This window comes from Bacteroides sp. ET489 (assembly GCF_030518095.1).
Classification (GTDB): domain Bacteria; phylum Bacteroidota; class Bacteroidia; order Bacteroidales; family Bacteroidaceae; genus Bacteroides; species Bacteroides ndongoniae.
Genome location: NZ_JAULLJ010000001.1, coordinates 57672 through 288357, shown reverse-complemented (window position 1 = coordinate 288357; position 230686 = coordinate 57672). Strand labels below are relative to the sequence as shown.

The window sequence follows — 230686 nt, the reverse complement described above, 5'->3', positions numbered from 1 at the left end:
CAGCAGTCCGCTGTCCTTTCCGCCCGAGAAGGATACGCACACGTTGTCAAAGTCCCTGAAGATCATTGCAAGCCGTTCCTGAGCCAGTTCGTAGACGTTTTTCTTGTTTTCCATGGAGTCTTTCTTTAACCTTTCCTCATCCGGACGTAGCGTGTCCATTTTTTCTCGACGACGAATGCTTGTCCCTCGAACACATCGGCATCGTCCAGCAACGCTACCGCATACAGGGGCAGGCTGCCGGCCGTGTCTTCCGCAATCTGCTTTAGCAGGGCTTCCAGCACGGGTGCCGCCTTGCCTTCGATGTAGTAGTTGTTGATGACGTAGCCGTTTTTTTTCTGCTCCAGTGGCACGAAGCCCACCACATGTTTCTCCTCCCGGGCTATGTACCATGTGTAGCTTTCCGATGTACGGAAGGGGTAGTTGTTGTTCTGCTTCAGCACTTTGGGATTCATCACCAAGGGGCCTACCAGTGGATAGAGCCTTTCGTCCGTTCCGTCCAGTTTTGTAATTTCCATCATATTCTGTTTGCGCTTATTGGGTTTTAAAAGTAAGGCTTTTCGGGGTTGTGTCGCTATTCCCTTAGTGAAAATTAACAATGAGCTGCTTTCTGATGTGCTCCAGACCACCAGCAGCGAGATGCTTGATGCGGTATCGTTTTTGAATGTCGGCAACCTCGTCAGGAAAAGCATGTGGAGGGAACGGGCAAAACTCCCCGGGTTTTGTCGGAAAACTCCCCGGGTTTGCAAACGAAACTCCTCGGATTTTGTCGGAAAACTCCTCGGGTTTTGTGAGAAAAGTCCTCGGGTTTTCCATCGTTTTAAAGCTGCATAGGCGATGCCGTCAGCCGTTTCGTCTCATCTGCAGGGGCGACATCCCCGTCTGCTTCCTGAAGAAGGTGCCGAAGTAGGAAGGGTTGGGGAAGTTCAGTTCTTCGGAGATTTCGAGGACGGACTTCTGTGTGTTCTTCAGCAGGGAGATGGCTTCGCGGACGATGGCCTTGAACACGAGTTCCTGCACGGTGTAGCCGCTGACGGCTTTGGACAGGTTGGACAGGTACTTGGGCGAGAGGCAGAGCTTGTCGGCATAGAACTCGACGCCGCGTTCGCTACGGAAGTGCTGTTCGATGAGGGCAACGAGGCGGATGAAGGTCTCGTCCTTGTGGCTCACGGTGTCGCGGCGGTTGACGAGCTTGCGGCTGTAGATGCCGCACAGGCGGTAAGTCAGTCCGATGAGCAGCAGTTTCTGTTCGAACGAGTTGAACAGCTCCTGCCCGTGCTTCAGCGTATTGTCTAATAGGGCGATGTAGCGCAGCAGTTCTTCTTCCTCGCCGGTGTGCCACACGTAGCACGTCTCGGCCGACAGCTCGGTGTAGGGGTACATGGACAGGGCCAGGTTGCCCATGATGTCGCGTATGGGCTCGATGCGGTAGGCAAAGATGTGCACGGCCAGGTCGGCTGCCTGGGTGGTGACCTGGATGGTGGCATTCTCGGGCACGAAGAGCGTCTGGCCTTCGTGGGCGGTGAAGTCGCGGCCGTTCAGGCGGAAGCCGAAGCTGCCCTTGCGGCACAGCATCAGGCACAGGCCGCATACGCGGTAAGGGTGGCGCAGGGTGGCAGGGAAGGCGGAAAGGGTGCCTTCGGAACTACAGATGAGGTGGTTGGTGCTGAGCGCCTGTTCGAGCCTTTGGAGGCGGTCTTCTTCGTTCATGGGGCGGTTCATAATGGTTATACGGGGCTAAGTTAGTGAAAAATGTTGGTTGTTTCGCCACGGAGGACGTTGTAGAGGCGCAAAATTTTGCGCCTCTACGAGATATGGCTGTCTGTGGTGATTCGTCTTTTGCGATAGGGCAACACCAGTACCAGCACGGCGCAGCCCATGCAGGCATAGAGCGTCCAGCCGGACATCTCCTTGACCGAGGCCAGCGTGGCCTGCACCTGCACCTTGCCTTTGGCCGACAAGGCAGCCATCTGTTCAGCCTCCTGGCGACTCTTGCCTTGGTGCATCATGCCTTGGATGGTACCTGTATAGCTGGCGGCTGTTTCGGGTGAGAGCAGGTCCGTGTCGTGAGCCAGGCGGGTGATGTAGTGCTGCTGGCGATGCTGCATCACGTTGGTGTAGAGGGCGGTGCCGACGGCAGGCCCCAGCATCATGCGTGCGGTCAGCATGATGCAGATCCACGTGGACAGATACTTGTAGGGCATGCGCTGGTTGGCCAGTACGGCGGTCAGCGAGTAGAGCAGCATCATGCCCGTGGCACGGATGATGACGGGGTACTTCATGCGCTCGTACAGGCCGGCCGTCTGCACCTCGAAGTACATGAAGAGGGCGGAGAGGCCGATGAAGACAAAGCCCAGCGCGAACAGATACTTCAGGTGTACGCCCCGCTTGCCCAGCGCGATGGCCACGACGGCACCGATGAAGTAGCCCAGGATGGCCCAGTTGTTCAGGGCGGCATTCTGCCAGTTGTCTATCTTCATGCCCACACCGGTGAACACATTGACGAACAGGGCGCTGGAGTTCAGCACCATCAGCAGCAGGAAAAGGAGGATGCCTATGCGGATGGTACGCAGGCGGAAAACGTCCATCAGGAAGTAGGGCGAGCGGTGCGTGGCCTCCATGTAGGCGAACAGGTCGGTAAACACGATGGCAGCCACCGTAGCCCAGCGGATGGTAGGGTCGTCGTACCAGTCGAGCACCTTGCCATAGACCAGCACATAGACCACCGACGTGCACATGGCACAGAAGATGACCACGCTGCCGAACTTGCGGAAGTTGATGGGAAAGCGTCGGCCCGGGTAGCGGTGGTAGGGCATGGTGACGAAGATGACGAGGATAGCGACGAGGGTCGTGGCCATCATGTAGTAGTAGACGTACTGCCACTCGTACTCGTAAGCCAGCCAGGCTGTGAGCGAAGTACCTATCTGCCCCAGTATCATGAAGAACAGGTAGATGGTGGGCATGCTGACGCTCTTCTCGCTGTCTAAGCGGTCCCATCCTTCGGCGTCGTGGGGTTCGTTGCCGGGCGTGATGTTGCGCGTGGCTTCCATGCCGAAGGCGTACTTGATGAGGGTAAAGAGGTTAACCATCATCAGCACCATGCGCAGGAAACCCATGATGAGGCTGCACAGGGCCAGGAGGAAGATGCTGTCGGTCTTGGCGCACACGTAGCTCAGCGCGTACATCACGGCAAAGCCCGTGAGGCACATCATCTTCTCGCGGCGGATGCACACTAATTCGTAGAAGAAGGGCGAGAAGGCCGCCATGCCGATGGAGGTGAGGAAGCCGACAAACTGGATATGTTCGGACTGAATGCCCAGTCCGCTCATCATCTCGCCGCTGTTGGCGGTATACACGCCGCCCACGGTGAGGATGGGGATGAAGAGCAGCACCAGTATCAGGATGCCCAGAGGTTTGGGCACCCAGTTGTAGAACGGATAGTTTCGGGGATAGGAAGACATAGGGAAAAATGGTTAATGGTTAGTGGTTAGTGGTTAGTGGCCATGCGGTGGGGGATTTTTCAGACGCGGATGACGCGGATGACGCGGATTTTTTAATGTGCTAATGTGGCAATGTGCCCGTCCGCATGGAAATTATAAATCTGTGTCATCCGCGTCATCTGCGGCTGAAAAATTCGAATGCACAAACTTATGCCGTTCCGCATGGAAATTCTTCATTTAATCGTCTTTACTACCGCCATCATCCCCGCAGCCAGGCGTTCGTTGTCCTCGCGGCTCAGGTGGTCGAAGTCGATGCGGACGGGGATGCGCTGCTGTATCTTGACGAAGTTGCCGGCCGAGTTGTCGGTGGGTACAAGCGAGTACTTGGAACCGGTGGCGCCGGAGATGGCGGTGATGCGCCCCTCGAACTCCTTGCCGCTGATGGCATCTACCCGGATGCGTACCTGCTGACCGATGGCAAGGTTCTCAACTTGTGTTTCTTTGTAGTTGGCTATAATCCATTTCTGTTTGTCGGGCATGATGTAGGTGATGGTTTGTCCGGCACCGATGAACTGTCCTTCTTCCAGTGCGCGTCGGCCTAACTTGCCGTCGCAGGGGGCGGTCACCACGCAGTACGACAGGTTGAGACGGGCCATGTCGAGGGCGGCCTGTGCACGCTGTATGGAGGCCTCGATGTTCTGTCGGCGTTGCGACACTTCGTTCACGCCCGAGCGGGCGGCCTTCTGCTGGCGCTTTACGGCTTCGAGCTTCTTGCGGGTGGCTTCGTATTCGGTCTCAATCTGTTCTAATTGGATGGGTGTGGCAGCATTGCGCTTCAGCAGGTTGGTGTAGCGTTGGCGGTCTTTCTCCAGCTTGGCCAGGCGGATTTCGATTTCGGCGATGGAGGCCTCGAATACCGAAGCGTTGTTTTGGGTGGTCTGCAAGGTGGCATTCATGACGGTGGCACCGGCCAGAGCGTCCTTCAGGGCGGCTTCGGCTTCCATCACGCGGATGCGGTATTCGCGGTCATCGAGTATCAGCAGGGTGTCGCCCTTGCGTACGTCCTGGTGTTCGGTGAAGCAGATTTTCTGGATGTAGCCCGATGCGCGCAGGTTGACGGGCGAAATGTACTGTTCCACCTGAGCGTCGTTGCTGGTCTCGGTGTTCTTGTAGTCTAAGAAGAGGATGGCTGCCTGCACCACTCCCCAGGCGAGGACGGCGATGCCCAGCAGGCTGGCTATACGTTGACGACGGCGCATCTTGCGCAGTTTTTGAGCTTTTTCTTGTAAAGTGTTATTGGTTTTCATGACGTTTATATGATTTTGAATGTTGTTTTTAAGTTAGTTGACAAGTTGACGAGGCTTCAGGCAACGAGGGGGTTGGGTTAGTTGACGAGTTGACGAGGCTTCAGGCAACAAGGACATTCCTTATTCCCTTGTTAACTTGTTAACTCGTCAACTCGTCCCCTTGTTAACTCGTCAACTCGTTCCCTCGTCTCCTCCTATTCCAGTAGGCTTTCCGTTTGTCCAGTCAGCTTCAGCAGGGTCAGGTTGGTGACGCGGTAGTTGTAGTGGGCGCTGATGTAGTTGTTCTGCGCCTCGCTCATGCGCATCTCGTCCTGTAGGACTTCGGTCATCGAGGCAATGCCTTCGCGGTAGCGGTCGGTGGTCACTTCGTAGACCTCCTCGGCCAGGCGGTAGTTGTCCTTTTGTTTCACGAAGTTGCGGTGGTTGTTCATCAGGTCGTTCGTGGCGTTCAGGTACTGCGTTTCGAGGTTCTTCTGCATGTTCTCCTGATTCAGGCGGATGTTTTCGATGTCAATCTTCGCTTTCCGCAGTTTCGAGCGTTTGTCCAATCCGTCGAAGATGGGGATTCTCAGCGTCAGGCCGATGCCGTTGGAGTCGTACCAGTGGTTGGACGGGCCGGAATGGAACCAATTCTTGGCCTTATCCGTGTAGGCCGAGTACATCCAGTTGGCGGTCAGGCTGAGCGAAGGTAAGTACCCTTGGCTAATCATCCGTTTCTGCCGTTCGGCCAGTTCGCCTTGCGAGCGGAGCAGTTGCAGTTCGTACTGATTGGTGTCCAGTCCGGTCAGTTCGGCAGTCCGGATGTTTTCGGTGTCCACAGGCTCCAGGGCGATGTCGGCGTTGGCGGGATAGTCCATGACGTACTTCAGCAGGTTGAGCTGTTGGGTCAGCATGGCTTGGGCGTTGTCATATTGCACCTGCATGTTCTCCAAGTTGATGTTGACGCGCTTCAGGTCCACTTCCATCGCCATGCCGTTGTCGTAGAAGGCTTGGGTGATGTCGCGCAGTTCGCGCAGGCGGCCGATGTTCTCCCGGACGATGCCTATCTGTTCGGCAGTGCTTTGTCCCAGGTAGTACATCCTGGCTATCTGTAGGATGAGGTCTTCGCGTGCCTTTTCGTAGGTCAGCCGGTTGATGTTGTCCAGCGTGCGGGCAATGTCCACTGCCGTGTAGGCGGTCTGGTTGTAGAGCGGCATCTGCAGTTGCAGGCCTGCGCTGGCGTTGTACTGCAGGGTCTTCGTCACGTTGTACGGGTTGCCGTAGGCCGAGCCGTCGGTCACCGATACGGGCGGGTTGAAGTTGTCGTTGAAGGAGGCTACAGCATTGATTTGCGGTAACAGTTTGGCGCGGTTCTCGCTGATGGCGTGACGGCCTTTGCGCACCTCGTTCTGCTTGGTCTGCAGTCCGAGGTTGTTCTCGATGCCTATCCGGATGCATTGCCCTAAAGATAGTATTTCCTGGGCTTCTGCACTCCCTATGAGCAGACAGGCAAATGTAAATGTGAACAATTTCTTTATCATAGCTTTCTTTTGTTATTTGTTGCAAAGATAGATGGTTATGCTGGTAGTATGACGTCTATATTTCTTCTACGAATGTTCATATTTTCGCTTTTGTTCATATTTTCCCCGGTACTGCACTCGTTTCGTCCCTTTACAGCTATGGATTCAGGTTCCGGTATTCACTTTGGAAGGCTTTAGGATGGTGCAAGTGTTCGGAATAGATTATCCAAAAGTGTACACAGTGTTCGGAATCGGACACTTTGTATTTTCTTGGTTTTGTTGTAAATCAGTAAGTTGCGTTTTTGGCACGTATTTCGTAGGAAAAGGGTGTAAGTCTTTTCAGATTGTCCGTTTCCGTCAGCCGGAAAGGAAAATCAGACAGAAAAGTAAAAGCAAGGAAAATAAGAACAATATAATATATAAGGTATGGATAGAGAAATTCCGAAAGAAGTGCGCCGCAAGGAGCGCAACAAAAGGTGGATGCGCTACGGCATCGCAGGAGCGTCGGGCGTGGTAGTCATCAGTGTACTCATCTCGCTGATGCGGACGGGAGTGAAGGAGAAGGACCTCGTCTTTTCGCAAGTGGACCGGGGAACCATCGAGGTCAGCGTCAGTGCCTCGGGCAAGGTGGTGCCGGCGTTCGAGGAAATCATCAACTCGCCCATCAATACCCGCATCCTCGAAGTATACAGGAAGGGTGGCGACAGTGTGGACGTGGGCACGCCCATCCTGAAGCTGGACCTGCAGAGTGCCGAGACCGAATACAAGAAACAGCTGGACGAGGAGCAGATGCGCACCTACAAGCTGCAGCAGTTGCAGGTGAACAACGAGACCAAACTGAAAGATCTGGCCATGCAGATCAAGGTGTCCGAGATGAAGCTGAACCGCATGAAGGTGGAGTTGCGCAACGAGCAGTATCTCGACAGTCTCGGTTCGGGTACCACCGACAAGGTACGTCAGGCCGAACTGAGTGTCAACGTGGCCCAGCTGGAACTGGAACAGCTGCGCCAGCAGTACGAAAACGAACAGGAGGTGCTGGCAGCCGAATACAAGGTGCAGGAACTGGACCTGAGCATCTTCCGCAAGAGCCTGGCCGAAACCAAGCGTACGCTGGACGACGCACAGGTACGTTCGCCCCGCAAGGCCATCCTTACCTATATCAATAACCAGATTGGTGCGCAGGTGGGAGAGGGCACACAGATAGCCGTCATCAGCGACCTGAGCCACTTCAAGGTAGAGGGCGAGATAGCCGATACCTACGGCGACCGTGTGGCAGCCGGCGGACGGGCCATCGTGAAGATAGGCAGCGAGAAGCTGGAAGGGCAGGTGAGCAGTGTCACTCCGCTTTCGAAGAACGGTGTCATCTCCTTCACCGTGCAGCTGGAGGACGACAGCAACCGCCGCCTGCGTTCGGGCCTGAAGACAGACGTCTACGTGATGAACGCCGTGAAGGAAGACGTGATGCGCGTGGCCAATGCTTCGTACTATGTGGGTCGTGGCGAGTACGAACTCTTTGTGCGTGACGGCGAAGGTCAGCTTGTGAAGCGCAAGGTGCAACTGGGCGACTCCAATTTCGAGTATGTCGAAGTGGTCTCGGGCCTGCAGCCGGGCGACCAGGTGGTGGTGAGCGACATGAGCCAGTATAAGAATAAGAACAAACTGAAATTGAAGAAATGAGAGTTGACAAGTAAACAAGTTGACGAGTAGACAAGTTGACAAGGCAAGTCCTTGTGGTCTGAAGCCTCGTCCCCTTGTCAACTAACCATAACTCTCCTTGTCAACTAAAACAGATAAACATTATGCTGAAAAACTACTTCAAACAAGCCTGGACCCTGATGCGGCAGAACCGCCTCTTCACGGGTATCTACGTGGTGGGCACGGGTCTGTCCATTGCGCTGGTGATGACACTGTTCATCATCTTCTACGTCAAGTTCGGTCCCGTCTATCCCGAGTATAACCGCGACCGCACGCTGGTGTTGAAGCCGATAAAGCGCTACCCGAAGGGGAAGCCCGAGAGCTGGAACATCTACGGCGGCGTGGCCTACTATGTGGTGGACCAGATGCTGCCGGGGTTGCCTCATGTGGAGCAGGTGGCGGGCAGTGTGATTGATTTTTGGGGAGATTATCAGGTGTCTGCCACAGACGTAAAGCCCTTCAAAGCTACTCCCCGTTTTGCCAACGGCGCTTTCTGGAAAGTCTTTTCCTTCCGTTTTGTTGACGGCCAACCATTCACGCAGGAAGATGTGGAGGCCAAGGCGCAAGTGGCCGTCATCGGTGAGTCGCTGGCCAAGCGGTTGTTTGCCGCCGTCGAGGGAGTGACGGGGCGTCATTTCAGTTTCAACGGGCGCGACTACCGCGTGTGCGGCGTGGTGCGGGATGTTTCCAATGCCACGCCCGAGACGGCAGGCGACCTGTGGCTGCCCTTGCTCAATGCGCAGTATATCTCCAAGGAGCTGGACAGACAGGGATTGCTCGGCAATGTGTTTGTATCGCTGCTGGTGGACGATGCGGAGAACTTCGAAACCGTGCGCAACGAGGTGCAGGATGTGTTCCGGCGCTTTAGCTTGCAGGACAAGGACTATGAATACGACGTGATGGGGCAGCCCGATCCTTACTGGCTCAGTACATTCCGCCAGGATGTGGAGAAGGCACCCGACACGATGGAACTGGCCAAGGATTTCCTCTACATCCTGCTGGCCCTGCTCTTCATCCCTGCCTTGAACCTGAGCGGCATGATTTCCTCGCGCATGGACAGCCGCATTGCCGAGCTGGGCATCCGCAAGGCCTATGGGGCTACGCGTCGCCGCCTGCTGGAGCAGGTGCTCTGCGAGAACCTGTTGCTCACGTTGCTGGGCGGTCTGGCAGGCCTGTTGTTCTCCTACCTGATTGTGTTGACGGCCAGCGACTGGATTCTGACGCTGTTCGACAAGAACATCTACGACACTTCGCTCTCCACGTCGCTCACGCCCGAGATGCTGTTCAATCCCGCCGTGTTCGGCAGCGCGCTGGCCGTGTGCGTGGTGCTCAATGTGGTGTCGGCCCTCGTGCCTGCGCTGGGGGCGATGCGCCACCCGATTATGGAATCGTTGAATACGAAAAGATAAATGTATTTAGAATACAGAAGTTAAGAAGTTAAGGAGTTAAGCCGATAGCAGGTTGTACAGGCAGAAGTAAAGATGATATATAAATATGCTATTTGGTATAAGTATTGGCTTAACTCCTTAAGTTCTTAACTCCTTAACTCCTAAAAATAGAATTCATGCTTCAAACCATCTTACACCAACTATGGAACCAGCGTCGTCAGAACGGCTGGATATTCCTGGAACTGCTGGTCGTCAGTTTCTTCCTTTGGACCGTTATCGACCCTATCTATGTATTGACCACCAACCGTTCCATCGACCGAGGGTATACCCCCGAAAGGCTTTACGTGGTGAACATCGGCATGTACGACGAGACGAACGGCAACTTCGACCCCGACATGGCTTCCGACTCGATGAATCTGGTGGCCTACACACGCCTTGCCCGCATCGTACGCGAGCAGCCCGAGGTGGAGTGTTGGACCATCTCCGGTAATCAAAGTTTCCCTTGTAGCAGCTCGTGGAGCGGTACGCAAATCTATGCCGATACCGCCTCTTTGCACAAAAGGGAAGGTTTCGTACATGCCCAGTCTTATTGCTTTGTGGCAACCGATGGCAGCAATATGCTTCATACCTATGGCATGAAGGATGCCCGTACAGGCGGTGACATCCAGGTGCCTGAACAGGTGGAAGACAAGGCATTCATCTCCGAACGGCTGGCTCAGCGCCTGTTTGGTACGACCGATGCCGTAGGAAAGAAAGTCTACCAGGGCGAGGATGCTTTGGAGGTAGCGGGCGTATTCCGCGACTTCAAGCATCGCGACTACGAGCAGCCTTATCCGCTCATTGTCACCATGTACAGCGAAATGTATGGAAGCCAGTATATGCCGTGGTGGTACAATTTTGTCATCCGTCTGAAGCCGGGTGTGGACGTGTCAGCCTTCAAGCAGCGTTTCCAGCAGGAAGTGGCGCCGCAGCTCTCCGTCGGCAACTTCTACTTCGACAGTCTGAAGGAATTTTCGGAGCTGAGCGAGGCCTATGCCATGAAGAGCGGTGTCACCAACAAGCTCCGCCTGCAATACGCCCTGGCGGGTTTCGCCCTGCTCTGCATCTTCCTGGGCATGGTGGGCACCTTTTGGATACGCAGCAACGCCCGTCGCGGCGAGATTGGAGTGATGCGCAGTATGGGCGCTTCGCAAGGGTGCATCGTGCGGCAGTTCCTCCTCGAGGCCTGGCTGTTGCTGACGATAGCCTTCGTGCTGGTCATCCCCTTCCTGTTCTATCATGCACACGCCAACGGCCTGTACACGGTAGAGATGAATGACAAGTTCGTGCCCAATCCCGCCTACGGGCAAAACCGTTTCGGTTTCCACTTCACCGTGGTGCTGGCACTCAGTTACATTATTCTGATGCTGATAGCGCTGGTCGGGACGTATATCCCTGTACGCCGTGCGGCACGTGCGTTGCCGGTGGAGGCATTGAGGGAGGAATGAGTTTAGTAAACAAGTAGACGAGTTGACAAGGCAGGTTCTCGTGGCCTGAGGCCTCGTCCCCTTGTCAACTAAAATAATAAAAGACGTATGCTAAAGACCTATTTCAAACAAGCCCTTGCGTTGTTCAGGCAGAACCGCCTGTTCAGTACGCTTTACATTGCCGGCACGGGGCTGGCTATCGCCATGACGGTTGTGATGGCGGTGGTTTACTATGTGAAGCTGGCACCTGTGTATCCGGAGGTGAACCGCGGAGATACGTATTACCTGTCGGGGACATCTTTCGAGCGGAACAAGGATGGCCGTTTCCAGTCGTGGAGTTATGCTTATTCGTATAGGGCGTTGCAGGAATGGTTTTATCCGTTGAAGAACGCCCGTGAGGTGAGTGCTTCCACGTTCGGAGCGGTGAAATATATCCAGCCTTCCGACCGTAGTGGTGATTTCGCCGTACAGATTGTAGAAACCGATCCGGCTTATTTCCGTATCTATGCTTTCCGCTTTTTTGAGGGACAGCCTTTTACGCAGGCCGATCTGGAGAGTGGCATCCGCAAGGCGGTGATTACCGACAAGCTGGCCCGTCGTCTGTTCGGCGAGGAGAAGGGAGCCATAGGTCGTCAGTTTTTGCTGGATTACGAGACTTATCAGGTTTGCGGAGTGGTCCGTGGGGCCAGTTATCTGACCAACCGTTCGTATGCAGATCTGTACGTGCCTTACAGCACGATGGAAGGGTATCGCGATGCCGCCTATCCGGAAGTTCCTTATTGTGGTCCTTTTCAGGTGACGGTATGGGTGGAAGACGGTAAGCAAGGTAAAGCCCTGTGTGATGAAATCCATGAAATTGTACGGAAACAGAATCTGTTGCACGAGGCCGACGGTCTGAAGATGAGCATCGATGATGATCCGGTTTCCCATCTGCACGCGTCTCTGATGATGTCGGTCGGTGGAGGAGGGAGCGACTGGTGGAGGGCTGTCCGTTACCTGTTGTTCATATTGCTGGCTTTGTTGCTGGTGCCTGCCTTGAACTTGAGCGGACTGATAGCCAGCCGCATGGAGAGCCGCTTGCCAGAGATGGGCATCCGCAAGGCTTTTGGAGGCGGACGGAGCAAGTTACTTTCGCAAGTATTGTGGGAAAATCTTCTGCTGACCTTGGCTGGTGGGGCATTGGGGCTGGTAGCAGCCTGGATTGCTTTATACGGCTGTCGGGAATGGGTGTTTCGTGTGTTCGACCGTTATGCGTGGTTGGTGCCCGAAGGAACCGATGTCTATGTTTCGGGCGAAATGCTGTTTGCGCCTTCCGTTTTTCTGATAACCCTGGCGTTTTGTCTGGTGCTGAATACGCTTTCGGCTCTTGTGCCGGCGTGGCTGTCTTTGCGTAATCCGATTGTATATTCACTATATGAGAAAAGATGACTATTAATATGTTGACAAGGTTGGCCCTCGTGGTCTGTAGTCTTGTTCCCTTGTCAACTGTATAAAACAAAACAACATGCTAAGACTCATTTTTAAAACCTTATGGTCTCGTCGGCGCCGCAATGCCTGGTTGTTGGCCGAACTGATTGTTGTGTGCATTGTGTCGTGGGCGATATTCGACCCGGTGGTGGTCGTGACGCACGACCGGATGATTCCGTTGGGCTATGATGCCGACCGTCTCTGTCTGGTATCGCTGAATATGTACCGTCCCAATGCGCCCGATTACGATGAACAGGCCACCGACTCGGCTTCGCTGATGCAGGCCTACGACAACCTTGTACAGCGGGTGCGCAACTATCCCGAAGTGGAACATGCCACTCCTCTGTTAGGCTGGCTGTATCCTAACTCGCAAGGGCAGGGAGCCATGACCCGGATACCTGTAGGCGACAGCATTGCCTGCCGCATGCGCTACATTGAGTTTCTGCCCCATACGCAGTTTTTCGAAACGTACGGATTTCGTCCGGCCAAGGGACTGACGCCTGCAGAGCTTTCTGATTATCCTTATAAGAACGGCGACCTGATTCTTTCGGAGAATACGTTAGAGGCATTCTTTCATACGGACAACCCTCAGGGATGCCGTTTCTGGCAACCCCATGGACAGGACACGCTTTATACGGATATTGTAGGTGCTACAGCCACTTTCCGCATGTACAGCGACTGGCAACCCATACCTGTGGCTTTTGTTCCGATGCAGACTGTCGATCTGAATTATTTCCCCAACGATGTCAAGATATTGGTTCGGCTGGAAAAGGGTGTCAGCATGGAGCAGTTTCTGCATCGGTTCCATCCGTGGATGGTACGCGAACTGCGTGCGGGCAATCTGTATGCGCAGAAGGTGGAGCCCTACCGGCAACTGATAGCCCGACGCGAGTATGCGGGAACGACGACGTTGTATCAGCGCAACGTGGCGATGGCGGTGTTCTTCCTTGTCAATCTCTGTCTGGGGGTAGCCGGGACTTTCTGGGTGCAGACACGCACCCGCCGAGAGGAAGTGGGTGTCATGCTGTCCTATGGTGCCACGCCGGGAGGCATTGTCCGTTTCCTGTTGGGCGAAGGGGTGGTGCTTACCACTGTTTCTACTCTGATAGGATGTATCCTTTATTTGCAATATGCAATCAGTGAAGGATTAGCCAAGGGACAGACGGGCATGGAGACCACCGGCTCGTACTGGGTGCAGAACTTCGGTCTGCATTTCTGTATCGTGTCGTTCATTGTCTATTTTGTACTGCTGATCGTGGTGCTGATGGGCATTTATATCCCGGCTCGCCGTATAAGTACCATTCCGCCAACGGAGGCGTTGAGGGAGGAATGAGTTTAGTTAACAAGTAAACGATTAGACAAGGCAGGTTCTCGTGGTCTGAGGCCTCGTCCCCTTGTCAACTAAAATAATAAAAGACGTATGCTAAAGACCTATCTCAAACAAGCCCTTGCGTTGTTCAGGCAGAACCGCCTGTTCAGTACGCTCTACATTGCCGGCACGGGGCTGGCTATTGCCATGACGGTTGTGATGGCGGTGGTTTACTATGTGAAGCTGGCACCTGTGTATCCCGAGGTAAACCGGGAAAATACGTTGTATCTGACTCATGCCAGTTTTCGTTCGGAGGGATATACCGTTCAGGCTGGACTGTCGTTTCAGGCTGTGCAGGAGTGGATGTATCCGTTAAAGAACGTAGAGGCAGTTTCTGCCATTGTGGACTATGGCATGGATGAATCCTTTTACATACAGCCTACCGATTTGAGCGGTGACTTTAAAGTGGCTTTAAAGCTTACAGATCCAGCCTTTTTCCGCATCTACTCATTCCGCTTTTTGGAAGGAAATCCTTTCACCGATTCCGATTTGGCAAGTGGCATCCATACGGCTGTGATCTCCGATGACCTGGCGCGTCGTCTGTTCGGTACGACCCAAAATGTTGTCGGACGTTCGTTTTCGTTGGATTATGTCAACTATCGTGTGTGCGGTGTGGTACGCGGTGCCAGCTATCTCACCTCGAAGTCGTATGCTCAGGTCTATTTGCCTTATTCGGTTTTCGGAAATTATACGAAACCGTATTCAGACAAGTTCCCGTATAGTGGCATTTTCTCCGTCACTTTTCTTGTGAAGGACAAGGCACAGGCTGATGCTTTGCGGGCAGAAATCAGAGACCTGACGAGGCGGGTGAACCTGCAGTACAAGGATCAGTGGCAGTTGGAGTTGTGGAAGCAGCCAACTTCGCACTGGCTCAGTGTTTTCCAAAGTCATCCATCGGATGCCGACTTCAATCCTTGGAAGACGGCGGGTTATCTGGTCGTCGTGGTACTGGTGTTGCTATTGGTGCCTGCCCTCAACCTGAGTGGCCTTATTGCCAGTCGTATGGAGAGCCGCTTGCCCGAGATGGGAGTACGTAAGTCGTTTGGTGCAGGACGCAACATACTGCTTTCGCAAGTGATGTGGGAAAACTTCTTCCTGACACTGGCAGGTGGTCTGCTTGGGTTGGTACTGGCGTGGATCGTTGTCTATGTAGGACGTGAATGGGTTTTCACGTTGCTCGACCAGTGGCCCGAAGCTGTGCCGCAAGGTGTCGATGCCTATGTATCGGGCGAGATGCTTTTTGCACCTGCCGTCTTTGGCATCGCTTTCCTGCTCTGCCTGGCACTGAATCTGCTGTCGGCCTTCCTGCCGGCATGGATGTCGCTCCGCAAACCGATTGTTTATTCGCTGTATGAAAAAAGATAAATTTTTAATGAAGAATGAAGAATTAAGAATGAAGAATTGCCATGCGGATGCCGACATTACCGTTCCTCATTCTTATAAATTCTTCATTCCTCATTTCTATAAATTCCTCATTCGTATAAATTCTTCATTTTTCATTCTTCATTCTTCATTCTTCATTCTTCATTTTTATGTTTACCCTTATCTTAAAAACCCTATGGACCCGTCGCCGCCGCAATGGCTGGCTGCTGGCCGAACTTATACTGGTCGCTGTTCTTTCGTGGATTATCTTCGATCCTGTCATTGTGGTGACTTACGACCGTCACCTTCCGCTTGGCTACGATGCCGACCGCCTCTGCATGGTGTCCGTCGGTATGTTGCAACCGCAGGCGCCGGGCTATGATGCTCAGGCTACCGACTCTGCTTCGCTGATGCAGGCGTATCTGAATATCGTGGAACGTGCCCGCCAGCATCCCGATGTAGAGCAGGCCACTCCCGTACTTTCTTTCGCATATCCCGGTTCGCAAGGAAGTAGTACTTCCACTCTGATGGCAGAAGGTGATACGGTGGGGCTTGACCTTATGTATGTTGAGTTTCTGCCCCATACACATTTCTTTGAAACATTCGGCTTCCGACCCGTGCAGGGTAGCATGACGCCCGAAGAATTGTCGGATCATACGTATGGCGGGATGAATGTTGTACTGAGTGAGTATGCACAGGAAGCCTTGTTTCACACCCGTGTTTACAACAAGAATCTGCGTTGCTGGATGACGAACGAGACGGATACGGTCTATTTGCCCGTTGTGGTAGGTGCGGTAGGAACTTTCAAGTACACCAATGACTGGCGTCCTGTTCCTGTCGCCTTCGAGCCGATATTGCATCCCGATATTCTTTCCAGTGTTAACGATATGCACGTAGTCATCCGTTTGAAGGAGGGTGTCAGCATGGACCGCTTCCTGCATGAGTTCCGTCCTTGGATGGTTCGCCAGATGCGGGTTGGTAACCTTTATGCACGCGACTTGCAGTCGTACGACAGCATCAACCGGATCAGTGAGTTTGGTACTGCGACGTCACTCTATCGCCGCAACCTGAGTATAGCCCTGTTCTTCCTTGTCAACCTCTGTTTAGGTGTTGTCGGTACCTTCTGGCTACAGACCCGTACGCGGCGCGAGGAGGTGGGCATTATGCTGTCCTACGGTGCTACGCCACGCCGCATCCGGCTTCAGTTGATGGGCGAAGGTGTGGTACTCACGACGGTAGCTACCCTGATTGGCTGCTCCCTCTATCTGCAATACGGGCTCAGCGAGGGGTTGAATAAGGGAAATGCCTGGATGCAGGCCACTACGCCCTGTTGGGTGGACCACTTCGGGCTGCATTTCGCTATCGTGTCGTTCATCATCTACTTCATCCTGCTGGTCGTGGTACTGGTAGGTATCTATATTCCTGCGCGACGTATCAGCACCATTCCGCCGACGGAAGCGCTTAGGGATGAATAAAGTTGTCCTTATCTGTACGGATGTTCGCTGAAATCGAACAGAGTGTTCATTATCGGACACAGAACGAATTTTGTAAAGTGCAGATAATCAGATAAAAGCCTTTTTGGCATGACTTTTGAATTAAGTTCACTACAGAGGACACAGAGTTTCACAGAGGAGAAAAATGTAACTTTGTTCTCTCTATGGTGAATGAGACACCACAGATTACACAGATTTACACGGATTTAATTTGCCATCTGTGTTAATCTGAGTAATCTGTGGTAAAACAGAGATCTCAGTGTACTCTGAGGTGCAAAACAAAGAATATAATAACTATAAACAACATACAATTATGGACATGATTAAATTGACCGGTATCAACAAGATCTACCGTACAGACGAGATTGAAACTCAAGCATTGGAGAACGTGAACCTCGAAGTAGAGCAAGGCGAATTCCTGAGTATTATGGGACCTTCCGGATGTGGAAAGTCTACTTTGCTTAACATTATGGGCTTGCTTGACACTCCTACCAGCGGTACCATCGAAATAGCCGGTACACGTGTTGAGGGAATGAAGGACAAGGAACTGGCTGCTTTCCGCAACAAGAATCTGGGCTTTGTGTTCCAGTCGTTCCATCTGATCAATTCGCTGAATGTGATAGACAATGTAGAATTGCCGTTGCTATATCGCAAGGTCTCTGCCAAGGAACGTCGTCGCCTGGCCGAAGAAGTTTTGGAAAAGGTAGGACTTAGCCACCGTATGCGCCACATGCCTACACAGCTTTCCGGCGGTCAGTGCCAGCGTGTAGCCATAGCGCGTGCCATTATCGGAAATCCGGAGATTATCCTTGCCGACGAGCCTACCGGTAATTTGGACTCCAAGATGGGTGCCGAGGTTATGGATTTGTTGCACCAGCTGAACAAGGAAGACGGACGTACCATCGTAATGGTAACACACAACGAAAGCCAGGCGAAACTGACCTCCCGCACCATTCGCTTCTTCGACGGACGTCAGATAGGATAAATTTAAATTATCAATCGGAACAGTGAAATGAAAACAAATATTATAGGTGTAATGATTGCATTGCTCTTGGCTTTTGCCGGAGCAATAGGTGCGTTGGCACAAGATGAACGGGTGAACGAAGTGCGCAAGGTGGACGATTTTTCTTCCATCAGGATAAAGGCGGTAGCCAATGTCGAGTTTACGCAGGGCGATAAATACTCCCTCCGCCTGGAAGGCAAGGAGAAATGGGTGAAGCTCACCACGACCGAGGTGAAGGACGGTTGCCTGATCATTGATTTCAAAAGAGGTGAAAAGAGGTCCGTCAAGAACATAAACGGATTGAAGCTGTATGTCACAGCTCCTACGCTGGAAGAGGTGGAGCTGACCGGCGTGGGTAGCCTGGAGTGTAAGGAACCCTTGAAACTGGACGACTTCACGTTGCGTATCAGCGGTGTAGGGTCTGCCGAAGTGGATGATCTGACTTGCCGTCGTTTCAACGTCAGTCTGAGCGGGGTGGGCGATGCCGAGGTGAACGTCGATTGCGACTACCTGAAAGCCCGCATGAGTGGCATCGGCAGTCTGGAGTTGAGAGGTAATGCCGATGAGGCCGACATATCGCGCAGCGGTATAGGCAGTGTGAATACGAAACGATTAAAAATTAAGAATTAAGAATTAAGAATGAAGAATTTATGGTGAATGAGAACGTATTGTTTACTCCAATTCATCATTCTTCATTCATCATTCTTCATTAATAACAGATTCTTCATTAAAAAGATGATCAAACAATATTTTCAACAAGCTTGGGCACAGCTCCGCCAGCAGCCGCTCATCAGCGGGGTGACGGTAGCGGGTACTGCCCTTTCCATCTTCCTCATCATGCTGGTGGTGATGATGCAGCAGGTGCAGGTCGAGCCTTTTGCGCCCGAAAGCAACCGCAACCGCTTCCTGCACGTGAAGTGGGGCAGCATCACCAACGAAGCGTGGGGCGACAGCAACAGCAATGGCCCGTGGAGCGCAACTACGCTGAAAGAAATCTACGGCAAGCTGACGACGCCCGAGGCTGTCACCATTTATGTGGCCTATTCTTTGCCACAGCCGGTCAACTTGCCTGGCCAGCCCTCTACGGCGGTGGATGTGCGCGAGACGGACAACCAGTTCTGGACGGTGTTCGACTTCGCCTTCACCGACGGAAAGCCCTTCGACCAGGCCACGTTCGATGCCGGCCGGCCGGTGGCTGTCATTACCGAAAGTGTGGCGCGCCTGCTGTTCGGCACGACGAAGGCCGTGGGAAAAGAATTCCTGCTGGCCCATGCGCCCTATCGGGTGTGCGGCGTGGTGAAGGACGTATCAACGCTGGCCGAAACGGCCTACGCGCAGGTGTGGATTCCCTATACCTCGACCGACCAGGTGAACAACACGTGGGAGCACGACCTGATGGGCCTGATGAGTTGCACCATCCTGGCGCGCGACCGCAGCGACTTCCCTGCCATCCGCGAGGAGGCTGCCCGTCGGTTGGACGAATTCAATAAGGTGATAGGCGAGAACGGTTATAAAATTATCAACCGCAACCGTCCTTACGATCAGGAGAAGAATGCCCTGGTAGCCGGCGCCAATGTGGAGCCGGATGTGACGGCTGCCCGCCGGACCCGTTTCATCATCTTCCTCATCCTGCTCATCGTGCCTGCCATCAACTTGAGCAGCATGACGCAGAGCCGCCTGCGCCGTCGTGTGGCGGAGATCGGGGTGCGTCGTGCCTTTGGCTGCACACGCATGGAACTGCTGGGACAGATACTGGGAGAGAACTTCATCGTCACCCTGCTGGCAGGTGTGTTGGGGCTGATAATCAGCCTGCTCTTTGCCTTCTTGTTGGGCGATATCCTTTTTGTACAGAGCTGGAACACTACGCTCAATCCGCCCGTGGTCGATGCCTCTATCCTGATACATGCCTCCACCTTCGGCTGGGCGTTGCTCTTCTGCTTCGTGCTCAACCTGCTCAGCACCGGTATTCCCGCCTGGCGGGCGTCGCGGATGAATATCGTGGAGGCGATTAACGGCAAGGCACAGTGATGTGAATGTATAAAATAGGATTACATTATGAACAAGAAACTATTTACCCAAATACGAAACGAATGGCGCAGCAACCTGTGGTTGGCGCTGGAGTTACTGGTGGTGAGCGTAGTGATGTGGTACATCATCGACTTGCTCTACTGCCGCCTGGCTACCTATCTGGAGCCGCGCGGTTTTGATACGGAGCATTGCTACCTGATAGATATGGGCGTGCTCACCGACAAGAGTCCCGATTATACACCCTATAGTGATACCCACAAGCAGAGTGATGAGGTACGCGAATTGGTGGAGCGTTTGCGTCGCCGCCCCGAGGTGGAAGCTGTCAGCTTGTCGCAAAATTCCTATCCTTATAATGGTAGTAACGGCTCAGCAGAAGTGGACTACGACACGCTTCATGCGCCCCGCTGGACCATCCGTCGCATTGTGACGCCCGACTTCGTACGCGTGTTCCGTTACCAGGGAACGCGCGGTGAGACGTCCGAACAGCTGGCTGAAATATTGGAGCGCGGCGACTTCCTGGCTTCGGACAACCTGTATCGCAAGTACAGCATCCCGATGACGCCGCTGGTTGGCAAGAAGGATTTCTATCTGTTCGGAGATACAGCCCAGATGTACCGTTTGGGCGCCGCCTTGCAGAATGTGCGCTACGACGACTTCAGTCAGGCACGTTCCAGCTATTCCATGGCGTTCAACATGAATTTGCTGTCGGATGATTGGATTCATGCTGACAATGAACTCTGCGTCCGCGTCCGTGCCGACCGTGACCAGAACTTCATGGAGAACCTGAAAGCCGACAGCGAGAAGCAGTTCCGCATAGGCAATCTCTACATCAGCGACATCAAAAGCTTCAAGGACATCCGTCGCAGCTTCCAGCAAGGCGAGACCAGCGAGATGCGCAACTTGGTTGTGGGCATGGGCTTCCTGCTGCTGAATATCTTCTTGGGACTGCTCGGTACGTTCTGGTTCCGTACGCAGCAGCGCCGGGGCGAGATTGCCCTGCACAAGGCGATGGGTGCCACGGACGGTGCGGTGTTCGGCCGCCTGATGAGTGAAGGTATTTTCCTGTTGCTGATCGTTACCGTGCTTGCCGTCATTATTGACATCGTACTGGCTCACTTCGAACTGAACAGCTGGCGCAACGGCACTACACTGGAGTGGCCACGCCTGGCTTTCTGTGTTGCCTCTACCTTTATTCTTATTGCCGCTATGATCGGTGTCGGCATTGGCATTCCGGCACGACGCGCCATGAAGGTGCAGCCGGCGGAAGCGTTGCACGATGAATAAGGGCCTCACCCCCGGCCCCTCTCCCAGGGGGAGGGGAGGAAAGGAGGGGATTGGGCTTCCGAGACTTGAGCAGTTTGCTCTGGTTTAATACGGATAAACTTGCAGTTTAGTACGGATAAACTCACAGTTTAATGGGAATAAACTGGCAGTTTAATGCGGTTAAACTCACAGTTTAATATGGATAAATAAAAATAAACTGGTATGTTTCTATCTGTCAGCAGGTTAGAAATAAACGTGACTGCCAATTCATGCCCGTAAGACTTGAACTGTTCGTTTGCGAACCCTAAATGAAATTGTTATTATAAAGAAATGACTGAAATGAAAAAAACTTCCCATACCTTCCACTTTCCCCTCTCCTTGGGAGAGGGGGCGGGGGTAAGGCTCTATTTCCAGCAGGCTCTTTACCACCTGCGCGAGAACCCTGTCATCAGCTGGATATCCGTGCTGGGTACGGCGTTGTCCATCTGTATGATTATGGTCATCGTCATTACCTTGCGGGTACGTATAGCCGACTGCGAGCCGGAGGTGAACCGTAGCCGTTCGCTCTACGTGCCCAACATGTCCTACCGAGCCAAGGGCGATACAAGCGGCAGTTCGGCCAATTCGAGCATGTCGGTGCAGACGGGGCGAGAATGCTTCAAAGCGCTGACCACGGCCGAGGCTGTCACACTGACATCGAATCCCGGCAAGGTACGTGTCTCGCTGCCTGCCGGTGCCAAGATGACGGCCGACATGGTGCAGACCGATGAGGCCTTCTGGCAAGTGTTTCGCTTCCGCTTTCTCGACGGCAAGCCATTCACGGCAGCCGACCTGCGTAGCGGTCTGCCCCGTGCCGTCATTACTGCTTCGGTGGCCCGTCGCCTGTTCGGGCGGACGGACGTCAGCGGGCAGCACATAGAGCTGAACCACGTGGATTTCCAGGTGTGCGGCGTGGTGGCCGACGTCTCCATGTTGGCTACGGATGCCTACGCTCAGGTATGGATACCCTATACGGCGGGCGACGCGGAGGCCAACTCGTGGGGTTACAATCTGATGGGGCCGATGCGTGCCGTCATCCTGGCCCGCAGTCGGGCAGACTTCCCCGCCATCCGCGAGGAGTGCGAACGCCTGCGGCAGAAGTACAACGATGCGCAGGAGGGAGTGGAGGTGTTCTACCGCGGACAACCCGACACACAGTTTGCACACCTTTACCGCTCGTGGAGCCAGGAGCCCGATGTACAGGGCGTGGTGTTGCGCTACGTTGCCGTGATGCTCATCCTGCTCATCGTGCCTGCCATCAACCTGAGCAGTATGACCCTGTCGCGGATGCGGAAACGAATGGCAGAAATCGGGGTACGCAAAGCCTTCGGTGCTACGGCCAACGAACTGATGCGCCAGGTCTTTCTGGAGAACCTGCTGCTGACCTGTCTGGCAGGTTTGTTGGGACTATTCTTGAGTTATGCCGCCACCTTCGTGCTGAACGGTTTTCTCTTCGGTAACTCTACCAACGCCTATCTGTCGGGCGAGACCAGCCTGACGGCGAGCGAATTGCTCAGTCCGTGGATATTCCTGGCTGCCTTTGGTTTCTGCCTGCTGATGAACCTGCTCAGCGCGGGCATTCCTGCCTGGCGGGCGTCGAGGATGAATATTGTGGAGGCGATAAATGGGAAGGCGCATTAATCAGTTGACAAGGGAACGAGGCTTCAGACCATAAGGACTTGCCTTGTCAACTCGTTAACTTGTTCACTTGTTAACTCGTCAACTTGTCCACTCGTCAACTAAAAAACAAAAGATATGATGAAGAAACTATTTACTCAAATACGAAACGAATGGCGCAGCAACTTCTTCCTTGCGCTGGAGCTGCTGGTGGTCTTCGTGGTGCTGTGGTACATCGTGGACTGGTGCTGTACGACGGCGCGCGTTTACTTTGCGCCGATGGGCTTCGATACGGAGCATTGCTATAACCTGACGGTGAACCGCCTGACTCCCAACTCCGCCCTCTATGAAGAAGGCCATACGGCGGAGGACGATATGGATGCCTTGCTGGAGATAGCCGAACGCCTGCGCCACCGTCCCGGCGTGGAGGCGGTAGCCATTTCGCAGAACAGCGTTCCTTATAATAACGGAAGTAACGGCATTGAAACGTTTGTAGACACGGTGTCTGTTTATGCCATGCTCCGTCTGGTGCAGCCCGACTTTATGCGCCTGTTCCGCATTCGTGGGGTAGCTGTGCAGGATGCCGGAGGAAAGACGGTGCAGACTGCAAGTCCTGACTCGCTGGCCGCCGTGCTGGGCCCGGGAACGATGATCCTGTCGCGCAACGTGACAGCGAAGTATGAGGAACTGAACATGTCCGATGCCACACCGTTGTTGGGTCGTCAACTGCCTTTGTGGGAGCAGGACAGTGACTCCCGTCTGCGCGTAGTCGGCATTGCCGAGCCCATGCGCTGGAATCACTTCACGACAGCCGACCAGTGGGGAGGCCCTTTCCTGGCGACGGACTTCCCGCGCGAGGCGATGGTGCAATACGAGAATCCCGCCTACCTGCAACTGAGCTTGCGCGTCACCCCCGAGGCCGACCATGGCTTTGTGGACGAGCTGATGGCCGATGCCGATCGTCTCTATCGTGTAGGGAATGTTTATATTCTGGATGTTCAGCCCTTCACGCAGTTGCGCTATATCAGCGAACTGGAGGATGTGAACGAAGTGCGCACGCAGCTCTGCATCCTGGGCTTCCTGTTGCTTAATATCTTCCTGGGCGTTATCGGTACCTTCTGGTTCCGTACGCAGCACCGTCGTCAGGAGGTAGCCCTCCGCATGGCGATGGGCAGCACACGCCGGGGCATCTTCTTTCGCCTGATTACCGAAGGTCTGTTACTGCTGACGCTGGCTGCTGTGCCTGCCACGGTTATTGCCTTGAACATTGGCGTGGCCGAATTGGTGGACGTCAGCCGATTGCCTTTCGACACTCTGCGCTTCGTGCTCGCCCTTGTGCTCTCGTGGCTGCTGATGGCACTGATGATTGTGGTGGGCGTGTGGTATCCGGCCCGTCGGGCGATGAAGGTGCAGCCGGCGGAGGCGTTGCACGATGAGTAAGGGGCCTCACCCCCGGCCCCTCTCCCGGGGAGAGGGGAGATGAAAACGATTGTATGTGCAATGATAGACAGTTTGGCGGGTAACCGTTTTTCAATTAACCATTAACCATTTATCATTAACCATTTTATAATGAAACATGCTTTGTTACACAATTTACGCTCTCTTCTCAACCAGCTGAAGCAGCACCGTTTTTATACGGCGGTGTGTGTGGTGGGAACGGCGGTTACCATTGCCTTTGTGATGGTGGTGGTGATGGTCTACGATTTTCGTACGGCCGATGTCGCGCCGGAGACCCGACGCAGCCGTGTGCTCTACAACTACGGTACCCAGTGCATGCGCCCCGACGGCACAAATGTGTGGGGCTACCGGGCCTTGGGGCCTACGGCTTTCCATGCCTTCTTCGACAGCCTGCCGGGCGTGGACGAACTGACCTGGCACAGTGGACTGAATAAGGCGGTATGTTCCTTACCCGCTTCGTCCGACCGCCATTCCGTATTGCTTCGTGCCGTGGCTGCCAACTGGTTCGACTTTTTCCGTTACGACTTTGTAGCCGGACGTCCTTTTACCAAGGCCGAATATGATGCCGGACGCGCAGCCTTCGAGAAAGCCGATGACGAGTGGCGGCTTGTCCGCAACCGTGAAGACGACGTAGTGCGCCGTTTCGTCGTCATCAGCGAGCGGCTGGCAGGACAGCTGTTTGGCGGAGCTGCCGGGGCAGTGGGCAAGCAACTGTTGCTGGACTTTCAGGAGGCGCGCGTGGTGGGCGTGGTGCGCGATGTCAGCTCCATCTTCCAGACCGCCTATGCCGACGTGTGGGAACCTTTCACCCTGATGAATGAGGAGCACCTCGACCCGAACCTCGCTACTGCCGGTCTGCTGGGCTTCCGCTATGCCGTCCTTCATCTGTCGCCCGACACATCGCCTGACGAAGTACGCACCGAAGTGAACCGGCGGATGGAGCAGCTCAACAAGCAAGGGCTGGAGTATATCCTGAAGGATCCGCGGCTCTATACACATACGGACTACACCTTCTTCCGCGACAGCAGCATCAGTGCCAGTCTGGTCTATGTGCTGTTGCTGCTGATTCTGTTAGTGGTGCCTGCCGTGGGCATATCGGGGCTGGTGCATGCTCAGATGCAGAGTCGCCTGGGCGAGATAGCCATCCGCAAGGCTTATGGAGCCTCTAATGCCAACATCATCGGTCACTTGTTTGCCGAGAGCCTGTGTACTACCTTGATAGGCGGTGTGCTGGGCTATGCCTTGTCGTGCGTGCTGGTGGTGGCGGGCGGTACGTGGCTGTTCGGTACGGGCGGTGTAGAGTTGGAAGGCATCTTGTTGGGCAGCGACCTGCTGCTGCGGCCTTCGTTGTTCGTGGCAGTGCTGGCGGCGTGCCTGGTGTTCAACGCACTATCTACGCTGCTGCCGGCCTGGATGGCGGTACACCGCAACATTTCATACACATTAACAGGAGGAGAATAAGATTATGTGGAGACAAATATACAGACAGATGTGGAACCAGCGGCGTGCCAACGCATGGCTGTGGGTGGAGTTGTGTATCGTAACCGTACTGCTGTGGTATGGCATCGATTTAGTGTACAATTACGAAGGAGCCGCCTGGCAGCCCAAGGGTTACGACACGTCGTGTGTGTTCGACCTGACCGTGGAGGCCAAACCATTGGAAGTCATCAGCGATGCCGATAACCAGCGGGCGGGGAAAGATTTCGCTTACCTGTACAACCTGATTAAAGACTATCCCGGCGTGGAGGAAGTCTGTGCCTATCACGGCAGCATTCCCTATACGGGCGATGCAATGTTCGAGGGATATGCCTCTCATACCGATTCGGCACATGTGGTGTCGTGTTTCATCCGTTATGTCACACCTTCTTATTTCAAGGTGTTCCGCCTGAAACCCATTGCCGGACAATTAGACGAAGCTCACTGGTCACCGGCTGAATATCCCATGCCGGCCTTGATGAGTGTGGACTTGGCAGATTCCTTGTTCCATCAGCCCAACGTGGCCGACGCTGTAGGCAAGACCTGTTTCAATCCCTACTGGTTGAAGCGGGATAATCCGGTGACCAATTATCGGGTGGCTGCTGTCCTGCCCCGGCACAAGCTGGACGATTACGAGCGCTACGAACCGTTCATCTATCTGCCTGCCCAGCAGGCTTTCTGGTGGCAGCATGTGGCGATACGCGTTGCTCCCGATCATGTAGCCGGTTTTGCCGAGCGTTTCCGCAAGGATATGCAGCCGGTGTTCGACCGAGGCATCTTCTACCTGAACACCATCCGTTCGTACGATGACATGAAAGAAGCCTACGACATACAGCAGGGCACAGTGAACTACCTGAATACGGTCTATGCAGTGGTGGCCTTTTTCCTGTTCAATATCTTCCTGTGTGTGTTTGCTACTTTCTGGTATCGCACTCGCAAGCGTCGTTGCGAAGTGGCTTTGCGTATGGCCATGGGTAGCAGTCGTCGCACGGTGATGGGGTATTTCCTGCTGGAAGGTCTTGCACTTCTGTTGCTGGCAGCCGTTCCGGCCTTGCTTATTGCTCTCAACATCCAGCTGGCCGACCTGACGGTACATACGTTGATCGATGCTTCAACTGCGCGTTTTGTGGGATGTTTCTGTGTGGCGTTGCTGCTGATGGCTCTGATGATAGTGGCCGGTATCTGGTATCCCGCCCGTCAGGCGATGAAAGTGCAACCCGCCGAAGCATTGCACGACGAGTAGTCCACGCAGATAAAGAAGACATTATTTTTTCCCAGTTAGGAAAAAAATATTCCTCAGTTAGCAAAATATTTTTTCCTAACTGGGGAATTTTTCTTTCTTATTTTTTTAAGGGGAAATCTTATTCCGTCCGTTTGCAGGCATTCACTTGGAAGAATTCGTTGAATATGGTTTCGTAGTTGCCATGCAGCAGGATGTGATGATTTCCCAATGGATTCTTCAGGAAATAATCGGCAGGCGAGTTCAGTCGGACACGTACCTGTGTGCGGCACATGTTGATGTAGTTGGTATTCTCGGTCAGCGTGCCGGTGGTCAGGTAGTATTCGTCCAGACATTCGCCTCCGCACTTGACGATGGTCACGTCGCCCGTAGGCAACAATCCCTGGATGCCGATGCTCTGTTCCGTTTCAAAATGGCTGCGAAGGATGAATTTCTCGGTCTGTTTCAGTCCTACAGTGCAGTGGGCCAATACGATTTCGTTGGTACGTGCGTTGATCATGGAAGGGTTGGCCATGAATGACCCTTTTCCCGTAAGGGTTTTTACCACCAGCATGGTAAAAACCGACTGCAAGTCGCCTTCGCATCCGGCAATGATGCCCTCGTCGTTCAGCAGCGAGAGGGCCAGACAGCCTGTAGCTCCCGTCAGCTCTATCAGCTTGAAACAGCTCAATGTCAGGGCCGAGAGCTTTTCTTCTTCTACGATGCGCTTGACGGCCTGGTATATCTTCATGGCTTTCAGCATGTCGTCGGGCGATGCTTCACGGCAGGCCAGTGCCTGTCCGGCCAGCTGGGCAGCGGCTTCGCCCACTTCGTCGTCGGTAAGTGCATTGAAATATTCAACGGCCCGTTCCAGCGGGATGTCTACGTATTCGATGCCCCAGCGGCGTTTGGCCAGCAGATAATCCACATTGCTGGAGATGAGCCAGCTTGAAGGCGTACCGATAACACCGATGCGCGATCCGGAGATTTGATGTTGCGCCTTGAAGTTATTGTACATGACAAATATGCGTCTGACGATTTCCGTCAGTTCGCCATGCAGAATCTCGCTTTTCATGCCTCGCGTACGGAGCCAGGATGATATCTCAAGAGCTGCAGCCAGCGAGTTCTGCATTCCGTCGGCTAAAAATACGGCCGGGCGGGGCAATGATTCAAAATGCTGGATAACCATCCGTTCTACTCCGCCGGTAGCGATAAACAACAGGCAGAAATCGTCGGGAGATATTTTGTCTATATCTTGACAATCGATGAATTTGAGGGTGAAATATTTTTCCAACTCGGTCAGTACCGTTTTGTGAGAACTGCGGATGGAAGCTTGCTTGTGCAGTGGAGATGCAAATGTAATCAGATTGAGGACCATGATATTATTTTTGTTTTTAGCTATTAACGGTTTAGTAACTCAAAGGTAAGGCTTTCTTTTTATTTGGCATAACGTTTTTAATATAGATAAGGTTTTTAAAGTTTTTATGTCTGCTGTTTCCGTTGATTCCAAATAAATCGCTACTTTTGTGGCTTTAAACAAAAAGAATGCAAATTATTGAATAATAGAAGAAGATTTTAAAGTTCGAATCATGCCTAAAATATCTATTCGTGGAACAGAGATGCCCGCTTCGCCTATCCGCAAGCTGGCTCCTCTGGCAGATGCAGCCAAACAAAGAGGAATACACGTCTTTCATCTGAACATCGGACAGCCCGACCTGCCCACGCCGCAGGTGGCGATCGATGCGATACGCAATATTGACCGGACTGTCTTGGAGTATAGCCCGAGCCAGGGATACCGCAGTTACCGCGAAAAGCTGGTGGGCTATTACGAAAAGTACAATATACACCTGACTGCCGACGACATTATCATTACGTCCGGCGGTTCCGAGGCGGTGCTTTTCTCGTTCATGGCCTGCCTGAACCCGGGAGACGAAATCATCGTTCCCGAACCGGCGTATGCCAACTACATGGCGTTTGCCATTTCGGCGGGTGCCAAGATACGCACCATTGCAACGACTATTGAAGAAGGATTCTCGTTGCCGAAGGTGGAGAAATTCGAAGAACTGATCAACGAGCGTACCCGTGCCATCCTGATCTGCAACCCGAACAATCCGACCGGCTACTTGTATACCCGTCGCGAGATGAACCAGATACGCGACCTGGTGAAGAAGTACGACTTGTTCCTCTTCTCCGATGAGGTGTATCGTGAGTTTATCTATACCGGTTCGCCTTACATCTCGGCTTGCCATCTGGAAGGTATCGAGCAGAATGTGGTGTTGATTGATTCTGTTTCCAAGCGTTATTCGGAGTGCGGTATCCGTATCGGTGCTCTGATTACGAAGAACAAGGAGATACGCGATGCTGTGATGAAGTTCTGTCAGGCACGTCTCAGTCCTCCGTTGATTGGGCAGATTGCTGCCGAGGCTTCGCTCGATGCCGGCGAGGATTACTTGCGCGATACGTACGATGAATATGTAGAACGCCGTAAATGCCTGATCGATGGTCTGAACCGTATTCCCGGTGTTTATTCGCCCATTCCGATGGGTGCCTTCTATACGGTGGCCAAACTTCCGGTCGACGATTCCGACAAGTTCTGTGCCTGGTGTTTGTCCGAGTTCGAATACGAAGGGCAGACAGTGTTCATGGCTCCGGCTTCGGGGTTCTATACCACTCCGGGAGCCGGGCGCAATGAAGTGCGTATTGCCTATGTATTGAAGAAAGAAGACCTGACCCGTGCCCTTTTTGTACTGCAGAAAGCGCTTGAGGCCTATCCGGGGAGAGTAGACTGATGAGTCTTTCCTTGTTTCTAGCCAGACGTATTTATCGGGGAGACGATGCCGGCCGGCGGGTCTCCCGTCCGGCGGTGCTGATTGCCATGACAGGCATTGCCATCGGGCTGGCGGTGATGATTATTACCGTGTCGGTGATAGTGGGCTTCAAAAGTGAGGTACGCGAAAAGATAATCGGTTTCGGTTCGCACATACAAGTCACCAATCTGGAACAGGCCCGTTCTTACGAGACTTTTCCGGTAGTGGCCGACGACAGTCTGCTGGCCATACTTTCCGACTATCCCGAGGTGAGCCATGTGCAGCGCTATTCCATCAAGATGGGCATGGTGAAGACAGCTGAGGCTTTTCAGGGTATGCTGCTGAAAGGCATCGGACCGGAGTATGACCTGTCCTTCTTCCGGCATCATCTGTTGGAAGGAGAGTTTCCGCAGTTCAGCGATTCGGCTTCGTCCAACAGGGTTGTTATTTCGAAATCGCTGGCCGACAAACTGAAGTTGAAGCTGGGCGACAAGATTGATACGTATTACATACAAGACGATATCCGTGCCCGTCGGTTGAAAATTGTGGGTATTTACCAGACCAATCTGGCCGAGTATGACAATCTGTTTATGCTGACCGACTTGTGCCTTGTGAACCGTTTGAACAAATGGGAGTCTGACCAGGCGAGCGGCATTGAACTATCTTTGCGCGATTACAATCGTCTGGAAGAGATGACCTACGAGATTGGGGACGACCTGAATGGAGTAATCGACCGTTTCGGACAGGAATACTGTGTGCGCAACATCGAACAGCTCAATCCTTCCATCTTTGCCTGGCTCGGCATTCTGGACGTCAACATCTGGGTGATTCTGGTGCTGATGATCGGTGTGGCCGGCTTTACCATGATTTCGGGCCTTCTGATTATCATTATCGAGCGCACTTCGATGATCGGTGTGCTGAAGTCTTTAGGAGCCAACAATGATACCATACGCCGACTGTTCCTGTGGTTTGCCGTCTTTCTTATTGGGAAAGGCATGCTGTGGGGCAATGCTATCGGGCTGGCTTTCTACTTCGTACAGCGTCATTTCGGATTGTTCAAACTCGATCCTGAAACCTATTATATGGACACCGTCCCTGTATCCTTCAACATCTGGCTGTTTCTGCTGCTGAATGTGGGCACGTTGCTGGCTTCGGTGCTGATGCTGCTGGGACCCTCGTACCTTATTACGCGTATCCATCCGGCCAATTCCATGCGTTACGAATAGGAAGTTCTATTGTACCCGCTTGCATTTTCCGCTGAACCGACGGATTTCCAGTTTGATGATTTCAGTACGATGAAAAGATTTCTCTGCATATTTCAGCCCAACGGTCGTATCGTTGGGCGAATATTTTTGCAGCAACAGCTGTAAGGCATGTTTCCGCTCTTCAGCCTCCAGTCCGATACGAGCCTGACAATCCAGCACAATACTTTCATAACCGGTAGTGAATTTGTTGGAAACAACATGCGTAGCTCCAACTATGCAGAATGAAACCTCCGGATGAGCAGCGATGCAGCGTAGCTTTCGGCCTTGCGGAGCACAGTGCAGGTAGATGGCATCTTTGCCGTCCCATACATAATTGATGGGGATTCCGTATGCGGCTTTCCCCGCTTCATCGGTCATGGACAGCACTCCGTATTCTCCTTCTTTCAGCAAGGCGTATGCACGTTCGTTGTCCAAAAGGCGATCTTGTCTTCTTACTGCTTCGTTTGTATATTCCATATTGTATTTTCAGTTTGCAGGATTATGTTCAGGGGGCATTTATTTCTTTTCGTACATGTCCTCCAGCAGTCTGATGCCAGTCGGAGTCCGGAAGATGCATTGTTTTATTATTCTGATGTTTTCAGCCGGCAGTTCGTCTTCATAGATGTTTACCAGAAAGTCCGCTTCCACCAGAATCTGGTAGTCTATTCCTTCGATATCCTTATAAGTATGGTGATGACCTACCAACCAGCAGACGCGTTCGATCTGTTCTTCCGTATAGTTGCCTGTTGTAGCCAGCAGTTTTCTGGCTTCGGCAGGTCCTTCCAGTTCCTGATGTTTTCCGTCGCACATGTGGTATTTCTGTTCGCAAATACGGATTCCTATATCGTGAACGATGGCAGCGGTTTCCAGCACGAAGAGGGTTTCTTCGTCCACCTGTTCCAATGTACCGATCACGGAGGCCAGTTGGAATACTTTGATAAAATGCTGGATGCGTTTGGGATCACCGGCATTGTATGCTGTCATGAGGGCAGTCAGTTGGGCATGTTTCCGATTCATATTGTTGTATGAGTTCTATTTGTTTGCAGATTGTTTCTTTTTATTTTCGCAAGAATTCCCGCTTGCCGCGGAAAAGGTAAAACAGCTTCCAGCACAAGGATTGGAGTGGCTGGAGGATGTCAAACAGCGGGAGTGTCAGCCGATAGCGATATCGCTCGTTCAGCGACTTGGCTGTAGAGTTTATTACCAGTGCCTGGACGATGAAGCGAAGCAGGAAAAGCAGCACACCGATTCCGGCAACCAGCCAGTGGAAATGAAGAATGCCCCACACAGTCATAGCGATCCATGCCGCATAGAACAACAGACGACTGAGGGTTTCGAACCCTGCCAGCCAGCGTTGCAGGCCTTTATATTGGCGGGCTGTCGAGGCATACCCTATTTTTTCCTCACGCCAGTCTTTGCTTCTGTAGACGGGTTGCATCCGTACCGCAGCCTCTGGGGCCGTTTCTACCCGTGTATTGTCACCGTTGGCTACCTGATTGACGAAGAGGTCGTCGTCGCCGCGTCGCAGATTCAGATGGGCAGAAAATCCTTTTTGGTCGTAGAAGAGCTGTTTTCTGTAAGCCAGATTTCGCCCGATGCCCATATACGGATGTCCGCCCAGGGCAAACCCCAGATAGCGCATGGCGGTGAACAGGCTGTCGAAAGCTGTGCAGCGGTGAAGCCAGCTTTTTCCGCGTTCGTATCCGCTGTAGCCCAGTACGACTCCGGTATGCGGTGTAAAGTTGCGTGCCATCAGGCGTAACCATTGATTGCTTTGAGGCTGGCAGTTGGCTTCGGTCAGCACCAGCCAGTCGTAGCGCGAGGCACGGATGCCAAGAGTGACGGCCAGCTTCTTACGGCTGATGTAGCGCGACGAGTCGGGCACAAAGCTGTGGTATAGGTTACGGTACTGCTCTTCGAGTTGCAGCAGATAGTCTTCGCTTTCGTTCTTCTCGCCGTCGTTGATGACGATCACCTCAAAATCCGGATAGTCCTGTGACAGTATGGCGGGCAGGTTGCGGCGCAGATTCTCCACTTCGTCGTGTGCACAGATGATGACCGACAGAGGAGGAAGCCCCTGAGTAAAGTGAAGTTCGTTACGTTGCTCCTTGCGGTTGCGCCGCCCGATACGGCTGTAGAGGACAAGGTAGTAGATGATCTGAACGGCTAACAGAATGCCGGCTGCCATGAGCAGATATTGTTCGGTAGAATTGATGGCAAATGTTTCCATTGAGTTTGCGATAGTTGAATAATGTAACGTGCAAAAGTACAAATTTTCGTCCACACCTTGTACTGCCTGTCCTCTCTTTTTCTTACTTCGCCGTCAGTACGGGCACCGTCAGGAAACGGCAAGCAGGGAAGTGACGGGTCAGGTAGCGTTGCAGGTACTGCTGGGTATCTTCCTGAATGGTGGTGTCCTCGATGGTCGGGTACAGGTTGTAGAGTACGGTATGGAGTTCGATGCCCCGTCGGGCTACGGCTTCCAGACTCAGCAGGGTGTGGTTGATGCTGCCCAGCTTGCCCGAGGTGACAAATACCAGCGGATAACCTTTCTCGGCAATGTAGTCGATGGTCAGATACTCGTCTTTCAACGGAACCATCAGGCCACCGGCTCCTTCCACCAGGACGGTCTCGTAGCGACGGGCCAGTTCCAGCGTGGCTTGTTCTATCTTGGCAAAGTCAATAGGACGCCGGTCGATGCGCGAGGCCAGGTCGGGCGATGCCGGATAGGAGAAGATTTCGGGCATGGTCAGTCCTTCCTTGTCTTCGGGCAGGTAGCCGGTACCCATCAGACGGCGGTGCAGGTCGATGTCCTCGCTGTGACCTACGTTGCCTGTCTGGATAAATTTCTGGGTAATGACCCGTTTACCTTCCTTGATAAGCTGCTCCGCATACCAGGCGGTGCAGTATGATTTTCCGGCATCCGTATCGATGCCGCTGACGAAATAGATGTTGTTCGTATTCATAATTGAATGTTTTTAAGTACTAAGTTACTCAAGTTTCGCAAGTTTATTAATAGGTTGTAGTTAAGGAGTTAAGAAGTTAAGTAGTGAAGCCAATACCTTTGTGAAAAGGATACCGGCCATACACTCAATCTATCGGCTTTAACTCCTAGCCCACCTTGGTGGGCGATAACTCCTTTTAACTCCTTTAACTCCTGTTCTTTATTGCTTGTATCGGCAAATCACATAAATCGGCTGGTACGTCAGGCTGACTCCTTCGGCCGATCCGAAGCGGTTGCAGTATTCGTCGCAGAACGTTTGCAGGCGTCCGCGGCTCCAGGTGTGCTTCTCGGTTCCCGTGACGCCGGTCATGCGCAGATGGTGCAGCACGTCGATGGGCGTGGGGAAGTGGAGCACAGCTTCCTCTTCTTCGAGGTACAGCACTTCGTAACCTGCGGCTTCCAGTTCCTTTTTCAGCTGTTCGGGGGGCGTGTATTCCAGTCCGTTGCCGGTCAGTGTGCGTATCTCGTGCAGGTTGCGCAGCCCGAATGTGCTGAATGCCAATACGCCGCCGGGACGAAGCAGGGCGGTACTGCGGCCGAAGAAATCGGCTGGCGCGACGAACCATTGCAGGGTGGAGCACGAGGTCAGCAGGTCCAAGCGGTCGGGCAGGGAACAGGTTTCGGCATCGCCTGCTTCAAAGCAGACACCGCTGTTGCCGGTCAGTTCCGTCAGGCAGAAGCGCATCTCCGGGCACAGGTCGTTCAGATGCAGCAACGACGGATGCCAGGTGTCGAATAGCAGTTGCGAGTAAAGTCCCGTACCGCAGCCGAACTCGGCAATGCGGTCGAAGCAGGCATCGGGCACGGTGCGTTGTAGCAGGCGAATCATCTTCTCGGCTACCTGTTGCTGTACGCGTGCTTCGCGGCTGTAAGTGGCACGGGCACGGGCAAATCGTTCGGCGATCAGTTGTTTGTCCATCGGTCTTGCAAGTAATGTTTAAAGAGTGATTCCTGATAATGTGCATCCTCGGTTTGCATTGCCGCAGTGCCCAGTTCGTGCCAGGCATTCAGCTGATTGGCAGGCGGGATGATACGGTCGTTGCTTCCTACGATGGCTTCGGTCCACTTCAGCGTGGGCTGTGGCTGTCCGGCATATTGCCGTGCGATGCAGTCCAGTTCGTCGCGTACCTCTTCCAAAGGACGGCGGGGAGTACGGCTCAGGAAGTCGCGGAAAGCAGCACTGTCGGCACACATGCGTCGCAAAAACTTGTGGAGCGAAGCCCCCGTCAGGCTTTCCAGTGTTCCCTGGAAGATGACAGGCGGAATGCCCCGCCGTTCGTCGATGGGGAAAGGCGTGCCGTTGATGGCTGTACTGCTGCCAATGTTCAGGCCGAGGGTGGGGACAACGTGCGATGCTGCCCATACGCCCATCGACCAGCCTACGACGTGTATCTCGGCGTAGCCTTGGAGCAACGATGCGTCGAAGTTCAGTGTCCGGTAGTCGTAGCACAGCATGAAGTCCATGCCCTGCGGACGGTAGTGGCTGAACGGTGTCTCGTCTGCCGCCCATCCGGCAAAGAACAGCAGCAGCTTCGGATGGTTTTCGTGGATGATATATACTTGTTTCATTTCTTGGTTGAACTTGTAGGTTGATGATCTGAATCAGGTTGCAGTGACAGTTACTGCCCGGTTTATTGGAGGCTATCCGCCGTAAACTGACAATTTATCGGCTTTAAACTCACAGTTTACCGGCTTTAAACTGACAGTTTATTGCCTTTAAACTGATAATTTATCGCCGTTAAACTGGAATAATCTCCGTAGCTTCAGAGAGGAATCCGGTCGATTTCCTCTTCCGTCAGTGCAGCCGTCAGCGAGAAGCGGATGCGCGAAGTTCCTTCGGGCACCGTAGGCGGGCGGACAGGTAGTGCGTAGAAGCCGTGGCGTTGCAGGTTCTCGGCTCGTATCACGGTGTCGGCACTAGGTCCTACAATCATGGGGACAATCTGGCTGACGCTGGGCGTGGTGTATCCCTGTTCTGCCAACCGGCTGCGCAACCGTTCGCCCAGGTGCTGTACATGTTTCCGCCGTTCGCTCATGCCTGCCAGTCGCCGGACGATAAACAGTGTCCAGGCTATGCAGACCGGAGGCAGGGCAGTTGTGAAGATGAAAGGACGCATGCGGTTCACCAGGTATTCGCGTACCGTACGACTGCACACTACGTATGCCCCGGCCGATGCGGCTGCCTTGCCAAAGGTGCCTACCAGGAAGTCGATGTCGCCGATGCAGCCTTCTTCTTCGGCGCATCCCAGGCCGGTAGGTCCGAAGACACCGAAGCCGTGCGCTTCGTCCACGTACAGCAATACGTTGTCGCGACTCTGCTTCAATCGCACCAGTTCGCGCAGGTCGGTGCGGTCGCCGTCCATGCTGAATACGCTTTCGGTGACGATGATGATGCGCCGGTATTCATCGCCATGCTGGTTTATGAGTCGCTCCAATTGGTTCAGGTCGTTGTGGCGGTAGCGGATGCAGCGGGCGGGTGCCGCCAGGCGGATGCCGTCTATCAGGCTGGCATGTACCAGCTTGTCGGCCAGAATCAGGGTCTGACCGTCGGCCACGGCAGGCAGGATGCCCGTATTGGCATGGTAGCCGCAGTTGAAAACCAGTGCGGCCTCGGTGCCGAACAGTCGGGCCAGTTCGTCCTCCAGTTCGTTGTATATGTGGAAATTTCCCGTCAGCAGGCGCGACGATGACGATGTCGGCAGAAACGTTTCCGGCGTCAGTGTCTCCAGAAACTCTTTCCGCAACTCGATGTCGGCCGCCAGTCCCAGGTAGTCGTTCGACGACAGGTTCAGCATCCGCTGCCCGTTGGTGCAGATGTAGCGTCCGTCATGTTCCAGGGCAGGCAGTCGCCGCAGGTTTCCTTTGGCTTGCAAGGCATCGAGCTCTTGTTTCAGTTCTTGGGTAAAGTTCATATGTTTCTTTTGTTTTTCCTTATTTCATTTCCGATACGATCTTCAGCAATCCTCCTGTCAGTCGGCTCAGCTGTTCCGGTTCGATGACGAAGGGCGGCATCAGGTAAACCAAACGTCCGAAGGGGCGCACCCAGATGCCTTCTTCCACAAAGCGGCGCTGCATCCAGGCCATGTCCACGGGTTCCCGGGTTTCTATCACTCCGATAGCACCCAGCACCCGAACGTCGGCCACCTGTGGCAGTGCACGGGCAGGCTCCAGTTCCCGGCGCAGCTGTGCTTCAATGCGTCGTACCCGTCCCTGCCAGTCGTACTCGGGCGAGGTAAGCAGACGCACCGAGGCGCAAGCGCATGCACAGGCCAGCGGGTTGCCCATGAAGGTAGGCCCGTGCATGAAACAGCCAGGTTCGTGGTTCGAGATAGTGTCTGCCACTTCGTTCGATGCCAGCACCGCCGACAGCGTCATGTATCCTCCCGTCAGTGCCTTGCCGATGCACATGATGTCCGGTTCCACTCCGGCATGTTCCCAGGCAAAGAGCTTGCCCGTCCGTCCGAATCCGGTTGCTATTTCGTCGAAGATGAGCAACAGACCGTACTCGCGGCACAGGCGTTCTGCCTCGCGCAGGTATTGCGGATGATAGAACCACATGCCGCCGGCTCCCTGCACCACGGGCTCCAGAATCAGGGCCGCCAGTTCGTTGTGATGCTGTTCGATGACCTCTTTCAGCGGTACGATGTCTTCCGGATTCCATTCGCCGTCGAAGCGCGAACGGGGTTGCGGCACAAAGTATCTCACAGGCAGTGCACTGCCGAAGAGCGAATGCATGCCGGTCACAGGGTCGCATACCGACATGGCGTTCCACGTATCGCCGTGATAGCCCGAACGGATGGTGACGAAGTTGTTCTTTTGCTCCTTCCCTTTACCGAACCAGTACTGTACAGCCATCTTTAGTGCAACCTCTACAGCTACCGAACCTGAGTCTGCGTAGAATATCTTCTGCATCGATGGCGGTACCAATGGCAACAGCAAACGAGCCAGTTCGATGGCCGGTTCGTGTGTCAGTCCGCCGAACATCACGTGCGACATTTTCTTCAGCTGTTCCTCTACGGCACGGTTCAGTACCGGATTGTTGTAGCCATGTACCTGGCACCACCACGACGACATACCCTCTACCAGCGTCTCGCCCGTTTCCAGTGTGATGGTAGCGCCCTGCGCACTCTTCACCTTATAGACCGGCAGCGGATGGCTGGTCGATGTGTAAGGATGCCACAGGTGTTCGCGGTCGAACTGCGAGTCGCACAGCCGATACCCCGCTTCCCGGATCAGTTCCTTATCTTCGGCCACCTTCGATCCAAGAGTAGTGAGCAGGTCGCCCACGATGGCCGAGTTTATTCCTATATACAGTGCTTTCTTCACTGCCTCACGGCTCAGTTGGGAGCGTCCGCCGGCAAAGCGCAAGTAGGCTGTCGGATTGATGAAACGGAACAGGGCAATGGTAGTCAGTATCTCTTCTTCGGACAGGGGTGCCTGGTGTTCCAGCGGTGTCCCGGGGATGGGACTGAGCAGATTGATGGGGATCGACTGTACACCGAGCCGTTGCAGGGTGAACGCCAGTTCGATGCGTTGCTCCATCGTCTCGCCCATGCCGATGATGCCTCCGCTGCACACGTCCATGCCAATGCGGCGTGCAGCCTGTAGCGTTTTGATTTTCTCTTCCTGCGTATGGGTCGAGCAGAGGGTGGGGAAGTAGCTGGGAGCCGTCTCCAGGTTACAGTGATAGCGCGTCACGCCCGCTTCGTACAGGGCCCGCAGTTCGTCTTCATCAGCCAGTCCCAGTGAGGCACAAAGCTGGATGGACGAGTGGCGGCGCAGGTAGCGCACCGTGTCGCAAAGCTGTTCAATCTGTTTTTTCGAGGGTTTTCGTCCGCTGGTCACCAGCGAGAAGCGGTTGACGTCCTGCTCTTCGTTGGCACGGGCGTGCCGCAGGCATTCTTCAGCGGGCAGCAGGTCGTAGATGTCGGCCTGAGTGTGGTAGTGGGAAGATTGTGCACACCATTTGCAGTTTTCCGGGCATCGGCCCGACTTGGCATTTACGATGGAGCACATGTCAAATTCGCGTGGAGCGCATGCCACGGTGATTTCGTGGGCAGCGCGATACAGCGTCTCACGGTCGGCCAGTCCGGCCAGCCACGACGCTTCTTCGGGCGACAGGGCCATGCCTGCCAGTACCCGTTGTTTCAGTAAGTCAAGGGTCATAATAGATAATGATATAGATGTGTGAAGAAGATTGCCTGCCGCCTTCACCTGTTTGCGCAGCGAGCTGTCGGCCGCCTCTTTTCGCAGGCAACCTATGGTGACAGTCCGCCCTATACTGGCAAAAGCCGCATAACTTTTGCGGCTCCAGCGCCTGAAGCGTATGGCGTTCTGATGTATTCTTTTCTTCTTCACGATGGTTTTCTTTATCTGTTCAGGTGGAGCAAAGATAGTGCAAAGTTGTCGAAATGCAAAGCAAATGCCAGATTCTTCCTGTGCTTTACTCCCAACCTGTTTTGATGCGATAAATCGAGGTGTATTTTTTCGCTCACTATCTTTCATTGAAAAAACTATCAGCATCTAACTTCCTTTAACTTTTTATTGCCTCGTTATTCTATCATTTATCGTTCTTTTGTGACATTTGGTCACATTCTTATCGGTTGGCAAATCTTTGAAAAACAAAAAAAGGAAAATAGATGTTGCTTCCTGCTATGGAATCTAGGCTCTTTTATGTGGCTATGAGATTTATATTGAAGTTATAAAAGTCAAGGATAATTATACGCATATTCATCTATAAAATCATAGTTATATGGCAACAGTTAAAGTTAAGTTTCGTGCATCTTCCGTCAAGACGAGGGAAGGCACATTGTATTTTCAGGTGATCCACAACAGGGTGGCACGGCAGGTAACTACCGACCATAAACTTTTTCCGTCTGAATGGGACAGATTTCATTCCAGGATTTTACTTTCGGAATGTATGGATGACCAACGTCGTGAGTACCTGCTTTCTTTGAACGGACAGGTTAGTCGTGAACTAGCCTTTCTCAAGTCTATCATATTCCGGATGGAGGGTAGTGGGACTCCGTTTACTTCCGATGAGATTGTCAAAGCCTATCAGCAGGCGTTCGACGGAAACGGATTCTTCTCTTTCATCCGTCAGCAGATGGAGCATCTGGAGAAAATCGGGCGTCGTTCAGCTCTCGAAAAGCTTAGATCCGCCTTCAACAGTTTCCTTTTGTTCTATGGCAAAGATGATATGCCTTTCACTGATGTTGATACGGTCCTCATGGAGGAGTATGAAAGCTTTTTGCACGAAAAGGGTCTATGCATGAATACGATTTCCTTCTATATGCGTATTCTCCGTTCTGTGTATAATACAGCCGTGGCTCGCGGTCTTACGATACAGCAATATCCGTTTAAGTCCGTATATACAGGCATTGACCAGACTGTAAAAAGAGCCATATCACTGAAAACAGTCCGGCGGATACGTGGTCTGAATCTGACTTCATCCCCTGTCATGGAATGGGCGCGCGATCTGTTCATGTTCTCCTTTTACACCCGTGGCATGTCCTTCGTCGATATGGCTTATTTAAAGAAAACAGATCTGCAAAATGGTGTCCTGGTATACCGTCGGCAAAAGACCAATCAGCAGCTTACCATTAAGTGGGAGAAACCTATGCAGGATATTGTCAATAAATACGCTAGTCCCGAAAGTCCCTATTTGTTACCTATTATAAGAGATACGCATACCGACGCCCGGCTTCAGTACAAGAATGCTATTCATCTGGTCAACAACAAGCTGAAACTGATTGGTAAGGAGATAGGGTTAGGCATTTCATTAACTACTTATGTGGCCCGTCATGGTTGGGCGAGTATAGCTAAACATAAAAATATACCTATTGGAATTATCAGTGAAGCTCTCGGTCACGATTCCGAGAAAACAACCCGTATCTATCTTGATTCGTTGGATACTTCAGCTGTTGATAAAGCCAATAGCCAGATTTTAAATTCACTTTAATATCTCCTGATACGGATTTCTCTATAAAGGAAACACAATAAAATGCGAAATATTGACAAATACTATAAAATAACAGTAGTATATGTGAATGCTGATGTATGAATATGCATATTTGAAGATGTAAAAATTGTATTATGATATTCTGACACTAAAACAGTAAAATAAGTAGTGTCTAATGCGCTTTGGAGTGGTTTATCTCTCTGTAAGAGATGTATTAAGACGGTGCAAATATAGCGAAAAAAAGATTTATGGCAAAAAAATGGTAAATAAAAAGATATTGATTTGCTATTTTCTTTTGGAGGAAGAATGTTGATTAAAAGGATTAACTCAACATTTGTTGAGTTAATCGGAAGTTGGTTGAACTTATTTATGCTCGTGTTTCAAGAAGTTATAAATATAGTAAACGGTTAACATATCTCTTACAGAGAGATGAAGCAATAGTAAAACAAGTAGACTTATTTTGTTGAGGATTATAAGAGGGTACTATTGATAAGAGATGAATAAAAGGGATTTTATCCCGGAACTTTTTTATAGACACATTGTAACTGCTTGAAATATAATGATATATATATACCAGCAGGATTAGAAGTATTACCTTTTATCAAATTGTGTATTCAGAAAAAATATCTTTTAAAACAGCTTTTCACCAAGCTGATGACGGGCTGTTGCAGGAGCCGGATGCTCCTAAACATTGGTATGTAATGCGCGATCTGAAACGATTCAATGCCAAACTGCCAGCTTATAAACAATTGCAGACCGAGGATGTAGAAGTTTTTACGCCTATGCGTTGGAAACTGACTGTAAAACTGGGCAAACGGATGCGTGAAAAAGTCCCTTTCATTCAGGATTTGCTGTTCGTGCACGATACTCGAAAACATCTTGATGCTTTCGTTGAAAAAATACCGACTTTGCAATACCGCTATCAGAAAGGTGGGGGATATTGTGAGCCGATGATAGTTCCCGATTCCGATATGGATCGTTTTATCTATGCTGTAAATGGCATGGATCTTCCCCGTTATTACCTTCCGGAAGAATTGACTCCTTCTATGTTCGGTCGTAAGATCCGCATTATCGGAGGCTACCTGGACGGTTACGAGGGGTATCTGCTCACCACCCGCGGGTCGCGTGTCAAGCGTCTGCTGGTCGATTTACCCAATTGGATTACGGCTGCTGTCGAGGTTAATCCGGAGTTTATACAGTTATTGTAATATTTACTTAAGTTTAACTTCGTTGATTTTCAATTCGCAACTGCTCAACTTATTAGTTGACAAGGCTTCAGTTAACAAGTCTACCAGGCTGGAATGCCCTGCAACTGCAACTTGAGCTTGCGAATTGAAAATCGACGAAGTCAAAGTTGAGATATTTTATATGAGCGAAATATTGTCCGATAAAGCTTACCCTTCTTCACAGTTGGCCGAGAAAGAGCGGGAGTTGTTTGAGCAAATTCATCAGACGATTGTCGAACAACAGTTATTTTTAGATCCCGGTTTTTCTCGAACCAAATTCATAAAGATAGGGTTAGTCAATAAGAATAAGGTAGCTCGTATGCTCCAGCAGTATGCCGGTACCAATCTGAACGGATATATCAACGGCATGAGGCTGGAATATGCAGCCCGGCTGTTGCGCGAACATCCAGCCGATCCTATCAAGGCCATTGCAGCCAACAGTGGGTTCAACAGTGTACGTACTTTCTATCGTCTTTTTTCTGAAAAGTACGGGATGAGTCCTGTCGAATACAAAGAGAAGTTATGAAATTACAGATTGCCGACTGGCTCATGCAAGTCGATTGTGACGATGCCGTAACCGGACAACTGCCCAACTTGTGTCCGTTCCTAGTATCGGACCCTCTTTCTTCCGATGCCGATATCCTGTTCCGTTTACAGTTGGGTGTTTCTCTGTCTCCCGAAAAGACAGTACCCGTACTGGTCAACGAGTTGGAAGGCCGTACCCTGCGTCTGTGGCTGATGCCCGATCATTGCAGTATCTCTCTGACATTGGCTGATTCCCGGCAGACCTACTGGTTGCGTGCCAGCCGTGACTGGAAGCAGATCGTTTCCGATTGGAAGCCCGATTATCCCGGTTCTTATTCCGTCCTGAATGATTTCCTGATGATTGCTTTCATCTACAGTTCTGCATTCCGCGATACGGTTCTTCTCCATGCTTCGTGTGTTGCGGTCGGATCGGAAGGCTGTGCTTTCATAGGGCCTTCCGGAGTGGGCAAAAGTACGCATTCCCGTCTGTGGTTGGAACATATCCCCGATAGTCGCCTGCTCAACGACGATCAGCCCGTACTGCGTCGGATGCCCGATGGCAGCATGCGTATATACGGTTCTCCCTGGAGTGGCAAAACGTTTTGCTACCGCAACGAGGGAGTCCGTCTCAGCGCGTTGTTTTTCATGGAGCAGGCAGCAGAAAATCGTGCCATTCGTCTGGACGGTATTCATACGTTCTGTCGTTTGCTCGAAGCCGCATCGGCCATCGGACGCGACTCCAGAACCTTTTCGCCGGTCAGTGAAACGCTGGCTTGGGTAGCCGGAACGATACCAGCTTACCTCCTGAAAAATCTTCCAGAAAAGTCGGCAGCACTTCTCAGTGCGAAGGTGGTTTTTGAATTAAAAAATTAAAAGTTTAGGGTTTATGGTTTAGGGTTGAGGGATTAGGGATTAGGGTTTATGGTTTATGGTTTAGGGTTTATGGTTTAGGGTTGAGGGATTAGGGATTAGGGATTAGGGTTTATGGTTTATGGTTAATGATTAATGATTAATAAATTCTTCATTCTTCATTCCTCATTCTTCATTTATTTTGTTCTTCATTTATTTTGTTCTTCATTTATTTGTCTCTATGATTATCGCAGTCGATTTCGACGGAACCATCGTCGCACACCGCTATCCCGCCATCGGTCCGGAAATACCGTTTGCTGTCGACACCTTGAAACTTCTGGCCCGCGAGCGTCATAAACTGATTTTATGGACCGTTCGCGAAGGCGATTTGCTCAACGAGGCTGTCGAATTCTGTCGCAGTCGTGGTTTGGAGTTTTATGCAGTCAATAGCAATTATCCGGAAGAAAAGCCATCGCATAGCGGTTATTCCCGCAAACTGAAGGCCGACCTTTTCATCGACGACCGCAATTTGGGAGGTTTGCCCGATTGGGGACTTATTTACCGTATGATTCAGGAAGGGTTATCTTTCGAAGACATATATAGCCATCAGTTTTCACAGCCTCCGATGCCGGCAAAGCAGCAAGGTTTTTGGGAAAGGCTGAGGAAAATTAAAAGTTAAAGATTAAAAGTTTATGGTTTAGGGTTTAGTGTTTAGCGTAGTTTATCTATTGGCTTAACTCCTTAACTTCTATAACTTCTTATCTTCCAAAGAAATCTTCAATTTTAAACTTAAATATCTTATAAAACATTTTTCATTCTTACCATGTTTTCATTCAGACGTTATCTGTTAGTACTGTTGCTTCCGTTGCTTTTGGCCGGATGCGCTTCTTATAAAAAATCGGTGTATCTTCGTCACGACCAGGTGCTCGCTGATATTGAGCAGCAAGGCAAGCTTTACGAATATCGCATCATGCCCAAGGACGAACTGATTATCGTCGTCAGTACGTCCGATCCCGCCTCCTCCGTGCCCTTTCTTCGTAAGTTGGGGCAGAATAAGGAGATGAGTTCAAGTACTCAGGGAGCGAACAATGCTAAACTGCTGAACTATCTGGTCGATAACCAGGGGTGCATTGACTATCCCGTTTTGGGCAAGCTTCCCGTTTCCGGTCTTTCCTGCCGTCAATGCGAAGACCTTATCCGTCAGAAGTTGGAGGCCTACCTTAACGAAGTCCCCAATGTCACAGTCCGCATCGACAATTTCAAAGTCAGTGTATTGGGCGAAGTCAACCATCCGGGCACGTTTACTGTCACCGACGAACGCATCAACATCTTTCAGGCCCTGGCCCAAGCAGGCGATATGACCCTCTTTGCCGATCGCGACGATGTTCAGCTCCTGCGCGAAGACTCCATCGGTCGTCGTCAGGTCATTCATCTCGACCTTACCGAGGCCGGCATCGCCCTTGCTCCGGAGTACTATTTGCAACAGAACGACATTGTCTACGTCAAGCCCACCAAGGCCAAGGTGCATTCCAATACATTCAGCAACAACGCCTCCATCTGGGTCAGCCTGCTGAGCCTGGCCTCTACTCTTGCTTCACTGGTCATTATTGCACTGCAATAAACTAAGGAGTTAAGAAGTTATTAGGGAGTTAAAGAGTTAAGAAGTTAGAAAGTTAAGGAGTTAGAGAAGTTAAGGAGTTAAGAAGTTAAGCCGATAGATAGATTACTCTAAACGCTCAACTCTAAACGCTCAACGCCCTCAACTATTAATTTTTAATTTCCCACGCCCCATTAACCATTAATCATTAACCATTATCTATGAGCGATTCCACCTACAACGATATTTTCAACGACGGCGGCAAGCCCGTCGATTACAAAGCACTTATTTTCGAATACCTGCTCCATTGGCCCATTATTCTGGCCTGTCTGGTACTGGCTTTGGGCGGTGCATACGTCTATTTGCGCTATCAGCCGCCTGTCTACAGCATCAGTTCCACCATCCTCATTAAGCAGGGCGATAAAACCAAGTCCTCTTCTATCGGTCAGCTGGCTGCCATGCAGGATCTGGGAACCGTTTCCATGGCCAACAATTTCGACAACGAAGTCGAGATTCTGCAGTCCTATTCCCTCATCCGGAAGGTTGTCGACCGCCTCGGCCTGTACGTCGAATATGCAGCCGAACGGAAAGGCGGTTACGACATTTCCCTTTATAAGAACGTGCCCGTTCATGTCTGGATGTCGGCCGACGATGCCGACCGTCTTCCTTCCGCCTTGCAGGTACAGATTAACGGCACCGCCGGTGCTTCCCACGAAGCCGTCGTCAACTATCAGCTCGATGGCGACAAGCATACACTCAGCAAGACTTTCAAGCAGCTTCCGGCTGTCTTCATTACTCCTGTCGGTACACTCAGCCTGACAGCCGATAGTGCAGCCGTTGCCGGTTCTTCCTATTCGCTTCGGGCCACAGTTACGGCTCCCTCTGTGGTAGCAGCCCAATATAAATCCCGCCTCAGTGCCACCCCTACCAGCGAATATACGTCCATTGTACGTCTTACCGTCAACGATACCAATATTCCCCGGGGCGAAGATTTCCTGAATACGCTTGTCACCATTTACAACGACGAAGCCAACGACGACAAGAATCAGGTAGCCATGCATACCGCCCAGTTCATCGACGAACGTATTGCCGTCATCAACGACGAACTGGGAGTCACCGAGACCGAGCTGGCCGACTACAAGCAGCGGGCCGGCATCACCGATCTCAGTACCGATGCCCGGCAGGCTTTGCAGGGCAGTTCCGAGTACGAGCAGAAACGCGCCGACAACACCAATCAGCTTCGCCTTGTCGGCGACTTGCGCCGCTATCTGGAAGATCCTGCCAATCGCGACGAAGTCATCCCCGCCAATGTCGGTCTTACCGACGACGGTCTTTCCAATATTGTCAACCAGTACAATGAGATGATGATCGAACGCAAGCGTCTGCTGCGTACTTCCAAGCCCACCAGCCCGGCAGTCATCAGTCTCGACGAAGCCATTGCCGCTACCCGTACTACCGTTCTTACCACGGTAGCCAATGTCGAACGTACTCTTCAGATCACCCGCAACAACCTCGATCTGGAGGCAGGCAAATACCGTACCCGTATCAGCAATGCCCCCCGTCAGGAGCAGGAGTTGCGCAACATCAGCCGTCAGCAGGAAATCAAGGCCGACCTCTACCTCATGCTCCTTCAGAAGCGCGAGGAGAATGCCATTACCCTGGCCGCCAAGGCCAACAACGGCCGTATGGTCGAGACCCCCCGTGTATCAGGTCTGGTCGCTCCCAATGGCCGCAACCTCTATATGATTGTTTTTGTGCTCGGGCTGGGTATCCCTGTCGGAGGCATCTGGCTGTCACGTCAGTTACGCTTCCGCATCGAAGGGCGTACCGATGTCGAACGCATCACCGATGTAACTGTGGTAGGCGACATTCCCCAAGTGAAGGAAGCGGATAAAAAAGGACCGATTGTCATCAGCGAAAACCGCAACGAAATCATGGAAGAAGTCTTCCGCAGCCTGCGTACCAATCTCCAGTACATGCTGCAGGAAGGTCAGAAAGTCATTCTTTTCACCTCTACCAGTTCCGGCGAAGGCAAATCATTTACCGCTACCAATCTGGCAGCCAGCTTTGCCTTTATGGACAAGAAAACCGTCATCGTAAGTCTCGATATCCGCAAACCTACTTTAGATCATATCTTTTCGTTGGACAAACACTTGCCCGGCATCACCCAATATCTCGCTGCTCCCTCCGAGCACGATTTGTTGTCACTTTGCCGTCCCAGCACAGTGTCTCCCAATTTGTATGTCTTGCCCAGTGGTGCTTTGCCACCCAATCCTACCGAACTGGTGGCCCGTCCGTCTCTAGAGACAGCTATCAGCATCCTTCGCCAACATTTCGATTACGTCATACTCGACACTGCCCCCATCGGCATGGTCACCGATACCCAGCTCGTAGCCCGTATCGCTGACCTGTGTGTATACGTCTGTCGGGCAGATTATACGCGCAAGAGCGAGTTTGCTCTCATCAACGATATCCGTCACGATAAGAATATTTCCAATCTTTGTATACTTATCAATGGTATTAATATGGATAAGCGGAAGAACGGATATTATTATGGGTATGGAAAGTATGGGAAATACGGAAAGTATGGGTATGGACGGAAATATAAATATGGCTACGGTAAGTAAAAATAATTTTATATTAAATAGAACCTAAATGAAAGATCATAGAAGTTTGTATGAGATAAATGTGCAAGATCGTAGTAAGTTTCGTTATTTCATGGGGCTAATTGTCCGTTGGAAGCAGAATTTGAAGTATGAACGTGCCAGAAAAATAGCTCGTAAACGTGGGGCAGATATTGGAGAAGGTGTAATTATGTCTATTGAGTTTGCTAAGCTCGCCAATCGAAATCTTACTATTGGAAATCATACATCCATTCAAACAAATAAAATTGATTTACGTAGTCCTGTTACTATTGGTAGCCATGTCATTATCGGTTCTGGTGTTGAAATCATCACTACTTCACATCAAATAGATTCACCTGATTGGGAACATAAACATTATGGTATTCAGATTGATGATTACGTATGGATAGCTACTAACGCTTTAGTTCTTCCATCTTGTAGAAGTGTGGCTTATGGTGCAGTTATTGGTGCAGGGAGTGTAGTTGTAAAAAACGTGGAAGCTATGGCAGTGATGTCAGGGAATCCTGCACAAATTATTAAATATCGAAAACAAGTACATGCTGATTTGATAGTGGAGTCTTTATTAGGTGGAGATTATATGATGTATAAAAAAGTAAGAAAAAAAAGTAATTAATAGAAAAAGCAATTTTTAGAAAATGAAAATATTAGTTGAAAATTCTGGTTGGGGTAATGTTGGTGAAGCTTGGTATAGAATATCTTTATATGAACTACTGAAAAAATTATATCCCAATGATGATGTTTACTGTGGAGAAGGACCTATTTACCGATCTTTTCGAGTAAAAAATAATTGGGAAAAAAATAATGGTCTTAATTTGTTTGATTATCAAAGTGCTGATGTATATATATATTCGGGTCCCATATTACCACAACAATTGTTGTCTATTTATGCTAATAGGATTAAACAAATTATTTTACAACAGAAATCCTATGCCCTTATTAGTGTGTCTGGAACAGCACTTAGTCAACGGGAAATTTCAGAAATAGGCGATTTTTTACAGAAATATCCACCATTGTTTTTTTCATCAAGAGATGAAGAAACTTATAATGCATTCAAACCTTATGTGAAGAATGCTTATAATGGAGTTTGTACAGCGTTTTTGGTGGATAAAACTATAGATATACATCCTTTTAAATTAGATAAAGAGTTTTTTATAAGTAGTTTTTATACAGAGTTAGAACCGATATATAGTATTCCTACTGGAAAATCTTTTAATATAGAGAATCTTTTATTGGAACGTCATAAAACCATGTTTGGATTACCTTATGATTTTGCTAGGCACCTCAATTTCTTGAGAAAGCAACAAAAGGAAATTGATGGTCATTTAATAGTACGAACTGTTCAAAATCTTAATACAAAATATAATCATGTGAATTTTGCAATGCCTAATAGTTTTATTAGTTTTAATCCTATATCTTATTTAAATGTGACGAAATCTGCGGAGTTTGTAGTGTCAGATAGGGTACATGCATGTGCAATAGCATTAGCCTGTGGAAGACCAGCTCGTTTTCTTTTCAATACTCCAAGAGCTGGTATATTTGATAGAATGGGGTTCAATTATAAAAAGAATAATGGTATTATGTATCCTAATATGAATCGGATTGATGAAGAAAAATATCTTTTGGAGCAAGAAATCAAAAAATATATTTAATAACATTTATATAAATTATTCGGCAAAATAATCTTTTATTTTTCTTTGTGATTGATTGTTTTAGAGTAAAAAATGGTAATATGGGTGATCATAGTATTACCAAGGGGATTATCAGCAATGGCCTTGCAAACATTATTCAGAAGTCTGTTCGGATTTTGGATCAATTGTTGTTAGTTCCCTTTTTTTTGACATCTTGGGGAGCTGCATATTATGGAGAATGGTTGACACTCAGTATTATACCCAGTGTCTTGGCTTTTGCTGATTTAGGTTTTGGTTCGGCTGTTAGCAATAGTTTCGTGTTGGCATACGCAGCTGGTGATAAACAGCGGGCAGCAAATCTTAACAAGAGTGGTTATCTTGCCATTTCTCTATCTGTTGCTTTAGGTATTTTATTGACCGTAGCTATTTTATTGTTTGGTGACAGTTTGCAATTGTTTCATAAGTCATTGATTCCGGCTCATGAAGCTATACTGGCTGTTAGTCTGATGATGACTGCCCGTTTATTGGGATTTTATAATCAGCTGGTAGAAGGTTATTACCGGAGTGCCCGTAAGGCTGCTTGGGGTAGTTTATTAGATTCCGGATTACATGTCGTCAATATTCTTGTAGGATTGGGCGTATTGTTAGCTGGAGGTGGTATTGTCGGATATACCTGTTCACAACTGATTGTATCTGTCGTATTTACCAGTCTGTATATTTGTATGGGCAGGCGGTTAATTGATTTATCCTCTTTTCGAGGTAGAATTTTGAAAGAAGATTTGAAACAGATTACAGTTAAAGGTTTGGGATATCTAATGACTCCTATTTGGCAAAGTATCTATTTCCAAGGAGGTACTTTTGTCGTCCGGTTGACGTTGGGTGCAGAAAGCGTTGCTGTTTTCAATACCGTGCGGACGGTATGTCGTTCGGTTAATCAAACATACTCCATTATCAATGCAAGTATCTATCCTGATTTGCAATACGAATATGGAAGAGGAAATATGCAGACGGTTCATCGTCTATTTCGGATAGCTGTACTTTTTAGTATGTTGATTGGTATTATAGGAACAATGGTTTTAGTGTTTTGGGGCTTTGAGCTTTATGAATGGTGGACTCAAAGTGTGTTGTTCACTCCAACAAATGTTTGGTGGGTCTTTATGTTTGGTATTCTGTTCAATGCCGTTTGGTGGACGTCGGTTGTTGCTTATCGCATGACCAACCAGCCTTATCATTTTGCCATTATGAGCACAGTTGCAGCCTGTATCTCGGTGGGATGCAGTTATTTTTTGTCTCTGCTTTGGGGCTTGTTGGGAGCTGCTGTCGGGGCGGTTATCTATGATGCAATCATGATGTTCTATGTCCTTCCAGATAGTTGCCATTTATTAGGAATGAAAGTAAAGGATTTATTTGGTCATATTAATGAGGATAGAAGTTATCTTTTAAAATGCATTTTTAAGTATGGAAAAAAATAAATTTGAAGACATAAGATTATTAGATGGGAAAAATAACGGAATGAAACAAAAGCATATAAAAGTTATATTGTCTACATTAGGACCTTTGCATTTGATCAAAAGCGCAGAAACACTTTCAAATTTGGTAGATATAAAGGTCATTCAAGGATGGATACCCGAATGGTGGAATCGTTGGATTTTGTTGATTCTGAATAGAATGGTGGGGTATAAACTCACTCAAACGGTAAAAAAAAGGACACCGGAGTGTTTGAAAGGACGGAATATTGGAATAGGAATACCGGAGTTTTATTCCCACTTTCGTAGAAGAGTGTTGAAAGACGAATTAGCCAATGTAAAAGCGGCGGTTTTATATGGCATATTAAGTCAAAAATATTTAAAAGATGCGGATATCTTTCATGTAAGAAGTGGCTCAGGTATGGGAGGAGCCATAGAGAAGGCTAAAGCTTGTGGCATGAAAGTAATAGTGGATCACAGTATTGCACATCCTGCATTTATGGATCAGCAATTGAAAAATGAATTCGAGAAAAATGGGGAATTATATGCAATGGGGATGAACAATCCTTTTTGGCAGGGGGTTCTTTCCGATTGCGATAAAGCAGATCTACTGTTGGTAAATTCTCAGTTTGTAAAAGATACCTTTGTAGAAGCCGGATATGATGAAGAGAAGATTCGGGTAGTCTATTTAGGAGTTCGTACTGATTTCAGTCGCTTGAAAACTGATTATACCATTGGTCAACCCATTAAACTGCTCTTTACTGGTAGCTTTGGTTTCCGTAAGGGAGGTGAATATCTGTTGAAAGCTATGAATCTATTGAATGAGCGCAATGTACCATGTGAGCTGACTATTGTTGGAGGAACTAATGGTGCTACCGAAATGTTGAACCGTTATGCTTTACCCAATGTAAAGTTGGTAGGAATGGTGCCACAGAATAATCTGAAGGGATATTTTCAAAGTGCCGATATGTATGTGTTCCCCACTTTGTGCGAAGGTTGTGCTCAAAGCGGAATGGAAGCTTTGGCTTCTGGCTTACCTGTTATTACAACTCGCGAAAGCGGCTTGCCAGTAGTACATGGGCAGACGGGCATCATCATACCGTCCAAAAATGAACAGGCTATAGCCGATGCTGTAATGAAGATTGCTGTTGACAATGAGTTACGTACTAAGATCGGTCAAAACGCAGTTGAGAGGATGGCATGTTATACTTGGGGTAATTATGCTAAGGAAGTTTGTAAACTGTATGAATTGCTTGTGAAAGCTGTTTGTTAAAAAAGATAGTTTTTGATTATTTGTTGTTATGAAAATTGCTTATATAACAGGAGGGGATCCTTATAATAAGAATTCGTGGAGTGGAACCGATTTTTATGTGAGGAAGGCCTTAGAAGATCAAGGCTGTAATGTTTACTGTATCTATGGATATAAGTGTTATAACTTTAGTATGGTTCTCCATAAAATATGGGCTAAAGCGTTGAAGAAGAATTATCAGGCCATGCGATCTATTTCATGTTCAAAGAAATGGGCAAAGTACATTTTATCTAAAATAGAGCCTGATACAGATGTTATTTTTTCTTTAAGCACTATTCCTGTGGCTTGTTTGAATATAAAGACACCAATATACATCTATATTGATGGTATTTATGAATATATGCTTACTCAAGGATTTAAAAAGATTCTTAATGATATAAAAGAAGCTCACCAAATTGAAGAGATGGCTTTAAAGCGTTGTACAAAAGTTATTACTTCTTCCCGTGCTTCAGCAGAAATGATTTTAAAGTATTATCCGATACTCCCGCAAAAGGTTGCAGTTGTACCTTTGGGAGCAAATTTCGATGTCTATCCAAGTCGGGAAGATGTGAGGGATAATATTTATCATAAGACTTTTGACAAATGTCGGATTTTGTTTGTGGGGGTGTCTTGGGAGCGGAAGGGAGCACAGATTGTGGTTGATACGGTAAAATTGCTTCATGAACAGGGATTTCCGGTGGAATTACATTTGGTTGGTTTGCATGAAATACCAATTGATTTACCTTCATATGTAGTTAATCATGGTTTTATCAGTAAGATGGAATCGAATGGTTTAGAGAAATTGGCAAGTCTTTATCGGGATAGTCACTTTTTATTTGTCCCTTCTTATGCCGAGGCTTATGGACTTGTTTTTTGTGAGGCAAGTGCTTATGGATTACCGTCTATTTCGCATGCTGTAGGAGGAATAAAGACAATTGTGGAAAATGGTGTGAATGGTCAGTTGTTCGAAGTGGGCACACAGCCCGTTGTTTTTGCAAATTATATAATGGATACATTCAACAATGAAAATTCGTATAAAAATTTAGCCTTGAATAGTTATGATAGATTTGCAGAAAATTTAAATTGGACTATATCAGGAAAAAAACTTGTAGCTCTTATGTAAATATCGACAAGTTTGGAGTATGTATAATTTGTAAGTTGGTAGACCGTGTCAATTAAAACCTGTATTCTTTTATTTTTGTTTGAATTAGGCTTTGGTGTAAATTTCAACATTGTAGGACGAATCTCGATAAGTGAATTATTCCTGTTGGCTTATACCCCCTTTATCATTGCTAGAATTCGTTGGCTGAAAGCTAAGGAGTTGCGGACCATTACGATAGCATATATCGTTTTGTTAGCTGTACAGATTTTCTCGGAAGCATTGGTCAGTAACGGATTAGCAAACAGTCTGAAAGGATTGGCCATTACAATAGTTTCTTATTTACATTTCATTTTTCTTTTTTACAATCTCACGAAAAATAAGCGTTTCATCTTGGTGATTATCCTTTCCCAAATAGCTATGAAATTGTTTTTTGGCACCAGTTTCGAGGAGCAAAGTGCTGAAGACATTTTGGCAGGTGAGGCGGCTACTTACCTTAAATTTTACATTGCTCCGCTTACCATATTAATATTTTTAGCTATTTCTGTTATTTATAAAAATCGGAGTTTTCCTATACTTTTTTCTTTGTTAGGGATCGTATTTATTCTTTTGGGGGCTAGAAGTAGTGGAGGAATGGCCTTGTTTGCTGGTATGGTGGCCTATCTGATGGAACACAAACAGTTGATTCCCAATAAAAAAGCGCTGATTGCTGCTTCTGTGTTATTGTTGTTGGCTGGCTACGGTTTTTATGTCTACTATGTAAACAGAGTTATAGCAGGAGAAATAACCAGTGGCAACAGCCAACAACTTTTGGTCTGTAAGAATCCTTATAATCCATTAGAACTGTTGATGGCAGGAAGAAGTGAAGTATGGGTAGGATGGCAGGCCTTTATGGATCGATTCTGGTTTGGGCATGGTGCTTGGGCTTACGACACAACGGGGCATTATCAGCGATTGATGTATACATTGTCTGATAATATTTTAGCATTAACAAAAGATAAAGTTAGTTATCACTTTCTTATACCTTCTCATTCGGTTGTCGTAGGATGTGGAATGATGAACGGCATTTTTGCTTTTTTATCAATGATCTATATAATCTTTTATTTTCTCAAAAGGGGTTTTATTACTTTGGGATTCTGTGAACGAAAGTATTTGTTAGTATTGGCGTATTATGAGTATAATTTGTTTTGGAATGCATTGTTTTCTCCTCAATCTCATTTTAGACAAACATTGCCAATCGCGTTTGCTATAATATTGATACTATATTTGAGTGATAGGAATCAGAAGAAGCAAATATCATCTAATTAATTTATTATTTTGCTTATGCATATTTGTTTTATAACAACAGGAGATATTAAGTCCATAGCTACGGCAAAAAGGGCTTTAGGATTAGCTAATCATCTTTCCGATTTAGGTTGGAATGTATCTATTATTATGGATGATACAGAGGAGAATCGTCACAGAGTAGAGCTTGAATGTGATGAAAGAACAAAAGTTTATTTTCTGTATTATCATTCTGCATTTGATGAATTAAAAAAGAAAAATACACTTATTAAACAGATCAAGCCGGATGTACTTTATATCTGCGCTTTTGTTTTTAGGAATATTGTTGCACTTCGCTATAGATGTATTAAACTGGTTGAGCATTCGGAATTGCAATCTGGGATGCGGAATGTAAAAGGGTTGTTTCGATTACGTGCTGTAATGCAGGAAATGATGTCGGTATTTTATTCAACTGGCTTATTGAATGCTAGTAAGTTTCTACAGAACCATTTTCTAAAATTGGCAAAGAAATTAGGCCGAGAGGGATTGCCAATGTTATATTTTCCTTATGCCTATAATAAATCGGTCTGCCAGTTTGTTAGAAAAGAAAATCTGATTAAAAAGGAAGATGGGGATAAGTTTTTCGTTTATTTAGGTAGTTTGGCCGAAAATTATGGAGCATTTACGATGATAAAGGCATTTGAGTTGATTCATGAACGACATCCGTCTTTTCATTTATTGTTATTAGGTAAAGGACCTGATTATAAAAAAGTTGTTCAGTACATAAAAGTAAATGAACTCCAAACTTTTATTCATACTCCAGGATTTGTGGAAGAGGAAGATATTTCTGCATATTTTACATTAGCAGATGCATTCATTTCTCCTATGAATGATACAATTCAGGATTGGGCCAGGTGTCCCAGTAAGTTGTATATGTATTTACCTTATAGGAAGCCAATTATTACTTGTAAGATTGGAGAACCTTATGAGGTATTAAAAGAAAATGGTGTTTATTTCAAGCCAACTTCAAAAGAGTCTTTAGCACAAACTATTGAGAATATGGCAGATGATGATTCATGGAACTTAAAAATTGATCCACTTATGCATGAATGGAATATACGGGCTAAGGAATTGGATTCTTGGATAAAAAAATGTTGCAAATGAATCTATTGTTTTTTCAAAATTGCATAAGCCCACATCAAATCCCTTATATCCGTGAATGCGCTAAAGATGAACGTGTAGAAAGAGTACATCTTATTGTGCCGCGTGCAGATTACGTATTGCGAAAAGATATGGGCTGGGATAGTACGCATTTGTTGGATAATACTTCGGTCCAATTGTGGCTAAAGCCTACAGATGAACAGGTCATTCAGCTTCTAAAGGAAACGAAAGACTCGATTTGTTTGTATACGGGTGTTCGTGCAGATGCTGATGTCTTTCGGTGGCTTAAATTAAGTTTGAATTATCCTGTGAAACGGGGAATTATTACTGAACCACCTAATGTATATCCTACCAAACCATTGTGGTTGCATTACATTCGATTCTTGCTTCAGGATTATGTATATGTGAAGTACATTCATTATGTGTTTGCCTTTGGAAATCTGGCTGTCAAGTATTATCGGTTCTGGAGTAAGAAATGGTCTGTGATTCCATTTGCTTATTGCACAGATAATGCTCGTGCAATAAATTGTAGCTGTCCGTTAGTAACGGATAAGTTAAGATTGATATTTGTGGGTAGCTTAACGCGCAACAAGAATGTAGTATCTGTTTTAAAAGCATTATCTGCCATACAAGATGATACTCTATTTTTTGATATTGTTGGGGATGGAGAGGAGCGTAAACATTTGGAAGATTTTGTGGTGAAAAATCAGGTGCGAAATGTGACTTTTTATGGTTATTTGCCGATGAATGGGGTCTCTTCTGTAATGAATCAGGCGGACATTCTAGTTTTGCCTTCACATTACGATGGTTGGGGAGCCGTGGTAAATGAGGCTTTACAATTAGGCCTATATGTTATCTGTAGCAAACATTGTGGAAGCAAATCTCTTCTAGTGAATGACCGCATAGGATTTATATACCATTCTTATCAAGAACTCCGTGATAAAATACAAAATGTAATTCTAAATAGAGAACAAATAAAAAAAGAGCGTTTGTATAGAAAAAAATGGGCTGATGCAATATCTGGTGAATCAATTTCGAAATATCTGATAGACAATTTATGTAATTCCATTGGAAATGAAATAGTTGAACCTTGGAAACGGATGTAAAATGTTTGATTTTAGTAAATTTATGCGCATCCTCCACTTCATCCCCAGCATCGACCGCTCCTCCGGCGGTGTAGGTGCCTACATGCAACTACTTGCCAAAGAGTTGGGTAAGCTGTGCGACCTGACCATTGCTACGGTAGCATCGGAACATCCGTTGTCGATAGAGAACGCACGGGTGGTTACGTTGCCAGCGGGCTTGTCGCAATATGGTGCTTTGAAGAAGGCATGGCGGAAACTGCTGGATGAGACCCGCCCAAACGTGGTACACGTGAACTGCTGCTGGATGCCGCAAAGTGCTTGGACACAAAAGTGGGCGCAACAGGCCGGATATAAGGTGGTACTTAGTCCGCACGGCATGTTGGAGCCGTGGATCTTGGCACGGCATTACTGGACGAGAAAAGTACCGGCGCTCTGGCTCTATCAGAAACAGGCAGTGGTGAAAGCTGACCGCTTGCATGCTACTGCGGAGAGTGAAAAACAGAATCTGCTGAAGCTGGGTTATAACAATCGGATCACCGTAATTGCCAATGGCATTGATGTAGAGCAGATTGATATAAAAGCTGGTTGGGAGCGGAAAAAACAGATTCTGTTCCTTTCCAGAATCCATGTGAAAAAGGGAATTGAGTTCTTGCTGGAGGCTGTAGCGGCTTTGAAGGAGCGGTTGGAGGGGTATACCGTCCGCATTGCGGGTGAAGGGGAAGTGGAATACATCGAACAGCTTCGACAAAAAGCTCTTCAGCTGGACATCCAAGATAAAGTGGATTTTTGCGGAGGGGTATACGGTGACCGGAAGTGGGAATTGTTCCGGGAGGCGGATTTGTTTGTATTGCCTACTTATTCCGAGAATTTCGGTATCGTGGTGGCGGAAGCCTTGGCTTGCGGAACTCCTGTGATAACAACAACCGGCACTCCTTGGGAGGAACTGAATACCTGGCATTGTGGCTGGTGGACAGAGATAGGAACCGAACCGACCATTCATGCATTGAACGAATTTCTGGATTTATCGGAAAAGGAACTGGAACAGATGGGACGTAACGGCCGCCGTTTAGTGGAAACACAGTATTCTTCTAAAAAGGTGGCAGAGGAAATGGTGAGGATGTATGAGGTGTTGAAGGTTTAGGGTTGAAGGTTTAGGGTTGAAGGTTTAGGGTAGTCTGTCTAATGGCTTCTCCTATAAAAAGAAAAACGACTGTGTAATTCTGTGTCCTTCGTGGTGAATGAAGTTTAAATTGAAAACTTTGGTTTTCATTTGCTTCTGCGTTTACCTTTTACTATCTTTGCTCAAACAAAAAATATTCAGCTATGGCACTGGAAGGACTTCAAGAACGATATGTAAATTTTTATACGGATTTCGCTTTTAAGAAACTGTTCGGAAGCGAGGTGAACAAGGATTTGCTCATCAGTTTTTTGAATGCGTTGTTGTCGGGTGAGGAGGAAATCAAGGATCTGACCTATTTGAACACCGAACATTTGGGTGAACACGAAGAAGAACGAAAAGCTGTTTTTGATGTATATTGTGTGAACGAAAAGGGAGAGCGCTTTCTGGTAGAGATGCAGAAAGCTGAACAGCGTTTTTTTAAGGATCGTAGTGTCTATTATTCTACTTTCCCTATTCGGGAGCAAGGTCCCAAGGGGAACTGGAACTATGAATTGAAAGCTGTGTACACCATTGGCATTCTGAATTTTAGTTTTGATGACAGCGATCCGAACTACTATCACCATGAAGTCAAGTTGGTAGATATGAAAACAATGAAAGTATTCTACGACAAGCTGACTTACATTTATTTGGAAATGCCTAAATTTCGCAAGACGGAAAATGAACTGGAGAATCTTTTTGAGAAATGGCTTTATGCCATCAGTCATTTGCCTGCCTTGATGGAACGTCCTAAAGCCTTGCGTGAAGCGGTTTTCGAGAAGTTTTTCCGTGTGGCTGAAATCGCCTGCTTTACCCAGCAGGAACGTGTAGCCTATGAAGGAAGTCTGAAAAATTATCGTGACTGGTACAGCATAGCCGAAACAGCGGAATACCGGGGCTGGGAACGCGGCCATAGCAGAGGCTTAGCGGAAGGACGTGCGGAAGGACGTGCGGAAGGACGTGCGGAAGGACGTGTGGAAGGACGTGCGGAAGGTCGCAATGAAGAAAAGCGGTTGATAGCCGAGAATATGATAAAGATGGGAATGACAGTGGACGATGTTTGCCGCATTACGGGATTGTCTATGGAGGAAGTGGAAAATATTCGCCCATGAAAAACACAGATTATCGCAGAATAAATAATCTGCGATAATTTGCGTCTATCTGCGTTTCATTATCACACAATATCTGTGCGCCTCTGTGTCCTCCGTGGTGAATCATTCATTCTCCAAGTATCCGAACACCGCCCTCGTATCCAGGCAGGGACAGGCTTTGGGAGTGACGCCGGGCAGGTCTCTGTGGCCCACCAGACGGGCGTGGGGAAAGAGCTTCCGTAGTTTCAGGAAAAGGAGAATCAGCTGTTCGGTCTGTTCGGGGGTACGCGTGTCGGCGGGGTGGCCGTCTGCATCCAGACCGCCTTCGTAACAGATACCGATGGAGCAGCGGTTGAAAGGACGGCAATGGGCTCCGACTTCCAACAGGCGGCGATGCTGGCTGATGCTGCCGTCCCGACGGATGTAGAAATGATAACCGATGGTGCGAAAGCCACGGGCTTTGTGATCGCGCAAAAGCTGTTCTACCGGATAGTCGCGGTTGCAACGGGTGGCGGAACAGTGCAGAATGATGTAGCGTACGGAGTCGATGGAGTCCATCAGCAGACCGCTCTCTACCTGGGTCAGGAGGCTGCGTTCATCAGGGACTTCTGTACCGGCGACGGTGAGGGGGAAGGTTTCTTGGATCATAGGTTTTGAGGTTTTAAGTTTTTAAGGTTTTAAGTTTTTAAGGTTTTAAGTTTTTGAGTTTTTGGGTTTTAAGGTTTGAGGTTTTATGTTCTTTCAACTTGAAACTAACACTCCATAAACTCAAAAACTTAAAAACTCAAAAACTCAAGTTACATAGAGGCTTCTTAAAGCAGGGCTGCACAACTGGAGACACCGAGGGCTGTGAGGGCGGCAACGATGGCTTGGACAATGGCGTGGAGGATGGTTACCCAGGTGGATTTTTTCTTGGTTTCGGACATGGTGTGAATTAAAAGTTAAAAGTTAAAAATTAATAGTTGGGGGATTAGGGTTTAGGGTTGAGGGTTTAGGGTTGAGGGTTTAAGGTTTAGGGGGAGTCTATGTATTGGCTTAACTTCTCTAACTTCTTAACTACTTGAATAGTTTATGGTTAGGGGTTCTTATTAAACTCTTCCTACTTTCATCTCCCCTCCTTGCTCCCCTCTCTTTGGGAGAGGGGTTGGGGGTGAGGCTTTGTTTAACCTAACGGATCTTCGCCTCCGTCGCTACCGTCGGTGCCGGTACCGGTGTCATCGGGATCTTCGTCCACCGTGCCGCTGTCGGCCGAGTTGACTTGCTTGATGACGTTACCGTCCTTGTCGTAGCAGGTGATGTTGATGGAGGTATCCTTCAGTTCCTGCTTGATGTCGGTACTGGGGGTGAAGATGACACGGCGGGAGGTGATGAGCGAAGTGCTGACGTCCTCGACGTTTTCCACGGAGTTGGCACGGACGCCGAAACGCATGGTGCCCAGACCAGGGATGGGAACGGAATGGCCTTCGGTGGCCCAACTCTTGATGACGTCGCCAATGGCTTCCCACGTGGCATTGATGGTGCCTTTGGAAATGCCGGACCGCAGGGCGGCCTCACTGATGACTTTGTCTTCTTTCAGCGTACTGTAAATGTCCGCTAACATGATAAACCGATACTGTCCTGCAGAAGGACCTACTGCCAGTTTCATCTGGCGTGCTTTGACTTTGATACCCATGAGGAGAATTAAAAATTAAAAGTTAAAAATTAATAGTTTAGGGTTTAGGGTTTAGGGTTTAGGGTTTAGGGTTGAGGGTTGAGCGTTGAGCGTTGAGGGTTTAGAGTAGTCTATGTATTGGCTTAACTTCTCTAACTTCTTAACTCCTTAACTTATCAACTCATCACCTTGTCACCTTGTTAACTCGTCAACTTGTCAACTCGTTAACTTGTCGCAAAGATACGGCAGGGGAAAAGGGGAGTTATGGGTTTCTGAAGGTTTCTGAAGGTTACGGCTCTCCCAGGTGATGAATAATCAGTGATACCTGGCGGGCGGTGAGCAACTTCTGCGAGCGGTGATAGTCGGTTTGTGACAGATCTTTCATGAGGGGAGGACAATTGTGAATCCAGCGCATCAGCCGGTTGGTTCCGATGCTGGTGGGAGACTCAGGAAAATAAAGACGGGCCAGTTCGCCTTTTTTCATGGTGACGGGGCGGAAGAAAGAGGACATGTGGTAAGTTAAAAATTAAAAGTTAAAAATTAATAGTGAGAAATTAAAAGTTGAGGGTTTAGGGTTGAGCGTTGAGGGCTTAGGGTTGAGGGTTTAGTGTAGTCTATGTATTGGCTTAACTTCTTAACTCATCAACTCATCAACTCCTTAACTCCCTGCCTTGGGTTGGCTGCTGATTTTTTCCCAGTTAGGAAAAAATTATTCCCTAACTAGGCCGTATTTTTTTCCTAACTAGGAAAAAAACGGGGGCTTGGGAGGGGTGGAATCAGCTGTTCGAGGGGGCAGAAACTTGCAAACTTGCAAAACTTGCAGCCGCCTCACCCACACACGTGCGCATGCGCGTAGCAAACTCGTATTCGCCACGCTGAGTTTTCTGCAAAATGCCTTTTTCGGTCATCCGTTTCAGCTTCGAGTCGATGGTATTGCGGGCTATTCCATACCGTTGCCCTTCTTCAAGAACACTCTGGCGACTGAACCGATGGGGCAGACGATCGAAAAAGGCATCCACGGACAAAGTGCTTTGGCGCACAGTCTCGGTGGCAGGCAGCAGCGAGAGGACATAGCAGGCGTGTTGGTACAAAGGTTCGGCAAGGGAAAGAACTGCTTGAAAATCCGCTTCGGTGACACTCAGGCAAAACAGAGGAATCACTCCGTCGCGTATGTTTTCGGACGGTATGCGCGGGTCGGGCGACAGGCCGGGACAAGCGATGAGCTGGCGGGTAAGGTCGTCGTAGGCCGTTTCCTTTCCGCCATCGCCGGAGGGAAGCAGCGCAGCAAGCGACCGGAGCAGGGCTATGACACTCAGCATACGGCAAAGGTTGATGGCGATACGGGTGACGGTGCTCTTCATGGGATCACCATGAATGGCTCCGGCACGGACGAAAAGACGGGCCAGATGCTGGTTGAACGTCTGTTTCTGCTCGGGAGACAACTCCAGACGGATGTTGCTTACGTTGGCAGCCAGACTGTCGAGCAACTGTTTCCAGTCTTCTCCCCACTGTGTGAAGATCCGGTCGTAATCGGCATCGGAAAGGTTGAACTGGTCGGCCCATTCATCGATGGGCGGCATGCAATAAAACACCTGGCGGGAGAACAGACCGTTCTCGGCCGAAGGGATAAGCGGACGCACCTGTGCCGGGGTACCGCTAAGCAAAACACTGAGGTAAGACTGTTTGCACTCACGGTACTCGTGGTTGGTACGGCGGTTATAGGCCAGACGCTCGTGGTCGAAACTTTTGCGAAGCGTGTCGCTCCAATGTCCGTATTCGCTGCCAATGGCGGTACTGACGGTGTCGGCTTCGGCCTCGCAGATCAGTCCTGCCCCGTCGGCATCCATCAGGTTTTCGAGCATACCGGTACCGGAGTTGTCACCGGTGATAAGAAACATTTTCATGCGAGGCTGTTCAGGTTCGGGCTGGTTTGTTTTCTCTTTGCCCATTGCATCCCGGCGCATTTTTTCCTGCCGGTAGTCTTGCAACTTCCGGTTGTAGGCATCGAGCAGGGAATCGTGAATAGGTTCAGCCAGCCGGCGTACCCAGGTCAAGGCTCCTTTTCCCGAAGCCGGGGGAGCCACCACAAAAGTCTGGAGGCAGGGATATTTTTTCTTACGTCCATACGTAAAACAGATCAGCTTGTTGAGGGTGGCTCCGATGACAGTGACGGCTCCCAACAGCAAAATATCGCGCTGAGCGGGTGAATCGCCACAATCTATGATTTGTTGCAGGAAAGGAGGCCAGTTGTAATCGGAAAAACAGGGAAGGGGTGGCACCTGCGTTTCGTCGTCTGTCGCTTGCGTTTCGTCACTTGCGTTTTGGGGCTCGCAGCCTGTTGATTTTCGCTCTTCGCGCGTGCGCGTGTGTGGGTGAGGGGGCTGCAAGTTTTGCAAGTTTGCAAGTTTTCGGTCCAGTCGGATGCCTGTCCGTTCGGCCAGGTGGAACACGGTGCCGAGTGAATTTGCGCCGGTGCCTTGCTGCAAGGCGTGGTCGTAAAGTTTGTCTGCTTCTTCCGACTTGTATTTCTCGGAGATGCGGCATAGGCGGTGAAAAGAGGAACGTCCTTCTTCGCCACAACTGTTGGCAATGGCAAATGCCATCGGCATGTATTCCTGGTAGGTAGGTGCTACGTTGGCACCGGATTTTTCAACAGCGTCTACCAAACGCTGTAATGATTCGATGTTGTCCATATTGTTTTAAGTTTTTGAGTTTTTGGTTTTTTGAGTTTTTGGGTTTTTGAGATTTTGAGTTTTTGGGTTTTTGGTTTTTTGAGTTTCTGAATTAAGCTTCATTCTCAATTATCCATTCTCCATTCTCCATTATCAATTCTCCATTCTCCATTATCCATTCTCCATTCTCACTTTCGCCCCCGCGTCGTGCGCCAGGAAACAGGCTCTTGACATGTCGGAGTTGGCGGTGTCTACTTTCAGACCGTGTTTCCATTCGAGGTAGTCCCAGGCGGTATGCAAGGCTTTGTCGAACGATTCTTTGATGCTTTCGTTCGGACATAACCGATAAGGGACGAACAGTTTGACTCCTTTGGCACCGGGACTGATAAAGGCAAGGTCGGGATGAAGCACGTCATCGGCAAACAACCGGTTGCGCCATTCCTCCGCCTCGGCGGCGGTGTCCAGATGGTCGATGTCGATGACGAACAGTCCGGAAGGAAGTGTCAGACAAAGTTCTTTGCAGTAAGGAAAGATGCCGGCAGGTGTGACATAAGGCAGTAATTGCTGCTTCTTTTTCCGGAAGAGTTGTCCGTCGGCCAGTGTGGCGCGTACCTCGTGTGTCAGTTGCTCCAGTTGTTTGTCGGACGTGAGGTAAGTGTGAAGTCCGGTCAGGTTGCATACGCCCGCCGGCACCTTGTTGGTGACGGGGGCATGGAAAAAACTCATAATGCTTTCTTTCATAATGTATGTGTGTTTTTTAGTAAGATATGATGCGAATATATGTCAATTTAGTGGAGTGAGAATGTTCATTGAGAAGCATTGAGATTTTATTGAGTGTTTGTTGAGACTTATTAAGTAGTAGGAGCATCCAAATAGGAATATTTCTTGCTCAGTTCAACATACCAGAATGAAAGTGTTACTTTATTTGACACATCCACAGCGCAATTTTGCATGAAAAAATTAAAATAAACTTTTTACATCACGAAAATGGATGATAAAACAAGAATCGTAATTAATATCAACGGTGGAACGAATACGATAATGCCTTCGGCTACTTCTGTTGTTCAGTATTTTTATGGAGAACAATTTGCTGATTCTATTGGTCAGAGAAAAGAGGTTGTCAATACAAACGAAACGATGACACGGCAGGAACAGGAGTTGTACAGGTATGTGCATGATGTGGAAAAGTTACGTTTCTATGTGAAACAGATTGGCAATTGCAATTCGGCGTATGAATTGGCCGATGTGGTAAAGCTGATGCTTGAAGACGGACATGTGCGTAAGGAAATTGTGGTAAAAGCTGCCTTTATTCAGAAACTTCTGCCTTTTGCTGCCAACCTTATATCGGGCGGCACCGTGGACAATGTGCGGTTGCAGATTAATAATATGCTGGCGACGAGGGGGAAGAAGGAGAAGATGGAGATGATGGTGAAGAAAGGGGGGCAATGAAGATGGAAAATGAAGTTAATTTTATATCGCCATATTCAACGGGGAATCGGATAAAACGGATGGTATGGACAATTTGTTGGAATGTGTTTGCACGTCCTTTTCCAAAAAGTTCGGCAAATGCATGGAAAGTATTTCTTTTAAAATGTTTTGGAGCTAAAATAGCAAAAAATGCGTATGTTTATTCTTCTGCTAGAATATTTATGCCGTGGAATTTAATTATGGAAGAGCAAACTTGTATAGGCTCAGAAGTGAAATGTTATAATGCTGCTCCTGTTATATTAAAAAAATATGCTACGGTATCAGAACGCGCTTATTTGTGCACGGCTTCACATAATATTTCTTCTCCGTGCCATGAGCAGATAGCAAATGCAATCATTATTGGGCAAAGAGCTTGGATTGCAGCAGAGGCTTTTATTGGTCCCGGTGTTGCTATAGGTGAAGGAGCGGTTGTAGGTGCAAGAGGCTGTGTTTTTAAAGATATAGAACCGTGGACTGTTGTTGGTGGAAACCCAGCAAAGTTCTTAAAAAAAAGGATTATAAATAATGGTAACTTTTAATCCGATACAGACTAATACCATGCCTTTATCAATGAAGATAAAGAACATGCTATGGGGGATTGTTAATAGTACATTTTTTCGTTTTTCGCCTCCAATGTTTAGAATTTTTAAACTCTATCGTGTGGCTCTGATAAAACTTTTTGGGGCAAAAGTAGATTGGACCTGTAATTTACATCCATCTTGTAAAATTGAGTATCCATGGAATTTAACTATGGGTAGACTGTCTTCATTAGGTGAGAAGTCTTGGATTTATGCTTTAGATCGGATTACAATTGGAGAAAAATGTTGCATAGGTAAAGATGTATATTTACTGACAGGATCACATGATATTAATAAATCTACTTTCGATTTGATAATCAAACCGATTTACATTGATGACGGCTCATGGATTGCTACAAGAAGTTGTATACTTTCAGGTGTGATTATTGGGAAATATTGTGTAGTAGCTGCTAATTCAGTCGTCTCAAAAAATATAGATAGTGAAACTGTAGTAGGGGGTAATCCGGCGAAATATATTAAAGACAGAATTATTAAAGGATGAAACAATGTTAGATATTTCTGTAATCATACTGACTTATAATGAGCAAGTTCATATTGAACGTTGTATTCATAATGCCCAAAAGTTTGCTAAACATATTTATCTGGTAGATTGCTATTCAACAGATAGTACAGTAGAAATCGCTCGATCATTAGGGGCAGAAGTTTATCAGCATCCTTGGGAAAATTATTCCAAACAATTTAATTGGGCATTGCAAAATTTGCCTATTAAAACTGAGTGGGTCTGGCGTATGGATGCAGATGAGTATCTTTCGGATGAATTGATTGAAGAATTGCACCAAACCCTTCCTTCTCTTCCTAAAGACATCAATGGATTTACAGCTCCTTGTTTGCGTATTTTTATGGGGAAATATATCAGACATGGAATTATACCGCTCATTTTATTGCGATTATTCAAAATTAGATATGCAGTATGTGAGAATCGTTTTATGGATGAACATATTCAGCTATCTGAAGGTATAATAGGAGAATTAAAGCATCCGTTTTACGATGACAACCTGAATGGTTTAACCTGGTGGACAACTAAGCATAACGGTTATGCTACACGGGAAGCCATTGATTTACTTATGACAGAATATGGGCTGTATGAGAATGATGTTGTGAATTCCGGTGCCCATTCTGCGGCTATTCGGAAGAAAAAACTAAAATACATCAAATTACCTTTGTTCTGGCGGGCATTTGCCTTTTTCTTTCTTCGCTATTTTATCCGATTAGGTTTTCTGGACGGTAAAGAGGGGTTCTTGTGGCATTTTTTGCAGGGGTGGTGGTATCGGACATTGGCCGATGCAAAAGTGTATGAAATCAAGAAACGCTTCGGCTACGACGCTGAAAAAATCAAAGCGTATTTGAAGGAGAATTATTTGAATTTATGAAAGTTTCTATTATCACTTCCTGCTTCAATCGGGAAGCGACTATCGCACATGCCATTGAAAGTGTACTGGCACAGGATTATCCGGACATTGAATACATTGTGGTGGATGGAGCCAGCAGGGACCGTTCGTTACAGGTAATTGAACGGTACAGCGATCGCATTGCCCGGATTATCTCGGAGCCGGACAGCGGGATGTACGAGGGTATCAACAAAGGAATACGGGTGGCGACGGGCGATATCGTGGGGCTGCTGCATTCGGATGATTTTCTTTATGCTACGGACATCATCAGCCGGATTGTAAAACGGTTTGAGGAAACCGATGCGGACTTTGTGTATGGAAACGGGCTGTTTGTTGATGCAGACGACACGAACCGGGTGGTGCGCAACTGGATAGGGGGAAGCTACAGCAAATGGAAAGTAAGGCACGGGTGGTTGCCGCTGCATCCTACCTGCTACATTCGCAAGGCTTGTATGGACCGGTTGGGGCTGTATGACGAAAGTTACCGGATTGCAGCGGATTCGGATCTGCTGTTCCGCTATCTGTATGAAGCGGATCTGAAAGTGGAATACCTGAACGAATATATTGTAAGGATGCGGATGGGAGGACTAAGCACGGACAGCAAGCGGAGGAAACAGATGTGGGAGGAGGATGTGCGGATGTACCGGAGTCATGGAATGCCTGCTGTATGGACCAAACTGCAAAAGATGGCATGGAAGGTGCCGCAGTTTGTGAATCTGGGGTCTCTGTGATGAGAAAACACAGATTAACACAGATTTACGCAGAATAAATAAGTCTACTCAAGTTTCGCAAGTGCGAAACTTACAGGAGTTAAAGAAGTTAAAAGAAGTTATCGCCCACCAAGGTGGGCTTAGAAGTTAAAAGCCAATAGACAAGAAAATGAAGAACAAGATAAATGAAGAACAAGATAAATGAAGAATGATGAATGAAGAATGATGAATGAAGAATGATGAATGAAGAATGATGAATGAAGAATGATGAATGAAGAATGATGAATGATGACTATTCCTTAGTGTAAATATTAAAAGAGGTTTTGAGCGAAGCTAATGAAGAATTTATTAACCATTCACCATTCACCATTTACCATTCACCATTTACCATTCACCATTAACCATTAACCATTTACCATTCATAAAAGGTATCGGCTTAACTCCTTAACTTCTTAACTCCTTAATTACCAGAAAAATATTAAATCCGAAACTTAAATATGGAAACTCTTTTCTTTTATTTCCTGCGTAGAGGATTGTGGGAAACGGAAGAAGAATATAAGGGTAGTAAGGCTATCGGGCCGGAGGATTGGGAAAGGCTGTTTGCGATGGCACACGAGCAGGCAGTGACCGGATGGCTGATAGACGGCGTGGGCCGGACAGCCATGCGCCCGGATAGAAGTGTGTGGGAACAGTGGCTGTTTCATCTGCTTTATCTGGAACAGATGAACAGGCTTGCAGAGCGTTGTGGACAGCAGTGGCTGGAAAAACTGGAGAAAGCCGGCATGTCTGCTTTTGTGTTCAAGGGGACATCGGTGGCTTTGTGGTATCAACAGCCGTTGCATCGCAGTCCGGGGGATGTAGATGTGGTACTGAAGGATGGCTGGAGTCGGCTGAAACCTATGTTGACGGAAGCCGGTATTGCATTTCGGGATGAAAACGGAGATATCGTGGTGCAGGAGAATGAACGGGTACCGGTAGAACTGCATGCCCGGTGGGAGTATGTATACAACCCGGTGGTGAATGTCCGCCTGCAACGTTTGTGCAAAGAAGCAGACGAAACGGACCGGGAGCTGTATCTGGTCTGCCTGATGCTGCACATACGCAGGCATTTTCTGACGTACGGCATCGGGCTGAAACAGGTATGCGATGTGGCGGTGATGTTGCGGCATGCCGAACTGGACGGGAAGAAAGTAGCGATTTTGCTGAAACGGCTGCATGTGGAAAGATTCGGCCGGATTCTGTTTGGATTTATCGAGAACTATATAGGAGGAACAGAGGCTTATCCCTTGAAACCGGTCAAACGGGGAAAAGGAGCTGAGCTGTTTAGGAACGTCGTGCTGAGAGATGGCTATCGCCTGAAAATGGAACGGGAGGAGAAAGCCCGGAATATGCGTTTCAGGATAGGCCGCATTGTGGGAAATGCCTGGTTCTGGGTACGGCGCGGGTGGACGCTGCTGGGTATTATGCCCGGTGAAGTGATGAGCTTTCTGGCGTACAAGGCGGGAAAGCGGATTTTTAGGCACGGATGACACGGATTTTCACAGATTGGATTTTTAAGTTTCGTAAGTGCGAATTGAAACCTAACAACCTTCCAGAAGGAGGGGAGTCTGATACTACTTCAGGAATGAAGAACAAAAAAATGAAGAATGAAGACTATACTTCTATGTGAAAAATCAAAAGATTTTTTGAGCGAGGCTAATGAAGAATTTCTACGACTCATTCTCCATTCTCCATTCTCCATTCTCAATTATCTATTAAATCAATTAATATGTATGTAGAACGTATGGGAAAAACGGTAGACTACTTTTCTTGTGGATCACCATTGGACTGTCTCGGAAACCGGTTGCTGAAACGGGCGTTCGATTTTGTCTGTTCGCTGGTGTTCCTTTGTACTTTGTTTCCGGTGTTGGTCATAATTGTTGCCATTATGACGGAGTCGACGATGCCCGGAAGACTCTTCTTTGTACAGAAACGGACGGGATGGAGAGGAAGGACATTCCGATGTATAAAGTTTCGTACGATGAGGGCCAGTGCCGATGCAGACACCCGGCAGGCTACCCGAACGGATGCGCGGATTACGAAATGGGGACACATTATGCGGAAAACCAATCTGGACGAGATGCCGCAATTCCTGAATGTGCTGATGGGAGACATGAGCATTGTAGGACCGCGGCCACACATGGTGAAGCATACGGAGGAATATTCGAGGCAGATAGATGAATACATGGTGCGGCACTGCATAAAACCGGGCATTACGGGCTGGAGCCAGGTAAACGGTTTCCGGGGAGAAACACCCAGGCTGGCCGATATGAAAAACCGGGTGAAGTATGACATCTGGTATATCAAGAACTGGAGATTTACGCTGGATTTGTACATCATTTGGAAAACAGTAGAGAGTTGCTTCTTTACGGATGCGAAGGCGTATTGATTTGATTAGTTGGTTAGTTGGTGAGTTGATAAGTTGATGAGATGGAGAGTTAGTGAGTTGAAAGGGGAGATGTTTTACCACAGATTTCTCAGATTATTTCGGATTGAATCATTAACTAATCTGTAGATGAGGATGTGCTGAAACTTAGTTATGTTATCTGGCTCCCCTCCTTCTGGAAGGAGGGGAGTCTCAGATACTTACCCTCCCCACACTGCATCTTGAATTTAATCTGTGTTGTAATCCGTGGTGAACATTGAAATATAACTTCTGTGAGGCTCTGTGTCCTCTGTGGTGAAAACACTTTTAATTGAAACTATTTTTTTGAACATTAATTATAAACAGAAATGAGAAAATTTGTATGGAGTATGCTGATGTTGCTGTCCGTAGGATGGGGCAGTGCATCGGCGCAAGAGATCGTCAGCAGTGACACAACGGTATGTGAAGTCAATCAGACTCCGCAACCGACGGATGATCACTATCGAGTTGTAACAAACCGATTTTGGGACAACTGGTTTATTATGGGAGCCGTGGGTGGACACATGTTTGCCGGAGATGGATGTCAAGGGGTGAGCAAAATGGGTGAGCACTATTCGCCTGACTTCTATATGGGCTTGGGTAAGTGGTTTACGCCTGGTATCGGTGCCAGGGTGCAATTTGGAGTAGGACGTTCACAGGGGCACAGTGACTTTGAAAGTGTATTTGCCTATGGCGAACCCTTTATTGAAAATGGTAAAGAATATTGGCGCGCCAAGACTGATTGGTGGGACATCAGTGCACAGGCGATGTTCAACTTGTCAAGACTGATTTATGGATATGAAGGAAAGAATTCTGAACGGTTGAAGAACCAATTCATTTTTACGGTAGGTATCGGAGGTGTGCATCATTTTAATACACCTGCACGACGCAATGAATGGTCCGGACACTTTGAGTTGCAATACAGCCGTTTCTTCAGTAAGAAAAAAGACTGGTCACTGGACTTCAAACTGCACAGCATTCTTTATCAGACTAACTTTGACGGAAAAATCGGAGGGCAGTATACTCCGTGGGATGCGAATCACGGAGTGGCAGTGGGCTTTACTTATTACTTCAAAAAACGCCATTGGGACAGATGTCTGCCGTGTGAGAACCCTGTATACATCAACAACGTGATAGCTGCACCGGCTACCATCGTCAACGAGTGTCCGGAATACGGAGTACTGGAATTCTATGTGTTCTTCCCGAACAACTATTCTGGACGTAACGATGCGCCGACCATGGTGGATGCGCCGGTGAACGCCATCGATTACCTGGCTTCGGGTATCTTTACCCAGACCAAGTTTGACAATACGGATGCAGTGGCTCAGCGTCTGGCATCGGGAGCCAGTCTGTCGGGGCTGAAGACTTCGGACATACCGACCCAGAAAGCAGGGGAAGCACCGGAGATTGCAGGGGTGACACGCGGATATGAAATGTCGCTGTCGCCGATCTCATTGAGTATGGACGCTGAAAGCATGAACCGTTTCAAGGAACAGACCGGTTACTACTATGCACCGATGTACTGTCAGGGAAATATATGGCACTATCGTGTTGATACGGAAACTGCCATGCAGAAACTGATCAGTGAAGATAACTATAAAGAGGGACAGTCGTTCGGACTGAACGCACACAGCGGACTGGGCATTGTAGAACAGAACATGCGCCCCGGAGCCGACTCGAAGCTGGTCAGCTTTGCGGATATATATGCGGCTGTAGAGAATAACAAAGGAAATGTGGCACTGGCCAGTGACTCGGCTACGGTGGGCAGACTGAACGAGATTTTTGAAAAGGGACGTCTGCTGTATGTGGTGGCTGAAGGTCTGGCAACCAGCCAGGACAACTACATTGGCGAAAATGCTGAGGAGATTGGTCTGGAACGTAATAAGAAACTGGCTTACAACCGTGCCTTTACGGTAGTGAACTGGTTGAAGACAAATCCGAAATTCAAGAATATGCCTGGAAATGCCTTCCTGGTAAATGCGCTGGTGAACCCGGTTGTGGAACTGAACGATGAAAGTGTACAGGGATTGAACGCCAAGGTAAAGCGTAGTGTAAAGGTAAGGATATTCTATGCAATTGACTAATGTTTTTGATATTCTTTAGGAAGTTAAGAAGTTAAAGAAGTTAGAGAAGTTAAGCCAATAGATAGAGTACTCTCAACACTAAACTCTCAACCTCTGATCATTTGCCATTGCAAAACTATCGACTTTAACTTCTCTAACTTCTTAACTTCTTTAACTTCTTAACTAAAAAAAGTCACCGTGAGGTGATTCGGGAGCCTGCTTTGAGCTTAGCGAAGCCGGGGCAGGCGTTACTTATCTATCGAGATAAGTGATTGTTTGTTTTGTTTGTCAAGCCATGTCGCTTTTTAGCGGCATGGCTTGTTTTCGTTTTGCAAAAAGAGGATGAAAAAGTTTTTTGATAATGAAATTTTGATGGCAGAGATTGCCGGATGGTTGCGGGAAGGAAAAACGGTGACCATACCGGTGAAAGGGAACAGTATGAAACCGTTTTTGGCGGACGGACGGGACAGGGTTACGCTGTGTGGCTGCCGGGCTGAAGAACTGTCGCCGGGAGACGTGGTGCTGGCTGGCGTGAACGACGGCGGAAGTACCGTGCTTCACCGGGTTGTAGAACGGCGGGGAACCCGTTTGCTGTTGCAGGGAGATGCCAATGAGACAACGGAAGAGACCGGACTGCAGGAGGTGTTGGGAAAGGCGGTTGCCATGGAACGCAAAGGGCAGACGTATGAAGTGGACGGAAAGGTTTGGCGCTGCTATTCGGCCGTCTGGATGAAGGTGTTGGCTGGCAGGCGTTACCGGCAGAAGGTTCGCGGTATGTTGGCTTATTTGAGGCAGGCATTGGGCGGGCATGGCAGGAGTGTAGGGCTGAGTTGCCTGACAGGGGTGCTGTCGGTGGGGCTTTCGCTATTGTTCATCTATTTTTCCAAACAGGCTATTGACGCGGCTACAGAGGGGAGGGCAGAGGAACTTCCGCTTTGGGCTGGTGTGTTGGTCGTGAACATGCTGCTGCAACTGGCGTGCAATGCATGGGACAACTGGGTGGCTGTGCGGGCACAGGTCGGGACGGGAAACGGATTGAGATACAGGATTTTCGGTCACCTGTTGCGGAGCCGCTGGAAGGAACTGGAACGTTTCCATACCGGAGACGTGATGAACAGGGTAGCAGGAGATACAGCAACTCTGACCAGTCTGCTGACGATGACTCTGCCGGCTTTTGTGATCCTGGGCATACAGCTGCTGGCGGCTTTTGCTTTCTTTTACTGGCTGGATGCGCGACTGGTCTGGCTGGTGGTAGGGATTCTGCCCTTTTTCCTGCTGGGAAGCCGGCTGTACATGAAGCGTATGTATGGCTATGCAAGCCGGATCAGGAGGACGGACAGTCGGATACAGGCGGTGATTCAGGAAAGTCTGCAGCAGCGGAATGTGGTACGGGCTCTGGAAATAGGCAGGAAACGGCTTCATAGGCTGGAGGGGGAACAGGAGAGTTTGCGGATGCGCCTGCTGAAGCGTACCCGTTTCTCGATATGGACTCGTGCCTGTGTGTCGGGGGCTTTCTCGGGCGGCTATCTGGTGGCATTCTGTTGGGGAGTATGGGGCCTGAGTGACGGCAGCATCACATTCGGTACGATGGCGGCTTTTCTGCAACTGGTGGGGAAGATACAGCAGCCTGTATGGGACATGGCTCGGCTGATTCCTTCGCTGGTGGAGGGGATGGCATCGGTTCGCCGGTTGAGGGAGCTGGAGAGTTTGCCGGAAGAGGAAGCGGGAAGTTCTTTGCGGCTGGCAGAGACGCCGGATGTGGACGTGGAAGGGATAGACTTTGCGTATGCTCCGGGGGACCGACCGGTGTTCCACAACTTTTCGTGCCGTTTCCCGGCCGGGAGCCGTACGGCGGTGATGGGCGAGACCGGAACAGGCAAGACAACATTGGTGCGACTGTTGCTGGCGTTCGACAAACCGCAGGCGGGAGCTATCCGGCTGAGGACGGGAAAGGAGACGGTGGAGGTGTCGGCGCGTACGCGGTGTAACTTTACGTATGTGCCTCAAGGGAACACGTTGTTCAGCGGGACGATCCGTGAGAACTTGCGGATGGGAAATCCGGAAGCGACGGGGGAAGAGATGTGCAGGGCTTTGCGGACGGCTGTAGCGGATTTTGTGTATGCGTTGCCCAACGGGCTGGATTCGTTTATCGGGGAACAGGGCAGCGGACTGAGTGAAGGACAGGCGCAGCGAATTGCCATTGCCCGCGCCTTGTTGCGCAACAGTCCGATATTGTTGCTGGACGAAGCGACATCGGCGCTGGATGAGGAGACGGAACGGATATTGATGGAGAACCTGGAACGGGATTATACGGACCGGACCTTTATTTTTGTAACGCATCATGCGGCAGTGGCGGAGCGGTGCGGACAGGTGGTGAAAATGAAGAATGAGGAATGAAGAATGAAGAATGAAGAATGAGGAATGAAGAATGAGGAATGAAGAATGAGGAATGAAGAATGAGGAATGAAGAATGAGGAATGAAGAATGAAGAATGAAGAATGAAGAATGAAGAATGAGGAGTATACTTCTATGTAAAAAATCAAAAGAGGTTTTGATCGAGGCTAATGGGGAAATTTCACCACAGAGGACACGGAGTTGCACAGAGGATTGTGTGAGGGGGAAACGCAGATGGACGCAGATTATCACAGATTATTTAGTCTGTGTTAATCGGTACTTAAATACTCACGCAGTTTTATCCGTGAATTTCCGTGTAATCCGTCCTAAAGGAAATTAGTAAACGATTTATTCTGTGTTAATCTGTGTTTTTTCATGAACGTATCCTTTTCACTTCTTCCATAGACAATCCCGTAATGCGGCAAACATCGTTCACTTTCATTCCCATCTTTATCATATTCTCGGCTATCAACCGCTTCGCTTCATTGCGTCCTTCCGCACGGCCTTTTGCACGTGCTTCTGCACGTGCTTCCAATAACCCCATATTGTAGCCACGTTCCCAGCCCCGGTATTCCGCTGTTTCGGCTATGCTGTACCAGTCGCGATAATTTTTCAAGCTTCTTTCATAGGCAACACGTTCCTGTTGGGTAAAGCAGGCAATTTCGGCCACACGGAAGAATTTCTCGAAAACCGTTTCACGTAAGGCTTGGGGACGTTCTATCAAGTCAGGCAAATGAATGATGGCATAAAGCCATTTCTCAAAAAGATTCTCCAGTTCGCTTTCTGTCTTGCGGAATTTAGGCATTTCCAGATAAATGTAGGTCAGCTTGTTATAGAATACTTGCGTGGTTTTTATATTCACCAATTTGACTTCATGGTGGTAGTAGTTCGGATCGCTGTCATCGAAGCTGAAATTCAGAATACCAATGGCGTACACTGATTTCAGTTCATAGTTCCAGTTTCCTTTGGAGCCTTGCTCCCGAATGGGGAAAGTAGAATAGTAGGCACTACGACCTTTAAAAAAACGCTGTTCGGCTTTCTGTATCTCTACCAGAAAGTGCTCGCCCTTCTCGTTCATACAATATACACTGAAGATCCCTTTCCGTTCTTTTTCGTGTTCGCAATAAGTCAGCTCCTTGATTTCTTCCTCACCTGATAACAACGCATTTAGAAAGCTGATGAGCAAATCCTTGTTCACCTCCGTTCCGAATAGTTTCTTAAAAGCAAAATCTGTATAGAAATTTACATATCGTTCTTGAAGTCCTTCTAATGCCATAGCTGAATACCTTTTTAAAAATTGAGCAAAGATAGCGAAAGGTTCGGCATAGTCAAATCCTGTTATCAAAAAGATAGTATAAGATTACCTAAAACCTTCAAGCCAGAACCTTCCTTTCACCACGGAGGACACGGGGGGCACAGAGGATTGTGTGAAGTGAAACGCAGATGGACGCAGATTATCACAGATTATTTAGTCTGTGTTAATCGGTACTTAAATACTCACGCAGTTTTATCCGTGAATTTCCGTGTAATCCGTGCCTGGAAATAACAAAAGGTCAGCCACTTTGGGTTTTGACACACTTTCACATGAAACTTTCGGTGTGTTGCGAGCTACAGCATGGCGGCATACTTCCGCACTTGCTTCAGTCGCTCCATAAAAGAGGAGTCTGCGGCTGCCTGCTGCATATTGCAGTCGAGCTGCATCCGCATCAGTAGCGAAGCACTGATACCCAATGCCGCCTCGAAGAGCATCGCTGTCTGTGTAGTAATCGGCCTACGGCAGTTGAGAATGTCGTTCAGCACCTTGTAGGAGATGCCCATCTGCTCGGCCAACCTACGTTGCGAGAGCTTACGTTCTTCGGTCTCTTCTTTCAGCAGTTCGCCCGGATGTATAGGGCGTTGACAGATGTATTTTCCCATAATTACTCTATTACCAGCCTTGTCACCTTTCAATACTTCGTAATGGAGTGAACAGATGGCGTAAATATCAAAGTTTATCTCCATTGCTTTCTGTATTGTTATTCACGTAGCAAAGATAAGGGATCTCTCCCATATATCCACTAAAAAAGTGGAATATTTTATATAACAGCCATAAGTTTCCCGTTTCTCAATCTGTCCGTTGCTTTCCTCCATGTCGACAGGCGTTTCCAGCGTGCCGGTCACGTGGTAGGCGGTCTTCAGGTAATCCGGCAGGGGAATGACAGATGCACCGTCCGTACGGTTCATGCCTCCAGGGGCATTGACCCACGCTGTGCCTAAAGGAAATTAGTAAACGATTTAGTCTGTGTTAATCGGTGGAATTTGTGGCAATATCGTACATGTAAATAGCGAAAAGTTATTTTTCTGTGCTCATTTGTGGTGTATTTTAAACAGATAACCATTAAAACCTTTGTTTTATTGAATGGAAATTCTTTTCTTTATTTAAAGAAATGGCGGAGTTTTCATTTATAATAGTTTAGTAATAGGTTTATTGGGATAAAAACGGAATAATGGTTCATATAAATAAGATACATATCAGAAACTACAAGTCGCTGGAAGATACTCTACTTGAGGATTGTAGGACGTATAATTTGTTGTTGGGAAGACCTAATGTCGGAAAAAGTAATATTCTGGAAGCTCTTTCTTTGTTCTCATTGCCTTATTTGTTGTTGGAAAAGCGGGAAATCGGTGACTTGCTGAGGTATCAGCACAATATAAGCGAATTGTTTTTTGATGGTGATGTTTCCCGGACTATAATGGTGCAAGCTGGAGATGATGAAGTGGCATTGGAACGGGTAGAGGGTACTAAGTTCAATTGGACAGCTGATTTCGAAGGTTCACATGAGCAATTGACAGTTACCGGAGGCAGGCTGGTTGCCAGAAAGAATAATCCCGTTTCTTATCCGGTTTTCAAACGTTATGACTTTTCTAAGCTGAATAGATTTTCCAGTGTGGAACTTCCTTTTTTGTTGCCGATAGGAGGTGAAAATATCATGCAGATTATTCGGGACAATCCGTCGTTGACTACTGAGATAAGCAATTTGGTTGCGGAGTATGGATTGCAATTACTATTCGTACCCGCCATATATTTCCAAAGTGACAAACTGCATTCTGGATGATGAGAGTAACCAGTATTTCATTACGACTCATAGTCCGTATGTAGTGAATGATTTTTTGGAAAAAAAAGATAAGGATGTGGCGATATACCTTGTTGATTTACAAGATGGGAAAACCATTGTCCGCAAATTGTCAGACAATGAATTGGAAGAGGTTTACGATGACGGGATTGACTTGTTCTTTAACGGAGATATGTTCTTGAAATAACAGTTTAAACAATATGAATGACAATTGCATTATCCCTGAATGTTATATTGATACCAATCTGATTGAAACATTGGTTCCTCCCTCTCGTGGGTATAACCATCTTTTATAATTTACCACAGAGGAGACGGGGTTGCACAGAGATTATTTATTTTGTTTGCTTATTTGGAAACAAATAGCTACCTTTGCATTTGAAGTTAAATATGATGGAAGTAAAAAATATAAAAGTCATATTGAGTGAAGAAGCTGAAAATTTTGTGAGGCTTCAACCTGTTAAAGCGCAGCAGAAGATTACTTATAACATTCGTAAACTGGAAAGTGGAGTAATGGATAATAATCTATTTAAGAAACTGGATAATTCCGAAATCTGGGAGTTGCGCACATTGTTTAGTGGTATATGCTACAGGTTGTTCGCTTTTTGGGATACAGAAACAGAAACACTTGTTGTTGCCACACACGGAATCATAAAGAAAACGCAGAAAACCCCGCAAAAAGAAATACAACGGGCAGAAGAAATAAGAAAAGAATATTTTAACGATAAAAATAATGTATTATGACAAAAATGAAGTTTGCCCCTGCAGACAATCTGGTGGATGAAGTATGGGGGAAAGTAGGGACTCCCGAAAGAGATGTGATGGAAACGCAGCTCAAAGACGAGGTAGATGCTTACTTCGTAGGGGAAGCTATTAAGAACGCACGCCTGAAACAAAACCTCACACAAGAGGAACTTGGTGAACGTATAGGTGTGAAGCGTTCCCAGATAAGCAAACTGGAAAGTGGAAAATGCTCAATCACTCTTTCCACTATGGGAAAGGTATTCCGTGCTTTGGGAATAGCTACCGCCACATTGGACTTAGGCGTGGAAGGGAAAGTTGCTTTGTGGTAGAAATGAAAAATATAATTGCACTTATTCGCTGATCACCACTACTCCTTGCTCCGCTAATTGTCGGATGAGTGTTTCGGTGTCGGTCAGTGCTTCGGGATAGGTGACGTTGTACTCCTCGGTGAGGAATTGGGCGAGGGCTTCGGTGGTGGCGATGCCTTCTTGTAATTTCCGGATGAGGAAGACGGCTGTTTCGTTGACCATCAGCATGTGGGAAAGATTGATCTGTTCGCCGCATCCGATGAGGATGTGTTCGCCGGCGATGGTACGGATGAGGTAGTCGGGGTGGATGGTTGCTTTCATATATAGTTAGTTGAGATATACAAGTTAAGAGGGGTGTGTCATGGTAATGTAAGTATGACACACCCCTCTTTTAGGTTTATAAAGAATTAGTATACTTCTTGGATAATGATGGCGTCCTCTGGCAAAGTAAAGGAACGAACTGGATCACCGGAGGGGCTACGGGTGATGGTGGAGTGGGTCGCAAAGGATGACGTATTGCTTGATTCGCTACCAGTAGAAGGAGTTAGAGGGCCATAATTGTCTTCCCAAGCCTTTTTAAATACAGCCAAATCGATTGCAAGCCCCGTAATATATGCATCTGCATTCCGTGGGTTATGTAAAGTTCCCTGAGTGACTATTTCTGTTTGTAAAGCTCCAACGTCACTCTTGAGCCATGCTTCATCTGGTTCTCCAGGACCAGTCCAGTGTTTGACGAGAAGATAAACATGTGGTCTATTCATACCCGTTACAGGGGAAAACAATGTATTTGTATGTTCACTTACATAACCGAAACCTTGGTACGCAGATTTAGCATTAGTGAACTCTTTTTGGACGAATGGCAAATATTCTTTTCCAACAATATCACCTTCGCCGAATTTAGTGGCATCACCACTGGAGTAATAGCCATTGGGGAGGTCGGTAGACAATTCGCCCGTTTCAATATTGTGATCTGTTGCAAAGCATTCACCTCCAATATAGATTTTTATATACCAATTGCTGGGAGCATCTCCCATAATTTCTGTAAATTTCGCTTCTGGTGTGGGATAGTTTGTAACTTCACCCATCTGAAAAGGATTATTTTTATCGTATATCAAAACTGCAGCTGCGAAAGATGCACAAGCTCTGGTTAAGCTTAAATCTCCATTGGTCGTTAAATCTACAATATTATGATTCTGATAACCATTACCCGCACCGCTACGATAGATTTCCTTATTCACTTCCTTGTCTCGATAATAAAGGTAATAGGACTCATTCTGCCCCGCCCATCTCTCTTCTGAGAATTGTCCATCATGCATTGCCCATTCATCTTTCGGCCAAGAAGAAAAGTAACATTGTTCACCATTTTCTAATGTGATAGAGCTGCTTCCTTCAATAGCGTTTCCTTCTTTATCTAATGGAGTGATAGTCGCGTTTCCTGATTCGTCTACTTCAACTCGATAACGGAAGCCTTTATTACATATAGTTCCCGTGTTGCTAGGGCAATTCTCATAAACAGGAATTTTAATACGTTCTTCTGAACCTATTTTATGAAGATAAATATAATCATAATCATAGTTCGTATCAAATTCATAATCACCGGAATTAATGCCTCTTGTTTGGCTGGACACCACTGCATTCAAATCTTTTCCGATGTAATAGATGCCCGGTTCTGCTCTTCGGATGTCGTCATTGTCAGTACATGATACGGTTGGCAATAACAAAAAGAGGCATAGAGTATAGAAAATAGAAAAATGTTTCATTATTGAAATGTTTTTGTTTTTTTCAATGACGTGTAACATAAAATTTTGTGAAATCTGTTATTATCTTGAACCTACACGGTTCCAATCTCCAACAGCATTTATATCATTCCTGTTTTCAAATACAGAAGTTCCAGTACCTTTGGTGATTTTGAGGCACTTTGTATAACTTGTTGTCGTTACCGTCTGGCAAACAGCCTCACTGAACTCCCATTCCACCAACTTTATACTCGGTTTAGTGTATTCTTTCTTTTTCATATCCATTTTATTCTCTTTTTAAAGTCAAATATTCGATGCAAAAATAAGGATTCATAATGAAAATCAGAAAGTTGGAGGGAAGGAATGAGTGTCAAATGGTCATGTTGATGTGTCAGAAAGTCAAAGGAGGGGCACCACGGAGGAAACGGAGTAGCACAGTTGAAAGAAAGAGGCATTTGTGACACTTGTGTGATACACACAAAGAGGTAGGGGTGAAAGCTTATTTCGACCTTTTTGACTAAAAGATTTATTTCTGAATCATTTATCTTTCCAAAGACTCTCGTTTTTCCAATCGTCTGGAAAACCCATGGCCCGGACATCAATGGTCGGATAACGGCTCAAGAGAGCGTTGAATCTCGAAATAATTGAATGGTTGGGATTGATTGTATTCAGCAAGTATATAATCATGCTCAATATAAAATAGACCTGCGGTGTTCCGCTGGCCGGCAATTTGATGAAAGTATTGCGCGGAGAGCGTGGCATTAATGGACGGATGCTTAAAGTCTTGTTCCACAAGCGGCTGTGGTGTGCACAAATATTCCGCACATACACAACACTATGCAACCATGATGCGAAAACCTTATCAGCCAGTCCGAAATATGCAGCTATGGAACGCTTGATTTTTCCAGGCAAGAGATTTTCGTATAATATGGAAAGCGTTCCGAATGAGGTTATTTCCATTGTTATCCAGCTTGGCGGGAAATGGTTGGAATATTTCGACTTGAATGATTTGATGAATTCTTCATCGCTGCGGCTGTATTCGTTGTCAATTTTTGACAGTAACTTTGCATGGCGGACTGGGTTTGAGAAAAGTGAGGAATCTTCAAACCAGTACGAACCATACTGTAAAGAAAGGATATATGCTGTTTGTGTACGGACTGCAACCTCTATTTTTTCAATCTCTGCAATAATCAGTTTGCGGAGTTCACTGTCAAACTTATAGATGTTATAGGCCGTTTCAAATGTGCTACCCGGTTTGAAAATATGCTGTTGTTTGTCTGTCAGTAGAGGATACCAATAACCGCTCAAACGATAATAACTGATATTCTGTAACAGGTGCAGGGCTTTCGGTTCATCCTCGAAAACCATTCCTCTTTGTTTGAGCAGGTTTATCTGGTCTGTAAAGGATATGAGATGCTTGGGATAAGGTACCTTATTCGTTGTCATGGGTATATAAAAATAAAAAGCTCACCCTGAGCGCGCTGTTCTTACGGGAAGCGGGGTAAGCATGTTGTCGCAAAGATAACACATTTTTTCTGTCCGACAAAACTTTCATCTGCTTTTCTTTTTATATAATATATCCCTGTTACGTAAAGCCTACCACTTCGCCCGTTGGGCAGAGGGTGTCAAAACTAAAAGTAACTGCCATCTTGTTATTTTTAGGCACGGATTACAGATGGTTGGACTTGGTATTCTGGAGGTAAGAGGCCTCTATGGCACTCTGTGTAATCTGTGGTGCAATAAAAAGGTAGGGAAGCTTATTTCGACCTTTTTGACTAAAAGATTTTGGTAGATTAGGATAGATGATGTACCTTTGTATACAAAGGTTATTCTAAAGTAGTATTCCAATAAATTATATCACAGGAAATATGACTATGCTATATCCGGTTGGTATTCAGAGCTTCAAAGAAATTCGCGAAGGCGGATATTTATATGTGGACAAGACTGCATTGATGTATAATCTTGTGTCCACAGGAAAATACTATTTTCTTAGCCGTCCTCGCAGGTTTGGCAAAAGTCTGTTGACTTCCACGCTGGAGGCATATTTTAAAGGTGAAAAAGAGCTTTTTAGAGGACTTGCCATTGAATCTTTTGAAAAGGACTGGACGGAATATCCTGTACTGCATATCGACTTCAGCGGAGTTGCCTACAAGGCTGAATCTGATCTTCAGAAGATGTTGAATCAGGTTCTGACCGAATGGGAAGACAAATACGGAATAACTGCTCAGTCCGATCTTCCGGGACTCAGATTCAGACAGATTATTGATGCAGCATACGAAGTAACCGGACGTAAGGTAGTAGTGCTTATTGACGAGTATGGCAAACCGGTAGAAGACAATCTGACAAATGAAGAGTTAGGTGAAACCTATAGAACTGTACTTCAGGGGTTTTACAGCACCCTGAAAGTCAAGGATGAAAAAATTAAGTTTGCCTTTCTGACAGGCGTATCTAAAATAGGAAAAGTCAGTGTGTTCAGCGGAATGAACAATTTGAGAGACATATCCATGGTGCTTCAGTATGCAGAACTTTGTGGCATTTCTGAAACGGAACTACAGGAATACTTTGATGAAAGTATTGCGATAATGGCGAATGAGCATAAAATTTCAAAGGAAACCTGTTACAGGAAACTTAAAGAACAGTATGATGGGTACCGTTTCCATCCGGATAGTGAGGGGGTCTATAATCCATTTAGTCTTTTGAATGCTCTGCAGGACAGAGAATACGGAAACTATTGGTTTGAGACCGGTACACCTTCCATGCTTGTCAATGTGTTAAGAAAGACAACGTTTGACATTACGACTCTTGATAACCAGGAAGTGATTGCATCGACTCTGAATGGGGCTGATTCTATCGTTGATAATCCGGTTCCACTTTTGTTTCAGACGGGTTACCTGACAATTAAAAGTTACGATCCGGACAGTAGACTATACACGCTTGGATATCCAAACGGAGAGGTAAAAGAAGGATTTCTAAATTCGCTGATTACTTATTATCTGCGTTCATCGAATCCCGAAGAAAGTAAAGCCAAAGTTCCTAAGATGCGCACAGCGCTTATAAAAGGAAGACCGGAAGACTTTATGAATTATCTGACAGCATTTTTCGCCAATATAAGTTATCAGATACAAGGCAATGCAGAGAAAAACTTCCAATATGCGATGTATATCATACTCGATTTAATAGGTATGGATGTGCAGGTTGAACGTGCAACAAGTAGTGGACGTATAGATTTAACTGTTCAGACGAAGGATTATATTTATATTATTGAATTGAAAATCAATTCTTCTGCTGAAAAAGCTTTGCAACAAATTGAGGAAAAAGGGTATGCCAGTCCGTTCGCGACCAATCCGCGCAAACTGTATAAAATAGGAATTAACTTCTCTACCGCTACCCGTTGCATTGAAGACTGGAAAATCGTGGGATAAAAGGGACATGTCGCATGGTGCTGAGGGTGTGTCAAAACTAAAAGTGACTGACATTTTGTTATTTTTAGGCACGGATTACGCGGAAAAACGCAGAGAAAGAAGAATAATCATCCGCGAAATTCCGTGTAATCCGTGCCTAAAGGAAAGCGGTTTCTTAATTTGACACACCTTCTGCCCAACGGACGGGGTGGTAGGATTTACATCGCTCTGTATATCAATACTTTATGGTTTCGCCTACCACCTCCCCCTTCGGGTACTCACCCCCTCTTAACTCCCCCGTTATCAGGGGAGGACAACCTTCCAGAAGGAGGAGAATTTCAGATACCTTTGTTTTTACACACTTTTGTTGGGGTGAGGCTCCCTATCTCTTCTTCCCATACAGCTTATCGATCAGATCCGTACGGCCGATGCGTCGAAGCTCGTTGAGGATGTTTTTGCGTTCTTCGGGTTTGTACCAGAAGAAGAACAGGCGCTGGGCGAGTTTCTCGCGTTGGGTACGGGCACTGAAGACGGGTTCGAGGGTGTAAGGATGGTAGCCCGTATACCATGTTTCGGTGGAGACCGTCATGGGGGTGGGCGTGAAGTCCTGCACCTGCTCCAGTTGAAAGTTCAGACGACGGGTGATGACAGCAAGCTCGGCCATATCTTCTTCTTTGCAACCGGGGTGGCTGGAGATGAAGTAGGGAATGAGCTGCTGGCGCAATCCTTCCTGGCGGTTGATGGCATCGAACTGCTTCTTGAAGGTTTCGAACTGGCTGAACGACGGTTTCCGCATGATGCGGAGCACACGGTCGGACGTATGTTCGGGTGCTACTTTCAGCCGGCCGCTGACATGGCGGGCAATAAGCTCGTGGGTATACTGACGGGTGCTGCGGTTGATTTCCGGGTCTTTGCTTTCGTGCAACAGCAGGTCGTAGCGTACGCCACTGCCGATGAACGACTTCTTGATGCCCGGCAGGGCGTCGACAGCATGGTAAATGTCGAGCAGCGGGCGGTGGTCGGTGTTCAGGTTGGGGCACACCTGCGGATGGATGCACGACGGACGCTTGCACTTGTGGCAGAGCTCGGGATTGTTGCCATGCATGCGGTACATGTTGGCACTGGGACCACCCAGGTCGCTGAGGTAACCTTTGAAGTCGGGCAGCTGCATGATGGCCTTGACTTCGCGCAGGATGCTTTCCTTGGAGCGGCTGACGATGAACTTGCCCTGATGGGCAGAGATGGTGCAGAAAGCACAGCCTCCGAAACAGCCCCGATGGATGTTGACCGAAAACTTGATCATGTCGTAGGCGGGGATGCGTTTTCCCTTGTACTTGGGATGCGGCAGCCGGGTATAGGGCAGGTCGAACGAGTGGTCGAGTTCGGCTTCGGTAAGCGGCGGATAGGGCGGATTGACGACGACCGTCTGACGGCCTACTACCTGCAGGATGCGCGAAGCGGCGTACTTGTTGCTCTCTTCCTCGATGTGACGGAAGTTGGCCGCCTGTTTTTTCTTGTCTTTCAGGCATTCTTCGTGAGAGAAGAGAAGGATGTCGTCTTCGTGCGAAACAGGATGGGCGTCAAGGTAAGCCATCTGGGGAATGTCGGCAATGCATTGCCGGAAGTGCGGACCGACGGTACATGGTTCGGTACCGGCTGCGGACAGCCGGCGGACAAGTTCGACAACAGGCTTTTCGCCCATGCCGTAGATAAGGGCATCGGCACCGCTGTCTACCAGAATGCTGGGCAGCACCTTGTCCTGCCAGTAGTCGTAGTGCGTGAGCCGGCGCATACTGGCTTCGATGCCTCCGAGTACGACGGGGACATCGGGATAGAGACGCTTCAGTATTTGGGTATAGACGATAGACGGATATTCGGGCCGCATGTCCGAACGGGCATCGGGAGTATAGGCATCGTCGCTGCGCAGACGCTTGTTGGCCGTATATTTGTTGACCATCGAGTCCATGCAGCCGGCACTGATGCCGAAAAACAGGCGGGGACGTCCCAGCTTCTTGAAATCGCGCAGGTCGTCGCGCCAGTTGGGTTGGGGTACAATGGCTACCCGCAGGCCTTCGGCTTCGAGGATACGGCCAATGACAGCCGCACCGAACGAGGGGTGGTCTACGTAAGCATCGCCGCTGAAAAGGATGACATCCAATTCGTCCCATCCACGGAGTTCCACTTCTTTTTTGGTAGTGGGCAACCAGTCTGTAAGCCGGCATTCTTTCATGGGCGGGGAGAGGGGATGAATTGTAAAGTCAGCTGTTCGCCGTTGTAGATTTCGCGGAAGCCGATCTGCTGCTCTGAAAGATATTCCTTCAGGTCGTTGAATGCCAGGGAATCATCCATGATGATTTCCAACTGCTCGCCTTCGGCTGCTTCGCATATCGCTTTCATGGCGGGGATGAGTGGACTGTAATGCCGTTGTCCGCAGGTATTGACTGTTTTCATTCTTCTTCGTCTTCTTCTGAGGGCGTCTGGTTGGGAAGCCATTGGAGGTACAACTTGATGAGTTGCTGCAGACCAAATGCCTTCATATTGTTGTGGTAGATAACGTCGATGCACAGGTCGAGCAGGTCCTTGCAGTTCTCTTCCTGAGAAGCAATCAGGGAGCGGATGTTCAGTTTCAGTTTGTCGAGTACGGTTTCGTCGACAATGCCGTTGCTGTCAATCAGATGGCGGAAAAGACCGTATCTTTCGATCGTAGAGAGATTCTCGTCGGAAACCTCGATGCTGCGTGTCCCGCTGGGGTTGGCTTGTATGGTGTACATGGCTTTTGAGTTTTTAAGTTTTAAGTTTTTGAGTTCTTAAGTTTTTTGAGTTTCTGAGTTCTTGAGTTTTTGGGTTTTGAGTTTGTAAGTGATCGTTTTACTTTAACTTAAAAATTCATCAACTCATCAACTTAAAAACTCAAAAACTTAAAAGCTCATTAACTCCTTCCGTATTTCGTTTGTGGCAAAGATAGAAGTTTTTTTTGATTATTCAAAAAACTTCAGTATGGATGCCATGATGCCTGCCCTGTCTGATTCGGAACGGATAGACTCGAAGGGGAATCCCATGACGAACGTCCGGTAATTGTTTCCTTTGTAGGCAATGGCCGAGGCGGTGCGGTTGTCGGTGTAGACCATAGCGGCAAAGGCGGATGCAGTGGGTTGGAGGCAGTCGGCCGAAGCGATGGGGCAGGTCGAACTGTTGGGGGCACTGGGAATGCTCAGGTTGCGGCCCAGGCCCTGAACGGAAATCGGATTGCCGCCGGGTTTGAACTGTCCGGCATATCTGTATTTCAATACATCCTGTGTGAATGTGCGTTCGCCTTGCGAGCTGTTCATGTCGCTGGCAACGTATGCACCGCTGACCAGCAGACGGCCACCTGACTGGCAGTAGAAAGTGAGAGCCCGCTGCATGGGGGAGGAGAAAGTCTTATAATAGACATTGCGGGCAGGATTGCTGTCGCGGTCGTCTTTCTCCATGCCCAGGATATAGTCGACGATGGGATAATCTTCGAGGCTGACGTGCCCTTCTTCGACGGCTTCGTCGCTGCACGATACGAAGCTGTATCTGCCTGCGGCCTGTATGGCTTTGCCGTGGATGAAGGGATAGTCGAAACGGTTACCTGCTATTTTTATTCCTTCCAGTTCGTCGCCGCTTTCGCCCAGGGTGGTGCCGGCATTCTTACGGTTGAAGTCCTGCTGGTAGCCGCAGAGGGAGATGTCGTAAAGGTAAGGTACGCCGATATCCTGTGTCAGGTCGAACCCTGCCTGCACATCGTTGCTGAGGACGGCAGGACCACTGATGCGGTCGAATCCGTTGACGATGAGCACCTGTTTTTCTTCGTGGCGGGCTTTGTAGACCGACAGAATCTCGGACGGAAAACTTTCACCGCCCCGGTTGACGGCAGTCACTTTGAAAGAATAGATGATGCCCGGTTCTATCTTCATGGTATAGGAGGGACTGCTGACGCGTACGCCGTTGTCGAAACCGCCTCGTCCGATGCGTGTGTAGACAATGTATTCGTTCGGGCTGGCTGACGGTTCGGCAGGGTCTGCAACCGGTTTCCAGGAAAGCTCGACCGTATTCTTTTTCCGACCGAACTGAGCGGCAAAGCGGTTGACCGGCAGGGGCTGTACGACATAGGGACGGTCGTGCTGGGTGCACAGATATTTCAGAATGGCTTTGTAGAGCGAGCGTCCGACGGTGAACTTGAAATGCGGGTCGTGTCCCAGCCGCATGTCGGCAAAGTTCTGGTGGGACAACAATTCGACAATGGTAGAGGGAACGGCGGGGAGGCGGGTTTCGCTGTAGTTGCGGTTCCACATGCTGCGGCGTGTCCAGTCGACATTGAACGTAGAGCGGAGGTCGCGCTGGAGTTGGGAGAGCAGCAGGTCGGAGAGGTCGCGGGAAGCATAGCGGTCGGTACCGGCACCCAGTGGCTCGTCGACGGTACGGGCGGTATAGATGCCCAGTGTGCCGATGATACAGTCCTCCTTGCTGACTCCGGCGTCGCTGTGGAGTGCCATGCTCATTTCGAACGGGATTCCCTTGCCCGGTTCGTCGGGGTTGAAGACGGAGCCACCGGACAGGTAGTTGATGGTGCGCGAACGGGCGTTGATGTCGTCGGCATAGTCGTTATCGGCTTCGGGACGGCCGTAGACCTGTGCAGGCATGCCGGCCCATTGGGCAGTGTAACGGGCTCCTTCGAGGTAGCGGGGAAGTCCGCTGGTCTGCCCGCCCCGGGCTATGTTCCCCATTCCTCCTCCGAAGCGGACTGCATCGGCACAGACTACTCCGTTTTCCTGACTTTCGTTGCTCAGGACAACCATGCCGTAATCGTTGACTCCCTTATCGAATGAGAACGTGCCCAGATAAACCCAGGTACCGCTCCCGATTTGCTGGTTGACTTTGAACTCGGTGACTCCGCCGTTGTGAAAGACCAGGTATTTGGCATCGCTGACGCTTTCGGGCAAGGTCTGGTAGGATACGTATACGGCATATTCGCCGGTTTCGGGGATGTCGGGAATCCATTCGGCGAAGGCTTTTTCTTTTTTCTTTTCGGTGCGGGCAAAGCGGGCAGTGCCGTCGGTAAAGGGATTCTCTCCATCCCGGTAGACGGTTTTCCGCCAGGCGAATCCTGGCAGGGAGGCATCAGTCCAGCGGGCTTTCCGGCTTTTCTCTTCGAAATAGATGGAACGCGTCTTTACGGGAGCACCGTCGTTGTCGACGATGACTTCGTGGGACTGTGTGTCGCGCTCGCGTGGCGTATAGACACAGGCTCCGGCGTTTTCGAGCATGGGGATGAGGTAGGGCAATACAAACGACTGGGTGAACTGGTCTTCGGTGGTGCAGAACAACCGGGGGCGTTGCCAGCCCCATTGGTTCTTGCTGTTGATGTAGTACAGACCGTGACTTTGCCAGATGGCGATATGGCGTCCGGCAAGGCCGCGGGTGATGTCGTAAGGACGGGAAAGGCTACTGACCCACGGAGCAGTCTTGGATTCGAGGTTATGAAACAGGCGTTTCTTGTCTTTTTTCCCTTTGCGGTAGAAGTTGGGAATAAGGTCTTCGATGCTTCGTCCTTCAGCATACAGAGTAATGTCGAAATAGTTCACCGGTCCGGGCAGAAGCTGACGGATGCTACGGTAGATTCCGTCGGCGATTTCGGGGCGGAAGGGCTGGTTGGCAAAGCGGTCGCCGGCATAAATATGTATCTCTTTCCGGGAATAGTCGATGCGGAAACTGTCCAGGCGGCATGTACCGAGACGGGTAGCCGAGCAGGTGTAGTTGTGGAAAAAATTCTGTAGTCGCTCTTCGACATTGCGTTCGATGTCTTGTGCGTGCAAGCTGACGGCTGCCAGACAAAGAAGAAAAGAAAACGCGAATTTCTTCATCGGGAAAATTCTTGTAATAAAGTGACAGGAAAGGAGAATGTGTCAAAATGGGGAAGTATATTCATTATGTTAATGTCATCCTGAACGAAGTGAAGGATCTTGATACATGAATAACTGTTTTCGAGATTCTTCGCTTTGCTCAGAATGACAAAATAACAAAAGGTCAGCCACTTTGGGCTTTGGCACACTCTCCTTTATAGAGGAATGTATTCGACGAAAGCTTCCATGGCTTCGTAGCTGGCCAGACCCAGTTTGTTGTACAAGTTGGCTGTGGCGCGGTTGCGGTCTTCGCTGCGTTGCCAGAACAGGCGTTCGTCGTTGCCCAGGAACGGGGCGCTTTCCATCTGCGACTGATGCTTGAGGATAGAGTTACGTTTAGCACGCAGTTCTTCCGGACTGATGGGTACTGCCATTTCGATGTTCTCGATTTCCCACTCGGCCCATGCTCCGCGGTACATCCAGATGCGGCAATCCTTCAGCCATTCGGCATCTTCTTCCTTTTCGAGGTCGATAGCGGCAAATACGGCATCGGTGCAGACACGGTGTGTGCCGTGCGGGTCGGCCAGGTCACCGGCTACGAATATCTGGTGAGGCTTCACTTCGCGCAACAGGTTACGTACGATTTCCACATCGGCTTCGCTGATAGGGTTCTTCTGGATTTTGCCGGTTTCGTAGAAAGGCAGATCGAGGAAGTGGCAATGGTCGAGGGGAATGTTGTTGTACGTGCAGGCAGTACGTGCTTCGCCCCGACGGATCAGTCCCTTGATGGTCAGGATGTCGCGCGTGTCCATGTCGCCGTCTTGCTTTTCGCGCAGGTATTTGCGGATTTCAGCGTATTTTTCGTTGATTACCTGGTCCTCGCTGTTATTGAAAAGCTGGTTGAAACCGTTGATGAAATGCAGGAAACGGATCACTTCCTCATCGCCTACGGCAATGTTGCCGGAAGTTTCGTAAGCTACATGTACATCGTGCTTCTGTTCTACCAGACGGCGGATGGTGCCTCCCATAGAGATGACATCGTCATCGGGATGGGGAGAGAAGACAATAACTCGCTTTGGATACGGATTGGCGCGCTCGGGACGGTACGTATCGTCGGCGTTGGGTTTGCCACCCGGCCATCCGGTGATGGTGTGTTGCAGGTCGTTGAATATCTTGATGTTGACATTGTAGGCAGAACCGTAGAGTGCCAGCAATTCGCTTAAACCGTTCTCGTTATAGTCTTTGTTGGTCAGTTTCAGGATGGGTTTGCCGGTAAGCTGACACAGCCAGACAATGGCACTCCGGATGAGCTTGTCGTTCCACTCGCATGAAGTGACCAGCCACGGGCGTTGGATACGGGTCAGGTTGGCAGCTGCTGACAGGTCGATGGCGATGTGCGCATTGTTGTGGGTCTGCAGGTAAGATGCCGGAATTGTATCGGTGATGTTGCCTTCGACACACTCTTTGATCATTTGCGCCTTTTCTTCACCCCAGGCCATCAGGTATACTTTCTTTGCAGCGAGAATGGTGGATACGCCCATGGTGATGGAGCTGATGGGAGTATTTTCGATGTTGCCGAACATCTTGGAAGCTTCGTTGCGTGAAGCGTTGTCCAGCAAAATCAGACGGGTGGTGGAATTCAGTCGCGATCCGGGCTCGTTGAAGCCAATGTTACCAACACGTCCGATGCCCAGCACTGCAACGTCGATGCCTCCAAAGCTTTCGATGCGCTGTTCGTACAGGCGGCAATATTCGAAGATGGTATCTTTGGCGATGCTACCACTGGGGCTGAAAATATTCTGCGGGTCAATGTCTACGTGGTTGAGCAACATTTCCTTTAAAGAATTGAGGTTGCTGCTTACCGCATTTTCTGACAATGGGTAGTATTCGTAAAGATTGAACACAATGACGTTGCGGAAGCTCAGTCCTTCTTCACGATGCATACGGATGAGGGCTGAATATACGTTACGCGGAGAATTGCCACCGGCTAAGGCCAGCACACAGAAGCGGCCGGCTTTCTGCTTGTCACGGATGATCTGCGCAATGTCGAGAGCAACCTGGTTGGCACCTTCTTCGGGTGATTCATAAATGTCTGTCGGTATCTTTTCCAGCCGGGTAAGGACGGAACGTTCGAAAGCATTCTCAGGTCTGTAGTACCTGGGGGATACTCTGTTGAGAGTGATTTGAGAACTTAGATTGGTTTTCATAAACTTGTGATATTATAAATGGTTATAATCGTTTTTGAGTCTTTAAGCTGATGAGTTGCAGATTGGATATGCTCTTGTAGAAACTTAAATCTGAAAACAAACAAACTTGCCAACTCAAAAAACAGATAAACTTGCCAACTTAAAAAAAAATTATGAGAGTGTATTGGTTTCTGGTATCAACCGGCCCATAGCCCATACTGCTCTGATCTTGAGATCGTCGTCCATGACGATGATATCGGCATCTTTTCCTTTTTGGAGTGAACCTTTGCGGTCGTAGACTCCCATGATACGCGCCGGTGTTTCCGAAGCCATACGTACAGCATCGGCCAAAGGTATGTCGGCCTTTTGCACCATTGTACGTATCAGACGGTCCATTGTGGCAATACTGCCGGCCAGTGCGGAACGGTCGGCCAGCTTGCATACACCGTCTTCGATGATGACGCGAGGGTCGAATGCTTCCTGGCTGTCGCTGGCTGCGCAAGCCAATGCATCGGTGATGAGACAGGTGCGTTCCACACCTTTTATCTTGTAGACAAGGCGCAGGATCGTGGGAGGCACATGTATGCCGTCGGCAACTACTTCTACTGTCATGTCGTCCAACAGGTAGATACTTTCTACCGTACCTTCGTACTTGTATTCACGACGCTTGTGGAATCCGGGCATGGCATTGTAGAAATGAGTGGCATGCGTATATCCGGCTTCGTAGGCTGTGCGGATGTCTTCGAATTCAGCCTGTGTATGGGCGACTGATGCCAGTATGCCTTTGGCTGAAATATATTTGCCAAACTGCATAGCGCCCGGTAACTCGGGAGCTGCATCCCATCGCTTGATACAATTCCATTTTTCTACAATGGGAATATATTCATTGGGGTCGGGGTTTTTGATGTTTTCGGGCATCTGACCACCGGCCATTGCCATATTCAGATAATGGCCTTCGAGATGCAGACCCAATATGGGGCTGTCTTTTTCCTGCATCAGTTTCGTACATGTTTCAGCAGCCTGTTCGATCATAGGCACTGTGGATGAAGACAAGGTGGGGAAAATACTGGTTGTGCCGTAACGCATGTGTGTGTTTACAGCTGTGCGGAATGCATCTTCCGTACATTCCATAAAGTCGCGTCCTCCTCCGCCGTGGGCATGGATTTCTACACCACCAGGCAGTACATACATGCCTTTGACATCGATCAGTTGGGCGCCGATTACGGCGAGGTCGCAATTGGTTACTTCCAATATTTTATTGTCCCTTATCAATACGGAACCGTCTTTAAGCCATCCTTGAGGAGTAAGGATGCGTGCGTTGATTAATTGAGTCAACATAGGATTTAGTTGGTTAGTTTATTAAGATTAAGTATTTTCTTGCCTGTGTGATAAAAACACACTTCAAAATACAAATGTAGGGACTTTTTGCCTATGTTGCACTCATTTATTGCAGGTATTTTCTTTAAAAAGTCAAAATAAAGCTGTCAAAAGATATAGGACGCATTGGAAAATGATAGAAATATATGCCTTTGAACGCTTCCAAATCAGGTTTGGCTAAAAAACGTGGAAGTGGTGTAGTTTAAAATTCTTTAAAAAGAAGGCTCTATGCAGATATTTCTTTATGTTTGGGGTGTTATATACTTAAGTCTTGGATTTATTAAAATTAATAGGGTGCAAAAGGCCTATGATTAAGCATTAAAAGCGGGAAATGAGATCTTGCTATGCTGTTGCTCTTGACTTTGGCAAAGTGAGTGTCTCTATAACGATTTAACTTTGGGAAGAATATCAAACAACGTAACTTAAATATTTAACCGTTTATGAAAAACTGGAGAATTGAAGCGATTATTATCGCCATCGGTATCATTATGCTGGGTGTGATGATACGAAACGGTATCAACGATTTTAGAGAAAAAGATCGGGTGGTAACAGTGAAAGGATTGGCTGAAATGGAAGTTCCGGCTGATAAAGTTGTATGGCCCCTGATGTATAAGGACATCGGGAATGATCCGGCTGTGCTGTATGCTAATCTGGAACAGAAAAACAAGGCAATTGTGCAGTTTTTGAAATCGAACGGAATCGGTGATGATGAAATCAGCATTGCACCGCCCGAAGTAATAGATATGCAGGCCGAACGGTATGCCGACCGTAATGTGAACTATCGTTATAATGCCACTTCGGTGATAACCGTGACATCGAAAAATGTGGATAAGGTGCGTAAATTGATGTCAGAACAGGCCGAACTGATGAAACAGGGAATCACGATAACGGGAGGGGATTACCGGTATAATGTAGTGTATGAGTTTACGGGACTGAATGAGGTAAAGCCGCAGATGATAGAAGAGGCAACCAAAAATGCACGGGCCGCGGCTGAAAAATTTGCCAAAGATTCGGACAGCAAGCTGGGTAAGATACGGAATGCGTCGCAGGGGCAGTTTACGATTACCGATCGTGACGCCAATACACCTTATATTAAAAGTATACGTGTGGTGACTACCGTGAATTATTATCTGAGAAAATAGAAAAACGGTCGGCATCTTGCCATACGGGAAACTTCTTCCGGAAGTTTTGCAGTTGATTGAAAGAGAGTGTTGTGGTGGCAATGCTCTCTTTGTCGTTAGGGACGGACGCCAGCGCTTCTCCTTTGGGCGAGTACAGGATGCTTCCTCCGTTGTAGATAAGTCCGTTTCCGTCTGTTCCAATACGGTTTACTCCGCATGTGTAGCAGAGGTTTTCCTGGGCGCGTGCCTGAAGCAGGATATCCCAGGCACTGCGGCGGGAAGAGGGCCAGCTGGCTACATAAATTAGCAGATCGTATTCGTTGTCGACATTGCGACTCCATACCGGGAAACGCAGGTCGTAACAAATTAGCAATAGAATGTGCCAACCTTTGTAAGTGATGATTGGACGTTGGTTGCCAGCTGTGTATTGTTCGCCTTCCATGCCGATGCGAAACAGATGCCGCTTATCGTAAAAGTGGCTTTCGCCTTCGGGGGTAAGGAAAAAGCCACGGTTGTAATAGTGTTGTACCGAAACGGGGTCGGAATCGCTTGCAATGAAACTCCCGGTAATGGCCATCTGGTATTGTTTGGACCATTGCTGCAGGGTGGTAATGGTCTCTCCGGTCACAGGTTCAGCCAAGGCTGCGGGTGACATGCTGAAACCGGTCGAGAACATTTCGGGCAAAACAAGGATGTCCGTTTTTCCACAGAGGGATTGCAGTTTCTCGTGTACGCGGCGAAGGTTTTCTGTTTTGTTTTCCCAAATGATGTCTGTTTGCAGAAGGCTAATGCGTAATGAGTCCATGGTAGGGGTGCGTGATAGAAGTTTGTTATACATCTCCAATCGTGAAATTGGCAGGATGTTTGCCCCGGAATGCCTTGAAGTAAAGCTTTATTTCGCGCATTTCTTTTTCGAAATCTCCTGTAGGGATGACTACTTTGGTGGCATAGATTGTTTTTGACGGATAGTCTACTCCGATGAGTACAATGGGTACCTGCGCTTTCAGGGCAATGTAGTAAAACCCTTTTTTCCATTCCGGATTGGCCTTGCGTGTACCTTCGGGCGTAATGGCCAAATGAAACTGGGTGCTGTTGGCAAATCGTTCAGCCATCTGGTCGACCATGGAAGTTCTTTTATCACGATTGACCGGGATGCCACCGATCGCTTTGAAAAATATGCCTAACGGGAAGAAAAACCATTCTTTTTTCATCATGAAGCAGGCTTTCCGTCCAAGTGAACCATAGAACAGTTTTCCGATGAAAAGATCCCAATTGGACGTATGAGGAGCGGCACAAATTACGCACTTGTCGTAATTGGGCACTTCCAGACGGGTTTTCCATCCCAATAGGCGGTAAAAGATGAAGCTATAAAAGGATTTCTTCATTTTTATCCTAATTTGCTCATGGCATCAATAATCTCGTTCACTTTAGCGTTGAAGTCTGAATGGAATTTTTTATAGAATCCTTTTACATTGCCCGGTTCGGTGTGGCTGATGCGACTGATAAACTCGTCTTGCATGTTCAGAATTTCGCCCATCAGTTCGTCAGCTTTCTGCTTGTCTGCTCCCGGAACAAATTTACTGATAACCAAACATTCGGTAAACAACTCTCCTGCAATATAGTTAACGCTCTTCTTCAAATTCTTTCTGCTTGCCATAATTTTCCGTTTTTTAAGTGAATAATTGGTTTTCCAAAAATATAGAAGGCTCGATTCTTTACAGGCCAGGACGAAATTGAATGATTCTTTCCTGCAAATAAAAAGCCTGCTAAAAAGTCATTGCCTTTTATTTTCGGTAAAGATACTACTTTTTTATCAATAAAAGGAAAAAAGAAAATATTTTTAGAACAACGCTTGGGTATATTTGTGTTTGCCTGAGAATGGGGTGGTGTGGAAAAAGTCTACAGGCTGATGTGGAGTTTCTACACAATCCACATTGGCGGATTGGTTGGATGGAAGGATTTTGATATGGCTTTATTTGTTGAAAACGAGAGATTTGCGTATCTTTGTACTCCTTAAGCCGGTTTTGGCATCGGACTTGCATTCTTATATCAGAAAATAACAGGGTTAAATTTAATAAACAAACAAGCATGAAACTGTTTTTTACAAAAAAAGAATTGAAGCTGAAGAGAAAGAGAGTTATAGGCATGGTTGCCTGTATGGCTGTATTGGTGGGCGGATACGTCATCTGGACATGGCCTGAAAAAGTTCAACCTCAAGTTCCTATTGTAATGGTAGAACCTGCTGCTACCGAGGATGTAGAAATTTACGGCGATTATGTGGGACGTATCAGAGCACAGCAATTTGTGGAAGTGCGTGCACGTGTGGAAGGCTTTCTCGAAAGTATGGAATTTGCCGAAGGTACTTATGTAACTAAAAACCAGGTCTTGTTTGTCATAGACCCCAAACAATATCGTGCCAAAGCTGATAAAGCGCGGGCACAGTTGCGTAAAGATTCGGCTTCGGTGAGAAAAACCAAGCGCGATTTGGAACGTATACGTCCTTTGTTCGAACAAAACGCTGCCAGTCAGCTCGATCTGGACAATGCTATTGCGGCTTATGAAACGGCCGTGGCCAGCATGGGTATGAGTCAGGCCGATCTGGATCAGGCAGAACAGGAATTGGGATATACGTGGGTGCGCTCGCCGATATCGGGACACATCAGTGAACGTTATGTCGATCTGGGTACGCTGGTGGGTACGGCTGGAAAATCATTGCTGGCTACAGTGGTCAAGAGTGACACGGTGCTGGTAGACTTCAGTATGACAGCACTCGACTATCTGAAAAGTAAAGAACGTAACGTAACTTTGGGACAGAAAGACTCCACCCGTTCGTGGCAGCCTACTGTTACCATTACTCTGCCTGATAATAGTGTGTATCCTTATAAAGGTTTGGTGGACTTTGCCGAACCGCAGGTTGATCCTAAAACAGGTACTTTCTCGGTTCGTGCCGAAATGCCTAATCCTGACCGGGTGCTTCTGCCTGGACAGTTTACCAAGGTAAGATTGCTGCTCGACGTACGTGAGAATGCAACCGTCATTCCGCAAAAGTCGCTTATTATAGAAAAAGGAGGTGCGTATGTGTTCGTCATGCGTCGTGATTCGACAGTGGAACGCCGCTTTATCGAACTGGGACCTGAGTTCGGAAACAGTGTAGTTGTAGAGCGTGGATTGGCACACGGCGAAATGGTAGTGAGTGAAGGCTATCATAAACTCAGCCCGGGTATCAAGGTACGGGTAGGAGAAGCTGTGCCTTCTCAGGAAGAGGAAGAGAATAAGAAGTCATAACCTAAACGCAGAACCAGTAGCATGAAAGTAAGTTTTTTTATAGACAGGCCCGTTTTTTCGGCTGTCATATCTATATTGATTGTCATTGTGGGTATCATCGGCCTGACGATGCTCCCTATTGACCAGTATCCTCAGATTACTCCGCCGGTCGTGAAGATCAGCGCATCGTATCCGGGAGCCAGCGCGCTGACCGTGTCGCAGGCTGTGGCCACTCCGATCGAACAGGAATTGAACGGTACGCCGGGTATGCTCTACATGGAGTCGAACAGTTCCAACTCGGGAGGTTTTTCGGCAACCGTCACATTTGATATTTCTGCTGATCCTGACCTGGCGGCTGTAGAAATTCAGAACCGTATCAAACTGGCAGAATCGCGTTTGCCGGCTGAGGTGGTGCAGAACGGTATTGAAATAGAAAAGCAGGCAGCCAGTCAGTTGATGACGCTCTGCTTGACGTCGGATGATCCTAAATTTGACGAAATCTATTTAAGTAACTTTGCTACCATTAATGTGCTCGACCTGTTGCGCCGTATTCCCGGAGTAGGACGTGTGTCGAATATCGGAAGCCGTTATTATGCCATGCAGATCTGGGTGGATCCGGCCCGTCTGGCCAATTTTGGTTTGACAGTGCAGGATGTACAGAATGCATTGAAGGATCAGAACCGTGAATCGGCTGCCGGTGTATTGGGTCAACAACCTGTAACAGGACTTGATATTACAATTCCTATTACTGCTCAGGGACGTTTGTCCAGTGCGGCCGAGTTTGAAGAAATTGTGCTTCGTGCCAATGCTGACGGTTCACTGATACGTTTGCGCGATGTGGCACGTGTTTCGCTCGAAGCGCAGTCGTACAATACGGAGAGTGGTATCAACGGTGGAAATGCAGCAGTGTTGGGTATATACATGCTGCCGGGAGCCAATGCCATGGAAGTGGCCGAGAATGTGAAGAAAACAATGTTGGAAATCAGCAAGAGTTTTCCCGAAGGCCTGTCGTATGAGTTCCCCTTCGATATGACAACTTACATATCGGAATCCATTCACGAGGTATACAAGACATTGTTCGAAGCATTATTCCTGGTAATTGTGGTGGTATTCCTTTCGCTCCAGAGCTGGCGTGCTACCGTGATTCCGATTGTAGCTGTGCCTATCTCGCTGATCGGTACTTTCGGATTCATGCTTATCTTCGGATTTTCGCTCAATATATTGACTTTGTTGGGATTGGTGCTTGCCATCGGTCTGGTGGTGGATGATGCCATTGTGGTTGTGGAGAATGTAGAGCGTATTATGGAAGAGGAACATCTGAACGCTTACGAAGCCACCAAGAAAGCCATGGACGGACTGACCAGTGCTTTGATAGCCACTTCGCTTGTTCTTGCTGCTGTGTTTGTGCCGGTTAGCTTTTTGTCAGGTATTACAGGACAGTTGTATCGTCAGTTTAGTGTGACGATTGCTGTGTCGGTATTGCTTTCGACGGTAGTGGCATTGACGCTGAGTCCTGTGATGTGTTCGCTGATCCTGAAGCCGACTGATCCCAATAAGCCTAAAAACCGTGTGTTCCGTGCCATTAACCGCTGGCTCGACTTGGGCAATCACCGTTATGTGGCTATTATCAAGCGTGTCATTAAGAATCCGCGTAGAGTGATGGCTGGTTTTGGAATGGTGCTGGTGCTTATCTTTGTATTTTATCGACTGATACCGACCAGCTTCTTGCCTGTAGAAGATCAGGGGTATTTCACAGTAGAGCTGGAAATGCCGGAGGGTACTACTTTGGAACGTACACGTACTGTGACAGATCGCGCCATAGACTTCTTGATGAAGATGCCGGAAGTGGAGTATGTTCAAAGTGTTGCCGGTACCAGCCCGCGTGTGGGAACAAGTCAGGCGCGCAGTCAGCTGACAGTGATTCTGAAGGAATGGAAGGAGCGTGACGATACGACTATCGATAAGATTATGAACCGTGTGAGCCGTGAGTTCAATGAATATCCCGAGTGTAAGGTATATTTGTCGACTCCGCCTGTTATTCCGGGACTGGGTACATCGGGAGGTTTTGAAATGCAGCTCGAAGCTCGTGGTGATGCTACGTACGAAAATCTGGTACAGGCAGCCGATACTTTGATGTATTATGCGTCGCAACGTAAGGAGCTGAGCAGTCTGTCCTCGTCATTGCAGGCCGAGATTCCACAGCTGTATTTCGATGTAGACCGCGACAAGGTGAAAATGGTGGGAGTACCTATGGCCGATGTGTTTTCAACGGTGAAAGCCTATACGGGTTCGGTTTATGTGAACGACTTCAATATGTTCAACCGTATTTATCGTGTGTATTTGCAGGCAGAAGCATCTTATCGTGAGCATCGCGATAATATCAACCTTTTCTTCGTAAGAGGAAGCAATGGTGCCATGATTCCGCTTACCGCCCTGGGTAATACAGAATATACGACGGGACCTGGAAGCATCAAACGTTTTAATATGTTCAATACGGCTGTTATCCGTGGTACGGCAGCTCAGGGCTATAGCTCGGGACAGGCAATGGAACTGATGGAACAGATTGCCCGTGAACATTTGCCGGATAATATCGGTATTGAATGGAGTGGATTGTCTTATCAGGAAAAGCAGGCTGGCGGACAGACAGGTCTGATTCTGACACTGGTATTCCTGTTTGTATTCCTTTTCCTTGCTGCGCTTTACGAAAGTTGGAGCATCCCCATCGCTGTATTGCTTTCGTTGCCGGTGGCTGCGTTGGGAGCTTATATGGGTGTTGCGGCATGTGGACTTGAAAATGATACTTATTTCCAGATCGGTCTGGTGATGTTGGTGGGATTGGCTGCCAAGAATGCCATCCTTATCGTAGAGTTTGCTAAAGACGAAGCCGATGCCGGAAAGGATGTTGTACAGGCTGCCTTACATGCTTCTCACTTGCGTTTCCGTCCTATTCTGATGACTTCATTGGCTTTTATCCTGGGTATGTTGCCTATGGTGATTGCCAGCGGACCGGGTTCTGCCAGCCGTCAGGCTATCGGTACGGGTGTTTTCTTCGGAATGATTGTGGCGGTTACGGTAGGAATCGTGCTGGTACCTTTCTTCTTTGTCATGATATACAAGGCGAAGAACAAGCTGAAAAAGGTGCGCTCGTAAAGGACCTGAGTTTTTATCTACAAACAATAAATAACAGATTATGATACATACCTTATATAATAGACTTTCGTTGTTTCTTGTTGCCCTTTTGTTGCTTTCGGGGTGTCAGCTGGGCAAACATTATACACGTCCGGAGCTCGAACTGCCAGCTTCGTTGCAGGATTCGGCTCACCGATCGGATGCCTTGTATACCGATACAACCAGTTTTGCCGATTATCCCTGGGAGTGGCTGTATGCGGATACTTTGTTGCAGGGACTGATTCGCAAGACACTGGTTTATAACAAAGACATGCAGATGGCAGCAGCCCGGGTGAAAGAACTGGCTGCTATGAAGCGCATTGACGTTGCCAACATGTTCCCTTCGGTCGGACTACGTGCTTATGCAGAGAAAGAAGCTGATGATTATGGTGGTGATCACTACAATCCGGATAATGAATTTGAACTGAAAGGAGTGATTTCATGGGAACTTGATCTTTGGGGAAAACTTCGCTGGGCGCGTGATGCCAGCCTGGCAGAGTTTGTCGGTTCGATTGAAAGTCGGCGTGCTTTGCAGATGAGTCTTGTGGCACAGGTGGCTCAGGCTTATTTCGAACTGGTGGCACTGGATAACGAGTTGGCTATTGTACAACAAACGTTAGAGGCACGTCGGGAGAGTCTTCACCTGGTACGTTTGCGTTATGAAGGAGGACTTATTTCTGAAATTCCCTTCCGTCAGGCGCAGGTGGAATTGGCGAAAACTGAAACTTTGGTCCCGGATTTGGAACGAAAGATTACGCTGAAGGAGAATGAATTGTCTTTCCTGACCGGTGAGTATCCGCACAGCATACGGCGTACACCTATTACGGTAGATATCGTGTTGCCCGAGAATTTGCCTGTAGGTCTTCCTTCCACTTTGCTTGAACGTCGTCCAGACGTACGTCAGGCCGAGCAGGATTTGATAGCAGCCAATGCAGCGGTAGGTGTGGCTTTTACGAGCCTGTTCCCCAGTATTACGCTGACTGCAAACCTAGGTGCTGAGAGTGAAGAACTGTCGGACATTCTGAAGTCGCCTTATCATTTGCTGAGCGGTACACTGTTGCAACCTATCTTTGCCATGGGCAAGAATCGCGCCCGTCTTAAAGCCAAGAAGGCCGCTTGCGAACGTGCTGCTTATGCTTACGAGAAAGCTGTGCTCAGTGCATTCAAAGATGCCTATAATGCAATTACCGAGTTCAATAAGATTAAGGATATCTATGATACGCGTCAGCGTCTGGAACAGTCGGCCAAGTCCACGCTCGAACTGGCACAGTTACAGTATGTGAACGGAGCTATTGGTTACATGGATCTGCTCGATGCCCAGCGTACCTATTTCGATGCCCAGCTTAGTTTGAGCTATGCCATCCGTGACAAGCGTATCACGATGGTCAACCTTTACAAAGCACTTGGTGGGGGATGGGAATAAGCTGAAAAACGCAACTCTACTACGGATAACTCCGGTTTTTACAGGTTATATATCTTTTGCTTGTCAACAAGAGAAATCCCTGTGAAAATCGGAGTTATTCGTGATAAGAGTTTGTTTGGGGACCAGGATTCTTTTTGAGAGTAGGAGGCATTCAGTACAAAGAAAACCTGCCGAATTAAGATGTTGCTTTCATTCCGTCATGTTGACCGGAACGAAGCGGAACCGAATCATCTCCATACTTATTTAGAATCATAATTCTCCTATCGCTTTTAATACAAGGAACAAAATCAGCATAGCGGCAAGGCTGAAGGCCAGGAGGTTGAATAAACCTGATGTAAGCAGACACTTTACAGTAGTCTTGCCCCATCCATCGCGGTAGACGGTGTGCATGGATACAAGCTGGTAGAACAGCAACACCACAGGTGAGAGGAAGATAATGGCATCTTGTACAGTACCAGTGTTGATATCGTTGTCACGTCCCAGGTTGAATTCCCAAAGTAAGATACTTGCAGGTACGGCCATCAGTACAAGCAGGAAACTGCTCAGATGTGTGGCATGGGCAAAGTGTTCCATGTATCGTCGGCGTGGATAGAAAGCCTTAAACAGTAATGCCTGTAGGGGCAGGAGGAACATCAGGAACATGGGGGTCCACTTGGACAACTGACCCAGTACGAACGATGCCGTGGCCTGATGGTGAAGCTGGTCTTTCTGATCAATACGCGTCATCCAGTCATACGTGTCAGCTGTAATACGTCCTGTTACCGAGTCGCTAGGCATGTTGTGGTAGAACAGTTCTTCCTCATCCATTTCGCCCAGTTTGGCAGTCTTGCGCAATATGTTGGCTTCAGTCTGATTCTCCTCGTGAAGGGCAGTACGTGTCAGGCAGGAGTCGAAGAGCAGGCGGGGGATCGTGACCAGATTCAGTTCGTCGCCGCGGTCCTCGTAATGCAGACGGACAAGGCTGTCGGCCTGTGTTGCTCCGCGTGCATCCAGCACCTTGCGCAGCGTTTCCATATTGTAGGCGTAGATGGTAGTGTCTGGCAGTGTTGTAGCATCTGCCTGTCGCAGCGTGTTCATCACTGTGTCAGGAATCTGTTCTCCTGCCATTGTCAGCAGTGCACGTCCGGTAATCCGTTCGGTAGCCATGAAGAAGAAGGTGAAGAACACGACGGAAATGAACATGTATAGGCGGAAGGGGTGAACGTAGGAGTTGATTTTACCTTCGTTGAATTCGTTGGTCAGAAATCCCGGTCGGGTAAACATCAGCCGGAGCGTCATCCATACCTTACCGTCGAACTGATACATGTTTTCGAAGTACTGACGGATGTATTTCCACATGGGCTGATGGATATCGAGCGCATACTGTCCACACTGGTGGCAATACATACCTTTCAGTTTCGTTCCGCAATTCATGCAGTGCGTGTAATTGGGACGGGTGTTACGACGGATACGGCGCAGACGCATGGCTTCGATGTTGCGACGGATACGTCGGCGGCGTTGGTTGAGTATTTCAGTGATTCTCATTGTTCATTCTTTATTTTTCATTCTTTCGTTCTTTATCTCATTTATATGGCATCTGCTTCCGTTGCTAGTAACCATAACAATAGGGCACTAGCCAGCAACGTGGCTATAAGGGTGAACAAGGTAAAAAACAGCAAGGCTTTCAAGCTTGTTTTCACCCACCCCTGGCGGTAGACTGTATGGAAAGACACCAGCATATAGATGAACATGACAAGGGGGAAACCTACAAGGGTGATGCGAAGGGAATTCAATTGTACTGTGTTGAGTGTCTGCTGGTTTGCCAATAGATCGTCGATGCCGTATGCGAAAAGCGGTATCAGCGGAACACAAAGCAGGATGAGGAAGACGGTGTTCAGATGGATAGCATGAACAAAATGCCACATGTAAGGCATACGTTTGCTTTTGTAGAACAGTTTTAGCATGGCTGCAAAAAGAGGTAGGAGGAACATCATATAAAAAGGTGTCCATTTGGAAAGGCCCCCTACAACGTTGTTGGTAAACTGTTCCTTTTGCAGAGTATCTACTTCTGCGTCTTTCTCTACGTCATCGGTCCAAATGTAGACTTTTTGCGGTTGCAATACCAGGCTGTCGTTTTCTGTACGTATACTGTCAACCCGGAAAGCCCGAATGGCTGCTACGTTGTCAGGACCGTAATTCTTGCCGTCTATCCAGTTTTCTATATTCAGATTTTTTAAGGCACGTGCTTGTTTGATGAAATCCCAGTCTTGTTGCGCGATCTTGGTCTGGCGGAAACAGGAGTCAACCAGCAGGTGGGGAAGGGTAGTGCGCGAGAGGCCATAAGGATTGTCTACGGGCTGGAAGCGTATCAGGCTATCAGCATTTCCCATATTGAAACGCAGTGAGAGGGTTTTGACCAGTCGGGGGACTTGATACAGGTAAACGGTAGTATCGGCCTTGGTTTCGGATTTCTTCATCTGCTCTACAATATTACTGCGGAGCAATCCGTCGTTCAGGGCGTTGAAATCGTTTGCCCGTTCACCCACCAGCATGAAGAACACGGCGAAGAATACCACCGAGATACACATATATAAACGGAAAGGGTGAACGTAGGAATTGATTTTGCCGGCATTGAATTCGGCGGTAAGAAAGCCTGGGCGCGTGAACATGTACCACAGGGTACGCCATATCTTGGTGTCGAATTGATAAACGTTTTCGAAATATTGCCGGATGTATTTCCAGAATGGTTGCTCGACATCTAACGCGTACTGTCCGCATCGGTAACAGTACATGCCTTCCAACGGTGTGCCACAGTTTTTGCAATAGGAATATTTGGGTATTTTCTTTTTACGTATCCGTTTCAGACGGACAAGTTCTATTTTGCGGTGTACACGCCGTGAGCGTGTTTCCCAGTATTCTTTCCACTTTTTTAGCATACGATGTAGTATTGATTTCCTTGCTTATCGGGCGGCAAAAATATAAAAAATGTGATAGATACTTACTTTTCGCTACCAAAAGTTATGTAATCTACCGAAAAAAGCCGAAATTTGCGAGGTTTTAAAAATGTATATACACCTTTAAATTGAATAAATATGACTAAAAGTGCATTGCAGATTGCAAGGGCTGCTTATCAGCCCAAACTTCCGAAAGCGTTGAAAGGAAATGTAAAGGCTGTGGCAGGTGCTGCTACTCAGTCTGTTGCTGACCAGGAAGAAATCAAGAAATTGTTCCCTAACACGTATGGAATGCCTTTGATTAAGTTCGAGGCTACCGATGAAGCTACCAGCTTCCCCGCTCTTAATGTGGGTGTGATTCTTTCAGGCGGACAGGCTCCTGGTGGACATAACGTGATTTCCGGTTTGTTCGACGGTATTAAGAAACTGAACAAAGACAGCCGTCTTTATGGCTTCATCCTTGGCCCCGGCGGTCTGGTAGACCATAATTATATGGAGTTGACAGCTGATATTATTGATGAATATCGTAACACCGGTGGTTTTGATATCATCGGATCGGGTCGTACCAAGCTGGAGAAGGAAGATCAGTTCGAAAAAGGATATGAGATCTTGAAAGAATTGAATATCAAAGCTCTGGTTATTATCGGTGGTGACGACTCTAATACCAATGCCTGTGTATTGGCCGAATATTATGCAGCCAAGAATTATGGTATACAGGTAATCGGTTGTCCTAAGACTATCGACGGTGACTTGAAGAATGAAATGATTGAAACCAGCTTCGGATTCGATACTGCCTGCAAGACTTATTCTGAAGTAATCGGTAACATCCAACGTGACTGTAACTCAGCACGCAAGTACTGGCACTTCATCAAGCTGATGGGTCGTTCGGCTTCTCACATCGCTTTGGAGTGTGCCCTGCAGGTACAGCCTAACATCTGTATCGTTTCAGAAGAGGTAGAGGCAAAGAACATGTCTTTGGACGATGTTGTAACTTACATTGCCAATGCTGTAGCTGCCCGTGCTGCCGAAGGTAATAACTTTGGTACGGTTCTTATCCCCGAAGGTCTGATCGAGTTCATTCCTGCCATGAAACGTCTGATTGCCGAACTGAATGACTTCCTGGCTGCCAATTCAGAAGAATTTGCACAGATCAAGAAGTCTGCTCAGCGCGACTATATTATCCGCAAGCTGTCTCCTGAAAATTCAGCTATTTATGCAAGCCTTCCCGAAGGCGTGGCACGCCAGCTGACTTTGGATCGTGACCCGCACGGAAATGTACAGGTATCTCTGATCGAGACTGAAAAACTGTTGTCTGAAATGGTTGCAACTAAGTTGTCTCAGTGGAAAGCCGAAGGCAAGTTTGTTGGCAAGTTTGCTGCTCAGCACCACTTCTTCGGTTACGAAGGCCGTTGCGCTGCTCCTTCTAACTTCGATGCAGACTATTGCTACTCATTGGGTTATACAGCAGCATCGCTGATTGCTAATGGTAAGACCGGTTACATGTCATCTGTACGCAATACTACAGCTCCTGCTGAAGAATGGATTGCCGGTGGTGTGCCCATCACTATGATGATGAACATGGAACGCCGTAACGGTGAGATGAAACCTGTGATCCAGAAAGCATTGGTTAAGCTGGATGGTGCTCCTTTCAAGGCTTTCGCCGCACAGCGTGACCGTTGGGCTAAAGAAACGGATTATGTATATCCGGGACCGATCCAGTACTTCGGACCTACAGAAGTATGCGATCAGCCTACTAAGACATTGCAACTGGAGCAAGGTAAGTAATGTATTATAAGCAAGGCTTGTCAGTCCTGGACTGACAGGTAGATAGGCTACAAGGCAAGTAAACCGGTATATGCCGTTTTACCTCCTTGTAGTCTTTCGCTTTATAGAGATTTTGGGCAATTCTTTTTTATTTTCAGGTTATTATTAAAGGTTTATATTTTGTCCACTAAAAAAAGAAACACAGCAAGCCGTAAGCCCTCTTCTTCTTCCCGTTCTTCGGGCGGACGCAGGGTAAAAAGACAGACTCAGACACGTACGATGCCTAAATGGTTGCGCAATGTGCTGGCTGTATGCATAGTTTTGTTTCTTTCGGCATCTTTTTATTGGTTTTTTGTCCGTCCTTATGCTTATCGTTGGAAGCCTTGTTATGGCAGGAAGGGGTATGGCGTATGTATACCTTGCAGTTACGAAGTGCATGGAATTGACATTTCTCATTATCAGGGAGATATTGACTGGCCGATGCTGGCACGTAACAGGCAGTCCGATTTCCCGATTCATTTTATTTTTATGAAGGCTACCGAGGGAGGAGATCATGGTGACTCTTGTTTTGCCAGAAACTTCAGTAAAGCACATGAATATGGTTTTGTTAGGGGAGCATATCATTATTTTATTCCCCAGACAGATCCAGTGAGACAGGCCGATTTTTTTATTCATACCGTACAATTGGACAGTGGAGACTTGCCACCGGTACTTGATGTGGAAACTCTTGGCCGTAAGACTGTGGATGAATTGAAGGCCTCGGTGAAAATATGGCTCAATCGGGTAGAACAGCATTATGGCATTAAGCCTATTTTATATACTTCGTATAAATTCAAGCAACGCTATCTTAACGACTCAGTCTTTAATACCTATCCTTATTGGATTGCTCATTACTATGTGGACTCTGTTCGTTACAGGGGGCGTTGGGACTTCTGGCAACATACAGATGTAGGGCGTGTGCCAGGCATTGAAGAAGAAGTGGATTTGAATGTTTTTAATGGAACATTGGAAGAGTTGACAGGGATGACACTGAAGTGATTGCGGCATTTTTATCTGTTTTGTTCACAGATGATTTGCGCCTTTTGATAAGATAAGATGCAGTTAGGTTTGGTCAAATTTGAAAACTTTGGTTTTCATTTGTCTCTGCGCTCACCTTTCATTATCTTTGCCAGCTCAGAAGTAGAAAGGTATAGTTTTACTTATTTAGGAAAAAGTATGGATAACGAACAGAAAAAGATTGCAGTTCTTTTCGATTTTGACGGAGTTGTCATGGATACAGAAAAGCAGTATAGCATATTCTGGCATAAGATTGGAGTAGACTATTTGTCCATGGACAATCTCGAACTTCTTATTAAAGGTCAGACGTTGACTTACATATATGATAATTTCTTTTCGGGAAAAGAACAGGAATTACAGAAAATAACAGAGCAGCTGGATAACTTCGAGCAACAAATGAAGTACGAATATATTCCGGGTGTGCTCGATTTTATTGCAGATTTACGGAAGCATGATGTAAAGATCGCAGTTGTAACAAGTTCGAATGATAAAAAAATGGGAGCTGTTTACCGTGCCTGTCCGGAAGTGAAGACACTTTTCGACCGGATTCTGACTGCGGAGATGTTTACCCGTTCGAAACCTGCTCCCGATTGCTTCCTGTTGGGGATGGAGGTGTTTGGCACTGAGCCCGAAAATACATATGTTTTTGAAGATTCATTCAATGGACTGAAAGCCGGTATGGCTTCTGGGGCGAATGTCGTCGGACTGGCTACAACCAACTCCCGTGAGAGTATCGCTCCGTTCTGCCATTATATTTTGAATGATTTCGAAGGTTTCACATATAAGAAAATGCTCGAAATCCGGAAATAGGAACCTATCGGGAAGAGGCAGAAACTTATATTTATTTGGTACATGAAAAAGTAATAACTTAATATTTATAGAAATGGCTGGATATATTTCAGATGACACTCGTAAAGTGACTACACATCGCCTTGTAGAAATGAAACAGAGAGGCGAAAAAATTTCTATGCTGACTTCGTATGACTATACTATGGCACAGATTGTAGACGGTGCAGGTGTAGATGTGATACTGGTTGGCGATTCGGCATCGAATGTAATGGCTGGTAATGTGACTACATTGCCTATTACTCTTGATCAGATGATTTATCATGGAAAATCTGTAGTACGTGGCGTGAAACGTGCCATGGTAGTAGTCGACATGCCTTTCGGTTCTTATCAGGGTAATGAGATGGAAGGATTGGCATCGGCTATACGTATTATGAAAGAGAGCCATGCAGATGCGTTGAAGCTGGAAGGCGGAGAAGAAATCATCGGTACAGTGAAGCGTATACTTAGTGCAGGTATTCCCATTATGGGACATTTGGGACTGATGCCGCAATCCATCAATAAATATGGTACGTATACCGTACGTGCCAAAGATGAAGCTGAAGCTGAGAAGCTGGTGCGCGATGCTCATTTGCTTGAAGAAGCAGGTTGCTTTGCCATCGTATTGGAGAAGATTCCGGCAGTTTTGGCTGAGCGGGTGGCACGCGAGTTGACTATTCCTGTCATTGGTATAGGTGCTGGTGGCGGAGTAGACGGACAGGTTTTGGTTGTTCAGGATATGTTGGGTATGAACAATGGGTTCCGTCCACGTTTTCTGCGTCGTTATGCCGATTTGCATACAGTGATGACTGACGCTATTAGCCGTTATGTCTCTGATGTAAAGAATTTGGATTTCCCGAATGAAAAAGAACAATATTGAGCATACGCAACTCTCTCCAGGATTCAGGCGGATGTGCATGGCAGGATTTTTCCTCCATGCAGCCGCCTATATGCCGTTCCCGTTGTTGGCTGTCGGATTGGGCAGTGAGGGTGTGTATTTCTATTTGCTGATGCTGGCAGGCTTGTTCCTGTCCGGACCGTTCAATGCATATTTGGGAGATGCCTGCTATCGGAAAAGCGTGTTTGTATGGCCTGCTGCCATTTTGCTGGTTGCATTGTTTGGCTATATTTATGCAGACGGTTTGGCGGAATGGGGAGCATTGGCTCTGATAGAAGGTGCATGCTGGGGCCTGACTTCTGCTGCGGGGGTTACCTTGAGCATCGATGTGACCGAATCGGGGAATCGTACCCGGGCGAATGTCGCCTATGCACGTTGGAATTGCATTGGAATGGCTGTCGGTATGTTTTTGGGCTTCTGGCTATACTGGCAATATGCTATTACAGTGGTTTTGTATGTTGCAACAGTAGTGGGCGTATTGGGCATATTGGAAGCCAGCCGTATTCATGTACCGTTTCGGGCACCTATGGGAATGAGGCTCTGCAATCTTGACCGTTTCATATTGCCGCGTGCCTGGTTGCCGGCTTTGAATGTGTATTTGCTGACTCTGGCCTGTGGAATATTTGCTTCACTAGTGGTATGGGAGGCTGATGCGTTTTGGCTGTATGGGCTGCTGTTGTTGGTTATGATTTTGTTGCTGTCCGCCGTCCCCTTGGTGCGTATGTTTGTCCGGCTTTCGCAGCATTGTCAACGTGGAACGAGCAATACTACCCTGAACCTGGCTATTGATGCCGGTATGATAAGTGGTTTTGCGGTAGCAAGCTGGCAGCCCAATGAAACATCACTGTATATTGGAAGTGTTACTACGGCTGTGTCAGTGCTGATGTTTATAGTGGCTACCTGTCCGTATTATAGAAATAAAAGAGTGAGATGATGTTATTTTCTCACTCTTTTTTATTTTTGGAATAAACCGGTTAAATAGGGGATAAAGATAATAAGCCCTATGATGACTGCTATGCATGCGCATACCAATACAGCACCTGCCGCAATATCTTTCACCTGTCCTGCTATGGGATGTCTTTGTGGAGAAACAAGATCTACCAATCTTTCGATGGCTGTATTAAAAAGCTCGGCACTGATAACCATACCGATGCACAGCAGAATAACAAGCCATTCGGTTCGTGTGATATGGAACAGGAATCCGGCAATGATGACTAATACAGTGGCAATCAGGTGAAAGCTAAGGTTCTGCTCCTTCCCTATGCAACTGTATAAGCCATGCCATGCATATCCGAAACTTCTTATCTGTTTTTTGAAATCGTATTTCATATTCAGTTTCTTGATACCTGTTTTACTCCTTTTACGGTTCTCAGTTTTTTGATGAGAGCTTCCAGGCGGCCCGTATCACCAACCATTACGGTTAGTGTTCCCGAGAATAGTCCGTCGTGAGAATCAATACTGATACTACGCAGGGTAATTCCCATTTCTTTAGAGATAATAGAGGTAATATTGGTAACAATGCCAATATCATCATGCCCGACTACACGCAATGTGATAGGATATTGTGTGCCTTGTGATTTTCCGGCCCAACGTGCTTTCACGATACGGTAGCCAAAGCGTTCGCGTAAGTCGCTGGCGTTGGGACAGTCGGTGCGGTGGATTTTGATTCCGCCGGTAACACTGACGAAGCCGAATACGTCATCTCCATAAATAGGATTACAGCAACGTGCCAGTTTGAATTCCAGTCCCTTCAGGTTCTGGTCGATGACGAGCACATCTTCCTTGTTGCTTGTTTCTTCAAGCAAGGGAGATTGAAGGTTGTATCCTTCTGCGCTGCGGTACACAACCTCATCATGCGCATCGTTTTCTTTTTTCTGCAGTTCGATGTATTTATCCAGTATGTCGTTGACGTCAATCGTTTCATTAGCAATCGCCTGATAGAAATCTGTCACCACTTTATAACCCATGCGTTTGATGAGACGCATCATGATGGCTTCATCGTATTCCAGCTTCCGGTTCTTGAACTTGCGCTCCAGTGTCTCTTTGGCAAAGTCATGCTGTCCGGCAGCCATTTCTTTCAGAGCTTGGCGTATTTTGGTACGGGCTTTCGACGTGGTTACAATGTTCAGCCAGTCTTGTTTGGGAGTCTGGGTATTCGATGTCATTATTTCTACCTGGTCACCACTATGCAATACTTGCCTGAGTTGGGCGTTCTTGCCGTTTACTTTGGCACCGATGCATTTACAACCCAATTTGCTGTGAATGTGAAAAGCGAAATCGAGTACAGTAGCTCCTTTGCCCAGTTTGAACAGGTCGCCTTTTGGGGTGAAGACAAAGACTTCATCTTCATACAAGTCCAGTTTGAACTGATCCATTGTTTCCAGTCCGTTACTGTCCGAACTTTCCAATGCTTCGCGTACGGAAGTCAGCCATTCGTCCAGTCCGCTTTCGCCTTTTATCCCTTTATAGCGCCAGTGGGCAGCCAGACCACGTTCGGCGATTTCGTCCATTCTTTCGGTACGGATCTGTACTTCCACCCACTTGCCTTCCGGTCCCATTACCGTGATGTGGAGCGATTCGTAACCGTTGCTCTTAGGCACAGACAGCCAGTCGCGCAAGCGTTTGGGATTGGGCTGATACATATCTGTTACGATAGAATATGCCTGCCAGCATTCCAGCTTTTCTTTGTCCCGTTCAGAGTCGAGGATTACCCGGATGGCAAACAAGTCGTACACACCCTCGAACGGACATTTCTGTTTTTTCATCTTCTGATAGATGGAATGTATTGATTTGGTCCGTCCTTTGATGTGGAACTTCAGTCCGGCCTCTTCCAGTTTCTTTTGTACCGGGGCAATGAAAGAGGCAATGTATTTGTCGCGCGAAGCTTTGGTTTCGTTCAGTTTATCCTTGATGTGATAATATACTTCTTTCTCTGTATATTTCAGTGAAAGGTCTTCCAGTTCCGATTTCAGTTTATACAGTCCCAGCTTGTGAGCGAGTGGGGCATAAAGGTATGCGGCTTCATTGGCAACCTGTCGGCGAGCCTCGTCGTTTTCGCTGTTCCTGATCTGTCGCATCACGTTTACACGGTCGGCAATCATAATCAGTATGACCCGCATGTCTTCGGCAAATGTAAGCAACAGGTTTCTGAAATTTTCCGATTCGATGGTAGGGCTTTTCGTGTACAGTTCCTGTATACGTATCAGCCCTTGTATGATTCTTGCAACATCTTCTCCATACTCGGCCTGTACCTGTTCGAGGCTATAGCTGCCGCACCGGACAGAGTCATGCAGCATCAGGGCTATGATGGAGGCGCGTCGCATACCGATTTCTTCGGCTGTAATGACCGCCGTCTGCATATCTTTGACGATGGGGTTCAAACCGAATATGTCCCGTTGGATAAAGTTCTGTTGTATGGCATTGATAAGGTGCGTTTTCAGTTTTTTGCAGTCATCCTTTTGCAATGTGTCACCCGAAAGTTTCAGCAGTTTGCGGTAAAGTGAGAATAGTTCTTTTTTCTCATCTGTAGTGAAAAAAATCTCTGTTGCCATGATCATTCGTATTTTATTTGCCAAAGGTAGTTTTTTTCTTGATTTTTCTTATAATAGTTGCGTTTTTTTTATACTTTTGGGGGTCAATTAATAATTTTAGATAGATATGATAACATCCCAGGACAAAGAATTGCTTGTAAAGAAAGGCATTTCGGAAGAACAGATTGCAGAACAGTTGGCATGTTTCGAAAAAGGCTTCCCTTTTTTGAAGTTGTATGCGGCAGCTTCTGTTGAAAATGGTATATTGGCTCCCGATGCTGAAGTTCAGAAGACCTATCTGGACGCATGGGAAGCTTATACACAGACTGATAAAACAGTGGTAAAATTTGTACCGGCTTCGGGTGCGGCCAGCCGCATGTTTAAGAATATGTTTGAGTTTTTGGGCGCTGATTATAATGTCCCTCAGACAGATTTTGAAAAGAAGTTCTTTGAGAAGATTGAGCATTTTGCTTTTTACGATGATTTGAATGCGGCGTGTCTGAAGACCAAAGGCAAGGATATTCCTGCTTTGCTGAACGAGGGCGACTATAAGGCTGTGGTGGCAGCTTTGCTGGAATCGGCAGGCTTGAATTACGGCTCTTTGCCCAAAGGATTGCTGAAATTCCATAAATATGAAGACGGAAGCCGTACTCCGGTAGAGGAACATCTGGTAGAAGGTGCTTTGTATGCAGCCAACCGCAATGGCAAGGTTAATGTACATTTCACTGTATCTCCCGAACATCGTGCTTTCTTTAAGGCTCTGATCGAGGAAAAGGCTGCTCTTTATGCCAAGAAATATGGAGTGGATTATAATATTACATTCTCTGAGCAGAAACCGAGCACAGATACCATTGCTGCTGATATGAACAATCAGCCTTTCCGTGATAAGGGACAACTCCTGTTCCGTCCGGGTGGACATGGTGCTTTGATTGAGAACTTGAATGATCTGGATGCTGACGTTATTTTTATCAAGAACATCGATAACGTTGTACCTGACAAGCTGAAAGGCGACACTGTTTTATATAAAAAACTGATAGCAGGTGTGCTGATTACCTTGCAACAACAGGCTTTTGCATATCTGCAATTGCTGGACAGCGGAAAATATACTCATGAACAGATTCTGGACGTATTGCAGTTCTTGCAAAAGAAACTTTGCTGCAAGAATCCGGAAGTGAAGAATCTGGAGGATGCCGAACTGGTTATTTACCTGAAAAAGAAACTGAATCGTCCGATGCGTGTATGCGGTATGGTGAAGAATGTAGGCGAACCCGGTGGAGGTCCGTTCCTGGCCTATAACAGCGATGGCACTATTTCGTTGCAGATACTGGAAAGTTCGCAGATTGACATGAACGATCCGCAGAAGAAAGAAATGTTCGAAAAGGGAACTCATTTCAATCCGGTAGACCTGGTTTGTGCAGTGCGCGACTATAAGGGACATAAATTCGACCTTACGAAGTACGTAGACAAATCGACCGGATTCATATCCCATAAATCGAAAAACGGAAAGGAACTGAAAGCATTGGAACTTCCCGGACTGTGGAACGGAGCTATGAGCGACTGGAACACGATATTTGTAGAAGTGCCGTTAAGCACATTCAATCCGGTGAAGACCGTAAACGATTTGTTAAGAGAACAGCATCAATAACTGTTCGTTCGTTGGATTTGAAAAAGAATGGAGGGTGCAGCGTATTTTTTGATGCACCCTCGCATATAAAATTAGTAAATAGATAATGAAAAAAATTTTGTTGTTAGGCTCTGGTGAATTAGGTAAAGAGTTTGTAATAGCCGCTCAACGTAAAGGACAATATGTGATAGCTTGCGATTCGTATGCCGGAGCACCGGCCATGCAGGTCGCCGATGAATGCGAAGTGTTCAGCATGCTCGACGGAGATGCTTTGGAGCGCGCAGTACGTAAGCACAATCCGGATATCATTGTGCCGGAAATCGAGGCTATCCGCACGGAACGTTTATACGATTTCGAGAAAGAAGGCATTCAGGTGGTACCCAGTGCACGAGCCGTGAACTATACGATGAACCGTAAGGCCATCCGCGATTTGGCTGCACAGGAATTGGGATTGAAGACTGCCAAGTATTATTATGCCAAATCGTTGGAAGAGTTGAAAACTGCTGCCGAAAAGATTGGCTTCCCTTGTGTGGTTAAACCCTTGATGTCTTCTTCGGGCAAGGGGCAATCGCTGGTCAAGAGTGCCGACGAACTGGAACATGCCTGGGAGTATGGTTGCAGCGGAAGCCGCGGAGATATAAAGGAACTGATCATCGAGGAATTTATCCACTTCGATAGCGAAATTACGCTGTTGACCGTCACTCAGAAGAATGGTCCTACCTTGTTCTGTCCTCCCATCGGACATGTGCAGAAAGGCGGAGACTATCGTGAAAGTTTCCAGCCGGCTTACATCGATCCGGCACATTTGAAGGAGGCACAGGAAATGGCTGAAAAGGTGACCAGAGCTTTGACCGGTTACGGTATATGGGGAGTGGAATTCTTCTTGAGTCATGAAAATGGTGTGTATTTCTCGGAATTGTCTCCGCGTCCTCATGACACAGGCATGGTTACACTGGCCGGTACTCAAAACCTGAACGAGTTCGAACTGCACCTGCGTGCTGTTTTGGGTTTGCCCATTCCTGGCATCAAACTGGAGCGTATGGGTGCTAGTGCAGTTATCCTTTCGCCGATAGCCAGCCAGGAGCAGCCTAATTATAGAGGACTGGAAGAAGTCACAAAAGAAGAGGATACCTATTTGCGGATTTTCGGAAAGCCTACTACACGCGTCAATCGCCGTATGGGAGTCGTATTGTGCTATGCGCCTCTTGGCAGCGATCTGGATGCTTTGCGTGACAAGACAAAGAGCATTGCAGCCAGGGTAGAGGTTTATTAATTGCCGCTCCATCCTGAATAAGCTAAAAAGCCTTGAAAAGGGTTTTGTTATCAGCATGTCGGCAACAGGAAAGTGTGTCAGATTAAGGAACCGCTTTCCTTTAGGCACGTATTACACGGAATTTTGCGGATGATTATTCTTCTTCTTTCTCTGCGTTCCTCCGTGTAATCCGTGCCTAAAAAATATAAAAATGTCAGCTACTTTTGGTTTTGACACCTCCTCTTTTTCTGTATGTGTGAAAAGAGTCGTATGGCCTGAATTTGGCTGGGCTGACTGGCCCGATTTTTTCCCAGTTAGGAAAAAATATTTTCCCAGTTAGGAAAATAATTTTCTCTAGTTAGGAAAAAAATATTGGCTAACTGGAAAGAATCTCTCTTTGGGGCGGCATGGAGATACGGCTTTATCCCATCATATCCAATGTTAACTGATGTTGCAGTTCTTGCATTAAAATGTCCTTTTTCTACCTTTAATCATTCAAAAAAGTATTTTTTGTCCAAAAAATCCTATTGGGAAGAACAACCACATGCAATTTGTTCGTAAATTTGTGACGAAGTTAATTACGATAATAAAAAAAAGCTTATGTCACAGATTGTCGGACATATCTCGCAGGTGATTGGACCTGTTGTAGACGTCTATTTTGAAGGTACAGAGACTGAACTGGTGCTGCCAAGCATTCATGACGCATTGGAGATCAAGCGTCCGCATGGGAAACGACTGATAGTCGAAGTACAGCAACATATTGGTGAGAATACAGTACGAACTGTAGCCATGGACAGTACGGATGGCTTGCAACGTGGTATGAACGTATACCCGTTGGGAGGCCCGATTACCATGCCGGTAGGCGACCAGATTAAGGGCCGTCTGATGAATGTGGTGGGTGACTCTATCGATGGTATGAAGGAATTGGACCGTACGGGAGCTTATCCTATTCATCGTGAACCGCCCAAGTTTGAAGACTTGACAACTGTTCAGGAAGTTCTCTATACAGGTATTAAGGTGATCGACTTGCTCGAACCTTACAGTAAAGGTGGTAAGATCGGTCTGTTTGGTGGTGCCGGTGTAGGAAAGACGGTGCTCATCCAGGAGCTGATCAACAACATCGCCAAGAAACAGCACGGTTTCTCCGTGTTTGCCGGAGTAGGTGAGCGTACCCGTGAAGGTAACGACTTGCTGAGGGAAATGATCGAATCCGGTGTTATCCGCTATGGTGAAGAATTCAAGAAGAGTATGGAAGAAGGCAACTGGGACTTGTCCAAGGTCGATTATAATGAAGTGGCCAAGTCGCAGGTTTCGCTGATATTCGGTCAGATGAATGAACCCCCTGGAGCACGTCAGTCCGTAGCTCTGTCAGGACTTACGGTAGCTGAATCTTTCCGCGACCGTGGCGCTGAAACAAACGGACCGCGCGATATCCTGTTCTTTATCGACAATATCTTCCGTTTCACCCAGGCTGGTTCCGAAGTATCGGCTTTGTTGGGACGTATGCCTTCGGCTGTAGGATACCAACCGACACTGGCTACGGAAATGGGTGCCATGCAGGAACGTATCACGTCTACACGCAACGGCTCTATTACTTCCGTACAGGCTGTATATGTGCCGGCCGACGACTTGACCGACCCTGCACCTGCTACAACCTTTACCCACTTGGATGCAACAACCGTACTTAGCCGTAAGATTACGGAATTGGGCATTTATCCTGCCGTAGATCCGTTGGAGTCTACTTCGCGTATTCTTGATCCGCACATTGTAGGTCAGGAACACTACGACGTGGCACAGCGTGTGAAGCAGATTCTGCAGCGCAACAAGGAATTGCAGGATATCATCTCCATCCTTGGTATGGAAGAGTTGTCGGATGCCGACCGCACGCTGGTGAACCGTGCCCGTCGCGTACAGCGTTTCCTTTCGCAGCCATTTGCTGTGGCCGAACAGTTTACCGGCGTTCCCGGTACGATGGTTTCTATCGAAGACACGATTAAGGGCTTCAAGATGATTCTTGACGGCGAAGTGGACTATTTGCCGGAACCGGCTTTCCTGAATGTCGGAACCATTGAAGAAGCAATCGAGAAAGGCAAGAAACTGTTGGAACAGGCTAAGAGATAACGGAAATGAAGAATTTGCATTTAAATATTGTTTCGCCCGAGAAGGAAATCTTTGACGGAGAAGTAGACAGCGTTACATTGCCGGGTGCGATAGGGTCGTTTACCATATTGCCGCAACATGCACCCATCGTTTCGTCACTGAAGGCCGGATTGGTCTCCTACGTGACGAAAGATGGTAAAGAGCATTCGCAGGAGATTCATGGAGGCTTTATCGAAATGAGCAATGACACCGTTTCCGTTTGCATCGAGTAAAAAAGATGCCGGATTAAGATAGTAAAAAAAGAGAGAGGACTTAAATCAAAATACAGGAAAAAGTGAGCATTAGTATAACTAAACGTAATTATTTGTTACAATCGGCTTTACTGACATTGCTGATTGGTGTGTGTGGAGGCGGAATCTATTTTTCTTTCTTTCCTCATCACTATTTTGGAGGCTATCCCATTATTCCTGTATTCTTTTTTGTCTTCGGAGTGTTTACTATCAGCATGACGGAAATGTGCCGCAAGCACTCTCCCAAGTGGATGTTGCAGATCTACTTGCTGCTGAAAGTGATGCGGATGCTGTTTGCCATCATTGTGATGGCTATTTATTGCGTTGCTGTCCGTGAGGAAATCCGGGCTTTTTTGCTGACGTTTATTGCAAATTATCTGATTTATTTGATATATGATTCATGGTTCTTCTTCACGTTCGAAATGAACCGTAAAGCGAAAAAAAGTAAGAAAGATGAAACGAAAGCATAATACGTGGTTCGTAATAATCCTGTTGATGGGATTCCTCTTTTCGGAAACGGTGTATGCCGACACTGTGGCTGCGGTGACTCCCGCCAGTCAGATGGCGGCCGACACGACTGTCGTACAAAAGAGCGAATCTGCAGCAAAGGAACAGGAAGAAGGTACAGTTGATGTGAAAGAAATTGTTTTCGGACACATCGGCGATGCCTATGAGTGGCACATTACTACGTGGGGAAAAACTCATGTCACTGTCCCTCTGCCTATTATTGTCTACAGCCAGACAACGGGATGGCATGTGTTCTCATCGGCCCGGCTCGAAGAGAATAACGGGTCATACGAAGGCCTTTCCATTGCCCCCGAAGGCAGCCGTTACGAAGGGAAGCTCGTAGAGTATGATGCCCAGGGCAATGAAGTACGCCCGTGGGATTTCTCGATTACCAAAGTAGCCTTTGCACTGATATTCAATAGCCTGCTGCTGATGATTATCATTCTGAGCGTGGCACGCTGGTATAAGAAACACCCGCAGGACAGTGAGGCTCCCGGAGGTTTTGTCGGCTTTATGGAGATGTTTATCATGATGGTCAACGATGATGTTATCAAGAGTTGTGTGGGACCCAAATATCATAAGTTTGCTCCCTATTTGCTCACAGCTTTCTTCTTTATATTCATCAACAACCTCATGGGGCTGGTTCCTTTCTTCCCGGGTGGTGCCAATGTGACGGGCAACATAGCCGTTACGATGGTGTTGGCCGTATGTACCTTTATTGCGGTCAACCTGTTCGGCAACAAGGCATACTGGAAAGACATATTCTGGCCCGATGTTCCCTGGTGGCTGAAGGTACCTTTCCCGATGATGCCCCTGATTGAGTTTTTCGGTGTGTTTACCAAGCCGTTTGCCTTGATGATCCGTCTTTTTGCCAATATGCTGGCCGGACACATGGCCATGCTGGTACTGACAAGTCTGATATTCATATCGGCCAGCATGGGACCTGTACTGAACGGTTCGTTGACGTTTGCTTCGGTGCTGTTCAACATCTTTATGAATGCGTTGGAGCTGCTGGTAGCCTTTATCCAGGCTTATGTGTTTACCATGCTGTCGGCCGTGTTCATCGGATTGGCGCAGGCGGAACATGAAGAAAAGAAAGAGATAAAAACAGAAAAAGAAATACGAGAATTGAATAACTAAAAAAATAACCATTTAAAAATTTAGAAAACTATGTTACTATCAGTATTATTACAAGCCGCTGCGGCAGGTGTGGGAGTCAGCAAATTAGGTGCAGCATTAGGTGCTGGTATTGCTGTAATTGGTGCCGGTCTTGGTATTGGTAAAATTGGTAGCTCCGCTATGGAAGCCATTGGTCGCCAGCCCGAGGCATCAGGAGATATCCGTATGAACATGATTATTGCTGCCGCTCTGATTGAAGGTGTGGCTCTGTTGGCAGTCGTTGTGTGTCTGTTGGTATTCTTCCTGTAATGACCGGAGGGTACCTCCTGTTTCAATTGATAATTCTTAATTTGTAAGTTGCCGGGTTAACAGGTGCGTAAGTTCTTCCGTTATGGTGTTGAAACATCGAAGGACTGACAAGCTTATGAATCCGGAAACCGAGAAACTAAATAGTTAGAAATATGTCATTGTTATTACCCGATAGTGGTCTGCTGTTCTGGATGCTTCTTTCGTTCGGCATTGTGTTTGTAGTGTTGGCGAAGTATGGCTTTCCGGTGATAACCAAGATGGTTGAAGGCCGTAAGACATACATCGACCAGTCTATGGCAGTAGCACGCGAGGCGAACGCTCAGCTTTCGAAACTGAAAGAAGAAAGTGAGCAACTGGTGGCTGCCGCCAATAAGGAACAAGGACGCATCCTTCGGGAAGCGATGCACGAGCGCGACAAAATCATTGTCGAAGCCCGTAAACAAGCAGAAGTCGCTGCGCAGAAGGAACTGGACGAGGTAAGAAGACAGATACAGCTTGAAAAAGAAGAAGCCATACGCGATATCCGCCGTCAGGTGGCCATGCTTTCTGTAGATATTGCAGAGAAGGTTATCCGCAAGAATCTGGATGATAAAGACGAACAGATGGGCATGATCGACCGTATGCTGGATGAAATTTTGGCTGCTTCGAGAAATAAACAGAATTAATGTTGAATTGTAATTCCTGATGAAAGGAATGCTTTCTTCGGAACTTCCGACTTATATCAGGAATTGCGATTCTGTAGTTGAATTTAGATAAGATGGATATAGGAATTGTTTCAGTGCGGTATGCCAAAGCACTTATGAAATACGCTCAGGATACGAAAACGGAAGATTCGGTCTACGCATGTGTACGTATGCTCGAACACAGTTTTCAGAATCATGCGGATTTACATGCTGCGTTGGATAATCCCATTTTGACGATACGTGAGAAGTATTCGCTTATCAGTACGGCTGCTGCCGGAGATGCTCCAGTAAGTCATGAATTCAGCCGTTTTATAACACTGGTGCTGAAGAATGGCCGTGAAAGCATGCTCCGATACATCTGTTTGGCCTTTTTGGATTTATACCGGAAGAGCAAACACATTGGAGTGGCCAAGTTGATAACTGCTGTACCTGTAACTAAGGAAGAGGAAGAACGTATCAGAAACAGTGCCTCTACCTTGTTGCATGCCCGCATGGAGTTGCAGACCGAGGTAGATCCGTCAGTTTTGGGTGGATTTATCTTTGACGTTAACAATTTCCGTCTGGACGCGAGCATTGCGACCCAGTTGAAGAAAGTGAAAGAGCAGTTCATTGATAAGAATAGAAGAATCGTTTAATTGCGACTGGTGTTTGACTGACGATAATGCCGGTCTTTTTAAAAAGGAATAAAATGTTGTCTGAAAATATAAAAGTAAGCGAAGTTTCCGATATCCTCCGCAAGCAACTGGAAGGCATTGATACCCGGGTGCAGCTGGACGAGGTTGGTACGGTGTTGCAGGTCAGCGATGGCGTGGCACGTATCTACGGTCTGCGCAATGCCGAAGCCAACGAGTTGCTGGAGTTCGACAACGGTGTCAAGGCTATCGTGATGAACTTGGAAGAGGACAACGTGGGTGCCGTTTTGCTGGGTCCTACCGATAAGATAAAGGAAGGATTCATCGTGAAACGTACAAAGCGTATTGCCTCTATTATGGTAGGAGAGGGAATGTTAGGACGTGTGATAGACCCGTTGGGTGTTGCGCTCGATGGCAAAGGACCGATTGGAGGTGAACTTTGCGAAATGCCGTTGGAGCGTAAGGCGCCGGGAGTTATTTTCCGTCAGCCGGTAAATCAGCCTTTGCAGACTGGTCTGAAGGCGGTGGATGCCATGATTCCTATCGGCCGCGGACAGCGTGAGCTGATCATTGGCGACCGTCAGACAGGTAAAACTGCCATTGCCATTGATACCATCATCAACCAGCGTGCCAATTACGAAGCCGGCGATCCGGTATATTGTATTTATGTAGCCATCGGCCAGAAAGGTTCGACTGTAGCCTCTATTGTCAACACCTTGCGTCAGCACGGAGCCATGGACTACACCATTGTGGTAGCCGCTACGGCTGGCGATCCTGCAGCCATGCAGTACTACGCCCCCTTTGCCGGTGCTGCTATCGGCGAGTATTTCCGCGATACCGGCCGTCATGCCTTGGTTGTTTATGACGACCTTTCCAAACAGGCGGTTGCCTATCGTGAGGTATCATTGATTTTGCGTCGTCCTTCCGGACGTGAGGCCTATCCGGGTGATATTTTCTACCTGCATTCACGTTTGTTGGAACGTGCGGCACGAATCATCAATCAGCAGGAAGTAGCATGCCAGATGAACGACTTGCCCGACAGTCTGCGCGGAAAAGTAAAAGGCGGCGGTTCACTGACAGCCTTGCCTATCATTGAAACGCAGGCCGGCGACGTATCGGCATATATCCCGACCAATGTGATATCTATCACCGACGGACAGATTTTCCTCGATACCAATCTGTTCAATCAGGGCAACCGTCCGGCTATTGATGTCGGTATTTCGGTGAGCCGTGTCGGTGGTAATGCACAGATCAAGGCGATGAAGAAAGTGGCCGGTACGTTGAAGATCGACCAGGCTCAGTATCGCGAACTCGAAGCATTTACCAAGTTCAGTGGCGATATGGACCCCGTTACCGCGCTGACTATCGATAAGGGACAGAAGAATACCCGTTTGCTGGTACAGCCTCAGTACAGCCCGATGCCTGTCGAAAAGCAGGTGGCTATTCTGTATTGCGGTACACACGGATTGCTGAAAGATGTGCCTCTGGACAAAGTGAAGGAGTTTGAGCGCAGTTTCCTTGAACAGCTCGAAATGAATCACCGGAACGATGTTCTCGATGTACTGAAGACAGGTGTCATCAATGACGAAGTAACTCAGAAGATCGAAGAGACGGCAGCAATGGTCGCAAAAATGTTCAGCTGACCGTAATAAGTTCAACATTCAAAACATCAAGAAATGGCTTCACTGAAAGAGGTAAAAAATAGAATAAGTTCGGTCAAAAGTACCCGCCAGATTACTTCGGCTATGAAGATGGTGGCTTCGGCCAAACTTCATAAAGCGCAGGGACGGATAGAGAATATGCTGCCTTATCAGCGGAAACTGAATGAGATTCTGACTAATTTTTTAAGCACAGATGTCTCGTTCGAATCGCTCTATACAGAAGTGCGCCCTGTAGCTCGGGTTGCCATTGTGGTATTTTCGTCCAATACTTCGCTGTGTGGTGCTTTCAACTCCAACGTCGTTAAGATGTTGGAACACCGGCTGGAGGAATACCAGGCATTGGGCAAGGAGAATATCCTGATTTACCCAGTAGGGAAGAAGGTGGAAGAAGCCGTAAAGAAGTTGGGATATGTACCACAAGGCACGTATCAGCCCATGTGCGACCGTCCTTCGTATGCCGATGCTTCGCAACTGGCGGCAACGCTGATGGAGCAGTTCATCCAGAAGGAGGTCGATCAGGTAGAACTGGTGTACCATCACTTCAAGTCGACCGGATCTCAGGTCTTGATGTACGAGAACTATCTGCCCATTGATCTGGAGAAAATCCGACAGGAAGCGGGGGGCGACAAGGTGAAGGAGAACCGGTTCAACAACGACTATATCGTAGAGCCTTCGGTTGCCGAACTGGTAACCGACCTGTTGCCTAAGGTTTTAAGTCAGAAGATTTACACCGTTCTGCTCGACTCCAATGCTTCCGAACACGCGGCACGTATGTTGGCCATGCAGGCCGCAACAGACAATGCCAACGAGTTGATACAAGACCTGACGAAGCAGTATAACAAAAGCCGTCAACAGGCCATTACGAACGAGTTGCTGGACATCATTGGCGGTAGCTTGAAGTAAAAAAGGCCGAAGGTTGAAGGAAACAGAAAAATAAATCGGGTGGGGATGTTCCGAATGAGACGTCTCCACCCGATTTTTTCTACGGGTTGCTATGTTGTGTCTGTAGGTGCGAAGTTCATTGAAAACCGTGTCATTGGGGAGATGGCGTCAGCTTCGTATATTGACAATTCTTATACTCTTATAAAGACGCAGTAAAGAGTTCTTTTCTGATACCTTAAACCCTCTTCGGTTACTTCATTACATTCTCGACCCAACTCTGAACAGCATTACGGCTGATGCCGTTCAGCAGCTTGCCATTTTGCCAAAGCAAATCAGGATAGGCCTTCCTCAGCTCCTTTACGCTGTTGTTTATTCCGCTTCCTCCGGATGTGGCAAAGGGTATCAGTGTTTTGCTTTTCAATGAGTGGCTTTCGATAAAGGTATTGATGATTCGCGGCGCTTGATTCCACCAAATAGGATAGCCGATGAAGATGACATCATACTTGCTGACATCCGTCGGCGTTTCTTTCAACGCCGGGCGGGCTTTCGGGTTGTTCATCTCTACAGAACTGCGCGACTGCTTGTTGTTCCAGTCAAGGTCGTCGGAGGTGTAAGCTTGTTGGGGAACAATCTCATGCAGTGTGCCGCCGGTGACATCCGCAATTGTGCGGGCTGCGTTGGCAGTGGTGCCGGTAGCAGAGAAATACACCACCAATGTTTTTCTTTCAGTTTGCATACGTTTTCCTCCTTTGTTTTGGGCGCAAGCGACAAGGCTCAGAGTCATGATCGCCGCCAATGCTAAGATAATTTTCCTCATAACTTGATTGTTTTTGAAATAATATTGTAGTATCACTTGATTTTTTGATTTTACAGTGTATGTAGAATGCAAATCATCCAGTCTTCGACATTTCTTTTCATTCTATCACCTTCTTTTTCTTTCAGTTCTCTTCTCGTTTTTTATCTGATACAAAAGTACGTCAAGTGAAGCGTAGATTTTGTAATCGTAAGTGGGGGAAAGGTACCTTTTTTACGGAATTTGGTGTCTGTATTAGGCTTTGGGGTTAATATATTTATTGCAGCTTTCTTTGAGAATCGTATTAATGAAGATTTGCGGAAATATCAATTTTGCCAATTTTAACTGGGGAGTGAACGGAGATCATTGGAAATGATGAACACGGGTATCTTCCGGAATATGTACTTACAAAAACAATAGCGGCTGCAACTATTTCGTAGTGACAGTCGCTATTATTGTATGTAGAGACGTTAGTTCTTTTAGTTTATTGAATATTTATGAGGATCATTGTAGTTCGATATCTGATGTTGATTGAGGAGTTCCAGCAGGAGGTATAGGCTGATTGTTTCGTCTTATTCTATTTAGCCAATTCGCACCTTGTTGTTGTATCTGAGCATCCAAATTGTCAACCCTATCCTCTGTCAGATCAGACCGTAGAATTTTGAAGGTATTGAACATTTTTAAACCTATATATTCTTCATTAATCATCTCTATTACCTTTGTTCTATTCCATAATGGATGATAGAATATTGAACAGATTCCATTCCTATTAATCCAATAATACTGCTCTTCTGTTTGCGCTTCAAGATTGAATTTCTTTGCACATTCATGTACAATGTGATTCCAATCCTGAAGCTCCTCATAATTAGCGCGCGTATTCGTGTCAAATCCGAAATCATAATTTTCATCTAACATTAAACGCAATATACCCACTCCGAGTCGCCAATCAAGCACATGATGAAATCCTCTGTTATTGTATGTTAAGAGGCACTTCTGACATGCGGTCAAACAGTTGCATCTATGCTCTTGGGAGATTAGGGATTGCATAAAACTCTTGTCTTTGGGCGTTTTTGTTACATCAAAAGAATCGAAATCGATGGTACGCCTAATCAGTTCTTCTAATTTTCCGTCTTGATATAAGTAGCTTACAATGCCAGCACCATTAGGTAACGCATCACTCAGATATAGCGTAGGATATGCAAAATTCTCATTAATTTTTTCGCATATTTCTATTTCATCGGGTTGGACATCAAGTTTGTCTGCCAACGCTCGTTGTAATAAGAAAGCGGCTGAATAGAATGCGGCTCTGATAGCAGATTTATTACCAGTTTCTAATGACAAATCAAGGACAGCAGGATATGATTTCAGTTCCAATTTAATCATTTCTGTGACTTTCTTCGATCCCAATGCAATGTCGATTGTATTTTGACCTTGTCCTTTTCTTACTATCTCTTCTTTGCCATTTACATTGATTTTGTCATAGAACATAAAGTTCGCAGTATTGCCATTAGGCTGTCCCAGTAGGTTTGCAGAATAAGCACCTGTATAGAATCTGTTATTATTGCTATTCACATGCCATACGGTAGGATCTTCATTTAATCCCATTTCATACATCGAAATGTCCACATTGCAGACCGTTTTCTTGTTAGATCCTGTCATCGAAGAGCTATTGTCTCGCGCAAAGATCTGGCTTTGAGTAAAACTACTTCCTTTGTCATTGTTCTCTACGGGAGTACCTGTATTTCCCACTATATCTAAAGAGCGATAGGCTTGAGGAATCACAATAAGACGTTGATTATCTTTCAAGTTTATTTGATTGGCTGGAGTATCATGTGGAGCCTCTGTGATCTCTATTATGTTATTATCATTCTCACCTATGTTCTTGATGTACGATAGTATATATCTATCAGACAACGCATCTCCATTAGGATTGTAGAAGTTAATATTATTTTGAGCATTAGCTTCTTCCATAATTGGAATTGTTAATCCCTCAACTCTATACTTACCCTTGTCCTTCGTCTTTTCTGACCCAGGTGCAAACTCAGTAATTGCAATCTCACTGGAACGGTCAATACTCTTTACCCTATTAAATACACTATCATAGCCATGGTAAAAGTTGCGCACATCAGAAGGCATTCCATACATAGGCAGGAATCCGGCTTCAGACAAATAAGAAGCTAATCCCATGTCAGGATTAGTTGCTTTGTGAACGGCATTATCAATCTGGCTAATCATATCATTCGATATCCAGTTTATAATATCCTTTATATCATTTTGAATTTGACCATTTGTGTTGAATTGGTCAAAGTATCGATGTACTATCGCAATAACAGCTACCTCGTTATTTGTCAGCCAGTTTTGTAATGTTGCCTTATTGGTATTATTCCATTCACTTATTCGTCCAAATTCACCTGCTGTATCTTGAAGGTCATATTGATAGCGAAGTCCTATGAAAGCCTGATGGAGTATTTCTTTCACGACAACACGTTTCATTATAGCTTTTTTCATTCGCATTTGGCCATCAGAGTCTCGATATGGAGCCAAAGACAATGTCGGAGTTGCGGGTATTCCACCTACCATTTCGTCGGTAGCTTTTTCATAATAGTACACATCATGACTCCTTCCGCGGCAGAACGTGAATGCGGTAGAATACGCTTGACCACGACGACCACCACGACCGACACGCTGTTGGTAATTGTAACGTGTCGGTGGCATGTTACCTTGGAATATGGCTTGCAAGCTACCAATATCAACACCGACCTCCATGGTAGTAGTAACACAAAGCATATCAATAGGCATTGTCATTTCTTTACCACGTTTTGTTGGGTCATCGTCATTTATCAGGATTAGATCCTTGAATTCCCGTAAACGTGCTTGGATATCATCAGTCTGTCCTGATAATTCTTCTGTATGAAGCCTTCTTGGTGCTTTTTTCTCTTTTAAAATGTCAAATGAGATATAATGATTGTGCAAAGAATCGGTATCAATTGTAATACGAGGATCTAATGTTGTCATGCAGCATGTATTGGTGCAGAAACCGAATCCCATATTGGGATGCACTCGACCACATCTAGGACATTTCAGATACCTGTCCTTTGTCATTTTGGTGAAATACAATTTTTCAAGTTCAAGAGAAAGAATTTCATTGTCAGTACAATTTATTTTCAAGTAAGCAACAAGAGCATTGCCCAATTGGTTTTCATCGATATTATTTTCAGTACAGAATTTTCCAATAGGGCGTTTTACAGAGGCTTTAAGATTTGCGTAATCTGTATAAGAATTTCCACCTTCTACGCTTGGATAGAGATAGTTGTCACCCATTACACGGATGAATGCGTCAACGAATTCATAAACATTGATATTTGCTGGCAATAGATTTCTTAACGCTTGATACTCTTGTGATCTTTCAATATCAGCTGACTGTGGTCCACTGATATAACCAATACCTGCATCTAATACGCTTACACCCATGTATTTGCCAAACGAGTTGGCAAATACTGCATTTTCAAGTTGATTCCTGATTTGTCGGGTGTATGCGCTATCAAAAAAGTGAGGATTGCTTACTAATGAAAAAGTATTGAAGTCGTAAGCTGTGCTCCAATGGTACAAACCTGGTGCATTATCTCTTCTGTACCACTGAAACTTGTAAGCCTCTCCTGCCGGATTAATACCTCTTTGCAGTAATTTTCTTACTAAAGTTCCATCAAAACTATTAGCATGTCTGCTGATGAGGTCGGATAAAGGAATATTATTTGGAGAGAATCTGGCTAAACCTGTGTAATTGTTAGTCGTAACTGCAATCATGATAGCATACATTATTGCAAGAATGTCTGGACGCAACCATCTAGCCATAACTTCTTCATTGATTGTGTCCCATTGTTCACCAGCTGCTAGTCTCTGTCTAACAAAATCAACAATATCATCAATGCCAACTTCATTGACACACTCAACAAATAGCATACGAATCATGTCTCGATATTGTTCCTTCTCAATACCCAGTGCCTGTTTGGCGGCATCTTCTCTGCTGTCGGAAAAACCAATAAGCTTTGCGGATTTATCATCTAATTGATACAATAATTCCTTGCTGAGGATCTGATTACTACGATCGATACCAGTTCGGAAACTACGAATAGGTGAATGTGTATATTTGCGTAAAGTATAATCCTGTAAACAATGCGGACAAGTACATGGAGCTGCATAAATTCTGGAAGCTCTTGTACTATCAATCTCTTGATCATTGTTATTCACAACTTGATAAAGGAATCCTTGAATGCCGTTTTCTTGAATAGTGGGGTAGAGTTCTCCTGTCTCAGGCGAAATGGATCTATCTTTTGGGATAAACCTCCCTGTTAAGGAATCCAAGTAACCTGGAACCCATTGAGCTTTGCCTAAATCATAAATATTGTTACCGGATGAAATTTCCACTACATGATTATTTGCCCCTGCTTGAGCATTTCCATTAGTCAATTGGATTTGTGTATCCAAATCTTTTGGCCAGAAAATCGCATACTCCAGATAGTTCTTATTCTGAACCATCGGTGTCGGATTGAAATTAGGTATTTGCTCCAGATTAGGGAAGTTTAATGTAAGTGAAATGCTACCGTTATCTTCCATTTTTCTATTCCCCCCTATAAACAGTTGACCACAATTTTCACAACGGAGCAGTTCAAGTACCTTTCTTGCTCCTACTTCCTTTGCATTGTAGCTGAGATTCTTTACAGGTGGAACTTCATCAGATAAAGAAGGGTTCAATTCACCCCATAGCCCTTCGATATACTTAAAGAACTTATGAAAACGGAATCTTGGCAATTTATGATTTCTGTAAAGAGTATCTATATAACCTCTAAAGATAAGGAATCCGCGATAAGCTTCCTTATTACCTTTAAATAAAGATTTAATTAGTTCAGATTGGGCAATCGGCCTTTTTGATCTATCTTTATTTGAAGGCAGGCAATTGAAAAAGTCATTAAAGATCTGCTCTTCATACTTTTCACAGAATTCTGCTATGGAATCACAATTGAATTTTTCCTTTATAAATCGTTTTACTTTATTCGTGCGTATATCTTCTACATTACTTGCATTATTTGTTTCGAGTTCAATCGCAATAAAGTTTTCATGATTAAACTCAGAAAACAGTGTATAATCAATAGTAATATTTTGTTCGCTTCCTGTGTAATTGGAACCAGCCTGAACATTGAATACCGTTTCTCTTTCAATGGTACTGTATATACCAAAGAATTCTTCCATGAATTTTTGTGTTGTAGTCTCATCCCCTAAAGAAGCGGATGAAGCAAGTATTTTGATCTGGGGATTCGGAATTTTGTTTCCATGACCGTCATCTACTACAGGTTCAAGACCAATGGCATTATACAACATACGCAACAGACAAGCCACCTCGCTACCCGCAGTTCCCCGGTACAGGTGGAGTTCATCGACAATGATGTGAAAAATTCTGTTCTTTTGGGCTTCTTCGCGCTGTTCCATAGGAAGGTCTTCTGCTGCCAGCCAACGTCTGGTATCTTCAAACATTTGGCTTTCTGCCCGTCGCATAAGCATAATGCTGAGCATCGAAGTATTGGTAATCATAATATCAGGTGCCCAATACTGCATATCCCAGCGGGTTATCATCTCGCTGGTAGTCAAATCTCCTCCAAGTCTCGGTTCAATGTACAGAGCATCTCTTTTATCCGGATGATTGTTTACGTAATTATTGATAAATTCAAAATTATCATGAATCTCTTTCAACTGTTCTGCTACTTCTTGTCTCTTTCTGTTAAAAGTATTCCGGTGATCAAGATCGTTGAGTAAATCATAACTTTTCGGAGCAATAGTCGCACCGTTGTACCTGCCGAAATAGATGCGGTTTCCATTCATCTTTTCTTGCATAAATTTACGTACATCATCACTGTCGAGTGCTTCCCTAAGACGTGCCATCTGATCCTCGACCAAGGCATTCATCGGATAGAGCACAAGGGCTCTGATGGCTGCAGGTCGCGGATCGCCTGACCGTTGATTAGGTGTATATCGTCTTATATTGGTTCGCCCTTCTACAACACCTTCATACCAATTGGTGTGTGAAGTGGCTTGTCCCCAATTATTGTTAATATACTCTTTGTATATATCTGCTAACAGCGGTAGCAGGAATGATTCTGTCTTTCCTGAACCTGTGCCTGAAGTGATGACTGTGTTTTTGTATTTAAGTGTTTTGCCATTTTCGTCTATTCCAGCAAATGCTTTCTCCAGCATTCCTATCTGATGGCCGTAAGGGATATACCTATCCATCAGGCCTTGCATCAATCCTTTTGAGATGAAGTCTTCGAAGAATTCTTTAGCGTGTTCTCTCCCGCCTAAAAAGTCGGAGAAGCGATTTATCAGGTCATCCATTGTAGATAACTTTGTAGCAGGGGCATATTCAGGAAGTACTTCTAAATAAGGTTCCTTGCTGAGGTTGTTGCCTAATGCTTCCATTCGTTCTTCATCCAGCCTTTCATTGCTGATTTTATACGCTGCTTTGAAATAACGTCTATAGTCTTCTTCTATCTTTTCAAAAGCTCCAATTGGATCTTGTGAAAACAAATGTTCAAATTTCTTCATAGTAACTTATATAATTTGAATATCTTCTTTATGAAATTGCGATAAGTCAGGCAATTTAATTACTTCATCGGTCAAAGTGAAAACGGATTCAAACGTTAGTCCGCCATTTTTTGTATATCCAATCGATGCCCCTTTTGGTTCAAACTTCCATCTGTTTTTGTTTTGGATGAGGAATGACATCGCCTCGTTAACGGTTCTTGTATCTAATCTGTAAAATTTCCCTTGACAATTTAAGTATATTTTATGTTTATGGGCTACAGCCAAAATATCATCGGCGCCCTTACGGTTTTTTAATATCATATACGTCTCCAGACATCTACGCCCATTAAATTGGGATTTATAGAGTTCCATTCTATGTGTAGTTTGGACAGCATCTCTTACAAGATTACTGTGGTTATTGCTCATCTTTGAGGCAAGTATGTTGCATCTATCTTGATCATGAAGCTTATACTGATTCATTAATGTGTAGTATGTATTACCAGGAGTTCCGCACACAAATACTTTTTGGGTTTCAGGCAACCCTAAATTCATTAAGTACAAAGCTCTGTCAACATAATTAGGTAGCAGCAATGTAGCTGGAAGATAGACAGAATAATCTTTTTGTTTAATTACCATAGGTGCATTCATCTCATGGTGGCAAATGATTGATGCCCACGGTAACATACCTTGCTCAATTTTGGCAAACTTATTATTTGCTTTTTCAATGTACCAGGTTTTATGTGTGCCAGTGCTTCTCATTGACCTTATTCTTGGTATAGCAACAGTTGTGGCTGGTTCGAGTTGAGAAATAAAATTGGACGAACCAACGTTAAATTGGAATTTAGAGTAGATATCGTTATATGAATATGAAGGTATTATATTGAGTAACGACAAAGCAAAATCGTGGTTATCAAGCACATCACACTGCTGTCCAGACTCTTTGCTAAACTCACTTGGAGAGAAATTGGGGCCAAGAAGTATAATTGGTGGCAACAGTTTTTCTTCATCTTTTTGGCTCTTATTCTTGATACAAAACATGTTTACCTGATGTCCGTCACAATACTTAATCAGATCTGCAACAAATGCCCGTGTGTAACAACCTCCCAACATCAGTAATTGAGATCCTTGGGTCTGATACAGTGAAAATGGCACTCGCATAAATGAAGGTACTATAGCTTGACATTTGCCGGTAGAATAGTCAATGTGTAACAAACCTGCCTTACTGAGAATTCTCTTTGTATTACTTATGAATTCTTTTTGTTGTATATTAATGTTCAAACGGGTTGCTGCATAGCTAATACACTTTCTGAACTTTGCATGTGCTATTTCAGAGTACTTTGAATCGTAACAACATGCGGCGAGCAAATTTGTGAAATATAGGTCATCCGAAATAGAGTTGAAATCTTCTTTGTTGATTTGAAACAAGCCTCTGACATTTGCTGATTGATATTTGATATCAACATGATTGCCATAGTAAGTATGGTCATTTTCTGTCTTAGTGCCGAATTGGTCAAATCTGTATGCATATGACGGATCGTAAATTATACTTTGACCGCAGACATCTATACTGTAACAATAATTTGTGTTACCATTGTGCTCAAGACGGATATCCATGTAAGCAATTTCAGAACTTCCGATAGGCATTTCCTTGATATTCAAAATAATTCTATTATCTATCACTTTATAAGTAAATATGTCTTCCCTATCGCCCCCATTAAGATTCATAAAGACTTTTATGTCTTCAGGATTATAAATAGTTGGAATTTCAAAGTAAGGAAGTGCATTAATGAAATAGCAGCCATTGCTCTTCTTAATGCCTCCCTTCATAATTATGGTTGATGACTCTTGCCGTTCTGAGTTAGTAGCTACGTTTTGATAGTATTGGCCATTCAACTTATTCTCTGTATAGAAGATAGTCCAGTTCTCTCCAAACAAATCTCTTGTATCTTCATTGGGCCATTGCACCAGCGTGTTCCTATTATCTATACACCATTGGTTAAAAACAGACTCAGAACCATTACGGACAGCTATGATATAAGATTTTGCAGGTTTAATCGTTCTAGTTTGAATAAATAAGCTATCATCATACTCATAAAAAAAGATTACATTTTCAGTAGGCAATGGTGTGATATGATAACAGTTTTTCTTTAAAGCATAATCCTTCAGTTCTATTTCTTCTGACTGGTTTTGCAATTTTACAAATGATGTATTATAACCAGCCAGTGTTCCTGATTTCCCTTCATTTATGCAGAAACCACCTTCATTCACATATTGCTGTACAGTAGTGAGTAAGACGATTGAGTTCGTTTGTTCTTCATCATCTGGAATATATACACCCAATGCAAACTCACCGTTTACTATAGTTTCTTTGTAATCTTTCGTCTCCTTCCGTTGAGCTAAATTGCTTTCATAAACATCAATATCAAAATCGTCTATTACGGACTGAATCTTACGGGCTGATATTCCTTTATAATCGTTTGACGAGTAACAACTTAACAAGATATTTTTTAGTTCCTCATTAGCTTTAATATCTTTTAGAGAATTTATTATAAGGCCAATGATATCAACGAATGATTTTGAGTCAACTAATTTCCAGATACTCGACTTATATATGGCATCTTGTATTTTGTTACGTGTAGATGCAGAAAGCGGTAGATGATATAAGATTCTTCCAGCATAGTCTCCATATTCTGAATTAGAATGGTCATATACACTGGCATCTTTGTCAAACCTATTGTCAAATAGGTTTATCTTCTCCCATAATTCAGGAATGAAAGTTCTCGATTTAGGAGAAATATTTTCTCCGACATTATTCCATTCTTGCGTTTTGCCATTATCGAATTTCAAGATAACATAGATTATTATGGCAAAGAATGGCATGCTATGCACTGATGGTTTTTTACCTTCTGATACACGAATTCTTATACAACCTTCGTTATCTTCGTATTTATCAAAGTATTTTATATCCTTTGAATAAATATGGTTTGCAACTGCAAGCACATCTAAACGCCTATTGCTCTTCAGACAGAAAATACTAGAATAATATTTGCAATCAAAATGACCGCAAACATTATTTCCATTTGGGTCATTTGTTGTGCAAATATATCTATTGTAATGAGCGCAGAAATTCTCTACACTTGAAATAAACTCGTTCTGATAATCATCTGCCTCAATACCTTTGCTTTTACCAATTTCTTCCAAGAGTTGTTTGTCTATGTGGAGTAAAATCTCGCTCTTTCCTTTCTTAAAAAAGTGTTCAATCAGACCATTATTCCAAAGGAAGTACTCATAATAATTTTTATAAAAGAAACTGTCCATATCTAATTTAATTTAAATAATATTCCATTCAATGAAGTCTGGATATGTATCAGCAAGTTGCTTAAGCATTTTTCCAATCTTCGAATTCGTATCAGACAACGTTATTACCAATGTGTCTATCGGTCGTGTCAATGGCATAAGCGCCCATAATAGTACATTCCGTTTCTTAGCCACTTCCGGATCAAAACATAATTCATCTTCAGTAGGCTTGTATATATTTAATTTATATTGAATAAGTTCATCAAAGTTGGCACATACAACACACCATCCCTCAAGCCCTCTGCATGAATCATATTGAAACACACGGCATTGATCTTTTGTCGGGTAGGTAGTTCTATTCCTGTTGTTAATGCCATCAAATATAGGTATGCCAGCCAGGGCGTATGTTTCTGCTTTAGAAAAGGATTTATTACCTTTATCATCTGTTTTAACCAAAGTTGGAGGTTCAAGGATAAGTATGTCGTAATTCTCACAGTTGTTCCTCTCGCAATTAGTTTTGAGCATGTCGTATGTTGATTTCATGAATTTTGAGTAGATTTTAATCTCTCCACCTGGCAATTCATCATTTGGCTTGACTTTCCAATCAAGATTGGCTAAACGCGCAAAAGCATTAACAAATGATACAAGATTGGTTTTCTGTCTTCGTTCCAATTCCATAGCTTTCGGTTTATGTACAAGAGACTTCTCAACCCCTTTCTCCCAAATTTGACGGTTACCTGCTCTCATGAATTGATCCACGCCATCAGCAACCACCAATCTGTTTGCACCATAAATCTTGAAAAGTATTTTTTTCTCTAAATCTGAGAAGTCTTGCGCTTCGTCTATCAGGATATAGTCCCAATCGATTGTGTTTTCTGCCATGTCCTTCAGAGCATCAATATCTTCTTTCTCGCATGTTTTTACTATAAAATCATAAAGTTGTTCTAATGCAAGATTATAGTCATTGTCATAGGTTATTTTCAGTGGGTTCAGGTGATTGACATCAACGCCAATCTCTTTCATCAATGTTTGGAAGAAAGAATGTATAGTCTTGATTGATACTGTACGTCCGTCAACTTTCGATGGCATTGGGGTATAGTCGATCAAACGTTTGATGTCACTCACCAAGGCGTTGTTGTAAGTAAGAATCAAGCAACGTTTTGCATAATTTTCATTCGCAAGAAGAAATGCTAATTGCAGTAACTGAACAGTTTTCCCTGTCCCTGCTCTTCCAGTGACAATAGTAAGCTTATTGCCAACGTCTGACAAAAGCTTTTCAACTTCTGTATTTTTTTGACTTAACAATTCGAATTTTTGTTTGGTCAAACCTTGTGGCTTTCTCTCTACTGTAAACAGGTCAACAATAGACTTATACTCCTTTGCACCATCATTAAAGCTATCCAAACAGTATCTTGACATCTCGGTTTTGATAACATTGGCTTGTTGGAGAATTACGTTAACAAGATCTCTGAATTTGAATCCTCTGTGCAATGCGTTGTCAATTGTGCAGCCTCTCATGTATGACAAATCTGTCTTTGACAATCCATTGAACCAAAGTACATCGCAAATAAACGGTTTGATATTCAATTGGTCATTTAGATGGTTGAATAATGAAAACTTCGCTTCACAACATTGTTGGGAGGCATTATGAGGAATATCGGAATAATAGACTATATAATCTGTGCCTTCACGTTTTACGCAATTTGCAGAGTGCGATTTAAGTTCTATGTTACAAATGAAACTTTTAATGTCCAACTCTTTTACTACGCTGTAATTCTTGGTATTGATGTTCTTTAGGGTTAGATTTTCTATAAATCCCATAACAAGTATATCTATGTCATTCCGTTTCTGGCCGAAAATACGTATGCTTGTCATGATATATATTGTACCCTTCGCATTAGGATATTGAGCTAAATCCTCTTGGAGTTTGTTCTTCAATTGGTTTGCGGCTTCATCCTCTTGTGAAAGAAGGGTAGTATCTTTAGCAAAACTCTTAATGTGGATATTTATCATATTGTATTTATTTTGTGACTAATCAAGAATTACAAAACAGTTATAATATCTATCAGTCTTTTTTAATAATAAATTAGCATGATATTATTTAATCAATATTACTCTTATTATTGGAAGTTCACTGTTTTAACGCTACAGATTCTACAAAGAATAACTCAAATCTTCTTGTGCCTCTTTCAAACTATTTCCAATGCCATAATGAGTACCTTTTTTCACTACATAAAATCGGTATTCACTATCTATGCTATTAGAGCCAGTTATCTCCCGATACACGTCGAGGATGGGGGCAATAACAATCCAATAATCGTCGTGCTGCTCAATCACTTTATACAAATTGTCCTTGACATACATGTATCCGCTGTCCTTCCAAATTAGATGGGGCAGGTCGGCCGGAAGCTCTGTTCTTACATTCGAAGCGTTTGCCTGATTTTCATCCATCATTATCTTTCCTCCTACAATCAAGTTGTCGGGGAGTTCTTGAATGCGGGTGGACCTGATATCTATATTTCCGCCAACGATCAATTTGTCAGGAAGTTCTGTCAGGCCAGACTCACTCAAGTCCAGATCTCCATTGACGACCAGACCATCAGGCAAAGATTTCAGATTCTTACAATTGGATAAATATATATTTCTGCCAATGCGGATATTTTTCGGCAACGTTTCTATGTAGCTGCAATATGCTTCCAAATCATTTCCTATGATGATGTTTTCCGGCAATTGACGTATGGCTGTCTTTGCTATATTCAGATTGCCATAAACGGACTTAATGTCGGGAAGTGATTCAAGATTCTTACAACCCTCCAGGAATAAATCTCCTGCAAAGGCCGTACAGGTATCTGGAATTTTCTTTATATGGGGACAATCTATCAATACTAATTCTTTCCAGCAAGATGAATGGACGGGTAAAGTATCTATCTCTGACTGGAATAGATATATTTGCTCCAGTTGAAGCGATTCCGGCAAACGGACTATGTTGGGGCATTGCTGTATGGAAAGATATTTGATGTCCAGATCCTCAGGTAATGATTTAAGTGAAAAGCAACCTTTTAAAGTCAGTCCATATAGTTTGAGTTGAGATGGCAAACTATCTGTAACATCACCATTCAGGGTAACACACTCCATACCATTGTCAAGCATTTTACTTGAAACGCCGGCTATACTGTATAAATCTTCTTTCGTTATCATCATTCACTATTTGGTTAACACATCATTTTCCTGCTATAATTTCCCGAATCTTCTCTTTTATTTTGCTTTCTGTTGAATTTGGCGGTAAGTAGTCGGCCAACTTGATATATACGGTATTGATCACATCCTTAATGCGATTTTCTGCTTCTTCAATTTGAGGCTTAAGTCCCCAGTAATCTATAATCAGTTCGTTGATATTAGGCCAGTCAACCCTCGTTATCTCGCCTGGTGTGTAGAACAGTGACAAGGGAACATTTATGTCGGCGGTTGTATATTCTACTTTAATTGTAGCGGTATTGTTCAAACATAAGGATCCGCCATTGACCGCCATACAGATTTGCTTCGTTTTGCAGTCTTTTACAAACAATCTGAACCACCTGTAGGAAACGGAGAAACTGCCAGTACCCTCTGTTTCGGCTTCAAACGTGTATTCTCCTCCAAGGACTTTCGCTGTGACAAGACCCGGAGTTGCGACGCTTAAAGATAGTTTGTAAGCGTCCGAGTACTTTGCATGTTTCTTATATCCTGCAAATAATGCCTTTATTGCGGTGCTAAGAGATTTTTTGGTTGCTCTTATGGTAATAGTGTCATTCATAATACAATGTGAAATGTGTATAAAGGATTAACGGTACTATTTCTGTGCGTACTTCATATACATATTTTCGACCTTTTTCCTCATTTCTTCTCTGAGGTATTCAGGTTCGAGGCTCTGTTTGCCTAATAAATAGGCACATATACAAAGTTCTTGCAATATTCGTAATATTTTTTAGAATTTGCAAACAAGTTTGGTGAAATTTTGTCAACAAATTGGGATGTGTGCTTAAGGCTCAAGTTTCGCATTTGCGAAACTTGAGTAACTAACCTTAATTTAGTTATCGTCGGATGGGTTGTCACTTCCAACCGTTCTTGCATCATCAAACATTTTTTTCATCGTTGGATTGCCGCGTGTAAGTCTTTTGATCGAAAGGGCTTCAGTGTCATTGTTGGCAAGTCTGAGATAATTTGCAGAGCTCATAAGATCTTCTTTCATTTTTTGAAGAGATATGATCGCTTTGTCAATATCTTCAATCGCTTTGTTGAACTTTGCGCTTGCATGTTGGTAGTGGTAGCCGAATTTGTCCCTGAAGTCATTCAACTTGTTTTCAAAATTAGTTACATCCACCGATTGCTGGCGGGCTATAATCAGCTCCTTTTGATATTCGATGCTCTTTTTTGAGGCCTGGGTCAGTAGGGATATCAGTGGCATAAAGAATTGTGGACGAATGACAAACATTTTGGGATAGCGGTAGGACACATCCACGATACCCTCATTGTACAGGTCGTTGTCGGGCTCCAACAGCGAAACAAGAATAGCGTATTCGCATCCTTTGTCTCTCCGGTCTTTATCCAGTTTGGCGAAAAAATCTTCATTCTTGTGTTTAGTGGCAGTTTCGTCCATCTCATTCTTCATTTCGAACATCATTGAGATATATTCAATATTGTCGATATAATCGCGGAAAATGAAATCTCCTTTACTTCCATGGCTGGCATCGTTGTCCTTATCAAAGTATGCATTGGGGTACATACTTGTACGCACACGATTGAATTCATTACTGCAATGAACCTCAAGCGATTCACCTATCATCTTTGTCGATAGTTTCGCTTTCAGGTCTTTATAGTAGTCAACGAGTTCTTGCTTTTGCTTGAGTTGACGCTCATAGTCTTCTTTAATGCTGGCTTCTCGGATGGTGGCTTCCTTTTGTTTCAAATCAATTTGACTCCTCAACTCAATTAAAGAATTTTCTTTTGTTTGAATGAGGTCTTTTACTTTATTGCGCTCTTCAAGAATGGCAACCTGTATGTTGCTTTCGTTTTGTTTAATAATCGATTTCAATCGTACAATTTCTTCATTGGTTTTTGCACGTTCTGTTTCCAATTCCAGTTGCTTAGCTTGATTGAAGCTGTCTAAGCGGGCTTGAAGTTTAACGATCTCGTTTTCTTTTTTCGATAATTCGATTTCTTTTGAATTTAATTGTTCCTGATATTTCTGACTGATTTTCATCGAATCCGCTTCTTGCTGGATTTTGTTTTGTTTCATTATCTCTTTGAGGCGAGATTCAACTTCAGCATCAAATTCCAGTGTTTTCACTTGGCTAACAATGGAAGCATAGTCTGCTTCATCTACGGAAAATACACTTCCGCAATTGGGGCATTTCAGTTCTTTCATACGCATTATAAATTTAAAATTTAGAATTTGATTTATTTTTAGTGCAAAGTTATCTTTAAACTGTGCAGATTTTCTGCATAAATGAAAAAAATATCAGACTTTCCATTCATTAAATAACGATTTTTTGTGAACAGCATTAGTCAAGAGTCCCTCTTGGGCATCCCTAAACTCCCTCTTTCCCTCCCTAAACTCCCTCTTTACGATCGTAAAGTGCCTCTTTCGGTGTAGGAATATAGGCTTTTTTATTTATCTTTACCCCCAATTGAAAATACGCATACGGTCATGGAGCAGAATCAGGAATTGGCATTGGCATGGGAGTTTATAGAAAATACCGGTACTCATCTTTTTCTTACAGGAAAGGCGGGTACGGGGAAGACGACGTTTTTAAGGAAACTGAAGGAAGACAGCCCGAAGCGGATGATCGTGCTGGCTCCTACGGGGATAGCCGCCATCAATGCCGGAGGGGTGACCATCCATTCCTTTTTCCAGCTTCCGTTTGCACCTTACGTGCCCGAAACGTCTTTCAATGCCGACGGAAAGGCTTCGTACCGTTTTCGCTTTGGGAAAGAAAAGCTGAACATCATGCGCAGCATCGACTTGCTGGTGATTGATGAAATCAGTATGGTACGTGCCGACTTGCTGGATGCCATTGACAATGTGCTGCGCCGTTTTCGCGACCGGACAAAACCGTTTGGTGGCGTACAGCTGCTGATGATAGGCGACTTGCAACAGTTGTCGCCGGTGGTGAAAGAGGACGAATGGCAACTGCTGGGCAAGTTCTATGACACGCCTTACTTCTTTTCGAGCCATGCGCTGAAACAGACCGAATATTGCACCATCGAATTGCAGAAAGTATACCGTCAGAGCGACGGAGATTTTCTGGAACTGCTGAATCGCATTCGCGAGAACCGTTGCGACAAGACTGTGCTCGATGCGTTGAACCGTCGGTATATTCCCGATTTTCATCCGCGGAAAGAGGACGGGTACATCCGGCTGGTGACCCATAACTATCAGGCACAGCGCATCAATGAGCACGAGCTGGAGCAACTGCCCGGGAGGGTATATACTTATCGTGCTACCATCGATGGCAAGTTTCCCGAATATTCTTATCCTACCGACGAACTGCTGGAGCTGAAAAAGAATGCCCAGATCATGTTTGTGAAGAACGATACGTCGGGCGAACACCGTTATTACAACGGTATGATCGGCGAAGTGACGGATATTTCGCAGCAGGGCATTGTTGTGCGTACGCTGGAGAATCCGCAACCTTTTGTATTGCAGGAAGAAGAATGGGCCAATGCGAAATATGTGCTCGACGAAGAGACAAAAGAGATCACCGAGGACATTGAAGGAACCTTCAAGCAATATCCTGTAAAGCTGGCATGGGCCATCACGATTCATAAGAGTCAGGGGTTGACTTTCGACCGTGCGGTGATTGATGCCAGTGCATCGTTTGCCCATGGACAGGCTTATGTGGCTTTGAGTCGTTGCCGCACGCTGGAAGGCGTGGTGCTGAGTGCTCCGTTGTCGGAACGGGCCATTATCAATGACGAGGCGGTAGAAGCCTTTACATTGAAAGCCCGTGACAGTCGTCCGGATGCGATGCGGGTACATACGCTGCAACAGGCTTATTTCCTGGAACTGCTGACGGGGTTGTTCGACTTCTTCCCGCTGGAGCAAAGCTTGCGCAAGTATGTGCGTCTGATAGACGAGCACTTGTATAAACTTTATCCCAAACAGCTTGCTTCCTATAAAGAGGTGGTGGAGCAGGTACATGAAAAAGTGGTGATGGTGGGGCAGAAGTTTAAGCAGCAGTACACGCGTCTGGTAGGTGCCTCTGCCGATTATATGACGGACCAGCATCTGCAGGAACGCATTCATCAGGCTGCCTTGTACTTTGGTGAGCAGCTTCAGCCGCTGGAGGAACTTCGGAAGAACCTGATACTGCAATCGGACAACAAAGAACTGAAGAAAAAACTGCGCGATGCAGCAGATGAACTGGTGGAAGGTATATTGCAAAAAACAGGATTGCTGAAGTTTGTCGTTCAGGAGGGTTTTCATACAGCACCGTATCTGAAGCAGAAAGCACTGTTGTCCATCACAGACCTTCAACAGGCAGCCGGCAAGCAGGCGGCTAAAGGCAGGCAGAAGGCAGCTGCCGGAGGCGGAAAAGCCGATGTGCCTGCCGATATTCTTCATCCGGAACTATATAACCGCCTGGTGGCATGGCGCAATGCCGAAGCGGGCAAGCAGGGGATGCCGGTATATACGGTGCTGCAGCAGAAAGCAATATTGGGAATCAGCAACCTGCTGCCTACTGATGAAGCCTCGTTGCTGTGCATTCCGTACATGGGCAAGAAAGGGGTTGAAAAGCACGGAGATGCTATTCTGGAGATGGTGAAGGCTTATCGGAGAGAACAGGGAATGCCCGATGATGCGCTTTCGTTAGATTAAGCCTACAGCGTGATGGATGGCGTTTGTCTGCTCTTTTTCGTGCAGATATAGTTGGAAATATTCATTCCAGTTTTTTCCGGTTTCGAACTTCAGCAAGTCATTGAAATAGGCTGCTGACAGTTTCAGGGTGGCGGCGCAGGTGGCCGGAGGAGGGACCTGTATCTTATCCGGATGACAGCCTTCGGTGTAGCGGTCAATCCATCTTTCGGTTTTGCAGACGATGGCTTTGTTCTGGTTGTCGCGGGTGATGAACTGACGTTCGTAATAGCGTGTGCAATATTCAAGCATCAACTCGATGTGGTACGATAGGATGACACTGCTATGAACGTCGGCCGGATAGCGCAGCTCGTTTTCGAGGTTTCTGAGGCAGCATACGATTTGTTCGGTTTCGCGTTGGGACAAGTGCAGGGCCTCGCTCTTGGCGTAGTCGAAGAACGAGTATTTTTTGATTCGTTTGCTCAGTGATGTGTCGAACTGGTCGGGCTGAAAAACGAGCAGATAACCTTTCGAGGGAAGCGAGTGTTCCTTGTCCATGCGGAAGGTCTGTTCGGGAGGCAAAAATATCATAGTGGCATACGAGTAGTCGCAGCTTCCTTTTCCGCAACAGCAATGGTTCTTTTCGCATTTCTCAGCCAGAATGATGGCATATACTCCAAACTTTATGCTTGTTTGCTGCATGCAGGAGTCCGACAGATTGATAATGCTTATTTCGGGATGCAAGGTCCGGCTTCCCAGGCATAGGTTACACTCATATATGTTTTTTAGCTTCAGCATGTGTCATTCTGTTGTCATATCTGCCGGCAAAAATAGTGACTTATGGCTGTATCCGGATAAACATTATTACGGATTCTGTTATCTTTGTTACGGTTGCAGAGGAGCTGATTGGGTCCGTAAATGCGAGCAATCCATGCCTAAGTATAACGGAAAGTCTGTCCCGCTAATTTTTGATACCCCCGCTTCTGTAATTTTGGTACTGAAATCAGTAAATAGTTTGTTGCGCTGACAGATTTTTCTTCCTTATTTTGCAAGGTGTTTTTCCGGTTGTTTGTGCATTGGAGGGAGGAGATAACAGATCTGTCTGATGCTGGTCGGATGGAAAAACGAATGTATCATAATCATTAAAATATAGAAGCAATGGCAAAAAAAGTGTTGATTTTATCATCCAGTCCTCGTCGGAGAGGAAATTCGGATACGCTTTGTGATGAGTTTATGCGTGGAGCCATCGAAGGCGGTAACGAGGTTGAAAAGGTGTTCTTGCGCGACAAGAATATTCACCCTTGTCTGGGATGCAGCGTGTGCAGTTACGAAAAGAAACCCTGCCCGCAGAAAGACGATGCGGTTGAAGTGATTCAGAAAATGCTGGAAGCCGACGTGATTGTAATGGGCACTCCTGTCTATTTTTATGCGATGAGTGCGCAGATGAAGACGCTGATAGACCGTTGTTGCGGTCCGTATACCGAAATGAAGAACAAAGAATTCTACTTTATCGCTACCGCGGCCGAAGACTATCCTTCGATTATGGAACGCATCGTTGACAGTTTCAGCGGATTTCTCGACTGTTTGGAAAATCCGATGCTGAAAGGTACCGTGTTCTGTGGCGGGGTATGGCATCCGGGTGAGATAAAAGCAAAACCCGAAGCCATGCGCAACGCTTACGAGATGGGACTTCGGGTATCGCTTGATTGAGCAGTGTCGGCAGAGGGTCAGTAAGGAGAGTTTCGTCCTTGCTGCACTTCTATACGGAAGCCGAACGAACCGTCCTGCGATTTCAGTTCGAAAGCACCTTTAAAATTATTTTTTTCCCAGGGAAGGGCAGAAGGATTGAATACCTTTCGTCCTTCCTTGTTGTATTCGCCGTAGGTGTTGATACGCATGCCGTTCTTCAGTTTAAAGCTGCCCATTTGCAGGTTGTCCATCAGGCTGCCTACAGAGTTCAGACCAAAAGGATTGAGATAGAAGGACGAACCGCTGCTGAACATGTTGCTAAGCCCCGACGAGTAGGTGACGTCCGGATTGAGCCGGAATAGCTGGCTGTAGTCTTTGCTTGCATTGGGAATGACAATCTTGAAAGACTTGCTCAGGTCGGGAGTCGGCATTTTGATCAGGCTGTTCATATCTATCAGGAAGCCTCCGTAGTTTCGGGTTCCGTCGGGTAGAAGTTGCTCTTCAGCAGGGGGAATGTTGCCTGTCTCCTGGCGCAACGTATCGGTTGCCACTTCGTTTTGGGCAAAGGCCATGCTGCTGTACAAGGCAATGATCGTGAATAGAAATAAAAAACGTTTCATTTTATCTACACATTTTGTCTGCTTCAAAGATAATGCTTTTCTGCCGACCCTTTCGCGTGTCTTAAGACTATTTATCTGTTTTTTCAATATTGCGTGAAAGATGACTTAGCGACATTTCTATTGGGTAATCAGTTTATACCCGATGCCGCGTACATTGATGATACGTATGTTTTTGTCCTTGGCCAGTTTGTGGCGCAGTTTGGTGATGAAGACGTGCAGGCTTCGTTGGTTGAAGAAGGAGTCATCGCCCCAGAGGTCGAGGAGGATGTCGCGCATGTTCACCACACAGTTGCGGTTCTGGCAGAGGCGGCGCAGTATTTCGGTCTCACGGTGCGACAGTTCCTGTTGGCCGCCTTCATGAAGGAGGAGTTGACGTCGGATGTCGAGCTGGTAACTGCCAATCGGGTAGAGGGAGGGGGCTTCCACTTCGGCTGTTGTGTAGGTACAGGCACGGCCCATCAGTGCCTTGATGCGTATGATGAGTTCCTGCATGCCGAATGGTTTCTTCAGGTAGTCGTTGGCACCCAGTTCGAAGCCTTCGACAACGTCGTTTACGGCCGAGCGGGCAGTGAGGAAAATGACAGGCGTACGGCGGTCGCTTTGCCGGATGCGGCGTACCATTTCGAAACCGTCCATGCGGGGCATCATGATGTCGGCTACCACTATGTCGGGATGAAGTTCGAAAAAGAGGCGCAGGCCTTCTTCCCCATCTACAGCGGTATGGATAAGGAAGCCCTGACCTTCGAGGGTGTCCTTGATGATCATGGCAAGGGTCTGTTCGTCTTCGACGAGGAGGACGGATATAGAACTATCGAGCCTCACCCCCGGCCCCTCTCCCTGAGAGAGGGGGGAGGGGGTGTGTTTACTATCTTTGGTTATCATTTTTATTGTTTCTGTTTTTTGTATTAATCAAAAGTTGGATAATATTCATTATATATATTTATTATCAGATACATCCATTTCCTTCCCTCTCTCTGGGAGAGGGGTCGGGGGTGAGGCCTTGCCTGCCCTCAATCTCACTTTAAACTCACTTCCTTTCCCCGGTTCGCTTTTCACTTCCACCGTACCGCCATGCTTCTCTACCATTGTCTTCACATAGAACAGACCGAGGCCGTAGCCTTTCACTTCGTGCAGGTTGCCGGTGGGTACACGGTAGAACTTGTCGAACACATGGGGCAGGCGGTCGCGGGCAATGCCGATGCCGTGGTCGCTGACACAGATTTCTGTATATACTTGTCCGTTTGTGGCTGTATGATTGCTGCAACGGACGGTAATGTCAGCCTGGTTGCGTGAATACTTCACGGCATTGTCCAGCAGATTGCTCACGATGTTAGACAGATGGGTACGGTCAGCAGGTACGGTCAGGTCTTCGGGAACGATGTCAAGCGTGATGTGGACAGGCTTGCCGGCTTTCAGCTTATGCTGTTCGACGAGGGAGGGCAGGAGGGTAGCTAAGTGTACTTCTTCCCAATGGAGGCGGAAGGTCTTGCGTCGTTCCATCGACATGGAAAGTATCTGCTCTACCAGCCCGCCGAGGCGTTGCAACTGCTCCTGGCAGATGCGCAGGTAACGTTCGCGCTTGTTGGGGTCGTCAGCTTGGTGGAAGTTGAGTAAGGCATCGATGGCGGCATAGGCCACGGCAATGGGTGTCTTCAGTTCGTGGGTGATGTTGTTGGTAAAGTCGCTTTTCATTTCCTCCAGCGTCTTCTGCCGCAGGATGGTGTGGATGAGGTACCAGAAGGAGAAGCCGAGGATGAGGAGGATGACCAGCGAAGTTATCAGTATGCCTGCCATCTGCCGCAACACGAGGCCGCCCAACGGTTCGGTGGTAAGACGATAGACGTCGTGTTCCGAAGAGGAGAAGGCGTATTGGTAGCTGACGGCATTGGGACCGGGCACATAGCCGGGAGTGCCGCCCGTAGCCAGGGTGTCGGTATAGACCCAGCGGTCTTGGGCGTCGTAGCCAGAGTACAGGTATTGCAGGCGGTAGCGTATGGGGATATTCATCTCATGCAAGCGGGCGTTGAGCAGGCTGTCGTATACACTGAAATCGGGACTTCTCAATATGTCGAGCCCCGAGTGCAGTCCGCGTTGCAGGTAAATGGCCATGCCGGTCATGGTGCGTTGGTTGCGCAGCAGCATGTCAAGCCCTTCCTTTGCATGAAGCATGGCGTCGGGGCGCACGGTATCTGTCTCTATCCGCTGTAGCGTATCGTTACGGGCGGTGAAGCCCTCTATCACAGTGTCAGATACCTGATGCAGCACGGTGCTGCTCCGCACAAACTGCTTGCCCTCGTCGTCAAAACCAGTGGAGATGGAGACTTCGCCATGCTCTCTGTTCCTTTCCTGTAGGCGTTCGATACGCACCAGCATCTCGTTGTAGTCGCTGATGCGCATGGCTTCCGTGATGTTGCGTTCCAGGTCGGTGCGCATGGTGCGGTAGAGGCCCGTCAGCCAGTAGGCCTGATAGGCAAAGATGCCCGTCAGCGAGAGGATGACGAGCAGGGCGATGTATTTCGAGGGCAGTTTCATGGGGATAAAGATACGCACTTCCTTTTTATCTCCCGATGTCTGGTAAGACTAAATAACACTTCTTTTTCGGTAGGCCGGTGGCTGGATTTCTTCTTATATTCGGTTGTATGTATTAATTTTGTTGCCCGAATTAAAATTGCTGAATATATGAAACATATTATTGATGTAGATACCTGGGTCCGTCGTGACAACTATCGTTTCTTTGAGACCTTTGTCAGTTCGTGGTATGCTGTGGCTACCGAAATCGACTGTACCGAAGCCCGTGCGGCAGCCAAACGCCGGGGGCAGTCGTTCTTTCTCTATTACCTGTATGCTGTGGTACGTGCTGCCAACGAAGTAGATGAGTTGCGTTACCGCATCGACAAGCAGAAGCAGGTTGTCTTTCACGACCGTGTGGACATCATTACACCGATTGCTGTGCCCGGCCGTACCTTCTTCACCCTGCGTATTCCTTATCACGAAAGTTTTTCCGATTTCTATGCCGAAGCCCATCAACTGATTACCAATATCCCGCCCGACGGTGACCCCTATGGTGCCGAGAAGACGCTGATGGCCCAGGGCGACTACGACGTGGTGCATCTGAGTGCCGTGCCCGGCATGTATTTCACATCCGTTACTTATACGCTGGCCGAAGCGGGCAATGCCTGCAACTACCCTTTGATGACTGCCGGCAAGGCCGTCATCCGCGAAGGCCGGTTGGTGATGCCGTTGTCCATTTATGTGAACCATGCTTTTGTCGATGGCTCTCACCTTTCGCTGTTCTTCCAGAAGATAGAGCAGTATCTGAAGGAGATTGCGGAGGAAGTGTGATTTTTTGTTCCCTATAGTTTGGACGAATTACCGTATTTGCGTATTTTTGGAATGAGAATTGAACATTTTCAAGATTACTTTTGAACATTTCAGTGGTAGGTTTTAAAGTTTTTATATAATGGAATATCTTAGGAAACAATATAATACGCTGAAGGAACGTATTGAAGAGCCTCGCAAATTCATACAGGTAATTGCCGGACCGAGACAAGTCGGAAAGTCAACATTGGTCAGTCAGGTACTCAGACAGATAGAGTTGGCCTATATGATGGAAGTGGCTGATGGGGTAGATTCCAAAGATACGGATTGGATAAGGCGGGTGTGGGAGTCTGCCCGCACAACCATGCAGCTTCGCAAGGAAAAAGTGTTTCTGCTGGTTATCGACGAAATTCAGAAGATTGACAACTGGAGTGATGCCGTTAAAAGAGAATGGGATGAGGATACCCGGATGGGGTTGAATTTGAAGGTGGTGCTTCTGGGCAGTTCGCGTCTGTTGTTGAAGAAAGGCCTTACAGAGTCCTTGGCGGGGAGATACGAATTGATAAGGTTAGGGCATTGGAGTTATTTGGAAATGCAGGAAGCATTCGGTTTTACATTGGATGAGTATATTTACTTTGGAGGCTATCCCGGTCCGGCCCATTTGATAAAAGACGAGCGGCGCTGGAAGAAATATGTGAAGGATTCGCTTGTGGCTCCCGCTATCGAGAAGGATGTTATCATGACTTCCAATATCTATAAACCTGCATTGATGAAGCGGCTTTTTGAATTGGGATGTGGATATTCTGCAGAGGTTCTGTCGTTGACCAAACTGATCGGGCAGTTGCAGGATGCCGGTAATGTGACGACGTTGGCCGGGTATTTGGAAATCTTGAATCAATGCTCTTTACTGGCCGCTTTGCAGAAGTATGCCAAGGATGATGCTCGTAAATATAACTCGATTCCCAAATATCAGGTATATAACAATGCCTTGATGACAGCTTATAAGGGACGAACTTTTGAAAAGGATCGAATTGACCCGAGGGTTTGGGGCCGATGGGTGGAAAGTGCGGTCGGGGCTTATCTGCTGAGTATGGCCGAGGAATTGGAATATCAGTTGTATTATTGGCGTGAAGGAACCGATGAAGTGGATTTTGTTATCGTGAACGGAGGAGAATGCATTGCCATTGAAGTAAAAAGCGGCCGCAGAGGAATGAACAGTGGACTTCCCAAGTTTGTAAAGGCTTTCCATCCGAAGCGTTCCTTTGTAGTGGGAACATCCGGTGTATCATTGGAGGATTTTCTGAAAAGTGATTTGGAAGAACTAATTCACTGGACGTAACCGGTTCGATAGGACTTTATCGTCTTTTACTATATCCGATAACACTTGATAAGACTTCATAAGCCTGAGATAACGCGGGCTTTATTTGTCTCTGTCTATCTTTGTGCCACCGAAAAGAACGGCAGAAGGATACAATCATCCCCGTTGATGGTAGGAATCATCCCGGTTGATTGGGGGAATCATCCCGGATGATTGTACTCTAAGGTCATGAGGAAGAAGGGCTGGGTGCAGGCATACACCGCTCCTTGTCTGCGACACTGGCGGCCGGACTTCGGAGTGATGTATCATGCAGTACAAAAATGAAGAAAAGAATGAAGAGACAAAACCTATTGGCATCGGCGGCCTGTCTGTTGCTGGCTCTGCCGCTCTCCGCCCAGGAGAATCTGGAAAAAGAAAACACACGTACGCTGTCGGCCGACAGCATCCTGACGGGCGATGCCCGCATGGACAGTCTTTACCGGCATTTGCCCGAGGTGATGGTGACCGGCGAACGCCCCGTCGTGAAGGCTTCGGCCGGTAAGCTGGAGTACGACCTGCCGCGGATGATCAAAGACCGCCCGGTGGATAACGTTTACGAAGCCTTGAAAGAATTGCCCGGCGTGATGGAGCAGGACGGTGCACTGACGTTGGGCATGCAGGCAGTCACCATCGTGCTGGACGGCAAGGTGACCAACATGAGCGGTGCGCAGCTGTACGCCTTGCTGAAATCGTTGCCTGCCGACCGCATCGAACGCGTCGAAGTGATGTACAACGCGCCTGCCCGCTATCAGGTACGCGGAGCGATGATCAACGTCCGCCTGCGCCACCGCATCGGCGACCCGGGCGTGATGCAGGGCGAAGTTTATGGAAAATACAATCAGGAGCATGAAGCCTCGTTCGAGGAACGTGCTTCCTTGTTATACAACGGGCATCGGTTCTCGGCCGACTTTCTTTACTCTCACACCCACGGCGAAAGCTTTAACACCACCGACAAGGAAGCCCGCCACTGGCAGCAGGCCGACGGTTCGACGCATCTCATCGATAACTACGAGGAGATGCGTGGCCGCAGCCATACTCACAGCTTCCGCTTAGGCACGGACTACACGCTGGCCGAAAACCATTCGCTGAGCTTTGTCTACAACGGTGCCTATGCGACGAGTCACACCCGGCAGAATTCTACGGGCACGCAGACAGCCGAAAGCCTGAGCGGACAGACCTCGTGGCTGCACAACGGCCGTCTGGACTATCAGACACCCATCGGACTGAAGGCAGGTGTGGAGTTTACGTGGTACAACGCACCGGGCAATCAGCTGCTGCACAGCCGCATGGGTGATGATGCCCTCGACTTCTATACCGAAGACGGACAGCGCATCAATGCCTGGAAGTTCTTTCTTGCGCAGGAACATCAGCTGAAGAACGGCTGGGGGCTGAACTACGGTGCAGTCTACACCACGAGCGTGGACCATTCATACCAGACGTATGAGAATGAAGAATTACAAATGAAGAATGAAGAATCAGTTTTGCCGAACGACGTCAAGTCACGCCGACGTGAGCAGACGCTCAATCTGTATGCTGGTTTCAGCAAATCCTTCGGACAGAAACTGATGACCGATTTCTCACTGGCCGTGGAGCGCTACAAGACACCCGTATGGGACGAGTGGGACGTCTATCCCGTCCTCAATCTGACTTATTTGCCTGCTGACGGACACATCCTCCAGCTCAACTTCAGCAGTGACAAGAGCTATCCCGGCTATTGGGCGGTGCAGGACGTCATCTCCTACCTGGGTGGCGGATACAGCGAGATACACGGTAACCCGTTGTTGAAGCCCGCCATTGACTATTCCACTTCGTTGACCTATGTCCTGAAGTCGAAGTACGTCTTCCGTGCCTGGTTCAACCATACCAAGGACCGTGCCGTGCAGACGCTCTACCAGTCGCCCGACGAGCTGCTGGAGCTGTACAAGTACCTGAACTTCGACTTCGAGCAGCAGGCCGGCCTCCAGGCCTCCGTCCCCTTCAAGGCGGGGCGTTGGCTCAACTCGCGCCTCACCCTCATCGGCCTGTGGATGCGGCAGAAGGACAGTGACTTCTACGACTTTCCCTTCGACCGCCATCGCCTGTTAGGCATCGCCGTACTGAACAACACTTTCACCCTGAGTCGCAAGCCCGACATTCGCCTGACCATCGATGGACGTCTGCAAGGGCGTGCCATACAGGGCATCTACGACATTCCCACGTGTGGCGACCTTTCGGCCACGCTGCGCTACACCTTCCTTGGCGGCAATGCCGTGCTTACTGCCTGGTGTCGTGACATCCTGCAGACCTCTATGCCTTGCCCGCAGATACGCTACGCCCGCCAGTGGGTGACAAACGAGTACTCTAGCTTCCGCAGCGTGGGCCTATCCTTTGCCTGGAAATTCGGTGGCTACAAGGAGAAGAAGCGCGAGGCGGTGGATACGTCGCGGTTCAGGTAAGGCTTGGTTCAGCTTTTCACGTCATTTCCCTGCTTAATGAACTTCTCTACCGACTCCATTCCGCCAGCCGATAGATCCACGCTGTATTCACGGCCATCGGTCGTGCGCAGAATGCACGATTTATGCTTGACATCCACTTTATAAATCTTTTGTCGATTGAGCAGCAGGTTTCGTCCGGCTCGGATGAAGTGCGCTTCGCCCAGCCGGGTCTCGATGGTGCCCAGGCGTTCCAGGACAATTTCCTCACCCATTGTCAGGATGACCTGCGAATAGTTGCCGTTGGCACGCACAAAGATAATGTCGTTCCTGCCGGTGAACAGCATACCGTTCAATGTTCGGAGAGGAACTTTGTCGGCAGAAGGCTTTGTCGGCTGGGAGGGGAGGGCATTGCGCTCGTCGCGTTCCTCGATGCGGCGGATGGCTTTGGCCAGTTCGGACACATCCACCGGCTTTAGTAGGTAGTCGGCTGCGGCAAAGCGGATGGCCTGGAGCAGGTACTCTGAGTTGTTGTAGGCCGTGGTGAAGATGATGTGCGGCAGGGGCATGGCTTCCTTTAGTTCGCGCAGCAGTTCAAGTGTGGTGTGTCCTTGAAGTTGGATGTCGAGGAAGAGGATGTCCGGCCGGTGACGTAGGATAGCCTTCAATGCCGAACTGTAGTCTTCACAACTCTCCACAATGCTGATTTCTGGATGGTAGTCTTCCAATTTGCGGATGAGCGACAGGCGGGGCAGTCGTTCGTCTTCGACGATGATAGCACGATAGTTTTTCATGTGCAAGTTCGGTTTAGAAATAGTTATAATGATAAGGAATGTATAGCTCGAAGCGCGTGCCGCAGGCATTCCCGTCCGCATCTTTCAGGTCGGTGACGGTCTGCACGATGTGTTCGGCGTTGCATTGGTTGTAGAGTTCGATTTGTTGCTCCATGATGCTCAGTCCCTGCTTGGTGGAAGTGGGCGAGAGGTTTGCCGCCGCTTCTCGTCCCACTCCGTCGTCGGTGACGGAGACGCAGACGCCTCCCGTCCGGGCTTTGACCTCAATGAGGATGTGTCCGCGTCCGGGCTTGTTGCGCAGGCCGTGTTTCACGGCGTTCTCGCAGTAAGTGTGCAGCATCATGTTGGGTACCTGGATGTGCAGGTTCACGTCGGGGTCGGTGTGGATGTCGTAGGCCAGGTTCTCGCCGTAACGCAGTTGCTCCAGGGTGAGGTAGAGGCGGGCGTACTCCAGCTCCTCGTCGAGGGAGCGCGAGGGCTTGTCCACATCCATCAGCAGGGTGTTGGTGAAGCGGGAGTAGAGTGCAAGGTACTTGTTGGCTTCCTCCACCGAATGGTTCATGATGAAGTATTCAATGCCTGCCAGCACGTTGGAGTTGAAGTGCGGGATGGACTTCAGCCGGATGGACTTCACCAGCAGGTTGTTCAGGCGGGTCTCGCGTTGCAGCTTGTGCATCTTTATGCGTTCCCGGCGTTTGTAATAGTGATAGGCCGATGCCCAGATGCCGCCGGCCAGCAGCAGTCCGATGAGTGCCCAGAACCACAGCCGTTGCCACAGGGCCGGGCGCAAGTATATGTCGATGTGTACGGGAGCCGAGGTCATGACGCCTATCTGAGCTTCTACTTCCAGCCGGTAGCGGCCGGGCAGGAGGTTGTTGAACTGCACTTCGCGTGCCGTCTGCGGTTGCGACCACTGGTCTTGGAGCCCCTTCAACCGGTAACGGTAGCAGACGTTGCCCGTGGCCGAGTGGGACACGGCAATGAAGGAGAAGCGCAGGTGACGCACGGGATAGGACAGTGTTACCTGCCGGGTGGGGACGGGCAAGAGTTGCCAGTCTACATTGTCGATCGAGGCTTCGGCCGAGACCACCTCCAACTGGGGCACGGCGTGTTGATACACAAGGTCGCGGGGATGGAACGAGACGGTTTGGCCTACGCACGGTACCCACACGGTGCCGTCGTCGGACTCGGCGATATGGGCAATGAGCGGCTCAATGCCGGTGAATCCGTTGTAGCGGTTGAAGAACATCGTCTGCAATAGTTGGTTTTCTGTGATGTACAGTCCGTTGACCACAGCCACGATGAGGTAGCCGTCGCGTGTCTGGCAAATGGAGCGAATGGGACTTCCGTAGTGCTGGAGCAGGATGGCTGAGTCGTTGCGCACGGTGTAAAGTTTCTCGCCCGAGGCCAGAAGTATCTCGCCTTGCAGGGTGGCGGTCATGGCAGTGCAAGGAATGCCCTCTTCTGGCTGGTGGATGGTCGTCTGTCCTTTCCCGTGAATCCGCACCGGACCGTAGGCAGTGCCCACGTACAGGTTGCCGTATCTGTCGGGGCTGGCGCAAAAGATGCCGCGCAGCCCTTTGTGCGTGGAGCGGATATGTCCCCGGGAATCGGTCACAAACAGCTCCTGCCGGGTGGCCACGAGCAGGCTGTCGCCGTGTGCGGAGAGGAAGCGGTAGTCGAGCATAGGCAAGTCGAGCCATTGCCTGCGATTGCCTTCGCAGGCCAGCACGCCTCCGCTGCCCAGCAGGTAGGCGGTGTGGCCGATGCGGGCGGCATAGGGGTGGAAGAAGTTGTCTTTGCTCCGTGGATATGCCAGCGGGCGCAGTTCCCGGGCCGTAGGGCCGCCCAGCAGTTTTCCATTGAGTGTGCCGACTGTCAGCAATCCCCCGGGGGCGGTGTCGATGGCGCGCAGGATGTCGTTGTGGTCGGTCAGCGTGTGGTTCATGAAGTTCAGTTGGAAGAAATTGTACACGCCCTGGTAGGTGGCGAGCCAGATGTTGCCTTCGCGGTCGATGAACATCTGCCGGATGAGGTTGATGCCGTCCACCAGGAGCTCCACCTTCCTCGTATCGGGGTTGAAACGGTACAGGCTGTGCGCGTCGTGCAGGTAGATGTTGCCCTTGCGGTCGGCGCAGGCCTCCACGCCGTAGTCGGGTGCCGTGAAGCGGAACGGTGCCACCCGCTGGGCCGAAGCCCCGTGGCAACGGTACACTCCGTCGGCGGCAAAGAGGTAGAGCGTGCTGTCCGTGCGGAGCAGCGCATAGCCTTGTGGTACGAGCAGGGCGGGCAAAGCGGTGCCGTCGGCCTTGAGGCGGTAGGTGCGTTCGGCGGTGGGGATGTAGAAGATACCGTCTGTCGTGTCGGCAAACACGCGGCGGCAGGCATCCATCTCGTCGAGCAGGGGCGAGCGCAGCACGGTTTCCGTCCCGTCGTCGGTGAAGCGGCAGATTTCACGCTCTTGTTCCTGTTCGTTTTCCAATAGCAGGTAGCCGGGCGGCAACGCGGACGAGTTGAAGTTGTTCAGCAGCAGTCCCCGGTCGTCCAGCGGACGGGTGTCCGTCTGCCCGTCTTTTCCGGCCAGGTGCCTGCGGCGGAAGCCCAAGGCGGTCACTCCGCGCGCGTCTTCGTGGAAGCCGACGATGTTTTCCGGCCTTCCCCCCTTCAGGTAGGGCACGAACTCGAAGCCGTCGTAGCGCACGAAGCCGGAGAGGGTGCCTATCCAGATGTACCCCTTCTTGTCCTGGTAGATGCACTCGGTGAGCATCTGCGGCAGGCCGTCAAGCGTGGTGTAGTGGCGGTAGGCGTATTTCGAGGTAACGGCTGTTGCCTCCTGCGCGGCAGTGCCAATGGCCGGCCATACCAGCAACCCCAGTGGCAGGAGCAGGCAGGCAAGTATGCGGCGTATGTGATCCATCTTCTGCATGTGTGGTAAATATAGCTGTCCGCAAATATAGCTTTTCCCAAGAACTAATCCAATGCCAAACGGGACAGAAAAGGATAAATACGCGTTCGTGTATGCCGTTCGCCCGTTCGTGTAAACGGCGGGGGTGTTCGTGTATAGGGGGTGTTCAACCTATTGCAGATTAGCCTCCTGACCTTTATCTTTGAAACAGCCGGAACAGGAACCGGGGCTCCTGTGAGCCTCGGCGGAGTAGCTAATCTCCCCGCAGGCAGACTGCTGATCTCCCCGCAGGCAGGCAGCCGATCTTCCCGCAGGCAGGCAACCAGTCTCCCCGCAAGGCTGTCCAGACAAGCCATTTGTTTAACCTATATAACAAGGAGGAACCGAATTATGAAGTACAAATTGATTCAGAAAGTGAACCCCAATCGCCGGGACGACCCGCCCCAGTGGTATGCCACCCCTATTACAGGCGAGTCGGAAGGTGCTGACGCTACCACCCGTGCTGCTACCGAAAACACCACCACCGCTCCCGTCGAACTGATGGCCGGGCTGGTGCACCTCTCCGAATACGCCATCAGCAAGCTGAGCAAGGGCGAACCGGTGCCCCTGGGCGAGATGGGCGACCTCCGTATCACCTTCCGCAGCAAGGGCGTGGCCGACATCAACGAGTTCAACCCCAATACCATGATTTATGAAGCCCGCCTGCGCTTCGTGCCGAAGAGGGCGTTCCGCAACGCCATCATCCAGCAGCTCACCTTCGAGAATGCCGGTGTGCTGGCCGATGGCATCGACTATGCCTCGCTGGCGGCCTACCGCAAGGCAAAGGGGCTACCCTCCGGCGGGGGCGAAGAAGAAGGCGGCGAGGAAGAATTCCCGTTGGGCTGACGCTTCCTGCCGTCCTCTTCGGACATCCGCTTCATGATTATACACTCACCCAAAAACTTGAATGTTATGAAAACGAATTTCTACTTCTGCCTCGCGATGCTGGCAGCATTGACGATGACAATGGCCTCTTGCAGCAAGGACGATGATAACGGGCCCACGCCTCAGAACTCTGTGGAAATCATTGCTGCCTGTGCACACTCTTGGAACGCGACGAGCCCGGGTAGCAAGTACTATACACACGAGATGTACCTCTTTGAGAAAGGAATCAATCCCTCCAATGAGTACATCACCGGATCTGGGGAAATGGGAACCGGTCGGGTCATCCGCCTGAATCTTTGCAATCTGACCGAAGAGGTGCATAAACTGGATAGAGATGATGATTGGCAAACGTATGACAGGATTGTCCCCGGCACTTACACTTGGGACGTCAGCGAGGATTCCGGACACTTGAATATTACCTATGCCCAACTCCGGGCTTACGAGAATAATAAACGGACAGATCTCTATAACGATTACGATGTAACGGCATGTACCGTCGAAGTAAAGCGTGGCCACTTGGGCCAGGAATACGAAATCACCGGAACGATGACCTTCACCGACGGAAATGAAGTGGCCTTCGCCTGGAAAGGAATCGTCACTCCTACGATGGTTGGAGGGCAGTAAGACTAAGAATGGATATAACTCAAAGGACTTATAAGCTTATGAAAACGAAACTATACTACGCAGCAATGCAGATGTTCGCGGCCATCCTGCTGATGACGGCCTGCGACAAGGATGACCAGCCCTCCATCGGCCAGATGCAACTCGCCACTCCGGTCGTCACCGTGAATGTGGATATGAACGCACAGACCATCACCGCCTCGTGGCAGGCGGTGGAGCATGCGGACAACTACCATTACAAGATTTCCGGCGACGAAACCCTGTACAAAACCGGGGAGACGCGCCTCGAACTCCAGCCGTACAGTAAATTCGAGGGAGGCAGCCACTCCATCACGGTGCAGGCGGTCAGCAACGCCCAGCCCGATTTGTTCAGCCCTTCGGAGTGGGGCAAGGCAGACTTCTCCGTGGAAAGCACGAAGCTGCAGGCGCCCGATGCGCTGAATGCCGATGTGAATAAGGAGAGCTGCACCGTGACCGTCTCGTGGGCGCCCGTCGCGAATGCCGCTTCCTATCTCTACAAGATAGACGACGGGAAGGAAGTGCCCGTTTCCGAACCCGGAATCAGCTTCAGCCTCTTCGACTACGCTCCGGGCGAGCACAGCGTGAGCGTCAAGGCACTGGCTGAAGGCGATGCTCCGACCGGACGCAGCGCAAGCGTCAAGGCGGTGACAGCGGTGGCATCGTCCGACTGGAGCGAGGTGTACACCTTCACCATCACCGACGAGCCGCTGCCCGGCATGCTGGGCAACAAGCCGCTCGACCATGCACGCTTGGGCGACTTCTACCTCAACGACGGTTCCCTGCTGCGTGGCGACAGCGAGCTGAGCGCGGAACTGGCGGATGCCTGCATCGGCATCGTGTTCTACGCCGGAAGGCATGAGACCGACCAGTCCGACTATACCCGACCGCTCACCGCAGGCGGCCCCGTGCTGGACAGCACCGTCCACGGCTATGCCGTATCGCTGACGCATGTACCGACCCGACTTCATGATTTCTATAAACCGGAAGATGAGCCCTACATTAATGAATGGGCGACCTACACCCGGTGGTGTAACGCATTAATACAAAGCGAGGCATTGATTATGGAAGCAGACAATAACACGCGAATAGAGCATACGAAAGCGTATATGGGTACCATCTATAATAGCTATGATGATTTCAACGGCTATTACAACTGCATGGCTATGCTGGAATATATACCCGCTACAAACCATACTTGTTGTGAATACCCAGCCTTGATGCTTGCCATCAACTATGGTAAAAAAAGCCTTGGATGGAAAAAGACATATTACGGCATAAGGGAAAGTTCAGCTTATGGTACATCGAGGGGGGTAAAAAACCTTTTAGTTGGTATGGATGTCGGAGACGTTTGCGACTGGCAACTTTCGCTCGCTGCTCCTCAGAATAGCAGCGGATGGTTCCTGCCATCATACGGACAAATACGTTACGCCGAATGCGCCTATTGGAGTGATGGTTACGAATACTATGAATCGTACGGTATTTGGGAATTTATGGATGGACAATTCGAGAAAGTCAAGAACGCGACCACGCGAGATGATTTGAAAGAATATATACGTGCAGTTTATAGATATTCTCCTCGGGAAAGTAGGGATGACCCAAATCATCCTGGTTGGATTGACTCGAATATATGGAGGCGTCGAGGTATTGCCACCTCGACTGAAGAAGAGGAATATAAGGCCGGTAGATATTATCAAATGAAATATAAAGCATGTGGAGGGAATGCTGCTGAGGGCCCTTATGTACGTCCTGTTCTGGCTTTCTGATTCTTGATTTCCCCTAATATGATAAATACCAACCGTATGAACATGTATCCCATACTATTGTTGACTGCCTGCCTCACCGCCGGGTGCGGAGGGGCGGGAGGAAGCGAAAGCGCTGCCGAGGGGACGACCCCGGCAGGGACGGACGAGCGCAAGCCCACCGCCACCGTGTACAATGAGACAAGGACGGTCAGCCTGAATGACCCCTACATGCAGAACGCCCAGGTGCTCACCATCGAGTGCCTGCCTGGCTGGCAGTTGGTGGGCAAGGTGGATATGGAAGACTTCCAGCAGGCCAACGGCACTCCCAACGCCCAAATCAAAGGAAGCGACGGAGCCAGGCAACTGGGCTTCTACACCGAAATGGCCCGTTCCTACTACGACGAGAACGACGGTGTGGCTACCGGACAACGCCACCCCCTGCTGCGCAGCATGAAGTGGCCATATACCACCGCCGAAGACTACCTGCAATACGTGGTAAGGACGCAGTTTCCCCATGCACAGTCCATCGAACTGAAGGATGTGCAGACTTACGACAAACTGCCGGACGCGATGAGACAATACGCTGACAAATACGGCCAAATACTCCTGCGGAATTTCCAACAGGGTCTGGCCAACTCGGTGATGGGCAGTAGCTTTACCCAGATACGCGGTGCCAAAGCAGATGCGGCGGCCATCGGCTGTGTCATCAAGCTGGAAAATGGCAAGGAGGTGTACCACGTGGCGACGGCCTGCTTCTTCATCCTCGACGTGAGGATGCCTTACGGCACAATGCGCACCATCGACCGCCGTCTATGGAACGTACTTGAACTGACCACTTTCACGGCTGCCGACGAAAAGAGCCTGGACGTGGCCGGCACCGAAGCCTCGCGCATGAAAGGGTCAATTCAGCTCAATCCCCAGTATTCGCAAGCCATCGTTTCCATGCAGCAGGGAAGAATCGAGCAAATCAAGCAGAATGTGCGGGCGGGCATCATCCGTAACCAGCAGCAGGCCGCCCGCATCAGTGAGCAGCTCCGGCAGAATGCCGCCGAAATCAGCGACATACAGATGTCCATGTACGAGAGCACCAGTGCCATGCAGGACCGCGTGACGCAGCTGCACAGCGAGGCCATACGGGGCGTGAACCCTTACGTGAGCAGCGACGGCACAGTGGTGGACATCCCCATCGGAAGCGGCACGCAGGTGTGGAGCACTTCGGATGCGGGTACCATCCTGTCGTCGGACAGCTACTTCTTTAATCCCAACATCGGGTCGACCATCGAGTACCAGCAGATGCAACTGCTGCATTGATGGCGTGGAACCGGATGACACTTGTTTAACCCTTAAATAATAACGAATTATGAAACGAATGATTATGTGGGCCATCGGCCTGTTAGTGATGGTATCGGCAGCCAATGCCCAGTTGAAAAAAGGAGACCTCATCGTTGGTGGAAACATCGGCCTGACGCTGAACATCGGCGAATCGGAAGGCTTTAGCGATGAAACGGATGTTGACGTGACTTTTTCCCTGACTCCTGGCGTCACCTACATGCTTACGGATAACTGGTATATCGGTGGGGAATTGGGAGTATCGGTCGGGCCGGGCACGACAAGCACATTTACCCTTGGGCCGAGCGGAGGCTATTACGTGCCGTTCAACAAGACGATTGGGATGATGAATACCGTAGGCATGGGATTCGGCGCAGTAGATAAGGATTTTGCTTTCAGTTTTGGCTATGTTCCGGGACTGCTCATTTCTATCTCTGACAAGATGTATCTCAGCACTTCGGTCGGTTCGCTGGGATATAATTCAGGATCTAAGTCCTTCTTCATCAGCTTGCTGCGTGGGGCGTCACTGGGATTCTACTATGTGTTCTGACAAACTGCACCATATTCCGTCCGATGGTTCCTGAGCGGGTTGCGAATGTATATCCCAGTTCCCTTAGGTATCCTCGCACAGTTCCCTTAGAAACTTTTACATAGCTCCTAGGGGAACTACTGAGGTTTTCCACTGCTTAAGGGGAGCCCATCGGATGCCTAATCGAACATCACCCGAGGGTTCAGCGCGGCAGGACTACTCCATGCAATACCATAATCATCGTGCAATACACTTGCCAGTTTGTGCCAATAAGCATGACAGAATCCCATACCTTTGGGAATGTCTGCCAGTTGTTCGGCTACTTTTCTGTTGGCTTCGTCAATCACCTCTTCCCATTGGGCTGTCCATTCTACAGGATCTCTCCGAAGCATATTCCTGGACGGTTCGATATCTTGTAACCGTCCTTCATCGGCTAAGCTGATGTTCTGTTTAAGATAGCCAATTTGGGTACATATTTCAGTTGCGGTTTCATCATCACAATATGCAGGCTGACTTAAATCTTTGGCAAACTGTAACAGCTCCAGTTGCAGACGTGGATGCCTCTGAATAACTTCAGCCATCCGCAAGGCAGCAGCATGAAGGGTATCCAAAGCATGTCCGCGTTGTTTCAATGTGTGTGCATGGCGCAACAGTTCACGGGCCAACTCAGCTATTTCCCATTCATTTTCCTGTTGACGAGTGTATTGTTCGGCTACCAGTACATCACCACACACAATTTCCATTAACATATGATTTTCTTCTCGCTCATTGGGTTGTTTATTGGCTGCTTGTTTGCGGGCTTCAGCCAGCGCTTGTCTATAATCTGTATCTTCCATAGCTTTATAATGAAGTATGTATATACCAAACGATTGAATGAAACGATAAATACCACTTGCGAAAATACAGATTTTTTCATGAAAGGAGGAAGCAAACCTTTCTTTATCTTTATTACACACAATTGTAATCCCCTCGAAACACCTCTGACATAGACAGTACGCATCTTTGCACTAATAAAAATACACACAACCATGATGCGCCTTCGTACATTTTATTCTACCATTGTGTTGTCCGACATTCATCTGGGGACATCACATTCCAAGACAACCGAAGTGACTAACTTTCTGAAATCGGTGAACTGCCGCCGTCTGATATTGGATGGAGACATTATCGACGGATGGGCTTTACGCAAGGGGGGCACCCGCAAGTGGCAGGCACGCCATACGGAGTTCTTCAAAGTTATCATGAAGATGATGGAGAAACAGGGAACGGAGGTTATCTATGTGCGGGGCAACCACGATGACTTTCTGGACAGTCTGGTGCCCTTTACTTTCTACAACATCCGCATTGTAAAGGACTTCATTCACGAAAGTCACGGCAAGCGTTACTACGTGACGCATGGCGACATCTTCGATACCGTTACTACAAACATGAAGTGGCTGGCACAGTTGGGTGACTTGGGCTATACCTTCCTGCTGTGGCTGAACAAAATCTACAACAACTATCGTACGCGTCACGGTCAGCCTTATTATTCGCTCTCACAAGCCATCAAGCAGAAGGTAAAGACTGCTGTTTCCTACATTTCCGACTTCGAACAGGAGTTGGTGAAATTTGCCCGTGCCCGCAAGTGCGACGGAGTAATATGCGGACACATTCATCATCCGGCCGATACGTGGTACGATGACATTCATTACCTCAACTCGGGCGACTGGGTAGAGACTATGTCTGCCTTGGCTGAAGATGAAGACGGCAACTGGACGGTCATCCGTTATGGAGAGTTGCAGATGGAGCAAACCGGGAATCCGGTTCGTCAGATTGCCTCCTGATTTTTCAGTATCTTCATTGCGATGTCCATATACCGTGTGATGTCGGTAGTAATCTCTCGGTCGTATACATCACAACGTTTGCGTCCCAGACGTACGACGATGGCATCCATCTCGGGGATGGCGATGATGTACTGTCCCAACATGCCGCGCAGGTAGGGGCAACGCATGCCGTGATAATCCATGATCCACGTCTGGAAGCCATAATAGCTGAGCGTATCTTTACCCCATTGGTCTTTCAAGTACGAGGCAGGGCGCATCAGTTCGTTCATGTAGGCTTTCGATACCAATTGGCGGCCTTGCCAGTTACCATGATGCAGTAACAGGCGGGCAAAGCGGGCTACATCGCGTGCCGTGGTGTGGAAGCAGCAGAAAGCCTTCTCGTCACCGTCTTTCTTGTCCAGCAGCCAGTAGGCATCCCGTTCGGCTTGCATGGGCTCCCAAAGTTTTTCTTCTGCATAGTCACTCAATGTCTGCCCAGTGGCGGCTTCGATAACGAAGGCCAACAGCTGTGTCTCCCCGCTACGGTAGGAATATTGCACACCGGGTTTATCAATCACTTCCAGGCCGGTTACCAAGTCGTACAAGTCGTTGCCGTAGTAGCCGTGTGTGGTGACGGAGAAAAGCGAGGCATAGGCTTCGTCCCACGCCATGCCGCCGCTCATGGTAAGCAGGTGGCGCAGAGTGACGTCGGCCTGCATTCCTTTCGTATAGGCAGGAATGTAGCGCGACACGGGATCATCCAAACTGTGTATCTTTCCTTCGTCAAGGGCAATACCGGTCAGCAGTCCTACGATGGTTTTCGTGGCAGAATAGATGTTCGAAGTCAGGGTGTCGTTCCAACCGTCGCGATAGCTTTCAAAAACGATGCTGTCGTGATGGATGACGAGGAAGGATACGGTATGCAGACTGTCCAGATAGTGCGCATCATTCTCCGTCAGCCGGTAGCGGTTATAGTCGGAAGAGAGGGGCCAGTGCCATACGTCATTGGGATTGTGGTGTACCGTGTGGCGGTGGAAGGTTTCCAGATCATCGATGACGGGCATCCAATGGATGAGTGCCTGACGGGCATAATAGGGCAGAGAGGCATAGACGATGGCGAGCACTGCTACCAAAGCGATGAGCACGCGGAGGATGGTTTTCTTCTTTGTTTTCATAGGTTTACTTTTTGTTCTGGATACTCAGGCAATATTCCGATGGCGTCATTCCTGTTTGTTTTTTGAACATCCGACTCAGATGCTGGGAATATTCAAATCCTAAACTGTATGCTACTTGGGTAACTCCTGTTCCACCAGCAAGCAGATTTTTCGCTTCTTGAATAATATACTGACGGATATGATTGCTTGCCGTATCTCCAGTTGTCTTTTTAATGAGATCGCCAAAATAGTTGGACGACATGCAAAGTTTGTCTGCAAAATACTGAACTGTGGGCAGTCCGAACGATAATTGTAAGTTCTCATCGAAATAATTCCGCAACAGATTCTCGAACTTGATGAGTATATCCGAATTTTCCAGTTTCCGTGTCATAAATTGTCGGTTATAGAACCGTTGGCAAAAATTCAATATCAGTTCAATGTATCCGACAATGATTGCATCTTGGACGGCATCATGCTTGCGCTCGATTTCCTTATGGGTCTGTTGCATTAGTGTGATGAATAAATCGTGTTCTTCGTCTGTCATGTGCAAGGCTTCGTTGACGCGATAGTCGAAAAACGAATATTCCTTGATTTTCTTTTCCAAATGCGTTCCGTGTAGCAGGTCTGGGTGAAATAGCAAGGTCCATCCTGTCAGATTGACTTCTTCACCGTTATCTTCTTTGCCACCTATCTGGCCGGGAGCTACACAAATGAGTGTCCCTTTATGGTAATCGTATTTCCCACGTCCGTATGCTAAGTCTATTTCTGATTCGTCGTGCAAAAATATTCCATAAACTCCATAGTTATTCAGGCAATGGCGTACAGGCGAAACTTCTGCAAAGTCTATAACGTTGACACATGGATGAAAGTCTGTAGCTCCGACATAGCGGCTGTAATCACTTACGTTTTTTACTTTCAGTATCTTACTCATGAAGTTTATACTAATTTGATGTTCAATCACAAAGATACGTCTTTCTTGTTAGAGAGAGAAGTAAAAAACGGGTTTATATCAGTGAAATGGATACAAACATCCCACTTATTGTCACTTTTGTCTTGTGAGTGCTTTCTAATTTTGCATTAAAATAATGATATACAATTATGAAAAGAAGAGATTTTTTGAAAATGACATCCATATCGACTCTGTTGGCAGCAGGAGAATGGATGGGACTGTCTAACGTATTTGCACAATTTCCATCGAAGTCGGTAAGCGGATATTCAAATGGTAGTTATCAGTCGGACAGTAGCATGGAGCATAGAAAGCTGAAAGGTTTGGATGTTTCTGCTATCGGGCTTGGTTGTTTGCCGATGGTAGGTTATTATGGTGGAAAGTTTGACAAGCGTGACATGATTGCCTTGATACGTCGGGCATATGATAAAGGAGTAACTTTTTTCGATACGGCAGAAGTGTATGGGCCTTATACCAGTGAGGAGTGGGTTGGTGAAGCACTGGCTCCGTTTCGGAAGGAGGTTAAGATCGCCACAAAGTTCGGATTCGGTGTTGAAGAAAGGCAACCAACTGCACTTAATAGTCATCCCGATCATATCCGCCGTGCAGTGGAGGGATCGTTAAAACGTTTGCGTACGGATCATGTTGACTTGTTGTACCAACATCGTGTCGATCCGAATGTGCCGATGGAAGAAGTTGCAGGTGTAGTAAAAGATTTGATACAGGAAGGAAAAGTGTTGCATTGGGGAATGTCCGAAGCGAGTGCTTCTTCTATTCGACGTGCTCATGCAATATGTCCTGTTTCGGTTGTGCAAAGTGAATATGCCATTTGGTGGCGCGAACCTGAAACAAAAATATTTCCTACACTCGAAGAGCTTGGCATCGGTTTTGTTCCCTATTGTCCGTTAGGACGTGCATTTCTTACTGGTACGATTGATGAAAACAGCCGTTTCAAACAGGGAGATCGGCGGTGGAATTTGCCACGATTTACTCCCGAGGCTTTGAAATATAATATGCCACTTGTGGCACTTGTCCGTAAATGGGCGCAACGTAAAGGATTGACACCTGCTCAGTTCGCACTTGTTTGGATACTTTCGCGTAAGCCATGGATTGTTCCGATACCGGGAACTACCCATCCCGGTCACTTGGATGACTTCCTTGGTGCAGGAATCATTCGTCTGTCGGCTTGGGAAATGGAGGAATTCGATAAGGAATATGCCCAAATTGATCTGATGGGGCATCGTGCCGATCCGTTTACTGAAAGTCAAATTGATAAATAAGAATAAGCAATGGATTATGTAACATTGAATAATGGTGTACAGATGCCGATGCAGGGATTCGGAGTTTTTCAGGTGTCAGATGCATTTATGTGCGAACAGGCTGTTTCCGATGCCATTAAGGTCGGTTACCGGCTTATTGATACGGCATCTGTGTATGGGAACGAACGGGCTGTTGGTGCTGCTGTTCAAAAAAGTGGTATTCCGCGGCAGAATTTATTCATTACAACCAAAGCATGGATATCAGAAATGGGATACAAGCAAACCATGCAAGCTTTTAAAGATTCGCTTATCCGTTTAGGAATGGACTATATTGATCTTTATCTGATTCATATGCCTTTTAATGACTATTATGGAGCATGGAGGGCCATGGAGGAACTCTATGCGTCAGGACATGTACGTGCTATTGGAGTTTGTAATTTCGAGCCGGATCGCTTAATAGACTTATGTTTGAATGTAAAAACTGTTCCGGCCGTTAACCAGATTGAAGTACATCCTTATACCCAACAGATAGAAGCAATGAAAATTATGCAATCACTTGGCGTACAGATGGAGGCATGGGGCCCTTTGGCTGAGGGTATGAACGGATTGTTCACAAACCCTCTTTTAACCGCTATTGGGCACAAGTATGGCAAATCGGCAGCACAAGTTGTGTTGCGCTGGCATCAGCAGCGTGGGACAGTTGCTATTCCGAAGTCGGTTCACAAAGAACGCATAGAAGAGAATTTTGCCATCAATGATTTCGTATTGAGTCAGGAAGATATGGAGACCATTGCTACGATGGATACTGCTCATCCTACAATTCTTGATTTACATGCTCCGACAGAAATTGAACGTTTGTATCATATCAAACCTATAGGTTGAAAATGTTGGTATAATTATTATAAATGTCTGCATTATAATCAATAGTTGTACGGAAACAGCAGCGTAAATACACTCCCTTCACCGGGACAGGAACGGATGTCGATGCTGCCACTGTGTTGGTGCATAATCTGCCGGGCCAGCGTGAGGCCGATGCCCGAACCTCTGGGCTTGGTAGTGAAGAAGGGAACGAAGATACGTTCCTGCACTTCGGGTTCAATGCCTGTACCATCGTCTGCCACGCGAAGGAAGATACGGCCGGTAGGAGTGACACCTGCCGATAGGGTGATACATTTGGCATCGTTTTCGCGGGCATTTTTGATCAGATTGATAAGTACCTGTTCCACCTGTCCTTTGTCGGCCAAGAGGCGGAGCGGGGCAGGAGGTGGCATGAGACGCAAGTCGTTCTTGTCAGTTTGCATGAATCGGAGGACGTCTTCCAACAGTGTGGCAGCGTCAAGAGGCTGCAGCAGGGGCGAGGGCAGGTGTGATACTTCCCGATAACTGCCTACGAAGCGGGTCAACGCATTCCCTCGTCGGGCAATGGTGGCAAGCATCTGTCGCATGTCTTCCTTGTCTTGTTGGTTGCCTTTCAGCCCGTCTACTTGCTTGCCTAACAATTCGGCCAGGGAGACAATGGGGGTGACGGAGTTCATGATTTCGTGGGTCAGTACCCGTATCAGCTTCTGCCAGGCCAGTGTCTCTTGGGTGTCCAGTGCCGAATGGATGTTCTTCAGGCTGGCAATGACCAGCTTTCTTCCTTGCAGGATGAATTCCATGCCCGACAAGGCCAGTTGCGTTCCTTCTTCCTGTTGGTGAACCTGTATTACGTGCAGCGAGCCGGGACGCAAGTCACGTAGCAGGCGGGGCAGATCGGGATGGAAAAGGCGTAAATCATCTACAGTCTTGGGGGCTTTCAATATCCAGGTTTCTGCTTGCAGTTCGTTTACGGCAGTGGCCAGCAGACGTGTAGCGGCCTCGTTCTTCCATTCGATGTTGCCCTGTGGTGTATAGACCAGTATGGCGGTGTCAATGTGGTTGGCCAGTGCCTGAAAGTAAAGCAGGCGCCCTTCCTTGCGTTGCAGGTTGGTGCGGTAGTGTTCCAGTGCCTCCTGCATGCTGTCCAGCAGTTCGGGTGGCAGGCCACGATGACCGCTTGCCTGGTTGCTGCCGAAGGTTTCGGGAAATTCGGAGTAGCGCACCGACTGAATGAACTGCTCCATGAGGCGTGACGTACGCTTCATATACTGGCAGACAGCCCAGGCAATGCCCAGTGTCAGCAGGGCGGCCAGACACATGTTGATATAGAAACCGTGTACTGTCATCCAGGCTGTAAGGAGGCACGATGCCAGCAGGGCGGCGGTAAGCAGCAAGGGGGTACGGGTCCAGTGGGTTTTCATATTGTTGTTTTTTAGGAGTTGACAAGTTGACGAGTTGACAAGTTAACAAGACTACAAGGCGGTTTCTAAAGACTCGTCAACTTGTTCCCTTGTCTCCTTGTCAACTACAATTTATACTTCTCAATCCTCCGGTACAGCGACGTCCGCGTGATGCCCAGCATCTCGGCGGCCAGGGTAATGTTGCCGTTGCACAGGCGGAGCACTTCGTCAATGCTTTCACGTTCGATGCGCTCTAGGTTGTATCGTTCCTTTTCGTCTATCGGCTCGTGCGTCAGGCGGCTTTGCAAGTGGAAGTCGCGTGCGGCCAGCATCGGCCCGGAGGTCAGGATAACTGCCCGCTCCACGGCATGCTCCAGTTCGCGTACATTGCCCGGCCAGCGGTATTGCTGTAGCTGACGGCGTGCTTCACGGCCGATGCCCTTTATCTCTTTGTGATATTTGCGGGCATAGCGCTGCACGAAGAAGTCGGCCAGCAGGAAGAGGTCGTCGCCCCGTTCGCGCAGAGGAGGCAGACGCAGTTCGATGGTATTGATACGATAGAGGAGGTCCTGGCGGAACTCGCGTCGGTCGATGGCGGCATACAGGTCGGTGTTGGTGGCGCATATCAGTCGTACGTCCACGGGATAAGTGGTTGTGGAACCCAGGCGCGAGGCACGTCGTTGCTCGATGACGGAGAGCAGTTTGGCCTGCATGGGCAGACTGAGGTTGCCTATCTCGTTCAAGAAGAGCGTGCCGCCCGTGGCTGCTTCCATGCGTCCCGGCTTGGGGCGGCGGGCATCGGTAAAGGCACCCTTTTCGTAACCGAACAGCTCACTTTCGAACAGCGGTTCGGGGATGCTGCCCAAGTCGATGGCTACGTAGGGCTTACTGTGGCGGGGCGACTGCTCGTAGATGTAGCGGGCCAGCAGGTCCTTGCCCGTACCGTTTTCGCCCAAGAGCAGAAGATTGGCATCGGTGTCCGAGCACTTGCGCACGGTCTGTAGCAGGGCTTGCATAGCGGCCGATTCGCCGATGATGCGTGTCGGTTCGGCAGGCGTGGCCAGCGCTTCGGCACGTTGTTCGAGGGTCTTCTTTTGTTCTTTCAGCACTGTTACCTCGTGTCGGCTGAAGCTGAGTTGCAGGCCAGCAGATACGGTGGCCAGCAGTTTGTCGTTCTGCCAGGGCTTGGGGATGAAGTCCGTGGCTCCCTGCTTGATAGCCTGCACAGCTTTCTCCGTATCACTGTAGGCGGTGATGAAGATGACCACTGCCTGCGGGTCAAGTTTCAATATCTCCTCCAGCCAGGCAAAGCCTTCGCGTCCGCTGACAGCATCGCGGCGGAAGTTCATGTCCAGCAGGATGACGTCGTGCCTGACGCGCGACAGCAGGGGCAGCATCTCGCGCGGATCGTCGAGGGTAGTTACCTGTTCGGCCAGCGGGCGCAGCAGCATTTTCAGGGTGAAGAGGATGTCTTCGTTGTCGTCTACGATGAGTATTTTTCCTTTTTTCATGGGGCTTTGTTTTTCACCACAGAGGACACAGAGTGTCACAGAGTTTAATGGGAGTCATCAATAAAAAACTCCGTGTAACTCTGTGTCCTCCGTGGTGCCTACAAAGATACGTATTCTTTTCCGATAAACGCTGTACGGTAGCGTGCGATTGGTGTACGGATTCGGACGTTTTTTATCTTCCTTTTTGATGATAATATTCTGATGGATAGCAACTTGATGGTTTGGCACAGATGTTGTCCTGTTTTCTGTGTAAATCGAATGTATATCGTGATGAACAGACTCTCTTTACTTTTACTAACATTGTTTCTACTGGCAATAGGAACCTCGTGCCGACAACGTCGTCCGGGCATGAGCCGCGAGGAAGCGACAGCCGAACTGGAGGCGCAGGCTGCCGAACAGGCCGCCCGTCGCCAACAGGCTGCTGCTACTTTGGATACTTTTGCCGCCGACTATCGCCCACCCGCAGGCATCAAGCATCAGCCGACTGTTATCCGTGCGGGTGCCAAGGTGCTCAACGTACCCGCTGCCCTGAAGAATGTACGTCCACTGGAGTCCAACGTATTGGGCACCCTTTCTTTCCATCCCACCGGTTACGAGGGACACGGCCTCGGTGCGGAGTTGAGACCCGTGGACGACGGCTGGCTGATGACGGACTACGAAGGCTTTTGCTTGCTGGACAAAGACATGAAACTGCGCAAAGTCCTCTTCAGGAATGACGTGGAAATCAGTGAAATGAAGATGGGTAACGGACAGACCGGATATAGCATGCGTATGAACCGCACCCTCCGCAGCGTGGGCTACGATCCTTCCGTCCGCCAGCTCCGTGGCCTCTATGGAGGAAAGACGGAGCAGAAGGAACATAACGGCTACGAGTATGCTGTCGCCACCTTGCCTTGGGACGCACTTGCGGAAGCCGCCGAACCGTGGACACCCGACCAACTGCCCAGCAAGTTGCCCATCGCCAGGACACAGGGTAATGCCTTTGCCGTTACGGAAGGCGGCTGGCTGATGACCGAGGCTTTCAGCTCGCGACTCTATACCTTCGGGCAGAAGGGCGACACGCTGTGCCGATTTACGGTGAACGATGCCGAGGACTACGTGCCCACCTCCACCTACCGCAGTGGCGAAAACACCGCCGTATATCATTATGACGGGAAGCTCCGCCTGCTTATGGCATACGACAACACCGTCTACGAGCTGGCGGATGCCTCTACGCTCAAGGCCGTCTGGCGGCTGGACTTCGGCACACTAAAGCGCCCCACGGGCAAGTACGTGACAGGCAGTCTGAATAATAGTCTCGACGGCTATTACCTGGTCGACAGCTGGATAGAAACAACCCGACACCTGCTGATCCAGCTGTCGTATGGCTACGATTCGCCCAATGCCCGCAGCCAGGGGAAGGTGACGCTCTACACCTTAATCTATGACAAGCGTACGGGCGACTTCTTCAGCCTGCCCGGACAGACCGACAAAGAAGGTCGTTATACATACGCCAACCTGCCTTTCCGGGTAGAAGGGAAAGACATCTCCCTACTGCCTTCGCTGACGGCAGGCGACCAGGCCGCCATCCTCTTCAAAGGAAAGCGGCTGAAGGAGATGCTGCCCGACCTGCCCCTGTCGAAGCAGGTAAAGGAAGAGGAATTGGTCATTGTACGGATGGAGTGACACCAAAACTTCTCCTTGGCGAAAGTGGTAGAAAACAGTATATTTGTAAAACCCGAATAACAACAGAATTATGCTAAGACATTACATCAAAGTGGCGCTTCGGCTCATCCGCCGGAGCCTGCTGTTCTCCTCCATCAACCTGATGGGCTTTGTGCTGGGCCTGACGGCTGCCTTCCTCATCTACCTGTGGGTGGTGGACGAACTGACGCACGACGACTGCTTCCGCGACGGCAGCCGCATCTATCGTGTGACGGAGCTTCGCCGCGAAGCGGGCGGAGAGGTGAAGGAGTCCCCCCGCCTGCCACGCACGCTGGCCATGGACTTCCGGCAGAAGTTCCCGCAGGTGGAGGACGCGACGGCCATCAAGTACGGCGACCGGCACTCTTACGAGGCAGAAGACGGAAAGAAGATGACGGTGACCGAAGTTTACGTGGACAGCACCTTCTTCCGTTTCTTCACCTTCCCCGTGGTGGAAGGTACCCTCCAACGCATCAACGATAATCCGAACAACGTGGTTATCTCCTCCGAACTGGCCCGCAAGTTCTTCGGTTCGGGCCCTGCCGTCGGGCAGAAGCTGACCTTTTCGTTCGGCAACTCCACCAACGACGTCTATACGGTGGTGGCCGTGGTGGACATTCCCCGCAAAAGTCACATCCGCTTTGAAATGGCCATGTCGATGGATGCATATGGCAGGGGAGGCGTAAGCATCGATTGGGATACCTTCACGGAAAGCATGCACGTCTATGTCAAGATGAAGCAAGGATCGACCATGCTCCGCAGCGAGGCGCAGGCCATGAGCCGCCTGCTGGCCGACCGTGGCGAGAAGAACGTACGTCTCGGCTTCCAGCCCTTGCACGACATCTATCTGCATACCCGTTTTGCCGACCCCGACGTGGAGAAGCACGGTAACCTCTCCACCGTCTATCTGTTCATCGCCTTAGCGGTGCTTGTCATCTTCATGGGGGCGTTCAACTTCACCACCCTGTCCACCGCCCGCGCCTCGCTGCGCTACAAGGAGGTGGGCGTGCGCAAGGTGACGGGAGCCAAACGCCGTGTGCTCATCGGGCAGTTCCTGTCCGAAGGAATGGTGCAGGCATGCATCGCCTTGGTGTTGGCCATGGCATTGACCGAGCTGACACTGCCCTTGTTCAATCGGGTGATGGAGACCGACCTGCGATTGGAGGCGAGTTGGAGCGTGGTGCTCTACATGCTCTTCGGCATCGTGGGGGTGGGTTGCCTGGCTGGCAGCTATCCGGCTTTCTATCTCTCGTCCGTCAATCCGTTGCTGGCCTTCAAGGGCGGGCGCAAGACGGGGCGCAAGGGCGGACTGATACGCGGATTAGTGTGCGTGCAGTTTGTCATCGCCTTGGTGCTGATGCTGCTGACGGGCATCGTCTTCAAGCAGCTGCACTACATGCAGAACAAGGACATGGGGCTGGACAAGGAAAACATTGTTTGCATTTATACCAGCTTGTGGTACAACGTAGGCGACTTCAAGCAAGAACTCCTGCGCAATCCCGACATCAAAGGCGTCTCCATGTCGTCGCCCATCGAGAACTTCGGCGAAGGCACTAATTACAAGGACGGCAGCAAGGTGGAATGGACCGATGTGGACGGACGCACCGACTCTGTGCGCATGGTGCAGCTGTGGGCCGACGGCGACTTCGTGAAGACCTTCGGCATGCAGTTGGTGAAGGGCAAGCTGATGGATGACGACTTCAACAACTACTGGGATCAGGGTGAGACCAAGACCGCCGTCATCAACGAAACGGCCTGGCGCGCCATGAAGGTGGCCGACCCCATCGGGATGGAAATCCGTTCGGAGTGGGGAATGCCGCTGCGCATCGTGGGTGTGGTGAAGGACTTCAACTTCCAGTCCATGCGCGAGCAGATCAAGCCTGCCTACATCTGGTACAACCCCGAGGCTCTGAGCTATCTGTACATCAAGATAGCTCCCGAACGGCGGCAGCAGACCTTGGCCTTCATCAAGGAGAAGTTTGAGGAGTTTGCCAAGCGCGACGATGCCTTCATTAAGGATTTCAGCTACCAGTTCTTCTCCGACAAGCTGAACCAGAACTACGCCCGCGAGCATCAGCAGAGCCGCATGTTGTTGTTCTTCACCGTGCTGGCCATCCTCATTGCCATGATGGGTGTGTTCGGCCTGGTGGCACTCTCCACCGAACAGCGCACCAAGGAGGTAGGCATCCGCAAGGTGAACGGTGCACACTCCGACCGCATCGTGCGCATGTTCTGCCGCGAGTATTTAGTGTGGGTCGGCATCGCCTTCGTCGTGGCCTGCCCTATAGGCTACTGGCTGATGCGTAGCTGGCTCAGCGAGTTTGCTTATCAGACGCCCATCAGCTGGTGGCTCTTCCTGCTGGCCGGTCTGCTGACGGTGCTCATCACCCTGCTGACGGTCGTAGGACAGACGTGGCGCAAAGCGTCGCAGAATCCGGTGGAGTCGTTGAGATACGAGTAAATGAAGAATGAAAAATGAAGAATGAAGAATTTAAAGTATCGGTTTAATTTCTTCACTCCTTAATTCCTAAAATAACAATATGAAAACAGATAACGTAATCAAGGCCGTGGCCCTTACCAAAATATTCCGCACCGAAAGCGTGCAGACAATCGCATTGAACGAAGTGAACCTGGAGATACATTCGGGTGAGTTTGTAGCCATCATGGGCCCATCGGGCTGTGGCAAGTCCACGTTGCTCAACATCATAGGCCTGCTGGACAATCCCACCTCGGGCGAACTGTGGTTCATGGGACAGGAAGTGTCCCAATGGAAGGAGAACGACCGCACCGATCTGCGCAATGGTAACTTAGGTTTCGTCTTCCAGAGCTTCAACCTGATAGACGAACTGACAGTGTTCGAGAACGTCGAGCTGCCGCTGCTCTATGCCGGCGTACCCGTCCGCGAACGGGTGGAACGGGTGAACCGTGCCCTCGACCGCATGCAGATAGCCCATCGTTCGGAGCACTATCCGCAGCAGCTCAGCGGCGGTCAGCAACAGCGTGTGGCCATTGCCCGCGCCATCGTCACCAACCCCAAAATCATCCTGGCCGACGAGCCTACCGGTAACCTCGACTCCGCCAATGGCAACGAAGTGATGTCCCTGCTGAAGGAACTCAATGCCGACGGTGCCACGGTAGTCATGGTGACGCACTCCGAAGAGAATGCTCGCGAGGCCCGCCGCATCATCCGCATGATGGACGGGGTGATACTGACTGAAAGTTCGATGTAGGGCAATTAGCAAATATCGGGTTTATTTAAAAACTTTTGTGGGCAGAATGAATGCTGATCTGAGGAAAAGGCATAATTTTGCCCACAATTATTTTTTATTGCAGGCCGCATGGAAAGGGTCTTAGTCGTATCAAACTCGAACGAACTGGTCAGAATGAAGCCGGAGCGGATAGCTTACATCTCCTCGGACGGTAATTATGTGACGGTTGTACTCCACAACCGCACGGAGCACGTCTTTGCCTTCAACCTGCTGCGTATGCAGAAGCTGGTAGAGACGCAGCTGGGTGAAGCGGCGGCCTGTTTCATCCGCATCGGAAAGAGTCTGATCATTAATCGCAATTACATTTATAAAATCAATCTGACCAGGCAGGAGCTTGTCCTAGCAGATATGGATCTGGACGGTACTTTCAGATTGTCGGCTTCGCGGGAAGCGTTGCGGCAGCTGAAGGAACTGTTGGAAAAGGAGGCAGGATTATGACGAAACATGAAGAAGACGAAATACAGGTATTGGGCTCGCCGGCCGGTGGCAAAAGACCCGTGCGGAACAGGTGGCTTTGGGGAATCGTCGTACTGTTGTTGGTAGCCGTTGCCTGTATCGTATGCTGGTGGTGTTTACCCGACAGAAATAATCGCCCAGTTGGGGAAAAAGTTTTTCCTAACTGGGAAAAAAATATTCTCCAGTTAGACAAAAAACAGCAGCCTTTGACGGACAGTGCGACACATGCCCGGGTCAGCCTGCTGGCCGATACGGTGAACGATGTCCCGATGCAACTGTTTGTACTGGAAGGAACCGATGTCCGGCTGTGTATCGGCTTGCCCTCTGTGCAGGACACAACGTTGCTGATGGCTCTGCCTGCTGCCGATGTACGCAAGGACAATCTGGGCATTGTGGGCGATTTTGTATTGGATGGTTGCCGTTACGGCAATGGCAAGCGGAAGGAAGGCTATGGTGCCTTGCTGCAAGGGCAGTTGTTTCTGGGTGTTTCGGCCTCGGACACGGTGATGAACTACTGTGCCGAGCGTCAGGGTTCGTTTTTCAGGCAATATCCGCTGGTCATCGGTGGAAAGATCTGGCCGAACCGCCTGAAAGGAAAATCCCTGCGCAGAGCAGTGGCCCGCAAGAAGGACGATCCCCGTGTCTACGTCGTCTTGAGCCGTCAGCGTGAGTCGCTCTACGATTTCTCGGAAGCCCTGGCCGATTATGGTATGTTCGATGCCCTTTACCTGCCCGGTGGCGATGCCTATGCATTTTGCCGTACACCCCAAGAAATCTTATGGCTGGGCACTTCGCAGGAGCATGTCTATCCGAATACCAGTTATCTGGTCTTCCATAAATGATATTTCGTATGCGCAGTGCACCATTTCATACATTATTTGTTATATTTCGTAACAGACGCTGCTTGATGGCTTTCTGCCCTGCCGGTTTTTGCTTACATTTGTGTGGACCGGACAAGTGGAAGTCTGCTTTTGGCTGATACTTGTGTTATGCAATTATTTTATAAACTAACAAACAACCATTATTTTATGAAAAGACACTATTTCTTTCTGGCTGCTTCACTCCTGCTGATTTCGTGTGGCAGCAAACAGGCGAAAAACACTGATACCGAAACAGCTCCCATCGGCGGAAGCGATGCGGCCATGGGGTACACATACTCCAAGGTACTCGACAAGAAAATCCGGATTTTCGAAGACGGGATGCGTATGCTGTCTGCTGTCGATCCGCAGGCTACGACGGCTGCCTTTGCGGTATTTCCGTCCGACTCATCCAAGGTCGAACTGTTCATGCCCGAAGAGACGGTCGTACTGGAAAAACGTGTCCGCCCCGACGGCACCGCAGTGTGGAATATAGAAGACGATGATACATACATGTTCGAACGGTGCGCTGACGAGTGGCTGGTGTCACGAAGAGGAAAAGTGCTGTATGCCACTACCGGATGCGAAAACAAACGTCAGGCCGAGTTTGCAGGCAAACAGGGTGAAGCTCTTTCTGCCATTTTCTTCACTACGGCAGGGCTGGCTCAGATCCGTTACGACGGTGTCGACTACCTGCTTCGCCAATATGTGACCGCTTCGGGCTACGGATACAAAAATCCGTTTGTCGACATTCGCGGTAAGGGACAGGATATGACACTGACTTTCTCGGCAGAGGGCAAATCCATCGCTTTCACCGAAAAGAAATAAGCATACTGTTATCTATAAAACGTAAATCAACCATGAGAAAATCAATGATGCTGGTGGTGGCTGCCGGCTTACTGGCTTCGTGCCACACAGCCACTCAGAAAAACGAGAGAGATTTTACCGGAAACTGGATTGAAGTCATGCCTGCCAATCCTCAGATTGTGCAGGGAGTGACCCTGAATGCCGATGGCACTGCATCTTCCATCGGTATGGCTACGCTGAAGTATGAATCGTGGAGCCTGTCGGGCGACCGCCTGATACTCAACGGAAAGAGCATCGGAAACGGACAAACCATTGACTTCTCGGACACGCTGGATGTCGTGAAGCTGACTCCCGACTCCATGACGCTGGGACGCTCCGGATCGTATCGCATCGACTACTACCGTACAGCCGAAGTCATTGTCGCTCCTCAGGACAAGGCTTTGCTCGACTCCCTGAAGAAAGCCGAGGGTACCGGAGAATTGCAGACGCGCATCTATCGGGGCACCTTGCCGGCTGCCTCCTGTCCCGGCATTGTGTACGACATAACCCTTTACAACTACGAGCATAGTGGCGATGGCGTGTTCAGGGCACGGCTCACCTATCTGGAAGCCGAGAACGGACAGGACCGCACCTTCGAGTATTGCGGACGTCAGTATACCTTGCGCGGCAATGCGGTAGACAAGGATGCCACCGTCTTCCAGTTCGTTCCTTTCGACAAAGAGGAAGAGACGATGAACTTCCTTTTCCTTGGTGACAAACTGACAATGCTTGATCGCGACCTGAAGCCTATCGATTCAGAACTGAACTATACGCTACAGCAGCAACCGCAGTAATCCGAAGAAACTGTGCTAGGTCAAGGGCTGTTCCTTTTCAGGCACGGATGGCACGGAACAACACGGGGAAAGCGTATCGGCTATCCCTGCATTTCCGTGCCATCCGTCCCTTCCCAAAAGACGCTTTATTTTTTACGTGCAGCGATAGCCAGTATCACCCCCAGCGCTACTCCCAGCAACGCAGCGAACAGCACCCGCATCTCGCCCGGCAGCAGGAAGGTGATGGTGTGTGCAGGAAACCAGAACAGGGGAATGGTCTTCTTGAACACGAATCCCCACTGTACTCGCCAGTTCAGGTTCTGCATGATCTCACCCATCGGAATGGGGGTGAACAGACCGCGCAGCGTTCCGCCTGTAGCCAGGATGTGTGTGTCCGTTATCTTGTGGAAGGTCATGAATACAGGGGCAAAGATGCTGTTCAGGCAGACGGAGATGGCAAATGCTAGCCCAATCTTTTCCATACAGAAAGGCCCCGCCATGATGCCCGCCGGATTGTCCACTCCCAGGTAAGCGGCTGCGGCAGGCACACCTGTCGAGAACACGATAAAAGCCAGGTTGATGCCCATACCCAGCACACCCCATACTACGGCACGGGGGCATACGCCGAAGCCTTTGCGCAGGTATTTTCCTGTACTGATGCGCAGGCCCAGCAGTTCACCCAGCGTAGAAAGAAAGGCAAATTTCAGGAAGCTCATCACCATGCCGTGTGCGGCATTGAACGACTGATAGCCTGCATACAGGCTTTCGGATACGAAGAACGGCGCGAACAGAGCCGCGACAATCACGATGAAGTAGAGGTCGGTGCGTTTCATGATTATTAGGTTGTATTTGTACATTTTGTATTATGGCGGCACAATGTACTAATTTAAATGAATCCGGCAAACTTTTGTCTGGTGAAAATACGTTTATGAAAGAAAAATGTCTATCTTCGACACAGATTCATTACTAAATCAATAATAGAAGCATGAAAAAACAGGTATTCTTTTTCTTGATGGGGACAACCTTGTGCTTGTTCTCCTGCCGTCCCTCTTCCCGAACGTCGGAAGCAACGGATGTGCATGAGGAAACGACGGTTTCCGATTCCGTGCAGACCTGTAAGGGGCGACTCATTATGGGCCACGAAGCCTATTCCTTTACCCCCGAAGGCGATACCTTGTCCTATTGGGTAGTCGACCGTTCGGGCGAACTGAAGAAACGTTACGAGGCAGCTTTGCCCGCCGGTTCCCAACCCTATACTCCTGTTTCAGCCGAACTGAAGGTGAAGATGATGGGGCCTTCCTCCGAAGGCTTTGCTGCCGATTACGACGGAGTGGTCGAAGTGCAGCAGATCATTCGCGTGGGCGACTGATTTCGCTTCCGGCTTTTCGTGCCAGTTCGGCACGGATACGGCTCAGCGACTGAGGAGTGATGTACAGGTACGAAGCAATGTGCTTCAGCGGTACGTGTTGCAGCAGTTCGGGCATCCGTTCCAGCAGCGACAGGTACCGTTCTTTGGCCTGTGTCGCTCCTTCGTTGATCAGCCTTTCTTCAAACATCAGAAACTCCCGTTCAAACATCCGCCTGCCCAGGTTGGCAGCTGCTGCCGACGAGTGGAAGAAGGCTTCCAGTTCCTGCCGCCCGATGCGGTATAGCAGGCTGTCGCTCATGGCTTCGATCGAAGTTCCGGATGGTCTTCCGCCCATGTATCCCCGGGTCGAGAAGAGCGATTCGCCGGTGGTGGCAAACCAGATACTCACGTCTACGCCATTGCGCAGGTAATAGCCGCGCCAGATGCCCTGGCCTATCAGGTAGAACGAGGTATTAAGTTCTCCTTCGTGCACCAGTACTTCGCCCCTGCGGTAAGTCACTGGTTCCATCAGGGCCAGCAGGGCAGCTGCATCCTTGCTGTCCAGGTTGTATTTCTTGCTGAATATGTCAACGAATTTTTCCATGTCTTTTTATCTTCGGTTTCCGTAGGAGGTAATTTTCAAGTTTCTCTTTCCTCTTTCTTCCCCGGCAGTAAATGGTCAGTACGAAGAGCAGCGTCAGTGTCTCGGCGGCAGGTACGGCCAGCCAGATGCCGGGTACCCCCATCATGATGGGCATCAGCCAGAAGCACAGCAACACAAGGATGAAGCCGCGCAACAGGGTGACAGCCATGGCCGGACGGTCTCGCTCTACACTCTGGAAATAGCCGATCGATACAATGTTGATTCCGAAGCACACGAAGCCGGCTGCAAAGAGCGGAAGTCCGTGCAGGGCAATGTCGTATGCCGCACAGCCCCGATCGACGAACAACCCCACAATTCCTTCGGTAAACAGTTCCGTGATGATGAATACCACCACACCGCAGGTCACTGCCGTCCACAGTGCCAGGCGGAAGGCCGACCGTACCCGGTCGGGCTGCGAGGCTCCGTAGTTGTAGCTCAGTATCGGCTGGGCCGACTGGGCAATGGCGTTGTACACCATGAAGATGATGGGGAAGAAATAACAGGCTATGCTGAAGGCTGCCACTCCGTCTTCGCCCAGATAGCGGATAAAGACATAGTTACCCACAAACATCATGGTAGCGATGGCCGCTTCACACAGGAAGGTCGAAAGCCCCAGCCGCATCATGTAGCCCACGTTGCGCACGGTCAGCCGCAGGCTTTTCAGACTCAGCTTGATGCGCTCCAGCCGGATCACATGCTGCCGTTGCATCAGGTAGACCAGTATCATCAGTGCTCCTACAATATATCCCAGGCTGGTAGCCAGTGCTGCTCCGAACATACCCCACCGGAAGACGTAGATAAACAGCCAGTCGAGGAAGATGTTGATCAGTGCCGGGATGATGTTGCATGTCATGGCGTAGTTGGGCGAGCCGTCCAGTCTGACGAAAAACATGCCCGAGCTGAGCAGGGCGCTGAACACCAGGAACGGCACAAACCAGTGCATGTATTCCACAGCCAGCGGCAGCAACCGTTCGCTGCTGCCCAGCAGGCGTGCCACCTGCTCCACGTTGCACAGGATGGCCACGGCATAGGCAATAAGCAGCAGGGACGAAACGATGATGGCCTGTGTCACGTTGATGCGTGCCACCTTCGGTTTGCCGTGCGACAGGTGGATAGATGCCACCACCGATGCTCCGATGCCGAACATCAGCGCCACTCCTGTGTTGATAAGGAACAACGGGGCTGTGATGTTGACCGCTGCCAGCGCATCGCTGCCAATACCTTTGCCCACAAAAATACCATCCGTGATGATGAAGATGGCCGAAAATACCATACCCAGTACGGTAGGAATCAGCAGCTTCCTGAACAGAGTAGGAATGTGCATGCTGCCAAAGTCGATACTGTCTTTCAATGTCTGCTTGTTGTTTTCCATTTCTGATCTTCTTTTTGAGCGCGCAAAGGTATAACAAATCCAGCCACCAGAAATTATCAAATGGTAAGAAATGGGAGAGGGCTCTTTTTTGTATGTCGGGTGTTGACACACCCTTAAAAAAGTAACGGGAAGGTTTGTCCTTGCGAAGTCGGGTGGTTCCTCCTTCTTTGACATCCCTTCCCGTTGCCGGAAAATTCTAAAATCAGGTATATTTATTTAATTACCTCAGCCAGTTTTTCTTGCAATGCTTCGCCTGCCAGGCCACGGGCCAGAATCGTACCGTCCTTGTCGATGAGCACTGTGTGAGGAATGCTGCTTACGGCATACAGTTTGGCGCCTTCACAATCCCAGTATTTCAGGTCCGACATTTGCGGCCAGCTGATGTTCAGCTGTTTGATGGCGTTCTTCCAGGCTTCTCCGCTCTGATCCAGCGAAACACCTACAATCTCGAAGTTCTTGTTTTTGTATTTGGCATACAGGTCTACCAGGTTCGGCATTTCGCGACGGCATGGTCCGCACCAGCTTGCCCAGAAGTCTACAAGCACTACCTTACCTTTGCCTACATAGTCCGACAGTTTTACCTTTTCGCCTTCAGGAGTCTGCATTTCGAAGTCGGTGAATTTCTGTCCAACGGCAGTTGCTTTCATCTGCTTCACGTTAGCCTTGATCTGAACGATTCTTTCGTCCTGTTCGTACATGGCAGGAATCTGCGGCATCAGCGGATCCAGCTCGTTGACGTCCATGTAGTAGTAATTCTGCTTCAGCAGGTGAATACCTACCGGATTGGTGATATTCTTGGCGATACCGTCTTTGGCCACACCTATCATTTTTTCCTGCAGACCTTCAATTTCCTTCCCTTTGGCCTCACGTTGTTCGTCAGTCAGGGTAGTGTCCGAAAGTGCGCTGTACAGTGTCTCCATCTGTTTCATCAGGCTATTTAGCTGTGTTCTGATTTCCTGATAAGCATCATTGTTGGGCGTACCGGTAGCGGCGTCGCTGTCCTTCGTCAGCTGGATGGCAATTTTTCCGTTCTCCAGGAAGAAGTCCATAGCCATACCGTTGTCCTCGTTGTTCTTGTACGTCAGGTAGCGGTTAACGGCCGTATCCTGCTTTCCGGTAAAGGTAAATGTTCCGTTTTTGATGACGGCCGAGTCAAGTTTAACCAGTTGGCGGCCTTCCACTCCCTGCAGGTACACCATGTCGCCGTCGTTGGCGCCTTCTACGGTTCCGGTGATGGTATAACCGTTGTTTCCACTGTTACAGGCAGCCAGCAGAGTCGCTGCCAATACATAAGTCAGTTTTTTCATCATTTGCTTATTTTAATGGTTAATAGTAAATGGATAATGATTAATAATGAATGGTTAATGGTAAATAGTCAAAGAACTGCATAAATTCTTCATCCTCCCTCCATTCTTCACTTTTAATTATTAATTTTTAATTACTAATTTTTTTCGGGCGTTAAAGGTACGTATTTAATCACAATCTCCGATGCTTTTTACAAAGATTTGCTTATTGCCACTTCCGCGACCTCAGTATCAGGAACGAAGCCAGTCCGGCAGCCAGCATGATTCCCCATGCCATGAGGTAACCGTACTTCCAGTCCAGCTCGGGCATGAATTTGAAGTTCATTCCCCATACGCCTACCAGGAAGGTAAGGGGGATGAAGATGGTAGATACGATGGTAAGCCGTTTCATGATGTAGTTCATGCGCATGTCGCTGTTCGAAATATACAGGTCCATGAGCGATGACAAGGTTTCGCGGCATCCTTCGGTCAGCTGTACGGCATTCAGCAGATGGTCGTTGACGTCGTTGAAGAACGGCCGGTTCGTCTCGTTGATCAGTTCCGAGTCGGGATGCACGATGCGCGAGTACTGGTCTTTCAGCGGCACGACGGTACGTTTTATCTCCATATAGCGTTTCCTGAGCAATTGCAGCTGCATGCGTATGTTGTAGCTGGTAGTGGCGGCCAGCAGTTCCGTTTCAAGATCGTCCAGCTGGTCACCTATCTCAATGGCCTGCGAAACGTAGCTCGACACCACCTCGTTGAAGAGTACCGAAAACAGATAGTCCGACGAGCGTGTCCGTATCTTCAGCACATTGTTTTCCAGGGCCTTGGCTGCATCGTCGAAGAACCGGGCTTCTCCTTCGGTGAAGGTCAGCACCACGTTGTTGCCTTGTATCAGCCGGATGGCGATGGCTGTATCGTCATGGAAGATACGTGTCACGACAAAGTTAAAGTCACCGTTTTTCTCTATCTTGCTGGGATGGTCCACATTCAGGATATCCTGCATCATCAGGAAGTTGATGTTGAAGTAAGTACACAGGTTTCTGATGTACTCCGTGTCTTTCAGTCCGTGCACTCTTATCCACAGTTTGTCATCAGGAGCAGTCAGTGAAGCAATCTTGTCGAAGTCCTGACAGACAATCTCATCGCAGTGCTCCGCCGAATAGCAGATCAGGTGTACATGGGTATGCGTTCCGTTGTCACCGTTGTAGGTGAGCCGTTCGGACAACAGGTTATTTTTCATTCTCTGTTCCTCGTTCTTCATTCCTCATTCTTCACTTTTCATTCTTCACTTTTCATTCTTCACTTTTCATTCTTCATTCTTCATTCTTCATTTTTCATTCTTCATTTTTCATTCTTCATTCTTCATTTTCTATCCTATTCCCAACAACTCTATTTCGAAAATCAGTGTCGAACCTCCTGGAATACCCGGTTGCGAAAACTTTCCGTAACCCATTTCGGCAGGGATGTAGATTTCCCATTTGTCGCCCACATGCATCTGTTGCATGGCTACAATCCATCCTTCTATCAGTTCGTTCAGTCGGAAAGCGATGGGCACACCGCCACGGCTGCTGTCAAACTTCTTGCCATTGATGGTCCATCCCGTATAGTGGGCCGTTACGATGCTTCTGGGAGTAGGGTGGGGACCGTCACTATTTCCGGAAACCAGCACCTTGTAGTAGATGCCTTTCGGCAGTGGCATCACTCCTTCTTCGGCAGCCTTTGCCGCCAGCCAGTCTTTGTTGGCTTGTATATAATCTTTCTTTGCCATATTTTAGGGTTTAGAGTTTAGGGTTTATGGTTTAGAGTTTATGGTTTGTGCTGAATGGTAAATTCTTCATTAACTTCGCTCAAAACCTCTTTTGATTTTTCACATAGAAGTAAATTCTTCATTCTTCATTCCTCATTCCTCATTCTTCATTCCTCATTCTTCATTCTTCATTCCTCATTCTTCATTCTTAATTCTTCATTCTTAATTTTCTTTATTTCCCTGCACGGATTCCCCGCCGCCACCGTATGAGCCGGGATATCCTTTGTCACCACACTGCCTGCTCCGATCACGGCACCGTCGCCGATGCTCACTCCCGGCAGGATGACTACGTTCCCTCCGATCCACACGTTGTTGCCGATGCGGATGGGGTAAGCATACTCCAGTCCGGCATTGCGCTGTTCCACGTCCAGCGGATGACCGGCGGTATAGATGCCCACATTGGGAGCGATGAATACATTGTCGCCGATGCTGACGTCCGCTCCGTCCAGAATCACCAGGTTGGTGTTTGCAAAGAAATTCTTTCCGATGTGGATGTGGTAACCATAGTCGCAGTAGAAAGGCGAAATGATGCATCCTCCTTCGCCCATGTTCACAATGCGGCGTATCAGCCGGTCCCGTTCCTCGCCACGGTCGGGCGGCAGCAGATTGTATTCGTGCAACAGATAGCGCGTCTCCAGCATTTCCTGTTGCAGCTGCGGGTCGTTATTGGCATCGTACAGCAGCCCTTCGGCCGCTTTCTGTTTTTCGGTTTTCATAAAGCTGAGTTTGAATGCTTGTTTTCTGCACTTTGCAGAAAGTTTTTCAAAGGGGATAAATATTCTGTTTCCAGATTCCAATACTTAGGGTTGTCAAAGAAGAAATCTTTTTGTTTTTTTAAGCGTTCGGTTTCCTTTCTCGATTTTTTAAAAGATTCTATATAAGCATATATCTTAGCCTTTCTGTTGGGCGAAATGTATTTGAGGCTTCCATCTGGATTTACGTGTCCGGCAACGCATTTCTCATATCCTTCAAAACATTTGGTTTGCAGGATTTCCCACCTTTCCCGGTTTTCTCCCCAGAGAAAAACAAGGTATTTCTCTAAAAACTGTGCATCTCTCCCTTCGACAAAGATTCTGATCATCTTATTTCAATTTCTTGATTAATGACATATTGAAATTTCTCATAAGGATATTCATAGGCCTTCATTTCATCTGTTGGCAGATGCCTTAAGGAATAGCACATGATTTCATCCTGCATTTCTTTGTCATCGATTTCACTCAGTATCTTATTGAGCGCCTGGAGTGATTCGATATTGTGTGTAGTAGCAAATACCTGTACGTCGAGCATTCGGGCGGTTTTCAGGATTGCTTTCCATAGCGAAGCCAATGAAGAGAAATGCATGCCGTTATCTATTTCATCAATAAAGATAATCCCTTCTTTGCAGCCATAAAGTGAAGTGATAATCGCCAGTAATTTTCTTATCCCATCTCCTAACATGTTGATAGGAACCAATCTGTTTAGTCCGATGTCTACGCTGACTCCCGATTTCAGTACATGAATGGATTTTATTTTGGGCTCTACGTGCTGTAGTATCTCTACGATGACCGGCTCTTGTTTCGCTTCAATGATGCGTGTCAGGTTTTCGACGGCGATACTGAATGCGAATTTCGAATTGATGTAAACTCCCGACAGTGTTTCCTTGTATTGTTTCGACGTTTCTATCCGGATGTTTCCCCCTTTTTCTTTAGGGTCAATAAGGATGGCCGAGCGGTCGCTTATCGTATCTCCATTCGTTAGGGTATAGCTGAAGTTCATGGATAGTCCGGTAATGATATTCGCTTCCTGATTCGAAAGGGCCTGTGTCGAAATCTGTTCCCCCGATAACACGATGCGCGCAGACTCTGAGATGATAGGAGCAATTTCCAGTGTCCTTACAGTACCGTCTTGTTTTTGTCCCTGTATCAGAATATGATTTTCCGATGCCATATTGTAAAAGTTCAGGCTGATATCTTCCTGAGTGAAAGAATCGTAATCCCTGAACTGGTTGATTCTCAAAATCAGGAGAGGATTTGAAAAGCCGGACAGCAGGAACAGTGCGTCAAGCACACTCGACTTTCCGCAGTTGTTCTTGCCTACCAGCAGATTGACCTGCTTTAAGTTAGGCAGAAAAAGATGCTTGATCCCCCTGAAATTATTAATTTCAACTTCTTTAAAAATCATATCTGCAACGTATTATCGGGCTAAAGTTACAATAATTTTGATTATAGTCTGTATTTGGACGGACAAATTTTACTTTCTGTCAAAACATAAAAAATCCGTGCAATCCGCGTATCCGATGGCTTTCACCACAGATCACACACAGATTACACGGATTTTTATGATACGTTATAAGCCTACTTCAATCAATAAGCAAAGATCGGATAATTCTTCATCGTCTCGTTTACGCGGGCACGAACCTTGGCGATTACCTCTTCGTTGTCCACGTTCGACAATACTGTTTCGATCATTTCTGCGATTTCCAGCATCAGGTCTTCCTTGGCACCGCGTGTAGTGATGGCCGGTGTACCCAGACGGATACCCGAAGTCTGGAAGGCCGAACGGCTGTCGAACGGCACCATGTTCTTGTTCACGGTGATGTCGGCCGAAACCAGTGCCTTTTCTGCTACCTTACCGGTCAGGTCAGGATATTTCGAACGCAGGTCTACCAGCATAGAGTGGTTGTCCGTACCGCCGCTTACGATGGTAAATCCACGGTCGATCAAAGCCTGTGCCAGTACGGCGGCGTTCTTCTTCACCTGTGTAGCATATTCTTTCCATTCGGGTTGCAGAATCTCACCGAAAGCCACAGCCTTGGCAGCGATGACATGCTCCAGCGGACCTCCCTGGATACCGGGGAATACGGCCGAGTCAAGCAGCTGCGACATCATCTTGATTTCACCCTTCGGCGTTGTCTTGCCCCAAGGGTTGGGGAAGTCCTTACCCATCAGGATGATACCTCCACGCGGACCGCGCAGGGTCTTATGAGTTGTCGAAGTCACGATGTGTGCATACTTCACCGGGTTGTCCAGCAGTCCGGCAGCAATCAGACCGGCAGGGTGAGCCATGTCGATCATCAGGATAGCGCCTACCTTGTCGGCAATTTCACGCATGCGCTTGTAGTCCCATTCACGTGAGTAAGCCGAACCACCACCGATAATCATTTTCGGTTTTTCGCGCAGAGCCACTTCTTCCATCTGGTCGTAGTCTACACGTCCGGTTTCTTTATTCAGGTTGTATTCGCAGGGATGATAGATGATTCCCGAAGTATTCACCAGCGAACCGTGTGACAGGTGACCGCCGTGTGCCAGGTTCAGACCCATGAATTTGTCTCCCGGATTCAGTACGGCCAGGAAAACGGCAGCATTGGCCTGTGCGCCTGAGTGCGGTTGTACGTTGGCCCATTCCGCACCGAAGATCTTCTTGACGCGGTCAATGGCGATCTGTTCGCTCTGGTCTACTACCTCGCAGCCTCCGTAGTAACGCTTACCGGGGTATCCTTCCGCATACTTGTTGGTCAGGCAGGATCCCATTGCCTGCATCACTTCGTCACTTACAAAGTTCTCTGATGCAATCAGTTCAATGCCTTTCAGCTGGCGTTGATGTTCTTTTTCGATAATGTCGAAAATCAAATCGTCTCTTTTCATTTCTTATAAGATAAATTGATAAATCCGCATTTGTTTGCTATAGTATAGGTTCGCAAAAGTAGGCAAATAAATTAAGTTTCGCAAAGCAGGACCCCGTTTTTTCGGTTGCAGAGAATATTTTTCAGATACGGACGGTACAGATGGGCGTATACTTGTTTTTACCACAGAGAACACAGGGTTTCACAGAGGTGAAATCAGTTTGGATTCCCCGGATTCAATCTTTTACAGGCATTCTGAACCTGCTTATCAGCAATACGTTACTTTGTGCCAATCGTTTATATTGAGGTGAATTTTTCAGAATGTTGCATCTTCCTGACGGAATCCAATAATAAGTATGGTTTGGAGCCAGTGCTTTCAGGTTCGGCGCTTTTGTTTTTAACCATTGTTTCAGCCATTCTGCTTTCTTGATCACTTCGTTTACATTACTAGTATCAGCCGGATGAATTTCAACGAAATAGGCCTTACTTTCATATCCGATGGCATAGTCCCAGCGTGCTTCGTTAGGATGATTCTTCAGTGTACACGCATCAATGTCCACACTCCCTTCCAATAGTCGTGTGTTATTTACGGCTATCAGTTGGCTTTCTCCTTCTTTCAATGCCTGCAGTCCGGCTCTGTACCCTCCGCATACTTCGGGAGTGTTCTCAACAGCTTTTCTAAAAGCATTGTCAGTTTGACTTTTAATAGTTTTATTCTCCATAGCGACTGACGATCTCTGATGATTTGCCGGCAAAGCTGGACAGTCCTCCCCATTCAGCTACATCTGCATCATTGCTCAGTGCGTCCAGGGTAGATATATCTGCAAAGGTCACTCCTTGAGAGTTTGTTTGCTTGCCCGAATAGAATGTCTTGATATTTTTACCTTTCAGGTTATCAAACAGGTTGGCTGCTGTCGAGTGCATAGAGATACCGAATATCTCGCTCATCGCCGTTTTAAAGTCTTCTTCCGGTAAATTCTGAAGATTGTTGAAAGCCCATACAAACTCTGGAAATGTGGTAGAGTGTGTCGATACGATAACCTTATATCCGTTTTTTATCAATTCGATGATCTCCAGCAATACCGACTGGATGGCCTGTGGGTGCAATCCCATTTCTGGTTCTTCAATAATTACCCATTCATAATCCTCTCTGTTTACTACCTGTGTAGGAGGACCGGACAAACAATAGATGCCTAGCAATAACGGCATGAATTCTTTTTGTCCTGCACTCCAGGCCATAAATGGTATTTTCATGTCATCAATTTCCAGTTTCATCTTCCGTTGGTTGCCAGCTTGGTCTATGATTACTTTTCCGTTATGAAAGATGGTCTGTGTAATCGAATTTCTCACCGCTCCTTTCAGCCTGTTTCTCATGGGGAAAATAATATCTGGGTTTCCCAGTCCTCCCTGCATGAATACTCGGAGTGTTTCGCTGAATCTTCTTAAGACATACGGCGTATCCCAATCAAATTCCATGAAGTTTTTAGGACGTCCGTCTGCGATACTCAATATTCTTTGGGCAGGAATATAGAATACAGATTCCTTAGGCATTTCCGATGCCTTTTGCTGGGCGAGTGTATCCAGCAATGTCCTGGGGGAAAAATTTTTCCCATCAGAAGTTATTTCCGTATCTTTCTTGAACAATTGCGATAGTCCTTCACCGAAATATCCTTCCAGCAAATTGGTCGCATCCTTTTTATTCAGTATATAATTATAATTTCTGAGTGTGGAAATAATATGTTGCTGGTCTATGATTAGTTTTAGTAACTCCAATGACAGACTTTTGCCACTAGCCTGAGGTCCGATCAGAAAAGTCAAGTCGCCGAAGTCCATCTCTGCCTCCCTGATAGGTCCGAAGTTACGTATCGTCAGTCTCATAACAAAGTAAGTTTTTTTGTTTTTAAGTATTTAACCCTTTAACCCGTAGGCTCATAAGCGAAATCCCATCCCCTTCAGAAGAACACCCCCAGCGAGAAGCTCATCACGTTGTCTTTGCGGTGGAAGTAGATGCCTTTGTCTGGCTCTACTGTTCCGGGCATTCCTTCAACGGGAGGAACGGTATATTCAATCCGCTTCGACATGTTATGCAGTCCGACGTCGTACCGGAAGTCGAAAAAGACGCGCGAGATGGTGACCGCCACCCCTAACGTGGCACAAATGTTCAGCGGGCGCAACGTCTCCTGTATGTCCGTCTGGTCAAAGTTCTCGAAAGTGATATCGCTCTGTTGCTGCAGCATGAAACGTATCTTGGGTCCTCCGAAAATGGCCAGGCTGTACGGCCCCTCCTTGATGATGTTGTAGCCGTATATCACCGGGACGTCCACACTGTGTATCGTCGATGCGATGGAGGCCTTTTCCGGGATGTCATTGGCATTGCTGCTTTCCGGCAACGGTTTGTCGAAGCTGATGTCGCAGCTGTTCACCGTGTACGATACTTCCGGTTGCAGGAAATGCTTCCCGAAGTTGATGCGCATAAACAGCGACCCGAAGTAGCCTATCCGGTAATTGTTCTGTATCTCCTGGATGCTGACACCGTTCACGTTCAGGTGCGGCACCAGGAACAGGGAAGAAGTAAATCCGCCCTTCGCGCCAAAGTTCACCGTATGGTCGTGTTCGGGCTTTTCCTTTACCTCCTCCGTTTCCGGAGTTCCGGGCACAACCAGATCCTGTCCCCACATTCCTGCTGGGAACAGACATGCGCAGAGCAGCATACAGCAGTGCCAAAATCTTCGTTTCATTTTTTCTTCTTTTCTACCGACCAGCCGAATTTTCCTATCTTATCTCCCAGTTCATAGTATCCGCCATGCACATACACCAGCGGATTTGTCTCGGCCAGTTCCAGTTTTCCCGTTTCCGGGTTCAGGTGGTTTGTTTCCGCCCGTACGTTTACCACGTCTGCCACGAACATGTCGTGCGACCCCAGCGACACGATTTCTTTCACCCGGCATTCGATGCACAGCGGCGATTCTTCGATCAGGGGAGCCTTCACAACCGTACATTTTCCCGGTGTCAGGTGCATTTCTTCGAATTTGTTGTAATCCCTGCCCGAACGCACGCCACACCAGTCCGTAGCCCGTGCCATGTCTTTGGTGGTCAGGTTGATCACAAACTCCATGTTCCGCTTGATGATGTCGTACGAGTACCGTTCCGGCCGTACCGAAATGTAGCACATTGGCGGGTTCGAACAGATGGTCCCCGTCCATGCCACTGTCAGTATGTTGTATTCTTCGGGACAACTTCCGCAGCTCACCAGCACAGCCGGCAGCGGATAGATCATCGTCCCCGGTTTCCAGTCTTCTTTCATTTTATTTAATTGATAATTGATAATTGATAATGGAGAATTGATAATTGATAATTAGTGGTTGAGGTTATCTCTCGTCATTATCAATTCTCTATTAATTAAATAATTTAAGTTTCGCAAGTTTATTAATCGGTTGTAGTTAAGGAGTTAAGAAGTTAAGTAGTTAAGCCGATACCTTTGTGATAAGGATACAAGCCATATACTTAATCTATTGGCTTTAACTCCTAGCCCACCATAGTGGGCGATAACTTCTTTTAACTTCTTTAACTTCTACAAGTTTCGAACTTGCGAAACTTGAGTTAAATAATCTCAATTTCCTCTCTCTTCTGTTCCTTCTCGCAATAGTGGCATTTGATGACGCAATGCTCCTTGTCTATCACGTGGAAGCGGGTAGGCATCGGCTCGTTGTTGGTGATGCACTTCGGATTGGCACATTTCACGATGCCGTGCAGTTCGTCGGGCAGACACACTTCCCGTTTCTCCACCACTTCGTAGTTGCGGATGATGTTCAGTTTCACGTTCGGAGCCACTACGGCGATACGGTTTATCTCGTCGTCGCAGAAGAATTTGTCGGCAATCTTGATAATGCCTTTCTTACCCAGTTTCTTGCTGTTCAGGTTGAATCCGATGGTAATGTTGTTGTTCATGTGTTCCAGTCCCAGCAACGACACCACGGTAAACAGCTTCTCGGAAGGAATATGGTCGATTACAGTGCCGTTCTCCAAAGCGGCCACCTGCAGTTCTTTCTTATCGTTCATTTTTTTAATTGAAAATTGATAATTGAAAATTGATAATTGGGGGATTGGCAATGGAAATGATTCACTGATTTCCCATTATTCATGCTCCATTTTCACCTCCTCCAGCGTGATGCCCAGCACGTCGCACAGGATCGCTTCACGGGCATACAGTCCGTTCTGTGCCTGCTGGAAGTAATAAGCCTTCGGATTGTCGTCCACGTCGTAGGCAATTTCGTTCACGCGGGGCAGGGGATGCAGGATGCGCAGGTTCGGACGCGTATGTTCCAGCATCTTGTTGCGCAGGATGTATACGTTCTTCACCCGTTCGTACTCCATCAGATCCGTGAAACGCTCCCGCTGTACGCGTGTCATGTACAGGATGTCGGCATCCGCTATCGTCTCTTCCGTGAAGTCGGTATGTTCCACATATTTTATACCGTGTTCGCGGCAGTATATTTTGTATTCTTCCGGCATCTTCAGCTCATCGGGTGCGATGAAGTGGAAAGTCGGGTTAAAGTGTCTCATGGCCATCAGCAGCGAGTGTACGGTACGTCCGTATTTCAGGTCACCCACCAGGAAGATGTTCAGGTTTTCCAGTGTTCCCTGCGTCTTGTAGATCGAGTACAGGTCGAGCATCGTCTGCGAAGGATGCTGGTTGGCACCGTCTCCTGCATTCACGATGGGCACGTTGGTCACCTCGCTGGCATATCGGGCAGCTCCCTCCAGATAATGTCTCATCACGATGATGTCTGCATAGTTGCTCACCATCTTGATGGTATCCTTCAGTGTTTCACCTTTCGACGAACTGGTCGCTTTCGGGTCGCTGAATCCGATGACGCGTGCTCCCAGCCGGTTGGCAGCCGTCTCAAAGCTGAGCCGTGTACGTGTAGAAGGCTCGAAAAATAGGGTTGCTACGACTTTTCCGTCCAGCAGGTGTCGGTTCGGACGTTCTTCAAACTGTTTTGCCATCTCAAGCATGTAGAGAATTTTCTCTCTGCTGTGTTCGGCAATGGTCACTAAACTTCTGTTTTCCATATTGTTGAATACTTTTTTTGATAGGTCCCGTACGGGTAAGTTACTTTACGGGACTCCAATTCTTATTTTCCGAGAGTGTAAAGGTAGATAAAAAATGCGGTAGCTGAAAACAATCGGCTCCATTTTTTTGCGGCAAAAAAACTACATATCGTCCATAGACAGCCCTTTGCAGGATATTTTATATCTTTGGATAAGATAGGATGCGGTTCGGCATAGCCAAATTGAAAACTTTAGTTTTCATTTGTCTCTGCGCTCACCTTTTTCTATCTTTGCTTCCTTTCTTTTTATGCTTCCGAAACGCCCATTTCGGAAATAGCTGTTTCGCTATTGCAAAGATAATGCGTTTTTCTATAAAAAACGAGGGCGTGTCAAACCTAAGTAATGGTATCTGACACACCCTCTAATAAATATGCAAAACTTTCATTACAATGCTTCAACTTCTTTTTCTGTAAGCCCTGTAATTTGAGCAATTGTTTTCGTCGGAATGCCTGCATGTTTCATGGCAGTGGCATTCCTTATGCGTTCCTTTTCTATGCCTTTTTCTATGCCTTTCTCTATGCCTTTCTCTATGCCTTTCTCTATGCCTTGTTCCATACCTTCCTTAAAACCTTTCTCTCTTCCTTCTCTTGTGGCACTACTGATGTGCATCTTCGCGGTGCTGATGATATCCCAAAATTTTTCATAACCAAGCAATTGTGCTTCTGAGAAAGCTGACTCTTCCAGTTGGCTGACAGCTTTGCATATTTCGGGGTTATTCATTAGTTCTTGCGGCACTTCACGTGTTTTCTCGTTAATTTCCGTCAAATAGCGCAACCAGAGAACCTGCATCTTCTTATCGCTATAACTGTGGGGTGTAAACTTAGGGAGTTCAATGAAGATGAAGCGCAACCCTTCAATCACCTCTTTGGTTTCGGCCGATTCTACAATTTGAAAATCATGATAAAATTCTTCACTTTCCGAAAAAGTGTCATTCACCAGATTAAGCGAATACACAGGCTGTAATATTTCGTAATCACCTCCCTTGTCCAACTGGCTGACGTAAGCTTTAGAAGCATTGAACAGTACGCGTTGCTTGTAAGCCGAAGTCCACATCATTTGCATTTCTACGATGAACTGACGGCCCATGTGATTACGGCAACGTACGTCAACAATGTTGTCCCAACTAAAAGGGTTGAACTGTATCAGTTCTGGGTTGAGATATTCTACCCAGGTGATTTCCTCGTCGGCATCTTTAAATGGTAACAGCGCATTCAGGAAGCTGATTACTAAGTCGGGGTGTTCGCTGAACACTTTCTTGAAAGTGAGGTCGGCTTTCGGATTGAGGTATTTCATAACTGACAGTATATGTTTTCTACATGCGAAGATACCACTAATTATCTCAATAACAATAGGCGGGGCATTTTTTTATCACTCAAGTTTCGATCTTACCGAACTGCATAGGCGATGATGTCGTAAGCTCAGGTTGCAGTTGACAAGCAACAAGTTGACGGGTTAACAAGGTGTTTGTAGCGAGCCGTTTCAAGAGGCACTTTATCAAACAGGGAGTTCCAGCCTAGTAGACTTGTTAACTGAAGCCTTGTCAACTAATAAGTTGAGTACTTGCGAATTGAAAATCAACGAAGTTAAACTTAAGTAAATTCGGTTGTTTGTGACAAAATGACACACTTGCAATTCAGATAACGCCATACCGTTTCCCTGTTTCTGTCAATTCGTGTCATCCTTCCTGAAAACCAGCGCCTTCCGTGTTACTCCGTATTTTCTGTGGTGAATATTGCTCTTCTTCCTTCCCCTTGTTAAGAAAAAATTCGATTTTACCTCCTGTTTTAGTTGCTCGTTAATAAAATTATATGCATCTTTGCAACTAGTAAGATGGGCTTCGGAAGTTCATATTGGTTCATTTCGGATGCAGTCGGGCAGTAGGAGGAAAATAATTCTTTTTCTTGCCGGTTCATGCAGTATTTGAGCTCCCGTTGCGTTCTCTTACTGATAGACATTTGTAAATTGGGAAAGGTATAAAAACTGAAAATTCCAACATGGCTGTTTGTTTCGGTTGTGAAAGAACAGGAGAACTTGAAATTTTCAGCAATGTACGGATTTTAAATTGTAAACCACTGTGTATTAGCTTGTTATAACAATAGGCTGATATGGCCGAGATTTGACTATGAATGAAGTAAACGCTGGTACGGTCGATGCCGGAATGCTGGAGGGAGTCCGCAACGGTCATCAGGTTCGCTGGTACGTACTTTCCTTGCCGTCCTGTCATCGGGGACCTGCGCAAGGGTTGCAGACCGAGCTGAATCGCCGTATTCGCGAAGGTGGTACTTTGTTCGACTTTTTTGCTCCTTCCTATGTCGAAGTGAAAGAGTCCGGAGGCAAGCTGGTCAACACCGAGCGTCCCCTGCTGTACAATTATGTGTTTGTACATGCTTCCGAAGTCGAAATATTTCGTTTGAAACGTCAATTTCCCCTGTACAACTTCCTGCCCCGTGTTCGCGACCGTAAGGGAAGTCATTATCCCTACCTGTCCGACGCCGCCATGGCCAATCTGAAATGGGTGGCACGCTCCTATAGCGATGTGCTTCCCCTTTACGTCCCTCAGGCCGAGCAGTTGCGTAAGGGCGACCGCGTTCGTATCACCGAAGGACGTTTTCAGGGAGTAGAAGCCGAAGTCGTTATCCAGCCGGGCGCCGGACGTAAAGAGATTGTGGTCTGTGTCGACCAATGGATGTGGGTACCCCTGCTGCACGTGCAACCGGGCCAGTACGAAGTCATCGCGCTGAACACCGCTGGTAAGCACGTCTATACCCGCCTCGACAACGACCGCCTTTTTACAGGTCTGCACGATGCCGTGTGCCGCTATCACACTCCCGCCGGAGTGACCGATGCCGACCGTGCCCTGGCCGACGACGTATTACGTCAGTATGCCGAATTGCAGATGGATACCGACATACTGCGCAGCAAGCTCTACTGTTTGTTGTTGTGTGCACGCACCGTTTTGGGGCAACGCGACGAGTGCCGTCAGCTGTTGGCTGCCGTTTCAGCCTTTCTGCCTTTGGTCAAGGCCGAGCAGTCGCAGGCACTGTTGCTTGTCACCCTTTACGGTTGCACCGACAGCAGTATCTATTACGACCGTGCCCACGCGCTGATTGACCCTTGGCGACGCGAGCCGCAGCTCAAGAAGAGCAAACAACGCCTTCTTCGTTTTCTCGACGATTACGACCGGGTGCTGGGACATGGTGTAGGGTGATGGTGTAGGGTTTAGCGTTGAGGGTTGAGGGTTTATGGTTTAGGGGAGTAGGAAAGTAGGGAAGGTTTATGGTTGAGCGTATACGGTTTATGGTTGAGGGTGATAATAGAGTAAGTGTATCAAATTAAGGAACCGCTTTCTTTTAGGCACGGATTACGCGGAAAAACGCAGAGATAGAAGAATAATCATCCGCGAAATTCCGTGTAATCCGTGCCTAAAAACAACAAGATATCAGTTACTTTTAGTTCTGACACACCCTCTAAAGCTTTTGGAAATAGTCGACTTTAACCCTCAACTCTCAACCCTCAACCATAAACCCTCATCCCTCAACCCTCATCCCTCAACCCTAAACCCACCTTCACCTGTATTCAGCAACGGCATCGAAGCATGGACAAGCTTTCATAGGATTCAAATCCCGGTGTCCTACGACTAAAGCATTCGGAAACAGTTTTTTCAGTTCACGTATCAGCGCCAGCAGGCTGGCCTTTTGCTCCAGCGTACGGGTGTCACAAGGTTGTCGGTTGCGGTCCAGTCCGCCTTCGTAACAGATGCCGACACTGTGCCGGTTGTGATGCTGGCAGTGAGCCCCGATTTGCTCGATCGGTCTGCCCCGGTGAATCTCTCCGTCGCGGGTGATGTAGAAGTGATACCCGATGTCGCGGAAGCCCCGGTGCCGGATGTGGTCCCGGCGACATTGTTCAAAATCAAAGCTCTGCCCCTCGGAGGTGGCAGAGCAATGAACGATAATCAGCGTAACAGTCCTCATCGCCCCATGCACGATGTGAAGCCAAACACTCCGGCCAGGGCGGTTGCCACAGCCACAATGGCCTTGAGCACAATGCCCCAGACCGACGACTTTTTCGAATTGGAATTGCTCATGATAATGATGAATGATTAATGGTTAATGATTTAAGTTTTGCAAGTTTATTAATCGCTTGTAGTTGAGGAGTTAAGAAGTTAAGGAGTTAAGAAGTTAAGGAGTTAAGCCAATACCTTTGTGAAAAGGATACAGGCCATACACTTAATCTATTGGCTTTAACTCCTAGCCCACCTTGGCGGGCGATAACTCCTTCTAACTTCTTTAACTTCTTCAAGTTTGGCTTCGCCGATTTTCAATTCGGTAAATCCGAAACTTGAGTAAAATAAGTCAGTTACCCGTAGCTGTTTATCCTAACGGATCTTCGCCACCGCCTCCCTCATCCGGATCGGTCACGGTGCTTCCTCCGCCACCTCCGGAGGTTCCGCCACCTTCAATGGAGTAGGGAGTCAGTTCGCGCAGTGTGGCTTCCAGGTTGATGCGGGCATTGCTCAGCTCGCCGGTAGCGCGGGCACGCAGCTTCAAGCCCTTCACGTGGTCCGCCACCTTGAATTCCTGAGCCGAGGCGGCGCCGTGGTCGCTGACGATGCCCACCGAGAAGATGGCAAGGTCGTCCAGTTTCACATTCTTGCCGTCCAGAATCAGCTCCTTGATGCAAGTCACCATGTCGGCCAGTACCCCCTTGATCACACCGGGCGAGAATGGCGTGTTGTGCTTCGACATGTGTTTCGACAAGGCTTCAATGTCCAGCGTTTCGCTGATCACCGGGCGTGCGTACCACAATCCATTGCAAGGATGGTTCTCGCCCACGATTTGGATTTTTTTGTAGGTAATCATAGATAATTGAAAAATTAAAAGTTAATAAATAAGAGTTCCCTTGTGGTGAACACTACAAAGATACATCACCGCGATTGCTGAAAATCCGTAAATATCGGTTACAGTTGATTGTGGTTGATTATAGTTGATTAAAGTAAGGCACATGTATGGTATTCTCACTGATTTTCAGTATCTTTACGGACGAAAGATAGAAAAACCGAAAAGACTATGGAGAACTTTACCATCCGTTCATACGGCCGCACCGAATTGGCCCAGTGCTATTTCCCCGATCTCAATCCGCAGGTAGCCCACCGCAAACTGCAGGGCTGGATCAACTATTATCCCAACCTGCGCGAACGTCTCAATGCTGCCGGCATGCACCCTCGCAGCCGCGTCTATATGCCCGTCCACGTCCGCATGATCGTGGAGGCGATAGGGGAACCGTAAGGTTGAGGGTTTAAGGTTGAGAGTTGAGGGTTGAGGGTTGAGGGTTGAGAGATGCCGACTCTCGTAGAGACGCAAAATTTTGCGTCTCCATCCCCCACGCACCAATAATCTGGTCCGTGTTTCCCATATTATTCGTGACTGAAAATAATATTTTCGGTTTGAGAAACGGAAAACAGATTTTCTAATCCTTGCAAAATCGGGGAAATTCGGGTTAAAGCTTTAAAAACTAAAACTTTTGTATGATTGCAATTAAATGCTTAAATTTGCATGGGAAAACTTAAAAAATAAGCTAATCATGTGTTGTGTTGAAGAAATAAAAGATACTATTATTGCAGCTCAAGAGGAATTCGATAATAATAGTAAATTTATAAATCAGGAACAAGCTATCAATCAATATTTGGATATTATTATTGATATCAGAAAAAATCTTTGTGATTTGAATAAAGTGATATTAGAACTTTATGATATACTTCATTCTAATTTTACAGAATTGACAACTGATGATTATGACCAAATTAGTGGTATGTATAAGAATCTAGTTCGTAATTTGATAAAACTTTATGCCACTTATCGAAAGTCTGAGTTTTTTTCAGGTATTAAGACTGACTTAATGAATTTAAAAAGTAATATTCAGAATCTAGAGGAGATGAGTAACGATATAGAAGTCTTTATTGTTGAATTAGGTCGGAATAATGAATATAAGGCTCTGGCTGACCGGATAAATATTTTGTAACGTGCTAAAATTTTATTCTATCCAACGATTCAGAGATGCTGTTTCTAAGTTGTGTTCTAAGAGAAAGGAAGGTTATATAAGTGTTAAAAATGATATTTATAGCTCTTTCTGTGGAAAATCAGTCGATGAAATCCGTATCAATCGGGATATGGTACGGGATGAAAAGACTTTTTCAATCATAAAATTAAGAATGCCTAATAGTTATCAGAATTTGAGTAAAAAAGACGGTTATAGGCTTATTTATTTAGTACATAAACAAAGAGAAGAAGTGATTTTTCTATATGTGTATCCTAAACGTGGAGCACAAGGTCTAAATACCATTAGTGCAAAAGATATGATTACATTGCTTAATGATTATGTGAATGAAAAACAAACTTCAATGTTGAGACTTCATCAACTGGATGCTGATTTGAGTTTACAAATTTAATACTCCTAGTTTAATCCGTCCTGATCTGATCCGCGTATTTCGTAGTGAAATACCCTTGTGTCTTCCGTGGCGAACCCGATTTAAAAACGATACCCTCATTTGTCTTCATGACCTGCTTCATTATATTTGCGGAAAATAGCGAAAGGTATGGAAACAATTCAAATTAAGTTAGAAAAACAGCTTTTGGACAAAGCTCTTATATATGCCAGGCAACGTGGAATGGACTTGTCTGTATACTATCCGATTATTTGTCCCGTTTGGTCAAGCAAGAGGATAAAAAGCAGGAAATACCTGATATTGTTCAAAGTCTGTTGGGTGCCGGTACGCCGGTAGCAGAAGATGATTTGAGAATGGTAAAGAGGCTTATCATCAATATTTGGAAGAAAAATACCGATGAAAAACTTCGACGATTTTTAATTCTCAAGTGCTCAACTTATTAGTTGACAAGGATTCAGTCAACAAGTTTGCAAGGCCTGAATGCGCTGTTTGATAAAGTGTCGTTTAAAGTAGCTCGGTACAAAGACCTTGTCAACTCGTCAACTTGTTACTCGTCAACTGCAACTTGAGCTTGCGCATTGAAAAATTAACGAAGCTAAACTATAACCTATATGTTAAGTGATATTTTAATGTGGAATAAAGTTGGGCGTGTGGTGACACTTATTGCCAAGCGACTGAATATTTCTCCAGAACGTGCATTAGATTTGTTCTATAGTTCGGAAACAAGTCTCCGATTGCACAATGCTGATGATTATCTTTATATGATGGGTGATTTATATATTGTTGATGAATTGGTGTCAGAATTACGTGCCAGTGAATCTCATTCATGATAATGGTTGAGGGAGTAGCGTTGAGGGTTTAGGGTTTAAGGTTGAGAGTTTAGGGTTTAGGGTTTAGGGTTGAGGGTTGAGAGATGCCGACCCGTAGAGACGCAAAATTTTGCGTCTGCGTCCCCCACGCACCAATAATTTGGATCCGTGAATAATCCGTAGTGAAATACCCTTGTGTCTTCCGTGGTGATAAAAAGATAAAGCCGAGGGAACCCCTTGTTTATTAGTGAAAAAAATGTTTCTTTTGCATCATGCGATTACAAAGTAACCTGTATAAACACATTTACGTATAATATTATGGTCATTTCGTACATAAAACTACATAATTGGAAAAATTTTCAGAATTGTTCTGTTGCATTGGCGGAACGCTGTTTCATTGTTGGAGCAAATGCGACGGGCAAATCTAATTTTTTGGATGCACTTCGTTTTTTGCGGGATATTGTTAAAAAAGGAGGAGGATTACAAACTGCAGTAGAAAGCAGGGGTGGCATTACAAAAATAAGATGTTTGGCTGCACGGGTTCGGACAGATGTGGAAATAGAAGTTACACTGCGCGAGAAGTCGGATGCCCCTGATAAGTGGAAATATACATTGAATTTCAAACATACGGGAGGCGGAATTCGGAAGAATGAGGTTACAGTCAACAGAGAGAGTGTGTGGCTGCTGACAGAGAACCGATGTTTGTTGGACAGAACAGAAAATTCGGAGAATGAAACAGATGATACGCTGAAATATACACATCTGGAGCAAGCGGTAACCAGTCAGCAATTCCTGGAACTGAGGAATGCATTGGCAGACATTGAATATTTAAATATCGTTCCGCAAATGGTAAGGGAGTCGAGTTTGGCACCGGAGACAAAAGAAGATTATTATGGCAGGAATTTTTTGTCGGAACTGAGTAAGCTGAACGAAGCTACACGCAACAGTTATCTAAGAAAGGTGAACGAAGTGTTGAAATGTGCTGTTCCACAATTAGATAACCTGAGTTTTGTAAAAGATGAAAATGGGTTTTACCATTTGGAAGCCAAGTATTTACATTGGAGAGCTCAAGGAAGTAAGCAGACTGAAGCACAGTTCTCGGATGGTACATTGCGATTGATAGGACTTCTGTTCTCCATATTGGCAGGTAAGGGAATCGCTTTATTGGAGGAACCCGAAATCAATCTGCACCCCGGTGTGGTGGCTCAGTTGCCGGAATTCATAGCACGGATGCAGCGGCATAGGCCGAGACAGATAATTGTTACTACTCACAGTTATGATATTTTGTCCAATGAAGGCATTGATGAAACAGAAGTGGTTCTGCTGTTGAACAGCGATGAAGGAACATTGGCGAAAACGGTTGATGGGATAGACGAAGTCAAGGAAGTTCTGGATGCCGGATTGTCTATGGCCGATGCAGTGTTGCCTGTAACAAGGCCGGACAATTTACAAAATATTGGCAATGTTAGTTTAGACTGAATATGAGGGAAATATATCTGGTTGGTGAGGATGAAGTAACAAAGGCCATCATCCGGAAAATAATGGCTGTATATACTCCCGAATTGACAGTGAAAGGGGAACTTCCGGCCCGAGGGAGCGAAATTAAAAATAAGTATGCCGACATCGGCTATGCAAAAGCAGGGAGGAAGGGTAGAACGGAGAGAAATGCAGTTACCGCTGAAAGCTTCCTATTATCTGACGCACAACCTGGCATTACAGTCGTCTAAGGATGAAATAAAGGCACAGATTGGTTCGCAGGGCAGGCGGTGCAAAGGAAAAGAATATAATACGGCTTTAGTTCCTTTCATAGAAAATGAATGGGATGTAGAGAAAGCACGAGTTAATTCAGACAGCTTGGATAGGATGATCCGACGCTTGATCCGATTGAATGAAAAATAGTTGTCCGTGATAATCCCTTCCCCAAAGACCCACTTTAGCCCCCCTAAACATCCACTTTAGCTCCGTAAAGAGGGACTTTAGCAAGCGAAAGTGTAAGGTTTAGGGTTTAGTGTTTAGTGTTTAAGGTTTAGGGTTTATAGTTAAGGGTGGTTGGAATTAAAAATTAAAAGTTGAAAATTAAAAGTGTTGAGCGTTTAGAGTAGCCTATCTATCGGCTTAACTCCTTAAGTTCGTAACTTCTCTCTCCCTTTCTCCCTCTGAGGAAAGTTAGAATAATAAGGGGACAGGATGTCAAGGAGGAAGTGATTTTTTTGTTTATTCCCATAGAAATCGTTACATTTGCATCATGAGGTTGAACAGCAATGAAATAAAAACTATCCTTCAGGCGGCTCGCGAGATTTATGGAAGCCGGGTGAAGGTATATTTATTCGGTTCGCGTCTTGACGATACGAAGCGTGGGGGCGATATTGACTTGTTGATTCGTAGCGTCGGAAAGGAACAGGGTGCATTGGCACGTATTCGTCTGATAGCCCGTTTGAAGTATTTATTGGGCGAACGTAAAATCGATGTCATTGGCGACTATGAAGATAACGAAGTGGTGCGCGAAGCTTTGGAGAAAGGAGTGTTGTTGGCATGATTAAGCGTAAGGAAGAATTAGCACAGCGTTTACAGCGTGATTTTGAAGTGTGCGACCGTCACGTTTACCGTATCCGTGCTTACAAGACTCTATCGCTTTGCTCCCTTTAGATTATAAGTTGACCCAAGTCTTACAAATGCGAATTGAAAATTCATTATCCATTTTCAATTATCAATTATCAATTATTTTAGGTATCGGCTTAACTCCTTAACCCTTCCCCCCTCTCTTTTGGAGAGGGGATGGGGGTGAGGCCCCCACCTGTTACAAATACCTCCCCAACGCCTGCTGGTTCCTGTAGATCTCGTCGCCGGACAGCTCTATCACCAGATAGCCCCGTTTTCCTCCGGCACGTACGCTTTTGAAGCCTTCCTGTTTCATTACCATGCCGATTTTTACGGGATTCAGCTTATGCCGCAAGCCGGCATTGATGCGGGCCAGGATCTGGGCGTTGGTCACGAAGATGCACTCTTCTCCTTCCAAGGGGCGGCGGTAGTGCGTCAGTATCAGTTCCTGTTCCAGACAGGGCACTTCAAACAGCTTGTTATGTTGATTCAGCGTCACCATCTCTTCAGTACTCAGCCAGTACTGGAAATCGCTGGTAGCCAGCGCGAAAGCCTGGGCATACACACCCTCGTAATCCACCGGATGGTCAAACGGGCTGTCGATGCTCTCTACTTCGAAAGGCATCCAGCGACGGTTTCCACTCAGGTCGGTCAGGAAGTGCGGGTTGTTGCTGGTGCCGCAGAAGCTGGCAATGTGCGGTCTCACCTCCTTGAAGTGAGCGTATGCCGCCCGTTCGTTCACGTGGCGCATGGTGGTAAGCGCCTTCAGCTGGTTCAGCTCCTTGTTCTCCATCTCGTCCAGCTCCTCCAGGCACACCATGGCAAACTCCGCCAGGGTCAGCATGTCGTCCTTCGAGATATTCCGGCTGTTGCTCTTCAGGTAGAAGTAACGCCGCAGCTCGGGCGGAAGCAGGTTGTTCAGCCAGGTAGTCTTGTAAATGCCCTGACGGCCGATGAGCACCAGAATTTCGTGGTTCACCACCTCCTCGTTCAGCAAGGAAGCGATCATCGCCACCAGCCATTTCTTGAAGAGAGTGGCAAACAACTGCTGATTGTCTTTCACATGCACCTGTGCGGCCAGCTTTCCGATGTAGTCCGTATGGCCGTCCCAGGCAGGCAGCTGACTCATGTAGTTCAGGAAAGGATTGAACAGCTCCACAAACTCCGACTGGAGCACAGACCGCAGGTCGGCGATGCGTACCGCCTTCTTCTCCTTGCACATGCGGCACCACAAGGTGTTCACATCGCGGTCCGTCAGGTCGGCAAACACCAGGTTTTCAGCAGGAGCGAACTCACATTTTCCGGTCACGGTGTTTTTACGGAACTTCCCCTGACCGGTCAGAAACTCCTCGATGTCTTTCACCGAGGCATAGTCGCGGTCGCTTTCACCTCCTTCCTTCTTCTTCGAAGGCAGACGCCGTGTTCCAAACTCGTCCGTCTGGCGGTAACACGAGTGAAAGATGCCCTCCACATCGCCGTCGTAGCCGGCGAAACGTTCCGTGGCCCACTGTGTGGCCATTGTCCGGTCCACGCCGTAGGCATTCAGCAGGTAGCCCATCCGCATGATGTACTCGTTGTGATGATGTTCCACGTAAGCGATGCCCTCTTCCGCCAGTTGTTTTTCGGCAGCCTTCACCGCCCGTTTCAGCCGGTTGTTTCCCGCTGTCAGCTTCGCCGAAGCTGTTTGCCGCACTTTCTGTATGCCGAAGGGGATTGCTTCCGGATTGAAGAACACCTCCGGGTCGTGAGCCAGTCCGCTCAGCCGGGTAAGGTTCCGGCATTTGGCGTCGGCCTCCAGCCCAGTCAGTTCGTGGTAGTGGCGGTTCATCGTCTCAAAAGCCAGGGTGTGCAGTTCCTCGTCCGATCTTGTAGCACAAGGCTCCTTTCTTTCATAGCGGCTGATGACACGTATGCCTGTGCCGCTCATGGTGGTGTACGCCATCAGGGTATGCCCATCCTGCCGGATCAGTTGCAGGCATTCGGCCATCCGCTCTTCGGGCACATGGTCAAAGTCAGCCAGACACAGCAAGGTATATCCGGCGATGTGTTCTTTCCGCTTTCCGCCTTCGAAGCGCACAGCTACAGCGAAACACGGGCAGGCAGCCTTCTCGCGTGCGGCGGCAGTATTCATGTGTTGCTGCCGGTAGTAGCGGTGGCGTTCGGTGTGTTCCGCCGTGCTGGCGTCGTTACGGATCATTTCCACGATGGTTTCCAGGGTTGTCTCTGTCGGCTGAGTGCCGGAGTAGCCGTTAAACAGGCTGATGATCATGTTTTTCATAATCATTGTTGATTCTTGGTTAAACAAAATAATACGAAAGCCGTGTCCCGATAGTTCTTCGCACACTTCCGTTGGCGCAAAGGAGCACAAAGTTTTTGGAACCGCCAAACACCCCAGTACTTACATGTCGGTACTGTAGGAGCATAAAAATAACAGATTTTAAACACTTTTTAGATATTGCTGTTACGCACTCGCCTAAAATAATTATTAACTCTAAAAAAAAACAATTATGAAGACAGAAGATTATTATAATTCAAATTTAGGTTGCTATATAGCACAGTTACAAAGTGTTATCAAAGTAGATGGTCGTCTGTTACGTGATGAAGACATAGTAGCCAGGGCTCACATGTCGAAGTCCACCTATCAGCAGATAAAAAAGGGGTAAATTCGAAACTTTACGGATACTATGCCGTCCTTCGCATCTACCTGGAAGCTTGTCGCACAAGCAAGGTTCTCCCTTTGGAGCAGTTCCTCATCGAGTTGTTGCGCAGCCTGGAAGCTGATTACCAGGCACGTTTCAACAAGTGATGCCCATCTCGGTAGAGTGCGCTGGCGCCATAGATACTCCGGCGCACTCTCAACCTCAGCTTGACAGCTTGGTATCCCGAAAAACCAACTTTTTCTTCGCGCGCGTGTAGGTGAAGTTTAACACAAGTGTGAAGGAAAGTTAAACTTCACCTGCACGCGCGTGAGGAAATGTTAGAATAATAAGGGGGCAGGGTGTCAAGCATTAAAGTGTAATGTAAAATAAAAAATACAAATATCGTGTCAGAATCATTAAAGCAAAAAACAGTCAAAGGTGTCGGTTGGAGTTTTGCCGACAACATCGCCAATTCGGGTATAACTTTTCTGGTGGGACTTGTCTTGGCAAACATCCTTACGCCGGAAGAATACGGTATCATGGCGATGGTTACCATTTTTATAGCCGTCTCCAACTCCATTGTCGACAGTGGCTTTTCCAATGCCCTGATCCGGAAGATTAATATCCGTTCAGTCGATTACAATACTGTATTCTATTTCAATCTGATTGTTAGTATTTTTTTGTATCTGATACTTTATGTGTCGGCACCGGCTATCAGTGTGTTTTTCAAGGAGCCGGTTTTGGTCGATGTCATGCGGGTGATTGGCTGGATACTGATTATCAATGCTCTTGCCATTATCCCTCGTACCATCTTTGTCCGTAACATCAATTTCAAGGCGCAAACTAAGGTTTCCCTGATTGCTTCTGTCAGCAGTGGGGTGATCGGTATTGGTATGGCACTAACCGGATGGGGAGTCTGGAGTCTGGTCGGACAACAGCTGTCCCGTCAATTATTGAATACCGTTTTTTTATGGTTTTTTTGTCGTTGGCGGCCGTTGTGGGAATTTTCTACCCAATCTTTTAAAGAATTGTTTGGATTCGGTTCCAAATTGCTGGCTTCTGGGCTGATTGATACGATTTATCGGGACATATATTATTTGATTATCGGACGTTTTTATTCGGCTGCTGATCTGGGACAGTATACTCGTGCTTCACAGTTTAATACAATTTTTTCCAGTAACCTGACTACAGTTGTTCAGCGTGTCAGCTATCCCGTTTTGAGTTCCATTCAGAATGAGCCGGAACGTCTCTTAGGTGCTTACCGCCGGGTTATCAAGACAACGATGCTGATTACTTTTGCCTGTATGCTCGGACTGGCGGCTGTTGCCCAACCGCTTATCGTCATTCTGATTGGAGAAAAATGGTTACCTGCTGTCTATTTTTTACAGATCATCTGTTTTTCCGGCATGCTCTATCCGCTTCATGCCATCAATCTGAATATTCTACAAGTGAAAGGTCGTTCCGATCTGTTTCTGAAGTTGGAAATTATTAAAAAAATAATAGCGGTCATTCCGATTGCCATTGGTATTTTTTATGGGATTGAATTTATGTTGTGGGGTAGTGTGTGTACCTCTTTCGTAGCATTTTTCTTAAACAGTTATTATTCAGCTGATCTCATTGGTTACCCCACGCTTCGACAAATCAAAGATGTATCGCCAACTTTTCTTGTTTCGTTTACGGTAGCTGGCTGTATGTGGGGACTTTCTTTCCTTCCTTTGTCTTACTATATTATTCTACCGTTACAATTTATAGTTGGTTTGGTTCTGGCATACCTCATTTACGAACGAATCAAGCTGCCCGAATACATGGAAATCCGCGGTATGGCACTGTCTATCTTTCGTAAAATTAAAAATAAATCCTGATAGTTAGGAATTTTCAAAAGATAAGGCTATTTTTGCACCGATATTCGATGAAAATGTGGGGTTGAGGGATGAGGGTTGAGTGTTGAGGGTTGAGTGTTGAGCGTTGAGCGTTGAGTGTTGAGGGTTGAGGGTTGAGCGTTGAGTGTTGAGGGATGAGCGTTGAGAGATGAGTGTTGAGTGTTTGCGTTAAGGGATGAGCATTTACTATTTCCCTAACCTCTAAACCTTAAACCCTAAACTCTAAACCTTAAACCCTAAACTCTAAACCCTAAACTCTAAACCCTAAACTCTACCCCCTAAACCATAAAAAAGTAGAATTGGAAAAGGAATAAAATAACGATATGGAAAATAAAAAAGTAATTACTGTTACTTCCCCCTTGCTTCCGTCTTTGGAGGATTTTATGCCCTATCTGCAGGACATTTGGGACCGTAAGTGGTTGACCAACAACGGTCATTATCATAAAGAACTGGAGAAAGCCTTGTGCGAGTATCTGAAAGTGCCTTATATCAGCCTGTTCACCAACGGTACGTTGCCTTTGATGTGTGCCTTGCAAGCACTCCGCATCACGGGCGAAGTCATCACTACTCCCTACAGTTTTGTGGCAACGACCCATTCCTTGTGGTGGAACGGCATTAAACCCGTATTTGTCGACATCGATCCGGTTACCGGCAACATCGACCCCGACAAGATTGAAGCAGCCATTACTCCCCGTACCACTGCTATCATGCCGGTACACGTCTATGGTAATCCCTGTGACACCCAACGTATTCAGGAGATAGCCGATAAATATGGCTTGAAAGTCATTTACGATGCCGCCCATGCGTTTGGTGTAGAGGTGAACGGAGAGTCTGTGCTCAATGCGGGGGATATGTCTACTTTGAGTTTTCATGCAACAAAAGTATACAACACCATCGAAGGAGGTGCCCTGATTTGTCACGATGAAAAGACAAAGCAGCGCATCGACTACCTGAAGAATTTCGGTTTTGCCGGTGAAACCACTGTCATAGCTCCGGGCATTAACGGCAAGATGGATGAGGTACGTGCTGCTTACGGCCTGTTGAACTTAAAACAAGTCGATGCAGCCATCGAAGCCCGCCATCAGGTAGCCGTTCGCTATCGTGAGGCGCTGCGGGATGTAAAAGGCATTTGTGTTATGGAAGATATTCCGGGAGTCCGTCATAATTATGCTTATTTCCCTATCTTTATCGATGCAGAAGAATACGGCATGACGCGCGATGAACTATATTTCAAGATGAAAGAACAGGATGTATTGGGGCGCCGTTATTTCTACCCGCTGATCAGTGAATTCTCAACCTATCGAGGATTGGAATCGGCACGGCCAGAGAATCTGCCTGTGTCGCACCAAATGGCAGACAGTGTGATTTGTCTGCCGATGTATCATAATTTAAGCGCAGGGGATATCGAACGAATTATTGAACAGATTGTAAAATAATGAAACAGAAAAAATTGATGTTGTTAGGAGGGTTACGTTACCTGTCGCCTGTTATCGAAGCAGCTCATAAGTTAGGGTATTACGTGATAACCTGTGATTATATTCCCGGGAACATAGCCCATAAATATTCGGATGAATATCACAATGTAAGTATCATTGATAAAGAAGCTGTTTTAGCATTGGCTAAAGAATTGCAAATAGATGGTATTATGTCGTTTGCAGTTGATCCGGGAGTGGTTACAGCGGCTTATGTACAGGAACAGATGGGACTTCCGGCATTTGGCCCCTATGAATCGGTTTGTATTTTACAGAATAAGGATAGGTTCCGTAATTTCTTGACACAGCACGATTTTAATGTTCCTAAGGCTAAAGGATTTGCTTCTATTGAGGATGCAATGGCAGAGAAATATTGGTATCCTTGGCCGGTTATCGTCAAACCTACAGATTCGGCGGGTAGTAAAGGAGTGACGAAAGTTGATCGTTTGGAAGATTTGCGACCAGCGTTAGAGGTTGCATTCGCTCATTCGCTATCTAAACGAGTGATTGTAGAAGAATTCATTGAAAAAGCTGGATGCTCTTCAGATACGGACAGTTTTTCAGTTGATGGAGAGTTGAAATTTGTTTCTTTCTCAGCTCAGCGCTTTGACGAGCATGCCCCTAATCCCTATACGCCTTCTGCATACAGTTGGCCTTCTACGATGACAACTGAACAGGAAGCGGAGTTGACATCTGAAATTCAGCGTTTGTTAAAGTTATTGGGTATGCGTACTTCTATTTATAATATCGAAACTCGTGTAGGAACGAATGGCAAACCTTATATTATGGAAGTATCTCCACGTGGTGGAGGTAATCGCCTGGCTGAAATGCTTCGCTTTGCTACCGGTGTGGATTTAATAACCAATGCAGTCCGTGCTGCAGTAGGTGATGAAGTGGTAGCAGTAGAACAGAAACCTTATAATGGACATTGGGCAGAGGTGATACTTCATACTGATAAGGATGGAATTTTTAATCATTTATTGATTAAACCTGAAGCTGTTAATGCTAAAATAGTAGAAACAGACTTATGGGTTAAAAAAGGCGATTCTATTCATGCGTTTAAAGGAGCTAATGATGCGATTGGTACTCTTGTTGTGCAGTTTGAGAATGATACAGATTTAGTATACGCATTAAAGAGTTTGAAATCTTGGATTATTTTGAATGTACAATGAATAAACGTATTGCTATTATCGGAGCTTCGACAGGCCAGTTGCCATTATGTCTCAAGGCAAAAGAAATGGGATTAGAAACTTTTTGTTTTGCATGGCCACAAGGTGCTGTATGTAAAGATTATGTGGATCATTTTGTACCTATTTCCATAATGGAAATGGAAGAGATTTCGCAATATTGCTATGAGAATCAAATTGATGGAGTCGTATCAAATGCTTCTGAAACAACAGCTTTGGTATCGGCATATATTGCGGAAAAACTGGGTAAAAACACCACACCCTTTTCTGTATTCAAAAAAATACAGAATAAAACTTTTGTCAGAGAACAAACTAACAGCATACCGGGTCTTCATCCAGTCCGATTTCAATATGGAACTATAGAAGATATTTTATCTTCTTTTCCTGTTCCTTATGTTCTTAAACCGGTAAGAGGAGCTGCCAAAAAGGGAGTAAACTTTGTTGATAAAGGAAATGCTGATCTCACTATCCCTGAAGATTTGAAGAATGAGATGTTTATGGCAGAAGCTTTTATTTCTGGAAAAGAATATTCTATTGAATGCCTTTCCTTTCATAATCAGCATGAAGTAATACAAATTACAGAAAAAATAACAACAGGCGCACCTCATTTTGTAGAACTTGAACATCATCAACCTGCAGAATTATCTACAGATATAAAAGATAGAATTATTGGACTCATTCCTCAAGTTCTAACAAGAATTGGTTTTACAAATGGTGCTTCACACATTGAAATTAAAATAGATAATGAAGATAACATCTATTTAATAGAAGTAAATCCTAGAGGAGGTGGTGACTGGATTTCCAATAAATTGGTAAGTTTATCCACTGATTGTGATTATTTAAAACAGATGATATTAATTTCCTTGGATATATACAATCCTTCGTTAATACATAATATTGCATATTCGGGAATTTATTTTTTATCTGCGTATTCATCTCGTTTACTTCCATTTTTTGAAAAACCAAAAGCAGATTGGATGATAATGAGAGAAAGAAGTCAAAAAGAATTAACGATGTCGAGTTCTAATTATGACAGAGATGGTTTTATTCTTTATTGTTCAAATAAAAAGATTTTAATATAATGAAAACTATATTAGTATTTGGAGCGACAGGAACATTGGGAGCGTATATATCTTTACACTTTCATAAATTGGGCTATAAAGTTATTGCTGTTGGTCATAGATTAAGTGATAATGGTTTTTTTGCCGATTACCAGATTCCATATTATTCTGTTGATATAACCAAGTCTGGAGATTTTAAGAAACTACCTGTAGAAAATATTGATCTTGTTGCGCATTTTGCGGGGGCATTGCCAGCGAGTATGAAAGGATATGATGCTTCTTTGTACATAGACTCTATTATAAAAGGAACATTTAATGTTCTTGAATTTATGAGGGAAAGACATATTCCTAAAATGATTTTTCCTCAGACTTTGTTTGATATAAGTTATTTATTTGGGTCGAAAGAGCCTATTCCTGCAGATGCAGAAAAAAGAGCGCCTTTAGAAGGTGATCATGCTATGTATGTAATAGCTAAAATGGCAGCGGTTCAAATGATAGAGCATTACCATAAAGTATATGGCATCAAAAGATTCATTCTTCGTTTATCACGGGTTTATGTGTATCATCCTAATCCCTATACATATACTGATGGTGAAAAAGTTATGATTTCAGATCGTTTGCTAATGCAAAAAGCAGAAAAGGGCGAGCCTATAGCTATATGGGGAGACCCTAACAGGATTCTTGAAACATGTTGTGTGCAAGACTTTTTGCAAATAGTTGAAAAATGTGCTGAAGCAAAGCATAATGGTGGATTATATAATATTGGTAGTGGTGGCTCTACTTTGGATGAGCGTATTCATGATATTGTGGAGGTTTTCTCTTCTCCCGAACATAAATCGGTCATTTCGTATGAGCCCGAAAAGAAATCTGCTATGCAATTTCTCCTTGATATTAGTAAAACAAAGTCAGAATTAGGATATGAACCACGGTATTCTTGGAAAGATTATTGTGTGTGGTTTAAAAAAGAACGAGAACTTCAGAGGTTTGCGAAATTGTGGGGGACAGAAGAGGATTATAAATAATGTGAGTAAGATAGAGTAAGGATAAAAATGAAATACGAAAAATATTATGGTATATCTCCGCGTATTGCCAAGTGGAAGATTGACACATCTCTTGAAAACTGGTTAAGTAAGAAGGCTGATAAATCATTTATTTGGAAGAGAATCTATATTTATTATTATAGTTTATTCGATAGGAAGTATTATCTTAAAGGTGTTGAAATGATAAAAAATATCATATCAAAGAATCCTAAAAAGTTTGCAGAATACAGCCAAACAGATATTGTATGTGATATGCTATATTGTTTGCACCGTTTTGGTATAAGTTTCCAAGATTACTGTATTTATGATTTTAAAGACAAGACATTTTGTTGCCGAAATTCGTTCGTTTCAGATAAGCTACGGTATTATTATTGTGATATTTTGAATGAGAAACATGTTATGTCTTTAATGACCGATAAGTATCTTTGTTATAAAAATTATAAAAAGTTTTTTAAGCGTGATATTATTGGATGCTACGGAGAAGAAGATCGAGAATCTTTTTTGTCTTTTGTCAAAGAGCATAATTTGTTTATGTTTAAGCCATTAACAGAGCATTCTGGGCATGGTATTAAAAAGGTTGCTTTAAATGCTATTGAAGCGGATGCTTATTTTTCCGAAATGATAAGCAAGGGAGCATTTGTTGTTGAAGAATTGATAGAGCAGGGGCAAGAATTAGCTATAATGCATCCCCAATCTGTTAATTCGTTACGTGTCGTTACTTTTGTCATAGGTAATAAGGTGAATATTATTGGGGTTACTTGGAGAATTGGAGCAGGTAATGCCATTACCGATAATGCAGGTTCTGGAGGAATGTATGCAAGTGTTGATGTAGAAAATGGCTTTGTACAGACAGATGCTGTTAATTATAAAGGGGAACATTTTAACATACATCCAGATTCTAAAATTCAGATAGTAGGTTATAAATTGCCTAAATGGGAAGAAGCATTATCACTAATACACGATATGGCTACAACTCTAAAAGGTACAACTTTGATTTCTTGGGATATAGCATACAGTAATAAAGGATGGTTAATGATTGAAGCGAATGATAATGGTGATTGGAGTTTAATGCAATCAAATAAAAAGATAGGGAAAAAGGCTCTGTTACATGCGTACATGGATGCTTATTTTAAACAAAAATAATTATGGATCAAGATCAAAGACCGTTAATGGTTACTATTCAGTGCATTACTTACAATCACGAAAAATATATTCGTCAATGTTTGGAAGGATTTGTAATGCAAAAAACTAATTTTCGTTTTGAAGCAATTGTTCATGACGATGCATCAACAGATGGAACAGCTGATATAATCAGAGAATATGCGAAACAATATCCTGATATAATAAAACCTATTTTTGAAACAGAAAACCAATATTCCAAACATGATGGGACTATTGGCAAAATTATTCGGCAAAATACATTCGGAAAATACGTAGCTATGTGTGAGGGGGATGATTATTGGATAGATCCTCTAAAATTACAAAAACAAGTGGACTTTCTTGAAAGCCATCCTGCTTACGGATTAGTATATACAGATGTGAATTTTTATTTCCAGAATAAGGATGTAATGAAATGCAATTACATATCATCTGGAAAATTGAAACAATCTCATGATTTAGAAGAGCATTTAATAAATGCTGGGTATATGGCTCCATGTACGTGGGTATATAGAAAAGATTTTCTACCTAAAAAATCTCATCAATATGTAGATGGTACATTCCCTTTGGCTTTAGATATTTGGGCGCAATCTAAAGTATATTTTTTTAATGAAACGACAACCGTATATAGACATTTATCCGAGAGTGCCAGTCATTCCCGATCCTTACAAAAAGGTTTTTATTTTACCAATGGAGTATTTCAGATACAAAAAGACTACATAAAAAAATATCGTTCACTCATTTCTGAAACTACTGAAGAGAAGGTTTATCTAAGTGCCTATTGTAGGTTACTCCCAGCTGCTATTGCATTGAAGAATGGGGCATTCGTTAAGGAGGCATTGATGTATTTTAAGGATAAACATATCCCTTATAAAATGAAATTGATTTCAAGCATTTATAAACTTGCTCCTTTACCTATGACATTGTTGTTTCGTTTCTTGTATCGAATGAAAGGAAAAGATGTTTAATTTTATTGTGGTCACTATATCTAATAACTAAGATTTTAGTTTATACTAAAATTGAACTTGTAATATGATAATTCCAGTATTAGTACTATTTTTGTGTTTTTCGATCTTGTTTCTTAATGATAAACAAGATCAATCATATAAAAAGAAAAAGCCCATCCTGTTTCTTACAATTGTTATTTTAACATTTATAGCTGCATTTAGGCCAGAGGATATGGCTGACCGAGAAAATTATTTAGATTTCTGGAACGATTGGGGAGGAGAGAGGTTTGAAATAGGATTCACTTTTTTATCAGAACTTATACGAAAAATATCAGATAGTTTTTATTGGTTTTTATTCTTTTTCGCTTTTTTCTCTATTACTCTGAAAATAAACGCGATATGTAAATTAACTACTCTAATTTGGGGATCAATAATCTTATATTTAAGTAATATATTCATTCTGCATGACATGATCCAAATGCGATGTGCTATTGCTTCAGGCTTTTTGTTGCATGCAGTGTATTATATTGGAACCCGTAATTTAAAGAAGTTCCTTTTAGTTTCTCTTTTTGCTATGTTATTCCATTATTCGGCCATAATAGTATTACCATTATGGTTTCTAAATATCCATAAACCACACAAATACTTCTATATTGGTTTAATATTTATTTCATATATATTAGGTGGAATAATACCAATTGAGACTATAATTGGATATATACCGATTGAAGGAATACAAAACTTATGGGATATGTATGAAACGACAGTTGACTCGGAAATTAATATTTTTAATGCCATGCAATTAGGAAGAACATTGATAGTTATATATTTATTATTGACTATTGATAGAATAAGTTTGTATAATCCTTTTGCTATACTTTTGGTGCAGATATATGCGATTTCTGTTATAGCTTTGGTTTTATTATCCAGTGTGCCTGTTGTGGCTTTTCGTGTAAGTGAACTCTATCAAATTGTAGAAATAGCAATAGTGCCAATGGCCATTTATTCAATTAAAGAAAATACCTTTGTTAAAAGGATGGCAGTTGTGCTGGTAGCTACTGCATTTTTATTAATGAATATATTTTATGTTGGAATCTTAAAATGATTTTTAATATTATGGTATGTGTGTTGCTATCTACTTATAATGGTGAAAAATATCTTGAAGAACAACTAAATAGTCTGATTAAGCAAGAGGATGTAGAACTTCGGATATTGGTTCGGGACGATGGCTCGAAAGATCGGACTCATGAAATCTTGGATAAGTGGCAAAAGCGAGGTCATATCAATTGGTATGAAGGCAAAAATAAGGGAGCAGCCCAAAGTTTTATGGATTTAATTTATAATGCACCTGAGGCTGATTATTATGCATTTTGCGATCAAGATGATGTATGGTTGCCCGAAAAACTTAAAGTTGCTATAGATAAAATTAGAGAATCAAATGAGGCAATGCCTTGTATGTATATATCTTCTACATTTTTGGTGGATAAGCAATTGCAGAGAATAGGGGTTTACAGAGTAAATTCTAATTTTAGTTTTGGTGAATCATTAGTCCGAAATTCGGCAACAGGATGTACTTTGGTTATGAATAAGAAGTTATTCGAAAAAATTAAAGGACAAAGACCTGAATATATATCAATGCATGATTCTTGGGCATATAGGGTTTGTCTTGCTTTGGGGGGAAAGGTTATATATGACTCAACACCTCATATTTTGTACAGGCAGCATGAATGTAATGTTATTGGTGGAAAAAAGAGTTTCTCAAAAATTGTAAAAAGACGCTATTTAACACTGACTAACAAGATTCAAGGCGAAAGGTTGCGGACTTGTGAGTGTTTGTTGAAGTATTATGGTAATGAAATGAGTATGAACAATCGTTTCTTGCTTCAGAATATAGTCAATTATAGGGAGTCGGTCAAAAGTAAGTTCAGAATCTTATTTTCTCCTTTAATAAAACTGTCTTCAATAAAATATAGATTCTATTTTGTGGCATCAATACTATTAAACAGATTTTAATTCAATATATTATTATGGAGGGAAATAGCGTACTTGTATTATTGTCATCATACAATGGCGAAAAATATATTGAGCAGCAAATTGAAAGTCTTTTAGCCCAAGTTGGGGTGGAAATTACAATACTTATAAGGGATGATGGCTCTTCTGATCATACATTGGAGATCGTTGAAAAAATGTTTAAAGGAACAAAACATATTTATTTTAAGGGAGACAATGTTGGTCCTGCACTAAGTTTTTATAATTTGATGAAGTTAGCTTTTGAAAAATATAATCAATATGATTATTTTGCATTTTGTGATCAGGATGATATATGGCATAATGATAAATTATTGACAGCAATATCGACTATGAAAACGACAGAAGAGAATGCAAACGCTTGTAAGAAGTTATATTTTTGTTCCAGTGATATAATCAATGAAAGCTCAAAGAGAATAGCTTCTTCATCCAAAAGATACTTTAATAATATTGATTATAGGATGTGTTTCCATAGGAATCCGGCATTAGGTTGTACAATGGTTTTTAATTTTAATTTGTTACATGAATGTATAAAAATTTGGGATTATATTCAAAGCACTTCTTATGATAAAAGATACCTTCCTATGCATGATGCATGGATGTTCTGTGTCGCAAATTTTACAAATACACTAATTTTTGCGGATAAAAAAGAAAAGATACATTATAGAAAGCATAACTTGAATGTTACTGCTTCTCAAAAAAACCTTTTACAGAGAATTAAGAATCTGGTTATACGTAGATTATTTGAAAAACCTCGTTATGCGGAAAATGTAGCAAAGACTGTTTTGGAGAATATACAAGTTAATGACGAGAAGAAGAAACAATTTCTTGTTTTGTTATCGTCTGGAAAAAAGGATATTATTAGCGTTTTTAAAAGATTATATTATGTTAAGCTTTCAGGTGAAATATTCCCAATTAGAATATTTTACTATTTTCTAATAATGATAAACCGATATTAATTAATATTGCGACGAGTTTGTCTTGGTAAAGAATTAAACTAATTTGTAGAGGCATTGAAACGATTAGATGATATTATTATTGTTTGTTAATTTTTAATTGTAAAAATGAATTATAAAAAAATCTTTAGAAGCCAAAAGCTTCGTTTTTTAATTTTAAGATATCTTTCATTTGTATCTGATAAGCGTATGCTGAGCTGGCAGTATAAAATCAAATTGGGACGGAATTTAAATTTCAAAAAACCTGACCGCTACACAGAAAAACTGCAATTATACAAGATGTATTATCGCAATCCGTTATTGGGTGAATGTGTAGACAAATATAATGTGAGAAAATATATTGAATCGAAAGGACTTTCTGACATATTGAATACATTGTATGGAGTTTATGATGAAGTTGCAGATATTGATTTCAATAAACTTCCCAACAAGTTTGTGGTAAAATCTACTGACGGAGGGGGGGTGAAAATATCCTAATTTGTAAAGATAAAGAAAAACTTGATATAGAATCAACAAAAAGAATATTAAAAGGTTGGAAGAATAAAAAGGATATTAATGCCGGACGTGAATGGGCTTACACTCAAATAGATAAATCCCGCTATATTATTGAGCAATTATTGATTAATGAAAATAATCCCGAAGCTGGAATTTCTGATTATAAAATATTTTGTTTTAATGGTAAGCCCTATTGCATTGTTTACGATATTGATAGATATATTGGCCACAAACGAAATTTCTATGATACTAATTGGAATTGTTTAAACGTATCAAGTGATTGTCCTAATTTCGTTGATGACAAGGTAAAGCCTGAAGGCTTAAAGGAAATGCTTTTGGTCGCGGAAAAGCTATCATCTGATTTTCCTTTTGTTAGAGTCGATTTATACTATCTGAATCATCAGGTTTATTTTGGCGAATTAACTTTTTATCCATGGAGTGGTTATGTGCAGTTTGATCCGGATGAATTTGACTTTGTTTTAGGCAACCTGTTTGATATTTCTTCTTTTTATACTATCAGGTAGCTTCAAGTTATGATTTTACCGCAACTTACAGAAGCGAAAGATAATAGAAAGAAAAAAGGGGTTATAAGGTATTAATTTAGTTTTTATCTTTATTATAAAAAGTATATTCATTTAAAAAGGAGACATAGTGTTGTAGTAGTATTTTATAATAATTTAGTATCATAATAATGAAAAAGAATAAAATAGGTGTTATTATCGTATTATTCAATCCTGTGAGCCACAATTATTCTGCATTATTGGGCAAAACCGGTATTGAGGTAATATTGGTGGATAACACTCCTAGCTGTGATGCGAATCTTTCTCAAGATAATGTTTATTATATACCTTTGTTAGAGAACAAAGGCATTGCTTATGCCCAAAATATTGGTGTCAAAAAAGCTATCGAATTAGGGGCTACACACGTTGTTTTTTTTGACCAGGATAGCATTATCCGGGAAGATTATGTAGATAATATTTTATCTGAATATGTCCGTATAAAACGGTTATGCCCCAACATGGTAATTGTAGGGCCAACTTTGATGAATCAGTCAAATGAACAGCCTTACAAATCGTATAAATCGCATTTGGATGGACAGGATCATTTTAAAATAGTTCCAGCATTGATAAGTTCCGGCTCAATCGTTGGATTGTCTGATTTTCTAAAAGTCGGTTTTTTAGAGGCTGATTTATTTATAGACTATGTTGATTTTGAATGGTGCTGGAGGGCTGAAAGTAAAGGCTATGTCTGCTGCATGACACAAAATGTGAATATGCTGCATAAAGTGGGCAAGAAAGATTTTTCTTTTTGTGGTTACCCTATTATCATTTCCTCGACAAACCGATATTATTACCAATACAGAAACTATATTAGGCTGATGAAAAGGTGCTATGTTCCCTTCTCATGGAAAATTTCTTCTTTGATTCGTAAGATTGCTGAACTATTTTTAGTACCTTTATATGTTGATAGGAAAATAGAGTTTTGGAAAAATGCACTTCGTGGTATCAAAGATGGTATTATGGGGGCTTGATGTTTAACTGTGCTTATTGGAAATATAGTGAAACAAGTAAAAGTATCCATATATGTGAAGGGAGACAGGAATTCGACTGCTTATTATCGGATTTATCAGTACTTGGACAGAATAGAGGGCATAAAATGCTGCTATCATTCGATGATGGCTCCAAGTATTCATAATCGGTTTATGCCTATATCCAAACAGAACCTGTTGGTGAAATCAATAGTCTATATTCATGTTTATTTTAGAATGCTATGGGCTTTGATTAACGATCTGCTGGATAGACCTGATGCAATTGTTGTTCACAAAAGAATAATCAGCAGATATATGCCGCTATCATACAAATGGCTGGTTTCACTGATCTTGAAACGGAATGTGCTGCTGATTTGGGATTTTGATGACCATATACTGAATAATAAGGAAGTTACAGTTTCAACTTTTAACTTTTTTTCCCAACATGCGAATGCTATAATTGTTACACATGACTATTTGAAATCGTTGATCTTAGAACAATATCAGCCCAAAGTACATATTTTGCCGACTACAGATGGAGATATGTATGAAATGTACAGGTCGGAAGATCTTAATGCCCATAGAATCCATTTATTGAATGAGGGATGTATATACCTGGTTTGGGTTGCTACATCCGTTAATCTGAAACATCTTGAATCTATCATTGATGAATTGGATAATGCGGCTTTTGTATTGGCTAAGGATTGGGGAAAGCACCTGTTTTTAAAGGTAGTTTGTGATGCTCCTCTATTGCATAAATGTCAGCATCTGAAAGTTGAAAACATAAAATGGACCCGGAAGGATGCTGTAATGGCTATGAAGGATTCGCATATTGGTATTATGCCGTTAGATGACAGCATTTTCTCAAAGGGGAAAGGGGGATTCAAATTGGTACAGTACTTATCGATCGGCTTGCCTTGTATTGGAACAAACGTAGGATACAATAAGCAGGTTATTTCTGAGAATTGTGGCTATTTGATAGATTATGATAAACCCGAAGGATGGACGGATGCCATTCTTAAATTAGTGAATCCCTCAAATTGGCAGCAACTTAGCAGGAATGCCTATTTGCAGTGGGAAACAAATTTCTCTTATGACAGGAATCTTGCTTTTTGGCGTGATTTATTGTTGTCTGCCGAATGGAAGCAATAAATGGAATTATTAAAGATGTTTTAGAAATGATTGCTTATGATTAAAACTACCTATACATATAGCTTTATATGCGTACTATTGTATCTGACTTTTAGTCAAGTGGCTCTGGGAGCAATAAACCCTGCAGAAAAGTCTGTAAATGGCAGCCAGAAGAATATAACGGTTATTAAAGATATTGACCTGATGGGGGATACATTAAGACTTGATGCGAATTCGAAACTGATCTTTAACGGCGGAATTATAAAAAATGGGGTGCTGATTGGTCATAATTCGACGATTGTCTGTAAAAAGCATGCGTTTAAGAATGTAACAATAAAAGGAACTTGGAATATTCCGGTTATTTATTCTTATTGGTTTCAAGATCTAAGCTATGACAATGCGTTAAGAGATGTGATTGCTTTGACAAACCCCAACGTCCACAATAAGGTAATCATTGGCAGCGGAGCATACACCATGAATATAGCAGAAAACCATGGAAAAGGTCTGGTGATTGACGATAATACTGAGCTCATCATTAATGGCAAAATAACTTTGAAGCCTAACTCGTGGACTAATTATGATATTATTCATGTAAAAGGGAATAATATTAAGATTTCTGGTAAAGGAATGATTGTAGGGGATAAGCATAACCATTTGGGAAAGAAAGGCGAATGGGGGATGGGCATTATGATATATGGAGCTAACAATGTTCATGTATCAGATCTGACAATCAAGAACTGTTGGGGAGACTGCGTCTACATTGGAGGTAATTCGCACACGGTAGTGGTTGAGAACTGTATCCTTGATCATGGAAGAAGGCAAGGTATTTCTGTGACTTCGGGTAAAGCTATAGTGTTGCAGGATCTGAAAATATCCAATGTAGGGGGGACAAATCCTGAATATGCCATTGATGTCGAACCGAATAAGAATGGAATAGTGGAAGATGTGCTGATTAAAAATGTATCGGCTGATAGATGTAAAGGTGGTTTCCTGGTTTATGGGAAATCGTCAGGAGCCCGAATCGGTAAGGTCTGTATCGAAAACTGTTATATAGCTAATACAACCAAGATACCGATCAGGGTGCAAAAATGTGATGAAATTATCATAAAAGGGTGTACTTTGCCTTCCGCGCTTTGGATTGGAAGAGTTATTGATATAGATGAGTGTAAAACACAAGATTTGAGAAATAATAAAATGAAATAAAATGAATGCAAAGCTATTTATAGTTGTCAATGTAGATTGGTTTTTCCTTTCACATCGGAAAGATATTGCTATCGCTGCATGCAAAGAAGGGTATGATGTAACAATTGTTACTAAGGATACTGGCAAATTGAAAGACATTGTGGCATTAGGATTACGGGTAATTGATTTGCCGATGAACCGATCCGGACAGAATATTGTTGAGGAACTGAACACATGTAAGTTCTTATACAATTTATATAAAAAAGAGAAACCGGATATTGTTCATCATGTAGGGTTGAAAACCATTTTGTGGGGGACGTTGGCGGCTAAGCTGGCACAAGTCAAAGGTGTGGTTAATGCTGTAAGCGGTTTAGGAATTTTCTTTTCGGAGGATAATAAGTCGATGGTGGCTAAAATGCTTCCTAAAGTTCTCCGTTTCTCGCATCACCGTTCAAACCTGGCTGTGATTTTTCAGAATGATGAAGACAAAAACCTGTTTTTGAAAAATCGTATTATTACTTCACAGCAAGCTTTCTATATAAAAGGGTCGGGAGTAGATTTAAAACAGTATTGCTATACGGCAGAACCGAATGAAGGCAAAATAAAAGTGCTATTAACTGCCCGGATGATTGTGGAAAAAGGTATTTGGGTTTTGGTAGAAGCTGCCGAAAAGTTAAGGAATAAATATCAGGACAAAGTTGAATTTTTGCTGTGTGGCGGACTGGACGATAATCCGAAAGCAATAAAAAAAGAAGAGCTGGAAGAGAAATGTGACGGTTCGTATATCCAATGGTTAGGGTATCGGACGGATGTGCTTGATCTGCTGAAGCAATGTCATATCGTAGCTTTTCCTTCGTATTACAAAGAGGGACTTCCTAAATCATTGATTGAAGCAGATGCGATAGGAAGACCTGTTGTTACAACAAATTCGATTGGATGTAAAGAAACTGTGATAGATGGCTATAATGGTTATCTGATTCCTGTCAAGGACAGTAATGCGTTGGCGGAAAAACTGGAGATTCTCTTCGAGAATAAAGATTTGCGTGAAAAGATGGGACGCAACTCTAGAACATTGGCCGAAAGAGATTTTTCGATAGAAAATGTTATTGAAAAACATTTAAATATTTATAGTCTGTTAGCTAATTCAAAATTATAATGAAAATTTTAGTTACCGGAGCAGCCGGTTTTATAGGATCGTATGTATGTAAGCGACTTCTTTCCAGAGGGGATGAAGTGGTAGGGTTGGATAATATAAATACCTATTATGACGTTAATCTGAAATATGGTCGTTTACAGACTTTGGGCATTGCACAGGAACAAGTGGGATGGTATAAGTTTGTACAAAGCAAAAGCTATCCTAATTTTAGATTTATACGAATGAATCTGGAAGACAGGCAAGCCATGCAGATGTTATTCGCAAATGAGGGATTTGACAAAGTAATGAATCTTGCTGCACAGGCAGGAGTGCGTTATTCGATAGAAAATCCTTATGCATATGTGGAAAGTAATGTAGATGGGTTTCTGAATGTGTTGGAAGGATGCAGACATAATGGGATAAAGCATTTGATATATGCAAGTTCGAGTAGTGTCTATGGATTGAACGGGAAAGTGCCGTTCTCTGAAAAGGATAGTATCGCACATACGGTCAGCCTGTATGCGGCTACCAAAAAGTCAAATGAGTTGATGGCACATACTTATAGCCATTTGTATGGGATACCTTCTACGGGACTACGTTTTTTTACTGTTTATGGTCCATGGGGGCGTCCGGACATGTCTCCATTTCTTTTTGCTGATGCCATTTTGCATGACCGGGCTATTAAAGTATTCAATAATGGGGACATGTTGCGTGATTTTACTTATATTGATGATATTGTAGAAGGTGTATTGCGGGTGATAGATCATATTCCTGCCGGCAATCCGAATTGGTGTGCCGAACATCCGGATCCAAGTACTTCGACAGCTCCTTATAAAATATATAATATAGGAAATTCGCAACCTGTAAAGTTGATGGATTTTATTCAGGCAATTGAGGAAGCTATTGGAAGACCGGCGGAAAAGATTTTCTTACCTATGCAGCCCGGTGATGTTTATCAAACAAATGCTGACACGACTTCTTTGCAGAAGGAACTTGGCTTTAAGCCGGATAAACCCATCAAAGAAGGAGTAAAAGAAACGATAGAATGGTATCGTTCGTTTTATCATATTTGAAATAATATTAAATAAAAGGGAATATGAAAATTGCTATTGTAGGTACTGGATATGTCGGATTGGTGACAGGTACATGTTTTTCTGAAATGGGAGTAGACGTAACCTGTGTGGATGTGCAGGAAAGCAAGATAGATAATTTAAAAAAAGGTATTATTCCGATCTACGAACCGGGATTGGATGACTTGGTACACAGAAATTATAAGGCTGGACGCTTGAAATTTACCACGGATTTAAAGGAATGCCTGAATGAAGTTGACGTGGTATTCAGTGCGGTAGGTACGCCACCGGATGAAGACGGAAGCGCTGACTTGAAATATGTTCTGGAAGTGGCTCGAACCATTGGACAGAATATGAATAAATATATTTTGGTCGTAACAAAAAGTACGGTACCTGTAGGGACTGCACAAAAAGTTAAAAATGTGATTCGGGAAGAACTGAATAAGCGAAATGTAAATTTGGATTTTGATGTGGCATCCAATCCTGAATTTCTGAAAGAAGGAAATGCTGTTGACGATTTTATGAAACCTGACCGTGTAGTGGTAGGGATAGAGTCGGAAAAAGCAAAGTCACTGATGGAACGTTTGTATAAGCCTTTTATGTTGAATAATTATCGGCTGATATTTACTGATATCCCAAGTGCAGAGATGATAAAATATGCAGCTAATTCCATGTTGGCCACACGCATCAGCTTTATGAATGATATTGCGAATTTGTGTGAACTGGTGGGAGCTGATGTGAACATGGTACGCAAGGGTATTGGAGCAGACAGCCGTATTGGCAGTAAGTTTTTATATCCGGGATGTGGGTATGGTGGCTCTTGTTTCCCGAAAGATGTGAAAGCACTGATAAAAACTGCGGAAAAAAACGGATATACAATGCGTGTGTTGAAAGCTGTTGAAGAAGTGAATGAAACTCAAAAGGGTATTTTATTTGAGAAATTAGTAAAACTATTTAATGGAGATTTAAACGGAAAACAGATTGCGTTATGGGGACTTGCATTCAAACCGGAAACTGATGACATGCGTGAGGCTCCAGCATTGATTTTGATAGATAAATTGATAAAAGCAGGGGCAAAGGTGAAAGCATATGATCCGATTGCTATGTGTGAATGTCAAAGACGCATTGGTAATAAGATAGAATATGCGACTGATATGTATGATGCGGTTTTAGATGCAGATGCTTTACTACTAGTAACTGAGTGGAAAGAGTTTCGTTTGCCGAGTTGGGGAGTACTGAAAAAGACAATGAAACAACCTGTAGTAATAGATGGAAGAAATATTTATGATAGAAATGAACTACAGGAACAGGGATTTCATTATACATGTATCGGAAAATAATTTTTATATAAATTCATAGGCTTTGAGAATATTGATTACCGGAATTCACGGTTTTGTGGGTTCCAATCTGGTGAACGCTTTGAAAAAGGAACATACGCTATATGGAGTGGATATTGTGGCACCGGTGAAGGAAGGGGTGGAGAAAACATTCAGCTGGAAGGATGTGGATGACAACGCGATTCCTCCCATGGATGCCATCATTCATCTGGCCGGGAAAGCGCATGATACCAAGAACCGGGCGGCAGCACAGGTGTATTTTGATGTGAACACGGGACTGACACAGAAGATATATGATTACTTCCTGAAGTCGGAAGCAAAACGCTTTATTTTCTTCAGTTCGGTGAAGGCGGCTGCTGACAAGGTGCCCGGCGATGTGCTGACTGAAGAGGTGGTACCCGCACCGAAAGGTCCCTATGGGGAAAGCAAGATAAAGGCGGAAGAGTACATCTTGAAAAATGAAGCATTAAGAACGAAGAATGAAGAATCGGCAAGTAAACGGGTGTTTATCTTGCGGCCTTGCATGATTCACGGACCGGGCAACAAAGGAAATCTGAACCTGCTGTATGGGGTGGTGAGTAAAGGAATACCCTGGCCGCTGGGAGCGTTTGAGAACAGACGTACGTTTACCAGCATTGATAACCTGTGCTTCGTAGTGGAAGGACTGCTGACAAAGAACGTACAGAGTGGAATATACCACATGGCAGATGATGAAGCGTTGTCGACCAACGAACTGATCGAGGTAATGTGTGAGGCTATGGGAAAGAAAGCTCATATCTGGAAAATAAACCGTAGCCTGATGGAAGGAGTGGCAAGCATCGGCACTACCTTGCATTTGCCGTTGAATGAGGAACGGTTGGGGAAACTGACCGAAAATTATGTGGCGAGCAATGCAAAGATAAAAAAGGCATTGGGCATAGAAAGGATGCCGGTACGGGCCAAGGATGGATTGAAAAAAACGATTTTGTCGTTTAGGAAGGATTAGGGTTGAGGGTTTAGGGTTTAAGGTTTAGGGTTTAAGGTTTAGGGTTTAAGGTTTAGGGTTTATGGTTTAGGGTTTAGGGTTTAAGGTTTAGAGTTTAGGGAATATGAGCTCTCAACTCTCAACGCCCATCCCTCAACGCTAAACCCTCAACACTCAACACTAAACCCTCAACCCTCAACTCTCAACCCTCATCCCTCAACCCTCAATAATAAACATTCAAAACAAAGTAAATATGAGACTGATTAATGAAACGCTATTGGATGAAGTGACGCAACAGGCGAAAGAAAGTCCGCGCTTGCGTATGAATCATAATCTGCATGACAGCTTAGATGCAAAGGCACAACGCTTGCTGAATGCGCTGGAGCCTGGAACAGTAGTACCTGTACACCGTCATCGGCATACGTCGGAAACGTATGTGTTGCTGAGAGGAAAAATAAAGGTGATGTATTATAACGACCGGAAAGAGGAAACGGAACAGGTAGTGCTGGATCCGAAAACAGGCAGTTATGGGGTACACATTCCAGCCGGACAATGGCATACATTGGAGGTATTGGAAAGCGGCTCGGTGATTCTGGAAGTGAAGGATGGACCGTATGCACCATTGGGAAAGGAAGATGTTTTGTAGTTGGTTTTAGGTTTAACATGAACAATCGACAATAAAACGAGGAATAATGGAATATATATTAATCGCAATTGCCTTATTGGCGATGGAACTATTGTATTTCCGCATTGCGGACAAACTGAATATCATAGATAAACCGAATGAACGGAGTAGCCATACGCGTATAACGTTGCGTGGGGGAGGTATTATCTTCTATGTGGGAGCTTTGGCTTATTTTGTGACCAATCACGGGGAGTATCCGTGGTTTATGCTGGCATTGACGCTGGTGGCGTTTATCAGTATGGCGGACGATATACGGTCGGTGTCGCAAGGTGTCCGGTTGCTGTTCCACTTTACAGCCATGGCATTGATGTTTGGCCAGTGGGGACTGTATGCATTGCCCTGGTGGTGGGTAGCTGTTGCTCTGGTGGTATGTACAGGCATTATCAATGCCTATAACTTTATGGATGGCATCAACGGCATAACGGGCGGGTATTCGCTGGTGATACTGGCGGTGCTGGCGTACGTCAATCGGACGGTGGTGGCATTTGTGGAACCTGACTTCATCTATATTGTGATGCTGTCGGTGCTCGTTTTCTGCCTGTTCAATTTCCGCAAACGGGCCAAATGTTTTGCCGGAGATGTAGGATCGGTGAGCATCGCTTTCATTCTTCTGTTTCTGATCGGAAAACTGGTGATGCAGACAGAGGATTTCAGTTGGATTGTGCTGCTGGCGGTATACGGGGTGGACAGTGTGCTGACCATTGTACACCGGTTGATGTTGCACGAGAATATCGGGCTGCCGCACCGCAAACATCTGTATCAGCTGATGGCAAACGAACTGCATGTGCCGCATGTGCTTGTGTCGCTGCTGTACATGGCAGTACAGGCGGTGGTGGCCATCGGGTATTTGCAATGCAGAGACAATGGGTATCTGTACTTGGCAGGATGCGTAGTGCTTTTGGGAATTGTTTATCTGGTTTTTATGAAAAAGTATTACCATCTTCATGAAGCTTCGCTACGGGATAAAACGGTAAAGTGCTGAACGATAACGAATAAATAAACAAAAGGAAGGATATAGGAAAGTCCTTTATGAATATTTTCAGGTAAAATGTAATAATTTCGGGCAAAAATAACTATTTTTGCCCGAAATTGTATAGTGCATAAAAAAGAGTAGATCGACATGAGCAATAAATTCTCGTTCAGACGTTACCTGTCAATCAGGGTTTTGCCGATTTGGGCCATTCTGCTGTTTGATGTGTTTATAGTAGCCATTTCATGTTTGGCTGCTTATGTGTTAAGGTATAATCTTTCGCTGGTATTGGCGAATATCGAACACATAGACATTGCTGTCTTGTGGTGTGTAGGCGTGAACCTGGTGTTCTTTAAATTATTTAAGACGTATTCGGGGGTGCTGCGTTACTCCTCGTTCGTGGATATTTTGCGGATATTTGTGGCATTGGCTGTGGCTTATGCCGTATTGATGGTGCTGCGGATTGTGACGAACAATTTTGGCAGAGTAGGACTGCCGGGATGCAGTCTGTTGCTGGTAGCGTTTATGTTTAACTTCGGGCTGATGGCTATCTCGCGTGTGATAGCGAAGCAGCTGTTCGAATCGTTGAATGTAGACTATAAGCATAAGACGAATGTCTTTATCTACGGTGCCAAGGAGATTGGGGTGAACATCGCCAAATCGTTGCGGGTAAACTTGAGCAACCGATACATCCTGCGCGGTTTCATTGCAGACGAGCCGGAACTGATCGGCAAGGTGCTGATGGGGGTAAAGGTGTATGCCAACAATGGAGAACTGGCTGACCGGATGGCAGAACAGGGAACAAGAACCATTATTGTGTCGCCTGCCAAGATGGAGGAACTGAAGAACTCGAAGATGCTGGACCAGCTGCTGAGCGGAGGTGTGAAACTGATGACGGCTCCGCCACTGGGTGAATGGAACGGACAGATGCTGAACCAGTCGGAACTGAAGGAGATGCAGATAGAAGACCTGTTACAGCGGGAACCTATCGTGATAGATACTCGGAAAATTGCCTCGCACCTGGAGGGAAAGCGGGTGATGATAACAGGAGCGGCCGGATCGATTGGCAGTGAGATTATGCGGCAGGTGGCTACCTTTGCACCGTATCAGCTGATTCTGGTGGATCAGGCGGAAACTCCGCTGCACGATATCCGGCTGGAACTGCTGGACAAATGGCGGGATCTGAAGGCGGTGACTATTGTAGCGGACGTCGCGAACGCTACCCGGATGGAAGAAATATTCCGGAAATACAAGCCGCAATACATCTTTCATGCTGCGGCTTACAAGCATGTGCCGATGATGGAAGACAACGTGTCGGAATCGATTCAGACGAATGTGAACGGTACGCGGACGGTAGCAGACCTGGCAGTGAAGTACGGGGCGGAGAAATTCGTGATGATCTCGACCGACAAGGCGGTGAACCCGACCAATGTGATGGGATGCTCGAAACGCATCTGTGAAATCTATGTGCAGAGTCTGGCCAAGAAATTGCAGAAACAGGGTGGGAAAAGCACACAGTTTATTACAACCCGCTTTGGCAATGTGTTGGGATCGAACGGGTCGGTGATTCCCCGGTTCAAGGAACAGATCCGTCGGGGAGGACCGGTGACGGTGACTCATCCGGACATTATCCGCTACTTTATGACCATTCCGGAAGCCTGCCGATTGGTGCTGGAAGCCGGTAGCATGGGCAACGGAGGAGAAATCTACATTTTCGACATGGGCAAGCCGGTGAAGATTGTGGAACTGGCCAAACGGATGATCAGCCTGTCGGGAAGAACGGACGTAAAAATAGAATTTACAGGATTGCGACCGGGAGAAAAACTGTACGAAGAACTGCTGAACGTAAAGGAACTGACCAAACCGACCTATCATGATAAAATTATGATTGCCAATGTGCGGGAATATGATTACGATCAGGTGAAGGTGCAGATTGAAAATCTGATAAAGACCAGTTACACGTATGACGATATGCAGATAGTGGCAGCCATGAAGGAATTGGTGCCGGAATTTATCAGCCAGAACTCGAAATTTGAGGAACTGGATCATAAACATGAGAGTGCTCAAGGTTAATGCATACAAGATGAATTGTGTTACTTACAAATAGATTATAAGCGAACAAAGGAATGGAAAATACGGAGAACAGACTTCCGCAAGAAGAGCAGGAAATTGATCTGCTGGAACTTGCCCAAAAGCTATGGAAACGGAGAAAAGTGTTTTATAAGGCATTGGGAGGTGCAGTGGTTGTTGGGTTGGTAATTGCATTTAGTATACCTAAGGAATACAGTGTAACTGTGACATTGGCACCAGAATCCACACGAAAGACAAGCAGTAGTTTGGCAAGCATGGCAGCTATGATGGGATTCGGTGATTTAGCAACAAATAGTGATCGGGATGCTTTGAATATCCTGCTTTTCCCGGATATTTTAGCATCGAATCCGTTTGCTTTGGAGTTGTATTCAATGCCAGTGAAGCCTGTTGATTCTGATACTATAATGGCATTGAATGAGTATATGAGTCAAGCAAAACGCCCGTGGTGGAGCAGTGTAATGGGATTACCAGGGAAGGTAATAGGTGGAATTACTTCGTTATTTTCGTCAAAAGATGAGGAAGCAAAAGTGGAAGCTTTAAATCCTTTCAGACTGACAAAAGTAGAAGCCGGAAAAATTGGAGCTATTAAAAACTCTTTAGAGGCTAATGTGGACAAAAAAACTGGAGTTACCACAATTACTGTTACGATGCAGGATGCTGAAGTGGCAGCAACTGTGGCAGACAGTGTAGTAGTGAAGTTGCAAGATTATGTAACAGCCTATCGAACAAAAAAAGTAGCTGGTGATTGTGCATATTGGGAAAAGCTTTATAAAGAGAAGCAACAAGAGTATTATGAAGCCCAGCAAAAATATGCTAATTATATGGATGAAAACAAGAGCTTGTTTACACAGCGATCGAAAATAGAAGGAGAACGTTTGCAGAATGAAATGAATTTGGCGTATCAGATTTATAACCAAATGGCAACGCAACTACAGATGTCACAGGGAAAACTTCAGGAGGCTAAACCAGTGTTTGCTGTAGTACAGCCTGCGACAGTTCCATTAACTCCTTCTGCCCCACGGAAAATGGTGATTTTAGTAGGATGCCTGTTTCTGGCTTTTGTAGGCACAGCCGGGTGGATTCTGTTTGGAGAAGATATCTGGAGAAAATTTAAAAATAGTTCTATAACTGAAGAATAAAAAAATATGAAAATGAAACGTTTACTGATTGTCTTGTTGTTAGTGACGACTTGTGCAACTCCGAAAGTTTATGCGCAAACGAGAATGACAGACCAGCAGGTGATAGAATATGTAAAGCAAGCGACGCAAGAGGGAAAGGAGCAGAAACAAATAGCGTTGGA

General features: G+C 46.7%; 202 protein-coding genes and 3 pseudogenes (2 of these 205 only partly in view). 124 read left to right on the top strand and 81 right to left on the bottom strand.

What is annotated here, in order from left to right; genetic code table 11:
* The 6 genes from Q3C19_RS01225 to Q3C19_RS01200 all read right to left on the bottom strand — a co-directional run.
* Positions 1-114, bottom strand: the beginning of a protein-coding gene (locus tag Q3C19_RS01225; protein ID WP_302726636.1) for a DUF3440 domain-containing protein. It extends 1176 nt beyond the left edge of the window; only the first 114 of its 1290 coding nucleotides appear in the window; its start codon is at positions 112-114; its stop codon lies off the left edge, out of view.
* 11 nt (positions 115-125) lie between these two features.
* On the bottom strand, positions 126-518 hold the full coding sequence (locus Q3C19_RS01220) for a hypothetical protein (RefSeq protein WP_302726634.1): 393 nt from the start codon (positions 516-518) through the stop codon (positions 126-128).
* A gap of 322 nt (positions 519-840) precedes the next feature.
* Complete coding sequence (locus Q3C19_RS01215) at positions 841-1719, bottom strand: AraC family transcriptional regulator (RefSeq protein ID WP_302726632.1); 879 nt, start codon at positions 1717-1719, stop codon at positions 841-843.
* An 83-nt stretch (positions 1720-1802) separates the two neighbouring features.
* Entirely contained in the window at positions 1803-3458 is a 1656-nt protein-coding gene (locus Q3C19_RS01210; RefSeq protein ID WP_302726630.1) for an MFS transporter, read from the bottom strand.
* A 212-nt stretch (positions 3459-3670) separates the two neighbouring features.
* Positions 3671-4744, bottom strand: a complete 1074-nt coding sequence (locus Q3C19_RS01205) for an HlyD family secretion protein (protein ID WP_302726628.1) — start codon at positions 4742-4744, stop codon at positions 3671-3673.
* Between the two features lie 194 nt (positions 4745-4938).
* Positions 4939-6264 (bottom strand): TolC family protein, encoded by a 1326-nt coding sequence (locus Q3C19_RS01200; RefSeq protein ID WP_302726626.1) that lies wholly within the window; start codon positions 6262-6264, stop codon positions 4939-4941.
* Positions 6265-6669: 405 nt separating this feature from the next.
* On the opposite strand from Q3C19_RS01200, the gene Q3C19_RS01195 reads away from it, so the two are divergent.
* The 17 genes and pseudogenes from Q3C19_RS01195 (at position 6670) to Q3C19_RS18375 (ending at position 26610) form a co-directional block, all read left to right on the top strand.
* Positions 6670-7920 (top strand): efflux RND transporter periplasmic adaptor subunit, encoded by a 1251-nt coding sequence (locus Q3C19_RS01195; protein ID WP_302726624.1) that lies wholly within the window; start codon positions 6670-6672, stop codon positions 7918-7920.
* 74 nt (positions 7921-7994) lie between these two features.
* Positions 7995-9347: an ABC transporter permease gene (locus Q3C19_RS01190; RefSeq protein WP_302726622.1), complete on the top strand. Its 1353-nt coding sequence runs from the start codon at positions 7995-7997 to the stop codon at positions 9345-9347.
* A 155-nt stretch (positions 9348-9502) separates the two neighbouring features.
* A complete protein-coding gene (locus Q3C19_RS01185) occupies positions 9503-10813 on the top strand; it encodes an ABC transporter permease (RefSeq protein WP_302726620.1) in 1311 nt (436 codons plus the stop codon).
* 87 nt (positions 10814-10900) lie between these two features.
* A complete protein-coding gene (locus tag Q3C19_RS01180) occupies positions 10901-12220 on the top strand; it encodes an ABC transporter permease (RefSeq protein WP_302726618.1) in 1320 nt (439 codons plus the stop codon).
* Positions 12221-12296: 76 nt separating this feature from the next.
* A complete protein-coding gene (locus Q3C19_RS01175) occupies positions 12297-13592 on the top strand; it encodes an ABC transporter permease (protein WP_302726616.1) in 1296 nt (431 codons plus the stop codon).
* Positions 13593-13679: 87 nt separating this feature from the next.
* Positions 13680-14993, top strand: coding sequence for an ABC transporter permease (locus Q3C19_RS01170; RefSeq protein ID WP_302726614.1), 1314 nt, complete (start codon positions 13680-13682; stop codon positions 14991-14993).
* Positions 14994-15160: 167 nt separating this feature from the next.
* Positions 15161-16465, top strand: a complete 1305-nt coding sequence (locus Q3C19_RS01165; protein WP_302726612.1) for an ABC transporter permease — start codon at positions 15161-15163, stop codon at positions 16463-16465.
* Between the two features lie 337 nt (positions 16466-16802).
* On the top strand, positions 16803-17468 hold the full coding sequence (locus Q3C19_RS01160) for an ABC transporter ATP-binding protein (protein ID WP_302726739.1): 666 nt from the start codon (positions 16803-16805) through the stop codon (positions 17466-17468).
* A 27-nt stretch (positions 17469-17495) separates the two neighbouring features.
* Positions 17496-18116, top strand: coding sequence for a head GIN domain-containing protein (locus Q3C19_RS01155; RefSeq protein ID WP_277121418.1), 621 nt, complete (start codon positions 17496-17498; stop codon positions 18114-18116).
* 105 nt (positions 18117-18221) lie between these two features.
* Complete coding sequence (locus tag Q3C19_RS01150) at positions 18222-19514, top strand: ABC transporter permease (RefSeq protein ID WP_302726608.1); 1293 nt, start codon at positions 18222-18224, stop codon at positions 19512-19514.
* A 27-nt stretch (positions 19515-19541) separates the two neighbouring features.
* On the top strand, positions 19542-20798 hold the full coding sequence (locus Q3C19_RS01145) for an ABC transporter permease (RefSeq protein WP_302726606.1): 1257 nt from the start codon (positions 19542-19544) through the stop codon (positions 20796-20798).
* 318 nt (positions 20799-21116) lie between these two features.
* On the top strand, positions 21117-22457 hold the full coding sequence (locus tag Q3C19_RS01140) for an ABC transporter permease (RefSeq protein ID WP_302726604.1): 1341 nt from the start codon (positions 21117-21119) through the stop codon (positions 22455-22457).
* Between the two features lie 117 nt (positions 22458-22574).
* Positions 22575-23873 carry an ABC transporter permease gene (locus tag Q3C19_RS01135; RefSeq protein WP_302726737.1) on the top strand — a complete coding sequence of 433 codons (1299 nt, stop codon included), beginning with the start codon at positions 22575-22577 and terminating at the stop codon, positions 23871-23873.
* A 129-nt stretch (positions 23874-24002) separates the two neighbouring features.
* On the top strand, positions 24003-25352 hold the full coding sequence (locus Q3C19_RS01130) for an ABC transporter permease (protein WP_302726602.1): 1350 nt from the start codon (positions 24003-24005) through the stop codon (positions 25350-25352).
* A 4-nt stretch (positions 25353-25356) separates the two neighbouring features.
* Positions 25357-26067: pseudogene (locus tag Q3C19_RS18385) on the top strand (ABC transporter permease); the annotation flags it as partial.
* Entirely contained in the window at positions 26049-26177 is a 129-nt protein-coding gene (locus Q3C19_RS18380) for a hypothetical protein (RefSeq protein WP_368045225.1), read from the top strand. The pseudogene Q3C19_RS18385 and the gene Q3C19_RS18380, both read left to right, overlap by 19 nt.
* The gene (locus Q3C19_RS18375; protein ID WP_368045224.1) at positions 26119-26610 is read left to right on the top strand and encodes an ABC transporter permease; all 492 of its coding nucleotides are present in this window, start codon (positions 26119-26121) and stop codon (positions 26608-26610) included. The genes Q3C19_RS18380 and Q3C19_RS18375 overlap by 59 nt, the downstream gene beginning before the upstream one ends.
* A 118-nt stretch (positions 26611-26728) precedes the next feature.
* Here Q3C19_RS18375 and Q3C19_RS01120 read toward each other — a convergent pair whose 3' ends face one another.
* Complete coding sequence (locus Q3C19_RS01120) at positions 26729-27964, bottom strand: fucose isomerase (protein ID WP_302726598.1); 1236 nt, start codon at positions 27962-27964, stop codon at positions 26729-26731.
* 211 nt (positions 27965-28175) lie between these two features.
* Here Q3C19_RS01120 and Q3C19_RS01115 point away from each other — a divergent pair, with 211 nt between their 5' ends.
* Entirely contained in the window at positions 28176-29375 is a 1200-nt protein-coding gene (locus Q3C19_RS01115; RefSeq protein WP_022163986.1) for a pyridoxal phosphate-dependent aminotransferase, read from the top strand.
* Positions 29375-30619 (top strand): ABC transporter permease, encoded by a 1245-nt coding sequence (locus Q3C19_RS01110; protein ID WP_277121810.1) that lies wholly within the window; start codon positions 29375-29377, stop codon positions 30617-30619. The genes Q3C19_RS01115 and Q3C19_RS01110 overlap by 1 nt, the downstream gene beginning before the upstream one ends.
* A gap of 6 nt (positions 30620-30625) precedes the next feature.
* On the opposite strand, the gene Q3C19_RS01105 is transcribed toward Q3C19_RS01110, so the two are convergent.
* The 8 genes from Q3C19_RS01105 to bioA form a co-directional block, all read right to left on the bottom strand.
* Complete coding sequence (locus Q3C19_RS01105; protein WP_022163988.1) at positions 30626-31114, bottom strand: pyridoxamine 5'-phosphate oxidase family protein; 489 nt, start codon at positions 31112-31114, stop codon at positions 30626-30628.
* Positions 31115-31153: 39 nt separating this feature from the next.
* Entirely contained in the window at positions 31154-31654 is a 501-nt protein-coding gene (locus tag Q3C19_RS01100; protein WP_302726594.1) for an HD domain-containing protein, read from the bottom strand.
* 40 nt (positions 31655-31694) lie between these two features.
* Positions 31695-32867, bottom strand: coding sequence for a glycosyltransferase (locus Q3C19_RS01095; protein WP_302726592.1), 1173 nt, complete (start codon positions 32865-32867; stop codon positions 31695-31697).
* Between the two features lie 82 nt (positions 32868-32949).
* Positions 32950-33603, bottom strand: coding sequence for a dethiobiotin synthase (bioD, locus tag Q3C19_RS01090; protein WP_022163990.1), 654 nt, complete (start codon positions 33601-33603; stop codon positions 32950-32952).
* Between the two features lie 198 nt (positions 33604-33801).
* Complete coding sequence (gene bioC, locus Q3C19_RS01085) at positions 33802-34560, bottom strand: malonyl-ACP O-methyltransferase BioC (RefSeq protein ID WP_302726589.1); 759 nt, start codon at positions 34558-34560, stop codon at positions 33802-33804.
* Complete coding sequence (locus tag Q3C19_RS01080; RefSeq protein ID WP_302726587.1) at positions 34545-35210, bottom strand: DUF452 family protein; 666 nt, start codon at positions 35208-35210, stop codon at positions 34545-34547. The genes bioC and Q3C19_RS01080 overlap by 16 nt, the downstream gene beginning before the upstream one ends.
* A 194-nt stretch (positions 35211-35404) precedes the next feature.
* Entirely contained in the window at positions 35405-36553 is a 1149-nt protein-coding gene (locus tag Q3C19_RS01075) for an 8-amino-7-oxononanoate synthase (protein WP_302726585.1), read from the bottom strand.
* A 19-nt stretch (positions 36554-36572) separates the two neighbouring features.
* On the bottom strand, positions 36573-38807 hold the full coding sequence (gene bioA, locus Q3C19_RS01070; protein WP_302726735.1) for an adenosylmethionine--8-amino-7-oxononanoate transaminase: 2235 nt from the start codon (positions 38805-38807) through the stop codon (positions 36573-36575).
* A gap of 586 nt (positions 38808-39393) precedes the next feature.
* Here bioA and Q3C19_RS01065 point away from each other — a divergent pair.
* The 17 genes from Q3C19_RS01065 (at position 39394) to Q3C19_RS00985 (ending at position 58702) form a co-directional block, all read left to right on the top strand.
* Positions 39394-40602, top strand: coding sequence for a site-specific integrase (locus tag Q3C19_RS01065; RefSeq protein ID WP_302726583.1), 1209 nt, complete (start codon positions 39394-39396; stop codon positions 40600-40602).
* 662 nt (positions 40603-41264) lie between these two features.
* Complete coding sequence (locus tag Q3C19_RS01060; RefSeq protein WP_302726733.1) at positions 41265-41810, top strand: UpxY family transcription antiterminator; 546 nt, start codon at positions 41265-41267, stop codon at positions 41808-41810.
* A 160-nt stretch (positions 41811-41970) separates the two neighbouring features.
* The gene (locus tag Q3C19_RS01055; RefSeq protein WP_277121820.1) at positions 41971-42354 is read left to right on the top strand and encodes a helix-turn-helix domain-containing protein; all 384 of its coding nucleotides are present in this window, start codon (positions 41971-41973) and stop codon (positions 42352-42354) included.
* Complete coding sequence (locus Q3C19_RS01050; protein ID WP_302726579.1) at positions 42351-43226, top strand: hypothetical protein; 876 nt, start codon at positions 42351-42353, stop codon at positions 43224-43226. The genes Q3C19_RS01055 and Q3C19_RS01050 overlap by 4 nt, the downstream gene beginning before the upstream one ends.
* A gap of 217 nt (positions 43227-43443) precedes the next feature.
* On the top strand, positions 43444-43881 hold the full coding sequence (locus Q3C19_RS01045) for a BT0820 family HAD-type phosphatase (RefSeq protein ID WP_302726577.1): 438 nt from the start codon (positions 43444-43446) through the stop codon (positions 43879-43881).
* A 144-nt stretch (positions 43882-44025) separates the two neighbouring features.
* Positions 44026-44823, top strand: coding sequence for a polysaccharide biosynthesis/export family protein (locus Q3C19_RS01040; protein WP_302726575.1), 798 nt, complete (start codon positions 44026-44028; stop codon positions 44821-44823).
* 197 nt (positions 44824-45020) lie between these two features.
* On the top strand, positions 45021-47426 hold the full coding sequence (locus tag Q3C19_RS01035; protein WP_302726573.1) for a polysaccharide biosynthesis tyrosine autokinase: 2406 nt from the start codon (positions 45021-45023) through the stop codon (positions 47424-47426).
* Between the two features lie 28 nt (positions 47427-47454).
* Entirely contained in the window at positions 47455-48057 is a 603-nt protein-coding gene (locus tag Q3C19_RS01030) for an acyltransferase (RefSeq protein WP_302726571.1), read from the top strand.
* A gap of 22 nt (positions 48058-48079) precedes the next feature.
* On the top strand, positions 48080-49093 hold the full coding sequence (locus tag Q3C19_RS01025; RefSeq protein ID WP_022163498.1) for a polysaccharide pyruvyl transferase family protein: 1014 nt from the start codon (positions 48080-48082) through the stop codon (positions 49091-49093).
* An 80-nt stretch (positions 49094-49173) separates the two neighbouring features.
* Positions 49174-50544, top strand: a complete 1371-nt coding sequence (locus Q3C19_RS01020) for a lipopolysaccharide biosynthesis protein (RefSeq protein WP_302726568.1) — start codon at positions 49174-49176, stop codon at positions 50542-50544.
* Positions 50531-51811: a glycosyltransferase family 4 protein gene (locus Q3C19_RS01015; RefSeq protein WP_302726566.1), complete on the top strand. Its 1281-nt coding sequence runs from the start codon at positions 50531-50533 to the stop codon at positions 51809-51811. Before Q3C19_RS01020 ends, Q3C19_RS01015 begins: the two co-directional genes overlap by 14 nt.
* A 28-nt stretch (positions 51812-51839) precedes the next feature.
* A complete protein-coding gene (locus Q3C19_RS01010; RefSeq protein WP_302726564.1) occupies positions 51840-52949 on the top strand; it encodes a glycosyltransferase family 4 protein in 1110 nt (369 codons plus the stop codon).
* Between the two features lie 45 nt (positions 52950-52994).
* Entirely contained in the window at positions 52995-54233 is a 1239-nt protein-coding gene (locus tag Q3C19_RS01005; protein WP_302726562.1) for a hypothetical protein, read from the top strand.
* Between the two features lie 15 nt (positions 54234-54248).
* Positions 54249-55352, top strand: coding sequence for a glycosyltransferase family 4 protein (locus Q3C19_RS01000; protein WP_302726560.1), 1104 nt, complete (start codon positions 54249-54251; stop codon positions 55350-55352).
* On the top strand, positions 55349-56455 hold the full coding sequence (locus Q3C19_RS00995; RefSeq protein WP_302726558.1) for a glycosyltransferase: 1107 nt from the start codon (positions 55349-55351) through the stop codon (positions 56453-56455). Before Q3C19_RS01000 ends, Q3C19_RS00995 begins: the two co-directional genes overlap by 4 nt.
* A 22-nt stretch (positions 56456-56477) precedes the next feature.
* Positions 56478-57575, top strand: a complete 1098-nt coding sequence (locus Q3C19_RS00990) for a glycosyltransferase (RefSeq protein ID WP_302726731.1) — start codon at positions 56478-56480, stop codon at positions 57573-57575.
* A gap of 182 nt (positions 57576-57757) precedes the next feature.
* On the top strand, positions 57758-58702 hold the full coding sequence (locus Q3C19_RS00985; RefSeq protein WP_302726556.1) for an Rpn family recombination-promoting nuclease/putative transposase: 945 nt from the start codon (positions 57758-57760) through the stop codon (positions 58700-58702).
* A 102-nt stretch (positions 58703-58804) separates the two neighbouring features.
* Here Q3C19_RS00985 and Q3C19_RS00980 read toward each other — a convergent pair whose 3' ends face one another.
* The 6 genes from Q3C19_RS00980 to Q3C19_RS00955 all read right to left on the bottom strand — a co-directional run bounded on the left by Q3C19_RS00980 (position 58805) and on the right by Q3C19_RS00955 (position 63745).
* Positions 58805-59329 (bottom strand): N-acetylmuramoyl-L-alanine amidase, encoded by a 525-nt coding sequence (locus Q3C19_RS00980; RefSeq protein WP_302726554.1) that lies wholly within the window; start codon positions 59327-59329, stop codon positions 58805-58807.
* Positions 59330-59493: 164 nt separating this feature from the next.
* Entirely contained in the window at positions 59494-59607 is a 114-nt protein-coding gene (locus Q3C19_RS00975) for a smalltalk protein (RefSeq protein ID WP_159434484.1), read from the bottom strand.
* 236 nt (positions 59608-59843) lie between these two features.
* Entirely contained in the window at positions 59844-60353 is a 510-nt protein-coding gene (locus Q3C19_RS00970; protein WP_302726551.1) for an HU family DNA-binding protein, read from the bottom strand.
* 268 nt (positions 60354-60621) lie between these two features.
* On the bottom strand, positions 60622-60843 hold the full coding sequence (locus Q3C19_RS00965) for a DUF4248 domain-containing protein (protein ID WP_022163478.1): 222 nt from the start codon (positions 60841-60843) through the stop codon (positions 60622-60624).
* A 265-nt stretch (positions 60844-61108) separates the two neighbouring features.
* Entirely contained in the window at positions 61109-63025 is a 1917-nt protein-coding gene (locus Q3C19_RS00960) for a DUF3987 domain-containing protein (RefSeq protein WP_302726549.1), read from the bottom strand.
* 150 nt (positions 63026-63175) lie between these two features.
* Positions 63176-63745 carry a BT4734/BF3469 family protein gene (locus Q3C19_RS00955; RefSeq protein ID WP_302726547.1) on the bottom strand — a complete coding sequence of 190 codons (570 nt, stop codon included), beginning with the start codon at positions 63743-63745 and terminating at the stop codon, positions 63176-63178.
* Positions 63746-63991: 246 nt separating this feature from the next.
* On the opposite strand from Q3C19_RS00955, the gene Q3C19_RS00950 reads away from it, so the two are divergent.
* The 9 genes and pseudogenes from Q3C19_RS00950 (at position 63992) to Q3C19_RS00910 (ending at position 74071) form a co-directional block, all read left to right on the top strand.
* A complete protein-coding gene (locus Q3C19_RS00950) occupies positions 63992-64453 on the top strand; it encodes a hypothetical protein (RefSeq protein ID WP_302726545.1) in 462 nt (153 codons plus the stop codon).
* 2 nt (positions 64454-64455) lie between these two features.
* Entirely contained in the window at positions 64456-65010 is a 555-nt protein-coding gene (locus Q3C19_RS00945; RefSeq protein WP_302726543.1) for a putative colanic acid biosynthesis acetyltransferase, read from the top strand.
* 31 nt (positions 65011-65041) lie between these two features.
* The gene (locus Q3C19_RS00940) at positions 65042-65551 is read left to right on the top strand and encodes a DapH/DapD/GlmU-related protein (RefSeq protein ID WP_302726542.1); all 510 of its coding nucleotides are present in this window, start codon (positions 65042-65044) and stop codon (positions 65549-65551) included.
* A gap of 4 nt (positions 65552-65555) precedes the next feature.
* A complete protein-coding gene (locus Q3C19_RS00935; protein ID WP_302726540.1) occupies positions 65556-66440 on the top strand; it encodes a glycosyltransferase family 2 protein in 885 nt (294 codons plus the stop codon).
* Positions 66437-67189, top strand: coding sequence for a glycosyltransferase family 2 protein (locus tag Q3C19_RS00930; protein WP_302726538.1), 753 nt, complete (start codon positions 66437-66439; stop codon positions 67187-67189). The genes Q3C19_RS00935 and Q3C19_RS00930 overlap by 4 nt, the downstream gene beginning before the upstream one ends.
* Before the next feature lie 476 nt (positions 67190-67665).
* Complete coding sequence (locus Q3C19_RS00925; protein ID WP_302726536.1) at positions 67666-68697, top strand: nucleotidyltransferase family protein; 1032 nt, start codon at positions 67666-67668, stop codon at positions 68695-68697.
* A 305-nt stretch (positions 68698-69002) separates the two neighbouring features.
* Positions 69003-69596: pseudogene (locus tag Q3C19_RS00920) on the top strand (sugar transferase); the annotation flags it as partial.
* Positions 69597-69940: 344 nt separating this feature from the next.
* On the top strand, positions 69941-71695 hold the full coding sequence (locus tag Q3C19_RS00915) for a hypothetical protein (protein WP_302726534.1): 1755 nt from the start codon (positions 69941-69943) through the stop codon (positions 71693-71695).
* A 321-nt stretch (positions 71696-72016) separates the two neighbouring features.
* Positions 72017-74071 carry an ABC transporter transmembrane domain-containing protein gene (locus Q3C19_RS00910; protein ID WP_302726532.1) on the top strand — a complete coding sequence of 685 codons (2055 nt, stop codon included), beginning with the start codon at positions 72017-72019 and terminating at the stop codon, positions 74069-74071.
* A 370-nt stretch (positions 74072-74441) separates the two neighbouring features.
* On the opposite strand, the gene Q3C19_RS00905 is transcribed toward Q3C19_RS00910, so the two are convergent.
* The 3 genes from Q3C19_RS00905 to Q3C19_RS00895 all read right to left on the bottom strand — a co-directional run bounded on the left by Q3C19_RS00905 (position 74442) and on the right by Q3C19_RS00895 (position 76291).
* Positions 74442-75344: an Rpn family recombination-promoting nuclease/putative transposase gene (locus Q3C19_RS00905; RefSeq protein WP_302726530.1), complete on the bottom strand. Its 903-nt coding sequence runs from the start codon at positions 75342-75344 to the stop codon at positions 74442-74444.
* A 332-nt stretch (positions 75345-75676) separates the two neighbouring features.
* Complete coding sequence (locus Q3C19_RS00900) at positions 75677-75985, bottom strand: HigA family addiction module antitoxin (protein WP_302726729.1); 309 nt, start codon at positions 75983-75985, stop codon at positions 75677-75679.
* Between the two features lie 102 nt (positions 75986-76087).
* Positions 76088-76291: a hypothetical protein gene (locus Q3C19_RS00895; RefSeq protein WP_302726528.1), complete on the bottom strand. Its 204-nt coding sequence runs from the start codon at positions 76289-76291 to the stop codon at positions 76088-76090.
* A gap of 263 nt (positions 76292-76554) precedes the next feature.
* Here Q3C19_RS00895 and Q3C19_RS00890 point away from each other — a divergent pair, with 263 nt between their 5' ends.
* From Q3C19_RS00890 to Q3C19_RS00875, 4 genes are all read left to right on the top strand, one after another.
* Positions 76555-77163, top strand: coding sequence for an AAA family ATPase (locus Q3C19_RS00890; RefSeq protein WP_302726526.1), 609 nt, complete (start codon positions 76555-76557; stop codon positions 77161-77163).
* Between the two features lie 55 nt (positions 77164-77218).
* Entirely contained in the window at positions 77219-77368 is a 150-nt protein-coding gene (locus tag Q3C19_RS00885; RefSeq protein ID WP_302726524.1) for a hypothetical protein, read from the top strand.
* Positions 77369-77571: 203 nt separating this feature from the next.
* Complete coding sequence (locus Q3C19_RS00880; protein WP_287641014.1) at positions 77572-77922, top strand: type II toxin-antitoxin system RelE/ParE family toxin; 351 nt, start codon at positions 77572-77574, stop codon at positions 77920-77922.
* Complete coding sequence (locus Q3C19_RS00875; protein ID WP_277120002.1) at positions 77919-78251, top strand: helix-turn-helix domain-containing protein; 333 nt, start codon at positions 77919-77921, stop codon at positions 78249-78251. Before Q3C19_RS00880 ends, Q3C19_RS00875 begins: the two co-directional genes overlap by 4 nt.
* Positions 78252-78272: 21 nt before the next feature.
* Here Q3C19_RS00875 and Q3C19_RS00870 read toward each other — a convergent pair whose 3' ends face one another.
* The 4 genes from Q3C19_RS00870 to Q3C19_RS00855 form a co-directional block, all read right to left on the bottom strand.
* The gene (locus tag Q3C19_RS00870) at positions 78273-78551 is read right to left on the bottom strand and encodes a PqqD family protein (protein WP_302726522.1); all 279 of its coding nucleotides are present in this window, start codon (positions 78549-78551) and stop codon (positions 78273-78275) included.
* Positions 78552-78637: 86 nt separating this feature from the next.
* Positions 78638-79990, bottom strand: a complete 1353-nt coding sequence (locus Q3C19_RS00865) for a hypothetical protein (RefSeq protein ID WP_302726520.1) — start codon at positions 79988-79990, stop codon at positions 78638-78640.
* A gap of 60 nt (positions 79991-80050) precedes the next feature.
* Positions 80051-80245: a hypothetical protein gene (locus Q3C19_RS00860; RefSeq protein WP_302726518.1), complete on the bottom strand. Its 195-nt coding sequence runs from the start codon at positions 80243-80245 to the stop codon at positions 80051-80053.
* 258 nt (positions 80246-80503) lie between these two features.
* Positions 80504-81412 carry an Abi family protein gene (locus tag Q3C19_RS00855; protein ID WP_022163458.1) on the bottom strand — a complete coding sequence of 303 codons (909 nt, stop codon included), beginning with the start codon at positions 81410-81412 and terminating at the stop codon, positions 80504-80506.
* 422 nt (positions 81413-81834) lie between these two features.
* On the opposite strand from Q3C19_RS00855, the gene Q3C19_RS00850 reads away from it, so the two are divergent.
* Positions 81835-83388, top strand: coding sequence for an AAA family ATPase (locus tag Q3C19_RS00850; RefSeq protein WP_368045222.1), 1554 nt, complete (start codon positions 81835-81837; stop codon positions 83386-83388).
* A gap of 361 nt (positions 83389-83749) precedes the next feature.
* Here Q3C19_RS00850 and Q3C19_RS00845 read toward each other — a convergent pair whose 3' ends face one another.
* From Q3C19_RS00845 to nagA, 6 genes are all read right to left on the bottom strand, one after another.
* Positions 83750-85597 (bottom strand): YgiQ family radical SAM protein, encoded by a 1848-nt coding sequence (locus tag Q3C19_RS00845; RefSeq protein ID WP_302726516.1) that lies wholly within the window; start codon positions 85595-85597, stop codon positions 83750-83752.
* A complete protein-coding gene (locus Q3C19_RS00840; RefSeq protein WP_022163454.1) occupies positions 85594-85818 on the bottom strand; it encodes a sulfurtransferase TusA family protein in 225 nt (74 codons plus the stop codon). Before Q3C19_RS00840 ends, Q3C19_RS00845 begins: the two co-directional genes overlap by 4 nt.
* On the bottom strand, positions 85815-86138 hold the full coding sequence (locus tag Q3C19_RS00835; RefSeq protein WP_022163453.1) for a hypothetical protein: 324 nt from the start codon (positions 86136-86138) through the stop codon (positions 85815-85817). Before Q3C19_RS00835 ends, Q3C19_RS00840 begins: the two co-directional genes overlap by 4 nt.
* Before the next feature lie 207 nt (positions 86139-86345).
* Complete coding sequence (locus tag Q3C19_RS00830; RefSeq protein ID WP_302726514.1) at positions 86346-89252, bottom strand: xanthan lyase; 2907 nt, start codon at positions 89250-89252, stop codon at positions 86346-86348.
* A gap of 194 nt (positions 89253-89446) precedes the next feature.
* Positions 89447-91438, bottom strand: a complete 1992-nt coding sequence (locus Q3C19_RS00825) for a glucosamine-6-phosphate deaminase (RefSeq protein WP_022163451.1) — start codon at positions 91436-91438, stop codon at positions 89447-89449.
* A gap of 150 nt (positions 91439-91588) precedes the next feature.
* The gene (nagA, locus tag Q3C19_RS00820; protein ID WP_022163450.1) at positions 91589-92755 is read right to left on the bottom strand and encodes an N-acetylglucosamine-6-phosphate deacetylase; all 1167 of its coding nucleotides are present in this window, start codon (positions 92753-92755) and stop codon (positions 91589-91591) included.
* Between the two features lie 479 nt (positions 92756-93234).
* On the opposite strand from nagA, the gene Q3C19_RS00815 reads away from it, so the two are divergent.
* Positions 93235-93936 (top strand): SIMPL domain-containing protein, encoded by a 702-nt coding sequence (locus tag Q3C19_RS00815; RefSeq protein ID WP_022163449.1) that lies wholly within the window; start codon positions 93235-93237, stop codon positions 93934-93936.
* Here the strand turns inward: Q3C19_RS00815 and Q3C19_RS00810 are convergent.
* From Q3C19_RS00810 to Q3C19_RS00800, 3 genes are read right to left on the bottom strand one after another with little or no spacing between them, the layout of a single operon-like run.
* Positions 93908-94720, bottom strand: coding sequence for an amidohydrolase (locus tag Q3C19_RS00810; protein ID WP_302726510.1), 813 nt, complete (start codon positions 94718-94720; stop codon positions 93908-93910). The two genes, Q3C19_RS00815 and Q3C19_RS00810, sit on opposite strands and share 29 nt — an antisense overlap.
* 25 nt (positions 94721-94745) lie before the next feature.
* Positions 94746-95300, bottom strand: a complete 555-nt coding sequence (locus tag Q3C19_RS00805; protein ID WP_071149776.1) for a 1-acyl-sn-glycerol-3-phosphate acyltransferase — start codon at positions 95298-95300, stop codon at positions 94746-94748.
* A gap of 2 nt (positions 95301-95302) precedes the next feature.
* Positions 95303-95572 carry a hypothetical protein gene (locus tag Q3C19_RS00800; protein ID WP_022163446.1) on the bottom strand — a complete coding sequence of 90 codons (270 nt, stop codon included), beginning with the start codon at positions 95570-95572 and terminating at the stop codon, positions 95303-95305.
* Between the two features lie 431 nt (positions 95573-96003).
* On the opposite strand from Q3C19_RS00800, the gene Q3C19_RS00795 reads away from it, so the two are divergent.
* Genes Q3C19_RS00795 through Q3C19_RS00785 form a run of 3 tightly spaced genes read left to right on the top strand, consistent with a single transcriptional unit; the run spans position 96004 to position 101770 of the window.
* Positions 96004-97200 (top strand): efflux RND transporter periplasmic adaptor subunit, encoded by a 1197-nt coding sequence (locus Q3C19_RS00795; protein WP_022163445.1) that lies wholly within the window; start codon positions 96004-96006, stop codon positions 97198-97200.
* 21 nt (positions 97201-97221) lie between these two features.
* Positions 97222-100329, top strand: a complete 3108-nt coding sequence (locus Q3C19_RS00790) for an efflux RND transporter permease subunit (RefSeq protein WP_022163444.1) — start codon at positions 97222-97224, stop codon at positions 100327-100329.
* Between the two features lie 37 nt (positions 100330-100366).
* Entirely contained in the window at positions 100367-101770 is a 1404-nt protein-coding gene (locus Q3C19_RS00785) for an efflux transporter outer membrane subunit (RefSeq protein ID WP_071149774.1), read from the top strand.
* A gap of 249 nt (positions 101771-102019) precedes the next feature.
* Here Q3C19_RS00785 and Q3C19_RS00780 read toward each other — a convergent pair whose 3' ends face one another.
* Both Q3C19_RS00780 and Q3C19_RS00775 read right to left on the bottom strand, forming a co-directional pair.
* Positions 102020-103294 (bottom strand): DUF3667 domain-containing protein, encoded by a 1275-nt coding sequence (locus tag Q3C19_RS00780; protein ID WP_302726507.1) that lies wholly within the window; start codon positions 103292-103294, stop codon positions 102020-102022.
* A 41-nt stretch (positions 103295-103335) separates the two neighbouring features.
* Entirely contained in the window at positions 103336-104685 is a 1350-nt protein-coding gene (locus Q3C19_RS00775) for a DUF3667 domain-containing protein (protein ID WP_302726505.1), read from the bottom strand.
* A gap of 156 nt (positions 104686-104841) precedes the next feature.
* Between Q3C19_RS00775 and Q3C19_RS00770 the strand changes: the two genes are divergently transcribed.
* The 5 genes from Q3C19_RS00770 (at position 104842) to Q3C19_RS00750 (ending at position 110180) form a co-directional block, all read left to right on the top strand.
* Positions 104842-106488, top strand: a complete 1647-nt coding sequence (locus tag Q3C19_RS00770) for a diphosphate--fructose-6-phosphate 1-phosphotransferase (protein ID WP_277120018.1) — start codon at positions 104842-104844, stop codon at positions 106486-106488.
* A gap of 258 nt (positions 106489-106746) precedes the next feature.
* The gene (locus tag Q3C19_RS00765; RefSeq protein WP_071149770.1) at positions 106747-107505 is read left to right on the top strand and encodes a glycoside hydrolase family 25 protein; all 759 of its coding nucleotides are present in this window, start codon (positions 106747-106749) and stop codon (positions 107503-107505) included.
* A 177-nt stretch (positions 107506-107682) separates the two neighbouring features.
* Positions 107683-108333, top strand: a complete 651-nt coding sequence (locus tag Q3C19_RS00760) for an HAD family phosphatase (protein ID WP_071149769.1) — start codon at positions 107683-107685, stop codon at positions 108331-108333.
* Between the two features lie 73 nt (positions 108334-108406).
* Positions 108407-109228 carry a 3-methyl-2-oxobutanoate hydroxymethyltransferase gene (gene panB / locus Q3C19_RS00755; protein ID WP_022163437.1) on the top strand — a complete coding sequence of 274 codons (822 nt, stop codon included), beginning with the start codon at positions 108407-108409 and terminating at the stop codon, positions 109226-109228.
* Entirely contained in the window at positions 109209-110180 is a 972-nt protein-coding gene (locus Q3C19_RS00750) for an MFS transporter (protein WP_302726502.1), read from the top strand. The genes panB and Q3C19_RS00750 overlap by 20 nt, the downstream gene beginning before the upstream one ends.
* A 20-nt stretch (positions 110181-110200) precedes the next feature.
* On the opposite strand, the gene Q3C19_RS00745 is transcribed toward Q3C19_RS00750, so the two are convergent.
* Positions 110201-110575, bottom strand: coding sequence for a diacylglycerol kinase family protein (locus Q3C19_RS00745; RefSeq protein WP_022163435.1), 375 nt, complete (start codon positions 110573-110575; stop codon positions 110201-110203).
* 2 nt (positions 110576-110577) lie between these two features.
* Entirely contained in the window at positions 110578-112797 is a 2220-nt protein-coding gene (locus Q3C19_RS00740; protein ID WP_302726500.1) for a bifunctional (p)ppGpp synthetase/guanosine-3',5'-bis(diphosphate) 3'-pyrophosphohydrolase, read from the bottom strand.
* A gap of 106 nt (positions 112798-112903) precedes the next feature.
* Here Q3C19_RS00740 and Q3C19_RS00735 point away from each other — a divergent pair, with 106 nt between their 5' ends.
* The 11 genes from Q3C19_RS00735 to Q3C19_RS00685 all read left to right on the top strand — a co-directional run bounded on the left by Q3C19_RS00735 (position 112904) and on the right by Q3C19_RS00685 (position 123856).
* Positions 112904-114421 (top strand): DUF4301 family protein, encoded by a 1518-nt coding sequence (locus Q3C19_RS00735; RefSeq protein WP_277120024.1) that lies wholly within the window; start codon positions 112904-112906, stop codon positions 114419-114421.
* A gap of 85 nt (positions 114422-114506) precedes the next feature.
* Complete coding sequence (gene purT / locus Q3C19_RS00730) at positions 114507-115673, top strand: formate-dependent phosphoribosylglycinamide formyltransferase (RefSeq protein ID WP_022163432.1); 1167 nt, start codon at positions 114507-114509, stop codon at positions 115671-115673.
* A gap of 579 nt (positions 115674-116252) precedes the next feature.
* Positions 116253-117773: a F0F1 ATP synthase subunit beta gene (gene atpD, locus Q3C19_RS00725; protein WP_302726497.1), complete on the top strand. Its 1521-nt coding sequence runs from the start codon at positions 116253-116255 to the stop codon at positions 117771-117773.
* A 5-nt stretch (positions 117774-117778) separates the two neighbouring features.
* The gene (gene atpC / locus Q3C19_RS00720) at positions 117779-118024 is read left to right on the top strand and encodes an ATP synthase F1 subunit epsilon (RefSeq protein ID WP_302726495.1); all 246 of its coding nucleotides are present in this window, start codon (positions 117779-117781) and stop codon (positions 118022-118024) included.
* Between the two features lie 68 nt (positions 118025-118092).
* Entirely contained in the window at positions 118093-118512 is a 420-nt protein-coding gene (locus Q3C19_RS00715; RefSeq protein ID WP_071150728.1) for a hypothetical protein, read from the top strand.
* The gene (atpB, locus tag Q3C19_RS00710; protein ID WP_071149765.1) at positions 118496-119689 is read left to right on the top strand and encodes a F0F1 ATP synthase subunit A; all 1194 of its coding nucleotides are present in this window, start codon (positions 118496-118498) and stop codon (positions 119687-119689) included. Before Q3C19_RS00715 ends, atpB begins: the two co-directional genes overlap by 17 nt.
* Positions 119690-119719: 30 nt before the next feature.
* The gene (gene atpE, locus Q3C19_RS00705) at positions 119720-119977 is read left to right on the top strand and encodes an ATP synthase F0 subunit C (protein ID WP_022163427.1); all 258 of its coding nucleotides are present in this window, start codon (positions 119720-119722) and stop codon (positions 119975-119977) included.
* Between the two features lie 152 nt (positions 119978-120129).
* Positions 120130-120642 carry a F0F1 ATP synthase subunit B gene (atpF, locus tag Q3C19_RS00700; RefSeq protein ID WP_022163426.1) on the top strand — a complete coding sequence of 171 codons (513 nt, stop codon included), beginning with the start codon at positions 120130-120132 and terminating at the stop codon, positions 120640-120642.
* Between the two features lie 92 nt (positions 120643-120734).
* Positions 120735-121295: a F0F1 ATP synthase subunit delta gene (locus Q3C19_RS00695; protein WP_277120026.1), complete on the top strand. Its 561-nt coding sequence runs from the start codon at positions 120735-120737 to the stop codon at positions 121293-121295.
* A 56-nt stretch (positions 121296-121351) separates the two neighbouring features.
* A complete protein-coding gene (atpA, locus tag Q3C19_RS00690) occupies positions 121352-122935 on the top strand; it encodes a F0F1 ATP synthase subunit alpha (protein ID WP_113740920.1) in 1584 nt (527 codons plus the stop codon).
* 33 nt (positions 122936-122968) lie between these two features.
* Complete coding sequence (locus Q3C19_RS00685) at positions 122969-123856, top strand: F0F1 ATP synthase subunit gamma (protein ID WP_277120028.1); 888 nt, start codon at positions 122969-122971, stop codon at positions 123854-123856.
* Positions 123857-124085: 229 nt separating this feature from the next.
* Here the strand turns inward: Q3C19_RS00685 and Q3C19_RS00680 are convergent, their stop codons facing one another.
* The 7 genes from Q3C19_RS00680 to Q3C19_RS00650 all read right to left on the bottom strand — a co-directional run bounded on the left by Q3C19_RS00680 (position 124086) and on the right by Q3C19_RS00650 (position 139902).
* Positions 124086-124652 (bottom strand): flavodoxin, encoded by a 567-nt coding sequence (locus tag Q3C19_RS00680; RefSeq protein WP_302726486.1) that lies wholly within the window; start codon positions 124650-124652, stop codon positions 124086-124088.
* Between the two features lie 480 nt (positions 124653-125132).
* Complete coding sequence (locus Q3C19_RS00675; RefSeq protein ID WP_302726484.1) at positions 125133-131222, bottom strand: DEAD/DEAH box helicase; 6090 nt, start codon at positions 131220-131222, stop codon at positions 125133-125135.
* Positions 131223-131228: 6 nt separating this feature from the next.
* On the bottom strand, positions 131229-134519 hold the full coding sequence (locus tag Q3C19_RS00670) for a hypothetical protein (protein WP_302726482.1): 3291 nt from the start codon (positions 134517-134519) through the stop codon (positions 131229-131231).
* 12 nt (positions 134520-134531) lie between these two features.
* Positions 134532-136511 (bottom strand): UvrD-helicase domain-containing protein, encoded by a 1980-nt coding sequence (locus Q3C19_RS00665; protein WP_302726480.1) that lies wholly within the window; start codon positions 136509-136511, stop codon positions 134532-134534.
* Positions 136512-136652: 141 nt separating this feature from the next.
* A complete protein-coding gene (locus tag Q3C19_RS00660; RefSeq protein WP_302726478.1) occupies positions 136653-137699 on the bottom strand; it encodes a hypothetical protein in 1047 nt (348 codons plus the stop codon).
* Positions 137700-137718: 19 nt separating this feature from the next.
* Positions 137719-138291 carry a hypothetical protein gene (locus tag Q3C19_RS00655; RefSeq protein ID WP_302726476.1) on the bottom strand — a complete coding sequence of 191 codons (573 nt, stop codon included), beginning with the start codon at positions 138289-138291 and terminating at the stop codon, positions 137719-137721.
* Positions 138292-138564: 273 nt separating this feature from the next.
* Positions 138565-139902: a DUF2130 domain-containing protein gene (locus Q3C19_RS00650; RefSeq protein WP_302726474.1), complete on the bottom strand. Its 1338-nt coding sequence runs from the start codon at positions 139900-139902 to the stop codon at positions 138565-138567.
* 282 nt (positions 139903-140184) lie between these two features.
* Here Q3C19_RS00650 and Q3C19_RS00645 point away from each other — a divergent pair, with 282 nt between their 5' ends.
* Complete coding sequence (locus tag Q3C19_RS00645) at positions 140185-142356, top strand: HRDC domain-containing protein (RefSeq protein WP_302726472.1); 2172 nt, start codon at positions 140185-140187, stop codon at positions 142354-142356.
* Here the strand turns inward: Q3C19_RS00645 and Q3C19_RS00640 are convergent.
* Entirely contained in the window at positions 142348-143130 is a 783-nt protein-coding gene (locus Q3C19_RS00640; protein ID WP_302726470.1) for an AraC family transcriptional regulator, read from the bottom strand. The two genes, Q3C19_RS00645 and Q3C19_RS00640, sit on opposite strands and share 9 nt — an antisense overlap.
* Before the next feature lie 360 nt (positions 143131-143490).
* On the opposite strand from Q3C19_RS00640, the gene Q3C19_RS00635 reads away from it, so the two are divergent.
* On the top strand, positions 143491-144042 hold the full coding sequence (locus Q3C19_RS00635; RefSeq protein WP_302726468.1) for a flavodoxin family protein: 552 nt from the start codon (positions 143491-143493) through the stop codon (positions 144040-144042).
* A 17-nt stretch (positions 144043-144059) separates the two neighbouring features.
* Here the strand turns inward: Q3C19_RS00635 and Q3C19_RS00630 are convergent, their stop codons facing one another.
* The 3 genes from Q3C19_RS00630 to Q3C19_RS00620 all read right to left on the bottom strand — a co-directional run bounded on the left by Q3C19_RS00630 (position 144060) and on the right by Q3C19_RS00620 (position 147173).
* Positions 144060-144641 (bottom strand): occludin, encoded by a 582-nt coding sequence (locus Q3C19_RS00630; RefSeq protein ID WP_071149757.1) that lies wholly within the window; start codon positions 144639-144641, stop codon positions 144060-144062.
* 117 nt (positions 144642-144758) lie between these two features.
* Positions 144759-145523, bottom strand: coding sequence for a response regulator transcription factor (locus tag Q3C19_RS00625; RefSeq protein WP_302726465.1), 765 nt, complete (start codon positions 145521-145523; stop codon positions 144759-144761).
* A 48-nt stretch (positions 145524-145571) separates the two neighbouring features.
* Positions 145572-147173, bottom strand: a complete 1602-nt coding sequence (locus Q3C19_RS00620) for a cell wall metabolism sensor histidine kinase WalK (protein WP_302726723.1) — start codon at positions 147171-147173, stop codon at positions 145572-145574.
* Positions 147174-147320: 147 nt separating this feature from the next.
* Here Q3C19_RS00620 and Q3C19_RS00615 point away from each other — a divergent pair, with 147 nt between their 5' ends.
* The 3 genes from Q3C19_RS00615 (at position 147321) to Q3C19_RS00605 (ending at position 151751) form a co-directional block, all read left to right on the top strand.
* The gene (locus Q3C19_RS00615; protein WP_302726463.1) at positions 147321-147983 is read left to right on the top strand and encodes a CatA-like O-acetyltransferase; all 663 of its coding nucleotides are present in this window, start codon (positions 147321-147323) and stop codon (positions 147981-147983) included.
* 118 nt (positions 147984-148101) lie between these two features.
* Positions 148102-149298 (top strand): ATP-binding protein, encoded by a 1197-nt coding sequence (locus tag Q3C19_RS00610; RefSeq protein WP_302726461.1) that lies wholly within the window; start codon positions 148102-148104, stop codon positions 149296-149298.
* Positions 149299-149609: 311 nt separating this feature from the next.
* Complete coding sequence (locus Q3C19_RS00605) at positions 149610-151751, top strand: outer membrane beta-barrel protein (RefSeq protein ID WP_302726459.1); 2142 nt, start codon at positions 149610-149612, stop codon at positions 151749-151751.
* Between the two features lie 8 nt (positions 151752-151759).
* Here Q3C19_RS00605 and Q3C19_RS00600 read toward each other — a convergent pair whose 3' ends face one another.
* From Q3C19_RS00600 to Q3C19_RS18370, 3 genes and pseudogenes are all read right to left on the bottom strand, one after another.
* Positions 151760-152521: a LytTR family DNA-binding domain-containing protein gene (locus tag Q3C19_RS00600; protein WP_204505269.1), complete on the bottom strand. Its 762-nt coding sequence runs from the start codon at positions 152519-152521 to the stop codon at positions 151760-151762.
* A 13-nt stretch (positions 152522-152534) separates the two neighbouring features.
* Positions 152535-154895, bottom strand: a complete 2361-nt coding sequence (locus tag Q3C19_RS00595) for a triple tyrosine motif-containing protein (protein ID WP_302726455.1) — start codon at positions 154893-154895, stop codon at positions 152535-152537.
* Between the two features lie 339 nt (positions 154896-155234).
* A pseudogene (locus Q3C19_RS18370) lies at positions 155235-155288 on the bottom strand (two-component regulator propeller domain-containing protein); the annotation flags it as partial.
* A gap of 528 nt (positions 155289-155816) precedes the next feature.
* On the opposite strand from Q3C19_RS18370, the gene Q3C19_RS00590 reads away from it, so the two are divergent.
* From Q3C19_RS00590 to Q3C19_RS00570, 5 genes are all read left to right on the top strand, one after another.
* Positions 155817-156311 (top strand): hypothetical protein, encoded by a 495-nt coding sequence (locus Q3C19_RS00590; RefSeq protein ID WP_302726453.1) that lies wholly within the window; start codon positions 155817-155819, stop codon positions 156309-156311.
* Between the two features lie 66 nt (positions 156312-156377).
* Entirely contained in the window at positions 156378-156974 is a 597-nt protein-coding gene (locus Q3C19_RS00585) for a hypothetical protein (RefSeq protein WP_302726451.1), read from the top strand.
* Between the two features lie 38 nt (positions 156975-157012).
* Entirely contained in the window at positions 157013-158755 is a 1743-nt protein-coding gene (locus Q3C19_RS00580) for a hypothetical protein (RefSeq protein WP_302726449.1), read from the top strand.
* Between the two features lie 36 nt (positions 158756-158791).
* Positions 158792-160045 (top strand): hypothetical protein, encoded by a 1254-nt coding sequence (locus Q3C19_RS00575; RefSeq protein WP_302726447.1) that lies wholly within the window; start codon positions 158792-158794, stop codon positions 160043-160045.
* Positions 160046-160094: 49 nt separating this feature from the next.
* The gene (locus Q3C19_RS00570; protein WP_302726445.1) at positions 160095-160613 is read left to right on the top strand and encodes an outer membrane beta-barrel protein; all 519 of its coding nucleotides are present in this window, start codon (positions 160095-160097) and stop codon (positions 160611-160613) included.
* Positions 160614-160771: 158 nt separating this feature from the next.
* Here the strand turns inward: Q3C19_RS00570 and Q3C19_RS00565 are convergent, their stop codons facing one another.
* Positions 160772-161428, bottom strand: a complete 657-nt coding sequence (locus Q3C19_RS00565) for a hypothetical protein (protein ID WP_302726443.1) — start codon at positions 161426-161428, stop codon at positions 160772-160774.
* Positions 161429-161623: 195 nt separating this feature from the next.
* On the opposite strand from Q3C19_RS00565, the gene Q3C19_RS00560 reads away from it, so the two are divergent.
* Complete coding sequence (locus tag Q3C19_RS00560) at positions 161624-162415, top strand: UDP-2,3-diacylglucosamine diphosphatase (RefSeq protein WP_071150725.1); 792 nt, start codon at positions 161624-161626, stop codon at positions 162413-162415.
* Here Q3C19_RS00560 and Q3C19_RS00555 read toward each other — a convergent pair.
* Both Q3C19_RS00555 and Q3C19_RS00550 read right to left on the bottom strand, forming a co-directional pair.
* Positions 162400-163569, bottom strand: coding sequence for a serine hydrolase (locus Q3C19_RS00555; protein WP_302726441.1), 1170 nt, complete (start codon positions 163567-163569; stop codon positions 162400-162402). The genes Q3C19_RS00560 and Q3C19_RS00555 overlap by 16 nt on opposite strands.
* A gap of 4 nt (positions 163570-163573) precedes the next feature.
* Complete coding sequence (locus Q3C19_RS00550) at positions 163574-164479, bottom strand: AraC family transcriptional regulator (protein ID WP_302726439.1); 906 nt, start codon at positions 164477-164479, stop codon at positions 163574-163576.
* Between the two features lie 167 nt (positions 164480-164646).
* On the opposite strand from Q3C19_RS00550, the gene Q3C19_RS00545 reads away from it, so the two are divergent.
* Entirely contained in the window at positions 164647-165774 is a 1128-nt protein-coding gene (locus Q3C19_RS00545) for an aldo/keto reductase (RefSeq protein ID WP_302726437.1), read from the top strand.
* 9 nt (positions 165775-165783) lie between these two features.
* Positions 165784-166635, top strand: a complete 852-nt coding sequence (locus tag Q3C19_RS00540) for an aldo/keto reductase (protein WP_022162355.1) — start codon at positions 165784-165786, stop codon at positions 166633-166635.
* Positions 166636-166673: 38 nt separating this feature from the next.
* Here the strand turns inward: Q3C19_RS00540 and Q3C19_RS00535 are convergent, their stop codons facing one another.
* Positions 166674-168032, bottom strand: coding sequence for a PAS domain-containing sensor histidine kinase (locus tag Q3C19_RS00535; RefSeq protein WP_302726434.1), 1359 nt, complete (start codon positions 168030-168032; stop codon positions 166674-166676).
* Positions 168033-168136: 104 nt separating this feature from the next.
* Positions 168137-169522, bottom strand: coding sequence for a sigma-54 dependent transcriptional regulator (locus tag Q3C19_RS00530; RefSeq protein ID WP_302726432.1), 1386 nt, complete (start codon positions 169520-169522; stop codon positions 168137-168139).
* A 270-nt stretch (positions 169523-169792) separates the two neighbouring features.
* On the opposite strand from Q3C19_RS00530, the gene Q3C19_RS00525 reads away from it, so the two are divergent.
* From Q3C19_RS00525 to Q3C19_RS00495, 7 genes are all read left to right on the top strand, one after another.
* Complete coding sequence (locus Q3C19_RS00525) at positions 169793-171187, top strand: DUF4933 domain-containing protein (RefSeq protein ID WP_302726720.1); 1395 nt, start codon at positions 169793-169795, stop codon at positions 171185-171187.
* A 70-nt stretch (positions 171188-171257) separates the two neighbouring features.
* Positions 171258-173666 carry an ABC transporter permease gene (locus Q3C19_RS00520; RefSeq protein WP_302726430.1) on the top strand — a complete coding sequence of 803 codons (2409 nt, stop codon included), beginning with the start codon at positions 171258-171260 and terminating at the stop codon, positions 173664-173666.
* Positions 173667-173745: 79 nt separating this feature from the next.
* Positions 173746-174435: an ABC transporter ATP-binding protein gene (locus tag Q3C19_RS00515; RefSeq protein WP_071149744.1), complete on the top strand. Its 690-nt coding sequence runs from the start codon at positions 173746-173748 to the stop codon at positions 174433-174435.
* A gap of 108 nt (positions 174436-174543) precedes the next feature.
* On the top strand, positions 174544-174912 hold the full coding sequence (locus Q3C19_RS00510; protein WP_022163750.1) for a LytTR family transcriptional regulator DNA-binding domain-containing protein: 369 nt from the start codon (positions 174544-174546) through the stop codon (positions 174910-174912).
* On the top strand, positions 174909-175772 hold the full coding sequence (locus tag Q3C19_RS00505; protein ID WP_302726427.1) for a hypothetical protein: 864 nt from the start codon (positions 174909-174911) through the stop codon (positions 175770-175772). The genes Q3C19_RS00510 and Q3C19_RS00505 overlap by 4 nt, the downstream gene beginning before the upstream one ends.
* A 186-nt stretch (positions 175773-175958) precedes the next feature.
* Positions 175959-176615, top strand: coding sequence for an MliC family protein (locus Q3C19_RS00500; RefSeq protein WP_302726425.1), 657 nt, complete (start codon positions 175959-175961; stop codon positions 176613-176615).
* Positions 176616-176647: 32 nt separating this feature from the next.
* Positions 176648-177427 carry a lipocalin family protein gene (locus tag Q3C19_RS00495; RefSeq protein WP_287640953.1) on the top strand — a complete coding sequence of 260 codons (780 nt, stop codon included), beginning with the start codon at positions 176648-176650 and terminating at the stop codon, positions 177425-177427.
* A 125-nt stretch (positions 177428-177552) separates the two neighbouring features.
* Here the strand turns inward: Q3C19_RS00495 and Q3C19_RS00490 are convergent, their stop codons facing one another.
* Positions 177553-178239: a hypothetical protein gene (locus Q3C19_RS00490; protein ID WP_302726423.1), complete on the bottom strand. Its 687-nt coding sequence runs from the start codon at positions 178237-178239 to the stop codon at positions 177553-177555.
* 152 nt (positions 178240-178391) lie between these two features.
* Between Q3C19_RS00490 and Q3C19_RS00485 the strand changes: the two genes are divergently transcribed.
* Complete coding sequence (locus Q3C19_RS00485) at positions 178392-178775, top strand: hypothetical protein (protein WP_071149739.1); 384 nt, start codon at positions 178392-178394, stop codon at positions 178773-178775.
* Here Q3C19_RS00485 and Q3C19_RS00480 read toward each other — a convergent pair.
* The 16 genes from Q3C19_RS00480 to Q3C19_RS00405 all read right to left on the bottom strand — a co-directional run bounded on the left by Q3C19_RS00480 (position 178756) and on the right by Q3C19_RS00405 (position 193871).
* Positions 178756-179358, bottom strand: coding sequence for a Crp/Fnr family transcriptional regulator (locus Q3C19_RS00480; protein ID WP_022163744.1), 603 nt, complete (start codon positions 179356-179358; stop codon positions 178756-178758). The genes Q3C19_RS00485 and Q3C19_RS00480 overlap by 20 nt on opposite strands.
* On the bottom strand, positions 179342-180748 hold the full coding sequence (locus Q3C19_RS00475; RefSeq protein WP_287641019.1) for an MATE family efflux transporter: 1407 nt from the start codon (positions 180746-180748) through the stop codon (positions 179342-179344). The genes Q3C19_RS00480 and Q3C19_RS00475 overlap by 17 nt, the downstream gene beginning before the upstream one ends.
* Before the next feature lie 233 nt (positions 180749-180981).
* A complete protein-coding gene (locus Q3C19_RS00470) occupies positions 180982-182076 on the bottom strand; it encodes a TlpA disulfide reductase family protein (protein WP_302726718.1) in 1095 nt (364 codons plus the stop codon).
* Between the two features lie 202 nt (positions 182077-182278).
* A complete protein-coding gene (gene corA, locus Q3C19_RS00465) occupies positions 182279-183298 on the bottom strand; it encodes a magnesium/cobalt transporter CorA (protein WP_071150722.1) in 1020 nt (339 codons plus the stop codon).
* Positions 183299-183427: 129 nt separating this feature from the next.
* Entirely contained in the window at positions 183428-183826 is a 399-nt protein-coding gene (locus Q3C19_RS00460) for an FKBP-type peptidyl-prolyl cis-trans isomerase (RefSeq protein ID WP_302726419.1), read from the bottom strand.
* Positions 183827-183993: 167 nt separating this feature from the next.
* Complete coding sequence (locus Q3C19_RS00455) at positions 183994-184581, bottom strand: sugar O-acetyltransferase (protein WP_302726417.1); 588 nt, start codon at positions 184579-184581, stop codon at positions 183994-183996.
* Positions 184578-184946, bottom strand: coding sequence for a hypothetical protein (locus Q3C19_RS00450; protein ID WP_302726415.1), 369 nt, complete (start codon positions 184944-184946; stop codon positions 184578-184580). Before Q3C19_RS00450 ends, Q3C19_RS00455 begins: the two co-directional genes overlap by 4 nt.
* Positions 184943-186025 carry an ATP/GTP-binding protein gene (locus tag Q3C19_RS00445; RefSeq protein WP_302726413.1) on the bottom strand — a complete coding sequence of 361 codons (1083 nt, stop codon included), beginning with the start codon at positions 186023-186025 and terminating at the stop codon, positions 184943-184945. Before Q3C19_RS00445 ends, Q3C19_RS00450 begins: the two co-directional genes overlap by 4 nt.
* 182 nt (positions 186026-186207) lie before the next feature.
* Positions 186208-187488 (bottom strand): serine hydroxymethyltransferase, encoded by a 1281-nt coding sequence (glyA, locus tag Q3C19_RS00440; protein WP_302726411.1) that lies wholly within the window; start codon positions 187486-187488, stop codon positions 186208-186210.
* Positions 187489-187702: 214 nt separating this feature from the next.
* Positions 187703-188188 (bottom strand): hypothetical protein, encoded by a 486-nt coding sequence (locus Q3C19_RS00435; RefSeq protein WP_071149735.1) that lies wholly within the window; start codon positions 188186-188188, stop codon positions 187703-187705.
* Entirely contained in the window at positions 188178-189344 is a 1167-nt protein-coding gene (locus tag Q3C19_RS00430; RefSeq protein ID WP_071149734.1) for an AAA family ATPase, read from the bottom strand. The genes Q3C19_RS00435 and Q3C19_RS00430 overlap by 11 nt, the downstream gene beginning before the upstream one ends.
* A gap of 74 nt (positions 189345-189418) precedes the next feature.
* The gene (locus Q3C19_RS00425) at positions 189419-190204 is read right to left on the bottom strand and encodes a porin family protein (protein ID WP_302726407.1); all 786 of its coding nucleotides are present in this window, start codon (positions 190202-190204) and stop codon (positions 189419-189421) included.
* Positions 190201-190770 carry a flavin reductase family protein gene (locus Q3C19_RS00420; RefSeq protein ID WP_022163301.1) on the bottom strand — a complete coding sequence of 190 codons (570 nt, stop codon included), beginning with the start codon at positions 190768-190770 and terminating at the stop codon, positions 190201-190203. The genes Q3C19_RS00425 and Q3C19_RS00420 overlap by 4 nt, the downstream gene beginning before the upstream one ends.
* Positions 190771-191066: 296 nt before the next feature.
* The gene (gene pyrI, locus Q3C19_RS00415) at positions 191067-191525 is read right to left on the bottom strand and encodes an aspartate carbamoyltransferase regulatory subunit (RefSeq protein WP_022163299.1); all 459 of its coding nucleotides are present in this window, start codon (positions 191523-191525) and stop codon (positions 191067-191069) included.
* A gap of 75 nt (positions 191526-191600) precedes the next feature.
* Positions 191601-192539 (bottom strand): aspartate carbamoyltransferase, encoded by a 939-nt coding sequence (pyrB, locus tag Q3C19_RS00410; protein ID WP_022163298.1) that lies wholly within the window; start codon positions 192537-192539, stop codon positions 191601-191603.
* A 423-nt stretch (positions 192540-192962) separates the two neighbouring features.
* Positions 192963-193871: an Rpn family recombination-promoting nuclease/putative transposase gene (locus Q3C19_RS00405; protein ID WP_302726403.1), complete on the bottom strand. Its 909-nt coding sequence runs from the start codon at positions 193869-193871 to the stop codon at positions 192963-192965.
* Positions 193872-194700: 829 nt separating this feature from the next.
* Here Q3C19_RS00405 and Q3C19_RS00400 point away from each other — a divergent pair.
* A complete protein-coding gene (locus tag Q3C19_RS00400) occupies positions 194701-195786 on the top strand; it encodes a transcriptional regulator (RefSeq protein WP_302726401.1) in 1086 nt (361 codons plus the stop codon).
* Between the two features lie 358 nt (positions 195787-196144).
* Here Q3C19_RS00400 and Q3C19_RS00395 read toward each other — a convergent pair whose 3' ends face one another.
* The 3 genes from Q3C19_RS00395 to Q3C19_RS00385 all read right to left on the bottom strand — a co-directional run bounded on the left by Q3C19_RS00395 (position 196145) and on the right by Q3C19_RS00385 (position 197440).
* Positions 196145-196552 carry an N-acetylmuramoyl-L-alanine amidase gene (locus Q3C19_RS00395; RefSeq protein ID WP_302726399.1) on the bottom strand — a complete coding sequence of 136 codons (408 nt, stop codon included), beginning with the start codon at positions 196550-196552 and terminating at the stop codon, positions 196145-196147.
* Positions 196549-196665, bottom strand: coding sequence for a smalltalk protein (locus Q3C19_RS00390; protein ID WP_287640965.1), 117 nt, complete (start codon positions 196663-196665; stop codon positions 196549-196551). The genes Q3C19_RS00395 and Q3C19_RS00390 overlap by 4 nt, the downstream gene beginning before the upstream one ends.
* A 286-nt stretch (positions 196666-196951) precedes the next feature.
* Complete coding sequence (locus tag Q3C19_RS00385) at positions 196952-197440, bottom strand: DNA-binding protein (protein WP_022163083.1); 489 nt, start codon at positions 197438-197440, stop codon at positions 196952-196954.
* 207 nt (positions 197441-197647) lie between these two features.
* Here Q3C19_RS00385 and Q3C19_RS00380 point away from each other — a divergent pair, with 207 nt between their 5' ends.
* The 7 genes from Q3C19_RS00380 (at position 197648) to Q3C19_RS00350 (ending at position 202368) form a co-directional block, all read left to right on the top strand.
* Positions 197648-197866 (top strand): DUF4248 domain-containing protein, encoded by a 219-nt coding sequence (locus Q3C19_RS00380; RefSeq protein ID WP_071149728.1) that lies wholly within the window; start codon positions 197648-197650, stop codon positions 197864-197866.
* A 253-nt stretch (positions 197867-198119) separates the two neighbouring features.
* The gene (locus tag Q3C19_RS00375) at positions 198120-198599 is read left to right on the top strand and encodes a hypothetical protein (RefSeq protein WP_302726395.1); all 480 of its coding nucleotides are present in this window, start codon (positions 198120-198122) and stop codon (positions 198597-198599) included.
* A 1-nt stretch (position 198600) separates the two neighbouring features.
* Complete coding sequence (locus Q3C19_RS00370; RefSeq protein ID WP_277120094.1) at positions 198601-199026, top strand: hypothetical protein; 426 nt, start codon at positions 198601-198603, stop codon at positions 199024-199026.
* A 608-nt stretch (positions 199027-199634) separates the two neighbouring features.
* Positions 199635-199853, top strand: coding sequence for a DUF3791 domain-containing protein (locus tag Q3C19_RS00365; RefSeq protein WP_022163085.1), 219 nt, complete (start codon positions 199635-199637; stop codon positions 199851-199853).
* Between the two features lie 297 nt (positions 199854-200150).
* Positions 200151-201311, top strand: a complete 1161-nt coding sequence (locus Q3C19_RS00360; RefSeq protein WP_288910440.1) for an AAA family ATPase — start codon at positions 200151-200153, stop codon at positions 201309-201311.
* A 135-nt stretch (positions 201312-201446) separates the two neighbouring features.
* Entirely contained in the window at positions 201447-201731 is a 285-nt protein-coding gene (locus tag Q3C19_RS00355) for a hypothetical protein (protein ID WP_302726388.1), read from the top strand.
* A 346-nt stretch (positions 201732-202077) separates the two neighbouring features.
* A complete protein-coding gene (locus Q3C19_RS00350) occupies positions 202078-202368 on the top strand; it encodes a nucleotidyltransferase domain-containing protein (protein WP_022163088.1) in 291 nt (96 codons plus the stop codon).
* Positions 202369-202629: 261 nt separating this feature from the next.
* On the opposite strand, the gene Q3C19_RS00345 is transcribed toward Q3C19_RS00350, so the two are convergent.
* Positions 202630-204708: a BT4734/BF3469 family protein gene (locus tag Q3C19_RS00345; protein ID WP_302726386.1), complete on the bottom strand. Its 2079-nt coding sequence runs from the start codon at positions 204706-204708 to the stop codon at positions 202630-202632.
* A 229-nt stretch (positions 204709-204937) separates the two neighbouring features.
* Between Q3C19_RS00345 and Q3C19_RS00340 the strand changes: the two genes are divergently transcribed.
* The 25 genes from Q3C19_RS00340 to Q3C19_RS00220 form a co-directional block, all read left to right on the top strand.
* Entirely contained in the window at positions 204938-205093 is a 156-nt protein-coding gene (locus Q3C19_RS00340; RefSeq protein ID WP_022163091.1) for a hypothetical protein, read from the top strand.
* A gap of 380 nt (positions 205094-205473) precedes the next feature.
* Positions 205474-206931: a lipopolysaccharide biosynthesis protein gene (locus Q3C19_RS00335; RefSeq protein ID WP_302726380.1), complete on the top strand. Its 1458-nt coding sequence runs from the start codon at positions 205474-205476 to the stop codon at positions 206929-206931.
* 341 nt (positions 206932-207272) lie between these two features.
* On the top strand, positions 207273-208385 hold the full coding sequence (locus tag Q3C19_RS00330) for a DegT/DnrJ/EryC1/StrS aminotransferase family protein (protein WP_302726378.1): 1113 nt from the start codon (positions 207273-207275) through the stop codon (positions 208383-208385).
* Positions 208385-209593, top strand: coding sequence for an acetyl-CoA carboxylase biotin carboxylase subunit family protein (locus Q3C19_RS00325; protein ID WP_302726376.1), 1209 nt, complete (start codon positions 208385-208387; stop codon positions 209591-209593). The genes Q3C19_RS00330 and Q3C19_RS00325 overlap by 1 nt, the downstream gene beginning before the upstream one ends.
* Positions 209590-210690 (top strand): acetyl-CoA carboxylase biotin carboxylase subunit family protein, encoded by a 1101-nt coding sequence (locus tag Q3C19_RS00320; RefSeq protein ID WP_302726374.1) that lies wholly within the window; start codon positions 209590-209592, stop codon positions 210688-210690. The genes Q3C19_RS00325 and Q3C19_RS00320 overlap by 4 nt, the downstream gene beginning before the upstream one ends.
* On the top strand, positions 210690-211691 hold the full coding sequence (locus tag Q3C19_RS00315; protein WP_302726372.1) for an NAD(P)-dependent oxidoreductase: 1002 nt from the start codon (positions 210690-210692) through the stop codon (positions 211689-211691). Before Q3C19_RS00320 ends, Q3C19_RS00315 begins: the two co-directional genes overlap by 1 nt.
* A 27-nt stretch (positions 211692-211718) precedes the next feature.
* Positions 211719-212852 (top strand): sugar-transfer associated ATP-grasp domain-containing protein, encoded by a 1134-nt coding sequence (locus Q3C19_RS00310; protein WP_302726370.1) that lies wholly within the window; start codon positions 211719-211721, stop codon positions 212850-212852.
* 2 nt (positions 212853-212854) lie between these two features.
* Positions 212855-213835, top strand: a complete 981-nt coding sequence (locus tag Q3C19_RS00305) for a glycosyltransferase (protein ID WP_302726368.1) — start codon at positions 212855-212857, stop codon at positions 213833-213835.
* Between the two features lie 64 nt (positions 213836-213899).
* Positions 213900-214919 (top strand): EpsG family protein, encoded by a 1020-nt coding sequence (locus tag Q3C19_RS00300; RefSeq protein ID WP_302726366.1) that lies wholly within the window; start codon positions 213900-213902, stop codon positions 214917-214919.
* Positions 214916-215827, top strand: a complete 912-nt coding sequence (locus tag Q3C19_RS00295; RefSeq protein ID WP_302726364.1) for a glycosyltransferase family 2 protein — start codon at positions 214916-214918, stop codon at positions 215825-215827. The genes Q3C19_RS00300 and Q3C19_RS00295 overlap by 4 nt, the downstream gene beginning before the upstream one ends.
* Positions 215828-215841: 14 nt before the next feature.
* On the top strand, positions 215842-216801 hold the full coding sequence (locus tag Q3C19_RS00290) for a glycosyltransferase (RefSeq protein WP_302726362.1): 960 nt from the start codon (positions 215842-215844) through the stop codon (positions 216799-216801).
* 105 nt (positions 216802-216906) lie between these two features.
* Positions 216907-217275: an ATP-grasp fold amidoligase family protein gene (locus Q3C19_RS00285; protein ID WP_302726360.1), complete on the top strand. Its 369-nt coding sequence runs from the start codon at positions 216907-216909 to the stop codon at positions 217273-217275.
* Entirely contained in the window at positions 217269-217817 is a 549-nt protein-coding gene (locus Q3C19_RS00280; protein WP_368045223.1) for an ATP-grasp fold amidoligase family protein, read from the top strand. The genes Q3C19_RS00285 and Q3C19_RS00280 overlap by 7 nt, the downstream gene beginning before the upstream one ends.
* Before the next feature lie 167 nt (positions 217818-217984).
* Positions 217985-218824 carry a dTDP-rhamnosyl transferase gene (locus Q3C19_RS00275; protein ID WP_302726358.1) on the top strand — a complete coding sequence of 280 codons (840 nt, stop codon included), beginning with the start codon at positions 217985-217987 and terminating at the stop codon, positions 218822-218824.
* Between the two features lie 198 nt (positions 218825-219022).
* The gene (locus Q3C19_RS00270; protein WP_302726356.1) at positions 219023-219973 is read left to right on the top strand and encodes a glycosyltransferase; all 951 of its coding nucleotides are present in this window, start codon (positions 219023-219025) and stop codon (positions 219971-219973) included.
* 36 nt (positions 219974-220009) lie between these two features.
* Complete coding sequence (locus tag Q3C19_RS00265) at positions 220010-221155, top strand: right-handed parallel beta-helix repeat-containing protein (protein ID WP_302726354.1); 1146 nt, start codon at positions 220010-220012, stop codon at positions 221153-221155.
* 1 nt (position 221156) lies between these two features.
* Positions 221157-222290 (top strand): glycosyltransferase family 4 protein, encoded by a 1134-nt coding sequence (locus Q3C19_RS00260; protein ID WP_302726352.1) that lies wholly within the window; start codon positions 221157-221159, stop codon positions 222288-222290.
* Positions 222290-223342, top strand: coding sequence for an NAD-dependent epimerase (locus Q3C19_RS00255; protein ID WP_302726350.1), 1053 nt, complete (start codon positions 222290-222292; stop codon positions 223340-223342). Before Q3C19_RS00260 ends, Q3C19_RS00255 begins: the two co-directional genes overlap by 1 nt.
* A gap of 23 nt (positions 223343-223365) precedes the next feature.
* Positions 223366-224679, top strand: a complete 1314-nt coding sequence (locus Q3C19_RS00250) for a UDP-glucose/GDP-mannose dehydrogenase family protein (protein WP_302726348.1) — start codon at positions 223366-223368, stop codon at positions 224677-224679.
* Between the two features lie 22 nt (positions 224680-224701).
* A complete protein-coding gene (locus tag Q3C19_RS00245; RefSeq protein WP_302726346.1) occupies positions 224702-225661 on the top strand; it encodes an NAD-dependent epimerase/dehydratase family protein in 960 nt (319 codons plus the stop codon).
* 232 nt (positions 225662-225893) lie between these two features.
* The gene (locus Q3C19_RS00240) at positions 225894-226286 is read left to right on the top strand and encodes a WbuC family cupin fold metalloprotein (protein ID WP_302726344.1); all 393 of its coding nucleotides are present in this window, start codon (positions 225894-225896) and stop codon (positions 226284-226286) included.
* 46 nt (positions 226287-226332) lie between these two features.
* Positions 226333-227307: a glycosyltransferase family 4 protein gene (locus Q3C19_RS00235; protein WP_302726342.1), complete on the top strand. Its 975-nt coding sequence runs from the start codon at positions 226333-226335 to the stop codon at positions 227305-227307.
* Positions 227308-227445: 138 nt separating this feature from the next.
* Positions 227446-229368 carry a nucleoside-diphosphate sugar epimerase/dehydratase gene (locus Q3C19_RS00230; RefSeq protein ID WP_302726340.1) on the top strand — a complete coding sequence of 641 codons (1923 nt, stop codon included), beginning with the start codon at positions 227446-227448 and terminating at the stop codon, positions 229366-229368.
* A 53-nt stretch (positions 229369-229421) separates the two neighbouring features.
* Positions 229422-230525: a Wzz/FepE/Etk N-terminal domain-containing protein gene (locus Q3C19_RS00225; RefSeq protein WP_302726338.1), complete on the top strand. Its 1104-nt coding sequence runs from the start codon at positions 229422-229424 to the stop codon at positions 230523-230525.
* 6 nt (positions 230526-230531) lie between these two features.
* A protein-coding gene (locus Q3C19_RS00220; RefSeq protein WP_302726336.1) for an SLBB domain-containing protein crosses the window boundary here: on the top strand, positions 230532-230686 show its start. It continues 2239 nt past the right edge of the window; only the first 155 of its 2394 coding nucleotides appear in the window; it begins with the start codon at positions 230532-230534; the stop codon falls past the right edge of the window.

Coding starts and splice junctions, on each gene's coding strand:
- Q3C19_RS00915 (WP_302726534.1), top strand. CDS start 69,941: ATGAGAAAATTTGTATGGAGTATGCTGATGTTGCTGTCCGTAGGATGG.
- atpD (WP_302726497.1), top strand. CDS start 116,253: ATGTCACAGATTGTCGGACATATCTCGCAGGTGATTGGACCTGTTGTA.
- Q3C19_RS00645 (WP_302726472.1), top strand. CDS start 140,185: ATGGAGCAGAATCAGGAATTGGCATTGGCATGGGAGTTTATAGAAAAT.
- Q3C19_RS00770 (WP_277120018.1), top strand. CDS start 104,842: ATGACTAAAAGTGCATTGCAGATTGCAAGGGCTGCTTATCAGCCCAAA.
- Q3C19_RS00275 (WP_302726358.1), top strand. CDS start 217,985: ATGAAAAAGAATAAAATAGGTGTTATTATCGTATTATTCAATCCTGTG.
- Q3C19_RS00975 (WP_159434484.1), bottom strand. CDS start 59,607: ATGTCCGAAACCAAGAAAAAATCCACCTGGGTAACCATCCTCCACGCC.
- Q3C19_RS00495 (WP_287640953.1), top strand. CDS start 176,648: ATGAGAAAATCAATGATGCTGGTGGTGGCTGCCGGCTTACTGGCTTCG.
- Q3C19_RS01025 (WP_022163498.1), top strand. CDS start 48,080: ATGAAAATATTAGTTGAAAATTCTGGTTGGGGTAATGTTGGTGAAGCT.
- Q3C19_RS01220 (WP_302726634.1), bottom strand. CDS start 518: ATGATGGAAATTACAAAACTGGACGGAACGGACGAAAGGCTCTATCCA.
- Q3C19_RS01075 (WP_302726585.1), bottom strand. CDS start 36,553: ATGAACTTTACCCAAGAACTGAAACAAGAGCTCGATGCCTTGCAAGCC.
- Q3C19_RS01115 (WP_022163986.1), top strand. CDS start 28,176: ATGCCTAAAATATCTATTCGTGGAACAGAGATGCCCGCTTCGCCTATC.
- Q3C19_RS01185 (WP_302726620.1), top strand. CDS start 9,503: ATGCTTCAAACCATCTTACACCAACTATGGAACCAGCGTCGTCAGAAC.
- Q3C19_RS00250 (WP_302726348.1), top strand. CDS start 223,366: ATGAAAATTGCTATTGTAGGTACTGGATATGTCGGATTGGTGACAGGT.
- Q3C19_RS01175 (WP_302726616.1), top strand. CDS start 12,297: ATGCTAAGACTCATTTTTAAAACCTTATGGTCTCGTCGGCGCCGCAAT.
- Q3C19_RS01020 (WP_302726568.1), top strand. CDS start 49,174: ATGGGTGATCATAGTATTACCAAGGGGATTATCAGCAATGGCCTTGCA.
- Q3C19_RS00535 (WP_302726434.1), bottom strand. CDS start 168,032: ATGAAAACCCACTGGACCCGTACCCCCTTGCTGCTTACCGCCGCCCTG.
- Q3C19_RS00735 (WP_277120024.1), top strand. CDS start 112,904: ATGATAACATCCCAGGACAAAGAATTGCTTGTAAAGAAAGGCATTTCG.
- Q3C19_RS00300 (WP_302726366.1), top strand. CDS start 213,900: ATGATAATTCCAGTATTAGTACTATTTTTGTGTTTTTCGATCTTGTTT.
- Q3C19_RS00445 (WP_302726413.1), bottom strand. CDS start 186,025: ATGATTTTTAAAGAAGTTGAAATTAATAATTTCAGGGGGATCAAGCAT.
- Q3C19_RS00890 (WP_302726526.1), top strand. CDS start 76,555: ATGGTTCATATAAATAAGATACATATCAGAAACTACAAGTCGCTGGAA.
- Q3C19_RS01050 (WP_302726579.1), top strand. CDS start 42,351: ATGAAATTACAGATTGCCGACTGGCTCATGCAAGTCGATTGTGACGAT.
- Q3C19_RS01150 (WP_302726608.1), top strand. CDS start 18,222: ATGATCAAACAATATTTTCAACAAGCTTGGGCACAGCTCCGCCAGCAG.
- Q3C19_RS01040 (WP_302726575.1), top strand. CDS start 44,026: ATGTTTTCATTCAGACGTTATCTGTTAGTACTGTTGCTTCCGTTGCTT.
- Q3C19_RS01095 (WP_302726592.1), bottom strand. CDS start 32,867: ATGGAAACATTTGCCATCAATTCTACCGAACAATATCTGCTCATGGCA.
- Q3C19_RS00985 (WP_302726556.1), top strand. CDS start 57,758: ATGGCACTGGAAGGACTTCAAGAACGATATGTAAATTTTTATACGGAT.
- Q3C19_RS00430 (WP_071149734.1), bottom strand. CDS start 189,344: ATGAGACTGACGATACGTAACTTCGGACCTATCAGGGAGGCAGAGATG.
- Q3C19_RS00525 (WP_302726720.1), top strand. CDS start 169,793: ATGAACAGACTCTCTTTACTTTTACTAACATTGTTTCTACTGGCAATA.
- Q3C19_RS00875 (WP_277120002.1), top strand. CDS start 77,919: ATGACAAAAATGAAGTTTGCCCCTGCAGACAATCTGGTGGATGAAGTA.
- Q3C19_RS00660 (WP_302726478.1), bottom strand. CDS start 137,699: ATGATGATAACGAAAGAAGATTTATACAGTATAGCCGGCGTTTCAAGT.
- Q3C19_RS00835 (WP_022163453.1), bottom strand. CDS start 86,138: ATGTACACCATACAAGCCAACCCCAGCGGGACACGCAGCATCGAGGTT.
- Q3C19_RS00825 (WP_022163451.1), bottom strand. CDS start 91,438: ATGAAAACCAATCTAAGTTCTCAAATCACTCTCAACAGAGTATCCCCC.
- Q3C19_RS00240 (WP_302726344.1), top strand. CDS start 225,894: ATGAGACTGATTAATGAAACGCTATTGGATGAAGTGACGCAACAGGCG.
- Q3C19_RS18375 (WP_368045224.1), top strand. CDS start 26,119: ATGCAGCCGGTGTTCGACCGAGGCATCTTCTACCTGAACACCATCCGT.
- purT (WP_022163432.1), top strand. CDS start 114,507: ATGAAAAAAATTTTGTTGTTAGGCTCTGGTGAATTAGGTAAAGAGTTT.
- Q3C19_RS00630 (WP_071149757.1), bottom strand. CDS start 144,641: ATGAAACGTTTTTTATTTCTATTCACGATCATTGCCTTGTACAGCAGC.
- Q3C19_RS00305 (WP_302726368.1), top strand. CDS start 212,855: ATGGATCAAGATCAAAGACCGTTAATGGTTACTATTCAGTGCATTACT.
- Q3C19_RS00905 (WP_302726530.1), bottom strand. CDS start 75,344: ATGGCATTAGAAGGACTTCAAGAACGATATGTAAATTTCTATACAGAT.
- pyrI (WP_022163299.1), bottom strand. CDS start 191,525: ATGAACGATAAGAAAGAACTGCAGGTGGCCGCTTTGGAGAACGGCACT.
- Q3C19_RS01155 (WP_277121418.1), top strand. CDS start 17,496: ATGAAAACAAATATTATAGGTGTAATGATTGCATTGCTCTTGGCTTTT.
- Q3C19_RS00540 (WP_022162355.1), top strand. CDS start 165,784: ATGGATTATGTAACATTGAATAATGGTGTACAGATGCCGATGCAGGGA.
- Q3C19_RS00935 (WP_302726540.1), top strand. CDS start 65,556: ATGTTAGATATTTCTGTAATCATACTGACTTATAATGAGCAAGTTCAT.
- Q3C19_RS00680 (WP_302726486.1), bottom strand. CDS start 124,652: ATGAGGAAAATTATCTTAGCATTGGCGGCGATCATGACTCTGAGCCTT.
- atpF (WP_022163426.1), top strand. CDS start 120,130: ATGTCATTGTTATTACCCGATAGTGGTCTGCTGTTCTGGATGCTTCTT.
- Q3C19_RS00460 (WP_302726419.1), bottom strand. CDS start 183,826: ATGGCAAAGAAAGATTATATACAAGCCAACAAAGACTGGCTGGCGGCA.
- Q3C19_RS00815 (WP_022163449.1), top strand. CDS start 93,235: ATGAAAAACTGGAGAATTGAAGCGATTATTATCGCCATCGGTATCATT.
- Q3C19_RS01165 (WP_302726612.1), top strand. CDS start 15,161: ATGTTTACCCTTATCTTAAAAACCCTATGGACCCGTCGCCGCCGCAAT.
- Q3C19_RS00695 (WP_277120026.1), top strand. CDS start 120,735: ATGGATATAGGAATTGTTTCAGTGCGGTATGCCAAAGCACTTATGAAA.
- Q3C19_RS01170 (WP_302726614.1), top strand. CDS start 13,680: ATGCTAAAGACCTATCTCAAACAAGCCCTTGCGTTGTTCAGGCAGAAC.
- Q3C19_RS00860 (WP_302726518.1), bottom strand. CDS start 80,245: ATGAAAAAGAAAGAATACACTAAACCGAGTATAAAGTTGGTGGAATGG.
- Q3C19_RS00895 (WP_302726528.1), bottom strand. CDS start 76,291: ATGAACCGTACGGACGGTGCATCTGTCATTCCCCTGCCGGATTACCTG.
- Q3C19_RS00925 (WP_302726536.1), top strand. CDS start 67,666: ATGGAAACTCTTTTCTTTTATTTCCTGCGTAGAGGATTGTGGGAAACG.
- Q3C19_RS00830 (WP_302726514.1), bottom strand. CDS start 89,252: ATGAAGAAATTCGCGTTTTCTTTTCTTCTTTGTCTGGCAGCCGTCAGC.
- Q3C19_RS00850 (WP_368045222.1), top strand. CDS start 81,835: ATGACTATGCTATATCCGGTTGGTATTCAGAGCTTCAAAGAAATTCGC.
- Q3C19_RS01080 (WP_302726587.1), bottom strand. CDS start 35,210: ATGAAACAAGTATATATCATCCACGAAAACCATCCGAAGCTGCTGCTG.
- Q3C19_RS00950 (WP_302726545.1), top strand. CDS start 63,992: ATGGATGATAAAACAAGAATCGTAATTAATATCAACGGTGGAACGAAT.
- Q3C19_RS00650 (WP_302726474.1), bottom strand. CDS start 139,902: ATGAAAGAACTGAAATGCCCCAATTGCGGAAGTGTATTTTCCGTAGAT.
- Q3C19_RS00330 (WP_302726378.1), top strand. CDS start 207,273: ATGGAAAATAAAAAAGTAATTACTGTTACTTCCCCCTTGCTTCCGTCT.
- Q3C19_RS01145 (WP_302726606.1), top strand. CDS start 19,542: ATGAACAAGAAACTATTTACCCAAATACGAAACGAATGGCGCAGCAAC.
- Q3C19_RS00780 (WP_302726507.1), bottom strand. CDS start 103,294: ATGAGAATCACTGAAATACTCAACCAACGCCGCCGACGTATCCGTCGC.
- Q3C19_RS00255 (WP_302726350.1), top strand. CDS start 222,290: ATGAAAATTTTAGTTACCGGAGCAGCCGGTTTTATAGGATCGTATGTA.
- Q3C19_RS00990 (WP_302726731.1), top strand. CDS start 56,478: ATGCGCATCCTCCACTTCATCCCCAGCATCGACCGCTCCTCCGGCGGT.
- Q3C19_RS01100 (WP_302726594.1), bottom strand. CDS start 31,654: ATGAATCGGAAACATGCCCAACTGACTGCCCTCATGACAGCATACAAT.
- Q3C19_RS00515 (WP_071149744.1), top strand. CDS start 173,746: ATGAAAACAGATAACGTAATCAAGGCCGTGGCCCTTACCAAAATATTC.
- Q3C19_RS01000 (WP_302726560.1), top strand. CDS start 54,249: ATGCATATTTGTTTTATAACAACAGGAGATATTAAGTCCATAGCTACG.
- Q3C19_RS00740 (WP_302726500.1), bottom strand. CDS start 112,797: ATGGCAACAGAGATTTTTTTCACTACAGATGAGAAAAAAGAACTATTC.
- Q3C19_RS00790 (WP_022163444.1), top strand. CDS start 97,222: ATGAAAGTAAGTTTTTTTATAGACAGGCCCGTTTTTTCGGCTGTCATA.
- Q3C19_RS00880 (WP_287641014.1), top strand. CDS start 77,572: ATGGAAGTAAAAAATATAAAAGTCATATTGAGTGAAGAAGCTGAAAAT.
- Q3C19_RS00795 (WP_022163445.1), top strand. CDS start 96,004: ATGAAACTGTTTTTTACAAAAAAAGAATTGAAGCTGAAGAGAAAGAGA.
- Q3C19_RS00980 (WP_302726554.1), bottom strand. CDS start 59,329: ATGATCCAAGAAACCTTCCCCCTCACCGTCGCCGGTACAGAAGTCCCT.
- Q3C19_RS00350 (WP_022163088.1), top strand. CDS start 202,078: ATGAGGTTGAACAGCAATGAAATAAAAACTATCCTTCAGGCGGCTCGC.
- Q3C19_RS00855 (WP_022163458.1), bottom strand. CDS start 81,412: ATGACAACGAATAAGGTACCTTATCCCAAGCATCTCATATCCTTTACA.
- atpB (WP_071149765.1), top strand. CDS start 118,496: ATGAAACGAAAGCATAATACGTGGTTCGTAATAATCCTGTTGATGGGA.
- Q3C19_RS00320 (WP_302726374.1), top strand. CDS start 209,590: ATGAATAAACGTATTGCTATTATCGGAGCTTCGACAGGCCAGTTGCCA.
- Q3C19_RS01215 (WP_302726632.1), bottom strand. CDS start 1,719: ATGAACCGCCCCATGAACGAAGAAGACCGCCTCCAAAGGCTCGAACAG.
- Q3C19_RS00490 (WP_302726423.1), bottom strand. CDS start 178,239: ATGAAACGCACCGACCTCTACTTCATCGTGATTGTCGCGGCTCTGTTC.
- Q3C19_RS00505 (WP_302726427.1), top strand. CDS start 174,909: ATGACGAAACATGAAGAAGACGAAATACAGGTATTGGGCTCGCCGGCC.
- Q3C19_RS00910 (WP_302726532.1), top strand. CDS start 72,017: ATGAAAAAGTTTTTTGATAATGAAATTTTGATGGCAGAGATTGCCGGA.
- panB (WP_022163437.1), top strand. CDS start 108,407: ATGGCTGGATATATTTCAGATGACACTCGTAAAGTGACTACACATCGC.
- Q3C19_RS00230 (WP_302726340.1), top strand. CDS start 227,446: ATGAGCAATAAATTCTCGTTCAGACGTTACCTGTCAATCAGGGTTTTG.
- Q3C19_RS00670 (WP_302726482.1), bottom strand. CDS start 134,519: ATGGACAGTTTCTTTTATAAAAATTATTATGAGTACTTCCTTTGGAAT.
- Q3C19_RS00325 (WP_302726376.1), top strand. CDS start 208,385: ATGAAACAGAAAAAATTGATGTTGTTAGGAGGGTTACGTTACCTGTCG.
- Q3C19_RS00655 (WP_302726476.1), bottom strand. CDS start 138,291: ATGAATGACACTATTACCATAAGAGCAACCAAAAAATCTCTTAGCACC.
- Q3C19_RS00685 (WP_277120028.1), top strand. CDS start 122,969: ATGGCTTCACTGAAAGAGGTAAAAAATAGAATAAGTTCGGTCAAAAGT.
- Q3C19_RS00955 (WP_302726547.1), bottom strand. CDS start 63,745: ATGAAAGAAAGCATTATGAGTTTTTTCCATGCCCCCGTCACCAACAAG.
- Q3C19_RS00225 (WP_302726338.1), top strand. CDS start 229,422: ATGGAAAATACGGAGAACAGACTTCCGCAAGAAGAGCAGGAAATTGAT.
- Q3C19_RS00385 (WP_022163083.1), bottom strand. CDS start 197,440: ATGATTACCTACAAAAAAATCCAAATCGTGGGCGAGAACCATCCTTGC.
- Q3C19_RS01200 (WP_302726626.1), bottom strand. CDS start 6,264: ATGATAAAGAAATTGTTCACATTTACATTTGCCTGTCTGCTCATAGGG.
- Q3C19_RS01120 (WP_302726598.1), bottom strand. CDS start 27,964: ATGGTCCTCAATCTGATTACATTTGCATCTCCACTGCACAAGCAAGCT.
- Q3C19_RS00760 (WP_071149769.1), top strand. CDS start 107,683: ATGGATAACGAACAGAAAAAGATTGCAGTTCTTTTCGATTTTGACGGA.
- Q3C19_RS00485 (WP_071149739.1), top strand. CDS start 178,392: ATGAAAAAACAGGTATTCTTTTTCTTGATGGGGACAACCTTGTGCTTG.
- glyA (WP_302726411.1), bottom strand. CDS start 187,488: ATGAAAAGAGACGATTTGATTTTCGACATTATCGAAAAAGAACATCAA.
- Q3C19_RS00395 (WP_302726399.1), bottom strand. CDS start 196,552: ATGAGGACTGTTACGCTGATTATCGTTCATTGCTCTGCCACCTCCGAG.
- Q3C19_RS00290 (WP_302726362.1), top strand. CDS start 215,842: ATGGAGGGAAATAGCGTACTTGTATTATTGTCATCATACAATGGCGAA.
- Q3C19_RS00945 (WP_302726543.1), top strand. CDS start 64,456: ATGGAAAATGAAGTTAATTTTATATCGCCATATTCAACGGGGAATCGG.
- Q3C19_RS00265 (WP_302726354.1), top strand. CDS start 220,010: ATGATTAAAACTACCTATACATATAGCTTTATATGCGTACTATTGTAT.
- Q3C19_RS00965 (WP_022163478.1), bottom strand. CDS start 60,843: ATGTCCTCTTTCTTCCGCCCCGTCACCATGAAAAAAGGCGAACTGGCC.
- Q3C19_RS00500 (WP_302726425.1), top strand. CDS start 175,959: ATGAAAAGACACTATTTCTTTCTGGCTGCTTCACTCCTGCTGATTTCG.
- Q3C19_RS01130 (WP_302726602.1), top strand. CDS start 24,003: ATGAAACATGCTTTGTTACACAATTTACGCTCTCTTCTCAACCAGCTG.
- Q3C19_RS00765 (WP_071149770.1), top strand. CDS start 106,747: ATGCCTAAATGGTTGCGCAATGTGCTGGCTGTATGCATAGTTTTGTTT.
- Q3C19_RS01030 (WP_302726571.1), top strand. CDS start 47,455: ATGAAAGATCATAGAAGTTTGTATGAGATAAATGTGCAAGATCGTAGT.
- Q3C19_RS00260 (WP_302726352.1), top strand. CDS start 221,157: ATGAATGCAAAGCTATTTATAGTTGTCAATGTAGATTGGTTTTTCCTT.
- Q3C19_RS00435 (WP_071149735.1), bottom strand. CDS start 188,188: ATGGAGAATAAAACTATTAAAAGTCAAACTGACAATGCTTTTAGAAAA.
- Q3C19_RS00365 (WP_022163085.1), top strand. CDS start 199,635: ATGTTAAGTGATATTTTAATGTGGAATAAAGTTGGGCGTGTGGTGACA.
- Q3C19_RS01110 (WP_277121810.1), top strand. CDS start 29,375: ATGAGTCTTTCCTTGTTTCTAGCCAGACGTATTTATCGGGGAGACGAT.
- Q3C19_RS00970 (WP_302726551.1), bottom strand. CDS start 60,353: ATGGGTATCAAAGTCAAAGCACGCCAGATGAAACTGGCAGTAGGTCCT.
- Q3C19_RS00675 (WP_302726484.1), bottom strand. CDS start 131,222: ATGAAGAAATTTGAACATTTGTTTTCACAAGATCCAATTGGAGCTTTT.
- Q3C19_RS00345 (WP_302726386.1), bottom strand. CDS start 204,708: ATGAAAAACATGATCATCAGCCTGTTTAACGGCTACTCCGGCACTCAG.
- Q3C19_RS00940 (WP_302726542.1), top strand. CDS start 65,042: ATGAAGATAAAGAACATGCTATGGGGGATTGTTAATAGTACATTTTTT.
- Q3C19_RS01210 (WP_302726630.1), bottom strand. CDS start 3,458: ATGTCTTCCTATCCCCGAAACTATCCGTTCTACAACTGGGTGCCCAAA.
- Q3C19_RS00310 (WP_302726370.1), top strand. CDS start 211,719: ATGAAATACGAAAAATATTATGGTATATCTCCGCGTATTGCCAAGTGG.
- Q3C19_RS00400 (WP_302726401.1), top strand. CDS start 194,701: ATGAATGAAGTAAACGCTGGTACGGTCGATGCCGGAATGCTGGAGGGA.
- Q3C19_RS00340 (WP_022163091.1), top strand. CDS start 204,938: ATGAAGACAGAAGATTATTATAATTCAAATTTAGGTTGCTATATAGCA.
- Q3C19_RS00545 (WP_302726437.1), top strand. CDS start 164,647: ATGAAAAGAAGAGATTTTTTGAAAATGACATCCATATCGACTCTGTTG.
- Q3C19_RS00745 (WP_022163435.1), bottom strand. CDS start 110,575: ATGAAATACGATTTCAAAAAACAGATAAGAAGTTTCGGATATGCATGG.
- Q3C19_RS01105 (WP_022163988.1), bottom strand. CDS start 31,114: ATGGAATATACAAACGAAGCAGTAAGAAGACAAGATCGCCTTTTGGAC.
- Q3C19_RS00510 (WP_022163750.1), top strand. CDS start 174,544: ATGGAAAGGGTCTTAGTCGTATCAAACTCGAACGAACTGGTCAGAATG.
- bioA (WP_302726735.1), bottom strand. CDS start 38,807: ATGACCCTTGACTTACTGAAACAACGGGTACTGGCAGGCATGGCCCTG.
- Q3C19_RS00810 (WP_302726510.1), bottom strand. CDS start 94,720: ATGGACTCATTACGCATTAGCCTTCTGCAAACAGACATCATTTGGGAA.
- Q3C19_RS00455 (WP_302726417.1), bottom strand. CDS start 184,581: ATGAAAACCGAAAAACAGAAAGCGGCCGAAGGGCTGCTGTACGATGCC.
- Q3C19_RS00870 (WP_302726522.1), bottom strand. CDS start 78,551: ATGAAAGCAACCATCCACCCCGACTACCTCATCCGTACCATCGCCGGC.
- Q3C19_RS00425 (WP_302726407.1), bottom strand. CDS start 190,204: ATGAAACGAAGATTTTGGCACTGCTGTATGCTGCTCTGCGCATGTCTG.
- Q3C19_RS00555 (WP_302726441.1), bottom strand. CDS start 163,569: ATGAAAACAAAGAAGAAAACCATCCTCCGCGTGCTCATCGCTTTGGTA.
- Q3C19_RS01045 (WP_302726577.1), top strand. CDS start 43,444: ATGATTATCGCAGTCGATTTCGACGGAACCATCGTCGCACACCGCTAT.
- Q3C19_RS00900 (WP_302726729.1), bottom strand. CDS start 75,985: ATGGGAAAATACATCTGTCAACGCCCTATACATCCGGGCGAACTGCTG.
- Q3C19_RS00520 (WP_302726430.1), top strand. CDS start 171,258: ATGCTAAGACATTACATCAAAGTGGCGCTTCGGCTCATCCGCCGGAGC.
- Q3C19_RS00355 (WP_302726388.1), top strand. CDS start 201,447: ATGCCGACATCGGCTATGCAAAAGCAGGGAGGAAGGGTAGAACGGAGA.
- Q3C19_RS01205 (WP_302726628.1), bottom strand. CDS start 4,744: ATGAAAACCAATAACACTTTACAAGAAAAAGCTCAAAAACTGCGCAAG.
- Q3C19_RS00865 (WP_302726520.1), bottom strand. CDS start 79,990: ATGAAACATTTTTCTATTTTCTATACTCTATGCCTCTTTTTGTTATTG.
- Q3C19_RS01055 (WP_277121820.1), top strand. CDS start 41,971: ATGAGCGAAATATTGTCCGATAAAGCTTACCCTTCTTCACAGTTGGCC.
- Q3C19_RS01195 (WP_302726624.1), top strand. CDS start 6,670: ATGGATAGAGAAATTCCGAAAGAAGTGCGCCGCAAGGAGCGCAACAAA.
- Q3C19_RS00590 (WP_302726453.1), top strand. CDS start 155,817: ATGAAGTACAAATTGATTCAGAAAGTGAACCCCAATCGCCGGGACGAC.
- bioD (WP_022163990.1), bottom strand. CDS start 33,603: ATGAATACGAACAACATCTATTTCGTCAGCGGCATCGATACGGATGCC.
- Q3C19_RS00615 (WP_302726463.1), top strand. CDS start 147,321: ATGAAACATATTATTGATGTAGATACCTGGGTCCGTCGTGACAACTAT.
- Q3C19_RS00605 (WP_302726459.1), top strand. CDS start 149,610: ATGAAGAGACAAAACCTATTGGCATCGGCGGCCTGTCTGTTGCTGGCT.
- Q3C19_RS00800 (WP_022163446.1), bottom strand. CDS start 95,572: ATGGCAAGCAGAAAGAATTTGAAGAAGAGCGTTAACTATATTGCAGGA.
- Q3C19_RS00750 (WP_302726502.1), top strand. CDS start 109,209: ATGAAAAAGAACAATATTGAGCATACGCAACTCTCTCCAGGATTCAGG.
- Q3C19_RS00840 (WP_022163454.1), bottom strand. CDS start 85,818: ATGAAAACAGTCAATACCTGCGGACAACGGCATTACAGTCCACTCATC.
- Q3C19_RS00235 (WP_302726342.1), top strand. CDS start 226,333: ATGGAATATATATTAATCGCAATTGCCTTATTGGCGATGGAACTATTG.
- Q3C19_RS00585 (WP_302726451.1), top strand. CDS start 156,378: ATGAAAACGAATTTCTACTTCTGCCTCGCGATGCTGGCAGCATTGACG.
- Q3C19_RS00375 (WP_302726395.1), top strand. CDS start 198,120: ATGCTTAAATTTGCATGGGAAAACTTAAAAAATAAGCTAATCATGTGT.
- Q3C19_RS00550 (WP_302726439.1), bottom strand. CDS start 164,479: ATGAGTAAGATACTGAAAGTAAAAAACGTAAGTGATTACAGCCGCTAT.
- Q3C19_RS00575 (WP_302726447.1), top strand. CDS start 158,792: ATGAACATGTATCCCATACTATTGTTGACTGCCTGCCTCACCGCCGGG.
- Q3C19_RS00640 (WP_302726470.1), bottom strand. CDS start 143,130: ATGCTGAAGCTAAAAAACATATATGAGTGTAACCTATGCCTGGGAAGC.
- Q3C19_RS00470 (WP_302726718.1), bottom strand. CDS start 182,076: ATGAAAAAACTGACTTATGTATTGGCAGCGACTCTGCTGGCTGCCTGT.
- Q3C19_RS00805 (WP_071149776.1), bottom strand. CDS start 95,300: ATGAAGAAATCCTTTTATAGCTTCATCTTTTACCGCCTATTGGGATGG.
- Q3C19_RS00390 (WP_287640965.1), bottom strand. CDS start 196,665: ATGAGCAATTCCAATTCGAAAAAGTCGTCGGTCTGGGGCATTGTGCTC.
- Q3C19_RS00315 (WP_302726372.1), top strand. CDS start 210,690: ATGAAAACTATATTAGTATTTGGAGCGACAGGAACATTGGGAGCGTAT.
- Q3C19_RS00580 (WP_302726449.1), top strand. CDS start 157,013: ATGAAAACGAAACTATACTACGCAGCAATGCAGATGTTCGCGGCCATC.
- Q3C19_RS00995 (WP_302726558.1), top strand. CDS start 55,349: ATGAATCTATTGTTTTTTCAAAATTGCATAAGCCCACATCAAATCCCT.
- atpC (WP_302726495.1), top strand. CDS start 117,779: ATGAAGAATTTGCATTTAAATATTGTTTCGCCCGAGAAGGAAATCTTT.
- corA (WP_071150722.1), bottom strand. CDS start 183,298: ATGAAAAATAACCTGTTGTCCGAACGGCTCACCTACAACGGTGACAAC.
- nagA (WP_022163450.1), bottom strand. CDS start 92,755: ATGTTGACTCAATTAATCAACGCACGCATCCTTACTCCTCAAGGATGG.
- Q3C19_RS00405 (WP_302726403.1), bottom strand. CDS start 193,871: ATGAAATACCTCAATCCGAAAGCCGACCTCACTTTCAAGAAAGTGTTC.
- Q3C19_RS00570 (WP_302726445.1), top strand. CDS start 160,095: ATGAAACGAATGATTATGTGGGCCATCGGCCTGTTAGTGATGGTATCG.
- Q3C19_RS00960 (WP_302726549.1), bottom strand. CDS start 63,025: ATGGACAACATCGAATCATTACAGCGTTTGGTAGACGCTGTTGAAAAA.
- Q3C19_RS00565 (WP_302726443.1), bottom strand. CDS start 161,428: ATGGAAGATACAGATTATAGACAAGCGCTGGCTGAAGCCCGCAAACAA.
- pyrB (WP_022163298.1), bottom strand. CDS start 192,539: ATGGAAAACAGAAGTTTAGTGACCATTGCCGAACACAGCAGAGAGAAA.
- Q3C19_RS00380 (WP_071149728.1), top strand. CDS start 197,648: ATGGAGAACTTTACCATCCGTTCATACGGCCGCACCGAATTGGCCCAG.
- Q3C19_RS00530 (WP_302726432.1), bottom strand. CDS start 169,522: ATGAAAAAAGGAAAAATACTCATCGTAGACGACAACGAAGACATCCTC.
- Q3C19_RS00420 (WP_022163301.1), bottom strand. CDS start 190,770: ATGAAAGAAGACTGGAAACCGGGGACGATGATCTATCCGCTGCCGGCT.
- Q3C19_RS01135 (WP_302726737.1), top strand. CDS start 22,575: ATGAAGAAACTATTTACTCAAATACGAAACGAATGGCGCAGCAACTTC.
- Q3C19_RS01010 (WP_302726564.1), top strand. CDS start 51,840: ATGAAAATTGCTTATATAACAGGAGGGGATCCTTATAATAAGAATTCG.
- Q3C19_RS00450 (WP_302726415.1), bottom strand. CDS start 184,946: ATGATCAGAATCTTTGTCGAAGGGAGAGATGCACAGTTTTTAGAGAAA.
- atpE (WP_022163427.1), top strand. CDS start 119,720: ATGTTACTATCAGTATTATTACAAGCCGCTGCGGCAGGTGTGGGAGTC.
- Q3C19_RS00635 (WP_302726468.1), top strand. CDS start 143,491: ATGGCAAAAAAAGTGTTGATTTTATCATCCAGTCCTCGTCGGAGAGGA.
- Q3C19_RS00285 (WP_302726360.1), top strand. CDS start 216,907: ATGAATTATAAAAAAATCTTTAGAAGCCAAAAGCTTCGTTTTTTAATT.
- Q3C19_RS00620 (WP_302726723.1), bottom strand. CDS start 147,173: ATGAAACTGCCCTCGAAATACATCGCCCTGCTCGTCATCCTCTCGCTG.
- Q3C19_RS00930 (WP_302726538.1), top strand. CDS start 66,437: ATGAAAGTTTCTATTATCACTTCCTGCTTCAATCGGGAAGCGACTATC.
- Q3C19_RS00665 (WP_302726480.1), bottom strand. CDS start 136,511: ATGATAAATATCCACATTAAGAGTTTTGCTAAAGATACTACCCTTCTT.
- Q3C19_RS01065 (WP_302726583.1), top strand. CDS start 39,394: ATGGCAACAGTTAAAGTTAAGTTTCGTGCATCTTCCGTCAAGACGAGG.
- Q3C19_RS00610 (WP_302726461.1), top strand. CDS start 148,102: ATGGAATATCTTAGGAAACAATATAATACGCTGAAGGAACGTATTGAA.
- Q3C19_RS00560 (WP_071150725.1), top strand. CDS start 161,624: ATGCGCCTTCGTACATTTTATTCTACCATTGTGTTGTCCGACATTCAT.
- Q3C19_RS00845 (WP_302726516.1), bottom strand. CDS start 85,597: ATGAAAGAATGCCGGCTTACAGACTGGTTGCCCACTACCAAAAAAGAA.
- Q3C19_RS01140 (WP_302726604.1), top strand. CDS start 21,117: ATGAAAAAAACTTCCCATACCTTCCACTTTCCCCTCTCCTTGGGAGAG.
- Q3C19_RS00625 (WP_302726465.1), bottom strand. CDS start 145,523: ATGATAACCAAAGATAGTAAACACACCCCCTCCCCCCTCTCTCAGGGA.
- Q3C19_RS01015 (WP_302726566.1), top strand. CDS start 50,531: ATGGAAAAAAATAAATTTGAAGACATAAGATTATTAGATGGGAAAAAT.
- bioC (WP_302726589.1), bottom strand. CDS start 34,560: ATGGACAAACAACTGATCGCCGAACGATTTGCCCGTGCCCGTGCCACT.
- Q3C19_RS00600 (WP_204505269.1), bottom strand. CDS start 152,521: ATGAAAAACTATCGTGCTATCATCGTCGAAGACGAACGACTGCCCCGC.
- Q3C19_RS00360 (WP_288910440.1), top strand. CDS start 200,151: ATGGTCATTTCGTACATAAAACTACATAATTGGAAAAATTTTCAGAAT.
- Q3C19_RS01035 (WP_302726573.1), top strand. CDS start 45,021: ATGAGCGATTCCACCTACAACGATATTTTCAACGACGGCGGCAAGCCC.
- Q3C19_RS00775 (WP_302726505.1), bottom strand. CDS start 104,685: ATGCTAAAAAAGTGGAAAGAATACTGGGAAACACGCTCACGGCGTGTA.
- Q3C19_RS00295 (WP_302726364.1), top strand. CDS start 214,916: ATGATTTTTAATATTATGGTATGTGTGTTGCTATCTACTTATAATGGT.
- Q3C19_RS00480 (WP_022163744.1), bottom strand. CDS start 179,358: ATGGAAAAATTCGTTGACATATTCAGCAAGAAATACAACCTGGACAGC.
- Q3C19_RS01180 (WP_302726618.1), top strand. CDS start 10,901: ATGCTAAAGACCTATTTCAAACAAGCCCTTGCGTTGTTCAGGCAGAAC.
- Q3C19_RS01160 (WP_302726739.1), top strand. CDS start 16,803: ATGATTAAATTGACCGGTATCAACAAGATCTACCGTACAGACGAGATT.